The 227346-nt window shown below is 57.4% G+C and carries 216 protein-coding genes, 2 tRNA genes, 1 rRNA gene and 1 pseudogene (1 of these 220 only partly in view); 136 read left to right on the forward strand and 84 right to left on the reverse strand.

Translation table 11 applies throughout. The features are described 5' to 3' along the window. Nucleotides 1–4 precede the first annotated feature (4 nt). Together rrf and D4100_RS15985 are read left to right on the forward strand one after the other, a co-directional pair. A 5S ribosomal RNA gene (gene rrf / locus D4100_RS15980) occupies nt 5–120 on the forward strand. Between the two features lie 95 nt (nt 121–215). Further along, nucleotides 216–292, forward strand: a tRNA-Asp gene (locus D4100_RS15985). Nucleotides 293–483: 191 nt separating this feature from the next. On the opposite strand, the gene D4100_RS15990 is transcribed toward D4100_RS15985, so the two are convergent. Beyond that, nucleotides 484–873, reverse strand: coding sequence for a hypothetical protein (locus D4100_RS15990; protein ID WP_119804761.1), 390 nt, complete (start codon nt 871–873; stop codon nt 484–486). 285 nt (nt 874–1158) lie between these two features. Here D4100_RS15990 and D4100_RS15995 point away from each other — a divergent pair, with 285 nt between their 5' ends. The 17 genes from D4100_RS15995 (at nt 1159) to dkgB (ending at nt 15621) form a co-directional block, all read left to right on the forward strand. After that, a complete protein-coding gene (locus tag D4100_RS15995) occupies nt 1159–1875 on the forward strand; it encodes a beta-ketoacyl synthase chain length factor (RefSeq protein WP_043913292.1) in 717 nt (238 codons plus the stop codon). Then, nucleotides 1875–2693, forward strand: a complete 819-nt coding sequence (locus D4100_RS16000) for a lysophospholipid acyltransferase family protein (RefSeq protein ID WP_119804865.1) — start codon at nt 1875–1877, stop codon at nt 2691–2693. The genes D4100_RS15995 and D4100_RS16000 overlap by 1 nt, the downstream gene beginning before the upstream one ends. Before the next feature lie 4 nt (nt 2694–2697). After that, complete coding sequence (locus tag D4100_RS16005) at nt 2698–2958, forward strand: phosphopantetheine-binding protein (RefSeq protein ID WP_006322432.1); 261 nt, start codon at nt 2698–2700, stop codon at nt 2956–2958. Between the two features lie 9 nt (nt 2959–2967). Next, a complete protein-coding gene (locus tag D4100_RS16010) occupies nt 2968–3219 on the forward strand; it encodes an acyl carrier protein (RefSeq protein WP_006322431.1) in 252 nt (83 codons plus the stop codon). 15 nt (nt 3220–3234) lie between these two features. Then, a complete protein-coding gene (locus D4100_RS16015) occupies nt 3235–3819 on the forward strand; it encodes a COG4648 family protein (RefSeq protein ID WP_119804762.1) in 585 nt (194 codons plus the stop codon). After that, complete coding sequence (locus D4100_RS16020) at nt 3786–5159, forward strand: AMP-binding protein (protein WP_043913288.1); 1374 nt, start codon at nt 3786–3788, stop codon at nt 5157–5159. Before D4100_RS16015 ends, D4100_RS16020 begins: the two co-directional genes overlap by 34 nt. After that, nucleotides 5156–5500 (forward strand): ApeI family dehydratase, encoded by a 345-nt coding sequence (locus tag D4100_RS16025; RefSeq protein ID WP_006322428.1) that lies wholly within the window; start codon nt 5156–5158, stop codon nt 5498–5500. The genes D4100_RS16020 and D4100_RS16025 overlap by 4 nt, the downstream gene beginning before the upstream one ends. Then, nucleotides 5491–7188, forward strand: a complete 1698-nt coding sequence (locus D4100_RS16030; protein WP_119804763.1) for a glycosyltransferase family 2 protein — start codon at nt 5491–5493, stop codon at nt 7186–7188. Before D4100_RS16025 ends, D4100_RS16030 begins: the two co-directional genes overlap by 10 nt. Then, the gene (locus tag D4100_RS16035; protein ID WP_006322426.1) at nt 7185–7613 is read left to right on the forward strand and encodes an acyl-CoA thioesterase; all 429 of its coding nucleotides are present in this window, start codon (nt 7185–7187) and stop codon (nt 7611–7613) included. Before D4100_RS16030 ends, D4100_RS16035 begins: the two co-directional genes overlap by 4 nt. Then, on the forward strand, nt 7610–8215 hold the full coding sequence (locus D4100_RS16040) for a LolA family protein (RefSeq protein WP_006322425.1): 606 nt from the start codon (nt 7610–7612) through the stop codon (nt 8213–8215). The genes D4100_RS16035 and D4100_RS16040 overlap by 4 nt, the downstream gene beginning before the upstream one ends. Beyond that, nucleotides 8190–10511 (forward strand): MMPL family transporter, encoded by a 2322-nt coding sequence (locus tag D4100_RS16045; RefSeq protein ID WP_119804764.1) that lies wholly within the window; start codon nt 8190–8192, stop codon nt 10509–10511. Before D4100_RS16040 ends, D4100_RS16045 begins: the two co-directional genes overlap by 26 nt. Next, a complete protein-coding gene (locus D4100_RS16050) occupies nt 10511–11083 on the forward strand; it encodes a DUF3261 domain-containing protein (RefSeq protein WP_119804765.1) in 573 nt (190 codons plus the stop codon). The genes D4100_RS16045 and D4100_RS16050 overlap by 1 nt, the downstream gene beginning before the upstream one ends. Continuing rightward, nucleotides 11083–12252, forward strand: a complete 1170-nt coding sequence (locus D4100_RS16055) for a beta-ketoacyl-[acyl-carrier-protein] synthase family protein (protein ID WP_119804766.1) — start codon at nt 11083–11085, stop codon at nt 12250–12252. The genes D4100_RS16050 and D4100_RS16055 overlap by 1 nt, the downstream gene beginning before the upstream one ends. Then, entirely contained in the window at nt 12249–12722 is a 474-nt protein-coding gene (locus D4100_RS16060) for a hotdog family protein (protein WP_119804767.1), read from the forward strand. The genes D4100_RS16055 and D4100_RS16060 overlap by 4 nt, the downstream gene beginning before the upstream one ends. Continuing rightward, nucleotides 12719–13450 (forward strand): 3-ketoacyl-ACP reductase FabG2, encoded by a 732-nt coding sequence (locus D4100_RS16065; RefSeq protein WP_119804768.1) that lies wholly within the window; start codon nt 12719–12721, stop codon nt 13448–13450. Before D4100_RS16060 ends, D4100_RS16065 begins: the two co-directional genes overlap by 4 nt. Further along, complete coding sequence (locus tag D4100_RS16070; protein ID WP_006322419.1) at nt 13447–14676, forward strand: beta-ketoacyl-ACP synthase; 1230 nt, start codon at nt 13447–13449, stop codon at nt 14674–14676. The genes D4100_RS16065 and D4100_RS16070 overlap by 4 nt, the downstream gene beginning before the upstream one ends. A 141-nt stretch (nt 14677–14817) precedes the next feature. Beyond that, entirely contained in the window at nt 14818–15621 is an 804-nt protein-coding gene (gene dkgB / locus D4100_RS16075) for a 2,5-didehydrogluconate reductase DkgB (RefSeq protein ID WP_119804769.1), read from the forward strand. Between the two features lie 43 nt (nt 15622–15664). Here dkgB and yafC read toward each other — a convergent pair whose 3' ends face one another. After that, the gene (yafC, locus tag D4100_RS16080) at nt 15665–16552 is read right to left on the reverse strand and encodes a DNA-binding transcriptional regulator YafC (protein WP_006322417.1); all 888 of its coding nucleotides are present in this window, start codon (nt 16550–16552) and stop codon (nt 15665–15667) included. Between the two features lie 107 nt (nt 16553–16659). On the opposite strand from yafC, the gene D4100_RS16085 reads away from it, so the two are divergent. Together D4100_RS16085 and D4100_RS16090 are read left to right on the forward strand one after the other, a co-directional pair. Beyond that, nucleotides 16660–17835, forward strand: coding sequence for an MFS transporter (locus tag D4100_RS16085; protein WP_119804770.1), 1176 nt, complete (start codon nt 16660–16662; stop codon nt 17833–17835). Nucleotides 17836–18084: 249 nt separating this feature from the next. Beyond that, entirely contained in the window at nt 18085–18879 is a 795-nt protein-coding gene (locus D4100_RS16090; RefSeq protein WP_006322415.1) for an endonuclease/exonuclease/phosphatase family protein, read from the forward strand. A 63-nt stretch (nt 18880–18942) separates the two neighbouring features. On the opposite strand, the gene mltD is transcribed toward D4100_RS16090, so the two are convergent. Next, on the reverse strand, nt 18943–20328 hold the full coding sequence (mltD, locus tag D4100_RS16095; protein WP_193395149.1) for a murein transglycosylase D: 1386 nt from the start codon (nt 20326–20328) through the stop codon (nt 18943–18945). A 71-nt stretch (nt 20329–20399) separates the two neighbouring features. After that, entirely contained in the window at nt 20400–21155 is a 756-nt protein-coding gene (gene gloB / locus D4100_RS16100) for a hydroxyacylglutathione hydrolase (RefSeq protein ID WP_006322413.1), read from the reverse strand. A 45-nt stretch (nt 21156–21200) separates the two neighbouring features. On the opposite strand from gloB, the gene D4100_RS16105 reads away from it, so the two are divergent. Further along, nucleotides 21201–21920, forward strand: a complete 720-nt coding sequence (locus tag D4100_RS16105) for a class I SAM-dependent methyltransferase (protein ID WP_119804771.1) — start codon at nt 21201–21203, stop codon at nt 21918–21920. Here the strand turns inward: D4100_RS16105 and rnhA are convergent. Continuing rightward, nucleotides 21917–22384, reverse strand: a complete 468-nt coding sequence (gene rnhA / locus D4100_RS16110; protein WP_006322411.1) for a ribonuclease HI — start codon at nt 22382–22384, stop codon at nt 21917–21919. The genes D4100_RS16105 and rnhA overlap by 4 nt on opposite strands. 72 nt (nt 22385–22456) lie before the next feature. On the opposite strand from rnhA, the gene dnaQ reads away from it, so the two are divergent. Beyond that, on the forward strand, nt 22457–23197 hold the full coding sequence (gene dnaQ, locus D4100_RS16115) for a DNA polymerase III subunit epsilon (protein WP_006322410.1): 741 nt from the start codon (nt 22457–22459) through the stop codon (nt 23195–23197). Nucleotides 23198–23343: 146 nt separating this feature from the next. Next, nucleotides 23344–23420, forward strand: a tRNA-Asp gene (locus D4100_RS16120). A gap of 46 nt (nt 23421–23466) precedes the next feature. On the opposite strand, the gene D4100_RS16125 is transcribed toward D4100_RS16120, so the two are convergent. After that, nucleotides 23467–24927, reverse strand: a complete 1461-nt coding sequence (locus D4100_RS16125; RefSeq protein ID WP_006322409.1) for an NCS1 family nucleobase:cation symporter-1 — start codon at nt 24925–24927, stop codon at nt 23467–23469. 166 nt (nt 24928–25093) lie between these two features. Here D4100_RS16125 and D4100_RS16130 point away from each other — a divergent pair, with 166 nt between their 5' ends. From D4100_RS16130 to puuE, 3 genes are read left to right on the forward strand one after another with little or no spacing between them, the layout of a single operon-like run. After that, nucleotides 25094–25843, forward strand: a complete 750-nt coding sequence (locus tag D4100_RS16130) for a GntR family transcriptional regulator (protein ID WP_119804772.1) — start codon at nt 25094–25096, stop codon at nt 25841–25843. After that, nucleotides 25840–26583 (forward strand): allantoin racemase, encoded by a 744-nt coding sequence (hpxA, locus tag D4100_RS16135; protein WP_006322407.1) that lies wholly within the window; start codon nt 25840–25842, stop codon nt 26581–26583. The genes D4100_RS16130 and hpxA overlap by 4 nt, the downstream gene beginning before the upstream one ends. Before the next feature lie 19 nt (nt 26584–26602). Continuing rightward, on the forward strand, nt 26603–27541 hold the full coding sequence (gene puuE / locus D4100_RS16140; RefSeq protein ID WP_073440923.1) for an allantoinase PuuE: 939 nt from the start codon (nt 26603–26605) through the stop codon (nt 27539–27541). 56 nt (nt 27542–27597) lie between these two features. On the opposite strand, the gene D4100_RS16145 is transcribed toward puuE, so the two are convergent. Genes D4100_RS16145 through D4100_RS16165 form a run of 5 tightly spaced genes read right to left on the reverse strand, consistent with a single transcriptional unit; the run spans nt 27598 to nt 35592 of the window. Continuing rightward, nucleotides 27598–29793 (reverse strand): TonB-dependent siderophore receptor, encoded by a 2196-nt coding sequence (locus D4100_RS16145; RefSeq protein WP_119804773.1) that lies wholly within the window; start codon nt 29791–29793, stop codon nt 27598–27600. 36 nt (nt 29794–29829) lie between these two features. Then, nucleotides 29830–31158: a lysine N(6)-hydroxylase/L-ornithine N(5)-oxygenase family protein gene (locus D4100_RS16150; RefSeq protein ID WP_119804774.1), complete on the reverse strand. Its 1329-nt coding sequence runs from the start codon at nt 31156–31158 to the stop codon at nt 29830–29832. Continuing rightward, nucleotides 31155–32903 (reverse strand): IucA/IucC family protein, encoded by a 1749-nt coding sequence (gene iucC, locus D4100_RS16155; protein ID WP_119804775.1) that lies wholly within the window; start codon nt 32901–32903, stop codon nt 31155–31157. The genes D4100_RS16150 and iucC overlap by 4 nt, the downstream gene beginning before the upstream one ends. Beyond that, nucleotides 32900–33850 carry a GNAT family N-acetyltransferase gene (locus D4100_RS16160; protein ID WP_119804776.1) on the reverse strand — a complete coding sequence of 317 codons (951 nt, stop codon included), beginning with the start codon at nt 33848–33850 and terminating at the stop codon, nt 32900–32902. Before D4100_RS16160 ends, iucC begins: the two co-directional genes overlap by 4 nt. Beyond that, nucleotides 33847–35592 (reverse strand): IucA/IucC family protein, encoded by a 1746-nt coding sequence (locus D4100_RS16165; protein ID WP_006322400.1) that lies wholly within the window; start codon nt 35590–35592, stop codon nt 33847–33849. The genes D4100_RS16160 and D4100_RS16165 overlap by 4 nt, the downstream gene beginning before the upstream one ends. A gap of 137 nt (nt 35593–35729) precedes the next feature. Here D4100_RS16165 and D4100_RS16170 point away from each other — a divergent pair, with 137 nt between their 5' ends. Both D4100_RS16170 and D4100_RS16175 read left to right on the forward strand, forming a co-directional pair. Beyond that, on the forward strand, nt 35730–36953 hold the full coding sequence (locus D4100_RS16170) for an MFS transporter (RefSeq protein ID WP_006322399.1): 1224 nt from the start codon (nt 35730–35732) through the stop codon (nt 36951–36953). Between the two features lie 5 nt (nt 36954–36958). Further along, nucleotides 36959–37843 carry a siderophore-interacting protein gene (locus tag D4100_RS16175; protein WP_006322398.1) on the forward strand — a complete coding sequence of 295 codons (885 nt, stop codon included), beginning with the start codon at nt 36959–36961 and terminating at the stop codon, nt 37841–37843. A 267-nt stretch (nt 37844–38110) separates the two neighbouring features. Here D4100_RS16175 and D4100_RS16185 read toward each other — a convergent pair whose 3' ends face one another. From D4100_RS16185 to D4100_RS16205, 5 genes are all read right to left on the reverse strand, one after another. Next, nucleotides 38111–38389 (reverse strand): CopG family ribbon-helix-helix protein, encoded by a 279-nt coding sequence (locus D4100_RS16185; protein ID WP_119804777.1) that lies wholly within the window; start codon nt 38387–38389, stop codon nt 38111–38113. 85 nt (nt 38390–38474) lie between these two features. Continuing rightward, nucleotides 38475–38861: an oxalurate catabolism protein HpxZ gene (hpxZ, locus tag D4100_RS16190; RefSeq protein ID WP_006322396.1), complete on the reverse strand. Its 387-nt coding sequence runs from the start codon at nt 38859–38861 to the stop codon at nt 38475–38477. Nucleotides 38862–38864: 3 nt separating this feature from the next. Next, on the reverse strand, nt 38865–40265 hold the full coding sequence (locus D4100_RS16195) for an AtzE family amidohydrolase (RefSeq protein WP_006322395.1): 1401 nt from the start codon (nt 40263–40265) through the stop codon (nt 38865–38867). Then, nucleotides 40262–40453: an oxalurate catabolism protein HpxX gene (gene hpxX, locus D4100_RS16200; RefSeq protein ID WP_006322394.1), complete on the reverse strand. Its 192-nt coding sequence runs from the start codon at nt 40451–40453 to the stop codon at nt 40262–40264. The genes D4100_RS16195 and hpxX overlap by 4 nt, the downstream gene beginning before the upstream one ends. A 25-nt stretch (nt 40454–40478) precedes the next feature. Then, nucleotides 40479–42065, reverse strand: coding sequence for a gamma-glutamyltransferase family protein (locus tag D4100_RS16205; RefSeq protein WP_119804866.1), 1587 nt, complete (start codon nt 42063–42065; stop codon nt 40479–40481). A gap of 144 nt (nt 42066–42209) precedes the next feature. Between D4100_RS16205 and D4100_RS16210 the strand changes: the two genes are divergently transcribed. The 10 genes from D4100_RS16210 to D4100_RS16255 all read left to right on the forward strand — a co-directional run bounded on the left by D4100_RS16210 (nt 42210) and on the right by D4100_RS16255 (nt 50917). Beyond that, complete coding sequence (locus D4100_RS16210) at nt 42210–43049, forward strand: MurR/RpiR family transcriptional regulator (protein ID WP_119804778.1); 840 nt, start codon at nt 42210–42212, stop codon at nt 43047–43049. 219 nt (nt 43050–43268) lie between these two features. Further along, nucleotides 43269–44060: a transporter substrate-binding domain-containing protein gene (locus D4100_RS16215; RefSeq protein ID WP_119804779.1), complete on the forward strand. Its 792-nt coding sequence runs from the start codon at nt 43269–43271 to the stop codon at nt 44058–44060. A gap of 12 nt (nt 44061–44072) precedes the next feature. Next, complete coding sequence (locus D4100_RS16220; protein WP_004949021.1) at nt 44073–44738, forward strand: amino acid ABC transporter permease; 666 nt, start codon at nt 44073–44075, stop codon at nt 44736–44738. Then, nucleotides 44738–45394 (forward strand): amino acid ABC transporter permease, encoded by a 657-nt coding sequence (locus tag D4100_RS16225; protein WP_006322390.1) that lies wholly within the window; start codon nt 44738–44740, stop codon nt 45392–45394. Before D4100_RS16220 ends, D4100_RS16225 begins: the two co-directional genes overlap by 1 nt. Continuing rightward, a complete protein-coding gene (locus D4100_RS16230) occupies nt 45375–46118 on the forward strand; it encodes an amino acid ABC transporter ATP-binding protein (RefSeq protein ID WP_004949026.1) in 744 nt (247 codons plus the stop codon). Before D4100_RS16225 ends, D4100_RS16230 begins: the two co-directional genes overlap by 20 nt. A 46-nt stretch (nt 46119–46164) precedes the next feature. After that, a complete protein-coding gene (locus D4100_RS16235; RefSeq protein WP_006322389.1) occupies nt 46165–47406 on the forward strand; it encodes a pyridoxal-phosphate-dependent aminotransferase family protein in 1242 nt (413 codons plus the stop codon). Further along, nucleotides 47406–48662 (forward strand): allantoate amidohydrolase, encoded by a 1257-nt coding sequence (hpxK, locus tag D4100_RS16240; RefSeq protein WP_006322388.1) that lies wholly within the window; start codon nt 47406–47408, stop codon nt 48660–48662. Before D4100_RS16235 ends, hpxK begins: the two co-directional genes overlap by 1 nt. After that, a complete protein-coding gene (gene uraD, locus D4100_RS16245) occupies nt 48662–49162 on the forward strand; it encodes a 2-oxo-4-hydroxy-4-carboxy-5-ureidoimidazoline decarboxylase (protein ID WP_119804780.1) in 501 nt (166 codons plus the stop codon). Before hpxK ends, uraD begins: the two co-directional genes overlap by 1 nt. Continuing rightward, the gene (gene uraH / locus D4100_RS16250; RefSeq protein ID WP_063202616.1) at nt 49155–49490 is read left to right on the forward strand and encodes a hydroxyisourate hydrolase; all 336 of its coding nucleotides are present in this window, start codon (nt 49155–49157) and stop codon (nt 49488–49490) included. Before uraD ends, uraH begins: the two co-directional genes overlap by 8 nt. Nucleotides 49491–49564: 74 nt before the next feature. Then, complete coding sequence (locus D4100_RS16255; protein WP_006322385.1) at nt 49565–50917, forward strand: nucleobase:cation symporter-2 family protein; 1353 nt, start codon at nt 49565–49567, stop codon at nt 50915–50917. Between the two features lie 34 nt (nt 50918–50951). On the opposite strand, the gene D4100_RS16260 is transcribed toward D4100_RS16255, so the two are convergent. Continuing rightward, nucleotides 50952–51725 carry an amidohydrolase gene (locus tag D4100_RS16260; RefSeq protein WP_006322384.1) on the reverse strand — a complete coding sequence of 258 codons (774 nt, stop codon included), beginning with the start codon at nt 51723–51725 and terminating at the stop codon, nt 50952–50954. Further along, nucleotides 51713–52873 (reverse strand): pyridoxal phosphate-dependent aminotransferase, encoded by a 1161-nt coding sequence (locus D4100_RS16265; protein ID WP_006322383.1) that lies wholly within the window; start codon nt 52871–52873, stop codon nt 51713–51715. The genes D4100_RS16260 and D4100_RS16265 overlap by 13 nt, the downstream gene beginning before the upstream one ends. 162 nt (nt 52874–53035) lie before the next feature. Here D4100_RS16265 and D4100_RS16270 point away from each other — a divergent pair, with 162 nt between their 5' ends. Genes D4100_RS16270 through D4100_RS16280 form a run of 3 tightly spaced genes read left to right on the forward strand, consistent with a single transcriptional unit; the run spans nt 53036 to nt 54875 of the window. Continuing rightward, the gene (locus D4100_RS16270) at nt 53036–53650 is read left to right on the forward strand and encodes a methylthioribulose 1-phosphate dehydratase (RefSeq protein ID WP_006322382.1); all 615 of its coding nucleotides are present in this window, start codon (nt 53036–53038) and stop codon (nt 53648–53650) included. Next, on the forward strand, nt 53647–54336 hold the full coding sequence (gene mtnC, locus D4100_RS16275) for an acireductone synthase (RefSeq protein WP_119804781.1): 690 nt from the start codon (nt 53647–53649) through the stop codon (nt 54334–54336). Before D4100_RS16270 ends, mtnC begins: the two co-directional genes overlap by 4 nt. Continuing rightward, on the forward strand, nt 54333–54875 hold the full coding sequence (locus tag D4100_RS16280) for a 1,2-dihydroxy-3-keto-5-methylthiopentene dioxygenase (RefSeq protein ID WP_006322380.1): 543 nt from the start codon (nt 54333–54335) through the stop codon (nt 54873–54875). The genes mtnC and D4100_RS16280 overlap by 4 nt, the downstream gene beginning before the upstream one ends. A 35-nt stretch (nt 54876–54910) precedes the next feature. Here the strand turns inward: D4100_RS16280 and mtnA are convergent, their stop codons facing one another. Beyond that, complete coding sequence (gene mtnA, locus D4100_RS16285; RefSeq protein ID WP_119804782.1) at nt 54911–55939, reverse strand: S-methyl-5-thioribose-1-phosphate isomerase; 1029 nt, start codon at nt 55937–55939, stop codon at nt 54911–54913. 144 nt (nt 55940–56083) lie between these two features. On the opposite strand from mtnA, the gene mtnK reads away from it, so the two are divergent. Further along, nucleotides 56084–57283, forward strand: a complete 1200-nt coding sequence (mtnK, locus tag D4100_RS16290) for an S-methyl-5-thioribose kinase (protein WP_119804783.1) — start codon at nt 56084–56086, stop codon at nt 57281–57283. 92 nt (nt 57284–57375) lie between these two features. On the opposite strand, the gene D4100_RS16295 is transcribed toward mtnK, so the two are convergent. From D4100_RS16295 to fadE, 4 genes are all read right to left on the reverse strand, one after another. Continuing rightward, the gene (locus D4100_RS16295; RefSeq protein WP_119804784.1) at nt 57376–57528 is read right to left on the reverse strand and encodes a Hok/Gef family protein; all 153 of its coding nucleotides are present in this window, start codon (nt 57526–57528) and stop codon (nt 57376–57378) included. Nucleotides 57529–57853: 325 nt separating this feature from the next. Beyond that, nucleotides 57854–58006, reverse strand: a complete 153-nt coding sequence (locus tag D4100_RS16300; RefSeq protein WP_065505917.1) for a Hok/Gef family protein — start codon at nt 58004–58006, stop codon at nt 57854–57856. A 325-nt stretch (nt 58007–58331) separates the two neighbouring features. Beyond that, nucleotides 58332–58484 carry a Hok/Gef family protein gene (locus D4100_RS16305; RefSeq protein WP_065505917.1) on the reverse strand — a complete coding sequence of 51 codons (153 nt, stop codon included), beginning with the start codon at nt 58482–58484 and terminating at the stop codon, nt 58332–58334. A 289-nt stretch (nt 58485–58773) separates the two neighbouring features. After that, nucleotides 58774–61230 carry an acyl-CoA dehydrogenase FadE gene (gene fadE / locus D4100_RS16310; protein WP_119804785.1) on the reverse strand — a complete coding sequence of 819 codons (2457 nt, stop codon included), beginning with the start codon at nt 61228–61230 and terminating at the stop codon, nt 58774–58776. Nucleotides 61231–61475: 245 nt separating this feature from the next. On the opposite strand from fadE, the gene lpcA reads away from it, so the two are divergent. Then, nucleotides 61476–62057 carry a D-sedoheptulose 7-phosphate isomerase gene (gene lpcA, locus D4100_RS16315; protein ID WP_004949058.1) on the forward strand — a complete coding sequence of 194 codons (582 nt, stop codon included), beginning with the start codon at nt 61476–61478 and terminating at the stop codon, nt 62055–62057. A 97-nt stretch (nt 62058–62154) separates the two neighbouring features. After that, on the forward strand, nt 62155–62958 hold the full coding sequence (locus tag D4100_RS16320) for a class II glutamine amidotransferase (protein WP_006321324.1): 804 nt from the start codon (nt 62155–62157) through the stop codon (nt 62956–62958). Here the strand turns inward: D4100_RS16320 and dpaA are convergent. Further along, nucleotides 62893–63660: a peptidoglycan meso-diaminopimelic acid protein amidase gene (gene dpaA, locus D4100_RS16325; RefSeq protein ID WP_006321323.1), complete on the reverse strand. Its 768-nt coding sequence runs from the start codon at nt 63658–63660 to the stop codon at nt 62893–62895. The two genes, D4100_RS16320 and dpaA, sit on opposite strands and share 66 nt — an antisense overlap. Before the next feature lie 596 nt (nt 63661–64256). Here dpaA and D4100_RS16330 point away from each other — a divergent pair. The 8 genes from D4100_RS16330 to nqrM are packed head-to-tail and all read left to right on the forward strand — an operon-like array spanning nt 64257 to nt 71366. Further along, on the forward strand, nt 64257–65606 hold the full coding sequence (locus D4100_RS16330) for a Na(+)-translocating NADH-quinone reductase subunit A (protein ID WP_006321322.1): 1350 nt from the start codon (nt 64257–64259) through the stop codon (nt 65604–65606). Nucleotides 65607–65609: 3 nt separating this feature from the next. Then, a complete protein-coding gene (locus tag D4100_RS16335; RefSeq protein ID WP_006321321.1) occupies nt 65610–66851 on the forward strand; it encodes an NADH:ubiquinone reductase (Na(+)-transporting) subunit B in 1242 nt (413 codons plus the stop codon). After that, nucleotides 66841–67635, forward strand: coding sequence for a Na(+)-translocating NADH-quinone reductase subunit C (locus tag D4100_RS16340; RefSeq protein ID WP_006321320.1), 795 nt, complete (start codon nt 66841–66843; stop codon nt 67633–67635). Before D4100_RS16335 ends, D4100_RS16340 begins: the two co-directional genes overlap by 11 nt. Continuing rightward, entirely contained in the window at nt 67628–68257 is a 630-nt protein-coding gene (locus D4100_RS16345) for an NADH:ubiquinone reductase (Na(+)-transporting) subunit D (RefSeq protein ID WP_004949071.1), read from the forward strand. Before D4100_RS16340 ends, D4100_RS16345 begins: the two co-directional genes overlap by 8 nt. Before the next feature lie 6 nt (nt 68258–68263). After that, a complete protein-coding gene (gene nqrE, locus D4100_RS16350; protein WP_004949072.1) occupies nt 68264–68860 on the forward strand; it encodes an NADH:ubiquinone reductase (Na(+)-transporting) subunit E in 597 nt (198 codons plus the stop codon). A 15-nt stretch (nt 68861–68875) separates the two neighbouring features. Beyond that, entirely contained in the window at nt 68876–70099 is a 1224-nt protein-coding gene (gene nqrF, locus D4100_RS16355) for an NADH:ubiquinone reductase (Na(+)-transporting) subunit F (RefSeq protein WP_006321304.1), read from the forward strand. After that, a complete protein-coding gene (locus tag D4100_RS16360; RefSeq protein WP_043912979.1) occupies nt 70100–71131 on the forward strand; it encodes an FAD:protein FMN transferase in 1032 nt (343 codons plus the stop codon). 7 nt (nt 71132–71138) lie between these two features. Then, complete coding sequence (gene nqrM / locus D4100_RS16365; RefSeq protein ID WP_006321302.1) at nt 71139–71366, forward strand: (Na+)-NQR maturation NqrM; 228 nt, start codon at nt 71139–71141, stop codon at nt 71364–71366. A gap of 37 nt (nt 71367–71403) precedes the next feature. On the opposite strand, the gene D4100_RS16370 is transcribed toward nqrM, so the two are convergent. Beyond that, the gene (locus tag D4100_RS16370; protein WP_006321301.1) at nt 71404–72300 is read right to left on the reverse strand and encodes a glycerophosphodiester phosphodiesterase family protein; all 897 of its coding nucleotides are present in this window, start codon (nt 72298–72300) and stop codon (nt 71404–71406) included. Between the two features lie 238 nt (nt 72301–72538). Here D4100_RS16370 and dinB point away from each other — a divergent pair, with 238 nt between their 5' ends. Beyond that, on the forward strand, nt 72539–73600 hold the full coding sequence (gene dinB / locus D4100_RS16375) for a DNA polymerase IV (protein WP_006321300.1): 1062 nt from the start codon (nt 72539–72541) through the stop codon (nt 73598–73600). A gap of 44 nt (nt 73601–73644) precedes the next feature. Here dinB and pepD read toward each other — a convergent pair whose 3' ends face one another. Beyond that, nucleotides 73645–75105, reverse strand: a complete 1461-nt coding sequence (gene pepD, locus D4100_RS16380; protein ID WP_119804786.1) for a beta-Ala-His dipeptidase — start codon at nt 75103–75105, stop codon at nt 73645–73647. A gap of 324 nt (nt 75106–75429) precedes the next feature. Here pepD and gpt point away from each other — a divergent pair, with 324 nt between their 5' ends. The 7 genes from gpt (at nt 75430) to D4100_RS25915 (ending at nt 81296) form a co-directional block, all read left to right on the forward strand. Next, a complete protein-coding gene (gene gpt, locus D4100_RS16385; protein ID WP_006321294.1) occupies nt 75430–75888 on the forward strand; it encodes a xanthine phosphoribosyltransferase in 459 nt (152 codons plus the stop codon). Nucleotides 75889–76029: 141 nt separating this feature from the next. Next, on the forward strand, nt 76030–77277 hold the full coding sequence (gene frsA / locus D4100_RS16390) for an esterase FrsA (protein WP_006321293.1): 1248 nt from the start codon (nt 76030–76032) through the stop codon (nt 77275–77277). A gap of 60 nt (nt 77278–77337) precedes the next feature. Next, the gene (gene crl, locus D4100_RS16395; protein WP_006321292.1) at nt 77338–77739 is read left to right on the forward strand and encodes a sigma factor-binding protein Crl; all 402 of its coding nucleotides are present in this window, start codon (nt 77338–77340) and stop codon (nt 77737–77739) included. Between the two features lie 114 nt (nt 77740–77853). Next, nucleotides 77854–78957, forward strand: a complete 1104-nt coding sequence (gene proB / locus D4100_RS16400; protein WP_006321291.1) for a glutamate 5-kinase — start codon at nt 77854–77856, stop codon at nt 78955–78957. Nucleotides 78958–78966: 9 nt separating this feature from the next. Beyond that, nucleotides 78967–80220 (forward strand): glutamate-5-semialdehyde dehydrogenase, encoded by a 1254-nt coding sequence (proA, locus tag D4100_RS16405; protein ID WP_006321290.1) that lies wholly within the window; start codon nt 78967–78969, stop codon nt 80218–80220. A gap of 475 nt (nt 80221–80695) precedes the next feature. Continuing rightward, nucleotides 80696–80914, forward strand: coding sequence for a DUF6500 family protein (locus D4100_RS16410; protein ID WP_004946854.1), 219 nt, complete (start codon nt 80696–80698; stop codon nt 80912–80914). A 178-nt stretch (nt 80915–81092) separates the two neighbouring features. Then, the gene (locus D4100_RS25915) at nt 81093–81296 is read left to right on the forward strand and encodes a DUF6434 domain-containing protein (protein WP_071919944.1); all 204 of its coding nucleotides are present in this window, start codon (nt 81093–81095) and stop codon (nt 81294–81296) included. A gap of 188 nt (nt 81297–81484) precedes the next feature. Here D4100_RS25915 and D4100_RS16420 read toward each other — a convergent pair whose 3' ends face one another. Continuing rightward, the gene (locus D4100_RS16420) at nt 81485–81730 is read right to left on the reverse strand and encodes a helix-turn-helix domain-containing protein (protein WP_119804787.1); all 246 of its coding nucleotides are present in this window, start codon (nt 81728–81730) and stop codon (nt 81485–81487) included. A gap of 81 nt (nt 81731–81811) precedes the next feature. On the opposite strand from D4100_RS16420, the gene D4100_RS26070 reads away from it, so the two are divergent. Continuing rightward, entirely contained in the window at nt 81812–81892 is an 81-nt protein-coding gene (locus tag D4100_RS26070; RefSeq protein WP_071919945.1) for a helix-turn-helix domain-containing protein, read from the forward strand. 118 nt (nt 81893–82010) lie between these two features. Here D4100_RS26070 and D4100_RS16430 read toward each other — a convergent pair whose 3' ends face one another. From D4100_RS16430 to D4100_RS16440, 3 genes are all read right to left on the reverse strand, one after another. Next, nucleotides 82011–82550, reverse strand: a complete 540-nt coding sequence (locus D4100_RS16430; protein WP_119804788.1) for a hypothetical protein — start codon at nt 82548–82550, stop codon at nt 82011–82013. A 374-nt stretch (nt 82551–82924) separates the two neighbouring features. Next, the gene (gene cybB, locus D4100_RS16435) at nt 82925–83449 is read right to left on the reverse strand and encodes a cytochrome b561 (protein ID WP_081304059.1); all 525 of its coding nucleotides are present in this window, start codon (nt 83447–83449) and stop codon (nt 82925–82927) included. A gap of 115 nt (nt 83450–83564) precedes the next feature. Continuing rightward, entirely contained in the window at nt 83565–85163 is a 1599-nt protein-coding gene (locus D4100_RS16440; RefSeq protein ID WP_006321285.1) for an ABC transporter substrate-binding protein, read from the reverse strand. A gap of 340 nt (nt 85164–85503) precedes the next feature. On the opposite strand from D4100_RS16440, the gene D4100_RS16445 reads away from it, so the two are divergent. Further along, nucleotides 85504–86850, forward strand: a complete 1347-nt coding sequence (locus D4100_RS16445) for a condensation domain-containing protein (RefSeq protein ID WP_006321284.1) — start codon at nt 85504–85506, stop codon at nt 86848–86850. A gap of 42 nt (nt 86851–86892) precedes the next feature. Here the strand turns inward: D4100_RS16445 and D4100_RS16450 are convergent, their stop codons facing one another. Both D4100_RS16450 and D4100_RS16455 read right to left on the reverse strand, forming a co-directional pair. After that, nucleotides 86893–89985 (reverse strand): amino acid adenylation domain-containing protein, encoded by a 3093-nt coding sequence (locus D4100_RS16450; RefSeq protein ID WP_119804789.1) that lies wholly within the window; start codon nt 89983–89985, stop codon nt 86893–86895. Nucleotides 89986–90057: 72 nt separating this feature from the next. Next, nucleotides 90058–91650, reverse strand: coding sequence for a condensation domain-containing protein (locus tag D4100_RS16455; RefSeq protein ID WP_119804790.1), 1593 nt, complete (start codon nt 91648–91650; stop codon nt 90058–90060). A gap of 499 nt (nt 91651–92149) precedes the next feature. On the opposite strand from D4100_RS16455, the gene D4100_RS16460 reads away from it, so the two are divergent. The 3 genes from D4100_RS16460 to D4100_RS16470 all read left to right on the forward strand — a co-directional run bounded on the left by D4100_RS16460 (nt 92150) and on the right by D4100_RS16470 (nt 98553). Further along, on the forward strand, nt 92150–94273 hold the full coding sequence (locus tag D4100_RS16460) for a TonB-dependent receptor (protein ID WP_119804791.1): 2124 nt from the start codon (nt 92150–92152) through the stop codon (nt 94271–94273). Between the two features lie 101 nt (nt 94274–94374). After that, nucleotides 94375–97275, forward strand: a complete 2901-nt coding sequence (locus D4100_RS16465; protein ID WP_119804792.1) for a condensation domain-containing protein — start codon at nt 94375–94377, stop codon at nt 97273–97275. 45 nt (nt 97276–97320) lie between these two features. After that, nucleotides 97321–98553: a YncE family protein gene (locus D4100_RS16470; RefSeq protein ID WP_006321267.1), complete on the forward strand. Its 1233-nt coding sequence runs from the start codon at nt 97321–97323 to the stop codon at nt 98551–98553. 36 nt (nt 98554–98589) lie between these two features. Here D4100_RS16470 and D4100_RS16475 read toward each other — a convergent pair whose 3' ends face one another. Then, nucleotides 98590–98838, reverse strand: coding sequence for a hypothetical protein (locus D4100_RS16475; protein WP_119804793.1), 249 nt, complete (start codon nt 98836–98838; stop codon nt 98590–98592). A gap of 329 nt (nt 98839–99167) precedes the next feature. Further along, entirely contained in the window at nt 99168–99416 is a 249-nt protein-coding gene (locus tag D4100_RS16480; protein ID WP_006321263.1) for a hypothetical protein, read from the reverse strand. Nucleotides 99417–99636: 220 nt separating this feature from the next. On the opposite strand from D4100_RS16480, the gene D4100_RS16485 reads away from it, so the two are divergent. Continuing rightward, nucleotides 99637–100275, forward strand: coding sequence for a protein disulfide oxidoreductase DsbA (locus tag D4100_RS16485; protein WP_006321261.1), 639 nt, complete (start codon nt 99637–99639; stop codon nt 100273–100275). 194 nt (nt 100276–100469) lie between these two features. Further along, on the forward strand, nt 100470–101384 hold the full coding sequence (feaR, locus tag D4100_RS16490) for a transcriptional regulator FeaR (protein ID WP_119804794.1): 915 nt from the start codon (nt 100470–100472) through the stop codon (nt 101382–101384). A gap of 35 nt (nt 101385–101419) precedes the next feature. Here feaR and D4100_RS16495 read toward each other — a convergent pair whose 3' ends face one another. From D4100_RS16495 to D4100_RS16510, 4 genes are all read right to left on the reverse strand, one after another. Next, nucleotides 101420–102919 (reverse strand): aldehyde dehydrogenase family protein, encoded by a 1500-nt coding sequence (locus tag D4100_RS16495; protein ID WP_119804795.1) that lies wholly within the window; start codon nt 102917–102919, stop codon nt 101420–101422. 158 nt (nt 102920–103077) lie between these two features. Beyond that, a complete protein-coding gene (gene leuE / locus D4100_RS16500; protein ID WP_006321256.1) occupies nt 103078–103716 on the reverse strand; it encodes a leucine efflux protein LeuE in 639 nt (212 codons plus the stop codon). A 171-nt stretch (nt 103717–103887) separates the two neighbouring features. Continuing rightward, on the reverse strand, nt 103888–104748 hold the full coding sequence (tehB, locus tag D4100_RS16505; RefSeq protein ID WP_006321255.1) for an SAM-dependent methyltransferase TehB: 861 nt from the start codon (nt 104746–104748) through the stop codon (nt 103888–103890). 123 nt (nt 104749–104871) lie between these two features. Next, entirely contained in the window at nt 104872–105342 is a 471-nt protein-coding gene (locus D4100_RS16510) for a GNAT family N-acetyltransferase (protein WP_006321254.1), read from the reverse strand. Nucleotides 105343–105474: 132 nt separating this feature from the next. On the opposite strand from D4100_RS16510, the gene D4100_RS16515 reads away from it, so the two are divergent. Continuing rightward, nucleotides 105475–106590, forward strand: coding sequence for a DUF1615 domain-containing protein (locus tag D4100_RS16515; RefSeq protein ID WP_119804796.1), 1116 nt, complete (start codon nt 105475–105477; stop codon nt 106588–106590). Here D4100_RS16515 and D4100_RS16520 read toward each other — a convergent pair. Both D4100_RS16520 and D4100_RS16525 read right to left on the reverse strand, forming a co-directional pair. Next, on the reverse strand, nt 106587–107195 hold the full coding sequence (locus tag D4100_RS16520) for a glutathione S-transferase (RefSeq protein ID WP_006321252.1): 609 nt from the start codon (nt 107193–107195) through the stop codon (nt 106587–106589). The genes D4100_RS16515 and D4100_RS16520 overlap by 4 nt on opposite strands. Nucleotides 107196–107224: 29 nt before the next feature. Further along, the gene (locus tag D4100_RS16525; protein WP_043912977.1) at nt 107225–108070 is read right to left on the reverse strand and encodes an alpha/beta fold hydrolase; all 846 of its coding nucleotides are present in this window, start codon (nt 108068–108070) and stop codon (nt 107225–107227) included. Between the two features lie 66 nt (nt 108071–108136). Between D4100_RS16525 and D4100_RS16530 the strand changes: the two genes are divergently transcribed. Beyond that, nucleotides 108137–109045, forward strand: coding sequence for a LysR family transcriptional regulator (locus tag D4100_RS16530; protein WP_043912976.1), 909 nt, complete (start codon nt 108137–108139; stop codon nt 109043–109045). 12 nt (nt 109046–109057) lie between these two features. Here the strand turns inward: D4100_RS16530 and D4100_RS16535 are convergent, their stop codons facing one another. Next, nucleotides 109058–110734, reverse strand: coding sequence for an alpha-keto acid decarboxylase family protein (locus D4100_RS16535; protein ID WP_006321249.1), 1677 nt, complete (start codon nt 110732–110734; stop codon nt 109058–109060). Between the two features lie 891 nt (nt 110735–111625). Here D4100_RS16535 and pagP point away from each other — a divergent pair. The 3 genes from pagP to D4100_RS16550 all read left to right on the forward strand — a co-directional run bounded on the left by pagP (nt 111626) and on the right by D4100_RS16550 (nt 113264). Beyond that, nucleotides 111626–112219 (forward strand): lipid IV(A) palmitoyltransferase PagP, encoded by a 594-nt coding sequence (gene pagP / locus D4100_RS16540; RefSeq protein ID WP_119804797.1) that lies wholly within the window; start codon nt 111626–111628, stop codon nt 112217–112219. Between the two features lie 182 nt (nt 112220–112401). Next, on the forward strand, nt 112402–112887 hold the full coding sequence (locus D4100_RS16545) for a YjjA family protein (protein WP_006321247.1): 486 nt from the start codon (nt 112402–112404) through the stop codon (nt 112885–112887). Between the two features lie 113 nt (nt 112888–113000). Beyond that, entirely contained in the window at nt 113001–113264 is a 264-nt protein-coding gene (locus D4100_RS16550) for a putative hemolysin (RefSeq protein ID WP_119804798.1), read from the forward strand. A 34-nt stretch (nt 113265–113298) separates the two neighbouring features. On the opposite strand, the gene D4100_RS16555 is transcribed toward D4100_RS16550, so the two are convergent. Continuing rightward, nucleotides 113299–113916 (reverse strand): hypothetical protein, encoded by a 618-nt coding sequence (locus D4100_RS16555; RefSeq protein ID WP_006321245.1) that lies wholly within the window; start codon nt 113914–113916, stop codon nt 113299–113301. A gap of 174 nt (nt 113917–114090) precedes the next feature. On the opposite strand from D4100_RS16555, the gene D4100_RS16560 reads away from it, so the two are divergent. Together D4100_RS16560 and D4100_RS16565 are read left to right on the forward strand one after the other, a co-directional pair. Further along, entirely contained in the window at nt 114091–114873 is a 783-nt protein-coding gene (locus D4100_RS16560; protein WP_119804799.1) for a DeoR/GlpR family DNA-binding transcription regulator, read from the forward strand. 1 nt (nt 114874) lies between these two features. Then, nucleotides 114875–115258 (forward strand): VOC family protein, encoded by a 384-nt coding sequence (locus D4100_RS16565; RefSeq protein ID WP_119804800.1) that lies wholly within the window; start codon nt 114875–114877, stop codon nt 115256–115258. Here D4100_RS16565 and D4100_RS16570 read toward each other — a convergent pair whose 3' ends face one another. Continuing rightward, on the reverse strand, nt 115259–116167 hold the full coding sequence (locus tag D4100_RS16570; protein WP_119804801.1) for a LysR family transcriptional regulator: 909 nt from the start codon (nt 116165–116167) through the stop codon (nt 115259–115261). Between the two features lie 126 nt (nt 116168–116293). Between D4100_RS16570 and D4100_RS16575 the strand changes: the two genes are divergently transcribed. The 5 genes from D4100_RS16575 (at nt 116294) to D4100_RS16595 (ending at nt 119311) form a co-directional block, all read left to right on the forward strand. Next, nucleotides 116294–117175, forward strand: a complete 882-nt coding sequence (locus D4100_RS16575) for a pirin family protein (protein ID WP_006321240.1) — start codon at nt 116294–116296, stop codon at nt 117173–117175. 124 nt (nt 117176–117299) lie between these two features. Further along, nucleotides 117300–117926, forward strand: coding sequence for an isochorismate family cysteine hydrolase YcaC (gene ycaC, locus D4100_RS16580; protein WP_119804802.1), 627 nt, complete (start codon nt 117300–117302; stop codon nt 117924–117926). A 175-nt stretch (nt 117927–118101) separates the two neighbouring features. Further along, nucleotides 118102–118434 carry a hypothetical protein gene (locus tag D4100_RS16585; protein WP_119804803.1) on the forward strand — a complete coding sequence of 111 codons (333 nt, stop codon included), beginning with the start codon at nt 118102–118104 and terminating at the stop codon, nt 118432–118434. A gap of 70 nt (nt 118435–118504) precedes the next feature. After that, on the forward strand, nt 118505–118969 hold the full coding sequence (locus D4100_RS16590) for a thiol-disulfide oxidoreductase DCC family protein (protein WP_043912974.1): 465 nt from the start codon (nt 118505–118507) through the stop codon (nt 118967–118969). A gap of 87 nt (nt 118970–119056) precedes the next feature. Next, nucleotides 119057–119311 (forward strand): hypothetical protein, encoded by a 255-nt coding sequence (locus D4100_RS16595; protein ID WP_006321235.1) that lies wholly within the window; start codon nt 119057–119059, stop codon nt 119309–119311. On the opposite strand, the gene D4100_RS16600 is transcribed toward D4100_RS16595, so the two are convergent. The 3 genes from D4100_RS16600 to D4100_RS16610 form a co-directional block, all read right to left on the reverse strand. Further along, the gene (locus D4100_RS16600; RefSeq protein ID WP_119804804.1) at nt 119308–119859 is read right to left on the reverse strand and encodes a GNAT family N-acetyltransferase; all 552 of its coding nucleotides are present in this window, start codon (nt 119857–119859) and stop codon (nt 119308–119310) included. The two genes, D4100_RS16595 and D4100_RS16600, sit on opposite strands and share 4 nt — an antisense overlap. Before the next feature lie 98 nt (nt 119860–119957). Continuing rightward, entirely contained in the window at nt 119958–120704 is a 747-nt protein-coding gene (locus D4100_RS16605) for a DUF2076 domain-containing protein (protein WP_006321233.1), read from the reverse strand. A 125-nt stretch (nt 120705–120829) separates the two neighbouring features. Beyond that, nucleotides 120830–121615, reverse strand: coding sequence for a helix-turn-helix transcriptional regulator (locus tag D4100_RS16610; RefSeq protein WP_119804805.1), 786 nt, complete (start codon nt 121613–121615; stop codon nt 120830–120832). A 180-nt stretch (nt 121616–121795) separates the two neighbouring features. Here D4100_RS16610 and D4100_RS16615 point away from each other — a divergent pair, with 180 nt between their 5' ends. Next, entirely contained in the window at nt 121796–122566 is a 771-nt protein-coding gene (locus D4100_RS16615) for a class I SAM-dependent methyltransferase (RefSeq protein ID WP_119804806.1), read from the forward strand. A gap of 89 nt (nt 122567–122655) precedes the next feature. Here the strand turns inward: D4100_RS16615 and aqpZ are convergent, their stop codons facing one another. Then, complete coding sequence (gene aqpZ, locus D4100_RS16620; protein ID WP_004949160.1) at nt 122656–123351, reverse strand: aquaporin Z; 696 nt, start codon at nt 123349–123351, stop codon at nt 122656–122658. 446 nt (nt 123352–123797) lie between these two features. On the opposite strand from aqpZ, the gene D4100_RS16625 reads away from it, so the two are divergent. Next, a complete protein-coding gene (locus D4100_RS16625) occupies nt 123798–125159 on the forward strand; it encodes an esterase-like activity of phytase family protein (protein WP_006321230.1) in 1362 nt (453 codons plus the stop codon). 40 nt (nt 125160–125199) lie between these two features. Here D4100_RS16625 and D4100_RS16630 read toward each other — a convergent pair whose 3' ends face one another. Beyond that, nucleotides 125200–126381, reverse strand: coding sequence for a low temperature requirement protein A (locus D4100_RS16630; RefSeq protein WP_119804807.1), 1182 nt, complete (start codon nt 126379–126381; stop codon nt 125200–125202). Between the two features lie 310 nt (nt 126382–126691). Here D4100_RS16630 and D4100_RS16635 point away from each other — a divergent pair, with 310 nt between their 5' ends. Further along, the gene (locus D4100_RS16635) at nt 126692–126976 is read left to right on the forward strand and encodes a YdgH/BhsA/McbA-like domain containing protein (protein ID WP_006321217.1); all 285 of its coding nucleotides are present in this window, start codon (nt 126692–126694) and stop codon (nt 126974–126976) included. A 247-nt stretch (nt 126977–127223) separates the two neighbouring features. Next, nucleotides 127224–127781 (forward strand): class I SAM-dependent methyltransferase, encoded by a 558-nt coding sequence (locus tag D4100_RS16640; protein WP_006321216.1) that lies wholly within the window; start codon nt 127224–127226, stop codon nt 127779–127781. Here the strand turns inward: D4100_RS16640 and D4100_RS16645 are convergent, their stop codons facing one another. Further along, the gene (locus D4100_RS16645; protein ID WP_119804808.1) at nt 127782–128243 is read right to left on the reverse strand and encodes a GNAT family N-acetyltransferase; all 462 of its coding nucleotides are present in this window, start codon (nt 128241–128243) and stop codon (nt 127782–127784) included. 212 nt (nt 128244–128455) lie between these two features. Here D4100_RS16645 and D4100_RS16650 point away from each other — a divergent pair, with 212 nt between their 5' ends. The 5 genes from D4100_RS16650 (at nt 128456) to D4100_RS16670 (ending at nt 132720) form a co-directional block, all read left to right on the forward strand. Continuing rightward, entirely contained in the window at nt 128456–129571 is a 1116-nt protein-coding gene (locus D4100_RS16650) for an ABC transporter substrate-binding protein (protein WP_119804809.1), read from the forward strand. 96 nt (nt 129572–129667) lie between these two features. Then, nucleotides 129668–130186, forward strand: coding sequence for a GNAT family N-acetyltransferase (locus D4100_RS16655; RefSeq protein ID WP_119804810.1), 519 nt, complete (start codon nt 129668–129670; stop codon nt 130184–130186). 117 nt (nt 130187–130303) lie between these two features. Beyond that, nucleotides 130304–130828: a shikimate kinase AroL gene (gene aroL / locus D4100_RS16660; protein WP_006321212.1), complete on the forward strand. Its 525-nt coding sequence runs from the start codon at nt 130304–130306 to the stop codon at nt 130826–130828. A 176-nt stretch (nt 130829–131004) separates the two neighbouring features. Beyond that, nucleotides 131005–132051 carry an aldo/keto reductase gene (locus tag D4100_RS16665; protein WP_006321211.1) on the forward strand — a complete coding sequence of 349 codons (1047 nt, stop codon included), beginning with the start codon at nt 131005–131007 and terminating at the stop codon, nt 132049–132051. Between the two features lie 81 nt (nt 132052–132132). Further along, nucleotides 132133–132720, forward strand: coding sequence for a TetR/AcrR family transcriptional regulator (locus D4100_RS16670; RefSeq protein ID WP_006321210.1), 588 nt, complete (start codon nt 132133–132135; stop codon nt 132718–132720). Here D4100_RS16670 and D4100_RS16675 read toward each other — a convergent pair. Beyond that, nucleotides 132644–133438, reverse strand: coding sequence for a helix-turn-helix domain-containing protein (locus D4100_RS16675; protein ID WP_119804811.1), 795 nt, complete (start codon nt 133436–133438; stop codon nt 132644–132646). The two genes, D4100_RS16670 and D4100_RS16675, sit on opposite strands and share 77 nt — an antisense overlap. A 98-nt stretch (nt 133439–133536) precedes the next feature. Here D4100_RS16675 and D4100_RS16680 point away from each other — a divergent pair, with 98 nt between their 5' ends. The 3 genes from D4100_RS16680 to ppnP all read left to right on the forward strand — a co-directional run bounded on the left by D4100_RS16680 (nt 133537) and on the right by ppnP (nt 134826). Next, nucleotides 133537–133941: a nuclear transport factor 2 family protein gene (locus D4100_RS16680; protein WP_006321208.1), complete on the forward strand. Its 405-nt coding sequence runs from the start codon at nt 133537–133539 to the stop codon at nt 133939–133941. Nucleotides 133942–133988: 47 nt separating this feature from the next. Beyond that, on the forward strand, nt 133989–134189 hold the full coding sequence (locus tag D4100_RS16685) for a YaiA family protein (RefSeq protein ID WP_043912972.1): 201 nt from the start codon (nt 133989–133991) through the stop codon (nt 134187–134189). A gap of 349 nt (nt 134190–134538) precedes the next feature. Beyond that, complete coding sequence (gene ppnP / locus D4100_RS16690; protein ID WP_004949189.1) at nt 134539–134826, forward strand: pyrimidine/purine nucleoside phosphorylase; 288 nt, start codon at nt 134539–134541, stop codon at nt 134824–134826. A 270-nt stretch (nt 134827–135096) separates the two neighbouring features. Here ppnP and rdgC read toward each other — a convergent pair whose 3' ends face one another. Beyond that, nucleotides 135097–136008 (reverse strand): recombination-associated protein RdgC, encoded by a 912-nt coding sequence (gene rdgC, locus D4100_RS16695; protein ID WP_006321205.1) that lies wholly within the window; start codon nt 136006–136008, stop codon nt 135097–135099. Nucleotides 136009–136096: 88 nt separating this feature from the next. After that, nucleotides 136097–138709, reverse strand: coding sequence for an ATP-binding protein (locus D4100_RS16700; protein WP_119804812.1), 2613 nt, complete (start codon nt 138707–138709; stop codon nt 136097–136099). 141 nt (nt 138710–138850) lie between these two features. Between D4100_RS16700 and D4100_RS16705 the strand changes: the two genes are divergently transcribed. The 6 genes from D4100_RS16705 (at nt 138851) to D4100_RS16730 (ending at nt 145008) form a co-directional block, all read left to right on the forward strand. Next, nucleotides 138851–140371 (forward strand): sugar ABC transporter ATP-binding protein, encoded by a 1521-nt coding sequence (locus tag D4100_RS16705; protein WP_006321203.1) that lies wholly within the window; start codon nt 138851–138853, stop codon nt 140369–140371. Between the two features lie 28 nt (nt 140372–140399). Next, nucleotides 140400–141389, forward strand: coding sequence for an ABC transporter permease subunit (locus tag D4100_RS16710; protein ID WP_006321202.1), 990 nt, complete (start codon nt 140400–140402; stop codon nt 141387–141389). A 43-nt stretch (nt 141390–141432) separates the two neighbouring features. Further along, nucleotides 141433–142374: an ABC transporter substrate-binding protein gene (locus tag D4100_RS16715; protein ID WP_006321201.1), complete on the forward strand. Its 942-nt coding sequence runs from the start codon at nt 141433–141435 to the stop codon at nt 142372–142374. A 61-nt stretch (nt 142375–142435) separates the two neighbouring features. Further along, a complete protein-coding gene (locus tag D4100_RS16720) occupies nt 142436–143122 on the forward strand; it encodes a D-lyxose/D-mannose isomerase (protein WP_119804813.1) in 687 nt (228 codons plus the stop codon). 12 nt (nt 143123–143134) lie between these two features. Next, complete coding sequence (locus D4100_RS16725; RefSeq protein ID WP_119804814.1) at nt 143135–143995, forward strand: ketose 1,6-bisphosphate aldolase; 861 nt, start codon at nt 143135–143137, stop codon at nt 143993–143995. Then, nucleotides 143995–145008: a carbohydrate kinase family protein gene (locus D4100_RS16730; RefSeq protein ID WP_119804815.1), complete on the forward strand. Its 1014-nt coding sequence runs from the start codon at nt 143995–143997 to the stop codon at nt 145006–145008. The genes D4100_RS16725 and D4100_RS16730 overlap by 1 nt, the downstream gene beginning before the upstream one ends. Here the strand turns inward: D4100_RS16730 and D4100_RS16735 are convergent. Then, nucleotides 144983–145723 (reverse strand): response regulator, encoded by a 741-nt coding sequence (locus D4100_RS16735; protein WP_006321197.1) that lies wholly within the window; start codon nt 145721–145723, stop codon nt 144983–144985. The genes D4100_RS16730 and D4100_RS16735 overlap by 26 nt on opposite strands. 192 nt (nt 145724–145915) lie before the next feature. Between D4100_RS16735 and mak the strand changes: the two genes are divergently transcribed. Next, complete coding sequence (gene mak / locus D4100_RS16740; RefSeq protein ID WP_119804816.1) at nt 145916–146824, forward strand: fructokinase; 909 nt, start codon at nt 145916–145918, stop codon at nt 146822–146824. 775 nt (nt 146825–147599) lie between these two features. Further along, a complete protein-coding gene (locus D4100_RS16745) occupies nt 147600–152471 on the forward strand; it encodes an RHS repeat-associated core domain-containing protein (RefSeq protein WP_119804817.1) in 4872 nt (1623 codons plus the stop codon). A gap of 300 nt (nt 152472–152771) precedes the next feature. Here the strand turns inward: D4100_RS16745 and licT are convergent, their stop codons facing one another. The 4 genes from licT to sbcD all read right to left on the reverse strand — a co-directional run bounded on the left by licT (nt 152772) and on the right by sbcD (nt 159959). Further along, nucleotides 152772–153614 (reverse strand): BglG family transcription antiterminator LicT, encoded by an 843-nt coding sequence (licT, locus tag D4100_RS16755; RefSeq protein WP_119804819.1) that lies wholly within the window; start codon nt 153612–153614, stop codon nt 152772–152774. A gap of 274 nt (nt 153615–153888) precedes the next feature. Continuing rightward, nucleotides 153889–155256, reverse strand: a complete 1368-nt coding sequence (gene eat, locus D4100_RS16760; protein WP_006319724.1) for an ethanolamine permease — start codon at nt 155254–155256, stop codon at nt 153889–153891. A 219-nt stretch (nt 155257–155475) separates the two neighbouring features. Further along, nucleotides 155476–158730, reverse strand: coding sequence for an exonuclease subunit SbcC (gene sbcC, locus D4100_RS16765; RefSeq protein ID WP_119804820.1), 3255 nt, complete (start codon nt 158728–158730; stop codon nt 155476–155478). Then, nucleotides 158727–159959 (reverse strand): exonuclease subunit SbcD, encoded by a 1233-nt coding sequence (gene sbcD / locus D4100_RS16770; protein ID WP_119804821.1) that lies wholly within the window; start codon nt 159957–159959, stop codon nt 158727–158729. Before sbcD ends, sbcC begins: the two co-directional genes overlap by 4 nt. A gap of 201 nt (nt 159960–160160) precedes the next feature. Between sbcD and phoB the strand changes: the two genes are divergently transcribed. The 6 genes from phoB (at nt 160161) to proY (ending at nt 167832) form a co-directional block, all read left to right on the forward strand. Then, entirely contained in the window at nt 160161–160850 is a 690-nt protein-coding gene (gene phoB / locus D4100_RS16775; RefSeq protein WP_004949222.1) for a phosphate response regulator transcription factor PhoB, read from the forward strand. Between the two features lie 24 nt (nt 160851–160874). Further along, nucleotides 160875–162191, forward strand: coding sequence for a phosphate regulon sensor histidine kinase PhoR (gene phoR / locus D4100_RS16780; RefSeq protein ID WP_006319728.1), 1317 nt, complete (start codon nt 160875–160877; stop codon nt 162189–162191). Nucleotides 162192–162207: 16 nt separating this feature from the next. Further along, on the forward strand, nt 162208–163146 hold the full coding sequence (locus tag D4100_RS16785) for a PstS family phosphate ABC transporter substrate-binding protein (protein ID WP_006319729.1): 939 nt from the start codon (nt 162208–162210) through the stop codon (nt 163144–163146). A gap of 212 nt (nt 163147–163358) precedes the next feature. Then, nucleotides 163359–164465, forward strand: coding sequence for a cobalamin-independent methionine synthase II family protein (locus D4100_RS16790; RefSeq protein ID WP_006319730.1), 1107 nt, complete (start codon nt 163359–163361; stop codon nt 164463–164465). A gap of 570 nt (nt 164466–165035) precedes the next feature. After that, nucleotides 165036–166355 (forward strand): branched-chain amino acid transport system II carrier protein, encoded by a 1320-nt coding sequence (gene brnQ / locus D4100_RS16795; RefSeq protein ID WP_006319731.1) that lies wholly within the window; start codon nt 165036–165038, stop codon nt 166353–166355. Nucleotides 166356–166425: 70 nt separating this feature from the next. Next, nucleotides 166426–167832, forward strand: coding sequence for a proline-specific permease ProY (gene proY / locus D4100_RS16800; protein ID WP_119804822.1), 1407 nt, complete (start codon nt 166426–166428; stop codon nt 167830–167832). Between the two features lie 54 nt (nt 167833–167886). Here the strand turns inward: proY and D4100_RS16805 are convergent, their stop codons facing one another. The 4 genes and pseudogenes from D4100_RS16805 to D4100_RS16820 all read right to left on the reverse strand — a co-directional run bounded on the left by D4100_RS16805 (nt 167887) and on the right by D4100_RS16820 (nt 170197). Continuing rightward, complete coding sequence (locus D4100_RS16805) at nt 167887–168174, reverse strand: HigA family addiction module antitoxin (protein ID WP_006319733.1); 288 nt, start codon at nt 168172–168174, stop codon at nt 167887–167889. Continuing rightward, a pseudogene (locus D4100_RS16810) lies at nt 168174–168451 on the reverse strand (type II toxin-antitoxin system RelE/ParE family toxin). Before D4100_RS16810 ends, D4100_RS16805 begins: the two are co-directional and overlap by 1 nt. 84 nt (nt 168452–168535) lie before the next feature. Further along, the gene (locus tag D4100_RS16815; protein WP_006319734.1) at nt 168536–168799 is read right to left on the reverse strand and encodes a hypothetical protein; all 264 of its coding nucleotides are present in this window, start codon (nt 168797–168799) and stop codon (nt 168536–168538) included. Nucleotides 168800–168934: 135 nt separating this feature from the next. Further along, nucleotides 168935–170197 carry a mechanosensitive ion channel family protein gene (locus D4100_RS16820; RefSeq protein ID WP_199685698.1) on the reverse strand — a complete coding sequence of 421 codons (1263 nt, stop codon included), beginning with the start codon at nt 170195–170197 and terminating at the stop codon, nt 168935–168937. Nucleotides 170198–170445: 248 nt separating this feature from the next. Here D4100_RS16820 and malZ point away from each other — a divergent pair, with 248 nt between their 5' ends. Then, nucleotides 170446–172269 (forward strand): maltodextrin glucosidase, encoded by a 1824-nt coding sequence (gene malZ / locus D4100_RS16825; RefSeq protein WP_006319738.1) that lies wholly within the window; start codon nt 170446–170448, stop codon nt 172267–172269. 65 nt (nt 172270–172334) lie between these two features. Here malZ and ggt read toward each other — a convergent pair whose 3' ends face one another. The 3 genes from ggt to D4100_RS16840 form a co-directional block, all read right to left on the reverse strand. After that, nucleotides 172335–174098 (reverse strand): gamma-glutamyltransferase, encoded by a 1764-nt coding sequence (gene ggt / locus D4100_RS16830; RefSeq protein WP_119804823.1) that lies wholly within the window; start codon nt 174096–174098, stop codon nt 172335–172337. Nucleotides 174099–174327: 229 nt separating this feature from the next. Beyond that, on the reverse strand, nt 174328–174930 hold the full coding sequence (locus D4100_RS16835; protein WP_004949238.1) for a peroxiredoxin C: 603 nt from the start codon (nt 174928–174930) through the stop codon (nt 174328–174330). Between the two features lie 228 nt (nt 174931–175158). Next, entirely contained in the window at nt 175159–175740 is a 582-nt protein-coding gene (locus tag D4100_RS16840; RefSeq protein ID WP_006319747.1) for an ACP phosphodiesterase, read from the reverse strand. 120 nt (nt 175741–175860) lie between these two features. On the opposite strand from D4100_RS16840, the gene queA reads away from it, so the two are divergent. The 5 genes from queA to secF all read left to right on the forward strand — a co-directional run bounded on the left by queA (nt 175861) and on the right by secF (nt 181346). Next, nucleotides 175861–176931 (forward strand): tRNA preQ1(34) S-adenosylmethionine ribosyltransferase-isomerase QueA, encoded by a 1071-nt coding sequence (queA, locus tag D4100_RS16845; protein WP_004949242.1) that lies wholly within the window; start codon nt 175861–175863, stop codon nt 176929–176931. Nucleotides 176932–177003: 72 nt separating this feature from the next. Beyond that, a complete protein-coding gene (gene tgt, locus D4100_RS16850; protein ID WP_006319751.1) occupies nt 177004–178128 on the forward strand; it encodes a tRNA guanosine(34) transglycosylase Tgt in 1125 nt (374 codons plus the stop codon). A gap of 33 nt (nt 178129–178161) precedes the next feature. Then, a complete protein-coding gene (gene yajC / locus D4100_RS16855; protein WP_004949246.1) occupies nt 178162–178494 on the forward strand; it encodes a preprotein translocase subunit YajC in 333 nt (110 codons plus the stop codon). Between the two features lie 25 nt (nt 178495–178519). Beyond that, entirely contained in the window at nt 178520–180367 is a 1848-nt protein-coding gene (gene secD / locus D4100_RS16860; protein WP_006319753.1) for a protein translocase subunit SecD, read from the forward strand. A 10-nt stretch (nt 180368–180377) separates the two neighbouring features. Next, on the forward strand, nt 180378–181346 hold the full coding sequence (gene secF / locus D4100_RS16865; RefSeq protein WP_006319755.1) for a protein translocase subunit SecF: 969 nt from the start codon (nt 180378–180380) through the stop codon (nt 181344–181346). 78 nt (nt 181347–181424) lie between these two features. Here the strand turns inward: secF and D4100_RS16870 are convergent, their stop codons facing one another. Beyond that, nucleotides 181425–181985, reverse strand: a complete 561-nt coding sequence (locus tag D4100_RS16870) for a SadB/YajI family lipoprotein (protein WP_119804824.1) — start codon at nt 181983–181985, stop codon at nt 181425–181427. 185 nt (nt 181986–182170) lie between these two features. Here D4100_RS16870 and nrdR point away from each other — a divergent pair, with 185 nt between their 5' ends. The 6 genes from nrdR (at nt 182171) to pgpA (ending at nt 186296) form a co-directional block, all read left to right on the forward strand. Further along, a complete protein-coding gene (gene nrdR / locus D4100_RS16875) occupies nt 182171–182620 on the forward strand; it encodes a transcriptional regulator NrdR (protein WP_004949256.1) in 450 nt (149 codons plus the stop codon). Between the two features lie 8 nt (nt 182621–182628). Next, nucleotides 182629–183738, forward strand: a complete 1110-nt coding sequence (ribD, locus tag D4100_RS16880) for a bifunctional diaminohydroxyphosphoribosylaminopyrimidine deaminase/5-amino-6-(5-phosphoribosylamino)uracil reductase RibD (protein WP_006319757.1) — start codon at nt 182629–182631, stop codon at nt 183736–183738. A 118-nt stretch (nt 183739–183856) separates the two neighbouring features. Continuing rightward, entirely contained in the window at nt 183857–184327 is a 471-nt protein-coding gene (ribH, locus tag D4100_RS16885) for a 6,7-dimethyl-8-ribityllumazine synthase (protein WP_004949262.1), read from the forward strand. A 20-nt stretch (nt 184328–184347) separates the two neighbouring features. Next, on the forward strand, nt 184348–184764 hold the full coding sequence (gene nusB, locus D4100_RS16890; protein WP_006319758.1) for a transcription antitermination factor NusB: 417 nt from the start codon (nt 184348–184350) through the stop codon (nt 184762–184764). Between the two features lie 52 nt (nt 184765–184816). Then, nucleotides 184817–185800 (forward strand): thiamine-phosphate kinase, encoded by a 984-nt coding sequence (gene thiL / locus D4100_RS16895; protein WP_006319759.1) that lies wholly within the window; start codon nt 184817–184819, stop codon nt 185798–185800. Beyond that, nucleotides 185742–186296: a phosphatidylglycerophosphatase A gene (pgpA, locus tag D4100_RS16900; RefSeq protein ID WP_193395141.1), complete on the forward strand. Its 555-nt coding sequence runs from the start codon at nt 185742–185744 to the stop codon at nt 186294–186296. The genes thiL and pgpA overlap by 59 nt, the downstream gene beginning before the upstream one ends. 46 nt (nt 186297–186342) lie before the next feature. On the opposite strand, the gene D4100_RS16905 is transcribed toward pgpA, so the two are convergent. From D4100_RS16905 to xseB, 4 genes are all read right to left on the reverse strand, one after another. After that, complete coding sequence (locus D4100_RS16905) at nt 186343–187317, reverse strand: aldo/keto reductase (protein ID WP_006319761.1); 975 nt, start codon at nt 187315–187317, stop codon at nt 186343–186345. A gap of 108 nt (nt 187318–187425) precedes the next feature. Then, on the reverse strand, nt 187426–189291 hold the full coding sequence (dxs, locus tag D4100_RS16910; RefSeq protein ID WP_006319762.1) for a 1-deoxy-D-xylulose-5-phosphate synthase: 1866 nt from the start codon (nt 189289–189291) through the stop codon (nt 187426–187428). Between the two features lie 34 nt (nt 189292–189325). Next, nucleotides 189326–190246: a (2E,6E)-farnesyl diphosphate synthase gene (gene ispA, locus D4100_RS16915; RefSeq protein WP_119804825.1), complete on the reverse strand. Its 921-nt coding sequence runs from the start codon at nt 190244–190246 to the stop codon at nt 189326–189328. A gap of 5 nt (nt 190247–190251) precedes the next feature. Beyond that, nucleotides 190252–190515 carry an exodeoxyribonuclease VII small subunit gene (xseB, locus tag D4100_RS16920; protein WP_004949276.1) on the reverse strand — a complete coding sequence of 88 codons (264 nt, stop codon included), beginning with the start codon at nt 190513–190515 and terminating at the stop codon, nt 190252–190254. A gap of 232 nt (nt 190516–190747) precedes the next feature. Between xseB and thiI the strand changes: the two genes are divergently transcribed. Beyond that, nucleotides 190748–192196, forward strand: coding sequence for a tRNA uracil 4-sulfurtransferase ThiI (thiI, locus tag D4100_RS16925; RefSeq protein ID WP_004949278.1), 1449 nt, complete (start codon nt 190748–190750; stop codon nt 192194–192196). A 76-nt stretch (nt 192197–192272) separates the two neighbouring features. On the opposite strand, the gene yajL is transcribed toward thiI, so the two are convergent. Continuing rightward, on the reverse strand, nt 192273–192863 hold the full coding sequence (gene yajL / locus D4100_RS16930; protein ID WP_006319768.1) for a protein deglycase YajL: 591 nt from the start codon (nt 192861–192863) through the stop codon (nt 192273–192275). Then, nucleotides 192826–193737, reverse strand: coding sequence for a 2-dehydropantoate 2-reductase (panE, locus tag D4100_RS16935; protein ID WP_006319769.1), 912 nt, complete (start codon nt 193735–193737; stop codon nt 192826–192828). The genes yajL and panE overlap by 38 nt, the downstream gene beginning before the upstream one ends. Before the next feature lie 182 nt (nt 193738–193919). On the opposite strand from panE, the gene D4100_RS16940 reads away from it, so the two are divergent. Next, the gene (locus D4100_RS16940; protein WP_006319770.1) at nt 193920–194411 is read left to right on the forward strand and encodes a YajQ family cyclic di-GMP-binding protein; all 492 of its coding nucleotides are present in this window, start codon (nt 193920–193922) and stop codon (nt 194409–194411) included. 47 nt (nt 194412–194458) lie between these two features. Here the strand turns inward: D4100_RS16940 and D4100_RS16945 are convergent, their stop codons facing one another. The 8 genes from D4100_RS16945 to D4100_RS16980 all read right to left on the reverse strand — a co-directional run bounded on the left by D4100_RS16945 (nt 194459) and on the right by D4100_RS16980 (nt 203367). Continuing rightward, a complete protein-coding gene (locus D4100_RS16945) occupies nt 194459–195823 on the reverse strand; it encodes an MFS transporter (protein WP_006319771.1) in 1365 nt (454 codons plus the stop codon). 198 nt (nt 195824–196021) lie between these two features. Continuing rightward, nucleotides 196022–196912 (reverse strand): heme o synthase, encoded by an 891-nt coding sequence (cyoE, locus tag D4100_RS16950; protein ID WP_006319780.1) that lies wholly within the window; start codon nt 196910–196912, stop codon nt 196022–196024. A 17-nt stretch (nt 196913–196929) separates the two neighbouring features. Then, nucleotides 196930–197268: a cytochrome o ubiquinol oxidase subunit IV gene (locus D4100_RS16955; RefSeq protein ID WP_004949284.1), complete on the reverse strand. Its 339-nt coding sequence runs from the start codon at nt 197266–197268 to the stop codon at nt 196930–196932. Then, nucleotides 197265–197882, reverse strand: a complete 618-nt coding sequence (locus tag D4100_RS16960; RefSeq protein ID WP_119804826.1) for a cytochrome o ubiquinol oxidase subunit III — start codon at nt 197880–197882, stop codon at nt 197265–197267. The genes D4100_RS16955 and D4100_RS16960 overlap by 4 nt, the downstream gene beginning before the upstream one ends. Beyond that, the gene (cyoB, locus tag D4100_RS16965) at nt 197872–199863 is read right to left on the reverse strand and encodes a cytochrome o ubiquinol oxidase subunit I (protein ID WP_006319782.1); all 1992 of its coding nucleotides are present in this window, start codon (nt 199861–199863) and stop codon (nt 197872–197874) included. Before cyoB ends, D4100_RS16960 begins: the two co-directional genes overlap by 11 nt. Nucleotides 199864–199867: 4 nt before the next feature. Then, nucleotides 199868–200815, reverse strand: a complete 948-nt coding sequence (cyoA, locus tag D4100_RS16970) for a cytochrome o ubiquinol oxidase subunit II (protein WP_006319783.1) — start codon at nt 200813–200815, stop codon at nt 199868–199870. 441 nt (nt 200816–201256) lie between these two features. Continuing rightward, nucleotides 201257–202735, reverse strand: coding sequence for a muropeptide MFS transporter AmpG (gene ampG, locus D4100_RS16975; protein WP_006319784.1), 1479 nt, complete (start codon nt 202733–202735; stop codon nt 201257–201259). 53 nt (nt 202736–202788) lie between these two features. Further along, nucleotides 202789–203367 carry a lipoprotein gene (locus D4100_RS16980; RefSeq protein ID WP_006319785.1) on the reverse strand — a complete coding sequence of 193 codons (579 nt, stop codon included), beginning with the start codon at nt 203365–203367 and terminating at the stop codon, nt 202789–202791. Nucleotides 203368–203732: 365 nt separating this feature from the next. Here D4100_RS16980 and bolA point away from each other — a divergent pair, with 365 nt between their 5' ends. The 9 genes from bolA to D4100_RS17030 all read left to right on the forward strand — a co-directional run bounded on the left by bolA (nt 203733) and on the right by D4100_RS17030 (nt 214412). Beyond that, nucleotides 203733–204047, forward strand: a complete 315-nt coding sequence (gene bolA / locus D4100_RS16985) for a transcriptional regulator BolA (protein WP_004949296.1) — start codon at nt 203733–203735, stop codon at nt 204045–204047. A gap of 366 nt (nt 204048–204413) precedes the next feature. Then, nucleotides 204414–205718, forward strand: coding sequence for a trigger factor (tig, locus tag D4100_RS16995; RefSeq protein ID WP_006319786.1), 1305 nt, complete (start codon nt 204414–204416; stop codon nt 205716–205718). A 439-nt stretch (nt 205719–206157) separates the two neighbouring features. Then, complete coding sequence (clpP, locus tag D4100_RS17000) at nt 206158–206781, forward strand: ATP-dependent Clp endopeptidase proteolytic subunit ClpP (protein WP_006319787.1); 624 nt, start codon at nt 206158–206160, stop codon at nt 206779–206781. Between the two features lie 162 nt (nt 206782–206943). After that, nucleotides 206944–208215 carry an ATP-dependent protease ATP-binding subunit ClpX gene (gene clpX / locus D4100_RS17005; RefSeq protein WP_006319788.1) on the forward strand — a complete coding sequence of 424 codons (1272 nt, stop codon included), beginning with the start codon at nt 206944–206946 and terminating at the stop codon, nt 208213–208215. A 193-nt stretch (nt 208216–208408) separates the two neighbouring features. After that, nucleotides 208409–210763 carry an endopeptidase La gene (gene lon, locus D4100_RS17010; protein ID WP_006319789.1) on the forward strand — a complete coding sequence of 785 codons (2355 nt, stop codon included), beginning with the start codon at nt 208409–208411 and terminating at the stop codon, nt 210761–210763. A 216-nt stretch (nt 210764–210979) separates the two neighbouring features. Further along, complete coding sequence (gene hupB / locus D4100_RS17015; protein ID WP_006319790.1) at nt 210980–211252, forward strand: nucleoid-associated protein HU-beta; 273 nt, start codon at nt 210980–210982, stop codon at nt 211250–211252. A gap of 182 nt (nt 211253–211434) precedes the next feature. Beyond that, nucleotides 211435–213318 carry a peptidylprolyl isomerase gene (gene ppiD, locus D4100_RS17020; RefSeq protein ID WP_006319791.1) on the forward strand — a complete coding sequence of 628 codons (1884 nt, stop codon included), beginning with the start codon at nt 211435–211437 and terminating at the stop codon, nt 213316–213318. Nucleotides 213319–213456: 138 nt separating this feature from the next. Continuing rightward, a complete protein-coding gene (locus D4100_RS17025) occupies nt 213457–213840 on the forward strand; it encodes a ComEA family DNA-binding protein (protein WP_006319792.1) in 384 nt (127 codons plus the stop codon). Nucleotides 213841–213998: 158 nt separating this feature from the next. Continuing rightward, a complete protein-coding gene (locus D4100_RS17030) occupies nt 213999–214412 on the forward strand; it encodes an acyl-CoA thioesterase (RefSeq protein ID WP_006319793.1) in 414 nt (137 codons plus the stop codon). 159 nt (nt 214413–214571) lie between these two features. Here D4100_RS17030 and queC read toward each other — a convergent pair whose 3' ends face one another. Together queC and D4100_RS17040 are read right to left on the reverse strand one after the other, a co-directional pair. Then, a complete protein-coding gene (gene queC, locus D4100_RS17035) occupies nt 214572–215270 on the reverse strand; it encodes a 7-cyano-7-deazaguanine synthase QueC (protein ID WP_006319794.1) in 699 nt (232 codons plus the stop codon). A gap of 122 nt (nt 215271–215392) precedes the next feature. After that, nucleotides 215393–217117: an SgrR family transcriptional regulator gene (locus tag D4100_RS17040; RefSeq protein WP_119804868.1), complete on the reverse strand. Its 1725-nt coding sequence runs from the start codon at nt 217115–217117 to the stop codon at nt 215393–215395. 103 nt (nt 217118–217220) lie between these two features. On the opposite strand from D4100_RS17040, the gene cof reads away from it, so the two are divergent. Beyond that, nucleotides 217221–218045 carry an HMP-PP phosphatase gene (gene cof / locus D4100_RS17045; protein ID WP_119804827.1) on the forward strand — a complete coding sequence of 275 codons (825 nt, stop codon included), beginning with the start codon at nt 217221–217223 and terminating at the stop codon, nt 218043–218045. Nucleotides 218046–218226: 181 nt separating this feature from the next. On the opposite strand, the gene D4100_RS17050 is transcribed toward cof, so the two are convergent. Next, nucleotides 218227–219267: a PLP-dependent cysteine synthase family protein gene (locus D4100_RS17050; protein WP_119804828.1), complete on the reverse strand. Its 1041-nt coding sequence runs from the start codon at nt 219265–219267 to the stop codon at nt 218227–218229. 122 nt (nt 219268–219389) lie between these two features. Here D4100_RS17050 and D4100_RS17055 point away from each other — a divergent pair, with 122 nt between their 5' ends. From D4100_RS17055 to amtB, 5 genes are all read left to right on the forward strand, one after another. Beyond that, nucleotides 219390–219851: an Lrp/AsnC family transcriptional regulator gene (locus tag D4100_RS17055; RefSeq protein WP_004949329.1), complete on the forward strand. Its 462-nt coding sequence runs from the start codon at nt 219390–219392 to the stop codon at nt 219849–219851. A gap of 94 nt (nt 219852–219945) precedes the next feature. Continuing rightward, complete coding sequence (locus tag D4100_RS17060; RefSeq protein ID WP_119804829.1) at nt 219946–221721, forward strand: SmdA family multidrug ABC transporter permease/ATP-binding protein; 1776 nt, start codon at nt 219946–219948, stop codon at nt 221719–221721. After that, nucleotides 221714–223492 carry a SmdB family multidrug efflux ABC transporter permease/ATP-binding protein gene (locus D4100_RS17065; RefSeq protein ID WP_006322217.1) on the forward strand — a complete coding sequence of 593 codons (1779 nt, stop codon included), beginning with the start codon at nt 221714–221716 and terminating at the stop codon, nt 223490–223492. The genes D4100_RS17060 and D4100_RS17065 overlap by 8 nt, the downstream gene beginning before the upstream one ends. A 300-nt stretch (nt 223493–223792) precedes the next feature. Beyond that, complete coding sequence (gene glnK, locus D4100_RS17070; RefSeq protein WP_004949337.1) at nt 223793–224131, forward strand: P-II family nitrogen regulator; 339 nt, start codon at nt 223793–223795, stop codon at nt 224129–224131. A gap of 36 nt (nt 224132–224167) precedes the next feature. Next, nucleotides 224168–225454 (forward strand): ammonium transporter AmtB, encoded by a 1287-nt coding sequence (gene amtB / locus D4100_RS17075; protein WP_006322220.1) that lies wholly within the window; start codon nt 224168–224170, stop codon nt 225452–225454. 87 nt (nt 225455–225541) lie between these two features. Here amtB and tesB read toward each other — a convergent pair whose 3' ends face one another. Then, nucleotides 225542–226405: an acyl-CoA thioesterase II gene (tesB, locus tag D4100_RS17080; protein ID WP_119804830.1), complete on the reverse strand. Its 864-nt coding sequence runs from the start codon at nt 226403–226405 to the stop codon at nt 225542–225544. 230 nt (nt 226406–226635) lie between these two features. Between tesB and D4100_RS17085 the strand changes: the two genes are divergently transcribed. After that, entirely contained in the window at nt 226636–227127 is a 492-nt protein-coding gene (locus tag D4100_RS17085; RefSeq protein WP_119804831.1) for a YbaY family lipoprotein, read from the forward strand. A 65-nt stretch (nt 227128–227192) separates the two neighbouring features. On the opposite strand, the gene D4100_RS17090 is transcribed toward D4100_RS17085, so the two are convergent. Continuing rightward, nucleotides 227193–227346 carry the end of an MGMT family protein gene (locus D4100_RS17090; protein ID WP_119804832.1) on the reverse strand. It continues 161 nt past the right edge of the window, so only the last 154 of its 315 coding nucleotides appear in the window; the start codon falls outside the window, past its right edge — the gene reads right to left on this strand; the stop codon is at nt 227193–227195.

The following is a 227346-nucleotide window of genomic DNA, read 5'->3' on the forward strand; positions in this document are numbered from 1 at the left end:
TTTGCCTGGCGGCAATAGCGCGGTGGTCCCACCTGACCCCATGCCGAACTCAGAAGTGAAACGCCGTAGCGCCGATGGTAGTGTGGGGTCTCCCCATGCGAGAGTAGGACACTGCCAGGCATCAAATAAACGTTATCAGTATGACACCTGGTAATGAGCAGGATCGCCAAGCGCGGTTTTGCCTGCATCGAAAGATGCAACGTAAAAGAATCGGTGGAGCGGTAGTTCAGTTGGTTAGAATACCTGCCTGTCACGCAGGGGGTCGCGGGTTCGAGCCCCGTCCGTTCCGCCACTTATTGATAAGCCCTGAGTTTCTGACTCAGGGCTTTTTCATATTGAAAATTTACTATGGATGAGCATGTCGCCGTGTGATTTCTGCGGTGGAAGGCGACCATTCATAAATAATTGTCTGAATTTAATACCAATATAAAGAATAATATACCCGACATCATTATTTTTGCCGGGTAATGTACTTGCCGAGTATTATTTAATATTCTGACGCGCCAGTTCTAACTGAATATCCTTATTCAAATTAGCCACCCAGCGATTATAGTTTGAGTGAATATTACCCTCTTTGGCATCCATATTACTGCTGCCAATATACTTAATCTGGTAATTATTTGCATTGTAAGTGATGCGAATGTCGGCACTGTGGCCGCGCAGCAATATTTTTCCATCGATCATGCCTTCACTGGTCGGGTTCATGATCCAGCCACGGTTAAGCCCGGCGTAGAGAATAGCCTGACGTACCTGAACTTCGTTGTGATTGCCGGCAATGCTTTGGTTGATGTTTTGCACCGGAGCGGTACCTGCACAGCCGCTAGCCAGAGCTGCGACGAATACGCCAGTTAAAATGAGTTTTAAGGGGTTCATACTCTTTTCCCTGAGTGATAGTAAATAAGAAATGTATTAGCCATACGTATGGTGTTATGTACGGCCTCCCTTCATTAAGATACCCCCAAGCACCTTTTTCGACAAATATTGATGCTTTTCATCGTGATAATTTTCACGCGGCTCAAGTCTCTCTATGTTATGTTTATAAATAAACCTAATGATTTAATCGAATATTCCGAGCAAAAATAGGAATTTTGCGCATGCATTCTGTGGTCAAATATAATAAATTTACGCACGGAATTTTTCTGACCTGTAATAGCACTAATGGCGGGCGGCATGAATATACTCAGTTGGTGGGCAATGGCTCCCGATCGTGGAACGCGTGAAGCATGGCGCCAGTGGGCTACAGATAAGCATCCTGCCGCTGAATGTCAGGGGGCGTTGCCAGGCTGTTCTCATATCCCCATGATGTCGCTACGCCGGATGAGTATTGGAACGCGGTTGGCCGTAGAGAGCGGGCTAATCTTGTTAAACGACCATCAGGCGGATATGGCTATCTTTACCAGCCGTCACGGTGAGCTGGAGCGTACGCAAAAAATTCTGCGGCATCTGCATCAGGAACAGCCATTGTCACCCACGGATTTCGCGATGTCGGTGCACAACACCGCAGCGGGGTGGTTGACCATTACGGCGAATAATACTTTGCCAGCCACCTCACTGGCGGCCGGTGAAGACAGCTTTCAACAGGGAATGATTGAAGCCCAGGCAGTGTTGGCTACCGGCAGTGCCGAGCGGGTGCTATTAGTTGATTTCGACGGTATTGTGCCGGAGGTTTACCAACCCTTTGTCCCGGCTAATCCTTTTCCCTATGCGGTCGCGCTGCTGCTCGAAGGCGCTGGTTCATTGAATTGCCGTGCGGTAGCGCCTGTTGCGGATCTTTGTAAGGAACCGCAGAGCCTGTCGTTTTTGCGTGGATGGCTTGGCTCAGATACGGAGTTCGCGGTGCCGGGCCCGCAGCATGGCTGGATGTGGGGGCGCTGATGGCTACGGTTGTTCCTGCTGAACAAACCCTCAAACCATCCTCATGGCTGAACCGTTGTTGGCGGGTTATCGCCACCGGTTTATGTTTTTCGCTTTTTGGCCTCGGCGGGCTGTTGCTGTCCGGCATCTGGTTTAACCTGATGCGTCTGGCGGTGCGCGATCCTGCGCGTCGCAGTCGCCTGACGCAGAGTTCGATCCGAATCAGCTTTCGCTTTTTTCTGGCGACTACCCGGTTTTTTGGCGTACTGGATTATCGTTTCGACGGTGCCGAGCGTCTCAAAGAGGATCGCGGTTGTCTGGTGATCGCCAATCATCCCAGCCTGCTGGATTATGTGTTGCTGGCTTCGCGTATGCCACGCTGCGACTGCATCGTTAAAGAGGCCTTGTTGAATAATGTGTTTGTCAGCGGCGTGATAAAGGCGGCGGGCTACCTGGCCAATGCGGAGTCGGATCGTTTGCTGGAACAATGCCGGCAGCGCCTGGCTAGCGGCGGTACTATTCTTATTTTTCCTGAGGGGACTCGCACTACGCCAGGCAAGGCGCTCGCATTGCAGAGAGGGGCGGCCAATATTGCGCTGCGCAGCCAGTGTGATATTCGGGTGGTGCAAATTCACTGTCGTCCGCCCATGCTGACGAAGCAGGGGAAATGGTATAACATTCCGCCGATAAAACCTCAGTTCCATATTACCGTTCAGGATAAGATCGAAACCCGCACCTTTATTCGTGTGGATGACGTTTCTCCCGCCCTTGCGGCAAGAAGATTAACCCAGCATTTAACTGACGCTTTACAGTCAGATTCTATAAATAATGAGAAATAGTGGAATGAATTTATTGAGCACCGAAATCAAGCAATTGATCATTGATACGCTCAATCTTGAAGGTATGACGCCGGAGGAGATTGACGCCGAAGCACCGCTGTTTGGTGATGGGCTGGGCCTGGACTCTATCGATGCGTTGGAATTGGGTCTGGCATTAAAGAACCGTTATGGCGTGGTGCTGTCAGCTGAAAGCGAAGACATGCGCCAACATTTTTATTCCGTGGAAACGCTGGCGAAGTTTGTTTCTGCACTGCGTAGCAAATAAGAGGTTTTCATGGATAAACAAGATATTTACCTGCAAATTCAGGCGCTGCTGGTCAAGCTGTTTGAACTGGATGCTGATGATATCAAACCGGAATCCCGCCTTTACGAAGAGCTGGAACTGGATAGCATTGATGCGGTAGATCTGGTGGTGCATCTGCAGAAAACGACCGGCAAGAAGATTAAGCCGGAAATGTTCAAGTCGGTGCGCACCGTGCAGGACGTGGTTGACGCTATCGATGAACTGCTGAAATCAGACAGTTAACGCTGTGGCGATAAGGTGAAGACAGCTTCCTGGCTGAACCCTGTTTTACGGTTGCTTCAGGTCGCGACATGGCTGGTTCTGCTGCTATACCCGCTGGCGGTTTGGGTTGGCCTGACTCGCTGGGGAACCACAATCCTGGCGCCGTTGTTGGCGGCGGTATTTACCTTACGCCTGCTGATGTTGCGCGGAAAACTGCGTCAACAGATGTGGCTGGGCAAGGCGTTAGCCGGGGTCGGTATCCTGCTGGCACTCACCAGTTGGGGGTTGAAGCAGACTCACTGGCTGCTGTATTACCCGGTGCTGGTCAACATTTTACTGCTTTTGCTGTTTGTCTACTCCCTGTTTGCTCCACCCACGGTGGTGGAGCGGCTGGCACGAATTACCGAACCGCAATTGGATGCCGCCGGCGTGGCTTATACCCAACGGGTGACTCAGGTCTGGTGCGGGTTCTTTATTGTTAATGGCGCAATAGCGCTGGCAACCTGTCTGTCAGGCGATATAGCGCTCTGGACACTGTATAACGGCGGCATCAGTTATCTGCTGATGGGGGCATTAATGGGTATTGAATGGATAGTCAGGAAAAGGATCCGGCGCACCTGAGTTTGCCGATGAGCCAGTGGCTCAGCGCGGAGCGGGACGATTCCCTGCTTATTGCCTGGCGTGGCCCGCAGGCACTGCGTCTTGGCCAATTCCGTCGCGATGTCGCCGCTCTGGCCGCAAGATTGGCCGTCAGGGAAGAACGACGTTGGGCGTTGTGTTTTGATGATAGTTATCGTTTTGCCGTTGCCTGGCTGGCATCGCTTTATGCCGCCAGATTGCCGGTGATCTTCGGTCACCAGCGTGAAGCTATCCTCAAAGAGCAGCGGGCGGATTACGACGCTTTGCTGACCGATTTTCCCCTCGATCCCGGTACGCCGGTTCTGAGCGTGGCAGAGGGATCTGTTGTGGATATCCCTCTACCCATCTGGCCGCAGGATCCCCGATTTATTCTTTATACCTCAGGTTCGACCGGCCAGCCGCAGGCGGTAATCAAATCTGTCGCCTGCATGGATCGCGAGAGCGAGCTGTTGGCAGCCGAGTGGGGCGAAGTCTTTCAGGGTTGCAGCGTGGCGGCATCGGTATCTCATCAGCATATGTATGGCCTGAGCTTTCGCCTGTTCCTGCCGCTGGCGCTCGGCCTGCCTTTTGATGCGCAACTGACGGAATATCATGAGCAACTGATTGCCAGACATCAGGGACGGCGTCTGATTTTTGTCAGCAGCCCGGCGTGGCTTAAACGTTTGGATAACCGGTTGGCGCTTTCAGCCTGTGCCCAGGTGTTTTCCGCCGGTGGCCCGTTAACCTTTGCCGAAGCGCAGCTTGCCCGGCAAATGCTGAAGACGTTGCCGCTGGAGATTTACGGCACCACCGAAACCGGCATGCTGGCATGGCGCAGGCAAACCGAGGAGGCTGCGTTGTGGCAACTGTTTGCTTCCATTGGGCTAAGGGTTAATTCGGATAATAGTGTCAACGTAGCCTCACCGCTGATACCTGATAGTGGTGAAGCGGCGCTGAGCGATATCATTCAACTCGCGCCGAATGGCCGGCTGTTTCAGTTGAATGGCCGTGCCGACCGGATTATCAAGGTAGAAGAGAAACGTCTGTCGCTGACGGAAATTGAGCGGCGCCTGAAAGCCTTGCCGGAGATCGCCGATGCCGCGGTGTTGCCACTCCAGCAAAGAGGGCGAACCTTGCTGGCTGCGGCGATAGTGCTTTCCCCGCACGGTGAAATTCGCCGGCAAAGCATGTCCGAAGGGGCTTTCACCCGGGAACTCCGCCAGGCTCTGCGTAGCTGGCTGGAGCCGGTGGCGTTGCCGCGCAGTTGGCGCATTATTGATGTCATCCCGCTTAACCCGCAGGGCAAGCGCGCCTATGCCGAACTACAGGAGCTGTTTTTATGATGCAACCTGAGGTACTGCAACAGCAGGTGAGCGATGCGACCCACGCCAGCCTGCTATTGCGTCTGCCCGCCGAACTGTTTTGGTTTCGCGGCCATTTTCCTGAGCAGCCGATCCTGCCCGGTGTGGCCCAAGTAAACTGGGCGATGCAGTATGCGCATCAGCTATTGGGTATCGAGGCGGCGTTCAAAGGCATCGAAGTCGTCAAGTTTCAGCAACCCTTGTTACCGGGGCAGACTTTGTCGCTGCTGCTTGAATGGCAACCGGCGCGCCACAAACTTTTGTTCAGTTATCGCCTCGGTGAGGCTACCGCCAGCAGCGGTAAGATTTCGTTATGCCAGTGATCGCACCGTTCTCCCCCTGCATTGTTATCCCCTGTTTCAATCATGGGCAGATGATGGCCGATGTGCTGGCCTCGCTGGCCGGTTATGGTCTGCCGTGCCTGGTGGTGGATGATGGCAGCGCTGCCGGCACCGCCGATGAATTGCAACGGTTGGCGGCCGGGTTGCCCTGGGTTCAATTGCTGCGGCTGGAGCAAAATCAGGGCAAAGGCGCAGCGGTGATCGCCGGGCTGCAATTGGCGCACAACCAGGGATACAGTCACGCTCTGCAGGTGGATGCCGACGGCCAGCATCAACTGAGCGATATTCCGGACATGATTGCCGAAGCGCGCGCTCACCCCGATTGTTTGATTTCCGGTCAACCGGTCTACGACAGCTCGGTACCGAAGGCGCGGCTGTATGGCCGCTATGTCACTCACGTATGGGTGTGGATAGAAACCCTGTCGCTGTCGCTGAAAGACAGCATGTGCGGTTTTCGCGTCTACCCGGTGGAGCCGACGCTGACACTGGCGGCAAGTCATCCGCTCGGCAAGCGCATGGATTTCGATACCGAGGTGATGGTCAGGCTGTACTGGCAAGGCGTGCCAAGCCGCTTTCTGCCGACGCGCGTCACCTATCCAGCCGACGGCGTCTCCCATTTTGATGCGCTGCGCGACAACCTGCGTATTTCCTGGATGCACACCCGTTTGTTTTTCGGCATGTTGCCGCGTATTCCACGTCTGCTGTGCCGCAAGCCGGCTAATTCATTGCACTGGTCGGCAACCGAAGAACGCCATGGCCTGTGGGGCATCCGGCTCATGCTGCAGGTTTACCGGCTATTTGGCCGCCGGGCATTTCAACTGCTGCTATACCCGGTGATTGGCTATTTCTGGCTGACCGGCCGTGCTCAGCGCAAGGCATCACGCGACTATCTGCAACGCTTGCAAGAGTTTGCACAGGGCAGGCAACAAGCTTTGCCCGCACCGCTAAACAGTTTTCGTCACTTTATGCGCTTCGGCGATGCGATGCTCGATAAGCTGTCAAGCTGGCGTGGGGAACTGCATGACATTCGTTTGGTGGATCGCGCCGGCTGCGAACGGCAGATCGCTTCCGGCAAAGGCACGCTGATCCTGGCTTCACACCTGGGGGATATTGAGTCGTGTCGTGCGCTGGGTGAGCTGGATTCGAACGTTAAGGTCAATGCCCTGGTGTTTACCGAACATGCCGAGCGCTTCAACCAGGTGATGAAAGAGGTGAACCCGCGTGCCAATCTGAATCTGATTCAGGTCACTTCGTTGGGGCCGGAAACGGCCATGCGTCTGCAAGACAAGCTCAACGCCGGTGAATGGGTGGCGATTGTCGGCGATCGCACCTCAGCCGGAAAGCATCAGCGTGGCGAGCAGCCGCGCGTGGTCTGGAGCCATTTCCTCGGCAAGCTGGCACCTTTTCCGCAGGGGCCGTTCGTCCTGGCCGCCGCGCTGCGCTGCCCGGTATTTCTGATGTTCGGCCTCAAGCAACAGGGGCGGCTGAACGTTTATTTCGAACCCTTTTCCGATCCGCTGCTATTACCCCGCGCTCAGCGCCGGCAGGCATTGCAGCAGGCGGTAGATAGCTATGCCGCGCGGCTCGAGCACTATTGCCTGTTGGCACCGCTCGACTGGTTCAATTTTTTCGATTTCTGGCAGTTGGCGGCACAGGAGCCTGAGACATGAAGCTAACAGAAGATCCGCGTTTTTCCACCCGGATTGAGATGACTATCCCGTTCCATGATACCGACGCCATGGGCGTGGTGTGGCACGGCAACTACTTTCGCTATTTTGAGATCGCGCGCGAAGCCTTGCTGAAGCAGTTCAATTACGGTTATCGCCAGATGCAGGCTTCGGGTTATGTTTGGCCGATCGTGGATACGCGGGTGAAATACATTGCGCCGGTGCTGTTTGAGCAACGGATCATCGTCTGCGCTGAACTGGAAGAGTATGAGAATCGCCTGCGCATTGGTTACCGCATCCTCGATGCGCAAAGCGGCAAAACCACCACCCGTGGGCACAGTATCCAGGTGGCGGTGGATGCCGAAAGCAAAGAGATGTGCTTTGTGTCGCCGCAAATACTGTTGGATAACATCGGGAGTGAGCAATGAAAGGCTGGTTATTGATGGTCGTCACCTTGTTCAGCCTGAGCGCCCAAGCGGTCACGCTGGCGGAGTTGCAGCAGCGCTTCAGCCAACAACCGGTCTTGCGTGCCGAGTTCGAGCAACAGCGCAGTATCAGCGGCATGGATAAACCGCTGAAATCGAGCGGTGAATTGCTGATTTCTCAGCAAAAAGGGCTGTGGTGGGCGCAGCAAAAACCTTTCCCGCTGACCTTGCTGCTGGATGATAAACGCATGGTGCAAACTTTGGCCGGCCAGCCCCCGCAGGTGGTGACGGCGGATAATAACCCGCAGATGTTCCAGTTTAACCACCTGCTGACCGCGTTGTTCCACGCCGATAGTCAGGCGCTGGAGCAAAACTTTGCCTTGCAGTTCAGCGATCTCGGGCACAACAAATGGCGGCTGGTACTGACGCCAAAAACCACGCCGCTCGACCGTTTGTTCAAACGCATTACGCTCAACGGAGAGCAATTCCTGGAAACCATTGATATCGACGATATGCAAAGCGATGCCACGCACATTCGCTTCTTTAATCAACGTACGGCGCCGCAGGCATTGACCCTTGATGAGCAACAGCGCTTTGCGTCCTGAGCAGCATCGGCGGCTGGCCTTTGGTTGGTTGGCGATTTGCCTGATATTGCTCGCGGCGCTGTGCTGGTTGCTGCCCCGCAGCCAGATCAACAGCAGTGTGCTGGCGTTATTGCCGAAGCAGCAACTGGTGGGCGTGCCGGATGAATTGGCCGACGGCTTCAGCCGCCGGCTCGATCGCCAATTGATGTGGCTGGTGAGCCCGCCGCCAGGTGCGGACAGCGCCGCAGTGAGCTGGTGGTGGCAGCAATTGCGGCAGATGCCGGAATTGCAGCAGGTTGGCGGCCCGATGGACGCGCAACGCCAGCAGCAGTGGGGGCTGTTTTTTTATCGGCACCGCAACGTGTTGCTGGACGATGCTACCCGACAACGGCTGATACAGGGGCCGGATGCGCAGAGCCAGTGGATCCTCGGCCAGCTTTACTCGGCCTTCGCCGGCGTCAGCGGCAAGGAACTGGCCAGCGATCCGCTGATGCTGGTGCGCGGCTCACAGCTGGCGCAGCAGCAGAACGGCGGTTCGCTGAACCTTGCCAACGGTTGGCTGGTGGCGCGAGATACGCAGGGCCGCAGTTGGTATTTGTTGCACGCCGAGTTGAGTGCGTCGTCTTATGACATCGGTAGTGCACGAAACACGGTAGATAAACTGACGGCGTTGCAACAGCAACTGCAACAACGTTGGCCGGGCGCCGAGGTATTGAACCGCGGCACGCTCTATTACAGCAACTACGCCAGCCAGCAGGCCGAACGGGATATTTCGACTATTGGTCTGGCCTCGGTGGCGGGAGTCTTCCTGTTGGTGCTGTTGATGTTCCGCTCACCGTTGCCGCTGTTGCTGTGTGCGCTGTCGGTGGGGATCGGCGCCCTGGCGGGCACTGTCGCCACGCTTCTGGCGTTTGGGGAAATTCATTTGATGACGCTGGTGCTGAGCATCAGCATCGTCGGCATTTCGGCGGATTACGCGCTCTATTTTTTGACCGAACGCATGGTGCATGGGCAACAATCGACGCCGCTGGCCAGTTTGCAAAAACTGCTGCCGGCATTGTCGATGGCGCTGCTGACCACGGTTGTCGCCTATCTGGCGCTGTTGATTGCGCCGTTCCCGGGTTTACAGCAATTGGCGGTATTTGCCGCCGCCGGGCTGAGCGCCGCCTGCATTACCGTGATCTGCTGGTATCCGCAGTTGTCGCGTCGTCTGCCGGTGCGTCCGGCACCGGGGCTGGCGCTAATTCTGCGTTGGCTGCACGCCTGGCGCCATCGGCCTCTGCTGCGCTATGGGCTGCCCGGTTCGGCGTTGCTGGTGATTATTGCCGGTTTCAGCCAACTGAAAGTGGATGACGACATCGGCCAACTGCAGGCGTTGCCGGCGGAGTTGCAGCAGCAGGAACAGCGTATCGCCGCTTTGACCGGCCAGCATAACGATCAGAAATGGTTGGTGGTGTACGGAGCCAATGGCGAACAACTGCTGCAACGGCTGGAGTTGTTGCAACCCAGGCTGGCGCAGGCCAAACGGCAAGGCGTGCTGAAGGACTATCGCCTGCTGCCGCTGCCTTCGCATCAGCGCCAGCAGGAAAACGTCGCCCTGTTGCAGCGGGTGGCCCCTCAGGTGGTGACGCAATTACAGCAGGCGGAGCTGACGCTGAATGCGCCGGACTTGACCGCTGAATGGGTGACGCCGCAACAGTGGCTGGGCAGCGTGGTCAGCGAGGGCTGGCGGCTACTGTGGCTGACGTTGCCTGATGGTCGCAGTGCGGCGCTGGTACCGGTCAACGGCGTACAAAACAGCGCGGCGATGCAGGCGTTGGCTGGGCAGGTGCCGGGTACCGGTTGGATCGACCGGAAAACCGAATTCAGCGAACTGTTTGGCCAGTACCGGTTGTATCTGTCGTATCTGCTGGCGCTGTCGGTGGCGGCGATCGCGCTGATCTATCTGTGGCGTTTTGGTCTGTTGCACGGTTTGCGCTGTATGGTGCCGACGCTGCTGTCGCTGGGTTGTGGCATTGCCGTGCTGGCGTTGAGCGGGCATACGCTGAATCTGTTTTCGCTGTTGGCGCTGATACTGGTATTGGGGATCGGCATTAACTATACGCTGTTCTTCACCAATCCCCGGGGCACGCCGACCACCTCGATGTTCGCCATCTTTATGGCGGTCTTCACCACCCAGTTGACCTTTGGCATGTTGGTGCTGAGCCATACTCAGGCCATCAGCAGTTTTGGCATTGTATTAAGCAGCGGTATCGCCGTGGCATTTCTGTTGGCGCCGCTGACGTTAGCAACGAAAAGAAAAAGAGGAAAAGCCTGATGCGCGGCTTACGAATGATGCTGTTAATGCTGGCAACCCTGCTGGCCGGCTGTGCCGGTTCGCAGGATCCCACCTTGCCGCAGGCGTGGCTGAAACCCGGGACGCGGGTGGCATTGCCGTCTCCCGTGTTGGAGCAACCGATCAGCCAACAGCAGTTGTTGACCGCCGAAGTGAAGGGACAGCGGCATTCGATGCTGGTGCTGCTGAATGCCGACGGCCGCCGCCTGCAACTGGTGGGTATGTCGCCGCTGGGCATCCGCTTGTTCAACCTGACCTACGATCGTCAGGGGATCCACACCGAGCAGTTGATCAAAGTGGGTGAACTGCCGCCCGCCAGCCAGGTGCTGGCCGATATCATGCTGAGCTATTGGCCGGCGGCCGACTGGCGGCCCTTGCTGCCGGCAGGGTGGCGGTTGGAGGATCGGCCGGAGGTACGCCGTCTGTATGACGATCGCGGCGCGACGATCAGTGAAATCCGTTATCAGCAAGCCAATGGCCAACGTAATCCGCTGTCGATAACCCAATCCGCTTTCCATTACCGCATCACCATTCAGAATCTGGGGAGCGAATAATGATCTATTTCTCTGCCGTAGGTATGGTGAACGCGCTGGGTAACAGTCTGCCGCAGATCGCGGAAAATCTGGCTCGCGGCGTGTCGCCTGGCATGCAGAGGCAGACGCAGTGGCTGCTCGGAGATGCGCCATCCTGGTTCGGTAACGTACAGGGCGAACTGCCCGCAGTTCCTGAGCCACTCAAACGCCATAACTCTCGCAACAACCGCTTGCTGTTGGCCGCATTGGCGCAAATCGAGGTGCCGGTGCGCGAGGCCATCGCCCGCTACGGCGCCGAACGCGTTGCGGTGATCATGGGCACCAGCACTTCCGGCATTCGCGAAGGTGAGCTGGCATTGCGACAGCATCAGGCAGGACAGTGGCCGCAGGGCTATGATTATCAGCAGCAGGAGTTGGGCGATCCAGGCCAGTTCCTCCGCGCTTTTCTTGCTACCCGTGGCCCGGCCTATACTCTGTCGACCGCCTGCTCCTCCAGTGCGCGCGCCATCATCAGCGGTAAACGCCTGATTGACGCCGGGCTGGTGGACGCGGCGATTGTGGGCGGTGCCGATAGCCTGTGCCAAATGCCGATCAACGGCTTCAACAGCCTGGAATCGCTGTCCGCGGAGCGTTGCACGCCATTTGCCGCCGGGCGTAACGGCATCAATATTGGCGAGGCCGCTGCGCTGATGCTGTTGACGCGTGAGCCGGCAGCTGTAGCGTTACTGGGCGTCGGGGAGTCTTCCGATGCCTGGCATATGTCGGCACCGCATCCTGCAGGTGAAGGCGCCGAGCGGGCTATGACCATGGCGCTGCGACAGGCCGGTTTGAGCACCGAACAGATCGGTTATATTAATCTGCACGGCACCGCGACGCGGCTTAACGATCTGGTAGAAGCTCAGGTGGTGAATCGCCTGTTTGGCGCACAGACGCCGTGCAGCTCCACCAAGCACCTCACCGGCCACACGCTGGGTGCCGCCGGTGCGGTAGAAGCGGCGCTGAGCTGGTTGTTATTGACTCAGCCATTGCCATTGCCGCAGCAGGATTTCAGCGTTGTGCCCTGCGATGGCGAGCTGGCGCCGCTCGGCCTGGTTTGCCGACAGCAGCCGTTACGCCAGCGCGCTATCCTGTCCAATTCGTTTGCGTTCGGCGGCAATAATGCCTGCCTGTTGCTGGGGGATGCTCCATGAGTCGTTATCACACTGCGGAATACTATTTGCCCCATGCATCACCGATGGTGCTGCTGGAATGGGTACTTGAGGTGGGCGAGGAGCACGCGCAATGTGCGGTGACGGTCAGACCTGACGGCGTATTGGCCCCCTTTCTTGACGTACAGGGCGCATTGCCGGGCTGGTACGGCATTGAGCTGATGGCGCAGGCTATCGGCGTCTGGAGCGGCTGGCATGGCAGGCAGGCAGCCCAACAGCCGCGGCTTGGCATGCTGCTCGGTGGGCGTGCCATTCACTGCGAACTGCCGGTATTTCCTGCCGGCAGCGAACTGCGGGTTAGCGTGCAACAACTGCTGAAAGACGAAAAACTGGCCAGTTTCGAATGTGAAATCAGTATCGATAATGTGCGGGTCGCACAGGGCAGGCTGAACACTTATCAGCCTGATAAACAAGAAATAATCCAATTGACTACCTTAAGGGGAAACGCATGATGCGTTCCGTTTTAGTCACCGGCGCCAGTAAAGGGATCGGTCAGGCCATTGCCTGCCGCCTGGCTGCGGATGGCTTTTTGATCGTCGTTCACTACCACCGCGATAAAACCGGGGCAGAGTACACGCTGCAACAAATTGTCGCCGCCGGCGGGCAAGGGCGTTTGATTCAGTTTGATATCGGCAACCGCATCCAGTGCCGCGAGCAGCTTGAGCAAGATATTGAGGGGCACGGCGCCTATTACGGCGTGGTGAATAATGCGGGTATTACCCGTGATGGCGCTTTCCCTGCACTGAGTGAAGAGGACTGGGACGGAGTGATCCACACCAACCTCGACAGCTTCTACAATGTGCTTCATCCCTGCGTCATGCCGATGATTGGCCTGCGCAAAGGCGGGCGAATCATTGCACTCTCGTCGGTTTCCGGCGTAATGGGGAACCGTGGGCAGGTCAACTACAGCGCGGCCAAGGCCGGCGTAATCGGTGCCTGCAAGGCACTGGCGATCGAGCTGGCGAAACGCAAAATAACCGTTAACTGCATTGCCCCGGGCCTGATTGACACCGGCATGATTGACATGGAGCCGGCGGCGCTGATTGAAGCGATGCGCGCGATCCCGCTCAAACGCATGGGCTCGGCGGAAGAGGTGGCCGGGCTGGCCAGCTATTTGATGTCGGATATTGCCGGCTATGTAACGCGGCAGGTCATTTCCATTAACGGAGGAATGGTATGACACAACGAGTGGTTGTGACCGGCATGGCGGGTGTTACCGCCTTCGGCAATAACTGGGCGGACGTGTCCGGCCGGCTGAAGCAGGGGAAGAATGCGGTGCGCTATATGGCGCAATGGGAAGAATATCAGGGGTTGAACACTCACCTTGGTGCGCCGATCGATGATTTCGTGCTGCCGGAGCATTATACGCGCAAGCGCATCCGTTCGATGGGGCGCGTTTCATTGCTGGCTACCCGTGCGACCGAACTGGCGCTTGAGCAGGCCGGGTTGCTGGGTGAGGCGGTGTTGACCAACGGCGAAACCGGCATCGCCTACGGCTCATCTACCGGCAGCACCAAACCGGTCAGCGAGTTCGCCACCATGCTGACGGAAAAACACACCAACAATATCACCGGCACCACCTATGTGCAGATGATGCCGCACACCGCAGCGGTGAATGCCGGCCTGTTTTTCGGCCTGCGGGGGAGGGTGATCCCGACCTCCAGCGCCTGTACCTCAGGCAGCCAGGCGATTGGCTACGCTTTCGAGAGCATCCGCCACGGTTATCAGACGGTGATGGTGGCGGGCGGGGCCGAGGAGCTGTGTCCTTCGGAGGCGGCGGTGTTTGATACGCTGTTTGCGACCAGCCAGCAAAACGATCGCCCGGATCTGTCGCCACGCCCGTTTGATCGTCAGCGCGACGGCCTGGTGATTGGCGAAGGGGCGGGAACCTTGATCCTTGAGTCGCTGGAGCATGCGCAGGCGCGTGGCGCCACTATTTACGGCGAGATTATCAGTTTTGCGACCAACTGCGATGCGGCGCACATTACCCAGCCGCAGCAGGAAACCATGCAGATTTGCATGCGGCAGGCGCTGAAGGCTTCCGGGCTGGCGGCCGGCGATATCGGCTACATCAGCGCGCACGGTACGGCGACCGATCGTGGCGATATTGCGGAAAGCCAGGCAACGGCGGCGATTTTTGGCAACCGCACGCCAATTTCCTCGCTGAAAAGCTATTTTGGCCATACGTTGGGTGCCTGCGGCGCGCTGGAAGCCTGGATGACGCTGGAAATGATGCGTGAAGGCCGCTTTGCGCCGACCATCAACCTCAGTGAACCGGACAGTGCCTGCGGCGATCTGGATTACATCATGGGCGAATATCGGCAAATTGACACCGAGTTTGTGCAATCGAACAACTTCGCGTTCGGTGGTATCAACACCTCGTTGATCCTGCGCCGCTGGGCGTAATTCCTTCAAACCGGGGCGCTCGCTCCGGTTATTATTGCCGTTTAATCAAAAGTCTTATGCATAATAGGGCGTTTTTGATCAACAAAACAGTTGCCATAATCCTCCCATATCGTATCAACATCTTAATGAGAGAATAAAGTTATGAGCATCCCTGCATTTGGTTTAGGCACTTTCCGTCTTCAGGATCAGGTCGTGATCGACTCGGTCAGCACTGCGCTGGAATTGGGTTATCGCGTGATTGATACTGCGCAGATCTACGAAAACGAAGCGGCGGTGGGCCAGGCAATTGCCGCCAGCGGCATACCGCGTGACGAGTTGTTCATCACCACCAAGATTTGGATCGCCAATCTGGCGAAGGGCAAGTTGATCCCGAGCCTGCAAGAGAGCCTGAGCAAACTGCAAACGGGTTACGTTGATTTGACGCTGATCCACTGGCCATCACCCAATGGAGAAGTCCCCGTTGCCGAGTTTATGGCTGAGTTGCTGGAAGCCAAAAAACTGGGGCTGACGCGCCAAATAGGGGTGTCCAACTTCACCCTGGACCTGATGCAGCAGGCGATCGATGCCGTGGGTGCAGAGCAGATCGCGACTAACCAAATTGAGCTGTCCCCGTATCTGCAGAACCGTCAGGTGGTTGAGTTTGCCCAGCAGCACGGCATTGCCGTCACCTCCTACATGACGCTGGCCTATGGCAAAGCGCTGCAGGATGAAACCATCAAGGCTATCGCGACGCGGCGCAACGCGACCCCGGCGCAGGTTATTCTGGCCTGGGCGCTGCAACTGGGTTACGCGGTGATCCCTTCTTCCACCAAGCGTGAAAACCTGGCGAGCAACCTGCTGGCACAGCAGTTGACGTTGACTGCAGAAGAGATGGCGGAGATCGCCACGCTGGAAAGCAATGGCCGTTTGGTCAGCCCGGAAGGCCTGGCACCGAACTGGGATTAATGTTCCGGAACATTTGCATCAGGGCGCCCAAGGGGCGCCTTTTTTATTGCGCCAGACGTTCGCTGACAAAGTCGATAAAGCTGCGCAGGCGGTTGCTGACCGCACTGTCGCTGTAATACACCGCATTGATCGGCATAGCTACCGGCAGAGTCTCTTTCACCAAAATCGGCACCAGATTGCCGCGTTCGATATCCGCATCGATCATAAAATCCGACAGGCAGGCAATGCCGTTACCGTGCAGGCACAGGTGACGCTGGGTTTCACCGCTGTTGGTGGTCAGCCCTGGCGTGATTTCCAGTTGACGACCGTCGGCACAGGCCAGCGGCCAGCGGTTCAGGCTGGGCAGATCGTTAAAACCGATACAGCAATGCTGTTCCAACGCCTCTACCGTCTGCGGCGTGCCGTACTGCGCCAGATAGGCGGGGGAGGCCAGCACGCGCCGATAGCTGGTCATCAGTTTACGAGCCTTCAGGCTGGAGTCGCTCAGTTCACCCACGCGGATGGCGATATCCACCTTACGTTCAATCAGATTGATAAAGTTCTCTGACGACACCAGGGAAAGCGACATCTCCGGGTAACGAGCCCTGAACTCTGCCACCAGCGGCGTCAATACGTGCAGCACCACCGGCGTAGCGGCGTCGATGCGCAGCAGCCCCTGCGGGCGCTGGCGGCTCTCCATCAGCGCATTTTCTGCCGCCGCCATATCGCTCAGTACCTTCTGCACCTGGCGGAAATAGTTTTCCCCTTCCTGCGTCAGGCTGATTTGCCGCGTAGTGCGATTTAGCAGCGTTACACCCAGCTTGGATTCCAGCTTCTTGACCGTGCGGCTGACCACCGAGTTGGCCTGTTCCAGCCGCTCGGCCGCCCGGCTGAAACTGCCGCTTTCCACCACGGTGACAAAAGTGATCAACTCATCAGAATTGGCCTTCATTGTTGCTCCATTGGCAAAATTAATTTGAAACTTTGAGCATTTTTATCATTTAAGCATGAGCAGATAATAGCCGTCATCAACCTGAACGCTATTTGGAGTAAATAAACATGCCTCTCGCATTACTTGCATTGACCATCAGTGCCTTTGCTATCGGCACCACGGAGTTTGTGATAGTCGGCTTGATCCCGACTATCGCAGAGCAACTTGGCGTGACAGTGCCCTCTGCCGGGCTGCTGGTAACCATTTATGCTATCGGCGTGGCGATTGGCGCTCCGGTGCTGACGGCCTTAACCGGTCGCGTACCGCGCAAGCTATTGCTGATCGGCCTCATGGTGCTGTTCACTCTCGGCAACCTGCTGGCCTGGCAGGCACCAGGCTATGAGTCGCTGGTGGTTGCCCGCCTGCTGACCGGCCTGGCGCACGGTGTATTCTTCTCAATCGGCTCTACTATCGCGACCGGCCTGGTGGCGAAAGATAAGGCTGCCTCGGCGATCGCCATCATGTTCGGCGGCCTGACCGTAGCGCTGGTGACCGGGGTGCCGTTGGGGACCTTTATCGGTCAGCACTTCGGCTGGCGTGAAACCTTCCTGGCGGTATCACTGATTGGCGCTATTGCTACCGTGGCCAGCATCATTCTGGTACCCAACAATATCAAGAATCAGGCCAGCGCCAGTATCGGCGAGCAGTTTAAAGTGCTGACTCATCCGCGCTTGTTGCTTATCTACGCCATCACTGCCCTCGGTTACGGCGGCGTATTCACCACCTTTACCTTCCTGGCACCCATGATGCAGGAACTGGCGGGTTTCTCCGCACCGGCGGTAAGCTGGATCCTGCTGGCCTATGGCATTGCTGTGGCGATTGGTAACATCTGGGGGGGCAAACTGGCGGATCGTCATGGCGCCGTGCGCGCGCTGAGTTTTATCTTTGCCGTGTTGGCCGCTTTGTTGCTGGTATTCCAGTTCACTGCCGGCCACAGCATTGCCGCGCTGATAACGGTGATCGTCATGGGGGTGTTTGCCTTTGGTAACGTTCCTGGCTTGCAGGTGTATGTGGTGCAAAAAGCCGAGCAGTACACGCCGAACGCAGTGGATGTCGCTTCCGGCCTAAATATTGCGGCATTTAACGTGGGCATTGCGTTGGGATCGGTGATTGGCGGCCAGACCGTCGCTACCCTGGGATTGACGCAAACCCCGTGGATTGGCGCGCTGATCGTGCTGGTGGCACTGTTGCTGGTTGGCCTCAGCGGGCGTCTGGATAAGAAGTACCGGCAGCAGCCAGTCTGATACCCAGGCACTCCCGTTATTCAGGCCCGCATTTCATTTTGCGGGCCTTTTCGCATTTCTCACTCATCGCCGCTAACCTTTACATACATATACTGTCAGAACATTGAACTCCTTGGTTCACGCCCCTATAACTGAAAAGGAGATACCCCGTAAAAGCCATGCCAGCAGGTGAGGGCAGGCGTATAATCGATTCATTGTTGGCGGGAATGTCACCGTCAGTTTCATCCTCATGGGAAATAGGCGAATAGCGTGCCGAAACGAACTTATGCAATGAGGTATGTTGCAGGCCAGCCAGTTGAGCGAATTTTCCCTGGCGCCATTAATCAGCCGCTGCCGCCCGGGGCCGCATTGCCCACGGCGGGCGCGTTGCGGGTCATGGTGTGGAATATCTTTAAACAGCAACGGGCAGACTGGCTCTCGGTGCTGAAAAACTATGGCAAGGATGCACAGCTGGTGCTGCTGCAAGAAGCGCAAACCACGCCTGAACTGGTGAGCTTTGCCACGGCCAACTACCTGGCGGCCGATCAGGTGCCGGCATTTGCGCTGCCTCAACATCCATCAGGCGTGATGACGCTGGCGGCGGCACACCCGGTTTACTGCTGCCCGTTGCGTGAGCGTGAACCGCTGCTGCGGTTAGCCAAGTCGGCGTTGATCACCGTCTACCCGCTGTTTAACGGCCAACTGCTGATGGTAGTAAACATCCATGCGGTGAATTTTAGCCTGGGCGTGGACATATACAGTAAGCAATTGGGGCCAATCGGTGAGCAGATCGCCTCTCACCATGGGCCGGTGATCATGGCCGGGGATTTTAATGCCTGGAGCCGCAAACGAATCAATGCGCTGTATCAGTTCGCCAGCGATATGGCGCTGCGTGAGGTGAATTTCACCGACGATCACCGCCGTAAAGCCTTTGGTCGTCCATTGGACTTTGTGTTCTATCGCAATATGGGGGTTGCGGAGGCCTCCGTACTGGTGACCAGCGCTTCGGATCATAATCCTCTGCTGGTGGAGTTTCATCCCGAGGCAGACAAGCCGCATTGGTAATGTTCGCTCAGCTTTCAGACAATAAAAAAGCACCCCGAAGGGTGCTTTTTTTGTGCCGGAAATTTAGGTATCCGGCGACATTTTGTTGCTTACAAACAAGGTCAGTTTCAAACCGGGTTGCAGGCTGCTGCCTTTGCCTAGCGTTGAATTCCAACGCATCACGTCGGTAATATCGACGCGATGACGACGTGCAATACTGGCAAGCGAATCACCTTTACGAACCTGATAGGTGATACTGCTGTTACTGTCAGTGTTGCTGGCCACTTGCAGGGTTTGCCCAACTTTTAAAGCGCTCTTGGCACGTAAGTTGTTCCAACTCTGCAAATCGCTGGTTTTAATATTCAACCGCTTGGCAATGCCCGATACCGTATCGCCGGAGCGCACTTTATACGAGCCACCACCAGACAAGCCGCTGTTCTTCGCCAACTGTGAAGTTGGCTGAGTCACCGCGATCTGGCCATCGGCCAGCGAGTCTTTCAGCTGATCGGCATTGCCTTTAGGAACCATGATGTAATGGGGCCCGTTGGGTGCCGTAACGCCTTTTTTGTAGCCTGGGTTATAAGCTTTCATCTTGGTAAGTGAAAGCCCAGCCATCTCAGCCGCCTGAGTTAACTGTATTTGCTGTCCGACATCAATACGAGCCAGTGCACGGGTGTTATCAGTCTTTGGCAGATTGATACCGTACTGCTTGCTGTTTTTGATGATCTCGCTCAGCGCCAACATTTTCGGGACATAAATTGACGTTTCACGCGGAAGCGACAATGCCCAGAAATTGGTTGGCTTACCCTGGCGTTTATTTGCCTTAACCGCTTGCATGACCCGGCCTTCACCACTGTTATAAGCGGCAACGGTCAATAACCAGTCACCGTTAAACATGCGGTTCAAATACTGCATCATATCAAGCGCAGCAGTCGTCGAGGCCACGACATCGCGTCGCCCGTCATACCACTGGTTGTTTTTCAAACCATAATTACGACCCGTTTGCGGCACGATTTGCCATAGCCCTGCGGCGTTGGCACTTGACGTGGCGTGTGGGTCAAAAGCGCTCTCCACTATGGGTAGCAGTACCAGTTCCATCGGCATATTGCGTTTCTTAATCTGCCCGACTATCCAGTACATGTACGGCTCTGCCCGTAATGTTACATCGTGGAGATAGCTCTTACTTTTTAGGTACTTTCTTTTTTGATCACGGATCCGGGAATTTTCCGGAACCTCCATCTTCAGCTCGTCGCTAATGAAGTTCCACAGGTTCTGTTGCGCGGCACCACTATTGTTATCTAGCCACCGCGCCGAGCTCGCTCGACCATTCGCTGTGTACTCTCCTGCTTCACCTTCTTGACCTGCCGAAGACAAACTCTGTGCATGCTGTTCTGGAGCCGGTGCATCCTGCCTGGATGACTGGCACCCCACTAGCAAGACTGAGGCGAGAAATATCGCTTTAGCCTTCATGTGTGTGTCAATATAGTTGCTTAAAAGACGAGCAATCATACTTTGCTTCGTCAAATAACACAACTAAAAGCTCAGAAGTTATCTTTCCGCAGGCGTAATTCGGAAAAAACCGAATGAAGGTGGTCCGGTGGCGTGTGGAAGCCTAATTTCTTTTGTAAATCAGTGTCATGGCATCGTAAAAATAGGTTAATTTTACGCTCTGTTTGTAGCTTTGCAGGGATGCTGGGGTAGCCTTTTGCCCTTAACGCTTCGACTTGTTGTTGATATGTTTCAATCTCTCGATCTTCCGGCAAAATAGCCCGCGCAAACTTAAGATTTGAAAGAGTATATTCATGCGCGCAGCAAATTAAGGTGTTATCGGGAAGTTGCGCGAGTTGTTGAAAAGCGTTGTACATTTGTTCGGCCGTCCCTTCAAACAGCCTGCCGCAGCCGGCAGAGAAAATCGTGTCTCCACAGAACAGATAAGGTGCGCTATAGAATGCCACATGGCCCAGCGTATGTCCGGGAACCGCGATAACGGCGTATTGGCGGCCGTTGATTTCGATCGTTTCACCGTCATGAACGATGTGATTTGTTCCTTTGTCGGCCGTTTCCTGCGGGCCATAGACCTTCAAGCCCGGATAGCGCGCCGCAATTTGCGCTACGCCGCCGACGTGATCGTGATGATGGTGGGTCAGCAGAATGGCATCAGGGGTCAGATTCAGGCGCTCCAACGCGTCAAGCGCTGGCTGCGCTTCGCCGGGATCGACCAGGACGCAATGCCCTTGTTGGTTATCCAATAACCAAATGTAATTGTCCTGGAAGGCGGGAATGCTGATAAGATTCATGTTGGACCCTCATGTTGGCAACGGCTTGAAAGAAGATAATAAATCATGAAACCAGCCCATACTTTAGAAAAGCTCGCCGGCCCACAGTCTTGGGCAGAGATGCCGTGGGGGGAATACTATCGTGAGGCGCTCGAGCGCCAGTTGCAACCCTGGTGGTCGAAGCTGTTCGGTTTTCACCTGCTGAAACTCGGTAACCTCAGCGCCGGTCTGGCGACCGACAAGTGCGCCATTTCGCATCAGGTGAATGTGAGCCTGAAAGGGGAAAACCTGCAGGTGCTTGCGGATGCCTACCAATTGCCTTTCGCCGCCAAATCGGTGGATGCCTGCCTGCTGGCGCATACGCTGTCTTATGCCGACGATCCGCACCGTATGCTGCGCGAAGTCGATCGCGTGTTGATCGATGACGGCTGGCTGGTGATCAGCAGCTTCAACCCGTTCAGCCTGTTGGGATTGGGCAAGCTGGTACCCGGATTACGCCATCGTCAGCCCTATGTCAGCCGCATGTTTACCCAAATGCGCCTGTTGGACTGGCTCAGCCTGTTGAATTATGAAGTGCTGCATCAGGCGCGTTTTCATGTACTGCCGTGGCAGCGCAAGGGCGGGTCGTTTTTAAGTACGCATTTGCCGGCGCTGGGGTGCATGAGCGTGATTGTCGCACGTAAACGCACCTTGCCGCTGACCCCAACGCCGATGAAGGTCGGGGCCAGAAAACCGGCTCTCAGCCGCGCCGTCGGCGCGACCAAGAGTTACCGCAAACTGCCTTAATTTTCCGGTTTGTAACCCACGTCATCCTGCGTGGGGTTGCCTGCCGCATCGCGTGCCAGCACGTCGCAGCGTTCGTTCTCCGGGTGGCCGGCGTGGCCTTTGACCCATTCCCACTTGATGGTGTGGGTCTGAATAGCCAGGTCCAAACGCTGCCAAAGATCGACATTTTTGACCGGTTTTTTATCGGCGGTTTTCCAGCCACGCTTTTTCCAGTTATGGATCCAACTGGTAATGCCCTGACGCACATATTGGCTGTCGGTACTCAGCGTCACTTCACAGGGGGTGGTCAGGGCTTCGAGTGCGACAATCGCCGCCATCAGCTCCATGCGATTGTTGGTGGTCAGGCGGTAGCCCGCACTGAAGGTTTTCTCAACCTGTTTATAGCGCAGTATTGCGCCGTAGCCACCGGGGCCCGGGTTGCCAAGGCAGGAGCCGTCGGTGAAAATTTCTACCTGTTTGAGCATCTCTGGTAGACTCTTCCTATCAGTTTTATAAAAGCCAAGTCTGACATAAACGAGCGCTGTGAGCACTGCAATATGATCTCTACAACCACCAGACAGATTGTCCTCGATACCGAAACCACCGGTATGAACAAACTCGGGGTGCATTACGAAGGCCACCGCATCATTGAAATTGGTGCAGTGGAAGTGATTAACCGCCGCCTGACCGGTCGCCACTACCACGTTTACGTCAAACCAGACCGGCTGGTAGATCCGGAGGCCTACGGGGTTCACGGTATCAGCGATGAGTTCCTGGCGGATAAACCCACGTTTGACCAAATTGCCGATGAGTTCATCGAATTCATCCGCGGCGGTGAATTAGTCATTCATAATGCGTCGTTCGACATCGGCTTTATGGATCACGAATTCCGCATGTTGCAAAAGGGGCTCCCGAAGACCGACACCTTCTGCACCATCACCGACAGCCTGTTAATGGCGCGCCGCCTGTTCCCGGGCAAGCGCAACAACCTTGACGCCCTGTGCGGCCGTTATGAGATAGACAACAGCAAGCGTACGCTGCACGGCGCATTGCTCGATGCCGAGATCCTGGCTGAAGTTTATCTGGCAATGACCGGTGGCCAGACGTCGATGGCGTTTCAGATGGAAGGCGACACGCAACATAACGACTCGACGCAGGATATACAGCGTATCGTCCGCCCGGCGACGGCAATGAAAGTGGTCTATGCCAGCGATGCAGAAGTGGTGGCCCATGAGGCACGGCTGGATTTGGTGGCGAAAAAAGGCGGCAGTTGCCTGTGGCGTGCGGAAGCGGAATAACGGCGTTCCCGGCATGAAAACGCGCCTTTCAGGCGCCTTAGCTGAAAAACTGCGCAAACGGTTAATTTCGTAAGAAAAAGGCATTGACGCAACAGAAACTCAACCGTAATATGCGCCTCGTTCCTCTCGCAAGAGTTGAACGGCGCGGAGCGGTAGTTCAGTTGGTTAGAATACCTGCCTGTCACGCAGGGGGTCGCGGGTTCGAGCCCCGTCCGTTCCGCCAACATTAAGAAGCCCTGAGTTAGCGATAACTCAGGGCTTCGTTGTTTTTAATCTTTGCTCAATTGCGTCTTGGCAAAGGTTACCGACTGATTGGCTGCCCATTCGCGGCGGGCAATGATCCGATAGCATCCCCCACCCAGTGCGGCGCCGATAAACCAGCTAAAGTTAGCCACCTCATGCAGGCTGGGCGTAAAGCTGATCGCCAGCCCGATAATCACCGACGGAACCAGCGCCCAGATGGCGTTCGGGTTAAAACCGTTCTTATACCAGTAACGCCCCTCTGGCGTAGCGTTGTACAAATCGTCGACGTGCAGCTTGCCGCGTTTGATGATGTAAAAATCCACCAGCAAAATACCGAACAACGGGCCGATAAAGGCCGCCAGCACGTCCAGCGTGTAGTGGATCAGCTCGGGTGACTGGAACAGATTCCAGGGCGTCAGCAGGAAAGAACCTACGGCGGCGATCATCCCGCCGGTGCGGAAGCTGATTTTCTGCGGCGAACAGTTGGAGAAATCAAACGCCGGCGACACAAAGTTGGCCACGATATTGATGCCGATGGTGGCGACAATCATGGTCAGCAGGCCAAGAGCCACGGCGATATCGCTGTCGAGCCGGGTGACGGTTTCGATCGGATCGGTGATCAACTGACCGAACAGCGGCAGGGTGCCGGAAACGATCACCACGGTGACCAGGGAGAACAGCAGATAGTTGAACGGCAGGCCCCAGCGATTGCCGCGCTGCACCTCGGCAAAGCTTTTGCCGTAGCGGGTAAAGTCACCGAAATTCAGCAGCGGGCCGGAGAAGTAAGACACTACCAGCGCAGTGGCGGTCAGCATCAGCCAGCCCTGCTCACCGGCGCTCAGGTTTTTGCTCGCCAGCGTGAGGGAAAGGTTGGAGAAACCGACGCGGTATACAATCCAACCGGCTAAAGCGAACATCACCACATACACCGCCGGCCCGGCGATATCGATAAAGCGCTTAATCGCCGCCATGCCGTGCCAGAACACCATTGCCTGCAATAGCCACATGGTGATGTAGCAAACCCAGCCAAGCTGCGACAGCCCGAGGAAATGCGGTTGGGTCATCGGCTCCAGCGACGGGAAGAATTTCAGCAACGTCAGCATCAGCGCATTGGAAGCCAGATAGGTTTGTATACCGTACCAGGCGAAGGCGATCATCCCGCGGATCACCGCCGGAATATTGGCGCCGAACACGCCAAACGCCTGGCGGCTCAGCACGGCGTAAGGCACGCCGCCGAGCTGGCTGGGTTTGGCGACCAGGTTGGCGCAAAACTGCACGATGCAGATCCCCACCAGCAGGCAAATCAGTACCTGCCAGCTTGACAGACCGAGAGCGAAGAAGCTGGCGGCTACCACATAGCCGCCCATGCTGTGCACATCCGACATCCAGAAGGAAAATATGTTGTACCAGCTCCAGTTTTGATCGCGCGTTGGCGCCAGATCGTCGTTACACAGCTTTGGGCTGTAATTTTCATTAGGGTTTGGCATAAATCGTGCTCCTCTCAAGAACGTTACCCGGATGTGGTTATCTGTTTTTTGGCAAAGATTGCTGAGAAGGCTTTTGCAGGATTCAGGCCATATTGTTCTTTTTTGTATACAAAATATCTGCATCTTGTATACGATTTGATTCTCTAACGGTACAGGGAGCAGCAAAATGGTCGGCACGACGATCGGCGCCAACGCCGCGTGGCTCGGGCAACAAGCCACTTATTTCACTGAAGATAAAGACGATCATATTTACAACGAGCTGGTGAAGGCGATTGTCGAACACCGGCTGCTGCCCGGCAGCAAATTGCCGGAAGAGGCGTTGGCGGAGACCTTTGGCGTCAGCCGCACCGGGATCCGTCGGGTGCTGCAGCGCCTTGCCGCAGTGCAGCTGGTTACGCATTTGCCCAAGCGTGGTGCACTGGTGACAACGCCGGGGCAGGATGAGGCGGCGAACGTTTTCCAGACGCGCAAAATGCTGGAGTGCGCCAATTTGCCGCGGGTGGTTGCCGCTTGTCGCGAAGAACATCTGCTGGCGATGGAAGGCATCGTGGCGCAGGAACAGCAGGCGCACCGCGATCAGGACGGCGCTGCGGCCATTCGTCTGTCTGCCGCGTTTCACGTTCAATTACAGGCGATAGCCGGCAATCACGTACTGACCGAAATGGTTTCTCAGCTCACGCTGCGCTCATCACTGGTGATTGCCGTTTACGGCGCACCCTGGCAGCAGGGCTGCCGTTGTCATGATCACAGCGATCTGCTGGCGCTGTTGCTCCGCAAGGACTGCACGGCGCTGGTAGAGCACATGGCCCGCCATTTTGACGATATTGTGGCGAACCTGAGATTTAATGACGGTGCGGATGAAACGCCTGATTTCGCCCGTATTTTTGCCAAGACCGGTTTGCAGGAGCCTTTATGACCGCCGATTGCATCATCCAGGTTATCAACCCGAACACCAGCCGGGCAATGACGGCGACCATTGCCGATGCAGCCCGCGCCGTGGCCGCGCCGGGTACCGAGATCCTGGCGGTTTGTCCGCAAGAGGGGGCGCCGTCGATAGAAGGCCATTTCGACGAAGCGATTGCTGCGATCGGGGTGCTGCAACAGGTCAAACTCGGCCGCGAAGCCGGCGTCAGCGGCCATATCATTGCCTGTTTTGGCGATCCGGGCCTGCTGGCGGCGCGCGAACTGGCAAGCCGGCCGGTGGTTGGCATCGCCGAGGCGGCCATGCATATGGCGACGCTGGTGGCGACGCGCTTTTCTATCGTCACCACACTGCCGCGCACATTGACCATTGCGCGCCACTTACTGCATCAATATGGGTTTGAGCGCCACTGTGCCGCGCTGCACGCTATCGATCTGCCGGTGCTGGCTCTGGAAGATGGCAGCGGCCTGGCCCAGCAAAAAGTACGCGAACAGTGCATTGAAGCAATACGGCACGACGGCAGCGGGGCGATCGTGCTCGGCTGTGGCGGTATGGCCGATTTGGCTCGCGAACTGACGCAGGAACTGGGGATCCCGGTGATCGACGGCGTCAGCGCTGCGGTGAAAATGATCGAGTCGCTGCATGCGCTGGGCCTGAGCACCAGCAAGCACGGCGATCTGGATTTCCCGCTGGTCAAACCCTTGTCCGGCATGTTTGGCAGTTTTAACGGGTAATAGGTAGAGGGAAACGGCGATGAAAGAGTATGACTTCAATCAAGAGTATCCCCGCGATTTGATGGGGTATGGCGGCCGGCCGCCGCATGCCCGCTGGCCGGGGCAGGCGCGTATCGCCGTACAGTTTGTACTCAACTACGAAGAGGGCGCGGAAAACAACGTGCTGCATGGCGACGCTGGTTCCGAACAGTTCCTGTCCGATATCATTGGCGCGGCCAGCTACCCCGAACGACATATGTCGATGGAGTCGCTGTACGAGTACGGGTCACGAGCCGGGTTCTGGCGTATCCATAATGAATTCCAACGCCGCGGTCTGCCGTTGACGGTGTTTGGCGTGGCGATGGCGCTGGCGCGCAATCCGCTGGTGGTCGAGGCGATCAAAAACGCCAATTATGATGTGGTCAGCCACGGCTGGCGCTGGATCCACTATCAGAATATGGATGAAGCGACCGAACGGCAGCATATGCAGCGGGCGATCTCGGTACTGAGCGATCTGTTCGGCAAGGCGCCGCTCGGCTGGTATACCGGCCGCGACAGCCCGAATACCCGCAGGCTGGTGGTGGAACAAGGCGGTTTGCTGTACGACAGCGACTATTATGGCGACGACCTGCCGTTCTGGACCGAAGTGCAGTGCGCCAATGGCGAAAAAAAACCGCATCTGATCGTGCCCTACACGCTTGAGGCCAATGATATGCGCTTTGCTTCGCCGCAGGGCTTTAATACCGGCGAGCAATTCTATACCTACCTGAAAGACAGCTTTGACGTACTGTATGCCGAAGGGGAAACGTCGCCGAAGATGCTGTCGATAGGCATGCACTGCCGGTTACTGGGGCGTCCGGGCAAGTTCCGCGCGTTGCAGCGGTTCCTGGATTATGTCGAGCAGCACGATCGGGTCTGGGTATGCCGGCGGCAGGATATCGCCGAGCATTGGGTGGCGCAGCACCCTTTCAAAAAATAACCCGTGTCGGCACGGGTCGATTGACGTTGGGCGCCGTAGAGGCGCCCTGAGCAGGATCAGAACAGCACTGAGTAGTTCAGACCAAAGGTACGGCCACGGCCTTTATAGCTGTACAGCTCTGGTGAGCCGTAGGTTGGGCTGTAAAGGATCGGTGCGCGCTGGCCCCAGACGGTGGTGTAATTCTTGTCCAGCAGGTTTTCCACGCTGAAGCTGACTTTCCCCACCGGCAACGCGTAGCTGCCGAGGAAATCGAGGGTGTTGTACCCGTTGATTTTATTGCCGTCGGCATCCGATACGTCGAACGTTTGCTGCGACTGCATACGAAGATTCCAGTCGCCCGGAGCCCAATTGACGTAGGCGGTGGCTTTCGACGGACTGGCGGTGTCGACCGTCAGCTTTTCCCACTTGCCGTCGGTTTTGGTTTCCGATTTGATCAGGTTAAAGGTGGTGCCGGTGCTCCATTCGCTGTTATCGAAGAAGTAATCCACCGCACCTTCCACCCCGTAAATCCGGCGTTTATCCGAATCCAGGTTGATGGTCATGTCGGTTTTGTTGATCGAGATGGTTTTATCCGACAGCGAGTAGTAGGCAGCGACCTGGGTACGCAAGTTATCGCCGGTATAACGCCAGCCCAACTCGTAGGAGTTAACCTTGATGCCTTCCAGCTTGGAGTCATTAACGTTGACGCTCTTCTGCAACTGATAATGCCCGTCGACCAGCTTATAGGTGCCCGAACCGTAATACTTCGCCAGATCCGGGATCTCAAAGCCTTGCGAGAAGTTGAACCACGCCTGCTGACGTTCGGTCAGGTGGGCCAGTAAACCGGCGTTGAACAAAACGTTGTTGTAGTCGGTTTTGCCGCCCGGCACCGCATCGGCGGAGTTCGCCAGACCGTTGGCGATCCCTTGTTGCTGCGCATAGCCGACAAAGTCGTCCACCTTGTTCTCGGTGTATTGATAACGTACACCGCCACTGAGGGTAAACATCGGGTCGATGTCGTAGCTGGCCTGCAGGAACGGCGCCAGGTTGGTGGTGGTATAGCCAGGATAGCGGCCGACGTTATAGGCATTTTCCAGCGTCATACCGCCGGACTGCTGCGCCTTGGCCAGATTGAAGAACTGCTGGTTGGCGTTGAAGCTTTCATGCTCGGCGTCGACGCCGTAAGTCAGCGTCAGGGCGTCAATCGGTTTGCTGTTCAGCGTCAGTTTGCCGCCGTAAAAATCGGTTTTTTGCTGTGAAGCGCCGATGCTGGTGACCTTGCCGCCGGCCAGCGTCGGGAACGGGTAGAAGGTCAGCGACTCGTCGCGATAATAGACCTGCGCCACCAAATCCTGACCCCAGAAATCGGTGTTGGAATACTGCAGGTTAATCAGGTGGCGTTCGGTGCCCGGTATGCGATCCGAATTCAGGTTGCTGCCGTTGGAGGCCTGGCCTGCACCGGTCACGGCCGAGAAATCTTTCCCCAGATACAGACCGTGCTTGCCGTCTGACTCACTGTTGAAATACTGCGTCGTCACTTGCAACTGTTGGTGATCGTCAATGTTAATGGTGCCGGTACCCATCACGTCGATGCGATCGGAATATTGCAGTCCGGTCTGGGTGTTATCAATCAACACCTCATTGCCTTTGCCGTCGTACCAACCGCCGTAACGCTGATAGGAGAGCGACAGGCGGCCCGAAGCGTTGTCGTTGCCGCCGCTGACCGCTGCCGACACATTCTCGTCGTGATCATTATGGCCGCCGAAACCGGTTTTCCCGCCCAGCTGCAGCTCAACCTGCTTCTCTTTTTGCCCTTTCTTGGTGACGATATTGATCAGGCCGCCGGTGCTGCCGCCGCCATACAGCGAGGTGGCGCCGGAAATCACCTCAATGTGTTCGATGTTGAACGGATCGATGGAATCCAACTGGCGGCTGTCGCTGCGCGAAGAATTCAAACGCACGCCGTCGATCATCACCATCATCGAACGGCCGCGCATGTTCATGCCGTAGTTGGTACGGCCCTGGCTGCTGACATCCATACCTGGGATCAGTTGCGCCAGAATATCTTTGATTTCCTTGCCGCCCTGGACCTGTTGCTCAATTTCCTGGCTTTCAATCACCCAGGTGGTTTGCGCCATCTCTGTCACGCTGCGGTGCGAGCGGCTGGCGGATACCACCATTTGATCTTCGCTTTTTTGTTCTTCTGCCCAGGCAGCCGGCGCAAGCATCGCCAGCATGCAAGGGTTCAATACCCAAAGGTGTCTGCGTTTCATCGTTATTTTTTCCAGTGTTCCCATGTTGGTGTGTAGTTAAAACTCGGTGTAATTAAGCATGACGTGTTCAGCGTGGGCCGGGGTGGCCGGTTGCTGGCTGCGCCATTGGATCACAGCCGGGGTGGACGTTAAATCGAACTGGTCGCGTCCTAAAGCCCGGTTGAGAATACGTGCCGACCGCCAGGCCATCAGGCTGAGCTGGGGTTCGGCGATGCCGTGGCTGTGCATGCCGGCGTTGACGGCAAACAGGCAGTTTTCCTGCGGGCCTTGCCACTCGAGGGTGAAATCGGGGGCAACGCGGTATTGCTCATCTGCCGTGGTCAGCAGGCGGTCCGCCAGCGGAGCGAGGAATGCCGGGCGATCCTGCTGATAACCGGTGGCGAAGATCACCACATCGGTATCGAACGTTTCTTTGCCCTGATCGAGGTGGTGATGGGTCACCAACCGATAGCCGTTACCCTGAGTGTGGATCGCTGCCAGCGAACGGCTTGGCAGCAGGTGCGCCCAGGGTTTTTCACGCAGCACTTCAAACTGGTGATACATCGCGCGGTAGATGGCCAGCAGCGAATCGCTGGTGATGCCGTCGGAGGTCATTTTCTGCTCGGTCAGCATCCGTTGCTTGGCGCTGTCATTCAGGCCATAGAAGCTGTCGACGTAGTCCGGCGTGAAGTACTCGTTGGCGAACGCGGCTTCATCCAGCGCATTGTAGTTATTGCGGCGCGAGATCCAGTTCAACTGCGTCGGTTGGCCCCACTCGGCACGGAAGATGTTCAGGAACAGATCTGCACCGCTCTGGCCGCCGCCGACGATAGTGACGCGTTTGCCGGTCAAATCCGGGTTGCGCAAGGTCATCTCGCTGGCGTGGAAGCAGCGGTCGTTTTGCTCGGTAACGCAGTCCGGCAGTTTGATGCGCTTGCCGATGCCCAGGCAGACATGGCGTGCCCGGTAGGTGGCGCGCTGGGTGGTGACGACAAACTGGCGCTGCCGATCGTCAAAATCCACGCTCTGAATATCCTGGCTGAACTCGAGCGAACTTAACCCGTTGGCGGCCCAGTCGAGGTAATCGGCGAACTCTTCGCGCGACACCGTACGCAGCTCGGTGGTCAGGAAACGATAGAATTTCTTCCTTTTAACCAGGTAGTTAAGAAAGCTGTACGGATTGGTGGGCGACACCGCGCTGACCAAATCCTTCAGGAAGCTGGTCTGCATATGGCAATCCGGCACCATCATGCCGGGGTGCCAGGAAAAGTGCGGTTTACGCTCCAGGAATTTGCCGTTAAAGCCGGCGACTTCACTGCCGAGCGCGGCGATGCTGAGGTTGAAGGGACCGATGCCGATGCCGATGAAATCCAGAGGCTGATTCATTGGGCAAACTCCTTGGTGACCAAATAAAGAGGGTTATCCAGATCTTGCAGATAGTTTGGCAACATGCGGCTGCCGCCATCCTGCTCCGAATAGGTGAGTTTCACCGGGTTGAGCACCACGCGAATAATTTGTGGTTTGAATAAGTCAAAGAGAGCGAAGCGTTCTGCCATGTCCGGGTGCTGCGCCATGTAGCGCTCCAGCACCTGCGCCAGCAGTTGATAGAAACGGGATTCACTGATCCCGCAGGCCTGCATCAGCGGCGAGATAAAACGCAGCACGGTGACGAAATGCCCGGTTTGCAAGTCATGGATCAGATAATCGGCGGACAGGCGCACGGTAACGTCCTTCACCACCTTCGGCAGCGAGGCCGCTTCCGGGAAGTCCTGATCCACCAGGCGCATATCGCCCTGGAAATCTTTCAGCAGCACCCGTTGCGGTACATGATCCTTCATCACCAGCGTGATGTTTTGGCCGTGGGCGATCAGGGCTACGCCGTAACGGCACATCAGGTGGTACATCGGCAGTACCACCACACTGAACATCTGTTGCAGCCAGGCTTCGGCGCTCAGGCCGGACCGGGCGATGTAGGCGCCGATCAGCGGCTGGCCGTGGTTATCGGTTTCCATCAGCGTCGCCATCAGAATGGCCTGCTCGCCGTCCCGCAGATAGCACGATGGGTTTTCGCGCCAAATCACCCCCAGCATTTCCTGATAGCGATAGGGCGCTTTGGCCAGAGCCGCGTAGGTTTGGTGTGTCATATAGCCTGCGGCCGGCTCGCCGAGGATCTCGGCGCCGCTGGCGCGCAGCGTACTGTCTTCGGCAAACACCTGTTGCAGCCAGCGGGAGGCGGCCGGCCCGGCGCTGATGTATTTACCCGGAATACCGCGGTAACACGAGGTGTTGTAAATGGTCAGCGGCAGCTTGATGTCGAACGCAGAACGGCGGCTGACGTTGGTCAGGGTGCGCAATGATTGCTGTGCCAGATAGCTGTCGCCAAACTCACCCAGCTCGACCAGCTCCCCTTCGGCCAGTTGCGGCAGGAAGTGCAACGCGATTTTTTGCTGCCATTGCCACGGGTGCAACGGTACCGGGATCCAGCCATCGTTCAGCTCCAGTTCACGCCAGCGGCGGTCAAAGCGCTGGCGTTCATCGCCTGTCATGGCGCTGTCGAGCAGGTTTTCCAGCGGGTAGTTATCGTCGGCACACCAGACAAAGCTGCCTCGTTTGGCCGCGACCCAGTGCAGCTGGAATTGGCCCTGATATTCGGGCGCATACTGCTGCAACGCGCTCAGACCCCAGCCGCGACGGCCTTTGTTGAAGATAAACTTGGGGTGACCGGCCAGCAGGCATTGCAGCGCGTCGGCGTCGAGTGCGATCAGATCCTGCGCGCTCATGCCGTGGCGGGCAGACAGCAATTGCATATCACCACGCAGCGTGGCGTACAGATCTTCCAGATGTTCGGCGATCTGCGCGTCGTCCATTTTCAGTACCTGCGCCAGCTGGCGCAGCGTTTGGTCGGCCGCCAACGGCTGGAGATCGCAGGCCAGGCTGGCGGCGTCGATGTGTAACCAGCCCCAGATGCCGCGCTCGGCGCTGAAGGTATAACTGGCGTCGCCCAGTGCGATGCGCCATTGGCCGTCATATTGTTCGGCGTGCAGCGCGCGTTCGTACTCCAGCTCGGCCAGGATCTTGGCGATCATCTGGCGGTTAACCCGTTGCCAGTTGGCGTAATCAGTGGCGATCATAAGCAAATCCCCCGGAAGAATTCATCGCGCTGATTCATGATCAGACGCGAACGCTTATGCGGAAAGTCGAACTCTTTCACGGTGTGGTAACCGGCAGCCGGCAGGTGGCGGAACAGGCGCTGGTTGTCGGCGCGCGGCTCGGCGACCACCCGCATGGTGCGTGGCTCATCCAGATACAGGTAATGAGTCAGGCCGCGCAACCAACTGCGGATATAGTGCGCGCCACGACGATCTTCTTCGCCGACCAGCATGTGCAGCCCGCGATCGAACGGCTGCCAGCGGTAGTGGCGGCCAATGCGGTCTTCCGGCGCCCAATAGACTTCGAAATAACCGAACGGGCGATCGTCGAAACACCCCAGCAATGGATAGCAGTAGCTGGAATCCAGCTGGCGTTGCAGGTATGCCGCCTGTGTCTCGAGCGGGCCGCTCATTTCCCAGAATGCATAGACACGCGGCGAATTCATCCAACGGGTGAATTGCCCGGCATCGCGTTCTACTTCCGGCAGGCGGAAACTCAGGGTCTGTTTAAGCTGCGGATCATAACGGCGATAGACCTCGCCATTGGGCCGCATCGGGCGTTGCGGGTGCCACAGGCTGCGTTCGGCGTCATACTGCATCTGGGGGGAGGGACGGTTGCGTTCAGCGCCCAACCACAGCGGCAACTGATAAAACGTCTCGCGTGCCAGATAGTCGCCGCTTGCCAGTGCGAACAGCGCCTGCGCCTGCGGCTCTTCGCGCCATTGCGCATAGGGCAGCGCGATACCGCTCAACTGCGGTGCGGCTATCAGCAACTGGTCCAGCGCCTGCACCAGCCAGCCTTGCGGCAGCGAACCGGGATAGTGCAACACCGCACTGCCGTCCAGGCCCAGACCGAGTTGCAGCTCCTTTTCCAGCCGTTCACAGCGGAAACCACTGCCGGCATGCATCAGTTTGGCTTGCGGCATCATTGGGCGGCTCCCTGGCGCAGCGGATTGACGAAATCAAAGTAGATCACCGCCGGATCGACGATGGTGTTTTCGTTGTGGTCGTGCAGGTAACAGAAGAAGTTGCCTTTGCAGTTCCAGTGGCTGCTGTCGAGCACGTAGTCCAGGCACAGGGTATTTTTGGCCGTGGCGCGCAGGCCGCTCAGCGCGTCGCGCACCCGAGCCATCAGGCTTTCTTCCGTATCGAAACCGGCGGCAGCCAGCGCGGCGGTCACCGCCAGGCTGGAGTTCACCAGCAGGTAGTAAGGGAAATAGCGCAGCAACTGCTGTTCGCTGAAGCGGTTTTCCGCGTCGGCTTCGCCAATCTCTTCCAGCCACGGCGCGGCATCGCGGGTAAAGCCGCTGCCCTGGCAGTCGCGGTATAGCATGCCGATCGGCAGATCCTGCTGCATCTCCACCAGAATGTTTTGCTGGTGGGCCAACAGCACCAGCCCGTAATCGGCTTCCGTGCTGAACAGCGGCAGCAACACCTGTTGGCAGTAAGCGTCCAGCCAGGCATGGGCGGCCTGTTTCAGCGGCAGATTCAGGCGGGCGGCCAAGCGGCGCACTGCGGCAGCCAGCAGGCTGTCACCGCCATCCGGCGCCGCCTGCGTGAGCGTTACCAGCACGTTGGTTTGGCTATGCGGTTGGTCGAACAACAGGTTATCGCGCAGTGCCATCAGGCTTTCTTCCTGGACAGCGCCGTCCACCGAACGCAGGCCGGCCCAGCCGTCTTCCTGCATCACGCGGAAGGTCGGATAGCGCGCTTGCAGCTCTTGCCAGCGTGGCGTTTGCGCCAGCCGGGCCAGACGGATACCGCGTTTTACTTCTTTAACCGACAGGGTGCGTACCGAGTTGGTCAGGCGGACGCTGAGGGAGAATTTGATCATGTCGCGGTTACCGGCGCTGTACAGCGAGCGCGAGGAACTGGTCGGCAGCCAGCGCTCGCCGGCTTCACCCAGGTCGCTCAGCAATCCCTGCGCCGCCAGATCCTGGCACCATGCCTGCGTCAGCAGGTGATCGGCCTGCCACGGATGCATCGGCAGCAGCCAGACGTCATCGGTAAAATGCGCCAACAGCTGCGGAGCGCTTTCGGCGGCAAAGCGCTGCAGGCGTTGTTGCAGCGTCAGGTTCAGGCTGTCGCCGCACAGGTAGCGCTTATCGACGGCAAACCAGCGCAGCGGGAAGCTGGCGGCAAAGTCCGGCAGATAGCGACGCGCCTGCTGCTCGTTGAAGGGTTCATGGGATTTCGGCGCCGGGTGGAAGGCGTGGCCGACCAGCAGAGCCTGCTCCGCCTGGGCAAAGTTTAGCGGCTTGTCGCGCAGTGAAGGCCAGTCCAGGCGGATATCCATGGCCTGGCGGGTATTATCATGACTTTCCAGTACCCGCTGGCGGAAACGCGCCACGACCTCGTCGGACAGCTCACCTTTTATCGTCGGTTTTTCCAGCAGCAGGGTGACCAGTTGCTCCACGCTCAGCGCTACGCCCGCGCCATCGTCTTGCTGATGCAGACGGGCAGGGAAAAGATACTGATGATGTTGCGTGGGCGAGGTATGGCGTAAGGCAATACGAATAGCCCGGGTAGATGAAAGCGGAATGTTGAGCTGCGGATACTGTTGGTGGCCGGCGGCCGGAACGATTTGCCAGTCCCGGGTTTCACGCATCAATGCGTTGAGAAAACATTGGGCAGCCACGTCGGTCGCCGCGGTTTCAAACTGGAGAGTCATGATCCGATTTTCGCTAAGAATCAATTGAGAATGATTCTTATATCAATAATATTTATTGTTATCAATCGTCCTATGATACAATTTTTCAATGATTTTTTCATAACCATATAATTTCATTAACGGTAACCTTACTTTTGATGAGTATTTCACCTTCCGCTAAATCACCCACAACTGGGAATACGTCTCCTTCAAACTGGCCATTGGCGCTGTGCGCCGGTCTGTTGGGCATCGGGCAAAATGGCCTGCTGGTGGCGTTACCGGTGTTGGTCAGCATGACCCACTTGTCACTTTCCGTCTGGGCCGGGCTATTGACGCTCGGCTCAATGCTGTTTCTGGTCGGCTCCCCCTGGTGGGGGCGACAGTCTGAAATTCGCGGCTGCAAGTTTGTCGTGACGATGGCACTTGCCGGTTATTTGTTCAGTTTCGCTTTACTGGCATTGGCCGTTTGGGGGCTGGCGGCCGGCTGGCTTTCACCGATGGTGGGGCTGGGCGGCCTGATCGTGGCGCGTGTTATCTATGGGCTGACGGTGTCCGGCATGGTGCCCGCCAGCCAAACCTGGGCATTGCAGCGTGCCGGCTACGAACAACGCATGTCGGCGCTGGCGACCATCAGCTCCGGGCTGAGCTGCGGGCGCTTGCTGGGCCCGCTGTGCGCCGCGCTGGCGTTGTCCTTTCATCCGATGGCGCCGCTGTGGCTGATGGCCATCGCGCCTTTGATCGCTTTGCTGGTGGTGTGCCGCCAGCAGAACGATCCGCCGTTACCGCCGGTGGCGCAGCAACAAAATCGCCTGCGTCTCACTATGGTGCCTTATCTGCTTTGCGCGCTGTTGCTGGCGGCATCGGTCAGCCTGATGCAGCTCGGTCTGGCACCGCATCTGACCCGTTTGTTCAACCACTCTGCCACTACCGTCAGCCACCATGTGGCCGTATTGCTCAGCGTGGCGGCGGCCTGCACGCTGCTGGCGCAGTTCCTGGTGGTGCGTCCGCAGCGATTCAGCGCACCGCAATTGCTGTTGATTGCGGCGGTATTGATGGTGGCGGGATTAGGCTTGATGTGCACCCAACCGCTGGCGCTGTTCTATCTCGGCTGCGCGCTGGCTTCCTTCGGCGCGGCGATGGCGACGCCAGGCTATCAGCTGATGCTGAACGATAAATTATCCACCGGCAAAGGTGCCGGCGCTATCGCCACCAGCCATACGCTGGGCTACGGTCTGAGCGCGTTGATGGTGCCGGTGGTGGCAAGGTTTTATGGCGAGTCACAGCTGATTGCAGCGGCTCTGATGATGGCCGTCCTGCTGGGCGGTTTCAGCGGCTGGCTATGGTGCCGGCAGCGTATCCAGCTACATTCTGCGGGAGAGTAACAGATATGTCCGGCGCATCGAGTTACCGAATTTTTGATATCACACTGAAAATAAAAGAAAACGTATCACCTTCCTTGCTGCGTTGCGTTTTCGAAGGCCCGGACGTCCACCGCATGAAGCTGGAGGCACCGGATCAACGCATCAAACTGCTGTTCCCGGCCGATGCCGGCCAGATCACACGGCTGGAAAACAGCGATGACTGGTATCGTCGCTATATGGCGATACCGAAAGAGCAGCGCCCGATTATGCGTACCTACACGCTGCGGGCACTGCGCACCGAACGCAACCAGATGGACGTCGAGTTTGTGCTGCATGGCGTGAACGGCCCGGCCTCCGCCTGGGCGACCCATGCCAAACCTGGGGATGTCCTTCAGGCGGTGGCCCCCAATGCGGATTTTGACGGCGACAGCGGCGGCTACGAATGGGCGCCGCCGGTGCATCTGCGGCAGGCGCTGTTGATTGCCGATGAAACGGCGGTGCCGGCGGCGATGGGTATTCTGGAACAACTGGCGCAACAGGCCAACCCACCGCAGGTGCAGGCGTTTTTTGAGGTGCCGCTGGCGAGCGATTGCCTGAATATGGATCGCTTCCCGTTCGCCGAGGTGTATTGGCTGCCGCGTGACGTCGGGCATCAGCAGATGCACGGCACGCTGCTGGTGGAATCCGTGCGTCAGCGGGTGACCATTCCTGAATCGGCGCGCGCGCAAGCGCAGTCATTGACGGAAAACAGCCTGGGCGGCGAACTGCTTTGGGAGCGCGCAGAGGGCGCGAAGGGTTTCTATGCCTGGGTGGCGGCGGAGTCTTCTGCGGTGAAGGCGCTGCGTCGTTACCTGATCGGCGAACGCGATCTGGACCGCTCCACCGTTAACTTTATGGCTTACTGGTGTTGAGTCACGGCATCAATATCCAGTTTCACTTTGGTGGCGAATAGCCAAAATAACGGCGGTTACACCGTTAAACCGATACAGGACAAGATAACCGCTATTGCCGAAATCGACAGGCCACTCCCTGAATTCAGGTGCCATATCTTTAGCGGGGCGCTATTATTTTGATGTTGTTACGAATAGTGGCGACAGCGCGCTTTGCCGAATTGAGATCCTTCTCAGCCAGAAATCGATAAAGCCGCTGTACATCCAGCAGCGCCGCTGGCGTCCATATCAGTTGTGGCACCCGGGTATCTCCGTATCGTCACCTTTTTCCAGATCGGAGAGCCAGCCGTCGGCCTCGTCCTGAGTCAAATGTTTACCATTGGCCCGATAGGTTTCCCATGCCTGCAATGCATCGTTGCGAACAGCCTCGCGTTTTTCTTCACGCTCGACATATTCACGGATAGCTTCACGCATAATCCAGTGTGCGCTGCGCTGGTGGGTAGCGGCAATGTGTTGCACCCGTTGTTTAAGCTCATCATCAATTTTTATCGACGTAGCAGTAGCCATAAGTAGCCTTAGTTAGTTAAAGGTAATACCTTTAGCTACAATACGGCTCATGGCGTCAGACTGTCCAATTCTTACGCACGGTGACTTATTCCGCCATCAAACTCACATGCGCGGCCACGATGCGCCAGCCGCAGGCCAGCTTGGCCCAGGTTTGCATCTGGCGGCCGACGCGTTCGCTACCAGGGCGGCGAAACTCAGTGCTGGCAACCGCCATATCATCACCGTAGGTGGTAATGACGGTGTTCTCCAGGAGGCGATCCAACCCTTGCGACGGCCGTTGCCGGCGGAAATCGCGGATCTGATCGATGCCGTACAGGTTTTCCGTCGCGCCGTAGCGAACGGTACGCCCGTCGTGCCAGAACAGCTCATCCAACACATCAATGTCATTGCCGATCAGCGCCTGTTCATAGCGATAAAACGCGGCGTTCACCTCAGCCAGCACCGCCGGCCGGTCGATATATTCACTTTTCATCCATTAACCCTGCTTTGTCGGTAAGGAACAGTTCGCCACGCCACGTTGCTCGAGCGCATAGGCGGCACGCAGCGCCAAATCTTCACGCCACGGCGGGGCGATAAGTTGCAGGCCGATAGGCAACCCCGAAGCGGTTTTCAGCGGTACCGTCACCACCGGCAGGCCGAGGAACGAAATCGGCTGCGTCAACATGCCCATGCTGGCGCGGATCGGCAGATCGGCACCGTTGATGCGCATCGTTTCCTGGCCAAGACGGGTAGCGCTGCACGGCGTTGCCGGGGCGATCAGAATATCCCAGTGTTCAAACAGCGGCAGCACTTGCTGTTGGAAATGGGCGCGGAAGCGCTGCGCCTGCACATACCAGGCTGCGGGCAGCATGGCACCAGCCAAGAGTCGCTCACGCGACAGCGGCTCAAAGCGTTCCGGCTGGCTGCGCAACTGCGGCAGATAGTGGTTGCCCCCCTCGGCGGCGCTGATGATAAACGCCGCCGAACGCGCCAGTTCAGCCTGCGGCAGCTCAACTTCGGCACAGGCCTCCAGCGCCATCGCGACCTGTTGCACGGCGGCTTTGGCCTCGTCATTGCACCACTGCTGGAAATAGCCTGCGAGCACCGCACAACGCAGCCCCTGCTGGCCGCGTGGCAGCAGCGATTCGGTTTGCGTGATCGGTTTTTCCGCCTGAAAGCGGTCTTCGATATCGGTGCCCTGCATCACGTCGTATACCGCCGCCAGATCGCGCACCCGGCGGGCGAAAGGCCCCACATGATCCAGGCTGGCGACAAAGGGTTGGCTGCCGCTGCGCGACAGGCGGCCGAAGGTCGGTTTCAGCCCGTAAATGCCGCACAGCGATGAAGGTACGCGGATTGAGCCGTTGGTGTCGCTGCCGAGCGAGAAGGTCACCAGCCCGGCGGCGACCGCGGCCGCCGAGCCGCCGGAAGATCCGCCGGCAATGCGCGTGGTGTCGTGCGGGTTACGGGTTGCGCCGTAGTGGCTATTTTCGGTGGTAAAGCCGTAGGCGTAGGCATCCATGTTCAGCATGCCGGAGAGCAGCGCGCCTTGTGCCGCCAGTTTGCCCACCGCCCAGGCATCTTGTTTGGCGGGCGCGCGGTCGCTGAACAGGCTGGCGCCGGCCAGGGTGGTTTCGCCGGTGACGTCGAACAGGTTTTTCACCGCGTAGGGGATGGCCGCCAGGCTTGGTAAGGTTTGCCCCTTGGCGCGGATGCGATCGAGGTGATCGGCTTCACTCAGCATCCGCTCGCGGGTGATGTGGGTATAGGCGTTCAGTGAAGGGTTGAGCCTGTCGATATTCTCCAGCGTTTGCTGGGCTATTTCGCGTGCGGAAATCGCCCCTTGTTTAAGGGCGGCACGGATCTCGGCGATCGATAATGCGCTTAACGGATTCATGCGCGATACACCCCGGCAATCTCCAGGCGTTGATCGAGCGGGAAGGCCATCAGCGGTTCCGCCATCGCGGCGATGCGGTTGAACTGAGTCAGCAGTTCCTGGCGGCGCGCGTCATCCATTTCCAGGGCCAATATCGCCTCCATCTGGCTGATATAGGCCGCCCAGTCGGTAGCAGGCAGATTGTTCATAGATATTCCCCGTTTAACATGGTGACTAAAAACCGGCGGCGCTGCCGTTGCTGCGCGGGTCAAAAGCGCCTTCGAGCATGCCGTTGGTATGACGAACGATGGCGCCGGCATGGCCGACCGCTTCGCTGAAATCGGGCAGCAACTCCACCTCATGGCCGCGCCGGCGCAGATATTCCACGGTTTCGGCGCTGAAACGTCCTTCCAGCTTCAGAGAATCCGAACTTTCGCCCCAGGTGCGGCCGAGCAGCCAGCGCGGTGCGCTGATGGCCTGTTGCAGCGGCAACCCTTGCACCACATGGCGGACAAATACCGCGGCCTGGGTTTGCGGCTGGCCGTCACCGCCCATTGATCCATAGACCAGGGTACGCCCGTCATACAGGCGTGCGGCGGCCGGGTTAAGGGTGTGGAACGGCTGTTTACCCGGTGCCAGGGCCAGCAGATGGGCGGCATCCAGGCTGAATGACGCGCCGCGGTTTTGCCACAGCACGCCGCTGTGCGGCAGAACGACGCCGCTGCCGAATTCGTGATAAATGCTCTGAATAAAAGATACCGCCAGACCGCTGCTGTCCATCACCCCCATCCAAACGGTGTCGCCCGGGCCTTTACCTTTCCCCCAGGCGGCGGCCTGGTGGGGATCGATGCGTTTGGCCAACACATCCAAATGTTCGGCCTCCAGCAGCGCCTGCGGATCCTGCGTCATATGGCGGGGATCGGTGATGAATTGATCGCGCAGGCCGAAAGCCAGCTTGGTGGCCTCCACAATGCCGTGCACCACGGCGCCTTCGCTTTGGCCGGCGAGCGGCAGTCGATCGGTCAGCCCGAGGATGGCCAACGACACCAGCCCCTGTGTGGGCGGCGTCAGGTTGAAAACTTCGCCTTTCTGATGCTCCAGCCGCAGCGGCGTGCGGCGGCGTGGCCGGTAATCCGCCAGATCCTGCGCGGTGAGCGGCATGCCCAGCCGGGCCATATCCGTTGCCATGCTGTGCGCCAGCGGGCCGCGATAGAAGCTGTCTAACCCGTCTTCGGCCAACGCGATCAGGGTATCCGCCAGTTGCGGCTGGCAGAAACGTTGGCCGGCGTGAGGGATTTCCCCGTGCGGCAGGTAAGTGCGGGCAAAATGTTCCAGCTCCGCCAGCTCATGATACTTGCTGCGGGTGGCGGCTTCCTGCGAGGCGGTGACCGGAATGCCGTCCGCTGCATAGCGAATGGCATCGGCCAACAGGCGTGGAAGTGGCAACTGTTCTCCGCCCAATTCGGCAGAGTAATCCAGTGCGGCCTGCCAGCCGCCGACGGTGCCGGCCACGGTCAGCGCCGCTTTCGGCCCACGGTGTGGAATGTGACTTTCACCGGCGTAGAAATCCAGCGTGGCCAGGGAGCCGGCCGCACCGCTGGCGTCTATCGCGACCGGATCGCCCTGTGGTGGAACAATCAGCCAGAAACCGTCGCCGCCCAGGCCGTTCATGTGCGGGTAAACCACCGCGATAGTGGCAGCCGCAGCGACCATCGCCTCGATGGCGTTGCCGCCTTCGCGCAGGACCGCCAGCGCGCTTTCGCTGGCGAGGTGATGCGGTGTGACCGCCATACCCAATGGCGCGGTGTTGCTGTTAATCATTTCTTGGCCCTTTTTTGAGGTCAGCATCTGACTGAATACAAGCAAGAGGCGTTCCATATTTTCCTCTGGGACAATAATTGCTTGCCAGCGGGTGGATCGGCCGTGCTATGTTCCGCTGAAACGAACGTTACAGCCGGAGTGGCGATGAAGCAGATTGATGAACGCCTGCGCAGTGAATACCCGCAGTTGACACCGCAGGAGCAGCGGGTGGCCGATTTTATCTTCGATCACTTTGATGATCTGATCAGCTACAACAGCGCCGAATTGGCACGCCTGAGCGGCGTTTCCAAGGCCACCGTCAGCCGTCTGTTCAAGCGGCTGGGCTACCAAAGCTATCGCACCATGCGCGACGAACTGCGTACCCTGCGCCAGAGTGGCATGCCGTTGACCGATAACCGCGATGCAGTGCAGGGCAACACCCTGCTGGCGCGCCACTACAAGCAGGAAATGGCCAATCTCACGCACTGGGTGAGCCATATCGATGCAAATCAGTTCAACGCGGTGATCGCCGCGCTGGTCCAGGCGCGGCGGGTGGTGCTGATGGGGTTTCGCAACAGTTATCCGGTGGCGATGCACCTGCGCCAGCAACTGATGCAGGTGCGCGAAAATGTGTTGCTGGTGCCGCAGCCTGGGCAGACGCTGGCCGAAGAACTGGTCGATCTGAGTACGCAGGATGTGGCGGTAGTGGTGGCGTTTCGCCGTCGACCGCGCCAGTTGCGGGCATTGTTGACGCAATTGCAGGTTCAGCAGGTGCCGACGCTGTTGGTGTGCGAACCGCAAGCGCAGGCGCTGATCCCGCTGGCGAACTGGCATCTGGCGGCGCCGCTCGACAGCGTTTCCGCCTTTGACAGTTACTCCGCCGCCATGAGCCTGGCTAACCTGCTCAGTAACGCTTTGCTGCATGAGACGCTGGCGCAAGGGCGGCAGCGCATTCATCAGATCGCCGACCTGTATAACGATTTGGACGAGCTGGAACAGCGCTGATCTCAGCGCTATTTTGGTGCTTTTGCACTTTAACGGTGCGCTACTTTCCCCACTTTATGCCGTTCCTCCGCCGCTTAAACGGCAGGGGAAATCCCCTCCTGATGCCTTAACCTACGGGCAATAAAGCAGAACGCTCTCCGCGCAGCTGATTGGCACATTAGTTGCAAAGTGATAATCAAAGAATCTTTTGTTTCATCACTTCACCATCGGGGATAATCTATGAACTTCAAGAAAATCGGGATAGCGACGTTGGGTGCGGTTTTGCTGATGGCGCAGGCCGCCTCGGCGATGGCGGATCAATTACAGGAAATCCAGCAGCGTGGCGTGCTGAGGGTGGCGGTGCCACAGGACTTCCCGCCGTTTGGCTCCGTGGGCACCGATCTGCAGCCGCAGGGTTATGACATCGACATGGCGCATTATCTGGCCGACAAGATGAAACTTAAGTTGCAGTTGGTGCCGGTCACCAGCGCCAACCGCGTGCCTTATCTGCAAACCAACAAGGTCGATTTGGTGATTTCCAGCCTGGGCAAAAATCCGGAACGCGAGAAGACCATTGCTTTTAGCCGCGCCTATGCGCCGTTCTTCCTCGGGGTCTTTGGGCCGCAAGAGGCTGCATTGGGCGATGCCGCGCAGCTGGACGGCAAAACCGTCGGCGTGACGCGCGGTGCGGTCGAAGACATGGTGCTGAGCGATACCGCGCCGAAGGGCGCGCAGATCAAGCGCTATGAGGACAACAACACCACGCTGTCGGCCTATCTGTCTGGCCAGGTACAGTACATCGCCACCGGCAACCTGGTGGTGAGCGCGATCGCGCGGCAGAACCCGACCAAAGCGCCGGTCGCCAAGTTTATGCTGAAAGACTCGCCGTGCTTCGTTGGCCTGCGTCTGGGGGAACCGGCATTGAAAGCGAAAGTGGATGAGCTGATTGAACAGGCACTGAAGGACAACACCCTGAACGGCCTGTCGGAAAAATGGCTGAAAGCGCCGCTGCCTGCCAACCTTGGTGCATAACGGGAGCGCTTGATGACCTATCAGCTGAATTTTCCCGCTCTGTGGCCCTATATGCCCGAATTGCTGGCCGGTCTGCTGACCACCATCGAGTTGACGGCGTTGGCCACCCTGATGGGCGTCGCGTTGGGGATTTGCGGCGCGGCGATCCGCAGCGGCAAGGCTAACCTGCTTAGCCATATTTGGGGCATTTACGTCGAGGTAGTGCGCAATACGCCGTTTGTGGTGCAGCTGTTCTTCATCGTGTTCGGCCTGCCGAGCCTGGGCTGGAAACTGACCGCCGGGCAGGCGGCGCTGTTGGCGATGGTGATTAACCTGGGCGCCTACAGCACCGAAATCATTCGTGCCGGCATTCAGGTGACGCCGAAAGGCCAGTGGGAAGCCGGACGAGTGCTGGGTTTCAGCCGCAGTCAGACGTTTCTGCGCATTGTGTTGCCGCCGTCGTTGCAGCGGATTTATCCGGCGCTGGTCAGCCAGTGCATTATCGTCATGCTGGGGTCATCGGTGGTGTCGCAGGTGTCTTTCGAAGAGTTGACCTTCGCCGCCAACCTGATCCAGTCGCGCACTTTCCTCAGTTTTGAGGTGTATCTGGTGACAACGCTGTTTTATCTGCTGTTATCGGTATTGATGCGCCAGCTGTTGCTGGCCGCCGGACGGCGCTTTTTGGGGAGCCAGGGCTGATGCTGACTTTTACCGACTGGGACATTGTGCGCAACCTGCTGCTGGCGGCGCGCTGGACGTTGCTGCTGTCGCTGACGGCGTTCTTCGGCGGCACTCTGGTGACGTTGCCGCTGTTATTGCTGCGCCTGAGCAAACGCAAATGGGCGATGCGTTTTGTCCGTTTCTATTCCGAGCTGTTTCAGGGCACGCCGCTGCTGATGCAGCTGTTCCTGGCGTTCTTCGGCCTGGCGCTGTTCGGCATCGACGTCAGCCCCTGGGCTGCTGCCGCGCTGGCGCTGACACTGTTCACCAGCGCTTTTCTGGTGGATATCTGGTCCGGCAGTATCGCCGCCCTGCCGAAAGGGCAGTGGGAAGCGTCGCGTTGCCTGGGGCTGAGTTTTGGCCAGACCCTGATGCGGGTGATTGTGCCGCAGGCGGTGCGTATCGCCATCGCGCCCACCGTCGGGTTTTCGGTGCAGGTGATCAAGGGCACCGCGCTGGCGTCGATCATCGGTTTTATCGAGCTGACCAAGGCCGGCACCATGCTGAACAACGTCACTTATCAGCCGTTTAAAGTGTTTGGCCTGGTCGCGCTGGGCTATTTCCTGATGTGTTACCCGCTGTCGCGTTACAGCCATTATCTGGAGAAGAAATTCCATGCCGCTCATCACAATTAATCAGGTTCAGAAATATTACGGCCAGAACCATGTGCTGAAGGGCGTGGATCTGGATATTGACATGGGCCAGGTGATATCGATTATCGGCCGCAGCGGTTCCGGCAAGAGCACGCTGTTGCGCTGTATCAACGGGCTGGAAGGGTATCAGGAAGGCAGCATCAAATTGGGCGGGATGACCATTACCGACCGCGATTCGCAGGCTCGTGAAATCAGCCGCTCCATCGGCATGGTATTTCAGAACTTTAATTTGTTCCCGCACATGACCGCGCTGGAGAACGTGATGCTGGCGCCGCGTCGGGTGCTGAAAAAAAGCCCCGCCGAATGCCGCGAACTGGCGGAAGAGATGCTGAATAAGGTTGGGCTGGGCGAGCGAATGCACTATTCACCGGCTAACCTTTCCGGCGGGCAGCAGCAGCGCGTGGCGATTGCCCGGGCGCTGGCGATGAACCCGAAGGTGCTGCTGTGCGACGAAATTACCTCGGCGCTGGATCCTGAGCTGGTGGGCGAAGTGCTGAAAGTGCTGGAGCAACTGGCCAAAGAGGGCATGACGCTGATTCTGGTGACCCATGAAATGAATTTCGCCCGCGAGGTCGGTGACCGGGTGGTGTTTATGCACCAGGGCAAGGTTTGGGAGCAGGGCGACAGTCGCACGCTGTTCGCTAATCCGCAAACGCAGGAATTAAAACAGTTTATCGCTTCGGTCCGTGGGCTGACAGAGGCTTGACCGGGACGAAGGAAATAATAACTTATTAAGTTGGTAAGGAATGAGCATGTTAGATATCACCCAGTTCGATCAGATTAATCCGCCGGCTCGCCTGTTGATGGGACCGGGGCCGATCAACGCCGATCCGCGCGTGCTGCGCGCCATGTCGAGCCAACTGATCGGCCAGTACGATCCGGCGATGACCGGCTACATGAATCAGGTGATGGAGCTGTACCGCGCGTTGTTCCGCACCGAAAATCGCTGGACCATGCTGGTGGACGGCACCTCGCGTTCCGGTATTGAAGCCATGCTGATCTCCTCGATTCGCCCCGGCGACAAGGTGTTGGTGCCGGTGTTTGGCCGTTTCGGCCATCTGCTGTGCGAAATAGCCCGCCGCTGCCGTGCCGAGGTGCACACCATCGAGGTACCCTGGGGCGAGGTTTTCAGCGCCGATCAGATTGAAGACGCGATCAAGAAGGTGCGCCCGCGCCTGCTGTTGACGGTGCAGGGCGATACGTCCACCACCATGTTGCAGCCGCTGGACGAATTGGGCGACATCTGCCGCCGCCACGGCGTGCTGTTCTACACCGACGCCACCGCCTCCTTCGCCGGCAACCCGCTGGAAACCGACGCCTGGGGGCTGGACGCGGTATCCGCCGGCCTGCAGAAATGCCTGGGCGGCCCGTCCGGCAGTTCGCCCGTCACCCTCAGCCCGCAGTTTGAAGAGATCGTCCGCCGCCGTAAATGCGTGGAGCAGGGCATTCGCACGGTTGACCATGCCGACGGCGACGACGAGATGATCTACTCCAACTATTTCGATCTCGGCATGATCATGGATTACTGGGGCCCGGAGCGGCTGAACCACCATACCGAAGCCACCAGCATGTTGTTCGCCGCGCGCGAGTGCGCCAGGGTGATCCTGGAAGAAGGGCTGGAAAATACCATCGCTCGCCACAAACTGAACGGCGCGGCGATGCTGGCCGGCATTCAGGGCATGGGGCTGGAGGTGTTCGGCGATCTCGATAACCGCATGAACAACGTGCTGGGCGTGGTGATCCCGCAACAGGTTCACGGCGAGCAGGTGCGTCAGATGATGCTGAATGATTTCGCCATCGAGATCGGGACCTCTTTCGGCCCGCTGCAGGGCAAAATCTGGCGTATCGGCACCATGGGTTATAACGCGCGTAAAGACTGTGTGTTGCAGACACTGACCGCGCTGGAGGCGGTACTGAATCGGCTGGGCTTCGCCAGCCAACAGGGCGAAGCCTTGCAGGCGGCCTGGAATACCTACGAAACCGGGGCCTGCTGATGACGGCGCTGTTAACCGCCCAGGAGGCGGAACGGGCCGCTGCAAGAGTGATGGCGCGCTGCGATGCGCTGGCGGCGATCAGCGCCACGCCGGGCCAGCTGACGCGCGTCTATCTGTCGCCGGAACATCGGCGCGCCAACCAACTGGTGGGTGACTGGATGCGTACCCTTGGCATGACGGTGCATCAGGACAGCGTCGGCAATATCTGCGGCCGTTACGAAGGCCAAACGCCAGGTGCACCGGCGCTGCTGCTCGGTTCGCATCTGGATACGGTGCGCAATGCCGGCCGCTACGACGGCATGCTTGGCGTACTGACCGCACTGGAAGTGGTGGCGCATCTGCATCGGCAGCAGCGGCGTTTGCCGGTGGCGGTGGAGGTGATTGGCTTCGCCGATGAAGAAGGCACCCGCTTTGGCGTTGCCTTGTTGGGCAGCCGGGGCATTACCGGGCAGTGGCCTGCTGAGTGGTTGGAACGGACCGATGCCGAGGGGATCAGCATGGCGCAGGCGCTGCGCGAGTTTGGGCTGGATCCGGCTGCGGTGGGTGAGGCTAAGCGTGCGCAACCTGATATCTGTGGCTATCTGGAGCTGCATATTGAGCAGGGGCCTTGCCTGGAAGCGGCCGATTTGGCACTGGGGGTGGTGACGGCAATCAACGGCGCTCGTCGGCTCAACTGTACCTTTACCGGCGAGGCGGGCCATGCGGGCACCGTGCCGATGGGGCAACGCAAAGACGCGCTGGCGGCGGCGGCAGAATGGATGGTGGCGGTCGAGACGATCACCTCGGCCTGCGATCCGCATCTGGTAGCCACCGTTGGCCGAATCGAAAGCCTGCCGGGAGCGGTCAACGTCATCCCCGGCGAGGTAAAACTGTCGCTTGACGTGCGCGGCCCGGAGGATGGCCCGCTGGCGGCGCTGCTGATGCAACTGCTGGCACAGGCTGAGGCGATCTGCGCGCGCCGGGGGCTGAGTTTTGCCAGCGAAGAGTTTTACCGCATAAATGCAACGGCCTGTGATGCAAATTTGCAACGGCGTTGGCAGGACGGCGTGATGCAGGTGCAAGGCCGCAGCATGGCGCTGCCGAGCGGTGCCGGGCACGATGCGATAGCTGTGGCGGCCTGCTGGCCGGTGGGTATGTTGTTTGTGCGCTGCGATCGCGGTATCAGCCATCATCCGGCTGAAGCCGTCACCCAGGCCGATGTGGCGCTGGCGATTCAGGCCTACTGCCAGACGGTTGTCAGTTGGGAGGAAGCCTGATGGACTTGCAAGCGTTTAACCGGTTGTCGCCGCTGGAGGCTGAGCGGTTGCTGCGTCCCTGCGTGGATATTCCGTCCTGGATCGCGGCGGTGATCGCTGCCCGGCCGTTCGCCGGTATTGATGCCGCACTGATGTTTGCCCGGCAGGCGTCACAGCGCTGGCAGGCGGAGGACGTCAATCGGGCGCTGGCGCAGCACCCACGCATCGGCGAACGCGCCGGCGGGCCTGGCCGCGAGGCACAATTTTCCCGGCGAGAGCAGGCGGCGGTCAATACGGAGGACGCTGCGCTGGCCGAGGCGTTGTTGGCAGGTAATCGGCGTTATGAAGCGCAATTTGGTCAGGTGTTTTTGATCCGCGCCGCCGGCCGCGATGGCCAGGTCATATTGCGTGAGCTGGAGCGTCGGTTGAGCAACAGTGCGGAGCAGGAACAGCGGGAAACCGCCGAACAGCTGCGTGAAATCGTGATGCTGCGTTTTAAGGAGTTATTGAGCGATGAGTAATATCAGCACCCATATTCTGGACACCTCACTCGGCAAACCTGCGGCGGACGTGCGGGTGTGGCTGGAACGAGAGCACGACGGACACTGGCGGATGCAGGCCGAAAGCCATACCGATGCCGACGGCCGCGCGCGCAACCTGACGCCGGATGGCCTGACCGCCGGACATTACCGCCTGTATGCCGATCTCGGCGGCTATTTTGCCGCCGGCCGGCGCGAAACGCTATACGCCACCGCGATTATCGATTTTGTCGTCGGCGATGCGGCACAGCATTACCATTTACCGCTGTTAATCAGCCCCTATTCGTACTCGACCTACCGCGGCAGTTGATCTGATCCACTGACGTATCCTCGGGCGCGGAGTACCGCGCTCCCGGATTCAATCACCCAGTAAACGGGGGAAATATGGCTCTGTCTCAGGATAAGGGTGCGGCTTCGTGCTGCCCGGAAGATGAAAAACTGCCGCTGGGAAAAACCTTTGCCTTCGGCCTGCAGCATATTTTGACCATGTACGGTGGAATTATCGCGCCACCCTTGATCATCGGCTCGGCTGCGGGTTTAGGCGCGCCGCAGATTGGTATGCTGGTGACGGCGGCGTTGTTTGTCAGCGGGCTGGCGACGTTGCTGCAAACCCTCGGCTTGCCCGGTCTGGGTTCGCGTCTGCCACTGGTGCAGGGCGTTTCCTTCGCCGGGGTGGCGACCATGGTGACCATCGTGACCGGGGACGGCGGGCTGCCTGCGGTATTTGGTGCGGTGATCGCCGCCTCGTTGGTGGGTCTGTTGATCGCGCCGTTTTTCTCGCAAATTATCCGCTTCTTCCCACCGGTGGTGACCGGCACCGTGGTGACGGTGATCGGCCTGTCGTTGATGCCGGTGGCGGTGCGCTGGGCGATGGGCGGCAACGCCAGGGCGGCGGATTGGGGGGCCACCGGGAATATTGGCCTGGCAGCTTTCACGCTGGCGGTCATTTTGTTGCTCAATAAGATCGGTTCCCCGACGTTGAAGCGGTTGTCGGTGCTGCTGGCGATGGCCGCAGGCTGCGTAGCGGCGGTGCTGGCGGGGAAAGTGAGCTTTGCCGCAGTGGGCAACGGGCCGTGGTTGGCCTTCCCCGAACCTTTCGCCTACGGCTGGCCAACTTTCGAGCTCAGCGCGATCCTGTCCATGTTGTTGATCGTGCTGGTGCTGTTGACGGAAACCACTGCCGGGCTGATGGCGGTGGGGGAAATTGTGGGTTCGCCGGTCAACTCGCGTCGTATCGCCAAGGGTCTGCGCGCCGATATGCTCTCCAGTGCGCTGTCGCCGGTATTTAACTCATTCCCGCAAAGCTCGTTTGCCCAGAATATCGGCCTGGTGGCGATCACCGGCGTAAAAAGCCGTTTTGTGGTCAGTGCCGGGGGCGCCATTCTGGTGCTGCTGGGTGTGTTGCCGGTTCTCGGGCGGTTGGTGGCCTGCATTCCGCCGCCGGTATTGGGCGGCGCCGGCGTGGTGCTGTTCGGTTCGGTGGCTGCCAGCGGCATTCGCACTCTGGCGAAGGTGGAGTATAAGGACAACATGAATCTGGTGGTGGTGGCGACGGCGATTGCCTTCGGCATGATCCCGATTGTGATGCCGACTTTTTACGATCAGTTCCCGAATTGGGTGCGCACCTTGCTGCATTCAGGTATCAGCGCGTCGTGTCTGGTGGCGTTGCTGCTGAATCTGTTGTTCAACCGGATCGAGGCGGCGGAGAAAAATAGGGCGGGGGAGGAGCTTTCCTGAGGAATGCGGGCGCAGCGGGCTGCGCCCGGTAGGATCAATCGTGCCGCAGGAAGCTGTCGGCATCGCGCCAGGCCGGGAAAGCGCTGCGGTAGATTTGCAGGTTTTCCAGCGACAGTTCGGCGTCCAGCCGTGCGGCGGCGCCCGGTTCCGCCTGCGCCAGCGTTTCGCCTTGCGGGCTGAAGATCAGGCTGTCGCCGCTGTAGTTCAGCCCGTTGCCGTCTTCGCCGACGCGATTGCAGCCGGCCACGTAGACCTGATTCTCAATGGCGCGTGCGGCCAGCAGCGTTTGCCAGTGTTTGCTGCGCGCCGCCGGCCAATTGGCGACGTACAGCGCCAGATCGTAATCCTGCTGATAGCGGGACCACACCGGGAAGCGCAGGTCGTAACAGATTTGCGGCAGAATGCGCCAGCCGCGCCATTCGAAAATCTCGCGCTTTTTACCGGCGCGGTAATGCAGGTGCTCGCCGGCCATGCGGAACAGGTGGCGCTTATCGTAAGCATGTACCCGGCCGTTCGGTTCGACCAACAGGAAACGGTTGACTGCGCCCTCGGCGGTTTTCAGTGCCACGCTGCCACCGACCAGGGCGTTGCTTTTGCTTGCCCAGCCGTGCAGCCAGGCGATCACCTGCTGCTCCGGCAGTGCGCTTTCCCCGGCGTCCATGGCGAAGCCGGTGGTGAACATTTCCGGCAGCACGATCAGATCACGGCCGGTCAGCGGTGCCAGCAGCTCATCGAAATGGCGCAGGTTGGTTTCGCCGTCGCGCCAGACCAGCGGTTGTTGCAACAGGGTAATTTTTAAAGTCGACATAACCGCTCCGCAGCCGCATCCAGCGTGGCGTCCTGTTTAGCGAAGCACAGCCGGATCAATTTATGAGGGAAAGGATCGGCACAGAAGACCGACAGCGGAATTGCCGCCACGCCCACGTGCTCGGTTAACCAATGACAGAAAGCGACGTCATCCAAATCGGAGACCGCGCTGTAATCTGCCAGCAAGAAGTATGTACCTTCACAGGGTAAAATTTCCAGTCGGCTGTTTGACAGCGCCTGCACAAAGCGATCGCGCTTGGCGCGGTAAAACGCCGACAACTGTTGCCAATGCTCCGGCTCGCTGCGCAGCATATCCGCCAGCGCCAGCTGTGCCGGGGTGTTGACCGAGAAAGTCAGGTATTGATGCACTTTACGTACTTCGGCGCTCAGTGCGGCGGGGGCCACGCAGTAACCCACTTTCCAGCCGGTCATGTGGAAGGTTTTGCCGAAAGAGGACACCGCGATGGCACGTTGCCGCAGTTGCGGATGGGCCAGCACGCTGGCATGGCCGCCCTGGGCAAAGCAAATATGTTCATACACTTCGTCGCTCAGCACATAGATTTCATGATCGCTAATCGCGCGCCACAGCTGTTGCATATCTTCCGCCTGCCAGGCGGTGGCGGATGGGTTGTGCGGCGTATTGAGGATCACCAGCCGGGTGCGAGGCGAAAGCAATTCGGCAAACTGCTGCCAGTCCACGCCGAACGTCGGCGGCTGTAGCGCAATGCGCTTCAATATGCCGCCGGACAGGGTTACCGCCGGCGCATAGCTGTCGTAGCTGGGATCGAAGCAGACAACTTCATCGCCGGGGCGCACCAACGCGCTGATGGCAGCGAACAGCGCTTCTGTGGCGCCTGCCGTCACCGTGACTTCGCTGGCAGCGTCCGGCAGCCAGCCGTACAGCCCGGCGGTTTTCTCGGCGATGGCTTCGCGCAACGGTGCAACACCGGTCATGGGGGCATATTGGTTGGCACCCTGGTTGACGTGCCAGGCCAGGCGCTCCTTCAGATAATCCGGGCCATCGAAATCGGGGAAGCCCTGCGACAGGTTGATCGCCTGATACTGCGCCGCCAGCGCACTCATCTGCGTGAAAATGGTGGTGCCCAGAGCGGGCAATTTACTGTCGGGAATCAATGCTGATGTGCTCATAGCGGGCTAATACTCCTGGCGCTTAGGTTGCCGTCAATATAACACGATGTTAGTATTTGGCAATCAAGACGCTTAGATGGCTAAATGAAGAAAAGATCTAACTATATAAGTAAATCATTCTAAGCTCCCTATGCTGATAACCTTAGAAACCGGGAAACGATAATGACGGAAAATCCGCAACTTACAGCGCTATTGGCTGCCTGCCACTGGATTGGCGAAAAGGGCTGGTGCCCGGCGACCGGCGGCAATATGTCGCTGCGTCTCGACGATCTACGTTGCCTGGTCACCGAGTCCGGCAAGGATAAGGGTAGCCTGACCGAAGCGGACTTCCTGCTGGTGGAAACCGCGACCAATCATGTGCCGAGCGGTCGCACACCTTCGGCGGAAACCGGCCTGCATACCCTGATTTACCGGCTGTACCCGCAGATAGGTGCGGTGCTGCATACCCATTCGGTGAATGCGACCGTGCTGTCGCGCGTTGAACGCAGCGACGGGCTGGTGTTGCAGGGCTATGAAATGCAAAAATCGCTCGGTGGCCAGAGCAGCCATCTGGACAGCGTGATTATTCCCATTTTCGATAACGACCAGGATATTCCGCGGCTTGCGGCGCGCGTGGCGGCTTATGCCGAAGTGACGCCACTGCAGTACGGTTTTTTGGTCCGCGGACACGGCCTGTATTGCTGGGGCCGCCAGGTAGCGGAAGCCCGCCGCCACCTTGAAGGGCTGGAATTCCTGTTCCAGTGCGAACTGCAACGCCGTTTACTGGAGGCTAAATGATCCGCGCCATCGTCACCGATATTGAAGGCACCACCAGCGATATCCGCTTCGTGCACCAGGTGCTTTTTCCCTATGCGCGTGAGCGGCTGGCGGAGTTTCTCCGTCAGCACGCCGCCGATGCCGAAGTGGCCGCACCGCTGGCCGCGCTACGGCAGGAAATTGACCAGCCGCAGGCGGACATTGAGCAGTTGATTGCCGCGCTGTACCGTTTTATGGATGAAGATCGCAAATCCACCACGCTGAAGGCGCTGCAGGGCATCATTTGGCGCAGCGGCTACCAGAACGGTGATTTTCGCGGACATCTGTACCCGGAAGTGGCCGGGCAACTGGCAGCCTGGCAGCAGCAAGGGCTTAAACTGTACGTATACTCTTCCGGCTCGGTGGAGGCGCAAAAGCTGCTGTTCGGCTACAGCGATGCGGGGGATTTGCAGCCGCTGTTCAGCGGCTATTTCGATACTCATGTCGGTGCCAAGCGTGAAACCGCTTCGTACCGAAATATCGCCGCTGAAATTGGCATTGCGCCCGACGAGCTGTTGTTCCTTTCCGACATTCATCAAGAGCTGGATGCCGCACGAGCCGCAGGTTGGCGTACTTGCCAGTTGATCCGCGACGACGCCGATGCGCAGAGCCGGCACCCGCAGGTTAACCGTTTTGATCAGATCGATTTAGGGGAGTTTGCCTCATGAGTGGATTGACCATTTTCAGCGATAAAGAGCCGCAGCAACCCTTATGGCAGAGCCAGGATGCTGAGGCTATTCAACAGCAACTGACGCAAATTGGCGTGCGCTTCGAGCGCTGGCAGGCGGATCGCGAACTGGGTGAAAACCCGGAGCCGGCGGCGGTGATTGCCGCCTATCAGCACGAGATTGATCGGCTGGTGGCGGAGAAGGGTTATCAGAGCTGGGACGTGATCAGCATGCGTCCGGATAATGCGCAGCGCGAAGCCTTGCGCAGCAAATTTCTTTCCGAACATACGCACGGCGAAGATGAGGTGCGCTTCTTTGTGGCCGGTGCGGGGCTGTTCTGCCTGCATCTGGATGGCAAGATCTTCCAGATCCTGTGCGAGAAGAACGATCTGATTTCGGTACCGGCCAATACCCGTCACTGGTTCGATATGGGGTCGGCGCCAAACTTTACCGCGATCCGCGTCTTCGATAATCCGGAAGGTTGGGTTGCGCATTTCACCGGCGACACGATCGCCGATGCCTATCCGCGCCTGGATTAAGATTTAACGGGGCGGCTTTCTCGCCCCATTATTGATTACCCCAGCGCCCGCAGGAAAATCCCGTCATTGACCTGTTGCGGTGTAATCACTCCGCTGTCGAATACCCAACCGCTAATCAGCTCCGCAGGCGTCACGTCAAACGCCGGGTTATAAACCGGGGCATCGGCAGGCGCCCACTGGCATGATCCGAAACTGCCGGAAACGCCGGTCACCTCGGTTGCGGCCCGTTGTTCAATCGGGATGGCCGCGCCGTTCGGGCAGTGCGGATCGTGGGTGGTGTGCGGGGCGGCCACGTAGAACGGAATACGGTGATAGTGCGCCAATACCGCCAGGCTGTAGGTACCAATCTTGTTGGCGACGTCGCCGTTGGCGGCGATGCGGTCTGCGCCAACCCACACGGCATCTACCTGGCCCTGCGCCATCAGGCTGGCGGCCATCGAATCGCAAATCAGCCGGTAGGGAATGCCGAGCTCACCCAGTTCCCAGGCGGTTAGGCGACCGCCCTGCAGCAACGGACGGGTTTCATCGACCCACACCTGTTGTACTTTCCCTTGTTGATGGGCGCGCAACAGTACGCCGATAGCCGTGCCGATACCGGCGGTCGCCAGGCCACCGGTATTGCAATGGGTCAACAGGCGGCTGCCGGGCTGCACCAGCTCCGCACCATGATCGGCGATCCGATCGCACAACTTGCGGTCTTCTTTTACCAGTCGCAACGCTTCCTCAACCATCGCAGGTACCCACTGCGGTTGTGCCAGAGCCTGCTTCATGCGGTCCAGATTATTCATCAGATTAACCGCCGTCGGGCGTGAGGCGCGTAAGGTGACCAATGCTTGCTCCAGTTCTTCACGCGGCAGACCGCGTTCCGCCAGCAGCGCCAGCAACAGGCTGGCGGACAGGCCGATCAGCGGCGCGCCCCGAACCCGCAAGGTGAGGATGTGATCGACCAACTCCTCCACGCTGTCGCACTGGCGCCACTGTTTTTCCTGCGGCAAAGCCTGCTGGTCGAGGATCCAAAGTCGGTTGTCACTCAGGGTCAAACTGGTGGTGTTAAGCGATTGCATCGGCAGTTAAATCCTTGTTGCGTTGTTATTGCATCTGAAAAGGTATTCTGCCAACATGCCATACGGATGTATAGACGTCCAAATGCTTTTACGTCTAAAAAAATAACATCGCTGCGTCAGTGAGAAAAATCAGAGGGGTTGGGAATGTCGCTTTATCGTACCTTTACTGCTGCCGATGCCGTTGAATATGCCCGTCAATACGGGCAATTGGCCGATCCGCAGGCGCTGGTTAGCGCTGACGAGATTGGTGACGGCAACCTGAACCTGGTGTTCAAAATCCGCGATCGCGATGGCGTAAGCCGGGTGATCGTCAAACAGGCGTTGCCGTACGTACGCTGTGTGGGCGAATCCTGGCCGCTGACCCTGGATCGGGCGCGGATTGAAGCGGAAACCCTGTTGATCCACGGCGGGTTTTGCCCACGGCATACGGTGAAGGTGCTGCATCACGATCCTGAATTGGCGGTGATGGTGCAGGAGGATCTTTCCGATCATCACATCTGGCGCAACGAGCTGATCAAAGGCCACTATTACCCGTTGGCCGCTGGGCAACTGGCGGAATATCTGGCGCAAACCCTGTTTCATACCTCCGATTTTTACCAGACGGCGCAAGAAAAAAAGGCCGAGGTCAGCCGCTTCACCAACCCTGAGCTGTGCCAGATCACCGAAGATCTGTTCTTTACCGACCCCTATATCGATCACGAACGCAACCAGTTCGACGAGGCGTTGCTACCGCAGGTGCGAGCGTTGCGTGACGATGCCGCGTTGAGGCTGGCGGTGGCCGGGCTGAAGCACCGTTTCCTCAGCAAGGCGGAAGCGCTGCTGCATGGCGATATTCACAGCGGCTCGATTTTTGTTGCGGAAGGCAAGCTGAAGGCGATAGATGCCGAGTTTGGTTTCTATGGCCCGATAGGTTTTGACGTCGGCAGCGCGTTGGGTAACCTGTTGCTGAATTACTGCGGTTTGCCGGGACTGTTGGGGCCGCGCGATGCCGCCGCCGGGCGGGAGCAGCGCTTGCAGGATGTGCGCGAACTCTGGCTGATTTTTGCCGATCGCTTCCTGGCGCTGTGCCACCAACAGACTCGCGAGATAGCGCTGGCGGTGCCGGGCTATGCCGAACAGTTCCTGCAGCAGGTGTGGACCGATGCCATAGGTTACTGCGGCAGCGAGTTGATCCGCCGCACTATCGGCCTGGCACACGTCGCCGATCTGGACAGCATCAGCGATGCCGAAATGCGCACCGAATGCCAGCGCAGCGCCCTGAGTTTGGGCCGAGCGCTGATCGTCAACGCGGCGCAGATTGAGCATATCGACGCCCTGCTGGCGCGTATCCGCCAGAACGGCTAGGCGTTGTCTGGGCACCGCTACCAGGAAGAGGGGGCTCATGGATCCTCTGTCTAACAACCAACGGGCGGGGCGAACCCCGCCGTTGGGTTGCCTTACCCTTCTGATTCGTAAGCCAAAATGGCCGCAACCTCCGTGTCTCCCAGTTTGATGCGCAGTTCACATAGCGAACCGCGAGTGATCCAGATGAACGCAATCAGCGTCATGCAGATAATCATCAGCCTCAGAACGACCCGTTCCTGCTGCATTTCTGACCTCCTTATCCTTGCCTTCCGGCGGGTAAGAGGCTAACCTGATGTTGCTTAGACATTCAGAGTGGCCTCGGGTTGATAATATCGACTCGGGGCCTTTCTCTTTCTATCCGTTGCTTATGCCCCGGAAAGAAAGATCCAGAGCACCCGCTACGCAGTCTATCCGATTATTCCCGAGGTTAAATTAGCCGTTCTGGCAAGGTTGCGAGCCGCCGCGCATTTTGCATATTTTGATAGAATGCGGGCTGGAGGAGGAAGAGGGTGCTCATGGATCCTCTGTCTAACAACCAACGGGCGGGGCGAACCCCGCCGTTGGGTTGCCTTACCCTTCGGATTCGTAAGCCAAAATGGCCGCAACCTCCGTGTCTCCCAGTTTGATGTGCAGTTCACATAGCGAACCGCGAGTGATCCACATGAGCGCAATCAGCGTCATGCAGATAATCATCAGCCTCAGAACGACCCGTTCCTGCTGCATTTCTGACCTCCTTATCCTTGCCTTCCGGCGGGTAAGAGGCTAACCTGATGTTGTTTGGACATTCAGAGTGGCCTCGGGTTGATAATATCGACTCGGGGCCTTTCTCTTTCTATCCGTTGCTTATGCCCCGGAAAGAAAGATCCAGAGCACCCGCTACGCAGTCTATCCGATTATTCCCGAGGTTAAATTAGCCGTTCTGGCAAGGTTGCGAGCCGCCGCGCATTTTGCATATTTTGATAGAATGCGGGCTGGAGGAGGAAGAGGGTGCTCATGGATCCTCTGTCTAACAACCAACGGGCGGGGCGAACCCCGCCGTTGGGTTGCCTTACCCTTCGGATTCGTAAGCCAAAATGGCCGCAACCTCCGTGTCTCCCAGTTTGATGTGCAGTTCACATAGCGAACCGCGAGTGATCCACATGAGCGCAATCAGCGTCATGCAGATAATCATCAGCCTCAGAACGACCCGTTCCTGCTGCATTTCTGACCTCCTTATCCTTGCCTTCCGGCGGGTAAGAGGCTAACCTGATGTTGTTTGGACATTCAGAGTGGCCTCGGGTTGATAATATCGACTCGGGGCCTTTCTCTTTCTATCCGTTGCTTATGCCCCGGAAAGAAAGATCCAGAGCACCCGCTACGCAGTCTATCCGATTATTCCCGAGGTTAAATTAGCCGTTCTGGCAAGGCTGCGAGCCGCTGCGCATTTTGCTGCGGTACAAAAAGAAAAAGGGGCGATAATCATCGCCCCTGGGTAAGTGGGAGTAACGTCGTTACGCCGCTTCGGTATGCTGTTGGCGCTTAGACGGCGCTACCGGCTTTTCCGGCTTGTTGGCCGCCAGCGCATCCGGCTCGAAGTCATCTACGTTGATGGAACGCAGACGGCTCTCTTCGGCTTTCACCAGGATCTTCGCTTCATCGGCGCTGATCTTGCCCTCTTCCAGCGCACGCTGCGCTAGGCGATCCAACCGGGTAAACGGCAGGTTCTTGCCGCTTTCCTTGCACAGGCGCAGGTGAATCGGCTCGGCGGCAATGACGTCAGCCAGCGCGGCTTCCAGCAGGCCAACCGGGTTATGTTCGCTTGGCGTCAGGTACTGGCCACGTCCCAAACGGCTGCGGGTTGCGGACGGTTGCTGGATGATCTTGGCCAACTGGTGGTCCAGGCGATCAGAAGGTGCGGTATGCACGCGGCCGAACGGGAAGATCACGAAGCGCATCATGCCGGCGATAAAAGGGTTCGGGAAGTTGCGCAGCAGATCGTCCAACGCTTGTTCTGCCTGATGCAGACTGTCCTGCACACCCCAATGCACCAGCGGCAAATCTTCTTTCTGACGGCCTTCATCTTCAAAACGTTTCAGCGTCGCGGAAGCCAGGTACATCTGGCTGAGGATATCCCCCAGACGGGCGGAGATACGCTCGCGGCGTTTCAGGCTGCCGCCCAGCACGCCCATGGAGACGTCCGACAGCAGTGCCAGGTTCGCGCTCAGGCGGTTCAACTGTTGGTAGTAACGGCGTGTCGCATCTTTGGTTGGCGTGTTGCTGGTGCGGCCGTTGGTCAGGCCCAGCCAGAAGCTGCGTACCTTGCTGCTGCCCACGTGGCCCAGATGGCCGAACAGTGATTTGTCGAAGGCGTTCAGGTCATTGCTCTGCGCCGCCGCCATTTCATCCAGTACGTAGGGATGGCAGCGAATGGCGCCCTGGCCGAAGATCATCATGGTGCGGGTCAGGATATTGGCGCCTTCTACCGTGATGGCGATCGGTGCGCCCTGGTAGGCTCGGGCCAGGAAGTTGGATTTGCCCAGCATGATACCTTTACCGCCGGCGATATCCATTGCATCAATGATTGCCTGCTGACCTCTGTGGGTACAGTGGTATTTCACGATAGCTGACAGCACCGCCGGTTTCTCGCCCAGCATCAGGCCGCTGGTGATCAGCGTTGCCGCCGCATCCATCACATAGGTGTTACCGGCGATACGCGCCAACGGCTCTTCGATACCTTCCATCTTGCCGATAGAGATCTTGAACTGACGGCGGATATGGGCGTAAGCGCCAATGGCCAGCGCCATAGACTTCACGCTGCCGGTGGAGTTGGAAGGCAGCGTGATGCCGCGGCCTACCGACAGGCACTCAACCAGCATGCGCCAGCCCTGGCCGGCCATTTTTGGCCCGCCGATGATGTAATCGATAGGGACGAACACGTCGCTGCCGCGGGTTGGGCCGTTCTGGAACGGCACGTTCAGCGGGAAGTGGCGGTTGCCGATTTCAACGCCAGGGGTGCTGGTCGGGATCAGCGCACAGGTGATGCCCGGTGATTCGTTATCGCTCAGCAGGCGGTTCGGGTCATGCAGTTTGAACGCCAGGCCCAGCACGGTTGCGACCGGTGCCAGCGTGATATAGCGTTTGTTCCAGGTCAGGCGCATGCCCAATACCTGTTCGCCTTGCCACTCGCCCATGCAGACGGTGCCGACATCCGGAATAGCGCCGGCGTCTGAACCCGCTTCGGGGCTGGTCAGGGCGAAACAAGGGATCTCCTCGCCGCGCGCCAGGCCCGGCAGGTAGTGGTTTTTCTGTTCGTCAGTACCGTAGTGCTGCAGCAGTTCACCCGGGCCGAGGGAGTTCGGCACACCAACGGTGATCGCCAGAATACCGGAAACGCCGGACAGTTTTTGCAGCACGCGCGCCTGGGCATAAGGCGAGAATTCCAGGCCGCCGTATTCTTTCTTGATGATCATCGCAAAGAAGCGGTGTTCTTTCAGATAGGCCCACAGTTCCGGCGGCAAGTCGGCCAGTTCATGGGTAATCTGGAAATCGTTCGCCATGCGGCAGGCTTCTTCCACCGGACCGTCGATAAACGCTTGTTCTTCGGCGGTCAGCTGTGGTTTCGGGTAGTTATGCAGCTTGTTCCAGTCCGGTTGGCCGCGGAACAGATCGCCTTCCCACCAGGTGGTGCCGGCTTCGATAGCTTCTTTTTCGGTGGTGGACATCGGCGGCATGACTTTGCGGAACGCGCGCAGCGCCGGAGCGGACAGCATCGAACGGCGCAGGGACGTCAGGTTCAGCGGCAGCAGGACAATCGCCAGCGGCAGCAGCATCCAGAAGGTCCACAGGCCGATAATGCCCATGGCGGCGGTATATGCCAGCAGAATAAGGCTACTGAGGGTGAGGTTCACTCGGTGATAAAACACCACACCAATGAGTGCGAGTAAAACAACAATACTAAGAACCATCATAAGAAGCTCCGAAGTAGTAAGAGGTCTGACCTGTTGTATGTATGTAATAGGTTTTAGTACAACCCCATATTTTTATCAATGCATTTACAGTTTAATTACAACTTAAGTCACAAACTGAGCGCATCAATAGTCAAAAACCTCACCCGCACCTCAACCGGCGCGCTGTTTGATTCACAATGCTTCTCGGTTTTTCCCCGATCCGGTACACTGCGGAGCGGAAGATTGACGATAACAAGAGGTTCCTCATGTACCACGACCTTATTCGCAGTGAACTGAACGAAGCGGCCGATACCCTGGCGAAATTTATCAATGACGATGCCAATATCGACGCCATTCAACGCGCGGCAGTGCTGTTGGCCGATTCCTTTAAAGCAGGCGGGAAAGTGATTTCCTGTGGCAACGGCGGCTCACATTGTGACGCCATGCACTTTGCCGAAGAACTGACCGGTCGCTATCGCGAAAACCGCCCGGGCTATCCGGCGATTGCCATTTCCGATGTCAGCCACCTGTCTTGCGTCAGCAACGATTTCGGTTACGAATACGTGTTCTCACGTTACGTGGAAGCGGTAGGCCGCGAAGGCGACGTGTTGCTGGGCATTTCCACTTCGGGCAATTCGGGCAACATCATTAAAGCTATCGAAGCGGCGCGCGCCAAAGGGATGAAAGTGATCACCCTGACCGGCAAAGACGGCGGTAAAATGGCCGGCTCCGCAGATGTGGAAATCCGCGTACCGCATTTCGGGTACGCCGACCGTATTCAAGAGATCCATATCAAAGCGATTCACATCTTGATTCAGTTGATTGAAAAAGAGATGGTTAAGGCTTAATGGCTTCAGGGGGCATGCCGCCCCCCAGACATTTTGTAAGGGCGCCGCATGCTGCGCCCACATAGAACAGTGCCAGTGTGGTAAGGAGTGGCAAGCGATGTGTGAACTGCTCGGGATGAGCGCAAACGTACCGACCGATATCTGCTTTAGCTTTACCGGGCTGGTTCAGCGCGGTGGCCGTACCGGGCCACATAAAGATGGTTGGGGCATTACCTTCTATGAAGGTAACGGCTGCCGTACGTTTAAGGATCCCCAACCGAGTTTCGATTCGCCGATTGCCCGTCTGGTGCAGGAATACCCGATCAAATCCTGCGCGGTGGTATCGCACATCCGCCAGGCCAATCGCGGCGAAGTGGCGCTGGAAAATACCCACCCGTTTACCCGCGAGCTATGGGGCCGTAACTGGACCTACGCGCATAATGGTCAGTTGAAAGGCTATCGTCAGTTGGAAACCGGCACCTTCCGCCCGGTGGGCCAGACTGACAGCGAATATGCTTTCTGCTGGCTACTGCATCAACTTTCCCTGAAATACCCGCGCACCCCGAGCCGTTGGCCGCCGGTATTCCGCTATATCGCACTGCTGGCGGATCAACTGCGCAAGAAAGGGGTATTCAATATGTTGCTGTCGGACGGGCGTTTTGTCATGGCCTACTGCTCCACCAACTTATATTGGATCACCCGCCGCGCGCCGTTTGGCAAAGCCACGTTGCTCGATCAGGATGTGGAGATTGATTTTCAGCAGCAGACCACACCCAACGATGTGGTCACGGTGATTGCTACCCAGCCGCTGACGGCGAATGAAACCTGGCACAAGATTGCGCCAGGCGAGTTCGCATTATTTCACTTCGGTGAGCGGCTTGGTTTGAGCGAAGGGGTTGGTGCTGACAGCGGGAGCCGTTGACGCGTATTGCGTCATCTGGCTGGTGCTCATGACCGGCTGACCCAGTACGTACTGGCCATTGGCGACGCTGACCATCGGCGGCTGATGATTCTTGACGAAGTAGTCATAGCCTGGTTTCAACTGGTTCCAGAAGGCGATATCGCTGGAGGAGCGGTGACGTTTCAGGTTTTGATCGGTCATGCGGAACGGATAGATGCTGATATCGATCCGGCTCTGGCCATAAGCGAATGCGGCTTCCACGTAGCGGTAAATCTCATCCATATAGGTGTTGGTCATTGCGTAACAACCAATCGATTTACATTCACCGTGGATCATCAGATAAGCGCCGGAATAACCCTGCGATTTGTCGTAATCGTTCGGGAAACCGATATTTATTGCACGATAATATTTGCTGTCGGGTTTCAGATGGCGTGAGTCGACGCTATAAAAACCTTCCGGGCTTTTAAAGTCACCTTCACGGCGTTTCGGGCCGAGTCCGCCGGAAAAATTACAGATGCGGAAGGAGTTCACCAGACGGAATTCGTTGCCCATTTTGGCATACAATTCCAGCGTGCGTTCTTCTTTGAAGATCTGAATATAGACCGGTGAACCTACTAATTGCTGTTTAACTACCGGTGCCTCGGGAACCTGCTCGCTGGCGCTGCAGGCCGTGATCATCGGCATAGAAAAAAGCATCGCAAACAACAGCGCGATTTTGCTCATTATTATTCCTGCTTATATTTATCTGCTGGCTCAATGAACTCGGCCAACATGCCACTGATTATTGTTTTACTGCTTTAAAACACCGCCAGATTACCAGTGTGTTTTTTTTTAGCAATATGCGATGTGTATAAAAAAACCACAAACTTCGATAAAAGTGAATCGACAGGCAGATTTTAACGATCGGTGGTGTAAAACAGCAGACATTTAATTGCATTTGCTTGACTCAGGTCACTGCTCAACGCAGAACAAAGTGGTGAAAAATGTTAATATTCCGGCTCCGGTTAACCTGTTGTTGCCGATGCAGAAGCGGGCCTTGATCTTATATCCATGGCGATAACATGGGCTTTGTGGCAACAAAGTATTAACAGCGTTTTTTTGTGGTGCAAGACGGTTTGTCGTGCAAAACCAGGCAGACGGGAGTCAATCAAGGGAATGTGCGTAACCCCATTTTGTCAGCGCGAAAGAATTCATGTTGAGCGTGATGCCGTTGCGCTTAACCCGGAGGCTGCTGATGCAGTCTCATCATCCAGGCATCGTCAGCACCAGCCTCTGGGGCCGGTAAGACGTGTAAACCTAGTCAACATCGTATAAATCCTATGATTAAAATCAGAAAAGGGTTAGATCTGCCCATTGCCGGAGCTCCGGTTCAGGCGATTCAGGACGGCCCACCAGTTCAGCATGTTGCCCTGCTTGGGGAAGAATACGTCGGCATGCGCCCTTCCATGTTAGTGCAGGAAGGCGATGCCGTTAAGAAAGGCCAGGCGCTGTTCGAAGATAAAAAGAACCCCGGGGTTTTCTTCACGGCTCCCGCCAGCGGCCGCATCGCGGCAATCAACCGTGGCGAGCGCCGGGTGTTGCAGTCCGTGGTTATTGCGATAGAAAACGGCGGAGATGAGCAACTTGAGTTCGCTCATTATCCGGTAGCCGAATTGTCGGAACTGCCGCGAGAGCAGGTTGAAGGTGAGCTGATCGCCAGCGGCCTGTGGACCGCGCTGCGCACCCGCCCCTTCAGTAAAACGCCGCGTCCCGGCACCACCCCGCGCGCCATCTTCGTGACCGCCATGGACAGCCAGCCGTTGGCCGCCGATCCGCAGGTGATCATTGCCGGGCAACGGGAAGCCTTTAACGCCGGGCTGGCGGTGTTGGCGCGCCTGACCGACGGCAAGCTGCACGTTTGCCACGCCGCAGGTGCGAATCTGGGCAAACAGCCTGGTGCGCAGATAACCTACAACGAATTCGCCGGCCCGCATCCCGCCGGGCTGGTGGGCACCCATATTCACTTCCTCGAACCGGTCAGTTTGAAAAAAACCGTCTGGCATATCGGCTATCAGGACGTCATCGCCATCGGCACGCTGTTCACCACCGGTCATCTCGACACCCGTCGGGTGGTGGCGCTGGCCGGGCCGCAGGTAGAACAGCCGGCGCTGCTGCGTACCCGGTTGGGCGCCAGCATTGAGCAACTGACCGCCGGCCGCCTTAAAAGCGGTGAGAACCGGGTGATTTCCGGTTCGGTGCTGAGCGGCACTCATGTCGCCGGCCCGAATGCGTATCTCGGCCGTTTTCACTCGCAGGTTTGCGTGCTGCAGGAAGGGCGTGATAAACAGCTGTTCGGCTGGATCGCACCTTCACCGGACAAATTCTCCATTACCCGCACCACGCTGGGCCACTTCCTGAAAAATAAGCTGTTCGCCTTCTCGACCACCACCCATGGCGGCGAGCGTGCAATGGTCCCGATCGGCAACTACGAACGGGTGATGCCGCTGGACATTCTGCCGACTCTGCTACTGCGCGATCTGCTGGCGGGCGATACCGACAGCGCGCAGGCGCTGGGTTGCCTGGAGCTGGATGAGGAAGATCTGGCGCTGTGCACTTTCGTTTGTCCGGGCAAGTATGAATATGCGCCGGTGCTGCGCGACGTGCTGACCAAGATTGAGCAGGAAGGATAACCGATGGGCCTGAAGAACTTTTTTGACAAGATCGAGCATCACTTCACGCCGGGCGGCAAGCTGGAAAAGTGGTACCCGCTGTTCGAAGCGACCACCACGGTGTTTTACACCCCCGGTCTGGTGACGCGCGGCGCTTCGCACGTGCGCGACGCCATCGATCTGAAACGCATGATGATCCTGGTATGGCTGGCGGTGTTCCCGGCGATGTTCTGGGGCATGTACAACGTCGGCCAGCAGGCCATTCCGGCGCTGCACCATCTGTACAGCGGCGATCAACTGCAGCAGGTGCTGGCGGGCGACTGGCATTACCGGCTGGCGCAGTGGCTGGGGGCGTCGCTGGCGGCGGATGCCGGCTGGGCCAGCAAGATGGTGCTTGGCGCCTGCTACTTTATGCCGATCTACGCCGTGGTGTTTCTCGTCGGCGGTTTCTGGGAAGTGCTGTTCGCGGTCATCCGCAAGCATGAGATTAACGAAGGTTTCTTCGTCACCTCGATTTTGTTTGCGCTGATTGTGCCGCCAACGCTACCGCTGTGGCAGGCGGCGCTCGGCATCAGCTTCGGCGTGGTGGTGGCGAAAGAGATTTTCGGCGGCACCGGGCGCAATTTCCTCAACCCGGCGCTGGCGGGGCGCGCTTTCTTGTTCTTCGCCTATCCGGCGCAGATCTCCGGTGACCTGGTGTGGACCGCCGCCGACGGTTTCTCCGGTGCGACGCCCTTGGCGCAGTGGAGCGTGGGTGGAGCGCACAGCCTGAGCAACCTGGCCACTGGCCAGTCAATCAGTTGGATGGACGCTTTCCTCGGCAACATCCCCGGCTCGGTCGGTGAGGTTTCCACGCTGATGATCCTGATCGGCGGTGCGATTATCCTGTTTGGCCGCGTGGCCTCCTGGCGTATTGTCGCCGGCGTGATGCTCGGCATGATGGCCACCGCCTTCCTGTTCAACAGCATCGGCTCTGCCACCAATCCGCTGTTCGCCATGCCGTGGTATTGGCATCTGGTGTTGGGCGGCTTTGCCTTCGGCATGATCTTTATGGCCACCGACCCGGTTTCCGCCGCCTTTACCAACAAGGGAAAGTGGTGGTACGGCATCCTGATTGGCGTGATGTGCGTGTTGATCCGGGTGGTCAACCCGGCCTACCCGGAAGGCATGATGCTGGCGATCCTGTTCGCCAATCTGTTCGCACCGCTGTTCGATTATCTGGTGGTGCAGGCCAACATCAAGCGGAGAAAAGCCCGTGGCGAATGAAGCTAAAAACGACACTATCGGCAAAACGCTGCTGGTGGTACTGCTGCTGTGTCTGGTGTGTTCGGTGGTGGTGGCGGGTTCCGCCGTCGGCCTCAAGTCCAAACAGCAGGAGCAAAAGCTGCTCGACAAGCAGCGCAATATCCTCGACGTAGCCGGCCTGTTGCAGCCGAAGATGGAAGGTGAGCAGGTCAAGGCGTTGTTCACCCAGCGCATCGAACCGCGCTTGCTGGATTTGAACAGCGGTGAGTTCGTGGCGGGCAATGCGGCGGCGTTCGATCTGGCCGCTGCGCTGCGTGACGATGCCAAAAGCGTCGCCTTGCCGGCAGGTGAAGATCCGGCTGGCATCAAACGCCGCAGCAACCGGGCGGAAATCTATCTGGTTCGCGATAACGGCGGGGCGGTGAACCAAATCGTGCTGCCGGTCTACGGCACCGGCCTATGGTCGATGATGTACGCTTTTGTGGCGCTGGACAGCGACGGCAATACGGTGAAAGGCATCACTTATTACGATCAGGGGGAAACCCCGGGCCTGGGCGGTGAAGTTGAGAATGCCGGTTGGCGTCAGCAGTGGATCGGCAAAAAGCTGTTTGATAACGACGGCAAGCCGGCGATCCGCGTGGTGAAAGGCGGGGCGCGTCAAGGGGATGAGCACGGGGTGGACGGTTTGTCCGGCGCCACGCTGACCTCCAACGGCGTGCAGCACACTTTTGATTTCTGGTTGGGCGAGCAAGGTTTTGGCCCATTCCTGCAAAAAGTCCGTGAAGGAGCGCTGAAAAATGGCTGATTCCAAAGAGATTAAGCGGGTCCTGCTCGGGCCGCTGTTTGATAACAACCCTATAGCCTTGCAGGTGCTCGGGGTGTGTTCCGCGTTGGCGGTGACCACCAAGCTGGAAACGGCGGTGGTGATGACCATCGCGGTGACCCTGGTCACGGCGTTCTCCAGCTTCTTTATTTCCCTGATCCGTCACCATATTCCGAACAGCGTGCGCATCATCGTGCAGATGGCGATTATCGCCTCGCTGGTGATTGTGGTCGATCAGCTGCTGCGCGCTTATGCGTTCGAGATTTCCAAGCAGCTGTCGGTGTTTGTCGGCCTGATCATCACCAACTGTATCGTGATGGGGCGTGCCGAAGCCTACGCCATGAAGTCGCCGCCTATTGAAAGCTTTATGGACGGTATCGGCAACGGGCTGGGTTATGGGGTGATCCTGGTGCTGGTCGGTTTCCTGCGCGAGCTGATTGGCTCGGGCAAGCTGTTTGGCATTCCGGTGCTGGATACGGTGCAGAACGGCGGCTGGTATCAGCCGAACGGCCTGTTCCTGCTGGCGCCGAGCGCGTTCTTTATCATCGGCCTGCTGATTTGGGTGCTGCGCACCCTGAAGCCCGCACAGATCGAAAAGGAGTAACGGCCGATGGAACATTATATCAGCCTGTTTGTGCGCGCGGTGTTCGTTGAGAACATGGCGTTGGCGTTCTTCCTGGGGATGTGCACCTTCCTGGCGGTGTCGAAGAAGGTGTCGACCGCCTTCGGTCTGGGCATCGCCGTGACCATAGTGCTCGGCATCTCGGTGCCGGCGAACAATCTGGTCTACAACCTGGTGCTGCGCGATGGCGCGTTGATGGAAGGCGTCGATCTGAGCTTCCTCAACTTCATTACCTTTATCGGCGTGATCGCGGCGCTGGTGCAGATTTTGGAGATGATCCTCGATCGCTTTTTCCCGTCGTTGTACAACGCACTCGGCATTTTCCTGCCCTTGATCACCGTGAACTGCGCCATTTTCGGCGGCGTGTCCTTTATGGTGCAACGCGACTACAACTTTGCAGAATCGGTGGTGTACGGCTTCGGTTCCGGCACCGGCTGGATGCTGGCGATTGTCGCGATGGCGGGGATCCGCGAAAAACTCAAGTATGCCAACGTCCCCGCAGGGCTGCGCGGTCTGGGCATTACCTTTATCACCACCGGGCTGATGGCGTTGGGCTTTATGTCCTTCTCCGGTGTTCAGTTGTAAAGGCGGGAAGAATCTATGGAAATTATTTTAGGCGTCGCGATGTTTACCGGCATCGTTATGGTGCTGGTACTGCTGATCCTGTTCGCTAAATCAAAGCTGGTGAACACCGGTGACATTGCGGTGGAAGTTAACGGCGATCAGGGCAAGAGTTTTAATGCGCCGGCGGGCGACAAGCTGTTGAACATGCTCTCCAGCCAGGGGATCTTCGTGTCCTCGGCCTGCGGCGGTGGCGGCTCCTGCGGCCAGTGCCGGGTGGTGATTAAAGAGGGCGGCGGCGATATCCTGCCGACCGAACTTTCGCACATCAACAAGCGCGAAGCGAAAGAAGGCTGCCGTCTGGCTTGTCAGGTGAACGTGAAGCAGAACCTGAAAATCGAGCTGCCGGAAGAAATTTTCGGCGTGAAGAAGTGGGAGTGCGAGGTTATCTCCAATGATAACAAAGCCACCTTTATCAAAGAGCTGAAGCTGAAAATTCCCGATGGCGAAGACGTACCGTTCCGCGCCGGCGGGTTTATCCAGATCGAAGCGCCGGCCCATGACATCAGCTATGCCGATTTTGACGTGCCGGAGGAGTACCGCGGCGACTGGGACAAGTTCAACCTGTTCCGCTACCGCTCGGCGGTGAACGACACCACGGTACGCGCTTACTCAATGGCGAACTACCCGGATGAAAAGGGCATCATCATGCTCAACGTGCGTATCGCCACACCGCCGCCGCGTGCGCCGGACGTGCCGCCGGGCATTATGTCCTCTTATATCTGGTCGCTGAAGGCCGGCGACAAGGTGACTATCTCCGGGCCGTTCGGCGAGTTCTTCGCCAAAGATACCGACGCCGAAATGATCTTTATCGGCGGTGGTGCCGGCATGGCGCCGATGCGCTCGCATATCTTCGACCAGCTTAATCGCTTGAACTCGAAGCGCAAAATCACCTTCTGGTACGGCGCGCGTTCGCTGCGTGAAATGTTCTATGAGGATGATTTCAATCGGTTGCAGGCGGAGAATGAAAACTTCACCTGGCACGTGGCGCTTTCCGATCCCCAGCCTGAGGATAACTGGACCGGCTACACCGGCTTTATCCATAATGTTCTGCTGGAGAACTATCTGAAGCACCACCCGGCGCCGGAAGACTGCGAGTTTTATATGTGTGGCCCGCCGATGATGAACGCTGCGGTGATCAAGATGCTGAAAGATCTGGGTGTCGAAGATGAAAATATCATGCTGGATGATTTTGGTGGCTAAATGCGCGTAGGGGCAATGAAGGGCTGGATGACGGCGGTGGCACTGGGTGCCACGTTGTTATTGACCGGTTGCGGGCCGGAGCAGGTGAATCTCGATGGCAAAACCATGGGGACGTCTTATTCGATCCGTTATGTCACCGGTGACGACACGCCGTCGGCGGCCAGAATACAGGCGGAGATCGACAAACGCCTGGAGTTGGTGAACGATCAAATGTCCACCTACCGGCCGGGCTCGGAGCTGAGCCGCTTCAACGCCAGCCGCGAGGTGGGCAAACCCTTCCCGGTATCGGCAGCGACGACCGAAGTGGTGCTGGAGGCGCTGCGCATCAACCGCGTGACCGACGGCGCGCTGGACGTGACTGTCGGGCCGCTGGTCAATCTGTGGGGCTTTGGCCCGGAAGGGCGACCGGACAAGGTGCCGAGCGCTGCCGCACTGGAACAACGCCGCGCCTGGACCGGCATCGACAAACTGTCGGTACAGGGCAACGCGCTGGTGAAACACATTCCGGAACTGTATGTCGATCTCTCGTCCATTGCCAAAGGCTATGGCGTGGATGTGATTGCTCAGTACCTGCAATCGCAGCAGGTGAAAAACTACATGGTGGATATCGGCGGTGAGGTGCGCACCCGCGGCCACAACGGCGAGAAAAAACCGTGGCGTATCGCCATTGAACGGCCGACGGCCGGCGTGGAGCAAAAAGCGCAGTTGGTGATCCAACCGGGGGAGATGTCCATCGCCACCTCTGGGGATTACCGCAACTACTTTGAGCAAGACGGCGTGCGCTACTCGCACACCATAGATCCGATCACCGGCCGGCCGATCCATCATCATCTGGTTTCGGTCACCGTACTGAGCCCGACCTGCATGGCCGCCGACGGCCTGTCGACCGGGCTGAACGTGTTGGGGCCGGAGCGCGGTATGGCGTTGGCCAACCTGATGGGGATCCCGGTATTCATGATTGTGAAAACCGCCAACGGATTTGAAGAGCGCTACTCTGAGGCGTTCAAACCCTATCTGAAAAAGATCTTATGAGGCCGCTATGTTGACGGTATTTATCGCCACCTTCGTGCTGTTTCTGCTGGTTATCGGCGGCATGTCGCTGGGCTATGTGTTCAAACGCAAGAGCCTGCAAGGCAGTTGCGGCGGCATCACTTCGTTGGGGATGGAAAAGGTCTGTGACTGCCCGGAGCCTTGTGATGCGCGCAAGAAGCGTGAAGCCAAAGAGGCGCTGCGGCGACAACAGTTGGAAAAACACCGGATCATCTGAATACGAGGGGCGCACGTGGCGCCCCTTTCTCTATCGGTTATTTGGCCTTGCGGAAGTCTTTCGCTTCGGCCGGCGAGTTGACCATCACCCCGTCTGCCCCCAGCGCCAGTGCCTGCTGGTACTCCGCCGCTGAATTGACGCCGAACAAAATGATATGCGCCGGGCCTTGCGAACGGAAACAGTCGATCGACTCTTTATCCCAGATCAGAAACGCTTTCGAGCGCCCTTCGCCCAGAGTGTATTTCTCCACCACTTCCACTTCACGTTTCAGCTCCAGCCCGTACCAGCGCGGTTGCTGATTATCCGCTTTTAATTCGCACTGGTGCGCCATGGTGATATTGGCCAGCAAGGTACGGGTTTCGTCGCGGCTTTCAAAGCGTTTGATCTGCGGCGGCAGCGCTTGCAGGTATTTGGCATCGGTAGAATACACGCGGGTGCGGTTCAGGCTGCCGGCCTTCTCCAGCGTCACCAGCAGCGCTTTGCCAAATTGCACCGGATCGGCGTCCGGCGATTTGATATCCAGATAGAAGGTTACCTTGGGGAAAGCGTCCAGGATCTCATCCAGGCGCGGGATCCCGATGCCTTTGCCGCGAAACGGATGAGTTTCACCCTTTGCGAATGACCAGCCGGCATCCACTTTGGCCAGTTGATCGGCGGTATAGGCGGAGACCGGCCCCTGCTCGTTGGTCAAGGCTTTGAGATCGGAAGGGCGGTACAACAGGATCGCGCCGTCTTTAGATTGTTGTAACGTGATCCAAATGGCGTCGGCGCCATTTTTCAGTGCGGTTTCAATGGCGATGCGGGTGTTTTCCGGCGCGTCAGCGGTGCCGCCGCGGTGGGCGATAATGGCTGGAGCATGGCCGACAGTGGCACTTGCCGCCAGCGAAACCAGCGACAGCGTGGAAGCCAACAGCAAATGGGAAAACCTGATCATGCGGGATACCTTTTATGCTATACCCACCGTCTTTCAAGCCGCAGCCTTGTGAGCTGCTACATGAAATCCATAGGGTATAAGGATGAGAGAGCCTGAGTCAGCGGAAATCATACTATTGAAAAATTAAGTTTTTTTAACAACGCGCAAATATCTGGTGCAAACGCCGCTTTCTCCATGCCACCGAGTCTTGAGCTTTCGATTATTGGCTGTATACTTATACAGTATTATTGGAGGCGCGATGCGTAAAATCATTCATGTCGATATGGACTGCTTCTTCGCGGCGGTAGAAATGCGCGACGATCCCAGCCTGCGCGATATTCCGTTGGCGATCGGCGGCAGTGCCGACCGGCGCGGGGTGATCAGCACCGCCAACTACCCCGCACGCCGCTATGGCGTGCACAGCGCCATGTCGACTGCGATGGCGTTTAAACTGTGCCCGCACCTCAGGTTGTTGCCAGGCCGCATGGCGGCGTACAAGGAAGCCTCGCTGCACATTCGCGAAATCTTTGCCCGCTACACCCCGCTGATTGAACCGCTGTCGTTGGACGAAGCCTATCTGGATGTGACCGACTGCACCCAGTGCAACGGCTCGGCGACGCTGATCGCCCAGGAAATCCGCCAGGCGATTGCCGAAGAGCTTAACCTCACGGCCTCTGCGGGCGTCGCGCCGATCAAGTTCCTCGCCAAAATTGCCTCAGAGCTGAACAAACCGAACGGACAATACGTCATCACGCCGGCGCAGGTGCCGGATTTTTTGCGGCAATTGCCCCTGAGTAAAATCCCCGGCGTGGGCAAAGTGACCGCCAAACGGTTGGAAGAAGTGGGGTTGATCACCTGCGCCGACGTGCAGCAGTACGATCTGGCGCTGCTGCTCAAGCGCTTCGGCAAATTTGGCCGGGTACTGTGGGAGCGCTGCCAGGGAATAGATCTGCGCGAAGTTTCGTCGGAAAGGCTGCGTAAATCTGTGGGGGTGGAACGCACGCTGGCGGAAGACATTCATGATTGGGAAGACTGCGAGGCGCTGATCGTCGACAAGCTCTATCCCGAGCTGGAAATGCGGCTGCGCAAGGTGAAACCGGATCTGCATATCGCGCGCCAGGGCGTGAAGCTGAAGTTTCAGGATTTTCAGCAGACCACTCAGGAACACGTTTGGCCGGTGCTGAATAAAGAAGATTTGCTCAACGTGGCGCGGCAGGCGTGGCGTGAACGGCGAGAAGGCCGTGGCGTGCGGTTGGTCGGCTTGCACGTAACGCTGCTGGATCCGCAGCTTGAGCGGCAACTGCTGCTGCCGTGGGAGTAAAAAAGGCTGGGGAGAGGCCAGCCTTTTAACGTTAAACGCGGCGATTACGCGCGCTCAGGAATCGCTTTCAACAGCGCAGTCAGCAGTTTCCAGTACAGGCCGACGCTTTCGATATGCACTTGCTCATCCGGCGAGTGTGGCCCGGTGATGGTTGGCCCAATCGACACCATATCCATGTTCGGATACGGTTTTTTGAACAGGCCGCATTCCAGACCGGCGTGGATCACCATGATGTTCGGCGTCTTGTTGAACAGATCCTGATAGATCTCGCGCACCAGATGCATGACCGGTGAGTCCGCGTCCGGTTGCCAGCCTGGGTAGCCGCCCTTCGGCGCCACTTTGGCGTTGGCCAGTTGGCCCAGCGCGGTCAGCATCTCGACCACGTAATCTTTGCCGCTGTCGATCAGAGAACGGATCAGGCAGATGATTTCCGCTTGGTTCTCGCTGGTGGTGACTACGCCAACGTTCAGTGAGGTTTCCACCACGCCTTTTACCGCGTCGCTCATGCGGATCACGCCGTTTGGCGTAGCGTTCAGCAGGGCCAGGAAACGCTGTTGGCTATCGGCGGTCAACGCCTGAGAGGTGCCGGTCACCGGCTCCAGCAGCACGGTGATGTTCTTCTCTTTGGCGGACAGCTCGTTTTGCAGCGTCGCCAGGAAGGCCTGGCTCAGCGCTTTCAGCGCGTCGGCTTTTGCCGCAGGCACGGCAACCACCGCAGAGGCTTCACGCGGGATAGCGTTGCGCAGGGTGCCGCCGTTCAGATCCAGCACGCGCAGGTTCAGCTCTGCGGCATGAGCGAACAGGAAGCGCGTCAGCAGCTTGTTGGCATTGCCCAGGCCCACGTGGATCTCGGCGCCGGAGTGGCCGCCTTTCAGGCCCTTGAGGGTCAGCTTCAGCGTCTGATAGCCGGCCGGTACCGCTTCGCGCTGCAACGGCAGGGTAGTGATGAAATCAATACCGCCGGCGCAACCCATGTAGATCTCGCCTTCTTCTTCGGAGTCGGTGTTGATCAGGATATCCGCCTGCAGCCAGTTAGGCTGTAGACCGAATGCGCCGTCCATACCGGCTTCTTCGGTCATGGTCAGCAGCACTTCCAGCGGGCCGTGTTCGACGCTGTCGTCAGCCAGCACCGCCAACGCAGAAGCCATGCCGATGCCGTTGTCGGCGCCCAGCGTGGTGCCGCGCGCCTTGATCCACTCGCCGTCGATATACGGCTGAATCGGATCCTTCGCGAAGTCGTGCACGGTGTCGTTATTTTTTTGCGGCACCATGTCCAGGTGCGCCTGCAGGGCAACCGGCTTACGGTTTTCCATACCTTTGGTGGCCGGCTTGCGCAGCAGGATATTGCCCACCTGATCGCGTTCGGCGTGCAGGTTTTTCTCTTTAGCCCACTCGAGGATGTGCTGTGCCAGCGCTTCTTCATGATAAGAAGGATGCGGAATAGAGCAGATTTTGGCAAAAATATCCCACAGCGGCTGTGGCGAAAGTTGAGACAATTCAGACACTATAAGTCTCCTGTGACAGCATTCTCTGCATGACGTGAATGCCGCTCGGTTAGGGTTGGTTGGCATCGGTGCGGTTTTGGCACGATCTCCAGAGAATATCACTTTATTCAGGGGCGCGCGCGTACCCTATTGCACTGTTTAAGAGGGGGAACACACATATTTGACGTGCGGTTTCTTATTTATGCAGCATCAATCACCAGACGAAATACTTATAATTTCCACAGTACAACTGGTATTCGGCTCAACCAATCTCTATAATCTCGCGCAACCTTTTTTCCCCTGATCACGAGTAAGCCACACCATTGCTGGCTGGGACACCATTCTATGAGCGAAAAATACGTTGTTACCTGGGACATGCTGCAAGTGCAAGCGCGCAAACTGGCTCATCGCCTGCTGCCTGCTGACCAATGGACGGGCATTATTGCCGTAAGCCGCGGCGGCCTGGTGCCGGCAGCCATACTGGCGCGCGAATTGGGCATCCGCCACGTGGATACCGTCTGCATTTCCAGCTATGACCATGACAACCAACGCGAAATGAAGGTACTCAAGCGCGCCGAAGGCGACGGTGAAGGCTTTATCGTGGTTGACGATCTGGTGGATACCGGCGGTACTGCGAAAGCCATCCGCGATATGTACCCGAAAGCGCATTTCGTCACCATCTTCGCCAAGCCGGCAGGTCGCCCGCTGGTGGACGACTATGTGGTCGATATCCCGCAGGACACCTGGATCGAGCAGCCGTGGGACATGGCAGTGACCTTCGTGCCACCGATCGGCGGCCGCTAATCCCAGCTCGTTCCAGTAAAACGCCCGGTTATGCCGGGCGTTTTCGTTATTTTGGTTTATCGCCCCAGAGTTAGGTACACTACCTCCAGTTAAGTAGGCTGTTTGCGGCCTACGGCCAGATTTACGGAGGCTGTTGTTACCATGGCACAAGCCAACCTTTCTGAAATCCTGTTCAAACCCTCATTTAAACATCCCGAGACCTCGACGCTGGTGCTGCGTGCGCGCAATAAGGCCGGCGCCGATCTGCACTCCACTCTGGAAGGCAACACCGTCAGCAACTGGTACCGCATGCTTAACCCGCTGCTGTGGGCCTGGCGCGGCGTTGATCCGATCGAAATCAACGAAGTGCTGGCGCGCATCGCGGTCGCCGATGTGGAACATACCAACGACAAACTGCTCGATACCGTGATCGGTTACCGCAACGGCAACTGGATCTACGAGTGGGTGCATCAGGGGATGCTCTGGCAGCAACGGGCATTGGAACAGCAAGATCCGCTGATCGGCGGCCAATACTGGCTCAACGCCGTCAACTTTTACAGCATCGCCGGCTACCCGCACCTGAAAGGCGACGAACTGGCCGAGCAGGCCGAGACGTTGGCCACCCGCGCCTACGAAGAGGCCGCGCTGCTGCTGCCTTATCAGCTCAAGGTGCTGGAGTTCCGCATTGAGGGGGGAAGCAGCATTAACGGCTTCCTGCACCTGCCGGAGAAGGGTGAGGCGCCGTTCCCGACGGTGCTGATGTGCGGCAGCCTGGATACCCTGCAGACCGATTATCACCGCCTGTTCCGCGAGTATCTGGCACCGCACGGCATCGCCATGCTGACCATCGATATGCCTTCCATCGGTTCTTCTTATAAGTGGAAGTTGACGCAGGATTCCAGCTTCCTGCATCAGCAAGTGCTGGCCCAACTCTCTTCGGTGCCGTGGATCGACCATCAGCGCGTTACCGCATTTGGCTTCCGCTTCGGTGCCAATGTGGCGGTACGCCTGGCTTACCTGGCGCCGCAGAGGTTGCGTGGCGTAGCCTGCCTGGGGCCGGTGGTCCACAGCCTGTTATGCGACGCCGGCCGCCAGCGGCACGTACCGGACATGTATATGGACGTGCTCGCCAGCAGGATGGGGATGGCCAACGCCTCGGACAATGTGTTGAGGGTGGAGCTGAACAGCTATTCGCTGAAAACCCAGGGTTTGCTGGGCCGCCGCTGCCCGACGCCGATGCTGGCGGGCTACTGGGACCAGGATCCGCTCAGCCCGAAAGAGGAGGCGCAACTGATCGCTTCGTCCTCGATGGACGGCAAGTTGATTGCTATTCCACGTGCGCCGGTGTATAGCAGTTTCCACAAGGCCTTGCTGCAAATGGCCCACTGGATGAAAGATAAAATGCGTTAATTTGTTGCTAAATTTTAACAATTTGTTAAAAAGAGTGGTCTACATTGAGGAGGTTAAAGAATGACGTTACCTAGTGGTCACCCTAAAAGCCGACTAATGAAACGTTTCGCCAGCTTGGGGCCGTACCTGCGTGAAGGGCAGTGCGAGAACGACCGTTTTTTCTTTGATTGTTTAGCCGTTTGCGTCAATGTCAAACCCGCCCCAGAGAAGCGTGAGTTTTGGGGATGGTGGATCGAGCTGCACGCTGAAGAAGCGCGTTTCACTTATGCCTATCAGTTCGGTCTGTTTGATAAGGACGGGAACTGGAAGCCGGAAAAGATTAAAGATACTGAAGTAAAAACCAAGCTGGAAACCACCCTGCGTGATTTCCATCGCCGCTTGGGCGAGTTGCTGGTGACGATGGAACTGGCGCTTGAACCGGCCGATGATTTCAAAGAAAAACCGATTAAACTCTCCGCCTGACCCCGTTTGACCACAGTATTGTGCTGATTTCGCGTTGTGCCTGTTGGCATAACGCGTCTCTCCTGTTACAAAGTCCTTTGCATTATCCTTCTCATCTCACACGGCAGAAACACTATGAACGGCAGCCAGACATTGGTTGTGAAATTGGGCACCAGCGTGTTGACCGGCGGATCGCTGCGTCTTAATCGTGCCCATATTGTCGAACTGGTACGCCAGTGCGCACAACAGCATGCAGCGGGTCACCGCATCGTTATCGTCACCTCCGGCGCGATTGCCGCCGGGCGCGAACATTTGGGTTACCCCGAACTCCCCGCCACCATCGCCTCCAAGCAGCTGCTTGCGGCGGTCGGCCAGAGCCGGTTGATCCAACTGTGGGAACAGCTGTTCTCCATTTACGGCATTCACGTCGGGCAGATGCTGCTGACGCGCGCCGATTTGGAAGACCGCGAACGCTTCCTCAACGCGCGTGACACCATGACTGCGCTGCTGGACAACCGTATCGTGCCGGTAATCAATGAGAATGACGCGGTCGCGACCGCAGAAATCAAGGTGGGCGACAACGACAACCTGTCGGCGCTGGCGGCGATCCTGGCCGGGGCCGACAAGCTGCTGTTGCTGACCGATCAACAGGGGCTGTATACCGCCGACCCGCGCAACAACCCGCAGGCGGAGCTGATCCGTGAAGTGCATGGCATTGACGACGCGCTGCGCGCCATCGCCGGCGACAGCGTTTCCGGGCTGGGCACCGGCGGCATGGGCACCAAATTGCAGGCGGCCGACGTGGCCTGCCGCGCCGGTATCGACGTGATCATCGCCGCAGGCAGCAAGCCGGGCGTGGTGGGCGACGTGATTGAAGGCAAACCGGTGGGCACCCGTTTCCACGCGCTGGAAACCCCGCTGGAAAACCGCAAACGCTGGATCTTCGGCGCACCGCCGGCCGGTGAAATCACCGTGGACGACGGCGCTGTCGACGCCATTATGGCGCGCGGCAGCTCGTTGTTGCCGAAGGGCATTCGCGAAGTGAAGGGCGATTTCTCCCGCGGCGAAGTGATCCGCATCCGCAACCTGGTGGGGCGCGACTTGGCGCACGGCGTCAGCCGTTATAACAGCGACGCGATGCGCATGATTGCCGGCCACCACTCGCAGGAAATCAGCGAAATTCTCGGTTACGAATACGGCCCGGTGGCAGTGCACCGCGACGACATGATTGTAAGCTAAGGAGTGAGCATGCTAGAGCAAATGGGGAAGGCCGCCAAACAGGCCTCCTGGCAACTGGCGGTGCTGAGCACGGCGAAGAAAAACCAGGTGTTGTCGGTGATGGCCGACATGCTGGAAGCCAACAGTGAAGTGATTTTGCAGGCCAACGAACAGGACATGGCGCAGGCGCGCGCTACCGGGATGACCGAAGCGTTGCTCGATCGCCTGTTGTTGACCCCGGCGCGGCTGGCGGCCATCGCCAACGATGTGCGCCAGGTGTGCCGCCTGAACGATCCGGTCGGCCACGTCTTGGACGGCAGTCTGCTGGACAGCGGGCTGAAGCTGGAACGCCGCCGCGTGCCGCTCGGTGTGATCGGCGTGATTTATGAAGCGCGGCCGAACGTCACCATCGACGTCGCCAGCCTGTGCCTGAAAACCGGCAACGCGGTGATCCTGCGCGGCGGTAAAGAAACCCACAACACCAACCTGGCGACGGTGAAGGTGATCCAGCAGGCGCTGGAACAGTGCGGCCTGCCGGCAGCGGCGGTGCAGGCGATTGACAGCCCCGATCGCGCGCTGGTGAATGAGCTGCTGCGTCTGGATCGCTACGTAGACATGCTGATCCCACGCGGCGGTGCCGGTTTGCACAAGCTGTGCCGCGAGCAGTCGACCATTCCGGTGATTACCGGCGGCATCGGCGTTTGCCATACCTACGTTGACGACAGCGTTGATTTCGACAAGGCGCTGACGGTCATCGAGAGTGCCAAAATCCAGCGTCCAAGCGCCTGTAACTCGCTCGAAACGCTGCTGGTGAACCGCAACATCGCCGAACAGTTCCTGCCGGCGCTGAGTGCCAAGATGGCGGCTGCGGGCGTGACGCTGCATGCGGCGCAGAACGCCATGCCGCTGCTGCAAAACGGCCCGGCGACGGTGGTGGACGTGGCGGAAGGGGATTACGACGATGAATGGCTGTCGTTGGATTTGAACGTGCTGGTGGTGGACGATATCGATCAAGCCATCGACCATATCCGCACTCACGGCACCAACCACTCCGATGCGATCCTCACCCGTTCGCTGAGCAGCGCCGAGCACTTCGTGCGCGCCGTGGATTCCTCGGCGGTGTACGTTAACGCCAGCACCCGCTTCACCGACGGCGGCCAATTCGGCCTGGGCGCAGAAGTGGCGGTCAGCACCCAAAAGCTGCACGCACGCGGCCCGATGGGGCTGGACGCACTGACCACCTACAAGTGGATCGGCTACGGCGACGATTTGGTTCGTAGTTAAGTCAGGTTTTACGTTTTAAATTTAAGGGCGCAGTTCATTGAACTGCGCCCTTTTTGCATACGGGTTCAGGCCTGAGCTGGCATCGTTGCTGGTCTAAGCGAAATCCAATCGGACAGTTGGTTTTGTGCTGTGAGTTCAACGGGTCGATGCAACGCTATCCTTAATCAAGGGGGGACGTTGGTACTTTGAACTCACACGGACGATGAGTCGAAGAGATATTATGATTCTTACGAGGTATTCGGTCAGTTGCTCGAACTTATGGTATCAGGCTGGATAGAGAAAAAATAATGAGTGTCAGTCCCCCGGCTATTGCCAGTTACCACAGTAATACAGGTGCGTTTTTGGGTATTCAGCCGGGTAAAAATATGGGTTTTGAGCCCGTAGCTCGCAGAAAAGCCCTGAGAGGCGTTCGGGTGTTGCACGTACAGATGTTATGGTTAATAGGCTTAAGTCCAGCGAACAAAAAGGAGCGAACATGCGGGTAGGAATGAAGGAAAAGATCATCAGGACGTGTGAGGCAAAAATTGTGACCAAGGGCAGTAACGTAGGGCTGTCTTTTTATGCTTTTTTTGCCAATAAAAATGATGACCCGGAACTGCTGATGGAGGTTGCGCATTGGTGGATTATGGAGATGAAACTGGATCACTTTGAAAAGGCAGAAAAGATAAAATCTCTCGTTTTAGCCATGAAGTAAACCATTACGGTAGCTAATGATACCTTACAGTTCGTAGCGTCTTAATTATGATATGACAGCCTTTACTCTGGACAGGTATGTCTGCTCCTCGCTCTTAACAGGCGATGAATTCGACATTTAGACAATTTCGGGCATGAAACGAATGCTAAAAAATGAACCATTACAGTGGGATTGTAAATTGAAAATAGATTGGCATAGCTCATTGCTTACACGCGCTACGAATGTTGATAAAAACTACAAAAACACTCAAAACGTCCGTCGTTTCATGATTAAGGAGTGTGGGGACGACTTTCGATTTAATCGAGAATTTATGGCCTGGATACGTAATGATGTTCCAAAAACTTTAGGTGATGTAGTCGATGAGTGGAAACGCAGACAGTAATTGCAGGTCTGCATTTCGCTCATAACCGCCAAAGCCCTGCGGATGACTCAGCCTGACTATAGGACAGGAGCCTCTACCGAGCGGGGTCAGTACACCAACGGCTCGGAAGTACCTAATTGGCTCGTGGCGCTCGATACGCAATCTATTGACACATTGGTAATGCGAAGGTCGTAGGTTCGATTTCGTTATTACAAGGAATGAACCCGCCCACCAATCATTCCCAGCACTGCTCCTGCATCCACCTCAAGCAGCCGTGCCATTACAGCAAACTCAACCACATCCAGCTTGCGCTCGCCGTTTTCAACCTTGGCGATAAACGACTGCGGGCGGCCCAGCGCCTCGGCCAGTTTGGCCTGAGTTATACCTTTTTCTATACGAGCATCCCGAAGTATTTTTATAACTAATTGATAATCGGTTGAATAAACTGAAGTCATGGCGTTTTCCGCGAGTGATATCCAAAAATAGAATATCTGCCATTATCCCAAAATGGGGTAGTAGGCGCATCAGATAACAAGCTGATAGCTGAGGCTTTGAATCTGCCTCCTGCGGAGATATGGCCTTCAAGATACTCTGAACCTGTATATAAGGATGAGTAGGGCGGTCATTCTGCATCAAAACTCGACGCAGTTTAATGATGATGAAAGCAGATACAAATATGGGGGTAGGGCAGTTAACTATCCGCAGCCCCCATGATTATCAAATGCTCATTTTAAGTTATTGCTTAACCACAAGATGGCTGCGCTGCTCTTCGCTCATTGCCTGCCCGGAACTGGAAATCACGCAGTTATATTTCTCATCTTTATTAATGATCATAAAGGTACTAACCGGGTTTTTATAGCCTTTGTCGATAGTGAAATAAACATAATCCTGCGGCAAAGAACTCGGTTTGAAGGCGCCAAACGCATAAACACCCGCCATGCCTAACGGGGATAAATCAATCGTGAGTTCGAGCGGTTGCAGGGTATTCGGGGAAGGCAACATGGATTTTGCAGACATCATTAACGAAGCGGTGTCGATGGTGTATTCGCTGCTCACTTTCATCCCGACATACCTGGATTCAGGTGCCGAAAGTTGTTTTATACAGGCGGCATCGTGCTGGGGCGCGGGGCTGCCATTTTCTTGTACGGCGTGCACATGTTCCAGCGTCACTTGCGCTTTGCCGGTCACAGGTTTTACGCTGTCTTCCGCTTGCGCCATACCGGAAAAAACAAGGGCCGCAACCGTGGGTAGAATAACGCCAGTCATTATTTTCATTACTTTTCTCCAGACTTTTATGAGTGGGAAAATGATATTAATTTTCCCGTGCGTGTAGTCGATGAAATTTAATTAATAAAGTCATGGGCAGCACTAAATCGCCTTGTATTAACACATGGCATGATATCGTTGCCCAGAAAAATAACTGGCGTTTTTAAGAGTGGGACATAAATTTTAAATAAACTGACTTATGATTATCGTTATTAACTTTCGGGCATATGAACTGTATGGATAACCTTAGTCAATATCCGGGATAGATACAACTCGATGGGTGAAATTTTTATTTTATCGAAGTCATAGTGAAATTAATAAGCCAATGGATTATTTCCATTGGCTTATATATACAGGCTTATTATTATCTTGTTGCCCCTGGGTTAACGCTTTTTAAACAGCGGCAGCATTCTCACCAAGGTATTGTCCTTAAAGGCATAATGATGAATCAGCGCTGCTGCGGCGTGCAGGCCAATCAGCCAATAGCCGAAGGCGGCCAGCGTCTTGTGCCAGCCGATAATCGTCCGCGCCTGTGGCCGGTCGGCAATCTCGGCAAACGGCATCGGCAGGCCAAACAAAAACCACTCCTTGCCGCCCAGATAGCGGGAATAGACGCCCAGAACCGGCAGCGTCAGCAGCAGCAGGTAAATCAGAGTATGCACCAGATGCGCCGCGCCGGTTTGCCATTTTGGCGGCATCGGGCTGATGGCGGGGGAGGCGTGACGCCAGCGCAGGATCAGGCGGGCGATCATCAAAACGAAAACCGTCACCCCGCAGCTGAAGTGGGTGACCACCAGCAGATACCACAGCGGCGTGCCCGGTTCGGCAAAGCCCCTTAGCTCAATCGTGGTGCAGGTGATGACCAACAGGATAGCGACCAGCCAGTGCAGACGGATCTGCATCGGCATAAATGTTTTCTGCACTGGATTTGCCTTGTTTACGTGAGATCCGATAGGCGTTGAGAGTAACGAAATGTTACAGGAGAGGAAAGCGCCGGGTTTGAATTTATCCCGGCGCTTTGGCTTAGTTCACTTTCGCCTTGGCGAAGTCACTGCCGTTTACGTCAACCACATAACCGCTGACGTTGCTGCGGGTGGCGTAGAACACTTTGCCGTTAGCCAGCGGCAACCAAGGGGCCTGTTCGGCAAAAATCACCTGCGCTTGCTGATAAAGCTTGTCGCGTTCTGCCGGGGCGCTCACCTGAATTGCCTTCTGGATCAACTGATCGTAACCCTTGTCGCACCAGCGGGCTATGTTGGCGCCGGTTGGCACGCCGGCGCAGCCGAGCAGCGTGGCGAAGTTGTCCGGGTCGCCGTTATCCGACATCCAGCCATACAGCGCGCTCTGCTGTTCCCCTTTGCGCAGCCCGGCCAGGTACTGGCCCCATTCCCAGGTGACGATTTTGGCCTTCACGCCCACTTTCGCCCAGTCGCTCTGGATCATCTCGGCAATGCGCCGCGAATTAGGGTTGTATGGCCGCGCCACCGGCATTGACCAGATGTCGGTTTCAAACCCTTTTTCCAGCCCGGCCTGTTTCAGCAGCTCACGGGCCTTTTGCGGATCGTAGGTATATTCCGGCAGTTTGTCGTTGTAGCCCAGCATCGCCGGCGGCAGCACCGAATAAGCCGGCGTACCGCTGTCTTTGAACACCGCCGCGACAATCGCTTTCTTGTCCACCGCATAGCTCAGCGCCTGGCGAACCAGCACATTATCAAAAGGTTTCTTCTGGGTGTTGAACGCCAGATAACCGACGTTCAGGCCATTGATATTGTGCAGTTGCAGGTTTTTGTCGCTCTTGATGGCGTCAAACTGCTCCGGCAGCGGGGCGGGAATGATCTGACACTCATTGGTTTTCAGCTTGGCCACCCGGGTCTGCGCATCCGGCGTGATGGAGAAGATCAGGTGTTTGCTGGCCACCTCGCCTTGCCAATAGTGCGGGTTGGCCACGTAGCGGATCAGCGAGTCTTGCTTGTACTGTTGCAGCGCGAACGGGCCGGTGCCGATAGGCCAGTTATCCACATACTCCGGCGTGCCTTTCTTCAACATGGCGTCGGCGTATTCTGCGGAAAGAATCGAGGCGAAATCCATCGTCCAGTCGGCCAAAAACGCGGCGTTGGGCTGGCTCAGCGTAAAGCGCACGTGGTCGTTATCCACCGCTTCGACTTTGGTAATCAGCTTGTCCAGCCCGGTGTCGGTAAAGTACTCGTAATTACCGCCGGACACCTTGTGGTACGGGTGATTAGCGTCTTTTTGGCGCATAACGGTGAACACCACGTCCTCGGCGTTGAAGTCGCGTGTCGGCGTGAAGTATTTGTTGCTGTTGAATTTCACGCCCTTGCGCAGCGTAAAGGTGTAGGTTTTGCCATCCGGGCTGATAGTCCACTCGGTGGCCAGCGAGGGGGCAGGGGTTTTATCGCTTTCGCGCAGCGTCAGCAGGCGATTATACAATACCTGCGAGGTGGCGATAAAAGTCGGCCCGGAGCTGGCGAGCTGCGGATTGAAAGACTCCGGCGAGGCGACCGTGCAATAGACCAGCGTATCGGAAGCCGCCAGCGCGCTGCCCGCCGCCAACAGGCTGGTTCCCGCCAATAGCAGGCCTGCAGTTGTTTGTTTTAAAAGCATAAAAGTGATAGCTCCCTCAGGTTGATGGGGGACACTGCCGCCGCTGTGGCATTCAGGCAGCCCCCGGTTTAACTATAATGAGGCTTTGCGGATCTGGGAACGGGTGGTGGCGGATTCCTTTTCGGTTATTACGCTGACCGCCCAGATTCTCACCGCTGCCGGCGAACATTTTTTACCTCGATAGTCCCCTTATCCGACACGCATTAACCTGTTGTCCTATATTTATGAAAATGATAATAAGTGTTATTATCATTTTCATTTGTAACCATATTGAAACACTTTCAGCGCGTTGCGGCTGCCGTCTTTCTGGTATCCACGTCGCATATCAAAGGTAGGTAACATGTCGGAAACCCTTTTGGCTACGGAATGGCTGCCGCTGTCGCCGGCACAGTTAGACTTCTGGGAGGAGTTTACCTTGCACCCCGGGCAGCCCTTTTCTACCGTCGCTCACGTCACCGAATTGCGCGGAGCGGTGGATGAGGCGGCGTTGTGTCGGGCGATAACCCTCACTGTCGCGGAAACACAGGCGTTTGCGCTGCGGTTTGATACCCCTAGAGGCGATCGGTGGCCGATGCAGCGCTACGATCCCGAACGGGTCCCGCGCCTGAAGCGTATTGATTTGCAGGAACATCCCGACCCTTATCATGCCGCGATGCGCTTGATGCAGGCCGATGCAGCCCAGCCGATGGATCTGCACAGCCAACCGATGGCGGCCGTGTGGCTGCTCGCTCTGGGGCCGACGCGCTATATCTGGTACCTGCGTGCTCACCATATCATTATCGATGGTTACGGCATGGCGCTGGTCGAGCATCGCTGCGCTACGCTGTATGCGCATTTTCTCGGCAAGGGCACGGCGGGACAAGCATTGGGCGCGTTCAGCACCTTCCAGCAACATGAGTTGGCCTACGGGGTTTCCGAACGCTGCGACAGGGATCGCCGGTTCTGGCAGCGTTATTTACCGCCGTCGCAGGTGCTGCCGACGGTGCGTAAAGGCGGCCGGGAATATGGCGTGAAATGCCTCAGCACCAGCACCCCGCTGCCGGAAGACATTTCACGGCGGCTGCGTCTGTTGTCCGAACGCAGCGGTATCGGCTGGCCCGATCTGCTGCTGGCCCTGTCCGCTGCCTGGCTGTTTTTTACGTTGCCGCCTTTACCGCATGATAAGGGAAATACGCGTACTCTGTGGATGCCGGCGATGAATCGCCGCAGCAGCAAAGCGACCAATACGCCGGCTTTGGCGGTCAATACGCTGCCGTTTTTGGTTTCACTGCGTGCGGAAGAGACGCTGGGGCATTTCCTGTCCGGCATGACGCAGACGCTGCGTGAACTGCGCAGCCACGCCGGTTATCGCCTGCGGCAGATGGCTACCGATCGCGGCGTGACGCCCGCCTCTCGTTTGTTTATTTCCCCGTTTATCAACGTTCAGCCGTTTGATTCGGCCGGTTTCAGCGGCTGCACCAGTACGCGCCGGGTGCTGGCAGGCGGTGCCGGCGACGGGATTAACCTGATCTTCCGTGGCGGCACTGACGCCGGTGGTCTGCATTTGGATATCGATGTCTTTGTGCAGCAGTTCCCTGCAGCAGGCGCGGCCGGCTACGGTAGCGCCTTGCAGGGCTTTTTGCAGCGTGCGTTACGGGAAGAGGCGTTGGAGAGGGCGATCGGCGAGTTGGTGGCGGTGCACGCCTGAAGAAAACGGGCAGAGTATGACCCTGCCCATAGGGAATGGTGCTTAGCGCGCCAGCAGCGCTGCGACCTCCCGCGCATTTTTGCAGGGGATCAGCATCGTTGGCGGCAGTTGGGTGCCAAAGGCGTCATTAAGCTGTGCGGCCACCTGGCGGATGTGCGGCAGTTTCAGCCCCATGGCGATAAAGGCGGTTTCCTCCCCCCACTCAGGACGCGGCGCTGTGCCGATGGCCTGCAGATAGATGGCCAGAATTTTACCGCTCTGTACCGGCGGTGCGCTCGGTAAAGGTGCCGCACAGGCGTTCAACCCGGGAGCTGCCCGCCCGGCACCGAGCGCGGTGCGGATAGCGTGACGGTCGGTTTTTCCGTTGCCGGAGAGCGGCAGCGTTTCGGCGTGGATAAAGCGCGTCGGGATATGAGTACAAGGCAGATAGCCGGTCGAGAAGGCGCGAATATCCGCCAGCGACAGCGGCTCGCCGTCGTGGGTGAGGTACATCGCGCCCAGCGTCGATTCGGCATTTTCCCCGCTCGGATAATCCACTACCACGATGTCCAGAATCGCCTCATGCCCGCGCAGCACGTCTTCAATCTCCGGCAGCGAAACGCGCACGCCGCGGATTTTCACATAGCCGTTCACCCGGCTGGCGAACAGGATGTTGCCGTCCGGGCGATAGTAGCCTTGATCGCCGGTGCGGAAGGCACGCAGCGGTTGCCCGTCGGGGCTATCCAGTTGGACGAAGTCATGCTGCTTCACTTCGCCGTCTTCCAGATAGCCTAACGCCAGATTCACCCCCGCCGTATGAATGCGGCCCACCACGCCGGCCGGGCAGTGCGTGCCGTCGTCATGGCAAATAAAGTATTGGTTGCCCGGCAATGGCTGGCCGTAGGGCACGGTGCCGGTGTCCTGCGCTGCAATCGGGTGCCAGATGCTCCAGATGGTGGTTTCTGTCGGGCCGCCGAGTGAGAACAGGCAGATGTCCGGATGCAAGCTTCGCAACGTCTGCACCGTCGCCGGTTTGATGTAATCGCCGCCCTGAGCCACCAGCCGCAGCGAGCGCAGGCTGTCGGCCGTTTTGCAGGTGAGCAGCATTTCCAGGATCGCAGGTACGGAACACCACAGGCTGACGCGGTGGCGCTCCACCAACTGGTTCCAACTGATGGCGTCTTTTTCCTGGTGCGGCGCGGGCAGAACCAGCGTCGCGCCGGCGCTGAGCGAGCCGAACAGGTCAAACATCGACATATCGTGGTGCGGCGGCGTCACGGAGATAAACACATCATCGGCGGTGACCGCCCAGCGTTGCAGAGTCTGCCCAAGCACATTGGCGGTGGCGCGGTTGTTGAGTACCACGCATTTGGGTTTGCCGGTGGTGCCGGAGGTATACAGGTAATAGCCGGCCTCGGTGCTTGCGCTGCGCTCCGTCAACGTCTGGTTACCCGGCAGCTCAGGCCTGCCTGCGGCCGGGTCGAGCAACTCTGTCGGCGTCGCTCCGTGCGGGGTATTCAGCTCGCCCTGATGCACCACCAGATCCGGTCGGCAGTTAGTCAGCAGATAGGCGGTGCGTTCCGGCGGCGAGTTGATGTCGATCGGCACCCAGATAACCCCCAACAGCGCGCAGGCCAGGGAGATAGTCACATGTTCCGGGCTACGCGCCAGATACAGCGCCAGCACGCTGCCGCGCCCCAGATTGCGCCGTTGCAGGTTGGCCATCACGGCCCCGACCTGGCGACCCAACTCAGGATAAGACAGGGTCTGCTCATCGCAGATCAGCGCCGGGCGCGGCTGTGGATCGTTAAACAGCCGTTCGGCCAGTTGCGCCAGATAGGGATAAGCGGTGAATGCCGTTTCGCCGTGGTTATGGCGATAGTGCCGGTAATCGATAAAGCGCGCCGGGGCGATCTCCAGATCGCTGTCCTGGCACATTTGCACCACCCGGCGTTGCAGGGCGTCCAGCATCGCCTGCACCTGTTCGCCGTCCAGCGTCTGTTCGGCGTAATCGACGCACAGTTGCAGATTTTTGTCGGCGTCCTGCGTCAAACGGATGTCGATCGCGACCTGCGGCGTTTGGGTCAGGCCGTCGTGGTAGCGTACCGGTGCGCCGGCCGGCAGCGTCTCCCAGCTCAGGCAGTTGGTGAGAATGACCGGCAGCGCCGGGGCGCCCTGGCTGCGGTTCAGCAACTGCCGCGCCAGATCAACGCCGGAAAAGGCCAGGTGGTCGAGAGCGCCCAGTATGTCGTCCTGCAGTGCCTGCGCACGGCTGACAAAAGTGCCGCCCGCGCGCGAATAACGCACGGCCACAAAGGTAGAGGCGTTGCCGAGCGAACCCCCTGCCGCAGGAAACGCCACCGGCACGCCCACACACAGCTCGCCGTCGGTGGTCCACTGCGCCAGCGTATCGAGGATCACCGCCGAAAGGGCGCTGTTGCGCAGCAGCGAATGGGCAGATCCCAGGCGTGAGAAGGTTTTTAGCGCTTCGCGCGGCAGGGTCAGGCTGGCGCGCCGGTAGCGAGAGCTTTTGATGTTGGCCAGCGGGGCGCACCACGGCAATGCCGACGGAGTGGTGATGTCTTGAAGTTTGGTCTGCCAATAGGCGGCGTCGGCCTGGCGCTGTTCTGCCGATGCGGTAGCCGGCGGGGTAGCCGGTTCGATTGACGGCAACGAAGCGTCATCGAACAGCCGGGCAATCAGGGTAGCAATACCCTGGCCATCGAGGATCAGCGCATCGAAGCTGGTGAAAATCAGGGTGTCGTAGCGCCCGGTGGCGTCCTGCATCTCCGGCAACTGAATGGCGGCAATGCGCCACAGCGGCTGCGCGGGATCGTGGCGTTGGTGCGAATACTGCTCGCGCAGGGCGGCCAGCCGTTGCTGCGCCGCCTCCTGGCCCAGCGAGCGCAGATCGTGCCGGTCCAGGTTCAGCGTGGTTTCCGGCCGTACGCGCTGGGTGAAACGCTGGGGATCGAGGCAGGTACGCAGTGCGGGATAGTGTTGCACCAGTTCGGCCAGCCGGGTTTCCAGCCGCGCCAGATCCAGCCGTTGGCCGCGGTATTCGCGGAAATCGTGCATCGCCACGCCGCCGAGCGGCCACTGTTCGCTGCGGCCGAGGAGGTAAGCCTGTTGCAGCGCGGTTAATGGAGTCTCCATGGTATTTCCCTATTGTCGCTAACCGATGAAAAAGAATGCAGGGCGCGTGAGGCCAGGCGCCCGAAACCGATATCAGGCCTGAGGCGCCAGCCCCTTCAGCAGCATCTGCGCGCCTTTGGCGGCGTTGGGGTCACGCTCGCAGATCAGCGCGGCTAGCATGGCCGGAGTGGGGTGGGCCGCCAGATCTTGCGGGGTCAAGGTTACCGGCAGGTATTTATTGAGCACCCCGAGCAGGGCCAGCAACGCGGCCTCCGGCGCTGGCAGGGCGGTGATGTCGTCATCGTCGCGCAACCGGACGCCCGGCGCTACGCGCGCCAACAAACGATGCAACAGCTGGCGTACCGGGGCCTGGGTTTCCGGTAAGCACTGTGACAGCAACTGCGCCAATGGCCGCCTGAAACTGTCGGGATGGCGCGCCGCCTGCTGCAACAGGGCGCTGTAGGTGGCAAACAGGCGCTGCGGCAGCCGGTCCGGGAAGGCATCCAGTCGCAGATCCCAGTTGATCAAAATACCGCCGTTGGCGTGCGCCACCTGGGCGTCCAGCGCGACTTGCGGGCCCTGGGAAATCACCCAGTCCAGCGGGCCGAAGGTACGGGTGACCTGGTCGGAAAACAGCGCCTTACCACGGATGCCGAAACCGGCGGTGAATACCACCGGCGAAGGTTGCATGCTGCCGTGCAAGCGCGACAGATCACGCATCACGCTCACGCCCGGGTAGTCGGCATGGGCGAGCAATTCCGCCAGATGATCCATCAGGCGGCGGCAGAAGGCGGGCAAGTTTTCCGCCGGATTGAGCTCTACACCGAGCAGCACCAAATTGGAGAAGTCGCCAATGATGCCCTCTATGCCTTCCGCATCCTGGTGGAATAGCGGCACGTTGAGCCGGAAGCGTCGCAGGTTCCAGCCGTGGCCGACGGTAATGGCAAACAGTGCCAGAAACAGGGAGGAAAGCGTGACGCGGTGCGCTTTGGCGGCATCGGCCAGCGCCTGAGCCTCTGCGGCGCTCAGTTGGAGCGCCAGCCGATCGCTCTGACAGCGTTCCGGTGCGCGCAGCAGGTGGGGGGCGGGCGGCAGTTGCGCCAGGCGTTCGCGCCACCAGGCCTGAGCGCGGGTGCGCCGCTGATGCAGCTCCGTGTCGGCATGGCGCCGATCCAGATAGTCAAAATAGGGCACGCCGTCGTTGTCCGGGGCGGCCGGGCAGTGGTGATAAAACTGCGCCAGATCCTCCATTAATACGCGAAATCCCATGGCATCGCCGGCGATCATGTCCAAATCCACATGCAGCCGGCTGTGGCCTTCCGGCAGCAGGCTGAGGCTGATATCGCAAGGAATGCCCTGTTCCAGCGGCAATTTCTGGCTGCTTTTTTGCCTGCGTTTGGCGTCCAGCGCATTGGCTGCCTCGGGAGCGTCAGTGTGGCGGAAGTCGTCGATATGCAGGCAATGGCGCGGACCGCAGGCATCAATGGTCTGTTGACCGTCTACCGTGATACGCAGGCGTAACATCGGGTGGTGCAAATAAAGGGCAGTCACGGCCTGTCTCAGTCGTTCGACGTCCAGGTCGCAGCCGTTAAATTCCGCATACAGGTGGGCGGAGACGCCCCCCAGCGGCGCTTCGGATTGCCGGCCCACCCAGTAGGCGGCCTGCATCGTGGTCAACGCTTTCATTGGGTTTCCATCAGTATTTGAGACGGGAAGAATATATTTCAATGTTAATGGGAATGAAAATTATTACTATTTTTATTTGTTATTGTAAAACGAAAGCGCCACGCGAATAGCGCCGCAATTCATCCAGAATGGAAAAGAGTGTTTTTTTATCATTATGTTTTTATTTATTTTAAATGAAATTATTACCATTGTTAGCAATAAATGCAGCCCAATTTATCGAGTCTTCCCTATCGCCATTTCTGTGTGTTTACCTTTACTTGTTGATAATGATTTGCATTAAGATATGTAAAACATTATCATTATTAACATTTCTTTACGTTTCCAGACAAAAATACTGCATCCGCCCGCAGTGCGTCTGGGGGGAAGCCGTCTGCTGCAGGGATAGGCAATAGCAAGGCCAGGAAGGCCGCAATGCCATTGTTAGTGTGAGTACCAACGTCGTTACCTATGTGAAAACAATCAAATTTTTGTGCATCTGGGATGAAAGGAGAATACATCTATGAGCAAGCATTCAGCGGCTCAAAGGCATAAAATCGTAGGAAACAGGGAAAAAGCAGGCTTACAGGCCATCGGGGTGTTTTCCTCGCTCTTTTTAGGGCTTTGCTCTCTGTCTGTGGGGAGCGTCAATGCAGCAGAGCCGGACGATAAGGTGCAGGAAACCACCGACGGCAAACGTAAAGATAATTGGCAGGACTCTGAAAGCCTGCTGGTCACCGGCGAAAAAATTAAACGCACTATTTTCGATACCGGATCCAGTGTGCAAGTGTTCGACAGCGAACGCATTTCATCCATGCCGAATGCGTTGCAGGTCACCGATTTACTGCGCATGACCCCCAACGTGGTCGATTTGGGGATTGGCAACAATTTGCCGACCGTGCGCGGCATCGACGGTTCCGGCCCGAACGTCGGCGCCAACGCTTTCCTCAGCGGCACCCGCCCGCGTCTCAATCTGTCAATGGACGGCCGCTCTCTGACCTATAACGAGCAGGCATTTGGTCCGCAGTCGCTGTGGGATCTGGATCGCGTTGAAGTGTTCCTCGGCCCGCAGAGCTATATTCAGGGGCGCAACGCCATCGCCGGCGCCATCGTAATGACCAGCAAGGATCCGACTTTCGACTGGGAAAGCGCCTTCAAGGGCGGAGCCGGCAACCAGCATTCTTCACAGCTGTCCGCCATGGCCTCCGGCCCGCTGGTGGAGGACCAACTGGCGTTCCGCGTCAGCGTCGATCGTCAGCGTCGCCGCAGCGATGTCGACCTGCCCGCCTATGAGCCGGTAGGCGATCCTCGCGAGGTTGAAGCCACCACCGCTCGCGCCAAACTGTTGTTTAACCCGGCGGGTATGCGCGAGTTGACCACCAAGCTGACCTTTAACCATTTTGGCAGCACTTCACCGCAAAACGAGAGCCTTAACCCGCTGGTTCACCCGACTAACCCGCGCCACGATCCGCGCCGTGCGGTGTTTAAAAGCAATACCAACAGCAGTGTCTGGGATCTGGCCTGGGAGCAATCCGACAGTCTGACGCTGGAAAACCGCGTTATTTACACCGACTTCAATATTAACCGTCCTACTGCCTACAACATTCAGTATGCGGAAATCGACGGTAAAGAGGTGCATGTGGAGCCGGTGGCGCGCTTTGGCGGGCCTGACAGTCGTCTGCACGGGCTGGCGGGGTTACGGTATTTCCACGCCAAGCAAGATGAGTTCGTTAACATTTTCGGCGGTTCCAGTTTCAAGGATAAAACCGACACCCACTCGGCCTTTGCCGAGCTGACCTACGCCATCACGCGGCAGGTGGATATCACTGCCGCCAGCCGAGTGGAACGTGAACATCGTCGGCGCAACGGTGGCAGCAATGCCGTGCGTATCGATTTCGACGAAACCTACGATGTGTTCCTGCCGAAGCTGGATCTGGCCTGGAAACCGACGGATACCCAGACCTACGGTGCCAAAGTGGCGCGCGGTTATAACGCCGGTGGCGCCGGCATCACTATCGGCACGCCGGTGGTCAGCTATACCTACGGCTCCGAATATGTCTGGAACTATGAGCTGTATTCCCGCCACCACCTGAAAGATGCCAACGTCATTCTGACCAGCAACATTTTCTACAACGACTACAAGGACATGCAGCTGCCTTACTCTTTGGGTGAGAACTCCAGCGTGATCCGCAATGCCGACAAGGTGGAAACCTACGGTGCGGAAATGGGGGCGACCTGGCAGCCGCGTTGGGACTTCGAGCTGTTCGGTAACGTCGGCCTGCTGAAGACCAAGATCAAGCAGTTCTCGGGCAGCGGCGTAGATGGGCACGAACTGGCGCGGGCGCCGGCGTATACCGCCAACATGGGCGCCAGGTACCAGCTGATGGCCGGTCTGGAACTGAGCGGCAACGTGGCGTTCTCGGACTCCTACTACTCGCAGTACGACAACGACTCCCGCGGGCGCATCGGTTCTTACTGGTCGGCGAATACCCAACTGGCGTACACCTTCGCCTATGGCCGCGCCACCCTGTATGCGCAGAACCTGTTTGACTCGGAGCGTCGCGTGATGGTCAGCGGCAACGACGTTTATACCGCGACCCAGCAGCGTCCGCGCATGATCGGTGCCGCACTGGAACTGACATTCTGATGCCGTAACCCCCTGTCTGTACCTGGGGCGTGCAAACGCCCCTGCTTATGACCAAGCGTTCCCCGACGTTCAGGCGCGATCGGGCACAAGGAGATAGAGCAGTGAGCGGTTATTTTGACAATATTCTGAGCGACGACGAGGCCCAGCGTCTGGATCTGGCGTTCAAGACGCTGGGCGACCGGGCGGCGGATGCCGCGCAGCCTTTGAGTGAGGCGGAAGAGCTGGCGTGGTTCACCCACCAGCAGCGGGGAGACGGCGGCTGCCAACAGGCGATGGCGTGGCGGTTGGGCGGTGAGCCGGATATCGGCAGGCTGGCCAGCGCGCTGGAGGCCCTTACGCGGCAGATGCCGGAGCTGGACGTCCGCTATGATTTCGATGATGAGCTAGGTTTACGCAAGCTGCGCGGCAATGCGCCGCTGAACCCGGTGAGCATTCAGCCGGTGACGAGCGAAGAACAGGCGGTCAGCCGCTTGTTGCAGGCGCAGGCCACGCCGCTTGAGCTGGCGCGGGAAGCGCCGCTGCGTTTTTGGTTGTTCACGGGTGCAAACGCCGTGCTGGGCGTGGTTGCGCACGATATTTTGGCTGAAACGCTGTCATGCCGGCACCTATTGACCCGGCTGTCGGCGCTGTATAACCGGCAGGAGCCGGTGCCGATATATGCCGATCTGCCGCCGGTGGGATTAAATGCGCGATTGCCGGAAAGTACCGGTCTGGTTCTGCCGTGGCCGCGCCATGCGATGCTGCGAGATTATCGTCCGGCCGCGCAGCAGGAGGGCATTCTGGCGCAGGCCGGTGTACGCATCGCGGCCCGCGTGGCGCGCAGGATATTACCCGCCGCCGAAAACCCGGCGCAGTTGCTGGCGGCGGTCGCCGTTCGCTTTGCCGGCTTTATCTCCGCCCAGGCCGGTGGGCAGCCGCTGCAACTGTGCGTGCCGCAGGGGGATGCGCAAGAGGCTATCGGCCTGGAGAGCCTGGCGGGCACCACCCGCTTGAAACGCCTGACCTTGCAACACCCTGACCCTGAGCCATTGAACAGGCTGTTGGCGCAACAAACGGCGGAAGAGCCGAACCCAGTCCTGGCCCAACTGCTGGTGACCTGGCTGGCGGATCCGTCGGTGGCTTTGCAGCTCGATGGCGTGAGCGCCGTGCGCCTGTTGTTGCCGCCGCTGCATACCCCCTTTGAACTGGTGCTGGCCCTCAGCCTGCCGGATCCCGACTCTGTGCTGCTGGAGCTGGTCGCAGACCCCAGGTTATCTCCGCATGCAGCGCCTTTCCTGCTGGAACAGTTTGTCGCTTCCCTTACCGGGCAGAGGATAACGGCGGCGCCGCTTCCCGCCAGTGAACGGCCTATGGCGCCGGACGACGAAGAAGATGGAGAGATCGCGCAGCTGATTTTGGCGGAGTTCCGCGACGCGCTGGCCGCGCCGGAGATGACCCTCGATGACGATTTCTTCGATCGCGGCGGGCACTCGCTGGTGGCGACCCGCGTTATCGGTCGGCTGCTTAGCCTGCACCGCATCGAGCTTAACATTAACGATCTGTTCAGCCACGCCACTGCCCGCGGGCTGTCGGTTTACGCGAAACGGCAGGCGGCTGCGGCCCCGGTGGCGGAGCGGGTCACGCAGGATCAGGGCGAAGCGGTACAGGCGCCGCTGTCACTGGCGCAGCACTCTTTGTGGAAGGTTTACGAAGCGTTTGGCCACGACGAAATCTTCAATCTGCCGTTCGCCATCAGCTTCCTCGATCCTGTGGATGAAGGGGCGTTGCGTCAGGCGTTTATTGACGTGATGGTGCGCCACAGCGTATTGCGCTCGCTGTTTATCGAGCAGCAAGGCGAGGTGCGTCAGCAGGTGGTGCCGGCCGTTGAGCTGCCGGACTATGCCTGGTTCCGTTTCTCCCATGAAACCCCGCCCGGCGACGCGAGCGAAATGCTGGCCAAAGCCGGCGAACACCGCTTTAACCTGGCCGCCGAGCTGCCGCTGCGCGCCACCTTCCTGCGCGACGCGGCAACGGGCCGGCAGTTGCTCTCGCTGCTGTTCCACCATGTGGTGCTGGACGAGTGGTCGCTGAACCTGATGATGGAAGAACTCGGCATTGCCTACCGCCATCGCGTGGCGGGGCAGCCGCCGACGTGGAAAACCGAGGTGCCGCAGTTTTATGCCTTCGCCCGGCAGCAACAGGCGAGCGGCGTCAGGCAAAAACACCTGGATTACTGGCTCGATAACCTGCGCGATGCAGCGGTCGGCCAACCTTTGTTCCAGCAGGAGCCTTCACACCATCCTGCGGTACCGGCAGAGGCCGACGTCAACGGTGGGTGGCTGGAGTTCGACGTCGATCCGACGGTGGCGGATGGGCTGTACGCGCAGGCCAGAAAGAACAACGCTTCACTGTTCAACGTGGTCTACGCCGGTATTACCACCGCCCTGCGCCTGCTTGGCGGCCCGGCGGATCTGCTGGTGGGCACCTCTACTTCCGGCCGTAACGACGCCGAATTCTTCGACACCGTCGGCTACTTCACCACCGTGGTAGTGCACCGGGTGCGTTTCGCTGACTCACTGACGCTGGCGGGGCTGATCGACCAGGTCAAAAACACCATTAACGGCTCGATGCCCTACACCGATATCCCGATCGACCTGGTGGAGGAGGGGCTGTTTGGCGCGCATGCCGATCGCAAGAATCACATGTTCGAAGTGTTCATTCAGATCCACAGCCGCATCAAGCTGAACGGGGAATTCACCCTGCAAGACGGCAGTACGGTGGCTTACCGCCAGGTGGAGCCGGAAAAAACCGAATCGCTGCTGGGCCTGCAGTTTGAGGTGATGGAGGAAAACCTCGATGGTGTGAAATCCCTGCGCGTGATGATGACCTACCGCACCGATCACTACACCGCTCAACAGGCGGAACTGATCGCCGGCACCATTCAGCGCGTGTTCTCACATTTTGCGCAGCACGCCGGCGGGGACATCCCGCTGTCGGCTTTGTCGCCGGCGCCGCAGGAATGACGTTGTTCACCCTAACGGGTTTTATTATTTCAAGGAGATAAACGGATGTCTGGAACAATAGGAACACCCCGCGCCTTACTGTCGCTGTTGATTGCAACCTCGTTGGTGGTGGCCGGTGCGGCTCAGGCCCGCGATGCCGGGATCAAACCAGAGGATATCCAGCGTCAACCGCTGTCGTCTGCGCTGGTGGAGATAGCCTACAGCCCGAGCCAGCAGTCGCTGTTTGTCAGCGCGCCGGACTGGAAGGAAGAGGCGCGTTCCCGCGTATTGCGCCTGGATCCGGCAACGCTGGCGGTGCAAGCGGAGATCCCGCTGCAGGTTAAGGGGTTTGGCGTGGCGCTGGATGACGCCGGTAAACGGCTGTACCTGACGCAGGGTTTCAACGGCTCGGTCGGCGTGGTGGATACTCAGACCAACCGTGCGCTGAGCAGCATCCCGGTGACCGAAAAGACGATGCTTGAGCAGACCTACAAACAGGCGGGCATCAGCGGCAAACGGCTCGAATTCCTGCTCAAGGAGCTTAAGCGCTTCAAGATTACCGAGGATTACCAGTACCGCATCCGCGAGGTGAAATATGACGCGCAGACTGGCCGCCTGTTCCTGCCGGGGCTGGGGTTTGGCGTGGATAGCGTGCTGTTTGTGGTCGACACCCGCAATAACAAGCTGGAAAAAATCATTCCCGGCTTTGGCTATAACGCGGTGGGCATCACGCTCGATGAGAAAGGACGACGGGTATTTGTCTCCAACATGCAGGGGCAGTTGATCACCCTGAATGCCGATACGCTGGCGATCACCTCGACGAAAGAGATCCAGGCGGATCAATTGCTGAATCTGGTGTATGACGGCAAGAATAATCGTTTGTTAGGGGTGGATCAGGGGATCGATCGCGACGACTACCGCAACACTCATCTGGAGCACGAATACGCCAAGCGCAGCAGCGGGCACCGGGTATTTGCTCTGGATGCGGACAGCGGCAAGGTGCTGGCCAGCGAACTGACGGATGAAGTGCCGATCGGCCTGCTGTTGGACGACGGCAATCAACGCCTGTACGTTGCCAACCGTAATGGGATCCGCGTCGATCAGGGGGCGGGCACCTTGACGGTGTTTGATTCTAACACCCTCAAGCGCCTGCAAACCCTGGCGCTGCCGCCGCATCCTAACAGCCTGGCGCTGGATACGCGCAACAATGCGCTGTTCGTGACGGTGAAAAATGATGGCGCAAGCACCAAAGCCGGCAAACCGGAAAGCGTAGTGCGCATTCAACTGCACAAAAACTAACCTTCCCATGCTGCGTCAGCCACCGCTGACGCAGATTTAATAACCGGAATGCTTGTTAGGCTCGGGGCGAACCTCTGGCGCGCGTTTTTCCGGCGCTGGGTTGTGCGTCTTCTTGATCGGTTTTTTATTGTGATGCGTCTTTGGCGGTATTTTATTGCCATGCGGTTTTTTATTATTTTGATGAATAACCGGTTTTTCATTAGATTCATTTACCGGCGGCGCCGCGAAGACCTGCATGCTATTTAACGCCATCATGGCGGTGATGATAAGCATCAGTTTTTTCATTATTACATCCTGAGTTTTGATAAATATATTTTTATTAAGCCCCATATTAAAGGGGCTGTTATTTAACGTGGTGCGTTAAAATGATAACCAGGACCGCCATGGCCACCGCGCCCGCCGCCGCCACCAGGAGGTGGGAATAAACAACCGGACAGCATTGCGCTAATAGTCACCGCGCTGATGAAAATAAAAATACGACGCATAATATAACCTTTATAACTAAATCGAGGTGGCTAGTATTATCTTCCGACGTGGGGGTTAGCAATATGGAAAGAGTAGGCAAACCGAAAAGATTCCGTAAGTAAGATTATTCTAATCGAAGAGGCCGGGAGTTAATATCCCGCCTTAAGCATTTCAGCCCGCAATAAGTCGACTATCGCCGGTTCAATGTCAGGAAATTGCCGCGTAATATCCTCAATCGCCTCTGAGATGGTAGGGGAGGCAAAGGTACCTGAAAACGGGATCAACGGCAGATTGGCGTCGCTGTCCGGGAATTCGCCGCTGATGGTGCCGGTGATCACTCCCGCTTTCTTCTCTGCAGTGAAGTCATACTCACCAATGTTTTTATTAATCAGTGTCATATTTACCTCGGTACTGCATCTCCTGGCGCAATTGTGAATTCATTGATGCCTTCTTCAAGCATAGCGCCTGAGGCAGAGAATGCCACTCACAACCCAGGCTGCTCTTTGATGTGGCTCAAATCCACATAAACAGAAGGTAATAAAAACTGGTCTTGAACCGATAATTTTATTATAAACACCGCCGTTAGGGACAATAGTCGAATCTGAAACGGGAGTGTTTATGATGGCTAAAATGAATCGGTTAATCGCCGCTGTACTACTGATGTTATTGCTTCCTGCCGCTACTGCGGCGGATTATCGCGAAGGTGAACAATATACCCGCCTGGATAAGCCGGTGGCCTCCGCACCGGCGGTGGTGGAATTCTTCTCCTTCTACTGCGGCCCTTGCTATCAGTTTGCCGATACCTATCACGTCGGCAGCACCGTCAGCCAGGCGCTGCCTGCCGGCACTAAACTGACTAAATATCACGTTGGCCTGATGGGCAAACTGGGCAACGAACTGACCGAGGCCTGGTCGGTGGCGATGGTGCTGGGGATTGAGGATAAAATTGAAGGGCCGTTGTTTGACGAGCTGCAAAAGAAGCGCGCCATCAACAGCGTTGAGGATATCCAGCGGGTGTTCAGCGCTGCCGGCGTGGATGCGGCCGCTTATGAAAATGCGCGCCACAGCCTGCTGGTGAAAGGCCTGATCGCCAAGCAGAACGAAGCGGTGAAGGCGCTGGATGTGCGTGCGACGCCGTCGTTTTATGTTTCCGGCAAATACAAGATCGATAACGCCGGTATGGCGAGTACCAGCGTCGACGGCTACGCGCAGGAGTACGCGGCCGTGGTCCGGCATTTGCTGGATACGCAACCATAGCGGCGCGCCGGTAACTTTACTTTGACCGACCCGGCGATGGCCGGGTTTTTCATTTATGCATGGCGAAATGTGCAATCTGTGATCCCTGCGCCAGATCGCCGTCCCGGCGTTGATCGTGTGTTATCGGATTGTTATGTTTGTTTTCTGTTCAGCAACGCTCGCGGTTTCATCGCGGGCGTTTGAAGGGGAAAACCATGGCAATTTCCGCACAGGTCAGAGACGCCGGATTTGAGGAGTGGTTGGGGAAAATCAATTCCGCCTGCGGCCGCTTTTGCGCCAAGACGCTGGGGCCGGGGTTTAGCGGCGCGATACAGGAGTTCCGCACGCACGCGCTGCGCCTGAGCGTGGTGGATGCCGCCCAAACCCGGTTGTATCGCACGCCACTGGAGATTGCCCGCAGCGACGGTTCGCATTTTTTTACCGTCTTTCAACTGCGCGGTAGCGCATTGATGGAGCAAGGCGACCGGCAGGCTGTGTTGTCCGCCGGCGACGTCACGTTAATAGACGCTTCTCGGCCCAGCAGCTTTACCTTTCAACAGGATTCCCGCCAAATTTCCTTACTGATGCCGCGCAGCTATATCGAACAACCTCTGGGCGTGACCGGTTTGCCGTGCGCGCGAAGGATCGGGGCGGAAAACAGCCTGGTGCGGCTCAGCCGGCAGCTGGTATTGGGCTGCATGCAAGACCCGCAGACGAGCGCTGCAGAGAGCGAAGCGATCCTGAACGCGGTGGCTACGTTGCTGCGGCCGGCACTTGTCGACCCTGACGTGGCATCCGAAGCGCAGCCGCAGCTCTTCGCCCGCTCGCTGGCATTGATTGATACGCATATTCAGTCGGAGCGGTTGCGACCAGAGTGGATTGCCGGGGAGCTTGGCGTTTCGGTACGCAGCCTGTACCGGATGTTCGCCCGCCAGGGGCTGGTAGTAGCCCAGTACATCAAGAACCGCCGTCTGGATCTGTGCGCGCAGGCCTTGCGCAGCGCGCCGGGGCGGCAAAAACTGGCCACGGTCGGCTATGACTGGGGTTTTACCGATCACAGCCACTTTTCTACTGCCTTCAAAGCCCGCTTTGGCGTTTCGCCGAGCGAGTACCGTAAACAGTATCAGTAGCGCCGCGGGCGGCGCCCTGATGATTTAGCCGATTATCAATAGCGAATGCACACCGATTTGGTTTCGGTATAGGCGTCCAGCCAGTCGGGGCCGAAGTCGCGACCGCTGCCGGACTGTTTGAAACCGCCGAACGGCATGTTGGCGTCGATCAACGTATGCGTATTGACCCACACCGTACCGGCCTGAATGCGCGGCGTCAAAGCCATCGCCTGTTGCAGACTGGTGGTCCACAGGCTGGCGGTCAGGCCGTAGTCGGTGTCGTTGGCTTTGCCCAGCGCCTCTTCGGCGTCCGCGACCCGGATCAGGTTGACCACCGGGCCAAACACTTCTTCACGCGTCAGGTTCAGCTTGTCGTCCGGGTTAATCACCAGCGTCGGCGGGATGTAGAATCCTTGCGCATCCGGCCCGGCTGCACCACTGATCAACTCTGCGTGCTTGGCTCTGGCATCATCCAGATAGGCCGCCACTTTATTGCGGTGATCGCGTGAGACCAGCGGGTTTATCTGTGCCGTGGCGTCCATGCCCGGCCCGACCGACAGCGACTTCACCGCCTGCTCGAACCCGGCCACCAGCCTGTCGTAAATCGGCGCTTCGATGTAAATCCGCGAGCTGGCGGCGCACACCTGGCCCTGGTTGAGGAAACTGCCCATCATCAGGCCTTCGATCACCTGTTGCGGATCCGCATCTTTCAGCACGATGGCCGGGTTTTTACCGCCCAGCTCCAGCGTGACGCGGGTCAGGCGATCCGCCGCGTTGCGTGCGATGCTTTTGCCGACCGGGGTGGAACCGGTAAAGCTCACTTTGGCGATCAGCGGGTGTTCGGTCAGCGCTTTGCCGCAACCGGTGCCACGGCCGGTCACCACGTTGAATACGCCCGGCGGAACGCCGGCCTCGGTGGCCAACTCGGCCATGCGCAGCAGCGTCAGCGGGGTGGTTTCAGACGGCTTGATCACGATCGAACAGCCCGCCGCCAGCGCCGGCATCACCTTCCACATGCCGATCATCAGCGGGAAGTTCCACGGCACTATGCCGGCCACCACGCCAATCGGCTCTTTACGGGTATAGACCTGATATTTTGCGCCCGGCGGCATCGGGATCGACACATCCAGGGTCTGGCCGACAATCTTGGTGGTCAGCCCGGCGGTATAGCGCATCCAGTTCAGCGTGCAGCCCACTTCAAAGGCGCGGGCGATATTGATTGATTTGCCCTGTTCCAGGGTTTCCAGCTGGGCCAATTCTTCGGCGTGTTGTTCAACCAGATCGGCATAGCGCAGCAAAATACGCTCGCGTTCGGCCGGCAAGCGCTGTGCCCAGACCCCGGTTGTGAAGGCTTTATGGGCCGATTGCACCGCACGGGCTACGTCCTGCGCGTTGGCATCGGCGGTGGAGGAGATTGGCTGCCCATCGGCGGGGTTATACACCGCCAACCGGCTATCGGCGCTGGATTCGCACCATTGGCCGTCGATATACAGCCCGTGTTGACGATCGAGAAAACGCGAAACGCTGTCCATCACTGCTTGAGTATTGCCAGGCATACGCCCTCCTGTCAGACAAAAAAGGTCGTTATCGTTAACCTTTAAAGCCTACAACAGGCGGCCGGGATCGCCTTTTGTCTGCCTGACATTCGGTTTGTGCTGCGTGACAGTCTGCGAGGAGGGAACGGCTGAGACGCTCAGCCGTTGCTAAACGGAGATTACGAACTGAGCGTCGCCAGGCGGGTGGCGAAGCCGAGGAACAGCAGACCAATCAGGCCGTTGCCCAGTTTTGCCAGCCCTTTCTTATGGTTAAAGAAGTGCGCCAGCATCGCGCCGGAGAAGATCAGCGTAGTCATGTAGATAAAACTGACCGACTCGAGGATCACGGCCAGGATAGTGAACGACAGGCCGGTGTGGGCATAGTTGAAGTCGATAAACTGCACGAAGAACGACACGTAAAACAAAATCGCCTTCGGGTTGGTCAGGCTCAGCGTCAGCGATTTGCGCAGGATGCTGTGGCCGCCTTCAACTTGCTGTTGCTGTGCCGCGTTTTTCTGGATAAAGGTGGCGTAGAGGATTTTTGCGCCCAGGAACAGCAGGTAAATCGCACCGAGAAAACGCACCAGGGTAAACAGGAACGGTGTGGTACGGATCAACGAAGCCACGCCGATATAGGCGCAGAAGATCAGGATCGCATCGCCGATAAACACCCCCAGCGCGGCGGTATAGCCGGCGCGTACGCCGCGTGAAACCCCGGTTTTCAGTACGTACAGCGTATTCGGGCCCGGCAGGATGATGATGAAAATCACCCCCGCCAGATAGGTCCAAAGATTCAGGACGCCAAAACTTTCTAACACAATAACCTCTCCATGCGCGGAACTGACAGGCAAAAAAACTGGCTACGCCCGTAGCCGGCCGCGATCCTAACGCTGTGAAGCTGGGTTGGCAACGTAATAAACTTCATGTTGTTTGCCGAAAATGGCGTCAGTCAAAACCCGCTGCGGCTAACGCCAATGTTTTGTTCCGGGTTAAGGCTTACGCGCCAACAGCGTGGCGAAACGCAGGGAAATGCGGTTGCCGGCGGCGTCGGTTTTGTGCAGTTGGCCGACATCCTCGTTGTATTTGAGGATTTCCCAGCCCCGGTAATGGTCTTTCAGCTCACCCGGCTTAAAGGTGAACGGAAAGGGCAGGCTGCAAGGGTAATCCGGGGTATCCATCGCCGCGACGATCAGGTTATGGCCGCCGCTGCGGGTGCCATTTTGCATTTCTTGCACCAGAGAGGGGATCCGCTCCCGGTTCAGGAACATGAACACCACGGTGGAAAGAATAAAGTCGTATTCGCCGCTGAAAGAGTGGGTGTTGAGGTCCAGCGTGCCGGCGCGGATGTGCGACAGGGCTTCGCTGTCGATGATGCCGTTGAGCTTCTCAATCGATGGCAAGTGTTTGTCCCATGCGGTGACGTCAAAGCCTTTCAGGTTGAGATAAAGTGAATTGCGCCCGCCGCCGCAACCCAGATCCAGCGTCTTGCCGGGGGCGATGTGCCGCGCGGCTTCGATCACTTCGGAGTGGGTGCGCGTCAGCTCATATTTTTTAGCGTAGTAATCTTCCGGCGAACAATAGAACGCCAGTTGGCAGATCATGTCGTCAGAGAATGAAACGATGCGGTGCCATTGCTGCGGTTCGATAAACGGCGGTTGGCTCTCGGGGCTGAACTGCCAGGTTTCGGTGGTTTCGCCCTCTTGCGTCATCAGCGCGAAGGTCAGGGTGCCGCTCAGCAGGGTAAGCCTGGCCCAGGTACCGGCCTGGGTGTTGTGTTGTTGCTGGAAGGTGGCCGGCAGCGTGGCGCTGTTCCATTGCGGCAGCGTTTTATAACAAAGCAGATCGTTCATGCGTCTCTCCTGAGGCTTGGCGTTGCCGGCGCGTGGCGGGCGAACAAAATGATTTCATATGTTGCATATAAAATACATGTTTATTGGCGCTTTGAACATGCCTGCGAGGAGGAAAGGCGCGGTTTACAGCCTGCGATGCATACGGGTGTTTACCGCGTTGAAGCCCAGCCGGGCATACAGCCGTGCCGCAGTCGGGTTGTCGTTGAAGACCGCCAGCTCGGCATATTCCGCGCCGTCGGCCCGGCCGGCGTCCAGCACCGCGTTCAGGATCTGTTCGCCGTAACCCTTGCCGCGCCAGGCGGTTTCCACTTCAAAATCATAAATAAACAGCTGCTTGCCATAAGTCCGTTGTTTGATGGCGTACCAAACGAGGGCGATATTTTCTGCCGAGCCCGCCAGCCGGGCACAAACCAGCCGATGGCCCGAGGTTGCCGCCCCATTGGGCAGCGAGTCGTTGAAGGTGGCAGTAGCTTCAACCAGCGCCTGCTCCCGGTTCAACAGCAGCACGCGTGCCAGATCCTTAGCGTATTCCTCAATGCCGTGGGTGCGATAGCGCTCAAATTCTTGCGGGTTCATGTCCCTGAGTTCAATCATTGGATTATCCCTTGATGTTTATTTCGCCGTCAGAGCTTAGCCCAGGCGGTCTGATTAGCCTATTTTTAACTGGATCGCGTTCCCCGGCTGGGCTAACTTCAGTGCAGATTATGCCAAACGATCAGGGAAAAGATGACAATTCGCCGTTTTATCGCCCCAACAACCTTAGGCCCGCTGAGCCTGGCCGCGCTGCTGGTATTGGCCGGCTGTACCAGTAAAACCATCAAGGCGCCGGAGCATCGTCTCGCCGACGTCAAGGCGCAGCTGGTGCGGCTGATGCCGGCCAAGGCTGCCGATCGCCAGGGCTGGGCCACCGACATCACCGCCGCCTTTGCCGCACAGGGCATAGAACCGAACACCGAAAACCTGTGTTCGGTGCTGGCGGTGACCGAGCAAGAGTCGACCTTCCAGGCCAATCCGCCGGTCGCGGGGTTGCCCAACATCGCCTGGAAAGAGATCGATCGCCGTGCCGATCAGTTGCATATCCCGAACTTTCTGGTGCATACCGCGCTGCTGATCAAATCGCCGAACGGCAAAAGTTACAGCGAGCGGCTGGATAAAGTGCGCACCGAGAAGGATCTGAGCGACATCTTTGATGACATGATCGATACGGTCCCGATGGGGCAAAAACTGTTCGGTAGCCTGAACCCGGTGCATACCGCCGGGCCGATGCAGGTGAGCATCGCCTTTGCCGAGGCGCACGCCAAAGGTTATCCATACCCGATCGACGGCTCGATCCGCCGTGAAGTGTTCAGTCGCCGTGGCGGTATGTACTTTGGCATCGCGCACCTGTTGGGTTACCCGGCCGACTACAGCCAGCCGATCTACCGTTTTGCCGATTTCAATGCCGGCTGGTACGCCAGCCGCAATGCGGCGTTCCAGAGTGCGGTCAGCCGGGCGAGCGGCATTCCGCTGGCGCTGGACGGTGATTTGATTAACTACGGCACCGATAAGCCCGGCTCCACCGAGTTGGCGGTACGCACGCTCGGAAAACGATTGGATATGAGCGATTCGGCGATTCGCGGGGCACTGGAGAAAGGGGATCTGCTCGAGTTTGCCGACACCCGTCTTTATGAGCGGGTCTATGCGCTGGCGGAAAAAACGGTCGGCAAGAAGTTACCGCGTGAAATGCTGCCGGGCATCCAGCTGGAAAGCCCGAAAATCACCCGTAAGCTCACCACCGCCTGGTTTGCCAAGCGGGTGGATGAGCGGCGCCAGCGTTGTCTGGCGCGCGCATCGGCAGGTTAAACCTGAGGGGTGCTGATAAACGCGGGGTGTTGCTCGGCTTGCGCGGTAAACGCCGCCAGTACCGGGTGCGCCTGCGCGGTGATCCGTTCGGGCAGCATCAGTTGAGTAAAGCTCCAGGCCACCGCCACGCTGACCTCCGCGCTGCCCATTGGCTGCGGTACCGCGGCGGTTTTCGCCAGAAATTTCTCCAGTTCGGCGTAAGCCGCCAGCAATTGGCCCTGAACGCGATCCAACCACGGCTGATGCTGTTTCTCCTGCGGGCGTTGTTGCCGTTCATAAACGATTTGCACCGTTTTTTCGCAGGCGGCCAGCGCCAGCCCGGTCAGCTGTAAAGCGCGTAACCGTGCAGGCCCGTGCGCCGGCAGCAGAGCCTGGCCTGCGGGGGCCAACCCGGCGGCGTACTCCAGAATTAGCGAGGAATCCATCAGGATTTGCTCGTCGGCCAACACCAGCGTCGGGGCTTTCACCACCGGGTTGAGGGTTTTGAACCGTTCAAAATCGCTAAATACCGACACTGCGCGGTGTTCAAATTCGACGCCCAATAATTTCAGGCAAATAGCCACCCGGCGCACATAGGGTGAATCCAGCATGCCAATCAGTTGCATCAGGTTTTCTCCTGGGCATATTGCCCGGTTTAAAGTGAGTGTATAAATGCCACCAGCCGCTGTGCCACCGCCTCCGGCGCGTCTTCCATGAGAAAATGCCCCGCTTGGGGGATCACCTGCAGCCTGGCATCGGGAATGTCGGCCTGCAAACGGTAGGCGTAACTGACCGGTTGCCATTCATCGTTTTCGCCCCACAGGATCTGCACCGGCAGGCGCAGTTCAGGCAGGCGCTGCGCGAAATCCTCAGTATAGCGGGCATGGTAATGAGCTATTTGCTGCTGGTAGAACGCCGGTTGGCCGACCACGCCGACGATTGGCGCCAGATAGCGCCGCAATAATTCACCTTCCATCAGCGATTTGTTGAACACCGCCATTTTTAACTGTCGCTCCTGGGTTTGCGCATGTTGCCGCTCGTCCATTACGGCGTACTGACGATAGTTATCGCGAATACCGCGCCAGGTGGGAGAAGGCCAGGAATCGTAGCTGCAAATATCCGCGATGGTCAGCGAGCGAAAGCGCTCCGCATGGCTAAACGCCGCACGTAATGACAGCGCGCCGCCAATATCGTGACCAAAGACGTGGGCGGTATCCAACTGCCAATGATCCAGCAGGCCAATCAGCAACTCCGCCTGTGCGGCAATCGACGTGTCTGCTGACAGCGGGCGTTCTGACGCGCCAAAGCCCAGTAAATCGTAGAGGTGGACCTGAAAGCCCGCTGCCGTCAGCCTGGGCAGCAGGTTACGCCAGATTATCGAGTGGGCGGGCGTACCGTGCACCAGCACCAGCGGATCGCCTGAACCGTGCACGCCGGCGGCAATGCGATGACCATCGACGATGATGTGCCGATCGAGCAGGGTAGGGAAGTTGTTCATGATGCTCTCTCCATTGGGGTGGCTGTACCCAACCTACCCATTCTCTTTTCATGACGCCAATGACAAGTTATGGTGAATAAATCCCACTTTTGTCATGGTGTGCAGATGAATCCGCGTTTATCCATCGATGCATTACGGGCGCTGCAAAGCGTCATTGATACCGGCAGCATGACGCGCGCCGCGCAGCAGCTCAATCTCAGCCAGTCGGCGGTGAGCTGGAAAATCAAACGGCTGGAGGAACAGCTGGGCCGTATTCTGATCGATCGTCAGGGCGGTGTGTTGACCGCCACCGCCGACGGCGAGGCGTTGCTGCTGCACGGGCGGTGCATTCTGCAGGCTCACGATCGGGCGCTGGCCCACTTCTCGCCCTCGTCGTTGCAGGGCGTGGTACGTTTTGGCGCCACGGAACAGATGCCGCTGGCCCAACTCGCCGCCTTGCTGACGGCATTTACCCATCAGCATCCGCAGGTTGACGTGCAGTTGGTGATTGAACAAAGCCAGGTATTGCGCAGCGCGTTGGCGAAGGGGGATCTTGATCTGGTGCTGCATCAGCAGTTCCGCGATGCCCTGAGCGCCGAGGATGTGGCGCTGGAAAGCGAACGCATTCACTGGTGTGTCCCGCCAGGGTGGCATTATCAGCCGGGCGAGAGGGTGAAGCTGGTGAGCTACGGGCCGGACTGTTTTTACCGCGGCCTGGCGGAGGAACGTCTGAGCGCGGCGGGCATCGATTACCGGGTCTGCGTAGAGTGCCCCTCGATAGCCGGCATGCTGGTGGCCATTTCTGCGGGAATGGGGATTGGCCTGCTCAATCAGCAGTGTCTCGATCGCCGGGTACAGGTCGATGCCGGGTTTGAACGCCGCATGCCGCTGCCGGAAGTGGTGAATGCGCTGCGCCTGGGCGCCAAGCGGCACAATCCGCTGCTGCAAAGGCTACAGCAGCGGGTTGTGCAGGCACTGGGGAAAACTGCCGCTTCCTGAGAAACTGCGCAGTTATGCGCGGCGCGGGTTGGTCAGGCCGAAGTTGAAGTTATTGCAGCGGTTGCAGAACTCTTTCATCACCGGTGGGGTATCCATCATTGGCACCCTGACTTCGATAAAGGCCAGCCGATCCTGGCGTGAAGCCTGTTCCAGCGCCAGCTCCAGCTGTTGAGTGGTTTCGACCGCCACGCTGAACGGTGTGGCCTGGGGGTTGAGCACCGCCGGCAGTTTGGCGTAATCCCAGGGGCCAATGTCGTTGTAAGATGAATTTTCCCCGAGAATGTAGCGCTCTATGGTGTAACCGTCGTTATTAATCAGGAAGATGATGGGTTTTTGCTCATGGCGCAGCAGGGTGGATAGCTCCTGGGCGGTGAGCTGGAAGGAGCCATCGCCAATAAACAGCAGGTGCCGACGATGTGGCGCGGCCATCATGGTGCCGAGCAGCGCCGGCAGGGTATAACCAATCGATCCCCAGACTGGCTGATTAACCACTTTCACGCCTTCCGGCATGCGCATGCCGCCAATCGCCGCTCCTGAGGTGCCGTTCTCCACCACCAGCACGTCATCCGCCCGAATAAAGCGCTGCATCCGTTGCCAGAAATAGGCCTGATCGAGAGCCGCTTCGCCCGGCGTCGCCAGCCTGTGTTTTTGTTCGGGGAGCGGCGCCAGCGGCGGGGCAGTTATGCCTTTATCCAGCGTCAGCAGCGCTTGCAGCAGGTCTGCCGCCGCCACCGCCGGGTAGGAGGTATTGCCCAGCTTTAGCGAGAAAGGCTGAATATCAATCTGCGTACCGGCAGGGATGTGATGCGAGAAATAACCGGTGGTGGAATCGACCAGGCGCACGCCGAAGGTCAGCACGCAGTCGGCGTGCGCCATGTGATCGTACAATTCGGGGCGCGACAGGTCGCCGCTGTAGCCGCCCATCCAGCCTGCGGTGGTTTCCGGGATAATGCATTTTGCCGTCGGCATATTGGTGAGTGGGATCGCAAATTTATGTGCGACGTCGACAACTAATTGCTGTAGCTGAAAACGATCCACCATTTGGTCGATCAGAATGATCGGTTTTTGCGCCTGTTTGATACGCGCCAGCAGTGCCATCGCCGCTAACTGGACATTATAAGGATCGCTCTGCGGTAATTGCGGTGAGGTGGCGGCTTGTGATATTTCAATTTCGACATCGCAAATATCGGAGGGCAATTGCAAATAAACCGGTTTCTTTTCTATCCAGGCACGGGAAATAACGCGCGGAATTTCCACTGCCGCATTTTCCGGTGTAATTAACGCTTGGGCAACGGTGAACTGTTTAAAACAGTTCATGACGTTATCAAAGTTACCGTCCGCCAGCGTGTGGTGCAGTAGCTCATGGTTTTTCATTGCATGCAGCGGCGGGGTACCGGACAGGCAGATCACCGGTGCAGATTCGGCATAGGCACCGGCAATGCCGGACAACGCGGCCAGATCGCCCACGCCGTAGGTGGTGATCAACGCCCCGGCACCTTTTAGGCGTGCATAGCCGTCGGCGGCATAGGAGGCGTTCAGTTCGTTACAATTACCGATAAACTCAAGTTCGCCCTCCTGTTCAATCAATTCCAGCAGCGCCAGGTTATAATCACCGGGCACGCCATAGATACGATCGATGCTCAGGGTACGGAGCTGTTGCAGGATAAAGGCTCCAATAGTGATTTTCATGTGTTTCTCCGGATTTTATCTCTTTTCTTTTATCAGGCAGAAATCAGCAAAATACATTGCCGGTGGTGTTTTGTGGCGGTTAATGAAATAACCCGATCTGGCGAAAACGGGTTTTTCTCGCTGGTTTTAACCATTATTTAAACTCCCCGCTTGTTCAAGCTGAGGCGGTGGTATGGGAAACGGCGGGATTGTATTCGAGGGTTTACGTTGCCATTAACCAATATTAAAAATAAGGTTATTGGGTGGTGGCATTTTTCATTGAATATGATTGAGCGGGAAAATCTGATTGGGTGCGCAGATAATGGGATGCTCTGCAGTTGTTCGGTACTTTTGCCGGCAGGGTTAATCCCCATTTTTTATTACCGTTTCTTTTTTGCTTTTCCCGCATGACCTCCCATCATAAATAACTCTTTTTAAGTATCTCCGCTGGGTTGTCTCATTAAATTGCAGGTGGCCCGCTGCTGGCCATGAACGGTTATTTGCAATGCCGCATGGCCGTAACATTTTATTTACATAAATGCAGCATTCTGACGGGCCTCGATTTTATCGGGGCGGCCTGCAAAGTGGGCTTTCAGCCGCAGTTGCAAATGGGGGGGCCATCACATTTCCCCCTCAGGCGGGAGTAACGATTTCGCTACACTTTGCGTGAAAACGAAGATCGTCTCCTGCCGTGGAGTCTTCCATTATTGCGGAGTTTTCCGACAGACGGAGTATTTGGCGGGCAGTAGGCTGAGCGCCCGGAATAGGACCTGTGGGGGGATACGCCTTGCCGATGGCTAAACTTAACCAAGTGACAACAGGACAGGGAAAATATGTTGGATAAATAAGATACAGCTTGATCTTGCCAATGTGATCGGTAAGAATCCCCGGCCTTAATTTTACAGGAGCTTTATGATGTTTTTTAAACGGACAATTTTGGCTTGCACGGTGGCATTGATGTTTCCTGCACTACCTTCTTACGCAGAGGTTGGTGCAGGAAATAGCAATTCCGTACAGGCTGAAAAACCGGGGTTGTGGCAGCGTTTCACCGATAACGTGTCGGAAACCTGGAATAACTCGCCGAATAAAGACATCTATCTGCCGGCCATCACCTGGCATAACCGCTGGACTTACGATGACGAGCACATCGACAAGTACAATGAGCGCCCCTGGGGCGGCGGTTATGGCATCTCGCGCTACGATAGCGACGGAGACTGGCATGGCCTCTATCTGATGGTGTTCAAAGATTCATTCAATAAATGGGAACCCATCGGCGGTTACGCTTACGAGAAAATCTGGCGGCCGCTGGATGACAAGGATTTCCGCCTGGGGCTGGGGTTTACCGCCAGCATTACCGCGCGGGACAACTGGAACTACATTCCTATCCCGGCGCCGTTGCCGCTGGCGTCGATCGGGTATAAACAGCTGACCTTCCAGGCGACCTATATTCCCGGCACTTACAACAACGGCAACGTGTTCTTCGCCTGGCTGCGCTGGCAGTTCTGATCCCCGGCGGGCCGTTTGGCCCGCAGCCCGCTATTCGCTCCGCCAAAAATGACCTGAATTCTGAAAAATGGCCGCCGCGACAGATAAACGGAACTTGTCGGCAGCCGTGGCGTCGGAAGAGGTGACCCGGCGCATTGCGCTTAGCGCGCCGCTATCGCGAAATACACAGGAGCTTTACCCTCATGAACACCAAACATCGTTTACTGTTGGCGCTGACCTTGACCACGGCTATGACCTGCGGGGCAGCACAGGCTGCCGGACTGATGGATTCCATCAGCAGCGCCGCCGGTGAACTCAGCAAGTCAGGGGGCAACACCGGCGGCACCTCGCTGTCTTCGCTGACCGGCCTGCTGAATGGCGGCGATAAGGCGCTGAGCTCCGGCAGCATGACCAACGCCGCCGGCATCCTGCAATATTGCGTGAAAAATAATGTACTGTCGGCCAATGGCACCGAAGCGGTGAAAGACAAATTGCTGAGCAAGTTGGGTATCAGCAGCACGGAAAACGCCAAGAGCCAGGATTACCAGCAAGGGCTGGGCGGTCTGTTGAAAACCGGCGAAGGCAAGAGCCTGGATCTGAACAACCTGGGCGTTTCGCAAATCACCGACAAAGTGAAGCAAAAAGCCTGCGATCTGGTGCTCAAACAGGGCGCGTCCTTTATTTCCTGATAGCCTGAACGGCGGTGGCTACGGCCATCCGCCGTTTTTATTTCCCCGATGAATTTCAAGCCGCAGCGTTGTTGGCTACGACTTGAAATTCATCGGGGTTTATAAGAGCAAAAATGAAAGAAATTCTGATGATCTCCCTGCTGGCAGGGGTGACGCTGTTACAGGGTTGCGCGATGAAATCTCCTGAAGCGCCGCCGCCACCGCAGGTGAAACCTATTGGGATGGCAAACCCGGCAGACGTTTATTGCACCGGACTCGGCGGCAAGCTGAACGCCAGGCAAAACGCCGACGGCCAGTATGCCACCTGCACCTTGCCGAACGGCCAGGAAATCGAGAGTTGGGAACTGTTCCGCCGTGATCACCCTGTTAAGAAGTAAGCTTTACGGCGTCGGGCATTTATCTGGCGCCGTATCAGAACTCGCGATCGCTGATGGATTGGAACTCGATGCCGCTGTTCGCGTGCATCTCCAGCGGCATCCGCCAATCGCTGTCTTTGCCCAGGGCGAAAGCTCTGGAGCGGAAGTTGCAGCCGCTCTTGATGTTCTTGATTTTCATAACGTGTTCCACAGCCGAATCGATTTTGACATCGAAGTTGCCGGCGGCGGGAATGAACACCTCCGCCAGCTGTTGCGGTGCTGTGGGCGTTTCCAGCCTGACCAATACCGCAAAATCGTTGCCTTGATTGTCCAGCGTCAGACGATGCAAGCCGGTACCGGTCAGGCGTTCCGGTTGATGCAGATAGCCGGCCGATGACGGCCAGGTTTGCCCTGCATTGTCGTGCAGCGGCCCGCCGCACTGTTCACGTGCTTCGCGCAGCGGCATTTCGCGTTGGATAGTCCGGTTGTAATCGGTGGGGGTGGTCGTCACAAATTCATCATCGCTTTGATGTGCGCGCAGATAGCGTTTGGCGCTGAACACTCCAGCGGCAATCAGCATAAAGAAGATAAAAATCGTCAGGCGATTCCTGAAGATGGGGCCAAACAGCCTGCCCGGTAATTGAAATAACCACTTCGCGATTTTCGATAGCATCTTTTTCCCTTAGCACCCAAGCCGTTACGTTCTGCGGTAACGATGCTTGCCTCAGTATAGCCAACATCTCACCGACGAAAATCCCTCCCCGGCATTTTTTCTTCCCTTCGCGTGTTGTACGATTTTGTTCGTTTGTGTACATTTGTGATCAATTGTTCATCTTCGAGCCGTAAAATGTCGAAACTGTTACCCAACGAACGCCATGACGCGATCCTCGCCACCCTGCAGCGCGAAGGGCGGGTATTGGCGGTTGAAATGGCGGAGCGCCTGAATACTACCGAAGCGACCATTCGGCGCGATCTGCGTCAGTTGGCGGCGCAAAACCTGTGCAAGCGCATTTACGGCGGCGCGTTGGCGCCCACGCCGGCATCCGGGCCGGTGAGTGAACGGCTGCAGTTAAGCGGTGATGAGAAGCAAGCGTTGGCGCTGGCCGCGCGGGATCTGGTGAAACCAGGGCAGATCATTTTTCTTGATGCCGGCAGCACCCATCTGTATCTGGCTGACCTGCTGCCACGTGACCAGCGGTTGACCCTCGTCACTAACGCGCTGTCCATCGCCGGTAAAATGCTGGAACGGCCGGGGATCCGCACGATTTTAATCGGCGGTGAGCTGGATGCCGACGTGGGGGGGTGCGTGGACGCCAAAGCCGCTCAGGAAATTGACGGTTTTCATTTTGACATGGCTTTTATTGGCATCTGCGCCTACGACCCGGCCAGCGGCTTTTCGGCGCTGAATTACCAGGATGCCCAGTTCAAACAGCGTCTGTTGACGCGCTCCGGCAGCGTAGCGGTGCTTTGTACCCGCGACAAGCTCAATACCTACGCCCCTTATACCTTCCTGCCCGCCGGGCGAGTCGATTATCTGGTTACCGCAAGCGGCGAGCATCCGCAGCTCGAACAGCAGGTGATCCGCGGCGGTGGCAAGGTGCTCTACAGTGATTTCCCTAACGGAGACTGAGATGAAAATAGCCCATGTTGCATTGTGGACCCGCGATATTGATGCTCAGGTGGCGTTCTGGCAGCGTTATTTCAACGGCGTTGCCGGGGAAGAATACGTTAGCCGCAACCGCCCGGGCTTTGTTTCCCGCTTTGTCAGCCTGGCTTGCGGCCCGCAGCTGGAAATTATGCGCCTGCCGGATCTGCTGCCGGCGGAACAGACCAATGAGCGCGTAGGCTGGGCACATATCGCGCTTTCCGTCGGCGACGAGGGTCAGGTCGATTTGCTGGCGCAGCGGGCCCGGCAGGAAGGGATCCTGCAGGCGCCGCCGCGCTGGACCGGCGATGGTTTTTATGAGGCGATCATCCGCGATCCGGACGGCAATGCCATCGAAATTACCGCCTGATCACTCTTCTTCGAGGATCGCGAACTGCTGGGCCAAATAGTCGAGCAGCAGCCGCACTGCCGGCAGCAGCCCACGGCGTGACGGGTAGACCGCATGCACTACGCCGCCCTGCGGTTGCCAGTTGGGTAGCAAGGGTACCAGCTCACCGCGCAGCATGTTGTCGCGCATCATCATCGACGGCAACTGCACAATGCCGACGCCGGCAATAGCTGCGGTACGCAGCATCAGCATATCGTCGGTAACCAGCCGCGGCCGGTGTTCCCATTCCACTTTCTCACCGTCCGGCCCGGTCAGTTGCCACTGGTGCTGTGCCCGCGCCGGCCCGAGATCGAGCGTCGGGTATTTATCCAATTCTTCAGGCCGTTGCACCGGGCCAAGGGTCCGCATCAGCGCGGGGCTGGCGGCGATGTACCAGATGCGTTGGGCCAGGATCTTCAGCACCAGATCACTGTCTTCCAGCGGAGGTGGCCGCACGCGGATCGCCAGATCCAGGCCTTCGCCCACGACGTCCACCCGGCGATTGGTGGCTTCCAGATGGACCGTCACTTTGGGGTAATCGGCCATAAAGGCTGCCACCATACTGCCGACGCGGGTATGCAGGATCGCCACCGGGCAAGACATGCGCACCGTGCCGCAGGGTTCCGCGCGGGTTTGCTCAATGGCCTGCTGCGCGGCGTCGGCTTCCACCAACATCGCCTTACAGTGAACGTAGTAATTCTGGCCGACTTCGGTGATGGAGAAACGCCGCGTTGAACGTTGAATCAGGCGCACGCCCAGACGCTCTTCCAGCAGCGCCACGCGGCGACTGAGCTTGGACTTCGGGATGCCCAACGCCCGGCCGGCAGGCGCAAATCCCTGGTGATCGACCACGCTGGCGAAATAAAACAGATCGTTCAAATCGGTGAACATCGCCCGTCCTTATCGTTCTATTTATGGAACGCTGAGTGTACATCTTGCCTACTACTGCGGCAAATGACGATCAATTAGACTTCTGGCATCAACCTAAGGTCGAGAGACCTGGAACAGGAGCTCAAGATGAAAAAGATCCTCGGTATTTACAACAGCCCTGAAGCCCATTGGGTCGGCAACGGTTTCCTGGTGAATTCGCTGTTCTCCTATAACGACCTGGGGGCGGAAATGAGCCCGTTCCTGCTGCTGGATCATGCTGCACCAACCAAATTCCGCTCTGCCTCCGGCACCCGTGGCGTTGGCCAGCACCCGCATCGCGGGTTTGAAACTGTGACCATCGTGTATCAGGGCGAAGTGGAGCACCGCGATTCCACCGGCAGCGGCGGGGTGATTGGCCCCGGTGATGTGCAATGGATGACCGCCGCCTCGGGTATTTTGCACGAAGAGTTCCATTCACGGGATTTCTCGCGCAACGGCGGCACCATGGAAATGGTACAGCTGTGGGTCAACCTGCCGGCCAAAGACAAAATGGCCGAACCGGGTTACCAGACGCTGCTGAATGCGGATATTCCGGTGGTTCCGCTGGCGGACGGCGCAGGGCAGGTTCGGGTGATTGCCGGTAATTTTGGCGGCCACGCCGGCCCGGCTCGCACCTTCAGCCCGCTCAATGTGTGGGACATGAAGCTGAACGCCGGCCATACCACTACATTGACGGTGGAAGAAGGCCATACGCTGGCGTTGGTGATGCTGCACGGCGCCATTCATGTTAACGGCGAGGAAGTGGTGCGCGAAACCCAAATGGTCAGGTTTGACCGTGCGGGCGATTCGATCACTATCGAAGCCAATAATGATGTCGCCTTGCTGGTGCTGAGCGGTGAACCGATCGATGAGCCTATCGTCGGCTACGGCCCGTTCGTGATGAACAGCGACGCGGAAATCCAGCAGGCTTTCAGCGATTTCAACGGCGGCAAGTTCGGCACCATGGCAACAAAGTACGGGACGAGCTAAGCCATCCCTCCTGGCCCGGAACAAGTTCTCCGGGTCAGGCACTACACTTAAACTTCTGTGTTCCCTGGCTTTGCGGTCGGGGACGCATATACCCGCAACAATCAAAACCCAACAGGAGTAAACCATGACTGCAAATTACAAACGCCTCGACAAGGATCAGGCCGCCGTATTGCTGGTGGATCATCAGGCAGGGCTGCTTTCACTGGTACGTGATATCGATCCCGATCGTTTTAAAAACAACGTACTGGCACTGGGGGATTTAGCGAAGTATTTCAACCTGCCAACCATCCTGACCACCAGTTTCGAAGATGGCCCGAACGGCCCGCTGGTGCCGGAACTGAAGGCCCAATTTCCTGATGCGCCTTTTATTCCACGCCCGGGGCAGATTAACGCCTGGGATAACGACGACTTCGTGAAAGCGGTGAAAGCCACCGGCCGCAAACAGCTGATTATCGCCGGCGTGGTCACCGAGGTGTGCGTGGCGTTCCCGGCGCTGTCCGCTCTCAGCGAAGGTTTTGAGGTGTTTGTGGTCACCGACGCTTCCGGCACCTTCAACGAGCTGACGCGTCAGTCGGCCTGGAGCCGCATGGAAGCCGAAGGTGCGCAGCTGATGACCTGGTTCGGCGTGGCCTGCGAGCTGCACCGCGACTGGCGTAACGATGTGGAAGGCTTGGGCGCGCTGTTCTCCAACCATATCCCGGACTACCGTAACCTGATGACCAGCTACAGCACGCTGACTCGCGGTAAATAAGACTACGAGCGGGATGCAAATACCGATGTGTCTTTACAAGATCCTTAAGCTTTGATCACGTTGGCGCCAGGATGTAAGCAAAGATCATTGGTGTGAAAAGGTCGTGAAAAGCGGCTTTCTCATCTGCCGGGGGCGGGGTAGGTTAAACCCAATCCCGGCAAATGAGGTCAATATCATGAAAAATGCATGCAAAGTACTGGCGCTGCCTTTCCTGGCAGCTGCGACGCTGTTTAGCGTCAGCGCGCTTTCCGCTCCGGCTCCGACAGATAAAAATGCGCCGCCGGCAGGGCAAGACTTCCGTCTGCCGCCTTTCCCGGGCGGACATATGCCGAAGCCAGGCTTCTGTCACGGTGGGGAGTTGTTCTGCGCCACCTCTGCCAGCGATAACCCGACCGAAACCATCAATAAGCTGACCTCGGTGATCCCGGCCGGCAGCGCCAGACATTATGAGGTACGAATCTCGGTCGTGGCATTGCCGGATACACCGCCAGCACCGTCGGCCCCTTAAGCGCTGCATCAGTCTGCTGGTTCTGGGGGGGAATGCGCGTTAGTCTGGGGTGATCACTTCAGGAGGCAGGATGAATTCGCCAAAGCTCCCCCCTAATCTCTCTTCTTATCTACGGCCTGGCGATCGGGTGCTGTTATTCGATGGCGAATGCAACCTTTGCCACGGGTTGGTGAGATTTCTGATCCGCGCCGATCGACAAACCAAAATCCTGTTGGCGACGGTGCAATCGGCGGAAGGGCAGGCGATCCTGAGCTGGCTGGGGTTGCCTACTGATCGTGTCGACTCCATCGTTTATTTTGAGCAGGGGTGCCATTGGCTGCGCTCGGCGGCGTTTTTTCAGGCGTTGCGCCAGCTTGGTTGGCCATTTCGCCTGTTGGCGTTGGCGCGTTTTCTGCCGCAACGGCTGGCCGACGGGGTTTACAATGCGGTGGCGAGCAATCGCTACCGGCTATTTGGCCGCAATGACGGCACCGTCTTGCCCGGCGCCGATCTGCCGGGGCGCTATCTGCATTCCGGTTCCCGCCGCTCCCGCTGAGCTTTACGCTTCTTTACTCTTTAATCGATTGAAATATCAGCAGTCTGGCCCCATATAATTGAGCATTAAACCCAAAAAGGAGCGCATATGGGAATCAGTGAAGAAGAGCATCTCCGCCGTTTAACCCGCGAAAAGAACGCCGTGGGGAATTCGGCGAAATGGGTGGCGATCGTTTCTGCCGTTTACTTTACCCTGATGGTGTTTTATGGCCATCCGGTTGGCGTGCTGGCCATGTCTGGGGTGATCTTTATGGTTTCCACCGGCATCTGGTTAAAGAAGCGCAAGAAAGTGAAATCCTATCGCCGGGTACTGGCGGAAATCAACGACGATCCTTCCGTTTAACCGCCCTGATAGTCGCTGCGCATCAGGGTATAAATCAGGCTTGGCTCGGCGTCAGGCACATCGTTTAACGTATCTACCAAACGCAACCCCGCTTTTTCCAACACGTGACGTGAGGCCTGATGGTTTGCACGCACGGTGGCGGAAATCTCATCCAGCCCCAGGTGTTCGAAACCATATTCGAGCGCAGCCAATGCCATTTCCGTGGCCAATCCCATCCCCCATACCTGCGTATCAAAGCGGTAACCCAGATTCACCGTGCGCTGTGCGCCGAGCGGATGCCACGACAGCCCACCGAAGCCGATAATCCACTCCGGCCGTTCACGCAGCGCGATCGCCCAGGAGCCATAGCCGTGCTGCCGCCATTTCTCGATCCGTTCGGTCAGGATCTGCCGCGCCTGTTCTTCGCTGGCAACGGGGCCGGCGGGGTTGAAGCGTTGGGTTTCCGGATCGCCGAAAATGGCGTAAAACCTGGCCAGATCGTCGGCCACTGGCGGGCGCATCAACAGGCGGGCGCTGACATAGGGATCGGTAGGGGTCATCTTGGGCATGGTTTCTCGTAACCTGCTGTGATTGGGCAGGTTTAACTGTAGACCAACTGCGCGGGGGAGGAAACATAAACCCCTCTCCGGGCGGAGAGGGGGCAGGATCAGATAAACGAATCGTCGTCGCTGTAGTCGTCATCCGAAAAATCGGCGCTGTCGTCGGTTTGATAACCCGCGTTCTGGAAGCCGTTGTCCTGATTCAGGAAGCGATTATCGCCGTTGTTAAAAGTGTCGAGGTTGTTGGACGCGTCAAAATCTTTCATTGCGCTGTCATCTACAGGCTGTGCCGGGGTTTCGTCGATAATGTTCACAATCTCTTGCGGCTGCGAATGGCGGAACATGCCGGTCAGCATGTCGGCCAATACCACGCCGCCGGCCACGCCAGCCGCAGTTTGCAATGCGCCGCCGAGGAACCCGCCGGCCCGAGAAGGTGCAGCCGCCTGCTGTGGCGCTTGTTGTGGCTGCTGCGGGGCATAACCCGCCTGCGGCTGATTGTTCCAGGCCGCATTATTTTGCTGTTGCGCCTGGTACTGGTCGCGCGGGCTTGGCGTATTGCGATTGCCGCCGCCGAACAACCCGGCCAGGAAACCGCCACTGCTCTGTTGGCTGGCGGTATTTTGCTGCTGCTGGGCAATCTGGTTCTCCAGATCTTTTACCCGCTGGTCCAGTTGCTTCAGCGCCGCTTCCTGAATGATCATCGCCTGCGCCATGTAATAAGGTGCAGAAGGTTGTTCACGGATATGCTGGTTGATGAGCTGCTCTGCCTGGAGATCCCTCTGGCCCGTCTTGGTCTCGGCTTCTTTCAAGCGGCCAAACAAACCATCGATAAGGCGTTGTTCTTCAGATTGCATAGGGTTACCTCAGGAGATAAATAACAAAGCTGGATGATGATTATCATCGGTAGCTATCACCCTAGCGCGTTTGTGTGAACCAATAAATAAATGGTGAGTAAACCTGTTTATGAATTTGTTACCAGTTACGGCAAAGGGATCAGCATGACCAGCTTCAGTGTGTTGTTTTCCGCCGGATGAAACGTCAGTTGCCGATAGCGCAGCGCCCCCTGCAGAGGATGAGTAAACGCCCGTTCGCCGCCTTCGCGTGCCATCACGTCATGCTGCTTCCACCAGTGATTAAAGGCTTCGCTGTTGTGCGTCATGTTGCGCACGAAGGCGCGCATCGCTTCGGTATTTTGGTGGTGGCTGGTTTCTGCGCGAAACTCGGCCACTACGCGCCGTGCACGATCGTCCCAATCGCTGACCAGGTTCTTCGCCAGCGGGTGGAAAAACATGAAGTGCAGCAGATTGGGCGTCTTGGCCTGGCCCAGCCAGCCGCTGAACAGGGTTTCCGCTTGCGGGTTCCAGGCAACGATGTTCCAGGTGAGATCCAGCAGGTAGCAGGGCGCAGCCACCTGGTAAACGCTTTGCAAAACGGCGCTGTTGGCGAGGTCCTGATGCTGTTCCTGCTCGGGATCGGCCACCCGCGCCAGGGTAAACAGGTAGTGACGTTCGGCATGCCCCAGGCGTAACGCTTTGGCGATGCGCGCCAGCGTATGTGGAGAGATGGACACCTCGCGCCCCTGCTCTATCCAGGTATACCAGGTGGCGCTGATACCGCTGATTTGTGCCAGTTCCTCACGACGCAGGCCGCTGGTGCGGCGGCGCGGGGCGCTGGGCAGCCCCAGCATGTCTGGCGTGATGCGCTCGCGGTGCGCCCGCAGAAAGGCACCGAGGGCTTTGGGGCCTGATAAGGCTTCGGATTGCATAGGGGGTACCTGTTCATACTAGGATAACTGCTTATATTGTACCCGTATATCAGCCTGATTATAGTGGGTTGTATCCCGTAATTGTTTATGACCGCCAGCGGCGCTCAGGTGCAATGACGAGAGACACCTAATAGAAAGCCACCCGGCACGGGCGCAAGCCCGACAATAACAGGAGCAAATATGAGCATCAGCAACAGCCATAAAAATGCGGTCGATCGTCAGTTCGGTGAGCAGGCCAGCGCCTACCTGACCAGCGCGGTGCATGCGCAGGGTAAAGATTTACAGCGTCTGGCAACATTGTTGGAGCCCCACGCCGGTGCCAGGCTGCTCGATCTGGGGTGCGGGGCCGGGCACGCCAGCTTTACGGCGGCGGCGAAAGTGGCTCAGGTGGTGGCTTATGATTTGTCCGCGCAGATGCTGGAGGTAGTGAGCCAGGCGGCCGTGGATAAAGGGCTGAACAATATTCAGGTACAGCAGGGCGTGGCGGAATCGCTGCCGTTTGACGATGCCGGCTTTGACCTGGTGATCAGCCGTTATTCGGCACACCACTGGCATGACGTGGGCCAGGCGCTGCGCGAAGTTAAACGCGTGCTGAAACCGGGCGGCGTAGCGATCTTTATGGATGTGGTGTCACCGGGGCACCCGCTGTTGGATATTTATCTGCAAACCGTTGAGGTGCTGCGCGACACTTCGCATGTGCGCAATTATGCGCCGGGTGAATGGCTGAGTCTGCTGACTGAGGCTGGGCTGGTGGTGCGGGAAGTGACTTCGGATCGGTTGTATCTTGAGTTCGGCAGTTGGGTGGCGCGCATGCGTACGCCGGAGCATTTCGTTACCGCCATTCGCGCTTTGCAGCAGGGGGTTTCTGAAGACGTGCTTCAGCACTTCGCCATTCAACCTGACGGGTCCTTCACCAGCGACATTATGATGTTTGAAGTAGTCAGAGGATAAATAACGCCAGGGCAGCCAATATCCCCTTCGTTTTTCAGACTTCAATCTGAAATTCATTGGATATAATGGCTGCCCTGACAGGGTATCAATTACTTCTTGTCTTCCAGCAGGCAGCGATAAATCAGGCCGCCGACGACACCGCCGATTAACGGCACCAGCCAGAATACCCAAAGCTGTTGCAATGCCCAGGTGCCCTGGAATATTGCCACACCGGTACTGCGCGCCGGGTTAACGGAAGTATTGGTTACCGGAATGCTGATTAAGTGAATCAGCGTTAATGCCAGACCGATAGCCAAAGGGGCAAACCCTGCCGGCGCACGTTTATCTGTCACGCCGTGAATAACAATCAGGAAGAATGCGGTCAGGACCAATTCGATAACAATGGCGGATTGCAGAGAATAGCCGCCCGGCGAATGTTCGCCGTAGCCGTTGGAGGCAAAGCCGCCGCCGGTTGGATCAAAGCCCGCTTTACCGCTGGCAACCAAATACAGCACGGCCGCTGCAGCGATGCCGCCGATCACCTGAGCGATCACATAAGGGATCACGTCTTTGGCCGGGAAACGGCCGCCGGCAAATAATCCCACGGTAACGGCCGGGTTAAAGTGCCCGCCAGAAATATGGCCAACGGCATACGCCATTGTGACTACGGTAAGACCAAAAGCGAGTGCCACACCGGCAAAACCAATACCCAGTTGTGGAAATGCTGCTGCTAATACTGCACTGCCACAACCACCAAACACCAACCAAAATGTGCCAAAAAATTCAGCAAATAGTCGCTTTGACATAAACTCCATCCTACGGAAAATACTAACGATCGTTAGCACTAAAAACTATAGAACACCTTTCTCGATTAATGCAGGTTTCTATCAGGATTTTCTTAATGCACCTTAAATAACGGCGGGTATTAAATCCCCGTGAATTAGTTTTGTCTATGCGACTTTAGCTATATTTATCCGTTTTTGCGCGCGTTTGCTTATTTTTTATCTTTCTTATGAGAATTTACCCTAAGCTTAAGTGTCAGGTCTGCTTTTAGCGGAAATCGACCCTTGCAGAATTTAATTTTCCACCTGATTTTTCCATTCAATTCGCCGGGGTTAATTGTTGATTCCTATTTGCCATGTTGAATTAGCACCAGGATTCATGACATTAGCGGGGCTGTCATCAGAATGTCACACCAGGTTAATACCTTAGCAAGCTGCGAACTTCACTCCCTTGACTCTGAGCCATAACCATGAAAATAAAACCGGTTTCGTTGTTAATCACCTCGTTGTTTCCTCTGATCTCTTATGCCGCCGACGTTGAGGTGGAGCGCTATGTCGTCGGCTTTCCCGGCGGTGAGCACGTAAGCTATCAGGGCGCTTTCGCCAAGCAGTTTCCGCAGGGATTACCGGTGGGTATCGGCTCCGGCCTGGTGTTCAATGGGCGTGAGGGCAATGAACTGTTGCTGACTACCGTTACCGATCGCGGCCCTAACGCCGATGCACCTGCGGTCGGTGAACAGGAAGCCAAAATCTTTGCCAACCCGAAGTTCGTTCCCTTGCTGATGGATATTCGCGTCGGCGGCGGGAAAGCCGTGGCCGGCAATCAGCGCCCATTGCATGATGAACAGGGGCCTGTCAGCGGGCTGCCGCTGCCGGGCGGGCTGATTGGGTCCACCAACGAAGTGGCGCTGAGCGATACGCTCAAAACCTTGCCGAGCGATCGGCGCGGGCTGGATACCGAAGGCATCACGGCCGACGGTAACGGTGGCTATTGGTTATGCGACGAATATGGCCCGTTCCTGATCCATATCGACAATAAAGGCAAGATCCTCGCCAAATACGGCCCTGCACCGCAGAAAGGGGAGCAGGCGGTGGCCGGTGGCTTGCCGAATATTATCAAGTGGCGCCAGCCGAACCGGGGTTTCGAGGGCATCACCCGCCTGCCGGATGGCCGCATTTTGGCGGCGGTGCAGAGCACGCTGGACGTCGACGGCAAGAGCAAGAACAAAGCGCAATTTACTCGCCTGGTCAGTTTTGATCCGGCCAGCGGCAAAACGGCGATGTATGGCTACCCGATTGATATCGACAGCTATAACAAGGCCAAGGATGCCAAAGTCGGCGACATCGTGGCGGTGGACAACCAGCATATCTTGTTGATTGAACAGGGCAGCGATAAAGACAAGCAGATGATGAACAAAATCTACCTGGTCGATCTCAGCCAGGCGACCGATCTGACGGCCTTCGACGGCAAGGACAAAGCGCTGGAGTTTGATGATGCGAAGGATCTCGCCAAGCGCGGCGTGAAGCTGGCGCAAAAGCGCGAAGTGGCGGATCTGCGCAAGTTGGGTTGGCAGCAGGAAAAAGTGGAAGGGCTGACGCTGATCGACGATCGCACGCTGGCGGTGATTAACGATAACGATTTTGGTCTGCAGGCCAAATTGGTGAACGCTGAGCCCAAGGGCAAGAAAATCGGCGATTACCAGTTGGATAAGCAGGGAGGTTTGTCCCTTGACGGTAAAGCCGTGTCGACGAGCATCGAACTGCGGCCGCTGGATAAGCCGGAATCACTGAGCGAACTGTGGGTGCTGAAACTGCCGCAACCGCTGAAGTAACCGCCGTGACAGGGGGAATGGCTCCCCCTGTCCGCGTTTGTTATACGGACGCGCCGTTTTGTTGCTGTGGCGTTCTGCCCCGCGAGATGCTCTCCCACACCGCGACCACCACCATAATCAGCGTGGTCAGGCCGTTCACCATCAGCAAATCGGTCAGGTAAGCTATCGGCGTCAACACGGCCAGCGCGATCAGGCCCAGCAGATGCGACAGCGGGAAGCGGCGATACACCAGCCGTTTGTACAAGGCGTTGGCGAGCAGGTAAATGGCCGGACCGAGGAGCAACACCGCTGCCGTCACATTGCTGATATGGCCGTCGGGATGGGCAATCACCAGTTCGTTGGCGACGGCGCAGACGATAATGGCCCCGACCAGCACCACGTGTACATAGTGGAAGTTGGCACCCAACCGGCCGGGATTTTCCGCCTGGCTGATGGCGTGGCTGCCGGCTTTGCTGCTGGTATCGAAATAGACCCACCACATTGCCAGGCTACCGATAAAGGCCACCAGCGAGGCGATCAGCACCGGCGCTGTCCAGGTTTCCATTTCGCTGAGGGAAGAACCGGTAATCAGAATGGTTTCCCCCAGCGCCACGATCACGAACAGCTGGCAGCGCTCCGCCAGATGATGACCTTCTATGGTCCATTCACTGCTGCTGTCGGAGCGGCCCAGCAGCGGCAGGCGGAAACCGAACATCGGTGAAACGTATTCGCACAGCACCGCCAGCGCCCACAGCAGCAGACGGCCATTGCCTTCCGCCAGTCCGCCCAGGATCCAAAATACCGCCGAAATGCACATCCAGCCCAAAATACGGCGGAAGTTTTGCTTCAGCGGGTGATCGGCCTCGAGCAGGTTCAGGACCACCCAGGAGCGGCCCACCTGAATCGCCACGTAGAACAGTGCGAACATCAGCCCGCGTTCGCCAAACGCCTGCGGCAGCGCGGATGCGGCGAACAACCCCAGCAGCATGATGGCGAACAGCAGGATGCGAATGGGGCGGGTATCCGGATTAAACCAGTTGGTCACCCAGGCGGTGTATTGCCACGCCAGCCAAACGGCAAACCACAGCAACAAGGTTTCCAGCGCACCGGTCAGCGTCAGGTGGTGCAGCAGATAGTGGGAAAGTTGAGTAACGGCAAAAACGTAGATCAGATCGAATAACAGTTCCGAGAACGAAACCGAAGCGCCTCGACCATCACGCACACGCAGTAAGGTTTGCGACATAGAGAGTCCTTCTAAAGTGATAACCTTCAGAAAACAGCGTAGTTCAGGGGGACGCTGAGGGAAGAAAATTCTTAAAAATTAAGGTTTTTATATTAGGGTGAACAACGGGCTTTTAATTTCAGCCGGGTAGCAGTAACCTTTTCTCAGCAAGCGCAGAGTTATTCTTTCAGGACATCGGTGTACGCAATTCCTCCTTATTTACCTCACAATGATTGATGTTCTTTACATTGAATTACGTCGCTTTGCACAGCCTGGCGGATAATTAACTCCACTGATAGAGAAAATAAACAAAAAACATCTGGAGTTAATCATGAAACTATTACCTGGTATCGCAGCAGTCCTGATCGCAGCCGCTTCATTTTCCTCTTTCGCCGCGCCACTGTCAGCGGTAAAACAGATTGACAGCGAGCAGGCAAGCAACCTGCAGAGCATCGGTGTGGTGTCGGTTTCCGGCATCAGCGGTTCACCGGGCGACGCGGTTCATGCACTGAAAGAAAAAGCCGCGGCGGATGGCGCAAGCCATTACCGTATTATCGCCCTGGACAACCCGGGAGATTCCAGCAACTGGCGTGGTAATGCAGAAATTTATCGTTAAAAAGTGGGTTGAAAATAAATATTTGGCCGCCGCCGGGTGGCCGATAAAATAAACGGTTGCGGAAGATAATCTGACCGGTAATGCTATCGTTTGATTACCCTAAGATTATTGTTGCAACCGTTTCGCGTTTTTGGCGCCTGCTGGTCGCATTTTATTACAACTGTTTCGATGGCTTTCGGATTCATGTTAATGAATACTTAAGAAATTGAGGGCAGATTGGTGGCTACTCAACCTAACGGAGGCCCCAATGTTAAATGCGACACGGCTGCAACTGAAGAACCACTTCTCTTATCTCCAGCAGTTTATGGCTTCACCGCGTACCATTGGCACCCTGGCGCCTTCTTCCCCCTGGCTGTGCCAGGCGATGTTGAATCAGATCGAATGGACTGGCGCCTTGTCGATTGCCGAGCTGGGCGCCGCGGATGGGGTGCTCACCAAACGCATTCTTGGGCGCATGCGTGCCGATGCCTCGCTCGAGGCGTTTGAGATCCAGCCTCATTTTGTGCATCAGTTGCGCAAGATTGACGATCGCCGTCTGCAGGTTATGGACCGTTCCGCAGAACAGATGGCCCGCGACTATGATGTGGTGTTCTCCTGCCTGCCGCTGCTGTCGATCCCGGTTAAAATCAGCGTCCGTATTCTGCAGCAAGCCCGGCAGCGCTTGCGGGCACGTGGCGGCACTCTGGTGTTGTTCCAGTACAGCCACCTGTCGGAAAAACTGCTGTCGCGCTATTTTCACTGGAAGCGGGTGCGAGTGGTGCGTAACTTCCCGCCGGCATTGGTGTACATCTGCACGCCGCGTTAGCTACAGTTTTTTCTCCATTACCACCACTTCGCCATCATATTGCCGGCGGCGTTCGATAGTTTGCCAACCCCAGCCTGCATACAGTACCTCTGATTTGTCGGTGATCAGGTGCAAGACGGGATGGTTGCGTTGGCGGGCCAATTGCACGATAGCCTCTTCCAGACGCTGCGCAATGCCCTGACGCCGGTGGTCAGGATGAACAAAAACCCCCGCCAGCCAGGGGGACAGATCCCGTCGTTGATGATCGTCGCTTGGCCACAGGCTGGCCATGCCCAGCGGGCATTCGCCATCGAGTATTAACAGGGTGACATAGTCTTCGCTCGGTTGGGTGCACAGGGCAAAACGCTGGCGTGTGCGCTCCAGCGAGCCGCCGCGCTGTGACCCCCACTGGCCAAAGGCCCATGCGGCGCAAACATCGCTGTACTGCGGGCATTCCGTCAGCGAAACAATACGTTGGCTCATCTGTGCTCCTCTGGTTTTCCCCATTTCGTCATTTTTATCGATTTAGCGGCCGATTTTTACTGTAGAAAACCACATTTACGGCGGTTTTGCATTTATCGGCGCCGAAACACGGTGATTCGGTGGATTTGTCCTGCCCTGCGCGCGTTATCAATTGAAACTGTTAATGAGAGTAATTATCATGCACCCATCTTTTAGCTGCCCCCGGCCCACTCATGCGCAATCCTTTCGTTTTACTGCTGCTTTCCCTGTTGCTCGGCGTTTTTAGCGCCCAGGCGAAAATGGTCACCGACATTACCGGCCGACAGGTCGACGTGCCGGATAACCCGCAGCGCATCGTGTTGGGCGAAAGCCGCATGCTTTATACCCTGGCGTTGCTGGAGCCGGGCAACCCTGCCCAGCGCGTCGTCGGCTGGCCGGAAGACATGGCGCGTTATGATGCGCAAAGTTGGCAGCTCTACGCGCAAAAATTCCCGCAGATCAAGGCGATCCCTTCCATCAGCAAGGGCAATTTCCGCCAGGTTAACGTCGAAAACCTGATCCAACTGAAGCCGGATCTGGTGATCCTCCCGCGTTACGCGCGCGAAGAGGGCGACAGTGATTTTCTGCTAACGGCACTGAACAAGGCCGGTATTGCGGTAATCTACGTCGATTTGCGGGTTGATCTGCTGAACAATACCGTGCCGAGCGTGCGTCTGCTGGGCGAAGTACTCAACCGCCAGCAACGCGCGGCGCAGTTCATCAGTTTCTATCAGCAGCATATGGCGGTGATCCGGCAGCGGTTGGCCGGCTACCAGGGGCCCAAACCCAAGGTGATGCTGCATCTGCACCTCGGGCGGCGCGAGACCTGCTGCACCACTGCGGCGCATGGCAATCTTGGCGATCTGCTGGCCTTTGCCGGCGGCGACAATATCGCCAACGCCAGCATCAAGGGCGTGTACGGCGAGCTGAATCCGGAAACCATCCTGACTGCCAATCCCGACATCTACATCGCCACCGGCATGGCCGGGCCACAGGGCAAGCGTTTTTCCGATCTGCGCCTTGGGCCGCTGGTTACCCAGCAGGAGGCTGATGAAAGCTTCCGCATGATCATGCAAAAACAGCCGATGCTCACCAACCTGAAAGCGATAAAGAATCACCAGGCCTGGAGTATTTGGCACAACTTCTATCTCAGCCCGTATCACGTCGTGGCGGTCGAAATGTTCGCCAAAGCCTTCTATCCGGATCTGTTTGCAGACATCAATCCGCAGCAGACCTTTAAGCAGCTATACCAGCAATTTTTGCCGTTACCTTTCTCAGGCACCTACTGGAGCCGGTTGAATAACGAATAACGCCAAACGTGGTTACCGGTGCGCACGGCCTCTGGCGGCCTGCGCATCGATACCTACGTTGGGTTATATCGCCGCCCGGCCGTTAAGGAGAACCCGATGAGTCTGCCTGTTCGTTTAGCGCAACCGCAGGATATCACCCAACTGATCGCCATTGAGCGCTCGGCGGCGCAGCTGTTTCTGCAGCAACCGGCGTGGCGTTTTCTTGCCGATGGCCCGGTCATGAGCCGGCAACAGCATGCTGATTTTATTCAGCATCAGCGGGAATGGTTGGCTGAAAGCGCGTCGGGTGAGGCGGCCGGGTTTATCGCCATATTGCCGCAGCAGCAGGATTGGCACATCGCCGAACTGTCGGTGGCCGCCAACTGGCAACGGCGGGGTATTGGCCGGCGTTTGATCGCCGAGGTTGCCGCACAGGCCAAATTGCAGGGCGCGGAGCGCCTGACGCTGACGACCTTTATCGACGTGCCCTGGAATGCGCCTTACTACCAGCGGTTAGGATTCCGGCAAATCACCGCCGAACGGCTCAGCTTGCCGCTGCGGCAACGGCTTGCCGAAGAGGCGGCGCAGGGATTTGTTGCCGGTAGCCGCTGTGCAATGGAATTTACACTATCGTAAATATTGAAATACAGACTGATGGCGGTATGATGCAAGCAACCACGCCATCGCACGATCTGCGCGCCGGTTTTCAGGCGTACAAATGCACTCAAGTCACCGTATAAGGGACAACCCGTAATGACACAAACCATTTTCATGGTAGGCGCTCGCGGAGCCGGTAAAACCACGGTGGGCAGCGCGTTGGCGCAGGCACTGGGCTATCAATTCACCGATACCGATCTGTTTATGCAGCAGACCGCGCAAATGAGCGTGGCGGAAATGGTCGCACATGAAGGCTGGCTGGGTTTTCGCCACCGTGAAAGCATTGCCTTGCAAACGGTGACTCAACCGTCAACTGTAGTTGCCACCGGCGGCGGCGTGATCCTGGCGGAAGAGAATCGTCGCTTCATGCGCCAGCACGGCACCGTGATTTATCTGCGTTCGCCTGCGGGCGTGTTGGCGCAGCGGTTGGAAGAGTATCCGCAGGACGCGCAGCGCCCAACGCTCACCGGCCGTCCTATTGCCGAAGAAATGCTGGAAGTGCTGGCGGCGCGTGAAGCGCTGTATCAGGAGGCAGCGCACTTCGTCATGGATGGCACCGGCAGCCCACAGCAGGTGGTCGAACAAATCCTCTCGGCGCTGCAGCGCGAAACGGTAAAATAATCCACCGCAGTTTCTCCTTTGGGCACAGTCGGTTGTGCCCAATATTCTATTTTCTCCTCTGGTTTTTCCGCTTTGATGACGAATCACGCTTGCTTTTATAAATGATGAATGACATATATAAATGAATGTCATCCATCATTTATAATGTTCAACTCAAACTGATTACGAGGCTCTGCATGAAATACACCACCTTTGGTCGCAACACCGGCCTGCGCGTTGCCGAACTGGCTCTGGGCACCGGCACCTTTGGCACCGGCTGGGGTTACGGCTCGGAAAAAGAAGAGGCCAGGCAGGTATTCGATCGTTACGTCGACGCCGGCGGCAATTTCATTGACACGGCTGATGCCTATCAGTTTGGTCAGTCGGAGCAACTGGTGGGGGAATTTATCGCCGCCGATCGCGATCGCTTCGTCGTCGCCACCAAATACACGCTGGGTGCAGCGCCGCAAGCAAGCATTGCGGATACCGGCAACAGCCGTAAAAACATGATTTCGTCGGTGGAGGCCAGCCTGAAACGCCTGAAAACCGATCGTATCGATCTGCTGTGGGCGCATTTCTCCGACAACCTGACCCCGCTGGAGGAGGTTGTGCGCGCCTTTGACGATCTGACTCGCGCCGGCAAGATTCAGTATGCCGGGCTGTCCAACTTCCCGGCCTGGCGCATCGCCCGGGCGGATACCCTGGCCGAGCTGCGCGGCTGGGCGCGCATCGCCGGCATTCAGGTGGAATACAGCCTGGTGGAACGCACCGCCGAGCGCGAACTGCTGCCGATGGCCGAAGCGCTGGGGATGGCCGCGACGCTGTGGTCACCGCTGGGCGGCGGCCTGTTGACCGGCAAATATCGCCACAGCAACGCCGGGCGGCTGACCGAACTGGGGCGCCTGGTGCATAGCGAGAAAGATACCGCGTTGCTGGATGAAGTGCTGGCAATAGCGCAGGAACACGGTGCCCAAGCGTCCCATGTTTCTATTGCCTGGCTGCGAAACCGGGCCGCGCACTCCAGCACCAGCCTGATCCCCATTTTGGGGCCGCGCACCTTAGCGCAACTGGACGATACGTTGGCGGCGCTCGACCTGACGCTGAGCGAAGAGCAAGTGGCGCGTTTGGATCGGGTAAGCGCTATCGATCCCGGCACGCCTCACCGGCAGATTGCCGATACGCTGGCACGGGCACAGGGCGGTGACAGCGGCAGTTTTTCCGCGCTGCGCATTCCGCGCGCCTGAATCTTTTGATGAAGGGCATCATCATTGAGCGCGGCCAGCGGATGGCCTAAGATGATGCCCGATTGATAAGGAGAAAACACCATGGCGCGGGTATCAAAGCAACAAATGGAACGCAATCGCGAGGCGATTGAACGGGTGTCTTCACAACTGTTTCGTGAACGTGGCCTGAACGGCGTCAGCGTCAATGACCTGATGGCGGCGGTGGGGCTGACCCACGGTGGTTTCTATGGTCATTTTGCCTCCAAGGATGAGTTGGCGGCGGTAGCCAGCCGCAGAGCGGCGGAGGAGTCGGGCCAACGTTGGGAGGCGCTGAGTAGCCAGCCCGGCAAACACACTTTGCAAACTCTGGTCGATAACTATCTGGACGTGAAACACCGGGACTGTCCCGCCGAAGGCTGCATGGTCACCGCGTTAGCCGGCGACGTGGCGCGGGAGGGGGCCGATAAACCCGTACACCAGGCCTACCTGAGCGGCGCAAAATCGATGCTGGCGCGGCTGGAATCGCTGTCGCCATCGGAAGATGAACAGCAGCGGCATCAGCAGGCTCTGGTGCAGATGGCGATGCTGGTGGGGGCGGTGACGTTGGCGCGGGCTACTCGCGGCGATGAGCTGTCGGAGCAGTTTCTCGACGCGGCGCGTCAGGCGCTGTTGCCAAAGGGCGCTGAGTAAAATATCTCCCCGGCGTGGTGCCGAAACGCTCGCGGAAGGCGGCGATATAGGCACTGACATTGTCGTAACCGCAGTCACCGGCAATCTGGCCGACGGGTTCCCCCCGCGACAGCGGTTCCAGCGAGCGGAGCACTCTGGCTTGCTGGCGCCAGCGTGAAAAAGTCATGCCGGTTTCGCCGATAAAACGGCGGCTCAGGGTGCGGACGCTCAGCCCGGCCCAGTCGGCCCATTCACGCTGAGTGCGATCCCCGGCAGGCTCGTTCAGCAGCGCGCGGGCGATTTTCAGCAGCCGCATATCTTGCGGCAGCGGCAGTTGCAGCGGGGGGCTTTCCTGAGCGTGCATTTCATCCAGCAATACCTGCAACATCCGCTGTTGCGATGCGCTCAACGGCTGCCCGGCAAACTGCGCGATACGCTCGACCAGCGCCTGAATCAGCGTTGTGGCGGCGCTCAGCCGGGGAGATTCCGGCAGCGCCGCACCGCGTTGTTCCCCCAGATACAGGATCCAGCCCGCCACGTTACCGCAGGCCAACGCCTGGTGTGCGCAGTGTGGCGGCAACCAGCCGACACTGCCTGCGGTCATTGCCCATTGCCTCCCTGCGGTTTCCAGCGCCATCATGCCGTGGGTTAACAGATAGATCTGCCCTTCGGCATGGTGGTGCCAGGGCGTGAGGTGTTTTTTCTCATGCAAAAGCCGTTCGCTGCGCAAGATCATCATGTTGGCCGATTACCGGTATAAAAAGTCCAGGTACGGTTATTATGCCAGTGCTTGCTTCCGCTAGGATCCCCGCGTCATTCCATTTTTGGAGATCCGCCATGAAAGAAAATTCCTCAATAGCCGTGGTGCTCGACGCCTTGCAGCGGGTGGTTGCCTGCTCGCAACACCAGCCGGGGCTGATAGCTGAACTGTTCAGCGAAGATTACCGCCAGCAGGTGGACGGCAAGGCACTCGATTATGCGCAATTTATGCAGCATATGGCCCTGTTGAAGCAACTCACCCGCAGCATGGCGCTGGACATTATCGCCGTCGCCGGACAGGGGGAGGCGGTGCTGACGCACCACCAGGTACGGGTGGAAAAGCGCGACGGTGGTCGCAGCCTGGTCAAAGTGCTGGCGCATTTCACCGTACGTGACGGCAAGATCTGTGCCTGTGATGAGTTGACGCAACTGCTGGAAGGTGAACATGGCGATCGCGATCTGGGATCGCGCGTGTCGGCGTAAACATGGCTGCTATACTTAACCCTGTGTGATTCACACGGGAGAACAGCATGCGCGAAAATAACCGACCAGGCTACCCGAGAACCGCTCGGATAGTCGAAGTTGACCGGGGCGACCCCAGCTTGCATATGCATCGCTTTGAAGTGCGCACCGACGACATTGAGCCGAATACGCTGCTCAGTGAGCATTCGACCGAGCAGGAAGCGCTCGACGCCAAGCATCGCTACGAGGATCCGGCGCTGGAAGATTAGCCCGCACCTCACGGAAGCCGGCACCACGCCGGTTTCTTTTTCTTCGTTTTGCTTACGGCAATCGAGGGCGCATTGGCCTTGCCGAACGCGTAAATAAAACCGGGGTACAGGTAGCGGCCGTTGAGTTAATTATCTGATTCAAATGCTAATAAAATATTATGGCGGCCTCCGTCAGGCGGTGGTTCGGCGTCGTTTTGGTTGCGGATTCAGAACGGCTGGCTGACGACCGATCGCCGGGTAGAATTTTACTCTGCGCCACGATCGCATTTCGCGTGAAAAACCAGTGACAGATCAAGCGCAATCCCCCAATATGGATTTCTCATAAAGTTGATTATGCGGGTGCCAGTCTATGCTGAAAGTGAACGAGTATTTTGCCGGAAAAGTGAAGTCTATCGGTTTCGATAGTAGCAGCATCGGCCTTGCCAGCGTCGGTGTGATGGAAGAGGGTGAGTACACCTTCAGCACCGCCCAGCCGGAAGAGATGACCGTGATTACCGGCGCGTTGAAAGTGTTGCTGCCGGGCTCGCCGGATTGGCAGGTGTTTATGCCGGGTGAGAAGTTCTTCGTACCGGCTCACAGTGAGTTCAACCTGCAGGTTGCTGATGCAACCGCCTATCTGTGCCGTTATTTAAGCTAGTAGTCCATACCCTTCTTACTTGAAGCTGCAGCGTTGTTGGCTGCGTGCATATATTCGGCCCATCCGTGGGCCTCACCCCTTTGGGGCCGCTGCAAGCAGCGTTCAAATCTGTTCCCGACAGATTTGTCACCCCAGTCACTTACTTGAGTAAGCTCCTGGGGACTCCCGCACTTGCCGCCTAGCTGCAACTCCAATTAATTTGGGTATGCTGTTTGTTTTGTAAAAGCGGCGTATCTAGAGCAAGGCGCAGTGATTTGCGCCTTTGTGTGTTTAACGTTGGGCTTCGCCGCCCAGGGCTTCGATGGTGTTCTTGATTAACGCCGCCAGTTCGCTGGTCATCAGGATAAAATCGGCGTCAAAACGTTGGGCGAAGTCGTCACGATCGATATCGTCATTCTGCTCGCGCAGCGCGTCGGCAAACTTCAGGCGCTTGAGCGAACCGTCGTCTGCCAACACCAGTTGGATGCGTTCCTGCCAGTCCACCGCCAGTTTGGTTACCAGTTTGCCGGCTTCGATATGCACCGCAATTTCGTCGCTGATCAGGTTCTGTTTCTTGCAGCGGATCACGCCACCGTCTTCCAGAATCGCCTTCAGTTCCGCTTCATCCTGAATGATAAAACCGGCCGGCAGCTCGCCGGAGCGTACCCACTCGGTCAGCGTCAGCTCGATCGGGCTTTCCATGGTCAGCGGCACCACCGGCAGCGAACCCAGGCTTTTACGCAGCAGCGCCAGGGTATCTTCCGCGCGTTTGGCGCTGGCGGCGTCAACCATGATCAGGTCATTGACGGTGTCGATCCACATAAAGGTCTGATTGAAACGGCTGAAGGCGCGCGGCAGCAGGCTGTGCAGCACCTCATCTTTCAGCGCGTCTTTCTCGGTTTTTTTCAGTTTGCGGTGCTGTTCGCCTTCCAGCCGCTCAATCTTGGCCTGCAACTCTTGCTTGATGACCGGCGAAGGCAGGATCTTTTCTTCCTTGCGTGCGCAGATGACGATCTGGCCGTTAACCGCGTGCGTCAAGGCGTCGCTGTGGGAACCCATTGGGGAGACCCAGCCGGTTTTCGCCATGTCCTGGCTGCCGCAAGGAGTGAAAGCAAAAGCGCTGAGCTGTTTTTCCATTTCATCCGCGTTTAGCGCAACTTCGCGGCTCAAACGGTAAACCATCAAATTCTTAAACCACAGCATAATGTTGTCCCTGGCTGGGCGTGCAGTCGGCACGCTTGTTCATCAAAAGCAGGGCGGCATGATAACGAATCAGAGGCGAAAAATCGCCTCATTCCCTCTGAATTGCGTCGCCGGCCGCGTTTCTTCTGCGCGCCCGTTGCAGCGCCAGCGCCAGTTGCCGCTGGCTGAAAGGCTTGCGCAGCAGCTCAACCTCGGTCAGATCTCCCTGAGAGTGGCGGCGCATATCCTGGCCGCTGATCAGCAAGGCGCAGAGGTGCGGATTGATCTCCCGCGCCTGCTCAATCACCTGGGCGCCGCTCAGTTCCCCCGGCAGCATCAGGTCACTTATCAGCAGCGCGATGTCCGGCGTCTGGCGCAGCAGCGCCAGCGCTTCCTGGCTGTCTGCGCTGTCCAGCGTCAGGTAGCCGAGCTGGTGCAGGTGTTCGCACAGCGTGTGGCGCACGTCGTTTTCATCTTCCAGTACCAGCACCAGATTATCGGTACCGTCACTGTCGTCGAGCGGCTGCAGCGGCGCTTCCGTTACCGCCTGCATGGGGGCCCGGGGCAACTGCAAGCGCACCAGCGTGCCCTTGCCCGGTGCGGTTTCAATCTGCACCCGCCCGCCGGACTGGCGGACAAATCCGTAAACCATCGACAGGCCAAGCCCGCTGCCGCTACCGACCGCCTTGGTGGTGAAGAAGGGTTCGAACACCTGCGCCTTGACCTCTTCCGACATCCCGCAACCGGCGTCTATCACTTCCAGCGCCACCATGTCCTGTTTTTTGCCGCTGCTGCGTACCACTCGCTGGTTATAAATACGGATCTTCACCACCCCGCTGCGGCCCTCCATCGCATCCCGCGCATTCACCACCAGGTTGATCAACGCATTTTCCAACTGATTGGCATCGATCCACGCGGGCCAGCCGGGTTGTTGCGCCTCAATGGTCAGCGACAGCGTGGTGGGCAGCGAATGGCGCAGCAGTTCCTGCAGGTTTTCCACCAGCGTGCGCAGCGCGATGGCTTGAGGGTGCAGCGCCTGTTTGCGTGAGAACGCCAGCAGCCGTTGGGTGAGTTGTGCGCCGCGTTCGGCGGCTTTCAGCGCGCGGGCGATGCGTTGTGCGGTTTGCGCGTCCTGCGTTTGCCCGGTAGTCAGTTCCAGGCTGCCGATAATCACCGCCAGCAGGTTGTTAAAATCGTGTGCCAGGCCGCCGGTAAGTTGACCGACCGCCTTCATTTTCTGGCTGTGCAGCAGCGCCTCTTCCAGCGCTTTGCGCTCGGTGCGTTCCAGCACCACATTTACCACCCCGCGGTTGGGCACCGGGCTGAAACGCAGCTCGACGGTGCGGCCGTCATCCAGACGCAGTTCCTGCGGCTGCGGCAGTTCGCTGGACAGATTGGCCAGCACCGCCTCCCAGCGTTGGCCTTGTGGCGGCGTGACGTGCTGCAGCAATTCGCGGTAGTGTTGGCCGCGGTGCAACTGGTGTTCGTTCAGCCCCAGCAGCAGCGGGTATTGGGGGTTCCACACCACCAGTTGCCCATCGTTATCAAACAGGGCAAAACCGTCGCGCATCGCCAGGAAAGTGGTTTCCAGCTGGGTGCTTTTTTCTTTCAACAGGCGAGAAGTTTGTTCCAGCGAGGCGGTATTGCGGGCAAACACGTTGAAAGCCCGCGCCAGTTCGCCCAGTTCATCGCTGCGTTGCAGCGCCGGCACGCTGACGTCACGCTCACCACGCGCCAGTCGCGTCATGGCATTGGCGATCGCCGTCAGGTTCGAACCGAGGTTGCGGTAGATATACAGCCCGGCGAAACCGGTAATCACCAACGCCAGCAGCGCGAACAGGCCGATAAATACGCTGATGGAGCTGAGCTCACGGTGCGTCTGGTGGGTGCGCAGCTCCGACTCGTTCGCCACCTTTTGCACGTACAGGTTGATGTCGTCGTTGAGCATCGCGACTAACGCTTTGATATGGTAGGTATAATAGGCCAGTGCCAGGTCGCTTTGCTCCAGTTCCAGCGTTTCGGGCAACAGACGTTGTTCGCTGGTGCGAAACTGTCGCATTTTCTCATCCACCAGCGCATTCGAGCTGTGCTGCGGCCAGTAGGCCATTACGCTGTCGAGTTGCTGGGCGGCAGCCTTGGGGGTCGGGGTCTGAATGGCGATCGCCAGCAGGCGGTCAATCTGGCCGAGCAGCGGCTGTGCAGGCTGGTCCAGATTGTCGCGTTGGCTCAGGCTGGTGATATGCCGCAGCGTGCTCTGCGTCTGGTACAGCCCGCTGAGCAGGATGTTGCGTTGCAGGTGCCGCGCGTGACCGAGTTCCAGCATGCGGGTGACGCTGGTTTCCAGTGCGTTGCTGCGGCTGATGATGCGCTTGACCAGCGCCGGCTCGCTGTGGGCCAGCGGGGCGTCCGCCAGCCGGTTGAGAGACGCCTGCAGCGCCAACTGGGTCTGTTTCAACCGGGCGGATTCGCTCTGGTACTCCAGCGCGCCAACCACCTGCGAAAGCCGGATGGCGGCGGTGGCGACGTTCGACGTATCCCGGCTCAGCGCCATGCTGCCGTTCATCTCTTTCAGCGTTTGCGCCTGCACTTGTTCCTGCAACTTGCCCGCATGCTTAAAGCCGACGATCGCCACGCCGCTGACCATCAGCGTCACCGCCACCACCAGCAGGTTGAACATCAGCAGGCGCCCACGCGCACCGGCAAGGAAAGGCAGTCTGCGCATCGTATCTCCCGTAACTGACTGTTCGCAGTATAAATCCCCGTTCCATTAACAATATGACAAACATGAACGGGCGCTGACATTTTGCATTTATTTATGCGTGGTTAACTGCATGTAATTCGAACCGCAGCCTGAGGTATGACGATGAGCGTGACCCCGATTTTGGAAATGCACAACATCGCCAAGAGTTTTGGTCAGTTTTATGCGCTGAAGGGCGTCGACCTGACGGTATATCGCGGTGAGATCCACGCGCTGATGGGTGAAAACGGCGCGGGTAAAAGCACGTTAATGAAAATATTGGCCGGCGCTTATATCGCCAGCAGCGGGGAAATTTTTATCGATGGGCAGCCGTTCGCCATTAAAGGGCCGAAAGACGCCCTGGCGGCAGGTATCACGCTGATTTACCAGGAAATGAATCTGGCACCGAATCTGACGGTGGCGGAGAACATTTTTCTGGGCAGCGAGATCCAGCGCGGTGGCCTGGTGAAACGCCGGCAGATGTTGCTGGAAGCGCAGAAGGTGATCGACAGGCTGGGCGCGCAGTTCAGCGCCGGCGATCGGGTCATGAAATTAACCATCGCCGAGCAGCAGCAGGTGGAAATCGCCCGCGCGTTGCATCGCAACAGCCGCATTCTGGTGATGGACGAACCTACGGCGGCGCTCTCTTCGCGTGAAACGCATCGGCTGTTCGAGCTGATCAAGCGCCTGCGCGATGAGGGCATGGCGATCATTTATATCAGCCACCGCATGGCGGAAGTGTACGAACTGTCGGATCGCGTCAGCGTGCTGCGTGACGGCCAGTACGTCGGTAGCCTGACGCGAGAAAAATTGTCCGCCAGTGAGCTGGTGCGCATGATGGTGGGCCGTCCGCTGAGCGATCTGTTCAATAAGGAGCAGGGGATTGCGGTGGGCCAACCGCGCCTGACGTTGCACGGGCTGACCGACGGCAAGAAAGTCAAACCGGTCAGCCTGCAGGTGTGCGCCGGCGAGATTGTCGGCCTTTCCGGGCTGGTGGGCGCCGGGCGCTCTGAACTGGCGCAGCTGATTTTCGGCGTGCGCAAGGCGAGCGGCGGCACGGTGGAGATCGACGGCAAAACGGCCAATATCCATTCGCCGCGCGACGCCATCGCTTTGGGTATCGGTTTTCTCACCGAAAACCGCAAGGAGCAGGGGCTGTTTCTCGATCTGGCGGCCCATGAAAATATCGTTATGGCAACGCTGGAGCGCGATGGCCGCTACGGCCTGTTGAATCGCCGCAAGGCGCAGAGCATTTCCAGAGACGCTATTGGCCTGTTGAATATCCGCGTGCCGCATGCTCAGGTGCGCGCCGGTGGCCTGTCCGGGGGCAACCAGCAAAAGCTGCTGATTTCACGCTGGGTGGCGATCGGCCCGCGCATTCTGATCCTCGATGAACCCACGCGCGGCGTTGACGTCGGCGCCAAGAGCGAAATTTACCGCATCATGAGCCAGATGGCGCAGCAGGGGGTGGCGATCCTGATGATCTCCAGCGAACTGCCTGAGGTAGTCGGGATGAGCGATCGGGTTTACGTCATGCACGAAGGCAGTATCGCCGGTGAACTGAGCGGCAGCGACATTACTCAGGAAAACATCATGACGCTGGCTACCGGCGTCGAAACCGCCGTGGAAATCGCCGGCCATGAATAATTCAATCCGTACGCTCAAGGAGCCTGCCATGACTTCGAATCCGCTGCCGCCTGGCGCAAAAAATCCCACGCTGAAACGGGCGTTTATGGGCGATATGATGCAAACCGTCGGCATTCTGCCGATCCTGATCCTGATCGTCGCGGTTTTCGGCTTTGTCGCGCCGAATTTCTTTACCGATGCCAATCTGCTGAATATCGCCCGTCAGGCGTCGATTAACATCGTACTGGCGGCGGGCATGACTTTTATCATTCTTACCGGCGGCATCGATCTCTCGGTCGGTTCGATGCTGGGTACCACGGCGGTGGTGGCGATGGCGGTTTCCCTGATGCCGGGTATGGCCGGGCTGTCGATCCCGCTGGCTCTGCTGGCCGGGCTGGGTATGGGGCTGTTCAATGGATTTCTGGTGGCCTACGCCGGTTTGCCGCCGTTTATCGTTACGCTGGGTACCTATACCGCACTGCGCGGCGCGGCTTATCTGCTGGCGGACGGTACCACCATCATCAACTCGAATATCAGTTTTGAATGGATCGGCAATTCTTATCTGGGGCCGATTCCCTGGCTGGTGATTATCGCCTTTGCGGTGATCGCGCTGTGCTGGTTCATCCTGCGCCGCACTACGCTCGGGGTTCATATTTACGCGGTGGGCGGCAATATACAGGCCGCACGTCTGACCGGCATCAAGGTGGGCGCGGTGCTGCTGTTCGTCTACGGCATGAGCGGCCTGCTGTCCGGGCTGGGCGGGGTGATGAGCGCTTCTCGGCTCTACAGCGCCAACGGCAACCTGGGCATGGGCTATGAACTGGATGCCATCGCCGCGGTGATCCTCGGCGGGACCAGCTTTGTCGGCGGTATCGGCACCATTACCGGCACGCTGGTGGGGGCGCTGATTATCGCGACCCTGAACAACGGCATGACGCTGATGGGGGTTTCTTATTTCTGGCAATTGGTGATCAAAGGGGCGGTGATCATCATAGCTGTGCTGATTGATAAATACCGTACCCGAAACTATCAACACTAATCGCAGTGCTTCATAACATCTGGATAATAATGAGGAAAACACTATGCGTTTCAAGCCATTGATTACCGCTTTGTTGGTTACCGCCGCGCTCGGCAGCGCCTCTGTGGTCCAGGCGAAAGAATTGAAATCGATCGGGGTGACGGTAGGCGATTTGGCCAACCCGTTCTTTGTGCAGATCACCAAGGGCGCGGAGTTGAAAGCGCGTGAGCTGGCCGGTGACAAGGTGAATGTGACGCTGGTGTCGAGCGGTTACGATCTTGGCCAGCAGGTGGCGCAGATCGACAACTTCATCGCCGCCAAGGTCGATATGATCATCCTCAACGCCGCCGATTCCAAAGGCATCGGCCCGGCGGTCAAACGCGCCAAGGACGCCGGCATCGTGGTGGTGGCGGTAGACGTGGCGGCCGAAGGTGCCGACGCCACCATCACTTCGGATAACACCCAGGCGGGTGCGATGGCCTGTAAATACATCAGCGATCGCCTGAAAGAGAAAGGCAACGTGGTGATCATCAACGGGCCACCGGTTTCTGCGGTGCAAAACCGGGTGGAAGGCTGCATGACCGAGCTGAAGAAACACCCGGATATCAAGCTGCTGTCCTATAACCAGAATGCCAAGGGCAGCCGCGAAGGCGGTCTGGAGATCATGACCTCATTACTGGCGGCCAATCCGAAGATCGACGGCGTATTCGCGATTAACGATCCGACGGCGATCGGTGCCGATCTGGCGGCCAAGCAGGCGCAGCGCAGCGAGTTCTTTATCGTCGGCGTAGACGGTTCGCCGGACGGTGAAGAGGCGCTCAAGCGCAACAACTCGCTGTTTGTGGCGACGCCGGCGCAGGATCCGCAGGTGATGGCGGCCAAGGCGGTCGAGATCGGTTACGACATTCTGCAGGGCAAACCCGCGCCAACCGGCCCGGTGCTGATCCCGGTAACCATGATCGATAAAAACAATATCGGCGGTTACAAAGGCTGGACGGTGAAATAACCTTCTGTCGACGGGGCCGGCTCGGTCTGGCCCCTTATTCATCACCACGCTCGGAGGTGCCATGAACCGTTCCGCCGTGAACCGGATCCTGCAGCAAACCCAGCACTTTTTTGCCCGCTTCGACGTCCACCTGCCACCGTTCGCCCATTTTAGCCCGTCGGCCTGGCGGCAGCGCGATCGTCAGTCGTGGCAGGAGGTCTTCGATCTGAAACTCGGTTGGGATGTCACCGCGTTCGGCGGCGATGACTTTGCGCACACTGGCCTGACGTTGTTCACGCTGCGCAACGGTTCGCCCGGCGGCCAGCCCTACGCCAAATGTTATGCGGAGAAGATCATGCACTGCCGCGAAGCGCAGGTGACGCCAATGCATTTCCACTGGCGCAAACGCGAAGACATCATCAACCGCGGCGGCGGCAATTTGATCGTCGAGCTGCACAACGCCGATACCGATGAACGGCTGGCAGACGGGGCGGTGACCGTTACTCTGGACGGTTGCCAGCAGACCCATGCCGCCGGCTCGCGTCTGCGGCTGGCGCCGGGAGAAAGCATCTGCCTGACGCCGGGCATTTATCACAGCTTTTGGGGAGAAGAGGGCTTTGGTGACGTGTTGGTGGGCGAAGTCTCGACGGTCAACGATGACGACAACGACAACCGCTTTCTGACGCCGCTCAGCCGCTTTGGCCACATCACGGAAGACCAGCCGCCGCAGTGGTTGCTGTGCAACGAATATTCGCGCTTTATCGATTAAAGGAGAACAGTTATGGCACTGATTTCACTGGCGCAGGGGTTGGCGCACGCTCGTCGGCACGGCTATGCGCTTGGCGCGTTCAACGTGCTCGACAGCCACTTCCTGCGAGCGTTGTTTGCGGCAGCGGAGGCGGCGCGATCGCCGTTTATTATCAATATTGCCGAAGTGCACTTTAAGTACGTCTCGCTGGAGTCGCTGGTGGCGGCGATTAAAAGCGAAGCGGCGCAGCATGCTATTCCGGTGGTGCTGAATCTGGATCACGGTTTGCATTTCGAGGCGGTGGTGCAGGCGCTGCGCCTGGGGTTCAGTTCGGTGATGTTCGATGGCTCCGGCCTGAGTTATGAAGAGAACGTACACCAGACGCAGGAAGTGGTGCGCATGTGCCACGCGGCCGGCGTTTCGGTCGAGGCTGAGCTGGGTGCGGTCGGCGGCGACGAAGGCGGTGCGCTGTACGGCGAGGCCGACAGCAATAAATTCACCGATCCGCAGCGGGCGCGCGAGTTTGTCGGGTTGACCGGCATCGATGCGCTGGCGGTGGCGATTGGCAATGCGCACGGTAAATACAAGGGCGAGCCGAAGCTCGATTTCGACCGGCTGGCGGCGATCCAGCAGCAGGCCGGCATTCCGTTGGTATTGCACGGCGGTTCCGGTATCAGCGATGCCGACTTCAAGCGGGCGATTGGCCTGGGTATTCACAAGATCAATTTCTACACCGGTATGTCTCAGGCGGCGCTGGGCGCGATTGAGCAGCGGATGACGCAGCGCCACGCAATTTACGATGAGTTCGCCGAGGTGCTGTTGGCGGTGGAACAGTCGATTAGCGAAGTGGTGCAGCAACAGATGCATATTTTCGGCAGCGCCGGGCGGTTGTAATGACCCGGCGTGGCATTGTCTCGGCCGGCAATATGCTGGTGGATCACGTACATCACATCGCTCACTGGCCGCAGCCGGGTTGGTTGGTGGAGATTGAACATAGCCAGCGCGGTACCGGCGGCGCGCCGCTCAACGTACTGCTGACGCTGGCGCGGATGGAAACCGGGCTGCCGCTGGCGGCGATCGGGCTGATCGGTTGCGATGCGGACGGCGACTACATCATGCAGATGCTGGCGCAGCACCGGGTCGACGGCCGCTGGGTGCAGCGCAGCGAAGGGGCGATGACCTCCATGTCGCAGGTGATGACCGAACCGGGTGGGCAGCGAACCTTCTTCCATGCGCCGGGCGCCAACCGGCTGCTGGATCTGGACGCCTTCGACGGGTTGCACAGCGAACACAAAATTTTCCATCTCGGTTACCTGCTGCTGCTAGACAGCCTGGATCGCCCGGATGAAGCATACGGCACCCGCAGCGCTCGGCTGCTGGCGCAGATGCAGCAGCGTGGTTACCGGACGTCGCTGGATCTGGTATCGCGGCAAGGCGATCCGCGCTACCGGCCGCTGGTCTTGCCGGCGCTGCGCTGGCTGGATTACCTGGTGATCAACGAGCTGGAGGCCGGAGAGTTTACCGGGTTGGCGCTGCGATCTGCCAACGGCGCTTTACAGCAGCATTTGATGGCGCAGGCCGCGCAGCAACTGTTGCAGGCTGGTGTGCGGCGACGGGTGGTGATCCACTGCCCAGAAGGGGCGTACGGGTTGGAAAACGGCGGTGACGCGCTCTGGCAGCCCTCATGGAGCCTGAGCGAAGGCGAGATTGTCGGCAGCGTCGGCGCCGGGGATGCGTTTTGCGCCGGGGTGTTGTACGCCAGCCATGAAGACTGGCCTTTGGTGGAGACCTTGCAACTGGCGCACGCCTGCGCACGTTTCAATCTGCTGTGCGCCAATGCTATCGACGGCGCGCGGCCGTTATCGGAACTGCAGGCGTATATCAGGCGGCAGCCACCGGCTGGCTGACGTCGGCGGCGAATACATAGCCCAGCCCGCGAATGGTGCGGATCAGTTCGGGTTGATGCGGATTGATCTCGATCTTGCGCCGTAACCGCATGATCAGCACGTCGATGGTGCGATCGAACACTTCCAACGTTTCGCTGTGGGTCAACTCCAGCAGGCGATCGCGGGTCAGCACTTTGCGTGCGTGCTGTACCAGCGCCAGCAGCAGGCCATATTCGCCCTGGGTCAGATCGACAGCTTGCCGTTGTGGGTTGTGCAAGGTGCAGCGGGCGGCGTCCAGGCACCAGCCGTTGAATTGCCAGCCTTCGGGCTTGCTCTGGCCGGCGGCAACCGGCTCCAGCGCCAGTGCGCCGGTACGCCGCAGCACCGCTTTGGCGCGTGCCACTACCACGCGCGGGTTAAAGGGTTTGGCGATGTAATCGTCGGCGCCCATTTCCAGGCCGACCACCACGTCAGACTCGGAGCCGAGGCCGGTCAGCATCACCACCGGCAAATCCGGGCGCAGGCGGTGGATCTGTTGCAGCACCAGCAGGCCGTTGGTATCCGGCAGGATCAGATCGAGCAGCACCAGCGCAATGTCCGGCTGCTGGTTGAGTAAGGCCAGCGCTTCGCTGCCCCGGTGGCAGGCATGAACGGTAAATACGTGCTCATTGAGCACGTCGCAGAGCACGTCACAGATAGCGGGGTCGTCATCGACGATCAGTACGGCAGGTTTCATCGCTGCTCTCCGGATTTATTATGTGGAACCCTTTAAAAACAGTGTACCTGATGGCTAATTAATAAGCGGTAGCCGGTAGGGGGTCTGATGCGGAAATTGCCGTCGCCGTCACATTCGGCGGCAAGGGGATGATCCTGCATACCGGTTACAGTAGTCTGTAGCAATGTTGTTGTGCATTGAGGAGAAAAAATCGTGCGCATTGGTATCGATCTGGGTGGCACCAAAATTGAAGTGATCGCGCTGGCCAACGATGGGCATGAGCTGTTCCGCCATCGTATCGCGACGCCGCGTCATGACTACCAGCAAACGCTGGATGCAATCACCGGCCTGGTGAAGCTGGCGGAAGAAAATACCGGGCAGCAGGGTTCTGTCGGCGTCGGCATTCCCGGCACGCTGTCGCCCTATACCGGGCTGGTGAAAAACGCCAATTCGGTCTGGCTCAACGGCCAACCCATGGATAAAGATCTGTCGGCGATGTTGGCGCGTGAAGTGCGTATCGCCAACGACGCCAACTGTTTGGCGGTGTCGGAAGCCACCGATGGCGCGGCGGCCGGTCAGAAAACCGTGTTTGCGGTGATTATCGGCACCGGCTGCGGTGCCGGCGTGGCGATTAACGGGCAGGCGCACTCCGGCGGCAACGGCATTGCCGGCGAATGGGGGCATAATCCCTTGCCCTGGATGGACGACGACGAGCTGCGTTTTCGCACCGAGGTGCCTTGTTACTGCGGCAAGCAAGGCTGCATCGAGACCTTTATCTCCGGCACCGGTTTTGCAACCGACTATGCGCGTTTGAGCGGCAACCCGCTGAAAGGCCATGAGATCATGACGCTGGCGGCGCAAGGCGATGCCCTGGCGGAGCGGGCCATCGGCCGCTATGAACTGCGGCTGGCGAAATCGCTGGCGCATGTGATCAATATACTCGATCCGGACGTGGTGGTGCTGGGCGGCGGCATGAGCAATGTGGACCGCTTGTATCAGCACGTGCCGCAGCTGGTGAAATCCTGGGTATTCGGCGGCGAATGCGAAACGCCAATACGTAAAGCGATCCACGGCGATTCCAGCGGCGTGCGCGGCGCAGCCTGGCTGTGGCCGCAGAGGTAACAGTTGCAAAAAAGGCAAATCTGTTCGTAATGCCGATCGGTTAAGGATCACCTGAACGATCCTGCCACGGTGTGAAATCCGTAATCTCTCTGAGATTACGGATTTTTTATGTTAGGGAGTCAGGCGCTTGATGCCGTTCTTAAATTTACATCTGAAGAGTTTGCGTACTTTCAACATAAACGTGAAAGACATATTGGCAATTACATGTGCGGCCCGAAAACAATAATTATCGTTTAATTAAAAAGAAGATAAAAAATTATTGAAGTCAAAGCCTGGATACCCTTTTAAATTAATATTCCCTGCGGAGTATATTCTTGGATTAAACATCCTAACCCTAAAAGTAATGTTTTTTTTGTTGATTGGCAATGCCGCAATACGAGAGGTAATTACCCCATGAAAAAATTAATTCTAATGACTATGAGTACACAGCCACGCTGTTCAATTTATCCTTGTGATTAAATTTTATCGGGTACGCAATAATTTTTGTAAAGCAGACTTTGGCCTAACGGTTTATGATTAAATTAATATAATGCGATGTTAATGAAAATGTATTTTTAATGATTTTTCCTTATTGCAAAGGAGGCAATAATGCCCTGGTCATTAAGTAAGCGCAGAGGTTTGGTTTCGGTTGATTTTCGCCCTGTTCTGGTAAATACAATCAGATTGGCATTATCAATCAGTAGTATTAATTTTGTCATTATCGAAGGTCTTCGGAGCATCGAACGACAGAGGAAATTAATTATTACCGGAGCCAGTCGTACTTACGAGGTAAATCATGTCTGATAATTTCAATACCCAAGCCGGTAATTTCTCAACCGGGTTGAACTCCACCGTAGATCCGCGTACCGGTTTATATGCTATTAACCTCGGCTTGCTTTCTCTGGCCGCAAACAATCAGTTGGGGCCCTCGGTTGATCTGGCTCTCACTTATAATCCGCTTGGCTCGGACGACATCGGGTTCGGCACCGGCTTCTCCCTGGGGCTCACCAGTTACAATGTTTCCACCGGCACGCTAAAACTCTCCTCCGGAGAGCAGTATCGTGTCTCTGAGACCGGCGGTCAGCCGGTGATCTTCCAGAGAAAACTCAATACCTTTATCTTCCGCAAAACCGCAGAAGCCTATGAAGTCATTTGGAAAAACGGCGTGACCGAGGTGCTGCACGGCCCCGGCTCTGCCGGAGCACTGAAATACCCCGTCCGCATTGTGTCACCGGCCGGCCGCTATGTCAGCCTGGCATGGGATCATACCGGTAAAACGCCGCGTCTCACCCGCCTGAACGATGAGTTCCGCACGCTGTTAACGGTTGACTATTACGGCAATATCTCAACGGTCATTCACACTTTTCCCGCCAGCGATGAGGGCGGACGCCTGTCCTTGCTGTTTGCCAATAATAACCTGACCAGCCTGACTCATTACGCGGCTGACAACACGGAGCTGAAATGGACACTCAGCTACCAACCCGTGGACAGCTTTTATCTCTTAAGTGGTCTGACTTACCCGACAGGTTTGGAGGAGCAGGTGCGGTATCAGGGACAGGTCATGCGTTTCCCTGAAAAATCCGGCTTGCCGGCCCTGCCTGCCGTTGTCAGTCTCCGGCGAGATCCCGGGGCCGCTCAGCCGGCCCAGGAAACTACCTGGACCTGGTCTGATGCCAACTACCTTGGCTTTGGCGGTATCGCAGACTGGAGCCCGGACAATGACTTCACCTATGGCATTGCCGGCATTTACAGCTATTTCTCAACGGAAACCCTGACGGCGGCCGAAACCACCCTTATCACCACCCGGACGTACAATAAATTCCATCTTCTGGGCGAAGAAAAAACGCATCGTGACGGCACCGTCACGACCCAAACCGTCCGTTATTATGCCGATGAGTTGAAGCCGTTTGATCAGCAGCCTCTCCAGTTTTTGTTGCCGCGAGAAACGACAGAAACACTGACGGACACGCTGGGGGAAACACGCGCCCGGACCACGCAGACCCGTTTTGATGAGCAGGGGAACCTGTTGCAGCAGACCGAGGCGGACGGCACGGTCACCACGCTGAGCTGGTATCCACCGGAGGGCAGCGAGGGTTGCCCGGCAGAGCCTAATGGGTTTACCCGTTTTCTGAAGCAAAAAACCGTCAGTTACCCGAACGACGCGTACCCGGATGTGGTGGACAGCACCGAAACCTACACCTACACCACCCTCGGTAATACGACCTGCGCCGTTCAGGATACGCAGTCCCTGTTCAGTGGATCAGTGCTATTGCAGCACAAGACCACAACCTATCACACTGTGCCGGGCAGCCCTGAGTTTGGCCGCATCAGCGCCATTGACGAAACGCTGTACCCGGAAAACGGGGGGGACAGTTTTACTTCCCGTCAGGTGTTCAGCACCACGGTCAGCGGGACACGTTTGCAGCAGCGAGCGACCTTCAGCGGCCATGACGGGCTGACTGCCATCACCCACAGAACCTCTTCCGCCCTGTCCGGCGCTCTGTTTGAGGAAACGGATGCGCTGGGCGTGACCACGGCGTATACCTACGACGATCTGGGCCGTCTGCTGCATCGCACACAGGCCGCCGGAACGCTGTATGAGCACGCAACTCACTGGTCTTATCGGATGGACGGCACACCGGTTACCACGGAGACCGGGCCGACCGGCATGCAGCAGGAGACCCATTTTGACGGCACAGGGCGGGTAGTCAGACGCCGGGTACGGGATGTTGACACCACTCAGGCGCTGTATGACGTGTATGCCGCCCGCTACAACACAACGGGGGATGTGGCATCAGAGACATCTCAGGATTGGCAGATTGGCGATGAGGGGGAACCCACCTTCAGCAGCCTGACCGGCAATAGGCGCTATGGCGCTTGGGGAGAGGCGCGGACTATCACGACCACAGATGGCCTGACGTCTGTCCGGTCGCTGGATCCGGTGGGGCTGACGCAGACGCAACAGATGCAGGGCCTGGGTCGCGAGCAGGATGGCGCCCGTGCCGTCAACAGCGGCATGACCAAACGCCACTTTGATCCGGTCAGCCTGCAACTGACCCACAGTGAACAGCGGGACGCCGCCGGTGAGGTGCAGGGAACAACCCGCTACGCTCGTGACGGGCGGGGCCTGCTGCGCCGGATAGAGGATGAACGAGGGCATATTACGACCTTCACCTATGACACCTTTGGGCGGGAGCGGAGCCGTACCCTGCCGGATGGCAGCACGGTGACCCGCCGTTACGCGCCGCATCTGGCGGAGGCACTGGTGAGCGCGATCAGCGTCACCGGTCCGGATGTGGACGGCAACATGCAGAGCTGGCAACTGGGGACGCAGGCGTTTGACTCGCTGGGCCGGTTGACGGAATCCGCCAGCGGCGGCCGCATTACGTCCTATGCGTATGATGGCGCTTCGCCGGCACCAGCGACCGTCACCCTGCCGTCCGGCAGTGTTCTGCAATACACCTATATTCCCGAACTGGGCAATGCTGTCAGTAGCCTGATGGCCGACGGGGTGATGCAGAACTTCCGCTATGACGGCACCACCGGCGCCCTGTTGCAGGCAGATGAGGGCAACACAGGGAAGAGCAATGTCTGGACACCGGCAGGTCATCTGAAGACGGAGATCTTCAATGAGGGTGACAACCGCCGCCAGGCCCTGCACCGCAGCACCTTGTCCGGCGCACCGGCGGCGTATACCGACATTACCGGTAAAACGACCACCTATGAACGGGATGAATTCGGACGGCTTATCATGCTTTCCGATGAAGCGCTGACCGTCAGTCTGACCTACGATGCCCTGGGGCGGCCCCACACACGAACGGTGACGGATATCACGACTGCCGCCACCCTGGTGATGACCCTGGAGTACGACGACTTTGGCCGGGAAGTCACCCGAACCCTTGATGGTGGCCAGGGTACCATGCTGACTCTGGAGCAGAGCTGGCTGGCAAACAGCCTGTTGGACAGACGTATTACACAGCAAAACAATGCGCTGCTGAAGGATGAGCAGTACGAGTACGACAGCCGTAACCGCCTGGTCAGCTACCGCGTCAGTGGCAGTGCGCCATCGGCGGACGCATATGGCCACCTGTTGGCCGGCCAGCAGTACAGCTATGATGCACTGAACAACCTGAGCCGTGTGACCAGCCAACTGACCGACGGCAGCCATGACACGGCGATGTTCTACTATGACAATGCGGATGATCCGACCCAACTGAGCCGGGTAACCCACACGCACGGCAGTTATCCGCAGGTTATTTCGCTGGAATATGATGCAGAAGGCCGCATGATCCGCGATGAAGCCGGCAGAACGTTAAGCTATGACGTACTGGGGCGGCTGACCAGCGTCAGTGGGACGGATGTTCCCGGCGGACATTATGGCTATGATGCGCTGAACCGGCTGGTCAGCCAGAAGGTGAATGACGGGGATATCCATGCGCTGTATTACCGGGGCGATGAACTGGTCAATGAGATCCTGGTCACGCAGCAGCGTGAAATCCGGCTGATTAAAGGCGGACACACCTGTTTGGGGGTCAGCGAGGGTCAGCGCCTGACGCTGACGGCGGGCGACGGCAATGACAGTCTGCTGTGGTCCTGGGAGAGTGGGCAGACCGAAGGTAGCCTGCACGGTTGGTCACCGTACGGTAGCGGTAAGGCGGCAGCGCTGCTGCCGGGGTTCAACGGTGAACGGTGCGATCCGGTAAGCGGCGCGTATCACCTGGGTAACGGATACCGGGCGTACAACCCGGTACTGATGCGCTTTAACTGCCCGGACAGCCTGAGCCCGTTCGGCGCGGGGGGGATAAACCCGTACGCATACTGCGGGGGGGACCCAATCAACTTCACCGACCCGTCCGGGCACATGAGCTGGCAGGGGATCCTGGGAATAGGTCTGGGTATTCTGGGGCTGGTCGGTGCCGTGTTCACTGCGGGAGCATCCATTGCGGCGGCGGGCGGTATAGCGGCGGCGCTGGAGTCTGCGTCGGCGGTGTCGCTGGCGGTTGGCGCGCTGGGTGTGGTGGCGGACATGACGGCGATAGCCAGCGGTATTGTGGCGAATGTGGATCCGCAAGCCTCGGCGGTGCTGGGGTGGGTGTCGATGGCGTCTGGGTTAGTGGGGCTTGGCGTGGGTGGCTTGCAGGCAGTCAGAAAAGCGACTCAAGCAACACGCCAAAGACTGGGCAACATTCGAAGTACGGGGTTATCAGGGCGAGGAGCGGTACGCGCTGCCAGACAAAGGGGATATTCTCAACATCCTGATATTCCGGGGATCGCAGTTGCCGTTCGTGACCGTAAATCTCGTCGTTACAGCATGATGTACTCGAGGAAAAGACTGGATGATGATAATATACGGTATGAAGCGCATGAGATAATAGAATTTCCTTCTGACTCAGAAGCCCAAAATGCCATATTCAGACGTCTTAATCGACGTTATCCCTACCAATCACCACAATCAAGTCCTGTGCCAGTTAGAGCGCAACGACAATCTGTTGAACCACCAGTATTTCAACCTGAAGAATTCAGTGGAAGATTGATGCCTCCACCGGCCTATGATAAGGGGACGGTGGCTTTTTATTACCCTCCCCACTATAGTCGCATCAAGAATGATCAGGTTATATTTAATTGGGACGACTGGGACGACGGACTAGATGAGATGACTCGATTGTAGTGATTTTTTTTGCTTAAGTGGCTGAAATTTAAAGTAATTAGCAATGGGCCTGTAGGGGGCGTTTTGTTTCTGTTTTTCAGACGTGAAGCGTTAATGGTTTTTTTAATGTTTTATATTATGCGTTAATTTAATTGTGCTTCTTTAGGCTTGCATTGGTAGCTATTAAATTAATTGGAGTCATCTACTGGATGATGACTCCAATTAGTAGAACATGTATTTGCGATGAAGGCACCGATGACTTTTTCATGCAGCTCAATCGAACCTGTATGGCATTCGGGGGTTCGACCCCCGGCGCCGATCCTATCTCCCCTCGCTTTCGCTGCGCACCCGCTCGATATGAATGGTCAAAAACATCATCTCTTCGCTGGTTAGCTGGTGTTGGTAATGTTTTTCGATGTGCTGATTGATTTTGCCGGCGCAGGCGAACGACTCGCGGTATTTCTCTTTCACTACCTGGTAGAGCGAATCATCGTCGCTGTCGACGTAGTTTTTCCCCAGCAGGCGCTGGGCGAAGAATTTCAGGTGAGTGACAAAGCGGTGGTAACTCAGCGCTTCTTCGTTGTAATCAAAGCGGAAATGGTATTTGACGATGTTAAGGATCTCCTGCATCACGCGGGTGATGTGCAGGGTGTTGTGCATCTCGTCGTTCAACTGGGCGTTGACCAGATGCAGGGCGATGAAACCGGCTTCGTCCTCCGGCAGGGCGCTGCCCAGCCGCTGGGCGATAAGATCCAGCGCGTCCAGCCCGACGGCAAACTCGGCCGGATAGAGCTTTTTGATTTCCCACAGCAGCACGTTTTTGATGTCCAGCCCCTGGGTGTGGCGTTGCAGCGCAAAGTGGATATGGTCGGTCAGCGTGATATAGACGATGTTGTGCAACTGGCCCGGCAGGCGCTGGCGGGCAAGGGTGATGATTTTGTCGGCGGTGGTCACGCAGGCCAGTGGGATCTCCGCCAGCAGCTCTTTGTAGCGTTCGCCCATCTCACCGCCGTTCGGCGTGAAGATCTTCTCGATCAAATTTTCATCCAGCAGATCGCCGGCCTTCTTTTTAAAACCGATGCCGCGACCCATCATCACCGTTTCTTCCTGACGGTCGTCCAAGGTAATCACCGCGTTATTATTAAGTATTTTTGCGATTTTCATGGTTATTCCCGGATGCTTCAGCGTGCTGAAAACGAAAAAACCTGACGCACGGGAGCGATCCCCTGCGTCAGGTTTTGCCTGTATGCGAATATTTTTCTCCCCCTGAACCGGCCGGGGGCTGCATGCAGTGCCTGCATGAGTCTGAGTCATCGGGCAAGGCTGCAGCTTGAAATTCTTAGGTATACAGTAACAATCCTGTTATCAGCAGCATCATAACCCTTGTCAGCGGCGTCTCAACTCCTTTCGCCGGGGAGTGCCGCCGCGGTCACACTTCTCAGTCGCTACCGGACAGCATCAGGTCCTGCGGTGCGTTGCGGCGCTGGGTTTTGGTCAGCAGGAAATAGAGATAACCGCAGGCCATCAGGGCGATAAACACCCCACCGATCACCGGGTTAAACCACAGCATGGCAATCAGGCACACCAACGCCAGCACCAGCGCGATGGCCGGCACCAGCGGATAGCCGGGCGCCATGAAGCTGCGCTCCAGCTCCGGCGCAATGCGGCGCAGCTTGAACAGGCTGAGCATGCTCATCAGGTACATCACGATGGCGCCGAAGACGGCCATGGTGATCATGGCGGCGGTAAGGCTCATGCCCTGCAGGTTGATCCAGCTGTCGCTGAAGATCGCGGCGATGCCGATCACGCCGCCAGCCAGGATCGCCCGGTGCGGCGTCTGGAAGCGCGACAGTTTCGCCAGCGAGGTCGGCAGGTAACCGGCGCGTGCCAGCGCGAAGAACTGGCGCGAATAGCCGAGAATAATGCCGTGGAAGCTGGCCACCAATCCAAACAGGCCAATCCACACCAGCATGTGCATCCAGCCGGAGTTTTCGCCGACCACCATTTTCATCGCCTGCGGCAACGGATCGTTGATGTTCGACAGTTTGCTCCAGTCGCCTGCGCCGCCGGCCAATAACATCACACCCAGCGCCAATACCACCAGCGTCAGAATGCCGGAAATGTAGGCGCGAGGAATGGTGCGTTTCGGATCCCTGGCTTCTTCCGCCGCCATTGCCGCGCCCTCGATGGCCAGGAAAAACCAGATGGCGAACGGAATGGCGGCGAAGATACCGGACAGCGCCGCGCTGCCGAAATGATCGCTGCCCGCCCAGCCGTTGAGCACGAAGTTGCTGAAGCTAAAGCCGGGCGCCACCACGCCCATAAACACCAGCAGCTCAAAGACCGCCAGCACGGTGACGCAAAGTTCGAACAGCGCCGCCAGCTTCACACCGAGGATATTCAGCGTCATAAAGATGGCGTAGGCGCCCACCGCCGCCCACTTGGGGTTGAGCGCCGGGTATTGCACGTTGAGGTAAGCGCCGATCGCCATGGCAATCGCCGGGGGGGCGAACACGAATTCCACCAGCGTCGCCAGCCCGGCGATCAGGCCGCCGGTTTCGCCAAAGGCGCGGCGGCTATAGGCGAAAGGCCCGCCTGCGTGAGGGATTGCGGTGGTCAGCTCGGTAAAGCTGAAGATAAAACAGCCGTACATGGTCGCCACCATCAGGGTGGTGATCAGGAAACCGAGCGTCCCCGCCACACCCCAGCCATAGCTCCAGCCAAAATATTCCCCGGAAATCACCAGCCCGACGGCAATGCCCCAAAGATGCAGGGTACCCAGGGTAGGTTTAAGTTGCATTGTCATGTCGCTCTCCCGATCGAAAAAACCGTCTGCGCTGATAAAAGGTATCCAGCCGCAACGTTGCAGGTTTTATGCCATGACGATGCCTGTCCGCCGGCGTGGGTGAGCCGCTAACGGCTGCTTATCAAACCGAGAGGTTCACCGCCTGACCGCGCACCAAAAGTGAGCAGCAAGGCGGCGAGAATGCGCTTTTCTGGTGATTTATTGACCGTAAAGGGCGGCCTAACTTTCCAGCCGAAACTGCGGCTCCAGCCGGCTGATACCCAGTCCGTTGACCTTTTTCACCTTAATCTGCACCGGAATGCGTTCTTTCATCGCTTCGACATGGCTGATCACGCCGATGGTTTTACCGGAAGCATTCAGGCTGTCGAGCGCGTCCAGCGCGGTATCCAGGGTTTCCGCATCCAGCGTGCCGAAGCCTTCGTCGAGGAACAGCGAGTCGATGCTGGTTTTATGGCTGACCAGATCAGACAGCGCCAGCGCCAATGCCAGGCTGACCAGGAAACTTTCGCCGCCGGACAGGGTGCGGGTATCACGCAGCGCGTCCGCCTGCCAGGTATCCACCACCTGCAGTTCCAGCGCGTCGCTGGTTTTGCGTTGCAACAGGTAACGCCCATGCAGCCGCCCAAGCTGGTTATTGGCCAGATACACCAGATGATCCAGCGTCAGCCCCTGGGCAAACTTACGGAATTTATCGCCCTCTTTGGAGCCGATCAGTTGATTGAGGTAGCTCCAGTCGTCGTACTGCTGCTGGCTTTGGCCGATTTGTTCAAACAGCGATTGCTGATTGAGACGGCGCGCGGCGTCGCTTTCCAATTGGTTGCGCACTTCACCCTGGCGCAGTTGCACGGTTTTCAACTGCTGCGCAAGCGCCTCCAGGCTCTGGCTCAGGGCTTGCGCGTCGGCCTGGATTTCATCCAGCCCCTCCGGGCGCTGCTGTCGCTGCCGCTCCAGCGTCTGGGCTGCCTGTGCCAGCAGGGCGCTGGCCTCCACCTGCCGCTGGTGCAGCTGTTCTTTATGCTGCTGCAATTGCCGGCGCTGTGCGTCGTCCAACAGCGCGGCGCTGAAAGTGGCTTCGTCGCTGAATTCGCTGGCGGCCAGTGCTTCCAGCCAGGTTTGTTCCGCCTGTTGCAACCTCTCGCTCTGCCGTTGTTGCTGCTGTTGCAAGCCGGCAAGCTGGCCGGCCAGGCGATCGCGCTGCTCCTGAGCTTTCTGCCATTGTTCCGCCGCCTGAAGGCTGGCCTGCTCGCAGACGGCCTGTTGGGCACGCAACTGTTCACGCACCTGCGGAATCTGTTGTTCGCCAAACAGCGCCAGCCGCTGCGTGCGGTGTTCGCCCAGGGTTTGCTCGCCCTCTTGCCACTGTTGCTGCAGGCGTTGCTGTTGCAACTGTGCATCGGCGTGGTTTTTTTCCAGCAGGGTGAAGCGTTCGTCCAGCAACGCTTGTTGCTGTTGCGCCTGTTGTTGCTGTGCCTGCAGTTCAGCCAGGGCATCTTTCGCCTGCTGCACCGCCTGTGCCGCCTGTTCGTGCTGCGTCAGCCATTGCTGGCCCTGGCGTTCTTCGCTGTCGCAGGCGTTCAGCCACTGGCCCAGGCGCTCGGCATCTTCCAGTTCGAAATCAAACGCCAGCGGTGCGCTGAGGGTTTGCCACTGTTGGCGCTGGGCGGCAAGTTGTTGTTCGTCCTGCGTTATCTGCTGCTGTTGGCGCTGTTGTTGTTCCTTCAGGCTTTCGCAACGGGTGCGCAGTTCGGTGCCCAAGGTGTACAGCGCCTCGGTTTTGACGCGCATTTCCGCCAGGCGCAATGCCGTCTCGGAGGGTTTTACCGCCTGATATTGCTCAATGGCCGGATGGCTGGCGGAGCCGCACAGCGGGCAGGGCTCGCCGCTTTGCAGCAGCGCGCGCTCGGCTTCCAGGCTGACGATGCGTTTTTCCAACTCAAGGGCTTTTTCCACGTCCAACTGATGCGCTTTTTGCTGCTTGTAGTGCCGCCGCGTTTCTTCCAGCTGTTGCTCATGTTCGCCAAGTTGTGCCTGACGGGCGCTAAACTCTTTACGCTGTTGCTCGAGCCGTTCGTTGGTCTGGCGGAACAGCGAGGAGAGGGTGAACAACTGCTGGCGCACCGGGCGCAGCTCGGCCAACGCGGTCTGACGCTGACGCAGCGCCGCCAGCGGCGACTGCGCTTCCAGCGCATTTTGCTGTTGTTGCTGCGTCATCAGCGCTGCGCTAAGGCCGTTAAGCTTCTCCTGATGCTGCCCGGCTTGCGCGGTCAGTTGGCTGCGTTGAACCTTGAGTTGCTCCAGATCCGCTTTCTGCTGATGGCACTGTCGGGCGGCGCTGTCGCACGCCTGCTGCAATTCCGCCTGCGTTTTTTGCCACTGCGCAATCTGGTGGTCGAGCGGGACGATTTGCTCGTCGATCAGCCGCTGCTGGGTCTGCTGGCGTTCGGCCTGCGCCTGTTGCTCGGCGCGCGCTTTTTCCATTGCCTGCTGCAATGGCGCCATCTGCGCAAGCTGATGTTCCTGTTGCTGCGCCAGTTGGGCGATCTGCTGTTGCAGCGCTTGTTGGTCGCTGCGGCAGCGGTGACGATCGCTATGCAGCGGTCGCAGTTTCTCCGCCGGTTCGCTGCGCGCCAACTGCTGCAACTGCGGTTCGGCCGCAGCCTGTTCTTGTTGCACGACGCTCAACTGGCGTTGGTATTCCTGCTGCTGGTGCTGCGTTTGCTGCCACTGTTGCAGCCAGTTCAGCGCCTGTTGCTGTTGCCGGGCCTGCCCGCTGAGGGCGGCTTCCTGCGCGCTCAGCTCAGCTAACTGGCTCTCCAACTGCTGACGCTGTTCGTCATTCAGCAGCTCAATGCCGCTGGCGCGTTGATGCAAGGCGTCCAGATCGGCTTTGGCCTGTTTGTGCTGCTCGAAAACCCGTTCGGAAAGCTGGCCGTAGATCTCGGTGCCGGTCAGCTCTTCCAGCAGTTCGGCCCGGTCATTGGCATCGGCATTGAGGAAGGCGGCGAACTGCCCCTGGGACAGCATCATCGATTTGGTGAAGCGGCCGAAATCCAGCCCGGTGATCGCGGCGGTCAGATCCAGCTTGTCGCGGACTTTATCCGCCAGGATTTTACCGTCTTCACGCAGTGCCAGTTCCACCTTTGGCGCTTGCAGGTTGCCGTCCGGCGCGTTTTTGGCACGGCGTTGGCTCCAGAAGGCGCGGTAACCGACGCCCTTGACCTCAAATTCGACTTCCGCCAGCGATTCGGCGGTGTGGCGCGTCATCAGTTCGTTCTGGCTCGGCGTCACGTTGAGGCGCGGCGTTTGGTGGTAGAGCGCCAGACAAATGGCATCCAGCAGCGTGGTTTTGCCCGCGCCGGTCGGCCCGGTGATGGCGAACAGCCCATTGCTGGCAAAAGGCTCTGCGGTGAAATCGATCTTCCACTCGCCCTGCAATGAATTGAGGTTCTTCAGCCGCAGGCTCAGAATTTTCATTGGGTCGGCTCCTCGTCGTTGTGCCGCACGGCCTCGACCACCTGATGGAACATTTGGCGCATCCGCTGTTGGCGGGGCTCTGTGATTTCCGTCTCCTGCGCCAACCGCCGCTCGAAGACCTCATCGACGCTCAGTTCGTTGAGCGTTTCCTTGTCTTGCCGTTCAAGGGCCTGGCGGCGCTGCTCTTTACTGCGGCGCAGCAATACCACCTCCACCGGCAGTTGATCCGCCAGCAGCTGGATACGGCGTTGAATGTCGCTGAGGTAATCCTGCGTCGCCACTTCGATATCCAGCCACACCGGCAGTTCTCCCTGATAATCGGCGAACTGCCGCAATTGTTGTTCGATCTGCGTCAAATCGCCCTTGATCAGTTGCATCGGTTGGAAGCTGGGGATCTCCAGTGCCGTGACCTGTTGCAGGGCGCCTTCGGCGAAATCCACCATAAACACGCTTTTGGCTTTGCCCAACTCATCAAAACTGAGCGGGATAGGTGAACCGCTGTAGCGGATATGCTCGGATTTGGCGACGTTTTGCGCCCGGTGAATATGCCCCAACGCAATGTAATCGGCCGGCGGAAACGCCTGCGCCGGAAAGGCGTCCAGCGTGCCGATATAAATATCGCGCACCGAATCGGAGGTGGTAACCCCCACAGTGGTCAGGTGGCCGGTGGCGACAATCGGCAAGGCCAGCCCCAGTTCATCGCGGCGTGCGCAGGCTGCCTGGTAAAGCTGCTGATAGTGTTGCGCGATCGCCTCTTGCAACGCCTGCTGCTTTTGCCCGCCCGATTCGCCGGCGCGGCTGGTTGTCAGATCGCGCGGGCGCAGGAACGGGATGGCGCACAGCACCGCACCCGGTTGGCCGTCGCGCCGGTTAAGCACCAGGATTTGCTGCCCGATGTCGTTTTGGGCGTTGGCGATCACTGTTGTATTCAGGCAAGAAAGCAATTCACGCGATTCATTCAGGGTTGCCACGGAGTCGTGATTACCGCCCAGCACCACCAACTGGCAGCCGGTGCGCTGCAATTCGACCACAAAGCGGTTATACAGCTCGCGGGCGTAGCTCGGCGGCGAGCCGGTGTCGAACAGATCCCCGGCGACGATCAGCGCATCCACCCGTTGCTGGTCTATTTGCTCGATCAGCCAGCGTAAAAAAGCCTGGTGCTCGGCGGCGCGGCTTTTGGTGAAAAAGTACTGGCCAAGATGCCAGTCAGAGGTGTGGATCAGGCGCATGACACTCCCGGGGCGATAGAGTAATGGCAGGGATTATAAAGGGAATATGATGTTTCTGCGTGACTAGAAATAATCGCTATGCTTACTGCCTACAACAGGCAGGTTTTTTCATGGCTATTTATTTCATAAATCTGTCACAAAACTGACGCATAATGGCGCCCGCAATCAACTGTGATCGCTAACACATTGGCAGGATTGACGATGGCAAGACGCATACTGGTGGTGGAAGACGAAGCGCCGATCCGTGAGATGGTGTGCTTTGTGTTGGAACAGAATGGTTACCAACCGTTGGAAGCCGAGGATTATGACAGCGCCGTGACGCGCCTGTCTGAGCCGTTCCCTGATTTGGTGTTGCTCGACTGGATGTTACCCGGCGGTTCCGGTATCCAGTTTATCAAACACATGAAGCGCGAAGCGCTGACCCGCGATATTCCGGTGATGATGCTGACCGCACGCGGTGAAGAAGAAGACCGGGTGCGCGGCCTGGAAGTGGGAGCGGACGATTACATTACCAAGCCGTTCTCGCCGAAGGAGCTGGTGGCGCGCATCAAGGCGGTAATGCGCCGCATTTCACCGATGGCGGTGGAAGAAGTGATTGAAATGCAGGGGCTGAGCCTGGACCCTTCCTCGCACCGCGTAATGGCTAATGAGCAGGCGCTGGATATGGGGCCGACCGAGTTCAAACTGCTGCATTTCTTTATGACCCATCCGGAACGTGTTTATAGCCGTGAACAGTTGCTTAATCACGTCTGGGGCACTAACGTTTATGTGGAAGACCGCACCGTTGACGTGCATATCCGCCGGCTCCGTAAGGCGTTAGAGACCACTGGTCATGACAAAATGGTTCAAACCGTTCGGGGCACCGGCTACCGATTCTCAACGCGTTACTGATCGCGTCGCGCTGGAGAATATGCTGTGCTAGAACGCCTTTCCTGGAAGAGGCTGGCCCTGGAGCTGGCTCTTTTCTGTTTACCTGCCTTGTTGCTGGGGCTGATTTTCGGCTATCTGCCCTGGCTGCTGCTGGCCGCCGTGCTGGCGGCACTGGTCTGGAATTTCTATAACCAACTCAAACTTTCCCACTGGCTGTGGGTCGATCGCAGCATGACGCCGCCACCCGGGCGCTGGAGCTGGGAGCCGCTGTTTTACGGCCTGTACCAGATGCAGCAGCGCAACCGTCGTCGTCGCCGTGAACTGGCGTTGTTGATCAAACGCTTTCGCAGCGGCGCGGAATCGCTGCCCGATGCGGTGGTGATGACCACCGTTGAAGGCAATATCTTCTGGTGCAACGGGCTGGCTCAACATCTGCTGGGATTCCGCTGGCCGGAAGACAACGGTCAACACATCCTTAACCTGCTGCGTTACCCGGAGTTCAGCCACTATCTGCAACAGCAGGAGTTCACCCGGCCGCTGACGCTGCAACTCAACAACGAGCACTACGTCGAGTTCCGCGTGATGCCCTATTCGGAAGGGCAACTGTTGATGGTGGCGCGCGACGTCACCCAAATGCGCCAGCTGGAAGGCGCTCGCCGCAACTTCTTCGCCAACGTCAGCCATGAGTTGCGTACCCCGCTGACGGTATTGCAGGGCTACCTGGAGATGATGAGCGACGAGGAGCTGGACGGTTCGCTACGCGGCAAGGCGCTGGGCACCATGCAGGAGCAGACCCGGCGCATGGACGGGCTGGTCAAACAGCTGCTGACGCTGTCGCGCATTGAGGCGGCACCTAACGTCGAGATGAACGAGCGGGTCGATATTCCGCTGATGTTACGGGTGTTGCAGCGTGAGGCGCAGTCGCTGAGCGGCGGCAACCATGAGATTACCTTCCGGGTGAACGAGCAGCTCAAGGTGTTCGGCAACGATGACCAACTGCGCAGCGCGGTGTCGAATCTGGTGTATAACGCCGTCAATCACACGCCGAAGGGCACCAATATTGAGGTGAGCTGGCAACAGACGCCAAACGGCGCGCAGTTCCAGGTCAGCGACAACGGGCCGGGCATCGCCGCCGAACATATTCCTCGCCTGACCGAGCGTTTCTACCGCGTCGATAAAGCCCGTTCACGCCAGACCGGCGGCAGTGGGCTTGGGCTGGCGATCGTCAAGCATGCGCTCAGCCACCACGATGCGCGGCTGGAGATCCTCAGCGAACAGGGGAGCGGCACCCGTTTCATTTTTACCTTGCCTAACCGGTTGATTGTTCCCGCAGCTTTATCAGAGAATGCGGTGAAAAATTAACGCGCGAGAGGCTGGCATGATCCGAATTACCCGATGGCTGTTGCTGTGCCTGGCGCTGCTGGCGAGCCGCGGCGCGTTGGCGCAGCCGGACGGGATGTTGTCCGGCAACCTGTCGAGCGTCGGCTCCGATACGCTGGCGAACCTGATGGCGCTGTGGGCGCAGGACTTCAGTCAGCACTACCCTAACGTCAATCTGCAGATCCAGGCCGCCGGCTCTTCAACCGCACCTACCGCGTTGGCGGCGGGCGCGGCGCAGCTTGGGCCCATGAGCAGGCCGATGAAGGCGGCGGAAGTGTCGGCGTTCGAACACCGTTATGGCTATGCGCCGCTGGCCGTGCCGGTCGCGGTAGATGCGCTGGTGGTGCTGGTGCATCAGGACAATCCGTTGCGTGGCCTGAACCTGCAGCAGCTCGATCGCATTTTCTCCTCCACCCGGCGCTGCGGCGAAAGCCGGCCGCTGATGCGTTGGGGGGAACTGGGGTTGACCGGCAGTTGGCAACAGCGCGATCTGCAGCGTTTCGGGCGAAACTCCGCCTCCGGCACCTACGGCTACTTCAAACTGCGCGCGCTGTGCGGCGGCGACTTTATGCCGCGGGTCAATGAGCTGCCCGGTTCGGCTTCGGTGGTGCAGGCGGTGGCCGGCTCGCTGAACAGCATTGGCTATGCCAGCATCGGCTTTCGCGCCAGCGGCGTACGGTTGTTGGCGCTGGCGGAGTCGGGTGAAAACTACATCACCCCCAATGACGCCAACGTGCGCAACGGCAGCTATCCACTGTCGCGCTATCTGTACATTTACATCAACAAGGCCCCCAACCAACCGCTGGAGCCGCTGACTGCGGCATTTCTCGATCGCGTGCTGTCCGATACCGGACAAAATCTGGTCAATCATGACGGTTACTTGCCGCTGCCACCCGACACGCTGCATAAAACCCGCCTGGCGCTGGGCCTGAAATAGCCTTCCATCGGACGTTGCGCGGCGTCCAACATGAATTTCTCTCAATACCAATGAAAATTCTTCCATTGCCGCCCGGCAATCGGCGTGACAGGATGCTTCTCAATAAGGATTTAGACGTCTGGATGTCCATTGTAACCCGGCGTAATAGTTCACACTGTCAATCATTGAAGCAAAGAGGCCCGATCCTTTGCCTGTCACCGGGAGTTAATAATATGTGCGATTGCAACCATGCCTTTCACGCTGACGTTGTCGGTAGCCTGTTGCGACCTGCGGCACTGAAAACCGCTCGCCAGCAATTCCAGCAAGGCGAAATCGATGCCGCCCGGTTGCGGGCGGTTGAGGACGAGCAGATTCGCCTGGCGGTGGCAAAACAGAAAGACCTCGGTTTGGCGGTGGTGACGGACGGCGAATTTCGCCGTGCGTGGTGGCACTTCGACTTCCTGGAAGGGCTGGACGGCGTGGAAGGTTATGATGCGGAGCAGGGGATCCAGTTCAACGGCGTGCAAACCCGGGCGCGCAGCATCAAGGTGGTCGGCAAATTGGGTTTTAACCCCCAGCACCCGATGCTGGCGGATTTTCGCTTCCTGAAGGCGACGGCCGGCGATGCAGTGCCGAAAATGACCATTCCCAGCCCGAGCGTGCTGCACTTCCGCGGCGGGCGCAAGGCGATCGACAGCCAGGTGTACCCGGATCTGAACGCCTATTTTGACGATTTGGCGCAGACCTACCGTGATGCGATCAAGGCGTTTTATGATGCCGGCTGCCGCTATCTGCAACTGGATGACACCGTCTGGGCTTATCTGTGCTCGGACGATCAACGGCGGCAGATCCGCGAGCGCGGTGAGGATCCGGATCGTCTGGCGAAGATCTATGCCGACGTGTTGAACGCGGCGATCGCCGGCAAGCCGAACGATCTGACTATCGGCTTGCACGTGTGTCGCGGTAATTTCCGCTCTACCTGGATCTCCGAAGGCGGCTACGAGCCAGTGGCGGAAATCCTGTTCGGCCAGGTGAATATCGACGCTTTCTTCCTGGAGTACGATAACGAGCGCTCCGGTGGTTTCGAGCCGCTGCGCTTTATCAAACCCGGTAAACAGCAGGTGGTGCTGGGCCTGATCACCACCAAAAACGGCGAGCTGGAGGAGCCGGAACAGGTGAAACAGCGCCTGGAGGAGGCTGCGCAGTTTGTCGATCGCCGCCAACTTTGCCTCAGCACCCAGTGCGGGTTTGCCTCGACCGAAGAGGGCAATAGTCTGAGCGAACAGCAGCAGTGGAATAAACTGCAAAGCGTGGTGAATATTGCCCGAGAGGTTTGGTAAGCCCCGGGAACCCGTTCAGGCCACGCGGAAATCGACCTTTTATTGGCGTTTTCGCGCGGTCTTAAGCCGGATGTTTCACGGTTTGTGAATGCGTCGTTCATAAATGATACAAATCATGTAGTGCATATTTATTGATAGCCACTATGATCGACTGGTGACAAAAGATTATCTGGTCGATAGCTCTGGTTTTTATCGCACGACTTGCCTTTCAACGCTATAAACGTTTAACTTAGCCCCCGTTGTCGGACTAAACCTCCATTTTTACCCGTCATGCTTGAAGCTGCCTCCGTGTTGGCTGCGCTCACTTACCCGCATCGCTTACCTCAGTAAGCCCATCGGATAAGCTCCTTTGCCGCCTGATGCAACTCCAATTATCTTGGGTATATAACTTATAAAACTCTGCCCATCATCATGAGCGGTCTATTTCGGATAAGGACAAAGCGCCGGACGTTATGCGTTTTCTGCTCTTATTGACCTCGCGATGAAAGGACAAGCCGGCAACCGGGTGGGGGCGTCACGTCACCACGATATCGGGTATTTTTTTCATTTGAACAGGCAACACGACATCTTATGAGTCATCGTTTAACGTCAAAAGATATTATGGCACTGGGTTTTATGACCTTTGCCTTATTTGTCGGCGCAGGGAACATCATTTTCCCGCCGATGGTCGGTTTACAGTCCGGTGAGCACGTCTGGACCGCAGCAATCGGCTTCCTGATTACCGCAGTCGGTTTGCCGGTGATAACCGTGATCGCTCTGGCGCGCGTCGGCGGCGGTATAGACGCCCTTAGCTCACCGATTGGCCGCAGCGCAGGTTTGCTGCTGGCGACGGTCTGCTATCTGGCGGTTGGCCCACTGTTCGCCACCCCGCGTACCGCGACCGTATCCTTTGAAGTGGGCATTGCCCCCCTGACCGGCGACGGCGCCATGCCGCTGTTTATCTACAGCCTGGTGTATTTCGCGCTGGTCATCGGCATTTCTCTCTATCCGGGCCGCCTGCTCGATACCGTGGGCCACGTGTTGGCTCCGCTGAAAATCGTTGCGCTCGGCGCACTCGGCATCGCCGCGCTGGTTTGGCCGGCGGGCACGCCCATCCCGGCAACCGACATTTATCAGCACGTTCCTTTCTCTTCCGGCTTCGTTAACGGCTATTTGACCATGGATACGCTGGGCGCGCTGGTGTTCGGCATCGTCATCGTTAACGCTGCGCGTTCCCGCGGCGTGAAAGATGCCGGCCTGCTGACGCGTTACACCATTTTGGCCGGCCTGATCGCCGGCGTGGGTCTGACGCTGGTTTATCTGAGCCTGTTCAAGCTGGGTTCCGGCAGCGGCGTGCTGGTGCCGGATGCGACCAACGGTGCGGTGATCCTGCACGCCTATGTGCAAAACACCTTCGGTGGATTGGGCAGCTTCTTCCTGGCGGCGCTGATCTTCATCGCCTGTATGGTGACTGCGGTAGGCCTGACCTGTGCCTGCGCCGAGTTCTTTGCTCAGTACCTGCCGTTCTCTTACAAGACGCTGGTGTTTATTCTGGGCCTGTTCTCGATGGTGGTTTCCAACCTGGGCCTGAGCCATCTGATCCAGATCTCTATCCCGGTACTGACCGCGATTTACCCGCCGTGTATCGTGCTGGTGGTATTGAGCTTCACCCTGCGTTGGTGGAACAGCGCGACGCGCATCGTGGCGCCGGTGATGCTGGTCAGCCTGTTGTTTGGTATCCTTGACGCGGTGAAGGCGTCCACCTTCCAGCATCTGTTGCCGGAGTGGACCAATCACTTGCCATTGGCTGCGCAGGGGCTGGCATGGTTGTCGCCTTCTCTGCTGATGCTGGTGTTGGTCGCGATTTATGACCGGGTTTGTACGCGTTCTGAAGTGACCGCGCACCAATAATCCCCCGGCTTGGTCTAGGGCCACGGACTTGTCCGTGGCTTTTTTACGTTTAAAAACACGGGTTATTTTCATGCAACAACAGTCACCCTCCGCCCCCGCGGCCAATAAGCTGAAGCGCGGTCTCAGCACGCGTCATATCCGCTTTATGGCTCTCGGCTCGGCCATCGGCACCGGCCTGTTCTACGGTTCGGCGGATGCCATTAAAATGGCCGGCCCGAGCGTTTTACTGGCGTATCTGATTGGCGGTATCGTCGCCTTTATCATCATGCGCGCCCTGGGCGAGATGTCGGTCAACAACCCGCAGGCCAGCTCGTTTTCCCGCTATGCGCAGGACTATCTTGGCCCGATGGCCGGGTATATCACCGGTTGGACCTACTGTTTTGAAATCCTGATCGTCGCCATCGCCGACGTGACCGCGTTCGGTATTTATATGGGCGTCTGGTTCCCCGAGGTGCCGCACTGGATTTGGGTGCTGAGCGTGGTGCTGGTGATCGGGGCCATCAACCTGATGAGCGTGAAGGTGTTCGGTGAGCTGGAGTTCTGGTTCTCGTTCTTCAAGGTCGCCACTATCATCATCATGATCGCCGCCGGTATCGGCATCATCATTTGGGGGATTGGCAACGGCGGGCAACCGACCGGCATTCATAACCTGTGGTCCAACGGCGGCTTCTTCAGCAACGGCTTTATCGGCATGATCCTGTCGCTGCAACTGGTGATGTTTGCCTACGGCGGCATCGAGATCATCGGTATCACCGCCGGTGAAGCCAAGGACCCGAAAACGTCGATTCCCAAGGCCATCAACTCGGTACCGTGGCGTATCCTGGTGTTCTACGTCGGTACGCTGTTCGTCATCATGTCGATTTATCCGTGGAATCAGGTGGGCACCAACGGCAGCCCCTTTGTGCTGACCTTCCAGCACATGGGCATTACCGTAGCCGCCGGCATCCTCAACTTTGTGGTGATCACCGCGTCGCTGTCGGCGATTAACAGCGATGTGTTCGGCGTGGGCCGCATGCTGCACGGGATGGCCGAGCAGGGCCATGCGCCGAAAATGTTCGGCAAGGTGTCGAAACGCGGCATTCCGTGGGTCACGGTGTTGGTGATGATGCTGGCGCTGTTGCTGGCGGTGTATCTCAACTACATCATGCCGGAAAACGTGTTCCTGGTGATTGCCTCGTTGGCTACCTTTGCCACCGTGTGGGTGTGGATCATGATCCTGTGCTCGCAAATTGCCTTCCGCCGCAGCCTGAGCAAAGATCAGGTGAAAAAACTGGCGTTCCCGCTGCGCGGCGGCGTGTTCACCTCCGTGGTCGCGATTATCTTCCTGGCGTTCATCATTGGCCTGATTGGCTACTTCCCAACCACCCGCGTATCGCTTTACGCCGGTCTGGTGTGGGTGGCGGTGTTGCTGGCGGGTTATTACTTCAAGGTCAACCGCCAGAAGAAGCGGGCGGTGCTGGCGCAGCAGCAGGATTGAAAATGAAAACACCGGCCGGCGCCGGTGTTTTTTTAAGCTCATTGTTCTGGTCTGTCAGGCAAAATCCAGTTTGCGCAGTTTCGATAGGTCAATGGATTGTCTGGCGTGCCAGAGATCGTAGGCATCCTGCATTCCCATCCAGACATGTTCGGAACTGCCGATAACAATCGATAAACGTATAGCCATTTCCGGTGAGATATCGGACTTGCCGGTAATCAGACGTTGAACCGTTGATGGCGCTACATCAAGCGCTCTGGCCAGGCCGCGCGCGCTAAGCTGCAATGTCTCCATCGTTTCCTTGAGCAGTTCTCCGGGATGTGGCGGGTTATGCATGTGGCTCATCAGTGATAATCCTCATAATTGACGATATAGATATCCCCCTCGGACAATTCAAACGTAATTCGCCAGTTGCCAGTGACGGTGATTGACCACAGTCCTGTTCGATCGCCCGTCAGCGAATGAAGAAAGAACCCGGGGAGATCTACATCATTGATTTCCTTAGCCAGATCCAACACGCTCAGACGGAGGCTGATTTTTTCGCCTGTTTGGCATCGATGCCAGCCGTTGAACCAGTTTCAAAGAATTTCTTGAGTCCTTTATGCCTGAAGCTTTTTATCATCCTGATGGCTCCATGGGTGTTGCGTTACACGAATCATAGTCAGGTGTTGCGCACAGCGCAACGGTTTATGTTGACCCTTGCAGACTATCGTCTATCCTCGGGTTCATCGTCACCCGAGCCGCGTGCTTCAACGCGCAAACTACTGTCGCACAGCCGTTCTTCCTTGCCCTCGCCGGCGCAGCGCGCCAGCACTTCACGGATATCCTGCATGCTGCTGCTGAGGGCGCTTAGCGAGGGTTGCAGCGTGCGGCTCATGCGGCTTTCATCCTGCGAGGCGCTATGCAGGCAACCGATAAACATCAGGGTGGCCAGCAGGGTAAACAACCGGTGTTTTAACGATTTCAGCAAAGGTGTCTCTTCTTCTGTGCGGCCGGAGGAAAGGCACATTAATGCCGTTTTAATCGCAGAAGAAAAGCGCCTGGAGACATCTGCTGGCAATCGGCAGAGAAGTATTACCAGCAGACATGATTACGTCAGCCTGCGTCAGGAAACGTCCGTCGCCGCTCGCATTTGGCTCAGCATGCTACGCATGTCGTTGCCGGTGGGCGTTTGATGCACGCGCAGATCGAACTCGTTAATCACCGCCAGAATATGGTCAAAGATATCGGCCTGAATGCTCTCGTATTCCGCCCATATCGTGGTGTTGGTGAAGGCGTAAATTTCCAGCGGCAACCCCTCCGGCGTCGGTGCCATTTGGCGCACCATCAGCGTCATGCTCTGATGAATATGGGGATGAGCGCGCAGGTAAGCCACCAGGTAGGCGCGCAGCGTGCCGAGGTTGGTCAGGCGGCGGCCGTTGAGCGGCGAGCTGAGATCCACGGCACTCTGCTGATTATACTGGCTCAGTTCTTGCGTTTTATCGTTCAGATAACGCTGCAACAGCGGATTGCGATTCAGGCGCTGTTGCTCTTCCGGGGACAGAAAATGCACGCTGGTGGTGTCGATATTGATGCTGCGCTTGATGCGCCGCCCGCCGGATTCCGACATTGAACGCCAATTCTTGAAGGAATCGGAGATCAGCGCATAGGTGGGAATGGTGGTGACGGTGTTGTCCCAGTTGCGTACTTTTACCGTGGTCAGGCCGATGTCGGTGACCGCGCCGTCTGCGCCGTATTTCGGCATCTCCAGCCAGTCGCCGATTTTCAGCATATCGTTGGCGGAAAGCTGTATGCCGGCCACCAGCCCGAGAATGGGGTCCTTGAACACCAGCATCAGCACCGCGGTCATCGCACCCAGGCCGCTGAGCAGCAGCAACGGCGATTTGCCCATCAGCAATGAAACGATCATGATGCCGATTAAAATGGCCGCTACCAGTTTCAGCCCCTGGAAAATACCGCGCAACGGCAGTTGATTCGACAGCGGGCTTTGGCGCAGCACCGCCAGCAGCGTATCCAGCAGCGAAAACAGCGACAGCAGGGCAAAGGCCATGATCCAGACCTGGGCGGCGGTGACGATGAATGCCTGCGTCTCGCCGCCGTGCAACCACAGCACTGCCTGCAGATTGATGATGACCCCTTGCAGCAACAGCGCCATGCGCTGAAACAGCTTGTACTGGGTGAGCGCCTGTTGCCATACACGCTGCGACTGCTGGCCACGGCGCTGGATTGCCGCCAGTACCACGCGGTGCAGCACCAGATGGATAACCACCGAAATCAGGACGATTAGCCCCAGCACCATCAGCAGAGACATTACCCCGCTGAATTCCAGCCCGAATTTCTCCAGCCACAGTGTTATCTGTTGTTGCATTATCGCTCCTTTAAAAAATGCGCAAAAAATATCCAATACACTCAAAAGACGTTAGCCTAATGGCTGCGGGCCATAATGTGCGGCTGTTTACCCTTTTTTACATAGGGTTGCCGCCGGCTGCCTATCTCCACCCCCCGGCTCCTCCCCGAGTTTAGCGGCCAAAGAGGAGGGGGACTTGCACTCAACGTGGCATTGTTCGTGGCATTGAATAACGTCGTCGATTTCGTTTTGTACAGCAGGAGAACAGTATGCTTAACGCCTGGCATCAACCGGTCCCGCCCTTTGTGGTGAAGAAGGGACAACGCCTGGATATCACGCTGTGGTTACAGGGTGATGATTTGCCTGAAAGGGTGTTTTTACGCGCCGAGCCGGATAACGAAGAATGGCTGCTGATCATGAAAGCGCAGGGCGTTGAGGGCCGGTGGCGCTATCAGGCCAGCCTGACGCTGAACGAAGGAGAGGCCACGCGGCGCTACTGCTTCAAGCTGGTGTGGGCCGATCGTCAGCAATGGTTCGGGCCGCAGGGCTGGGCACTGAACCCGCCGGGCCAACTGGCGCAGTTTGCGCTCGACGAACCTGACCGCAGCCCGGCCTGGGTGGCGGATCAGATATTTTATCAAATTTTCCCCGATCGTTTCGCCGGCAGCGGCGGCGAGCACGGCATTCAGAACGGCAGCTATCGCCATCACGCGGCCGGTTGCGACGTGGTGCGTCGCGACTGGCAGCATCCGCTGGAAGACCGGCATGCCGCTTCCACTTTCTATGGCGGCGATTTGGATGGCATCAGTCAAAAGCTGCCTTATCTGCAGAAACTGGGCGTCACGGCGCTGTACCTGAACCCGATTTTCACCGCACCGAGCGTGCATAAATACGATACCGAAGACTATTACCAGGTTGATCCCTATTTCGGTGGCAACGCCGCCTTGCAGCGTTTGCGAGTGAGTACTCACAAGGTGGGGATGAAACTGGTGCTGGACGGGGTGTTTAACCATACCGGCGATTCCCATCCCTGGTTTGATCGTCATCAGCAGGGCGACAACGGCGCCTGTCACCACCCTGATTCACCGTACCGCGGTTGGTTCAATTTCTACCCTGACGGCCGGGCACTGGACTGGAAAGGCAACGCCAGCCTGCCGAAACTCAATTTTGCCGAACCTCAGGTGGCCGAGGCGATTTATGGTGGCGACGGTAGCGTGGTGCGCCATTGGTTGCGCCCACCGTACAGCATCGACGGTTGGCGGCTGGACGTGGTGCATATGCTGGGGGAAAACGGTGGTGCCACCGGTAACCTGCGGCATCTGGCCGGCATTTATCAGGCGGTCAAACAGGAAAACCCGCAGGCCTACGTGCTGGGCGAACACTTTGGCGATGCGCGCCGCTGGCTGCATGCCGGCGTGGAAGACGCGGCGATGAACTATATGGGCTTTGCCCTGCCGGTGCGGGGATTTCTGGCCGGGCTGGACGTGGCGCATCATCCGGTGCAGATCGACGCTGCGGACTGTGCGCAGTGGATGGACGGCTACCGTGCCGGGTTGCCGCATGGCAGTCAACTGATTCAGTTTAACCAGCTCGACAGCCATGATACTGCGCGTTTCCTGACGCTGTTGCGGGGCAATCAGGCGCGCATGCAGATGGCGGCGGTGTGGCTGATGAGCTGGATTGGCGTTCCCTGCTTATATTATGGCGACGAGATTGGCTTGGATGGCGCCAACGACCCATTCTGTCGCAAGCCGTTCCCGTGGGATGAGAATCAGTGGGATCAGAGCCTGCTGGCGCTGTGCCAACGGATGGCGGCGCTGCGCAAACAGAGCCTGGCGCTGCGTCGCGGTGGTTGCCAGGTGCTGCATGCCGTCGGTGAAACTCTGGCGTTCGTGCGCCTTTATCAACGGGAACAGGTATTGGTGGCGTTACAGCGTGGCGGCGGCGGTGAAGTGGCATTGCCGTACAGCCCGCTGCTGGCTGCAGGCCAATGGCAGCGGCTGGAAGGACACGGTGAGCTGAGAGAAGCGCACAACGGCATGACGCTGCAACTGGGCGAAGAGTCGGTCACCTTGTGGCGACGGGTGGGCTAAGGCAGCGAAGGGGCCGATAAGCCGGCCCCTGACTAAGTTAGTGTGCGTTCACACTTTCTATAAGATCAATAGCCTACCGCAGAACCCGCCGGGCGGCGTACGTCATTGGCGCCGTACAGATAACCTTCGCGTACCCTGCCGGAAACCGCCGAGTCGTTGCCTGAGTTGGCCGGGCTGACGCCTGCGGCACCCGGCAGACCCACCAGAATCAGCTCGGCGGCGCCCCACGGCGTTTGCTCAACCATCTTGTAACCCATGCCGCTGAGGAGTTTCAGCGTATCGGCGGAAACGCCGCGTTGTTCGTAATAAACCTCATCCGGAAGCCACTGATGGTGGATACGCGGTGCATCCACCGCTTCCTGCGGCGCCATACCATGGTCGATCACATTCAGTGCGGTTTGCAGGGTGATGGTGATGATGCGCGATCCGCCCGGCGAGCCGAGCACCATAAAGATTTTGTTGTCTTTGGTCACCAGCGTCGGGCTCATCGACGATAGTGGGCGCTTACCGGGGGCAATGCTGTTGGCGGTGCCCTGCACCAGTCCGTACAGGTTTTTCTCGCCGACTTTAACGGTGAAATCGTCCATTTCATCGTTGAGGAAGAAACCTGTGCCCGGTGCTATCACGACCGCGCCAAAGCGGCCGTTGACGGTATAGGTGGTGGAGACGGCGTTGCCGTCATGATCGACAATCGAATAATGGGTGGTTTCCGGTTTCTCGTGGGGCTCCATGCCCGGCTGCACGTTTTCTGACGGCGTGGCCTTGTCTGCAACAATTTTTTTGCGGATCTCTTCGGCGTAGCTCTTGCTGACCAAGCGATCGATCGGGTTCTTGATGAACTCCGGGTCGCCGAGGTAGGTATTACGGTCCATATAGGCGTGGCGCATCGCTTCGGTCAGGGTGTGAATGGCCGCCGCCGAGTTGAAGCCCATACTTTTCAAATCATAACCTTCGACCACGTTGAGGATTTCGCACAGCGTTACGCCGCCGGAGCTGGGTGGCGGTGCAGAAACGAATTTATAACCACGGTAGCTGCAGGTAATGGGGGGCGTTTCGGTGACTTTATAGTTGGCGAAATCGGCGGCCGTCAGGATGCCGCCGCCTTGCTTGGCTGCTGCCTCCACGGCCAGCGGGACTTTGCCCTTATAGAAGGCGTCCGGGCCGTCTTTGGCGATGGCTTCCAGGGTGTTGGCCAGATCGCTTTGCACCAGACGGTCACCCGGTTGCAGTGCGGTGCCGTCCGGGCGCAGGAAGATTTTGGCGGATTCCGGGTCCTGTTTGAAACGGGCGACGGTGGTATCGAGGATATCGGTATCGGCACGGGTCAGCACAAAACCTTCGCGCGCCAGTTTGATCGCCGGCCCCATCACCTGCTCACGGCTCAGCTTGCCGTATTTCTGGCGCGCGGTTTCCATGCCCAGCACGGTGCCCGGCACGCCCGCCGCCAGATAGCCATACAGGCTGGCGCCTTTTTTCACGTTGCCTTCGGCGTCCAGATACATATTGGCGCTGGCCGCCGCCGGAGCGGTTTCACGGAAGTTGATAAAGGTGTCGGTGCCGTCGGCCAGGTGTACCGTCATAAAACCGCCGCCGCCGATGTTGCCGCAGCAGGGGTTAACCACCGCCTGAGCATAGCCGACCGCCACTGCGGCATCGATGGCGTTACCGCCGAGCTTGAGGATATCGACGCCTACCTGCGAGGCGAGATGTTGCGATGTCACTACCATGCCATTTTTGGCTTCGACCGCCGGGTTGGAGGCGGCGTACAGGCTGCTGCTGACCAACAGCGCCGCCATGGTCAGCGGCTTGCTCCATTTCTGTAAAAACATAGTTATTCCTACCCTGTCAGTGTTCTTATTGTGATTGGCTTGCCGTTTTGCCCTGCAAAGAGCGAGCCAGCGTTATTTATAGTAGCTACAGGTGAGGTAATACGCGGTGTTCAGGGCGGGAAATGTGAGCGGAAACAGGGAAATAAAGCCCGAATTACGGGCAGGTTGCCCTAAAAAAGAGCAAAAAAAACCGGCCGCGAGGGCCGGTTGATTCACTTGCAGGCTGAAATTACAGCTTGGAAGCGTTCTCGGACAGGTATTTAGCTACGCCGTCTGGAGATGCGCCCATACCTGCTTTGCCTTTTTCCCACTGAGCCGGGCACACTTCGCCGTGCTCTTCGTGGAATTGCAGCGCGTCAACGGTGCGGATCATTTCGTCGATGTTACGGCCGATTGGCAGGTCGTTAACAACCTGGGCGCGAACCACACCGTCTTTGTCGATCAGGAAAGAACCGCGCAGTGCAACGCCGGCTTCTGGGTGCTCGATACCGTAAGCTTTCTGAATTTCACGCTTGATGTCAGCAACCATAGCGTATTTCACTTCACCGATGCCGCCATTTTCGACAGGGGTTTTACGCCATGCGTTGTGAACGAATTCTGAGTCGAATGAAACGCCAACCACTTCAACGCCACGCTTCTGGAACTCTTCATAGCGGTGATCGAAAGCGATCAGCTCAGAAGGACATACGAAGGTGAAGTCCATCGGCCAGAAGAACAGCACGGCTGGTTTGCCGTTCAGGTGCTTCTTGAAGTTGAAGTTTTCAACGATTTCGCCGCTGCCCAGTACGGCAGCTGCAGTGAAGTCAGGGGCTTGACGAGTTACCAGGACCATAATTACTCCTGTAATAGGTGTTAAGGGGTTGATGTAAAAGCAAGGGCCAGTATAGGGACCAAGACTTGGCGAATAAAGGGTAAAAGACCAATCGATGAGATAGCTTTTACCTATCAAATTCGTTAATTAAATTTAGCTGGCTTTAAAATAACCTTTTCCCGCAAAAGGGCAAGGCTTAAAACCCGTTTTCTTGTAAAGCGTCGCATTTTCAATGGGTTCAGTTTGCGCTTAAAGCTTTTTATCTTTTGCCTGCTGCATCATCTGCGGATAAAAGTGCCAGAATTGTGTTTCAAGCTGATGATAGTGGCGCTCCACGTCGGCGAAAGAGCCGGCCAGAGCCGCCAGGCGCGGACGACGGCTGGCCATGCCGGCCAGCACGGTGCCGATAAACGGCAGTTCTGCGTAGCGTTCCAGCCAACGTTCCTGCCATAAATACCCGTTCAGGTTCTGAAAGCGCGGTGGCGTCAGCGGCAAATGCGGAACGATCTGGCTGCGGGCCTCTTGGGTAAAGCTGTGCAGGCTGAGGGACGGCTCCAACTGTTGCCAGTGGCGCGCCAGGAAATGATCCCACACCACGTCGAGCGTGATAGGTGCCACGCGGCGGTGTTCGTCGCTGAAGAAGTCACGACAGGCCTTCACCTGCGGCAGGCTGTCGGTCAGTACGTCGACGCGGCGGTGCATCATTATGCCGGCCACTACCTCGGGATTGTACTCGCCTGCGGGGTTGCCGCGCACGAAGTCGGCCAACAGGTTGCCCAGCAGCGAGCTTTCTGCCAACTGAGCCAAATGGAGATGTGCAAGGAAGTTCATCCGGGCATTGTATCCGAAGTCGCGCAAATCCTCCTTATTTCTTGCTGCTGACCGCCCGCGGCTTTAGACTAGGCCGCTTGTTTTTTACCAACCAGTCTTATATTGAAGAAGTGAATACCGATGCGCGTCGCCGATTTTTCCTTTGAACTTCCCGAGTCCCTGATTGCCCATTATCCTCAGCCTGAGCGCAGCGGTTGCCGTTTGCTGCAGCTGGACGGGCCGAGCGGGGCGCTGACGCACGGTGTTTTCACCGATCTGCTGGACAATCTGGAAGCCGGCGATCTGCTGGTATTCAACAATACCCGGGTGATCCCGGCGCGTATGTTTGGCCGCAAGGTCAGTGGCGGCAAGATTGAAGTGCTGGTCGAGCGCGTGCTGGACGACCATCGGGTGTTGGCGCATGTGCGTGCTTCAAAAGCGCCCAAGCCGGGCGCTGAACTGCTGTTGGGCGATGACGAAAGTGTTGCCGCTACCATGGTGGCACGCCACGATACGCTGTTCGAATTGCGCTTCAACGATGAACGCGATGTGTTCACTATCCTCAATGCCGTTGGCCATATGCCGCTGCCGCCGTATATCGATCGGCCGGATGAAGACGCCGACCGTGAGCTTTATCAGACGGTTTACAGCGAGAAACCGGGCGCCGTTGCGGCGCCGACCGCCGGGCTGCACTTCGATGAGCCGCTGCTGGCTGCGTTGCGCGCGAAGGGCATTGAGATGGCTTTTGTCACCCTGCATGTGGGTGCGGGCACTTTCCAGCCGGTGCGGGTGGAAACCATCGAAGAGCACGTGATGCACGCGGAATACGCCGAGGTTCCGCAGGAAGTGGTTGACGCGGTGTTGGCCTGCAAAGCACGCGGCAAGCGCGTAGTGGCGGTGGGAACCACCTCCGTGCGTTCGCTGGAAAGCGCCGCCAACGCCAGCAAGGACGCGCTGATTGCGCCGTTCTTCGGCGATACCAGCATCTTTATTTTCCCGGGTTACCACTATCAGGTGATCGACGCGCTGGTGACCAATTTCCACCTGCCGGAGTCGACGCTGATCATGTTGGTATCCGCCTTCGCCGGTTATAAAAACACCATGCATGCTTATCAGCAGGCGGTGGCCGAGCAGTACCGTTTCTTCAGCTATGGCGATGCGATGTTCATCAGCCGTAACCCGCAGGCGGAGCACGAATCCGTCGGCGCCTGATTCCCCGGGTCGCGCATTTGGCGTGGCCCTGTTTTAACGACGCCAGACTGTTTCTCTGGCGCTGGAGGTTTTGTGAAGTACGAATTACAAGCAACCGATGGCCGCGCCCGCCGCGGCCGCCTTATTTTTGAGCGCGGCGTGGTGGAAACCCCGGCCTTTATGCCTGTCGGTACCTACGGTACGGTAAAGGGCATGACGCCGGAAGAAGTGAAAGAGACCGGCGCGCAGATCCTGCTGGGCAACACTTTCCACCTGTGGCTGCGCCCAGGGCAGGAGATCATGAAACTGCATGGCGATCTGCACGATTTCATGCAGTGGCACGGCCCGATCCTGACCGACTCCGGCGGTTTCCAGGTGTTCAGCCTGGGGGCGATGCGCAAAATTAAAGAGGAAGGCGTTTATTTCCGTAATCCGATTAACGGCGATAAAGTGTTCCTCAGCCCGGAAAAATCGATGGAAATCCAGAATGATCTGGGTTCCGACATCGTAATGATCTTCGATGAATGTACGCCGTATCCGGCCGACTGGGACTACGCCAAAAGTTCGATGGAAATGTCGCTGCGCTGGGCGCAGCGCAGCCGTCAACGTTTTGACGAACTGAATAATAAAAATGCCTTATTCGGTATTATTCAGGGCGGTGTTTACGAAGATTTACGAGATGTTTCAGTAAAAGGGCTGGTGGATATCGGCTTTGATGGTTACGCTGTTGGCGGCTTGGCGGTAGGCGAGCCAAAAGAGGATATGCATCGCATTCTCGAACATGTTTGCCCGCAAATTCCGGAAGATAAGCCACGTTACCTGATGGGCGTAGGCAAGCCGGAAGATCTGGTTGAAGGCGTGCGTCGCGGCATCGATATGTTCGACTGCGTGATGCCAACGCGTAATGCCCGCAACGGCCACTTGTTCGTGACTGACGGTGTGGTAAAAATCCGTAATGCCAAGCACAAGGATGATACTTCTCCGCTGGATAAAGACTGTGATTGCTACACGTGTCGCAATTACAGCCGTGCCTACTTGCATCATCTCGATCGTTGCAACGAAATACTGGGTGCCCGATTGAATACCATTCATAACCTGCGCCACTACCAACGCCTGATGGCGGGTTTACGCCAGGCTATTGAACAGGGTAAATTAGAGCTGTTTGTTACGGATTTCTACGGTCGGATCGGCAAACCGATTCCACCTTTAAACGCTTGAATTAATAATTGATAACTTAATGAGGGAATTTCAATGAGCTTTTTCATTTCTGACGCCGTCGCATCCGCAGGGGCCCCGGCTCAGGGAAGCCCGTACTCTCTGATCATTATGCTGGTCGTGTTTGGTCTGATTTTCTATTTCATGATCCTGCGCCCGCAGCAAAAACGCGCTAAAGAGCACAAGAAGCTGATGGACTCGATTGGCAAGGGTGATGAAGTGCTGACCACCGGTGGCCTGATTGGCCGTGTGACCAAAGTGGCTGACACCGGCATCATCGCCATTGCGCTGAACGACACCACGGAAGTGATGATCAAGCGTGACTTCGTGGCGGCCGTTCTGCCGAAAGGTACCATGAAGGCCCTGTAATTTTGTTTTCCCGAAGGGAATTGCCGTGCTAAACCGTTATCCTTTGTGGAAGTATCTGATGCTGATCGTAGTGATCATCGTCGGTCTGCTTTATGCGCTTCCCAACCTCTATGGTGAGGATCCGGCTGTACAAATCACTGGCGCGCGCGGTGTCGCCGCCAGTGAAACTACGCTGGACCAAGTCCGTACCGTATTAGAAAAAGACAATATCGCGAGCAAGTCGATTGCGCTGGAAAATGGCGCCATCCTGGCTCGCTTTAAGGATCCTGACGTTCAGTTGCGTGCCCGTGAAGCCTTGATGGCGGAACTGGGCGACAAATTCGTCGTTGCGCTGAACCTGGCCCCGGCCACGCCGGCCTGGTTGGCCATGCTGGGCGCCGAACCGATGAAACTGGGCCTGGACCTGCGTGGTGGCGTGCACTTCCTGATGGAAGTGGACATGGACACTGCGCTGGGCAAGCTGCAGGAACAAACCATGGATACCCTGCGCAGCGAACTGCGTGAAAAGGGCATTCCTTATGCGTCTATCCGCAAGCTGGACAACAACGGCGTGGAAGTTCGCTTCCGTGACGATGCCGCCCGCGATCAGGCCATCAGCTACATTACCCCGCGTCAGCGCGATCTGGTGCTTTCAGCCAATGGCACCAACACCCTGAAAGCCAGCCTGACGGATGCTCGTCTGAGCGAAGCGCGCGAATATGCGGTGCAGCAGAACATCACTATCCTGCGTAACCGCGTTAACCAGCTCGGCGTTGCCGAACCGCTGGTGCAGCGTCAGGGCTCTGATCGTATCGTGGTTGAATTGCCGGGTATTCAGGACACCGCACGCGCCAAAGAGATCCTGGGCGCTACCGCTACGCTGGAATTCCGCCTGGTCAACACCAACGCGGATGCGACAGCCGCGGCCAACGGCCGTGTACCGGGTGATTCCGAGGTGAAAAACACTCGCGAAGGCCAGCCGGTAGTGCTGTACAAGCGTGTGATCCTGACCGGTGACCACATCACCGACTCCACCTCCAGCACCGACGAATACAACCAGCCGCAGGTTAATATCTCGCTCGACAGCGCCGGTGGCACGTCAATGTCCAACTTCACCAAGGACAACATCGGCAAGCCGATGGCGACCCTGTTTGTGGAGTATAAGGACAGCGGCAAGAAAGACGCCAACGGCCGTGCGGTTCTGGTGAAACAGGAAGAAGTGATCAACGTGGCGAACATTCAGTCACGTTTGGGCAACAGCTTCCGTATCACCGGTATCGGCAACCCGAACGAAGCACGCCAGCTCTCGCTGCTGCTGCGCGCCGGTGCGCTGATCGCGCCTATCCAGATCGTGGAAGAGCGCACTATCGGCCCAACCCTGGGGCAACAGAACATTACCCAAGGTCTGGAAGCCTGTCTGTGGGGCCTGGTGGCTTCTATCGTGTTCATGGTGGTCTGGTACCGTAAGTTCGGCATGATCGCCACGACGGCGCTGGTTGCCAACCTGGTACTGATTGTCGGCGTGATGTCCCTGCTGCCGGGGGCGACGCTGACCATGCCGGGCATTGCCGGTATCGTGCTGACGCTGGCGGTGGCGGTCGACGCCAACGTACTGATAAACGAACGTATCAAGGAAGAGCTGAAGAACGGGCGTTCCGTTCAACAGGCGATCCATGAAGGCTATAAAGGCGCGTTCTCCAGTATCGTTGACGCCAACATCACGACCCTGATCACCGCGATCATTCTGTACGCAGTGGGCACCGGTTCGATCAAGGGCTTTGCGATTACCACCGCAATCGGTGTGGCGACGTCCATGTTCACCGCGATTGTCGGTACCCGTGCCATCGTCAACCTGCTTTACGGCGGCAAACGCATTAACAAGCTGTCTATCTGAGGAGTGCGTTGTGGCACAGGATTATACTGTTGAACAACTCAACTACGGCCGTAAAGTCTATGACTTTATGCGCTGGGATTACGTGGCCTTCGGCATCTCATTGCTGCTGTTGGTCGCGTCAATCGCCACCATGTCGGTACGCGGGTTTAACTGGGGTCTGGATTTTACCGGCGGTACGGTAATCGAAATCAGCCTGGAAAAGCCGGCTAATCTCGATCTGATGCGCGATACGCTGGAAAAGGCCGGGTTCCAGGACCCGATTATTCAGAACTTCGGCAGCAGCCGTGACGTGATGGTGCGTATGCCACCGGCGACCGGCACTGCAGGCCAGGAACTGGGTAATAAAGTGATCGGCGTAATCAACGACACTGTGGATAAAAACGCCACCGTGAAGCGTATCGAGTTCGTCGGCCCGAGTGTGGGCAGCGAACTGGCGCAAACCGGTGGCATGGCGCTGCTGGTGGCGTTGATCTGTATCCTGATCTACGTCGGTTTCCGCTTCGAATGGCGCCTGGCGCTGGGGGCGGTTATTGCGCTGGCGCATGACGTGGTCATCACTATGGGCGTGCTGTCGTTATTCAATATCGAGATTGACCTGACCATTGTCGCATCATTGATGTCGGTTATCGGTTACTCGCTGAACGACAGCATCGTGGTTTCCGACCGTATTCGTGAGAACTTCCGCAAGATCCGCCGCGGAACGCCTTACGAAATCATGAACGTGTCGTTGACCCAAACGCTGAGCCGCACATTGATGACCTCCGGTACTACCTTGATGGTGGTGCTGATGCTGTACATCTTCGGTGGCGCCATGCTGCATGGCTTCTCGTTGGCGATGCTGATCGGCGTGTCTATCGGTACCGTATCCTCGATCTACGTAGCGTCCGCGCTGGCGTTGAAACTGGGTATGAAACGCGAGCACATGCTGCAACAGAAAGTGGAAAAAGAGGGCGCAGACCAGCCTTCGATTCTGCCTTAATACGCTGCGTTTTCAGTGAAGTAAAAAAGGAGTGCCGTTTGGCGCTCCTTTTTTTTGCCTGCGGCGAGGGAGCGCGGATCAGTGCTGCCGAACCACCGCCGGTTGGGCGGTCGGAACGATGCTGTGCAGCCGCACAAAGCCCAGTTGCTCCGGCGTCAGGCCGCTAAAGCGCAGCTCAAAGTTCTGCTCAGGCTTCGGCAGCAGCGAGTCTGCACTGGCGACCGGTTGTGACAGCGAGTCGGCGGTTAGCGGTTTGCCGGTGGCGGCATCCAGTTGCCCCCATTCCACCACCGCTTTAAATGCCGGCAGCGATGCCTGTGAGACGGTACGAACGTGCAGCAATGCCTGGGTGCCATTGGCTTCGGTTTTTACGTGGCTGAGCGACACGCTCAGTTCGCCGATGCTGCTTTGCAGGCGCGCGGCGTTATTGGCCGTCGGTAGCAGGTAGACGCCGCTGGTGGAGTTTTGATTCAGCTGGTTCTGCTGTTCCAGCGCGGTGGCCTGGTTGGTCAGGGTGCTTAATTTCTGATTCAGTTCAACCACCTGATGGCGGAGCTTCGGCACCTCGTGAGTTTGCGCGCAGCCCGCCAGCAGAACAAGCGCGCTGAGCAGGAAAACTTTCGGATAAGGGATTGTCATGGCGGCGATTTCCTATTCAATATCTCCTGTTATCAGCTTAGCCCGCCCGGCGAGGAAAGTCATGCGCACCGCTGTTTTAGCGTCGTTCGGTATCGCCGCTCGCAACAAATGGTCGGCGGCCTTTGTTGTGACCGCACTTCGGGTTAAACTGCTCTTAACTATGAAAACGTTTATCAGGACGTGTTATGCATTGCCCTTTCTGCGCCGCCGTTGATACCAAAGTCATTGATTCCCGCCTGGTGGGTGATGGTTCGCAGGTGCGCCGTCGCCGTCAGTGTTTGGTTTGTAATGAACGTTTCACCACCTTTGAAGTGGCTGAGCTGGTGATGCCACGGGTAATAAAAAGCGACGAAGTGCGTGAGCCGTTCAACGAAGACAAACTGCGCCGCGGCATGTTGAAAGCGTTGGAAAAACGCCCGGTCAGCTCCGACGACGTGGAAAATGCGATTAACCACATCAAATCCCAGCTGCGCGCCACCGGCGAACGCGAAGTGCCGACCAAGCTGGTCGGCAACCTGGTGATGGACGCGCTGAAGAAGCTGGATAAAGTGGCCTATATTCGTTTTGCCTCGGTTTACCGCAGCTTTGAAGATATTCGCGAGTTCGGCGAAGAAATCGCCCGGCTGCAGGACTAAGGAGTTACATGCATAACGACGAATTTTATATGGCGCGCGCCTTTGAGTTGGCGCGTCTGGGGCGTTTCACTACCGCACCCAACCCGAACGTCGGCTGCGTTATCGTGCGTGACGGCGAAATCGTCGGCGAGGGTTATCACCTGCGAGCCGGCGAGCCTCATGCGGAAGTGCATGCGTTGCGCATGGCGGGCGAGCGGGCGCGTGGCGCCACCGCTTATGTCACGCTGGAGCCCTGCAGCCATCACGGGCGCACGCCCCCCTGCGCAGATGCGCTGGTCGCCGCCGGCGTTGTCCGCGTGGTTGCTGCGATGCAGGATCCCAACCCGGAGGTTGCCGGTCGTGGCCTGTACAAGCTGCAACAGGCGGGTATAGACGTACGTCACGGCCTGATGCTGAGCGATGCCGAAGCGGTGAATCCGGGGTTCCTCAAACGCATGCGCACCGGTTTTCCTTATGTGCAACTGAAGCTGGGTGCCTCGCTCGATGGCCGTACGGCAATGGCCTCCGGCGAGAGCCAGTGGATCACCTCACCGCAAGCGCGGCAGGACGTTCAACGTCTGCGAGCGCAAAGCGCCGCCATCCTGAGCACCAGCGCCACAGTATTGGCCGACGATCCGTCACTGACGGTGCGTTGGGATGAACTGGATGCCGCCACTCAGAGCCTCTATCCGCGTGAAAATCTGCGCCAGCCGTTGCGCATCATCCTCGACAGCCGGAACCGCGTGACGCCGCAGCACCGGGTGGTGCGTGCGCCAGGGGCGACCTGGCTGGCTCGGTTGCAACCGGACGAGCAGAGTTGGCCGCAGGATGTTGAACAACTGACATTTCCGGCGCACGGCGGCGGGGTCGATCTGGTCGTGATGATGATGCAACTGGCGAAACGCCAGGTGAATTCCATCTGGGTAGAAGCCGGCGCTGCGCTTTCCGGCGCGTTGTTGCAGGCAGGGCTGGTTGATGAGCTCATTTTGTACATCGCGCCAAAACTGATGGGTGATAATGGGCGCGGCTTGTGCCAGTTGCCGGGCCTTGAACGCCTGGCCGATGCGCCGGAATTCGTCTTCAGCGAAGTGCGGCAAATCGGCCCCGACCTGCGCTTGCGGCTGAAGCCGAAATACTGAACATAACGTCCGCTTGCCGGTCCGATTGGCGTTTTGCAAAACCGCCGCGCAGGCAGACAAAGAATGTGATAGAATCCGCCCCCCTGCGGGGTATTGAACCCATTTTTAAGGAAAGCCCATGAAAGTTATCGAAGGTGTTGTTGCTACTCCAAATGCCCGTGTGGCGATCGCAATTGCACGTTTTAACAATTTCATCAACGACAGCCTGCTGCAAGGTGCCATCGACGCACTGAAGCGCATTGGTCAGGTTGCTGACGACAACATCACAGTTGTCTGGGTCCCGGGCGCTTACGAGCTGCCACTGACTGCTCGCGTGCTGGCCAACACCGGCAAATACGATGCGATTATCGCGTTGGGCACCGTTATCCGTGGGGGCACCGCGCACTTCGAATATGTAGCGGGCGAAGCCAGCTCCGGCATCGGCAATGTTTCGCTGAACGCTGAAATCCCGGTTGCCTTTGGCGTGCTGACCACCGAGAGCATTGAACAGGCTATCGAGCGTGCCGGTACCAAAGCGGGCAACAAGGGTGCTGAAGCTGCTCTGACCGCACTTGAAATGATTAATGTTATCAAAGCTATTAAAGCCTGAATTTAGTTAAGGGGAATTCCGTGAAACCTGCTGCTCGTCGCCGCGCTCGTGAGTGCGCTGTTCAAGCGCTTTACTCTTGGCAGTTGTCTAAAAATGACATTGCCGATGTTGAACACCAGTTCCTGACGGAGCAAGATGTCAAAGATGTGGACATCGCCTATTTTCGGGAGCTGCTGTCCGGCGTGGCGGTGAATGCGGGTCTGCTGGATGGCCTGATGGCACCTTTCCTGTCGCGTCAGCTCGAAGAGCTGGGCCAGGTAGAAAGAGCCGTCCTGCGTATTGCGCTGTTTGAGCTGAAAATGCGTGAGGATGTGCCTTACAAAGTGGCTATCAACGAAGCGATCGAACTGGCGAAAACCTTCGGCGCCGAAGACAGCCACAAGTTTGTGAATGGCGTGCTGGATAAAGCAGCACCGAGCATCCGCAAGAAAAAATAAAAAATTAAGGCCGGTATCTCCGGCCTTAATTTCTTCTATTGGAATATCAACCATGGCATGCGGCGAATTTGACCTCATTGCCCGCTATTTTGACCGGTTTAAGAGTCTGCGCCGGGACGTACAGTTGGGCATTGGAGATGACTGCGCACTCCTGACAGTGGCAGAAAAACAGCTTTTGGCCGTCAGTACCGACACCCTGGTTTCGGGCGTTCACTTCCTGCCGGATATCGATCCGGCCGATCTCGGCTACAAAGCACTGGCGGTCAACTTGAGCGATCTGGCGGCAATGGGCGCCGATCCGGCCTGGCTTTCACTGGCGTTAACCTTGCCTGATGTGAATGAGCCCTGGCTGAAGGCGTTCAGCGACAGCCTGTTCGAACAGCTCAATTATTACGGTATGCAATTGATTGGCGGCGACACCACGCGCGGCCCGTTGAGCATGACGTTAACCATTCATGGCCTGATCCCGGCCGGCCGGGCGTTGACCCGCAGCGGTGCGCGCATCGGCGATTGGATTTACGTTACCGGTACGTTGGGCGACAGCGCCGCCGGCCTGGCGATTTTGCAAGATCGCCTGCAGGTAGCGGATGCCGACGCACGCGATTACCTGATTGGCCGCCATCTGCGGCCGCAGCCGCGGGTGCTGCAGGGGCAGGCGCTGCGTGATTTAGCCAGCTCGGCGATTGATATTTCCGACGGGTTGATCTCCGATCTGAAGCACGTGCTGAAAGCCTCCGAGTGCGGGGCGCGCATCGATCTGGATGAGCTGCCGCTTTCGCAGGTATTGAGCAGCCACGCGGACATTGAACAGGCGCTGCGCTGGGCGCTGACCGGCGGTGAAGATTACGAACTGTGCTTTACGGTGCCGGAAATCAACCGCGGCGCGCTGGAAGTGGCGCTGAGCCACCTGGGCGCGGATTACACCTGTATTGGCCAGATTGGTCCGCTTTCCGAAGGCATTAAATTCTACCGCAACGATGAAGCGGTGGAGCTTCCGTGGAAGGGCTTCGATCATTTCAGCACGGAGCAGGCGTAACATGGATGAAGCTAAACGCCGTCTGCGGATGAGCAATCCGTGGCACTTGCTGGCTACCGGTTTCGGCAGCGGCCTGTCACCGGTGGTGCCGGGCACCATGGGGTCACTGGCGGCGATTCCGTTCTGGCTGTTGCTGATCCAACTGCCGTGGCAACTCTATTCGCTGCTGGTGATGTTCAGCATCTGTATCGGCGTCTATTTGTGCCACCAGACAGCCAAAGACATGCGGGTACACGATCACGGCAGCATCGTCTGGGACGAGTTTGTCGGCATGTGGATCACGCTGATGGCGCTGCCGGTCAACGACTGGCAGTGGGTGGCCGCAGGCTTTGTGATTTTCCGTGTTCTCGACATGTGGAAACCCTGGCCGATCCGCTGGTTCGATCGTAACGTGCATGGCGGTATGGGCATCATGGTCGACGATATCGTCGCCGGGGTGCTTTCGGCCGGCATCATCTATCTGATTGGTCACCACTGGCCGCTTGGGCTGTTTTGATTGCAGGGGCGCAGTTCAACACTGCTGCGCCCTTGAACCCTCCACGTTATTCAAACCCTGTCACCTGATGCGGCACATAGGCCGTTTCCAGCTCGGCAATTTCTCCCGGCGTTAATGCCAGATCGACGGCGGCCACGGCATCTTCCAGATGTTCATGGCGCGACGCGCCGATAATGGGAGCACTGACTACCGGTTTGCTCAACAGCCAGGCCAGCGCAATCTGTGCACGTGGTACACCGCGTTCTTGTGCAAGGGTGGCGACGCGTTCGGCGATAATGCCATCGATACCTTCGGTTTCGTCATACAGATTTTTGCCGACCTGATCGGACACCAGCCGTGCGGTGGTTTCCCCCCAGGGGCGAGTCAGACGGCCGCGTGCCAGCGGGCTCCACGGTAGCACCGCGATGCCTTCGGCGGCGCACAGCGGATGCATTTCGCGCTCTTCCTCACGCTGAATCAGGTTGTACTGGTCCTGCATGCTGACAAACCGCGGCCAGCCATGCAGATCTGCGGTGTACAGCGCTTTGGCGAACTGCCAGGCATACATCGACGACGCGCCTATATAGCGCGCTTTACCGGCCCTGACCACGTCATGCAGCGCTTCCAGCGTTTCTTCAATGGGCGTTTCATAATCCCAACGGTGGATTTGCAGCAGATCGACATAGTCGGTGCCCAATCGTTTCAGGCTGTCGTCGATAGACTGCATGATTTTGGCGCGCGACAACCCGCATTCCAGATTACTCAGGGGGAAATAGACTTTGGTGGCGATCACCACGTCATCACGGCGCGCGTAATCTCGCAGCGCCCGGCCGACGATCTCCTCGCTGCTGCCGTCTGAGTAGCTGTTGGCGGTGTCAAAGAAATTGATGCCGGCGTCCAGTGCCTGTTTCAACAGTGGGCGGCTGCTTTCTTCCGGCAGCGTCCAGGCGTGGTTGCCGCGGTTGGGTTCACCGTAGGTCATACAACCCAGGCAGATGCGCGAGACGTTCAGATCGGTGTTACCCAGTTTCAGATACTTCATGCTTGCCTCCAGGTGTCAGCACAGATCTATAACTGTAGTGGATTATCGGGATGGCCGAGACGAAAACGCCCCCGCAAAGCGGAGGCGTCGGTCAATCAGGCGCGGGGATTATTGCGCCAGCCAGGCTTCGATTTGTCGCCGTATGCCGGCGGCGTCCAGGCCCAGATCGATGCGGACCTCTTCCTGGCTGCCTTGCGACACAAAGCTGTCCGGCAGGCCGATATTCAGTACCGGCACTGCCCGGCGTTTGGCCATCAGCAGTTCGTTAACGCCGCTGCCGGCGCCGCCCATAATGGCATTCTCTTCCAGCGTGACCAGCACCTCGTGGCCGGCAGCCAGCTCCAGCACCAGCTGTTCGTCCAGCGGTTTCACGAAACGCATATCCACCAGCGTGGCATTGAGGGCTTCAGCCACCTGAGCCGCTTCCGGCAGCAGGGTACCGAAGTTCAGAATCGCGATCTTTTCACCTTTCCGGCGCACTACACCCTTGCCGATCGGCAACGCGCCGAGCGGTTCCAGCGGCGCACCGGTGCCGTTACCACGCGGATAGCGGACGGCGCTCGGGCCTTCGTTATAGTGATAGCCGGTGTACAGCATCTGGCGGCACTCGTTTTCGTCGCTTGGCGTCATGATCACCATGGTCGGGATACAGCGCATGAACGACAGATCGAACGCCCCCTGGTGAGTCTGGCCGTCGGCACCGACTATGCCGCCGCGATCGATGGCAAACATCACCGGCAGTTTTTGGATCGCCACGTCGTGGATCAGCTGATCGTAAGCACGCTGCAGGAAGGTGGAGTAAATCGCCACCACCGGCTTGTAGCCGCCAATCGCCAGACCGGCGGCAAAGGTGACCGCATGCTGTTCGGCAATGGCAACGTCAAAATATTGCTGCGGATAGTCGCGGGAGAACTGCACCATGCCGGAGCCTTCGCGCATCGCCGGGGTAATGGCCATCAGCGAGCTGTCTTTGGCGGCGGTTTCACACAGCCAGTCGCCGAAGATTTTCGAATAGGTCGGCAGACCGCCGGCGCTCTTCGGCAGCGTGCCGCTGGCGGGATCGAACTTCGGCACCGCGTGGAAGCTGATCGGATCTTTTTCCGCCGGCGCGTAACCACGGCCTTTTTTGGTCATGATGTGCAGCAGCTGCGGGCCTTTCAGATCACGCATGTTTTTCAGCGTGGCGACCAGGCCCTGGACATCGTGGCCATCAACCGGGCCGATGTAGTTAAAGCCCAGCTCTTCGAACAGCGTGCCCGGGACCACCATGCCTTTCAGGTGTTCTTCGGTGCGCTTGACCAGCTCTTTGATAGGCGGCAGGCCGGACAGCACTTTTTTGCTGCCTTCGCGCAGGGTGGAATAGAGTTTGCCGGAAAGCAGCTGCGCCAGATGATTGTTCAGGGCGCCGACGTTTTCGGAGATCGACATTTCGTTATCGTTCAATACCACCAGCATATCCGGGTTGATGTCCCCAGCGTGGTTCATGGCTTCAAACGCCATGCCGGCGGTGATCGCGCCATCGCCAATCACGCAGACCGTGCGGCGATTTTTTCCTTCACGCTCCGCCGCGACCGCCATGCCGAGGCCGGCGCTGATCGAGGTAGACGAGTGGCCAACCGACAGCACGTCATATTCACTCTCGGCGCGCCAGGGAAACGGGTGAAGACCATTTTTTTGACGAATGGTGGAAATCTTGTCGCGACGGCCGGTCAGAATTTTATGCGGATAGGCCTGATGACCAACGTCCCATACCAGATGATCGAAGGGTGTGTTGTAAACATAGTGCAATGCCACCGTCAGTTCGACGGTACCCAGCCCGGACGCAAAGTGGCCGCTGGAGCGGCTGACGCTGTCCAGCAGGTATTGCCGCAGTTCGTCACACAGCTTCGGCAGGCTCTCTTTTGGCAGCGAGCGGAGTTCATCGGGATCTTCCACTAGCGCCAAGGTCGGGTATTTGGCTATATCAAGACTCATTCGATACTCATATCAGAGGAGTTAACGTCATACGTTAATTGTCGCGTTCAATAATGAAGCTGGCTAACGCTCGCAATGGCGCTGTGTTATAAGATTGCGCTGCCAAAGTGTCTAATGCAGCTAAAGCTTCCTGATAGAGATCCCACGCTTTTGCTTTCGCGCTGTCAAGCCCGAGCAAAGCTGGATAGGTGCTCTTTCCGTGTTGCTGGTCCGCCCCCTGGCGTTTACCGATTTTCTCGGTTTCGCCGACGACGTCCAAAATGTCATCCTGCACCTGAAACGCCAGGCCGATCGCTGCGGCGTAACGGTCAAGCTGAGGCAGCGCTGCACGGCCAGGTTCACCGGCGGCCAGAGCCCCAAGGCGAACCGCCGCGCGGATTAACGCGCCGGTTTTGTGGCGGTGGATTTGCTCCAGCGCAGGCAGATCGATTTGCTGCCCTTCAGCTTCGAGATCCAACGACTGGCCGCCACACATGCCGGCAACGCCGCTGGCGGTCGCCAGTTCGGACACCATCGCCAGCCGATCGCGCAGCGCCACATCGGGCATGTCGGCATCGGCCAGAATGGAAAATGCCAGCGTCTGCAGCGCATCACCCGCCAGGATCGCACTGGCTTCACCAAATTTGATATGGCAGGTCGGCTGGCCGCGGCGCAGGTCGTCATCGTCCATTGCCGGTAGATCGTCATGGATCAACGAATAGGCATGAATGCATTCTACCGCAGCGGCCGGCACATCCAAATTATTCAGTGAAACGCCAAACATCTGCCCGGTGGTATACACCAGGAACGGGCGCAGGCGTTTACCGCCCAGCAGCGCGCCATGGCGCATTGCGGCCACCATGTTGCCGTCGTTGAACGGCAGCGGTGCGATAAAATCCAGCAGCGTGCGGTCGGCCCGTTGGCGAAAAACCTGTAACTGCTCAGAAAAAGAGGCCTGTTGGGCGATCTCAGACATGACGATTACTCTGCATCCGGGGTGAAAGGCGCCAGCGCGGCGTCATCGGCGCTGTCGTTAAGTAAAATTTGCACGCGCTGCTCGGCCTGTTGCAGTTTCTGTTGGCCCTGACGCGCCAGCTGTACGCCGCGTTCGAATTCATTCAGCGCATCTTCCAACGGTAGCTCACCCGATTCCAGACGCGTCACGATGTTTTCCAGTTCGCTGAGGGAACTTTCAAAGCTGATGCTTTGCTCTGTACTGTCTGATTGTGCAGGTTTTTTCGGCATAATTTTCTTTTTACATCATCATGTGAACAGTGGCGCCAGAGCCTATCCTAGCGGATCTCGATTAGCAAATCATGGCGCGCATGTGTGGTTTTGTGCACCGAGTCCCACCAGATAGTGATATACTCCGCGCCGCAAATGCGATTGATAAAACATTCGGCAGTGCCGTTGGTTTTATCAATCGCATATACATTGTAAATCCTTTTCCCTCGTAATTCTGACAATAAAGACCGCCATGAAGTTTATCATTAAATTGTTCCCGGAAATCACCATCAAGAGTCAATCTGTGCGTTTGCGCTTCATCAAGATTCTCTCGACCAATATCCGCAACGTCCTGAAGCAGTATGATGAAACGCTGGCGGTTGTCCGTCATTGGGATCATATCGAAGTTCGCGCCAAAGATGAAAACCAGCGGCCGGTGATAGCCGATGCGCTGACGCGCATTCCCGGCATCCACCATATTCTGGAAGTGGAAGACCGCGGCTACACCGATATCCACCACATTTTCGAGCAGACGCTTGAAGCTTACCGCGAGCAACTTGAGGGGAAAACCTTCTGCGTGCGCGTCAAACGCCGCGGCAAGCAGGACTTCAACTCGCAGGACGTGGAACGTTACGTTGGCGGCGGTTTGAACCAGCACATCGAAAGTGCGCGCGTCAAGCTGTCGCACCCGCAGGTGACGGTCAATCTGGAAATCGAAGACGACAAGCTGATGCTGGTAAAAGCGCGCCGCGAAGGCATCGGCGGCTACCCGGTTGGCACCCAGGAAGACGTGTTGTCGCTGATTTCCGGCGGTTTCGACTCCGGCGTTTCCAGCTATATGCTGATGCGTCGCGGTTGCCGCGTACATTACTGTTTCTTCAATCTGGGTGGTGCGGCGCATGAAATTGGCGTCAAGCAGGTGGCATATTATCTGTGGAACCGCTTTGCCAGCTCGCACAAGGTGCGCTTTGTCGCCATCGATTTCGAACCCGTGGTCGGCGAGATCCTGGAAAAGGTCGACGATGGCCAGATGGGCGTGGTGCTCAAACGCATGATGGTGCGCGCCGCCTCGCAAGTTGCAGAACGTTATGGCGTACAGGCGTTGGTGACCGGCGAGGCGCTGGGCCAGGTGTCCAGCCAGACGCTGACTAACCTGCGTTTGATCGACAATGCGTCCGATACTCTGATCCTGCGTCCGCTGATTTCGCACGACAAAGAGCACATCATCAAAGTGGCGCGCGAGATTGGCACCGAAGACTTTGCCAAGACCATGCCGGAATACTGCGGTGTTATCTCGAAAAGCCCGACGGTAAAAGCGATCAAGGCAAAAATTGAAGAAGAGGAAAGTCACTTCGATTTTTCCATTCTCGATCGCGTGGTGAGTGAAGCGAAGAATGTCGATATCCGTACCATCGCCGAACAGGCGCAGGAACAGGTTGCCGAAGTAGAAACCGTGGCGGCCTTTGGCGCTGACGAAGTGATCCTGGATATCCGTTCCAACGACGAGCAGGAAGAGAAGCCGCTGAAACTGGAGCAGGTTGAGGTGAAACCGCTGCCGTTCTACAAACTCAGCACGCAGTTTGGCTCCCTGGATCAGAGCAAAACCTACCTGCTGTACTGCGATCGTGGCGTGATGAGCCGTCTGCAGGCGCTGTACCTGCTGGAGCAGGGGTTTACCAACGTCAAAGTCTATCGCCCTTAAATCCCCTTTCTGCATGGGGATCCCAATAGATTTCGAGCTGTAGCCAACAAGGCTACAGTTCGAAAGATAAAGGGATTTAGTCGCGGAAGTCGTACATCCCCGGTATCAGCACCAACTGCGCCGCGATTTCCGCCGCTTTCGCTTTACCCAGCAACAAATCAATCAGCTTCAGCGCAAACTCCATCGACGTTCCCGGCCCCTGGCTGGTGAGCAGGTTGACGCGTGCGTCGTATACTACGCGCCGCTCCATCCATTTATCTGCCGGGATCTGATCTTTCAAGCCGGGGAAACCGGTCATATTGCCGATGGGGAACAGATCGTGGTGTTGCAATACCAGGGCCGGCGCCGCACAGATGGCGGCGACGATGTTGCCCTGCAGATGCATCTGACGCACTTTCTCTACCAATAGCGGGCTGTCGCGGAAACACTCGGCACCCTTCAGGCCACCGGGCAGCACGATGGCATCGAAGGGATCGTCCACAATCGATACCAGCGGCGCATCCGCCAGCAGCCTTACGCCGCGTGAACAGACGATAGTCAGGTCGCCGTCACCGGCCACGCTGGCGGTAGTGACATTGACACCCGCTCGCACCAGAAGATCGATGGTGGTGACGGCTTCGGTTTCTTCGCTACCAGGTGCCAGGCAGACCAGCGCCGATACGCTCATATTCATTTTCCTTTCGCTTAATCAATTCAAACAACCGCGCGTTTTCCGGCAGAATCATGCCGTGGCTGCGCGCGCGGCGCAGCAGGTAGCCGGTAATGTAGTCGATCTCGGTATGCCGCTGGGTGCGGACATCCTGCAGCATCGAAGAGATGTTATCCGCCGTGCTTTGAATCACCTCCATCACGTACTGCCACAGCCCTTCGCATGAGGTGTGGTAGCCTTCCATTTCCATCACGCTGGAGACTTCGCGGCACAGGATTTCGATTTGCTCCGGGTAGCGTTGGAGCTCGCCATTACGGCAGTTATACAGCGCCGTCAGTGGGTTAATCACGCAATTGACGGCCAGCTTGCGCCAGTTCGCTGAAGCAATGTTGTCGTGCCAGGCCACATCGGGCAGCGCCTGATGCAACACTTCCGCCAGATGGCTAAGGTGTATCGCCGCCGCCGATGTCGGGCCGATATGCGTGGTGCCGCCGGCAACATGGATAATAGTGCTGCCTTCGCGTCGTGCCGCGTGGGTTGTGGTGCCCTGCAGGATCGGTTGATGGTTCGGCGGCAGCTCATCCTGGGTACCCATGCCGTTATGCAGCAGCAAAATGGCGCAACGCGGGTTCAACCTGGGCAGCAGCGCGCTGACGGCGCCGGAAACCTGCCAGGCTTTCAGCGTGACCAGCAACAGTTCGCTTTGGGCCAGATGTTCGGGATCGTTGGTGGGCAAATTACGGTTGAACGAGACGCCCTCAGGCTCAATCACGTTCACTGCGCAGAAGGGTTGCGGCACCCGCAGCCATCCCTGTACGTCGTGGCCCTGCTGATAAAGCCTGGAAAGCCACAGTTGTCCGAGCGCGCCGCAACCAAGAACAGTTATTTTCATCCAGTCTCCTTGGGGTAACGGGAATACCGCTCACTTACTGTCGTATAATTATAGACTTTTCTGCTACCCGGCGAGTTATCTGCCGGCAGGTTCAGCAGATTTTGTCTGGAGCGCTAAAGCGGTTATCATGCTCGGCATCGAAATCGCCTATCGCATTAGGCTCTAATTCAGGAGGAAGAAGTATGCCATCTTTCGACATTGTTTCCGAAATTGATATGCAGGAAGTGCGTAACGCCGTTGAGAACGCCACGCGCGATCTCGGCACCCGTTGGGATTTTCGCAACGTACCGGCCAGTTTTGAGCTGAACGAAAAAGATGAAAGCATCAAAGTCGCCAGCGAATCAGATTTCCAGGTGCAGCAACTGCTCGATATTCTGCGTGAGAAACTGAGCAAGCGCAGTATCGATGGCGGCGCGCTGGAGATCCCGGAAGAAATGACCCACAGTGGCAAAACCTACAGCGTGGAAGCCAAGCTGAAGCAGGGTATTGAAACCACCCAGGCGAAGAAAATCGTCAAGCTGATCAAAGACAGCAAGCTGAAGGTGCAGGCACAAATTCAGGGCGATGAAGTCCGCGTTACCGGCAAGTCACGCGACGATTTGCAAGGGGTGATGGCGCTGGTGCGCGGCGCCGATCTGGGGCAACCGTTCCAGTTCAAGAACTTCCGCGATTAACTTTTCCGCGACGATATTACCGAGGGCCAGCAAGCTGGCCCTTTCTATTACAGCGAATTTACCAGCGCTTCCAACTGGCCGCGATTGGTCTGTTTGGTATCGACCTTCACGTAGGCACTGCGCTCTTCGGGCACTACAATCGCTTCCGCCACGCCAGGCTGGGCCTTCAGACGACTTTCCAGCGCAGAATCCTTCACCGCCAGTTCCGACAACGTAATGCGCAGGCTGCTGACGTACGGGGGTTCTTGCATGGTGCTGCTGACCAGGAACCACACTGCTGCGATAACCGCTCCGGCGATAAACACTAACCCGGCGCCTTGCAGGCCGTACAACAAGCCACCCAAACTGCCGCCAATCGCCACGCCGATAAACTGGCTGGTGGAGTAAACCCCCATGGCGGTACCTTTGTAGCCGGCCGGGGATTCTTTACTGATCAACGAAGGCAGAATCGCTTCCATCACGTTAAAGGCCATGAAGAACAGCTGCACGCCGGCAATGATGCCCCACAGGTGGGCGCCGGATAGCCACAACAGCACTTCGGCGCAGAACAGAACCGCCACACAGCCCATAAACACCTGCTTCATGCGGCGTTTCATTTCGGCATAAATGATAAAAGGCACCACGGCGGCGAAAGAGACCAGCATGGTGACCAAATAGACGATCCAATGCTGGCTCGGCGCCAGGCCGGCTTTTTCCATCGCCAACGGCAGCGCCACGAAGCTGGACATCAGCAGGATATGCAGACACATGATGCCGAAATTCAGCTTCAGCAGACGGGAGTTGCTCAGTACCTTGCTGAAGCTGCCGCGCACGATGCTCGATTCACGGTTCAGAACGTGGCTGTCGGCGGAAGGCACGACTGCAAGAGTAATCACGATACCGGCCAGGGCCAGCACGGCAATCATCCAAAATAGCGCATGCAGGCCGAAAGCGTGGGTGACGATCGGGCCGACGACCATGGCAATGGCAAAGGTGATGCCGAAGCTGACGCCGATAAACGCCATCGCTTTGGTGCGGTTCTGCTCGCGGGTCAGGTCCGACAGCAATGCCATCACCGCCGCAGCGATAGCCCCGGAGCCCTGCAATGCCCGGCCGAGGATAACGCCCCAAATGGAATCGGTGACAGCGGCGATAACGCTGCCCAGCGCAAAGATCAATAGCCCGCCGACGATCAGCGGCTTGCGGCCGATGCGGTCGGAAATCAGGCCGAAGGGGATCTGAAACACCGCCTGTGCCAGGCCGTAAATGCCGATGGCGATACCGATCAGCGTTTCGCTGGCGCCGTTTAGCGCCATACCGTAGGTGGTCAGAACCGGCAGCACCATAAACATGCCAAGCATGCGCAGTGAAAATACCGTCCCTAATCCCCAGGTCGCCCGTCGTTCCTGCGGGGTCATTGCATTGTCGTTCATTAAAACCTCATTAAAAGCCATTCCAGCAGGTTATCGGCGATAACGCCTGGTGGGATAGCTTCTGAAAAGCTGCGTCATTTTAGTGTGAAGGGCAGGGGGGGTAAATCGAATGTTGTTTAACAGATATTACAGTTAGGCGGCTTTTCGGCGAGACAAATAAAATGGGCCGCTTAGCGGCCCATTTACAGACGATTTGGCTTACCAGACGTAGGTCATCAGCGTTTCTGGCGATGCCGAGGCGCTGAAGTCGATGGACATCATCACGCTCAGCGAAGTGATGGCAACAATGGAGAACACGAACAGCTTGCGCGCCCAGATGCTGTCATTTTCGGTTTTGTAACCACGCAACGCCATACCCAGCCACCATACGCTTACCGCCGCAGCGACGATCAGGTATTTGTAGCCGGCATAGCCGCCCAGGGTCAGCATCAGCGTAGCAATCATAAACGCCAGAATGTAGACCGTGATGTGGTTCTTCGCCACGGAAATGCCTTTGACCACCGGCAGAACCGGAATGTTGGCCGCCTGGTAATCTTTAAAACGGAAGATGGCAATCGCATAGGAATGCGGCATCTGCCACAGGCTAAAGATAGCCAGCAGGATCAACGCACCGGCATCAAACTCGTTGGTCACCGCGCAGTAACCGATAACCGGTGGCGCAGCGCCCGACAGGCTGCCGATCAGCGTGCCGTATACCGAGTGGCGTTTCATGTACAGGCTATAAACGCCGACATAAACCACGAAGCCCATCACCGCCAGCCACATGGCCAGCGGGTTGGCGCCGATATACAGCAACACAAAGCCCGCAATACCCAGAACGGTAGCATAAACCAGGGTCACACTCGGCGCGATCAGGCCTTTCACCAGCACCCGGTTCTTCGTTCTCTCCATTTTCTTGTCGATGTCGCGGTCAATGTAGTTGTTAAACACACAGCCCGAAGCGACAACCAACGAGACACCCAGCAGGGTGGCGAGAAACAGGGGATAGTCGATGCTTCCTTTGGAAGCGAGCAGGAATCCCCCTACGACAGAAATTAAATTGCCGAAAATAATTCCTGGTTTAGTTACTTGCAGGTATTGCTTAATCATCACGTGCAGCTCGACTCTTAACTGACCATCATATTGATGTTGAGGTTGTACATAATCCAGAGTGAACCCACAACAACGATACCGATGATCATAGCGGTGAACAGCAATGCCACCAGGTTCCAGCGCTCTTCCGATGAGGTATTCATGTGCAGGAAGTAAATCAGGTGAACAATTACCTGAATTACCGCCATGCCGACTACAACCGCCAGGATGGTTGAGTGAGAGGCTGTGCCGCTCATCACCATCGCAAATGGAATCACCGTCAGGATGATCGACAGGATAAAGCCGATCAGATATGACTTAACGCTACCGTGGCTTGCGCCGCCGTGAGAAGTTTCATGGGATGAATGGCTCATGACATAACCCCCAACAGGTAGACAACGGTAAATACGCAGATCCAGACCACGTCCAGGAAGTGCCAGAACAGGCTCAGGCACATCAGACGGGTTTTGTTGGTTGAAGTCAGGCCGCGCTTGCTCACCTGAATCATCATGATGATGATCCAAACCAGACCGGTAGACACGTGCAGACCGTGAGTAGCAACCAGTGCGAAGAAGCCAGACAGGAACGCGCTGCGATCCGGACCGAAACCTTCGGCGATCAAATGATGGAATTCATAGATTTCCATCGCTACGAAGCCCAGACCGAACAGGAAGGTCAGGAACAGCCAGGTATTAACGCTGCCAACCTTGCCCTTGTTCATGCCGATCATCGCCATACCGTAGGTGATGGAGCTGAACAACAGCAGGAAGGTTTCAACCAGGACAAACTTCAGATCGAAGATGTGTTTGCCGGAGGGACCGCCAGCGGTCCCGTTCACCAGTACTGCATAAGTCGCGAACAAGCTCGCAAACAAAATACAGTCGCTCATCAGGTAGATCCAGAATCCGAAGACTTTGGTCTCTCCTGCGTCATGGTGCCCATGCTCTGCATGGGCTGCGTTATGGTTAGTCAGAGTATCAGTTGACATGTTTCACGCCTGCTTTGCTGATTTGTTCATAGTGTTGGTTCTCAATGCGCTCGATTTCATCAACCTGCACATAGTAATCAACATCTTCATCGAAGCTCTTGGCAATCCAGGTCACGATCATACCTACGAAGGCAGCGATCGCCATCCACCAGATGTCCCAGATCATCGCGAAACCAAATACCAGGCTGAAGCCAGCAATAATCACACCGGCGCCGGTATTTTTCGGCATATGAATCGGCTCGTACTTAGCCGGTTTCTTATAAGCTTCGCCTTTTTCTTTCATGTCCCAGAATTCATCACGGTCATGAATCTGTGGCACTACGGCAAAGTTATAGAACGGCGGTGGAGACGAAGTAGACCACTCCAGCGTACGAGCGCCCCATGGGTCACCGGTCAGATCGCGGTTCTGCTCGCGGTCACGCACGCTGACGAAGATCTGGATCAGTTGGCACAAAATACCGCAGGCAATCAGAGCTGCACCGCTAGCCGCTACCAGCAGCAGTGGGTGGAACTCAGGGTTGATGTTCTGGCTGATACGACGAGTCATACCCATAAAGCCCAGAGCATACAGCGGCATAAAGGCAACGAAGAAACCGATGATCCAGAACCAGAACGCACGGATGCCCCATTTCTCGTTCAGCGTGAAGCCGAAGGATTTAGGGAACCAGTAAGTCAGGCCGGCGAAGCAACCGAACACCACACCACCGATGATAACGTTATGGAAGTGAGCGATCAGGAACAGGCTGTTGTGCAGCACGAAGTTCGCGCCCGGAACGGCCAGCAGTACGCCGGTCATCCCACCCACAGAGAAGGTGATGATGAAGCCGATGGTCCACAGCATTGCCGAGTTGAGCTGAATGCGGCCCTGGTACATGGTGAACAGCCAGTTGAAGATTTTCACCCCGGTAGGGATGGAAATGATCATGGTGGCGATACCGAAGAAGGCGTTAACGTTCGCGCCGGACCCCATGGTAAAGAAGTGGTGCAGCCATACGACGAACGACAGAACGGTAATCGCGATGGTTGCCCATACCAGAGAGGTATAGCCGAACAGGCGTTTTCTGGAGAAGGTCGCGGTAACTTCGGAGAACACACCGAACACCGGCAGAACCAGAATATACACCTCTGGGTGACCCCAGGCCCAAATCAGGTTGATGTACATCATCATGTTGCCGCCCATATCATTGGTAAAGAAATGGGTGCCCAGATAGCGATCCAGGGTCAGCAACGCGATGGTGACGGTCAGAATTGGGAAAGAAACGATGATCAGGACGTTAGTACACAGCGCCGCCCAGGTGAACACCGGCATCTTCATCAGAGGCATGCCAGGGGCACGCATCTTCATGATGGTGGCGAAGAAGTTCACACCGGTCAACAGGGTACCCAGACCGGAAATCTGCAGACTCCAGATCCAGTAATCGACCCCTACGCCAGGACTGTATTCCTTGCCCGACAGCGGCGGATAAGCCAGCCAACCGGTCTGCGCGAACTCACCAACCCCCAGAGAGATGTTGATCAGCACTACGCCCACCACGAAGAACCAGAAGCTCAGGGAGTTCAGGAACGGGAAGGCAACGTCACGCGCGCCGATTTGCAACGGAACCACGACGTTCATCAGACCTACCACGAAAGGCATCGCCATGAAGAAGATCATGATTACGCCGTGAGCGGTAAAGATTTGGTCGTAGTGGTGCGGTGGCAGGAATCCGGCCTCGCCGGCGGACGCAAGCGCCTGCTGGCTACGCATCATGATGGCATCGGCGAAACCACGCAGCAGCATAACCATTGCCACGATGATGTACATGATACCAATTTTTTTATGATCGACCGAAGTCAGCCAATCGCTCCACAGCCATTTCCATTTGCCGAAATAAGTTATCAGAGCCAGCAGAGCCAGGCCCCCAATAACAATCGCAGCAACGGTGATCATGATGATCGGTTCGTGGTACGGAACCGCATCAAGTGTTAATTTTCCCAACATCAGATTATTCCTCGGCTCCGGCGTGAGCATGCTCACTCATGTCCATACCCTGGCTCATGTCCATGCCTTCATGCGCAGTTGCGCCTTTGTGCATGTTCATGTCGCCCATGAATTTGCCAATAGTTTCTTTGAACAAATTCGGTTTGACACTGGAGAAGTACTCGACCGGGTTGTTTTCACTCGGCTCTGCCAGTTTGTTAAAGTCGCTGGTGGCGTTAAGGTTATTAGACGATTCTTTCACCTTGGCAACCCACTGATCGAAGTCGCCTTCGGTTGGGGTGACAATAGCGGTGAATTTCATGCCGGAGAACCCGCGACCGCTGAAGCTACTGGAAATACCGTCGTATTTGCCCGCTTCATTGCCGATCAGGTGCAGTTTGGTCTGCATCCCGGCCATCGCATAAATCTGCCCACCTAACTGAGGAATAAAGAACGAGTTCATTACCGAGTTAGAGGTGATCTTGAATTCGACTGGAACATCTTTCGGGAAAGCCAGCTCATTAACCGTCGCGATACCTTGTTCCGGGTAGATAAACAGCCATTTCCAGTCGAGCGACACCACTTCGATCGTCATCGGCTTCTTGTCGGTGACAATCGGCTTGAACGGATCAAGTTCGTGGGTAGTCTTCCAGGTAATGGTGCCAAGGATGGCGATGATGATGATAGGAATGGTCCAGACGACCGCTTCGATCTTGTTGGAATGTGACCAGTTCGGACTGTATTTGGCGTCTTTGTTGGAAGCACGGTACTTCCAGGCAAAGGCGAACGCCATAAAGATAACCGGTATCACCACGATCAACATCAGCGCGATTGCAGTGATAATCAGTGTCCGTTGCTCAACACCAATTGCTCCTTTGGGGTTCATCAATACCATATTGCAACCACTGAGCATTACAGTGGACGCAATTAATGACAACATCCCAATACTTTTATTGTATTTCTTAAGTCTCATCTAACGACCTCAATTACAAAGGCTCTATTGTCGTTTCATGTGTGCGGGCATTTTACGGGAAGGTTGCAGTACTGTAAACATGCTTAAGGGAGTGTCAGCGCCTTGTTGACACTTTCTGTTAAGGGGGTCACAGATGTAACCTTGCGTGACAATTTACCAATGGCAACAACGCGTTGGCGAGCTGAATCGTGCCGGGCAGGCTCTATGTTAAGGAAAACTAACGGTATGCTGATTTTGGCCGATTAACCTGCCGTATTTTAAATACGAAGGAAAGGTTTATATAATGTAAAATAATTGTGTATTTAAAGTGACGGTAATTTTATTTCCGCGTGTCTTGCTCGGATAAAAAAATAATTTTAACGGCAATTATGTTTTTTTAGAAAAATAAACGCATCACGTTGATGCTTTTTTGCCGACCGGTGCTATGACCGGCCGGCGATATCAGGCCAGACGGGTGCGGCGCAGCGCGAGATAGTCAAGCAGGCTGCCCATCGCGATACCCACCAGGCTCAGTGCGGCGCCTGCCTGCAGCAAGAGATTGGCCAGGTTCGGCAAGGCACTCCAGCCGAGCGCGTTGGTAATCAGCAAAATCAGCCAGACCGCCAACAGTGAGCAGCCGAGGGTCAGCAGACGCAGCGCCCAGCGGTAAAGTTGGCGGAACTCGGTACGCGGCATGAAATTGTCTGTGCGCTGAGTATATTCCAGCGTTTGACGACACACGCGCAACAGCAGCAGGCCTGGCAGGGCGGCTGCTATCGAGAATAAATAGAACAGCGGCCAGCCGTGGGCTTCAACGAACCAACCGGCAATCGGGCCAACGTAGACGCGGCCGACGGCGGACAGCGCCGACAGCAGGGCGAACTGGGTGGCGGAAAACGACTTGTTGCACAACGTCATCAGCAACGCGACGAAAGCCGCGGTGCCCATACCGCCGCACAGATTTTCCAGAAAAATGGCGCTGCCCATGGTCATGATACTCTTGTCGGTGATCGCCAGGATCCAGTAACCGAGATTGGACACCGCCTGGAGGATGCCGAACAGCATCAGGGCGCGGAACAGGCTAAGGCGCTGCATCAGCACGCCGCCAAACAGGGCACCGACGATGGTGGCGAACAGGCCGAGAGTCTTGTTGACCAGCCCGACTTCTCCGGCGTCGAAGCCCACGCCGCGGATCAGGAACGTGGTGCTCAGGCTGCCGGCAAAGGCGTCGCCCATCTTGTACATGACTATCAGCAGCAAAATCAGCCAGGCATTGTTACGCGCAAAGAAATCACGCAGCGGAGCGACTACCGCCTGTTCCATCGAGCGCGGTGCCGGAATGCCGTCGTCCGGCTCCGGCGCCAGCAGGGTGGCGACGATACCAATCAGCATCAGCCCTGCCATCAGCCAATAGGTTGATTGCCAACCGAAGTAACGATCCGCCAGCCACAGCGCCAAGCCGCCGGAGACCAGCATCGCCAGGCGGTAGCCGAGAACGGAGATCGCCGCCCCGGTACCGCGTTCTTCGGCGCTCAGCAGGTCGGTTTTATACGCATCAAAAACAATATCCTGCGAGGCAGAACAGAATGCTACCAGCACCGCCAGCGCCGCCAGCCACCACAGATGCTCTGCCGGCTGCATAAAGCCCATGGCCACAATCGACACGACCAGCAGCAACTGACTGATCAATAACCAGCCACGACGTCGCCCCAGGAATGGCGGGGTGTAGCGGTCCATAAAGGGAGACCACAGGAATTTGAACACATAGGCCTGACCGACCAGTGAGAAAATACCGATGGTTTTCAGATCGATGTTTTCGACGGTCATCCAGGCTTGCAGCGTGCCGGAGGTCAGCGCCAGCGGCAAGCCCGAGGCAAAGCCCAGCAGCAGGAGAATGGCGGAGTTACGCTGGGTGAAAATATTCAGATACTGTTTCGACATGAGTTCCCTGTCTGTGCCGCCCGATTGCTCTGGCGGCACAAAGTATTCGCGGATTAACGCGCGTTCTGCTTGATAAAGTCGTTGACGCTGGTGTCTTGCGCCATATCGGCAATAACGTCGCCCAATACGGTGTTAACCGCGTTGGTGATTTTCTCGTTGGTCGCAGTGAATGCGCCTTGCACGTTATAGGTGGAGCGGTAGTTTTTCACCTGCTTGTTGCCGTTCTTCGCCTGAGCGGTGATCGAAATATCGGCCTTGGTGGTGATGTTATAGCGCAGGTTGCCTTCGGAGACGTCCGCATACAGGTTGTTCACCACGATTTGCAGATCAACCGCGCCATCGGCGCCGATCATGTAACCGCGCGCGCCCATTTGTTTCTCCAGCACTTCTTGCAGCAGGAAGCGCAGGTCGCGTGATGGCGTAAGCGTAACCAGCTGGCCGTCGCGATTTACTTTCGCCAACGCCTGATCCTGGCGCTGATCTGCACCGTTAATGCTGATAGTTACGCCCTGCAGGGTCGGATCCTGCTGCGGCAGTACGATCTTTGGCGTTACGTTCAGGGTGTTGCTGCTGGTAGCACAGCCGGCCAGCATCAGAGCGGCCAACAGTGGAAGGCAAAGTTTTTTTAACATAGTTACTGTCTCATTCTCGATGGATTTTAAGCCGACTCAAACTGCTGATGATAGAGAGGCCGATTTGAGTAAACTTTCTGTAATAATCAGAGCGGGATAGCCAACAACGAATTGTCGACATCATAGCATCGCCGCCGGCCGGGGGAAGCGCAGAACGCACCGGAGTGACAAATTTTTACCTGCCGTTGATAAAAACATGCTTTTTTGGCCGTCTCAATCAGATAAAGCTCAAGCGATAGCGGATGTCGGCCATTTTTTGCGCGTGACGAAGAGAAATTTACGTGATGAATAGTCTAAAAGGGGCGAAACCGGCTAATATTGAAATAGATGGGCACGGTCCTCTGCCGGTGTAGTAAGGAGATCCTATGATTCGCGAGCAAATAGAAGCAAAGTTGAGGGCGGCATTTGAGCCCGCGTATCTGGAAGTCGTTGATGAAAGCTATCGTCATAACGTTCCGGCGGGTTCAGAAAGCCATTTCAAGGTGGTGTTGGTCAGCGATCGCTTTGTCGGAGAACGTTTCCTGACGCGTCATCGCTCGATCTACGGCGTGTTGTCGGATGAGTTGGCCGATGGCGTACACGCTCTGGCGTTACATACTTATACCCTGAAAGAGTGGGAAGGGCTGCAGGATACCGTGCCTGCTTCTCCACCCTGTCGCGGGGCCGGCACGTTGGCCTGACGGCTAAATTTGCGGTATCAGTGGAACTTTAACCACGATTTAGGGTATTACTACTGACGAATTTTGGAACGGCCTGCGGGCCGTTTCTGTTTTTGACGACGACATAGCCGATGCGCAATGCAGCTAAGGCCAGGTCGGCTTCGGCGGTCTTTTGGCGATCAAATCGGCAAAAGTGTGAGTTTTAGCGCGCCGCTGCCGCCTTGCTTTCCTCGACTCGCTCCGCTTGCGCCGCTATAATGTCGCGTCTTATTTTTCCGGAATGGTTTCGGGACGCTTCAGTCATCAGGGAATTCGGTTCTGTAATGTAGCCGTCCTGGTTCTTGGAACGGAGTTGACCGAGCACTGTGATTTTTTTGAGGTAACAAGATGCAAGTTTCTGTAGAAACCACTCAAGGCCTTGGGCGCCGTCTCTCTATTACTGTACCCGCTGATACTATTAATCAGGCTGTTAAAAAAGAGCTGATCAACGCAGCAAAAAGCGTGCGTATCGATGGCTTCCGTAAAGGCAAAGTGCCGATGAACATCGTTGAGCAGCGTTATGGCGCCTCCGTTCGTCAGGACGTGCTGGGCGACGCGATGCAGCGCAGCTTTGTTGACGCGATCATCAAAGAAAAGATTAACCCGGCTGGCGCACCAAACTACGTGCCGGGCGAGTATAAAGAAGGTGAAGACTTCACTTTCGCGGTTGAATTCGAAGTGTATCCGGAAGTTGAGCTGAAAGGCCTGGATGCCATCGAAGTTGAGAAGCCAGTGGTTGAAGTTAACGACGCTGACGTTGACACCATGCTGGACACTCTGCGTAAGCAGCAGGCGACCTGGAAAGACAGCGATCGTGCAGCGCAGGCTGAAGACCGCGTGACCCTTGACTTCACTGGTTCTATCGACGGTGAAGTGTTCGAAGGCGGCAAAGCCTCTGACTTCGTACTGGCCATGGGCCAGGGCCGCATGATCCCAGGCTTCGAAGAAGGTCTGGTTGGTCATAAAGCCGGTGAAGAATTCGTCATCGACGTGAACTTCCCGGACGATTACCACGCTGAAAACCTGAAGGGCAAAGCGGCTAAATTCGCTATCGTTCTGAAGAAAGTGGAAGAGCGTGAGCTGCCAGAGCTGACTGAAGAATTCATCAAGCGTTTCGGCGTGGCTGATGGTTCTATCGAAGGTCTGCGTGCCGAAGTGCGTAAAAACATGGAGCGCGAGCTGAAAGGCGCAGTGCGTAACCGTATCAAGACCCAGGCAATCGACGGCCTGGTCAGCGCTAACGACATCGACGTTCCTGCTGCGCTGATCGACGGCGAAGTTGACGTTCTGCGCCGTCAGGCTGCACAACGTTTCGGCGGCAACGAGAAGCAAGCGCTGGAACTGCCACGTGAACTGTTCGAAGAGCAGGCAAAACGTCGCGTTGTTGTTGGCCTGCTGCTGGGCGAAGTGATCAGCACTCACGATCTGAAAGCTGACGAAGATCGCGTTAAGACTCTGATCGAAGAAATGGCCTCCGCTTACGAAGATCCAAGTGAAGTTGTTGAGTTCTACAGCAAAAACAAAGAGCTGATGAACAATATGCGCAACGTTGCTCTGGAAGAACAAGCGGTTGAAGCCCTGCTGGCGAAAGCGAAAGTGACTGAGAAAGCCACTACCTTCAGCGAGCTGATGAACCAGACTCAACAGGCGTAATGTCTGTACGCAGAGGCGCAACCCGTTGCGCCTTCGGGGCCGGCATGCCGGCCCTTGCGTAATAAAAAGCCCGTAACCTTCGGTTGCGGGCTTTTCTTTTTGCCACGTTGCTGATTAATCTCAGGTTAAGCGTGCCAATATGCACTATATTTACCCTGTTGCGCTTGGGGCAGTCTGGCATGATGGTCATCACTGTTGCTTTGGCGCACCAGCCAGGCCGGTAAAAATACTGTGCCGGGCTTGAAATTCCGTCAGTGGCCCCAATCTGTAAAATGTATATATATGTGCTGTTTGCCAGAGTGCGCGGGATGATTATAACCGTCGGGTACGTGTGGCGCGGTCGAATGCTTGAGCATAGTCATCATGACCGTTCTCAAGTAGAATCGGTGTAATAGGGTGTAACCCTGGCCGCCAAGGCAATTTCTATTAGGAGACGGTAATGTCATACAGTGGCGAACGAGATCAATTTGCACCTAACATGGCCCTGGTGCCTATGGTGGTAGAGCAGACTTCACGCGGGGAGCGTTCTTACGACATCTACTCCCGCCTGCTGAAAGAGCGCATTATTTTCCTGACCGGCCAGGTAGAAGACCACATGGCCAATCTGATCGTGGCGCAGATGCTGTTCCTGGAAGCGGAAAGCCCGGAAAAAGACATTTTCCTCTACATCAACTCTCCGGGTGGCGTGATCACCGCAGGCATGTCAATCTATGACACCATGAAGTTCATCAAGCCGGACGTCAGCACCATTTGTATGGGCCAGGCGTGCTCGATGGGCTCTTTCCTGCTGACCGCCGGTGCCAAGGGCAAACGTTTCTGCCTGCCAAACTCGCGCGTGATGATTCACCAGCCGCTGGGCGGTTATCAGGGCCAGGCGACGGACATCGAAATCCATGCGCGTGAAATCCTGAAGGTGAAGGCGCGCATGAACGAGTTGATGGCGGAACATACCGGCCAGACGCTGGAGCAGATCGAACGCGATACCGAGCGCGATCGCTTTATGACCGCGGAAGAAGCAGTAGAATACGGTCTGGTTGACGGCATTCTGACGCACCGCAGCTAGAACCACGCGGCTGGCGAGGTATATGTGCGAGCCGATAGACTATAGTAATCAGAGTGGGCGCGGCTCGCTCTGGTGAGCATTATCGGCGTTCCCGGTATGAGTTTTGGGCGCACTGCCGCCGTGATTTTCCTGCGGGACAAAGACTAAAGAAGAGGTTTACTGATGACAGATAAGCGCAAAGACGGTTCAGGAAAGCTGCTGTATTGCTCTTTCTGCGGCAAAAGCCAGCATGAAGTGCGTAAGCTGATTGCCGGTCCGTCAGTGTATATCTGCGATGAATGTGTTGACCTGTGTAACGACATTATTCGCGAAGAGATTAAAGAAGTTTCCCCGCATCGTGAGCGTAGCGCGCTGCCGACGCCGCATGAGATCCGTCACCACCTGGATGACTATGTCATCGGTCAGGAGCAGGCGAAGAAAGTGCTGGCGGTAGCGGTATACAACCACTACAAACGCCTGCGCAATGGCGACAGCAGCAACGGCATCGAGTTGGGGAAAAGCAACATTCTGCTGATTGGCCCGACCGGTAGCGGTAAAACCTTGCTGGCGGAAACGTTGGCGCGTTTCCTGGATGTGCCTTTCACCATGGCCGATGCCACCACGCTGACCGAAGCCGGTTATGTGGGTGAGGACGTGGAGAATATTATCCAGAAGCTGTTGCAGAAGTGTGACTACGACGTGCAAAAAGCGCAGCGCGGCATCGTCTACATCGATGAAATCGATAAGATTTCCCGTAAGTCAGACAACCCGTCGATTACTCGTGACGTGTCGGGCGAGGGCGTGCAGCAGGCGCTGTTGAAACTGATCGAAGGCACCATTGCCGCCGTTCCGCCGCAGGGTGGCCGTAAGCATCCGCAGCAGGAATTCTTGCAGGTCGATACCTCGAAAATCCTGTTTATCTGTGGCGGCGCCTTTGCCGGTCTGGATAAAGTGATCGGTCAGCGCGTCAATACCGGTTCCGGTATCGGCTTCGGTGCGACCGTGAAGGGCGAGTCCGAGAAAGCGACCGAAGGTGAGCTGCTGCTGCAGGCCGAACCGGAAGATCTGATCAAGTTTGGCCTGATCCCTGAGTTCATCGGTCGTCTGCCTGTGGTCGCGACGCTGAGCGAACTGAGCGAAGATGCATTGATTCAGATCCTGAAAGAGCCGAAAAATGCCCTGACCAAGCAGTATCAGGCATTGTTCAATCTGGAAGGCGTGGAGCTGGAGTTCCGTGATGAAGCGCTGAACGCTATCGCCAAGAAGGCCATGGCGCGTAAAACCGGCGCACGCGGCCTGCGTTCTATCGTTGAAGGCGCGTTGCTGGACACCATGTATGATCTGCCGTCAATGGACAGCGTAGATAAAGTGGTGATCGACGAATCGGTCATCGCCGGTCAGTCCAAGCCTCTGTTGATTTACGGCAAACCGGAAGCGCAAGCTTCAGGCGAATAATTAGCCAATCAAACCAGAAAGTTAATATCAAAATGGGGGATTTTATCCCCCATTTCTTTTTCCTGCGTTCTGGCCGTTGAATGTCAGAGATTCATCCCCATATACTCATTAACCAGATTTTATGAAACGTTTGATGCTTGCGTCTCATGAGATTCCCCTCAACCTGGCGGAAACTAAACTAAGAGAGAGCTCTATGAACCCTGAGCGTTCCGAACGCATTGAAATCCCCGTCTTGCCTTTGCGCGACGTGGTGGTTTATCCGCACATGGTGATCCCGTTATTTGTTGGCCGGGAAAAATCAATTCGGTGCCTCGAAGCAGCAATGGATCATGATAAAAAGATCATGCTGGTGGCACAGAAAGAGGCCTCAACGGATGAACCTGGCATTAACGATTTGTTCTCTGTCGGCACAGTCGCGTCTATCTTGCAGATGTTGAAACTGCCAGACGGCACGGTAAAAGTGCTGGTGGAAGGCCTGCAGCGGGCACGTATTACTACGCTTTCCGATAGCGGAGAGCATTTTGCCGCCCAGGCAGAATACCTTGAGTCACCGGCGATCGACGAGCGTGAACAAGAAGTCCTGGTGCGCACGGCAATCAATCAGTTTGAAGGCTACATCAAACTGAACAAGAAAATTCCACCGGAGGTGCTGACGTCATTGAACAGCATCGACGATGCTGCACGCCTGGCGGATACCATCGCTGCGCACATGCCGCTGAAACTCAGCGACAAGCAGTCGGTACTCGAGATGTTCGACATCACCGAGCGTCTGGAATACCTGATGGCGATGATGGAATCGGAAATCGACCTGCTGCAGGTCGAGAAGCGTATCCGTAACCGCGTCAAGAAACAGATGGAAAAAAGCCAGCGCGAGTACTATCTGAATGAGCAAATGAAAGCGATTCAGAAAGAACTGGGCGAGATGGATGACGCGCCGGACGAGCATGAAGCGCTGAAACGCAAGATCGAAGCGGCGAAAATGCCGAAAGACGCGCGTGAAAAAACCGAAGCGGAACTGCAAAAGCTGAAAATGATGTCACCGATGTCTGCGGAAGCGACGGTGGTGCGCGGTTACATCGACTGGATGCTACAGGTGCCGTGGAATGCGCGCAGCAAGGTGAAAAAAGACTTGGTCAAGGCGCAGGAAGTGCTCGATATCGATCACTACGGCCTGGAGCGCGTCAAAGATCGCATCCTTGAGTATCTCGCAGTACAGAGCCGCGTGAGCAAAATCAAAGGGCCTATCCTGTGTCTGGTAGGGCCTCCTGGCGTGGGTAAAACCTCGCTTGGGCAGTCGATCGCCAAAGCGACCGGTCGCCAGTATGTGCGTATGGCGCTGGGCGGCGTGCGTGATGAAGCGGAAATTCGCGGTCACCGTCGTACCTATATCGGTTCGATGCCGGGCAAGCTGATCCAGAAAATGGCCAAGGTCGGGGTGAAAAACCCGCTGTTCCTGCTGGACGAGATCGACAAGATGTCTTCCGACATGCGCGGCGATCCGGCCTCTGCACTGCTTGAAGTGCTGGATCCGGAACAGAACGTGGCGTTTAACGATCATTACCTGGAAGTGGATTACGATCTGTCCGACGTGATGTTCGTCGCCACCTCCAACTCGATGAACATTCCTGCGCCGTTGCTGGACCGTATGGAAGTGATTCGTTTGTCCGGTTATACCGAGGACGAGAAGCTCAACATCGCCAAGCAGCACCTGTTGCCGAAGCAACTTGAGCGTAACGCCCTGAAGAAAGGTGAGCTGACGGTCGACGACAGCGCCATCACCGGCATTATCCGCTACTACACCCGTGAAGCCGGGGTGCGTAGCCTGGAGCGTGAAATCTCCAAGCTGTGCCGTAAAGCGGTGAAAGCGCTGCTGATGGACAAGAAGATCAAGCATATCGAGATCAACGGCGACAACCTGAAAGACTACTTGGGCGTGCAGCGCGTTGACTACGGTCGTGCGGACACCGAAAACCGCGTGGGCCAGGTTACCGGTCTGGCGTGGACGGAAGTGGGCGGTGACCTGCTGACCATCGAAACCGCCTGCGTGCCGGGCAAAGGCAAGCTGACCTACACCGGTTCTCTGGGCGAAGTGATGCAGGAATCGATTCAGGCGGCGCTGACTGTGGTGCGCGCGCGCGCAGACAAACTGGGCATCAACGCTGATTTTTACGAGAAGCGTGACATCCACGTGCACGTGCCGGAAGGTGCGACGCCGAAAGATGGCCCAAGCGCCGGTATTGCAATGTGCACGGCGTTGGTTTCCTGCCTGACGGGCAACCCGGTTCGCGCCGATGTGGCGATGACCGGTGAGATCACGCTGCGCGGTCAGGTGCTACCTATTGGTGGTCTGAAAGAAAAACTGTTGGCGGCGCATCGCGGCGGCATCAAAACCGTGCTGATCCCGTATGAGAACAAGCGCGATCTGGAAGAGATCCCGGATAATGTCATCGCCGATCTGGAGATTCATCCGGTGCAGCGAATTGATGAAGTTTTGAACCTTGCGTTGCAAAACCCGGCCTTCGGCGCACTGCCGGTAGCGGCAAAATAGTGACGAATAGCAAAATCCATTGATAAAACTTATGCTGGCAAGTCATTTCGGACTTGCCAGTCTTTTTTTGTACCGCTAAGTTAGAAAGCTGTCGGCCCGCGTTTTGCCACGCTTTCGGTGGCTTGCCAAGGCTCGATGGGATTGATATAACAGCTGCGCTGTCGCCACCGTAGGGATTTTTCGGTGCGACGATTGAATTCTAGAGGGGATGATAGAGTGAATAAGTCACAACTGATCGACAAAATTGCCGCAGGTGCTGATATTTCCAAAGCGGCAGCTGGACGTGCTTTAGATGCAGTAATTGCTTCTGTTACCGAGTCCTTGAAGGAAGGGGATGACGTGGCCCTGGTTGGTTTCGGTTCTTTTACAGTGCGTGAGCGTTCGGCCCGTACTGGCCGTAACCCGCAAACAGGTAAAGAGATCAAAATCGCGGCAGCCAAAGTTCCGGCCTTCCGTGCAGGGAAAGCGCTGAAAGACGCAGTAAATTGATTGTTTGCGTCTAACCGATTAGCGTTACAGGGTTTTGTAATAAACAATCACCTGACGCAACGGTGCTGGTAAGGTAAGATATAAGGCGCATCAGAATGATGCGCTTTTTTTATTTTTGTCGCAGGGAACGCGCCTGCACAAGGGTGTTTTTAATCCACATCACAGCGGAGTGTTGTCACACTATGATGGACAATTTACGCGCGGCAGCTAATCACGTCGTGCTCAAAATCATCCTGGGCCTGATCATTTTGTCATTTCTTTTGACTGGGGTGGTCAGCTATCAGGGGAGTGCCGGTGATTATGCAGCGAAGGTCAATGGCCAGGTGATCGAGCGCGCTCAGCTGGAGCAGGCTTTCCAAAGCGAACGCAGCCGCATGCAGCAACAGTTGGGTGACCAGTTCTCCGCACTGGCGGGCAACGAAGGCTATATGCAGCAGATGCGCCATCAGGCACTGTCACAGTTGATCGACAACATGCTGCTGGACCAATACGCCAAAAAATTAGGCCTGAGCGTCAGCGACGATCAGGTGAAAGAAGCCATCCGCAAGGCACCTTATTTCCAGACTAACGGCCAGTTCGATAACGCCAAGTATCTCGATTTGATTAGCCGCATGGGATACACCGCCGACAACTTCGCGCAGTCAATGCGCCAACAGTTGGTTAACCAGCAGGTGATCCAGGCCTTCGGCCAATCAGGCTTCGTGTTGCCTTCCGAATCCCAGGGCATGGCTGCTTTGGTGCTGCAGGAGCGCAATGTCCGTCTGGCGACCCTGGATCTGAAAGCGCTGCAGGCTAAACAGACCGTGACCGACGACGAACTGAAAGACTATTACAGCCAAAACAAGAACAGCTTTATTGCGCCGGAACAGGTCAAAGTGAGCTACATCCCGATGGACGCCGCCTCGATGCAAGACAAGGTGACGGTGGCAGATGCGGATATCAGCGCCTACTACGACCAGCACAAAAGCAGCTACGGCCAGCCTGAACGCAAAAATTACAGCGTGATCCAGCTGAAAACCGAGGCGGAAGCCAATGCGGTGTTGGATGAGTTGAAAAAAGGTGGTGATTTCGCCACCCTGGCGAAAGAAAAATCCACTGACATCATCTCACGCCGTACCGGCGGTGAGCTGGGTTGGCTGGAGCCGGAAACTACCGCAGATGAGCTAAAGCAGGCTAACCTGACCGAGAAAGGCCAGCTTTCCGGCGTAGTGAAATCCTCCGTAGGTTATCTGGTAGTGCGTCTGAACGACATCGCACCGGAGAAAGTGAAGCCGTTGAGCGAAGTGCGCGACGCCATCGCCAAGCAGGTTAAGCAAGAGAAAGCGGTAGACGCTTATTACGCGCTGCAGCAGAAGGTGAGCGAAGCCGCTACCAGCGATAACGAGTCTCTGGCGTCAGCTGAAGAGGCCGCCGGCGTGAAAGCGGCACAAACCGAATGGTTCACCCGCGACAACGTTCCGGCAGCGCTGAACTTTAAACCTGTCATCCAGTCGATTTTCGACGGTTCACTGATTGGCGAGGGTGGGTCACCGGGCAGCAACTCCGACGTGATCACCGTTGATGGCGATCGCGCCTTCGTGATCCGCGTCTCTGGCCACAAGCCGGAAGGTATTGAGCCGTTCGACCAGGTCAAAGATCGCGTCGCCGAGCTGGTTAAGCGCAACAAGGCTGAACAGGAAGCGAAACTGCAGGGCGAGAAGCTGCTGGTTGAGCTGAAACAAGGCAAGGGCGATGAAGCGATGAAAGCGGCCGGCCTGAGCTTTGGCGGCGTGCAGAAGATGGCGCGTGCGCCGGAAGACAGCCAGCTGGTGCAGAGCGTGTTTGCGCTGCCGCATCCGCAGGAAGGCAAACCGGTTTACGGCATGTCGCAAGATCGCCAGGACAACGTGGTGTTGATTGCGCTTGATGCCGTTAACCCAGGCACCTTGCCGGCGGAAGAAATGAAAACCTTCGTCGGCAAGATGGAAGAAGGGGCGACCGGTGTGTCCTTCGACTCTCTGCTGGCCAGCCTGCGTAAAGAAGCCAAGATCAAGATGGGCGCCGCTGAGCAGCAACAGCCTCAGTAAGCCCCGCATTTTTGTGCAACGCAATGTAATAACCAAAGGCCGCTTTCGCGGCCTTTTCCATATCTGAAATCCGCCAATTGTCGATCGTCACCGGCTGCGGCAAGGTAGCCATGCTGTTAAACACAAGGAGGATACAGCATGCAACTTACAGAAATAAAAGCGGTTAATGGTTATGGTTTCAGCGTCAAAGCGCTGTTGACGGCTGCCCTGATTTGCCTGACGGGGCCGTCTATGGCCGCCGTGGAAAAAGCGGGGGCTGCGCCGCCGGTATTATCTGCGCCGGCGGTTAACACAGGGCAAGGCAGTGAGGTTGCCGTCGATGATGAAGCGTCAGTCAGCATCAATCAGGCCGACGCCGAGCAACTGGCCAGTGTGTTGAAGGGGGTAGGGTTGAAGAAAGCGGAGAGCATTGTGCGCTATCGCGAGCAGAATGGTCCGTTTACACAGATAGAACAACTTCAGGAAGTGCCGGGCATTGGGTCTGCGCTGTTTGAAAGGAATCGCGCACGACTCAAAATGTGATGCTGTTCACGGCTGCGTGGCAAAGTGCCATGGCAGCCTTCTCCCTCTGCTACATTTTACAGGTCTTACCAGTTTGGCGCATTGACCAAACGGGTGCGGGGGCAGAATATCGTCCCCGCTTTATTCTGTAATCACCAGGCTGGAGCGGCCGTTCACCTATGCATCATACCTTTATCAAAGTCCGTGGTTATCATCTTGATGTTTATCAACATGTTAATAATGCCCGCTATCTGGAGTTTCTGGAGGAGGCGCGCTGGGATTGGCTGGAGAATCATGAAGGCTTCCGTTGGATGACGAAAAACAACATCGCCTTTATCGTGGTGAACATCAATATCAACTACCGCACTCCGGCGGTGCTGGGGGACAAGCTGCGCATCGACAGCCAGATGGTGCAGCTTAACGGCAAAAGCGGTGTGCTAAGCCAGAAGGTGACGCAGGATGCAACGGGTACGCAGGTTGCGGATGCGCTACTGACCTTTGTCTGTGTCGATCTGAAAACCCAACGGGCGTTGCCGATTGAGGGGCAGCTGCGCGAACACCTGCAGGTGCTCACGCCGCCAGAAAATCAGTAAAGCGACGAGCGGCAATCGTTGCCGCCGTTATACCTGCCATATTTCAAGCGGCATCTTTGTTGGCTGCCGCGCTTACCCGAACCACTTACTCGAGTAAGTTCATCGGGATGCGTTTGTTTGCCGCCGCGATGCCACTCGAATTATTTAGGGGATGTACACTCAGGCCAGGCCGGTTTTCTGTTTCAGGCTTGCCATCACTTCGGCTTTGTTGATTTGATATTGCTGCAGGCCGTTGGCGCGCAGATGGCAGGCAGCGCATTCGCCGCAGCCATCGCCCTGGATACCGTTGTAGCAGGTCAGGGTATCCTGGCGCACTAGCTCCAACTGCCGATAGTAATCCGCCAGCGCCCAGGTCTCTGCCTTGTTCAGCCACATCAGCGGCGTTTCGAAGCGAATATCGCGGGCGATGCCGAGTACCACGGCGTGATTCAGCGCTTTGACAAATTCGTCGCGGCAATCCGGGTAACCGGAAAAGTCGGTTTCACAAACGCCGGTGATCACCGCTTCGGCTTCCACCTGGTAGGCATAGATAGCGGCCAGCGTCAGGAACAGGATATTGCGGCCCGGTACAAAAGTGCTTGGCAGCCCGCCTTCCTGCTCGCTGTCATAAACAGGTACCGGAATGTTGTCACGGGTCAGGCTGCTGATAGCCAGCTCGTTGAGCAAGCCCACGTCCAGTACCTTATGCGCTTTGGCGCCAAGCGCCACCGACAGCGCCTGAGCGACTTCGATTTCGGCGCGGTGACGCTGACCGTAATCGAACGTGATGCAATGCACTTCATCGTACTGCTGCAATGCCTGAATCAAGCAGGTCGTGGAGTCTTGTCCACCGCTGAAAACGACAACCGCGCGTTTCATAAAATCACCTTGTTTTATGGCTGAAGCCAGACCCGATACATGCCCGGGCGGCCGAATAAAAAATGTGTGCGGCAACTAGGGTAGCAGAAATGGCTGCATGTCGTAGCCGCCGCTTCTATTTATCACTGAGGAGGTTGTGGTTGATTCTCCACCGGCGGCGGTAGCCAGGCCTGGCAGAAATCAAACCAGCCGTAGGCGGTCAGGGTGACGCCATGAATGCGCGGTGGTGCGCTGATTTGATATTGGTAGTGAAACAGCGGGGTGATGATCGCCGCGGCCATCAACTGCTGATAGTAAGTTTTCAATTGCTCAAAACGCGGTTGCTGCGCGGGAAGTTGCTGGATCCGTTGTAACCTTTGTTGCTGATCTCGCCAGCGTGAGTCAGGCAAAATGCCACGCCACAGCGTATCTTGCCGCAACCAGCTTTCCAGCGTGGCCTCTGGCGACTCGCCAATCAGGTTATCCGCCAGCAGGAGATCGGCTTGCTCGATTTGCTCTGCGCTTTGCCAGCGTTTTCCCGCGTAGTAACGCACTTCCAGTTCACAGCCATGGTGCGCCAGCAACTGCTGCAGCGCCACTGTGACTGTCTCCAGTTCTACCGGCGGCCGGTACAGCAGGGTCAGCCTGGCGGGCAGGGCAATATCCTCGTTGGCCTGATGCAGCGGGATCGCCCAGCCAGGCAGCATCTCGTGGCTGGGAGTGATGACGCTGTTGGGTACCGGCAGATTGGCCAGCAGGCCAGATTGCTGGATTAGCATCAGCAGTTTTTGCCCCTGCGCTTCACTGAGCACGCCATGCCTCAGATTAACCGCCAGATAGCACCAGCCCAGGCTCATGCTGCGTTGTACCGGCCGGGCCAGCGCCAGCTCTTCCTGCGGGCCGATGGTAATACGCACCGGGTGTTGGCAACTGGTGTAAGCACTGCCGGCATGCAGCTCCGGGGTGATCCAATACTCAATACTTTCCAGATAAGGATGCTGCAAATGGTAAAAAGAATGCTGTTCCAGGCGCACCAGATGAGGCTCATTTAACGTCAGTTTAAAAGGGCCGGCGCCAATGCCTGGCGAGTCTGGGTGGGTCAGCAGACAAGGCAACTCTGCCAGCCGGTGTGCCAGCCAGTAGTCCGGGCGCTGCAGATCAAACTGGATGCACAGCGCATGCGGCAGGCTGATGGCGGCAACGCTGGCCAGGCTTGGCTGGCTGCGGGGATGCTGGAGCAATTTCCCCAGCGTTTGCAGCAGTTGCTGCCCGGTCAGCGGTTCGCCGTTATGCCAACGCAACTGGCTGCGCAGGAAAAACTGCCAGCGCAGGCCGTCCTCGCTGATTTGCCAGTGATGAGCCAGATCCGGTTGAGGCTCAGGGTTGCCGGTCATAAAGCGGGTCAATCCGGCGTGCAGAGTGGCGACCAGATGCTGCTCGGCGCGGCCGGTGAGGGTCAGCGGATCCAGGGCTTCCAGCGTGCGGTAGTAGGGGATACGCAGCGTCGGGCTGCCCGCCTGCCATTGGCCGCCGAGGTGCGGGCTGAGCAACTCTTGCAGATGCTGTGGGTCCAACTGCGCCATTTCCAGCGCCCCCCGATGATCGCCATTATGCAACAGCCGTTGCAGATGAGCGGCACGCAGTTCATCCGGGGTTTTCAGGCAGTGCAGGCGGGCACGTTTGCCGCGTCCGGCCTGCGAATGCCAGCTCAGCCAGCCCTGATCCTGCAACTGCTGCACCAGCGTGCGGGCATGGCGTTCACTGCAATAGAACAGCGCCGCCAGTTCGCCGATGGTGATCGCCACCGGTGCACCGCCGAGTTGCTGGTACAGACGTTGATATTGGCTGAGGCGATGGGTCAGGCGCATGATAGAAATCCGGAACAGTTTTGCGGAATTGTTCACTATTACTTCCGCAAATACCATCCCATACTGCAGTGATTGTAATCGCGTTCACATTCACGAGGTCTTTATGTATCGTCTGGCGGCTTTTGATATGGATGGCACTTTGCTGACGCCGGATCACCGGGTCGGACCGGAAACCCTGCAGGTACTGAAGCAACTGGTTGAACGAGACATGATCGTGACCTTCGCCACCGGACGACACTACCTTGATGCGCAGCCGATCATGGCGCAACTCGGCCTGCAGGGCTATCTGATTACCGGCAACGGCACCCGGGTTTATGACAATCAGGGGCGGCAATTGCACGCTACCGATTTGCCTGCCGATATTGCCGAAGAGGTGCTGCATACCCACTGGCGCACCGAGGCCAGCATGCACGTTTTTCGTGATGAAGGCTGGATGACGGAATTTGCGGTGTCGGACGAGATGCTGCGGGCGCATCACCTGAGCGGTTTCCGTTTCCAACTGGCGGAACTGCGCAGGTTACCGGCATTCGGCAACAGCAAAGTGTGTTTTATCGCACCGCATGAGGCGTTACTGGAGCTGCAACTGCAACTTCAGACGCATCTGGGCGGAGCGGCAGATCTCTGTTTTTCCGCCTTTGAGTGCCTGGAAGTGCTGCCGCCAGGCTGCAACAAGGGCACGGCGTTAGATACGCTGAGCCGGCACCTGGGTATAACGATGGCGGACTGCATGGCGTTTGGCGATGCGATGAACGACAAGGAGATGCTGGCGACGGTGGGGCACGGCGTGGTGATGGGCAATGCCTTGCCGCAGTTGAAGTCGCTGTTGCCCCAGCTACCGGTGATCGGCCACTGCGAACAGCAGGCGGTGGCTCACTATTTGCAACATTGGCTGCGTTCACCTTACCTCACCTATTCCCCCGAATTATGAGGTTTTACTTTTACAGCCGGCCGGGTATGACTTACCCGGCTTTTTTTATCCCCTGCATCTTTCAAGCCGCAGCGTTGTTGGCTGTATGCGTTCAACCCAGTCACTTACTTGAGTAAGCTCCTGGGTATTCTCGCTCTTGCCGCCTGGCTGCAACTCGAAATCCATTGGGGATTGTTGCTGATTATAAATCTTCCAGTTGCGCCAGCCAGGGCGTCAGGTCACCGATATTGTTGCTTACCCACTCGGGGTTGTAATAGGTATCCAGATAGCGTTCGCCACTGTCGCACAGCAGGGTGACGATCGACCCCTGCTCGCCATTTTCACGCATTTGTTTCGCCAATTGCAGCGCGCCCCACACGTTGGTGCCGGTGGATGCGCCTACTTTGCGGCCCAACACTTTTTCCAACCAGTGGATGGTGGCTACGCTGGCGGCATCCGGTACGCGCAGCATAGCGTCGACCACCGACGGAATAAACGAAGGCTCGGCGCGTGGGCGGCCAATGCCTTCGATCCTGCTGCCGCAACTGCCGATAATGGTGCGGTCACGCTGGTGGAAACAATCGTAAAACACCGAGTTTTCCGGATCGACCACCGTCAGGCGCGTGTCGTGCCCTTGATAGCGAATATAGCGTCCCAGGGTTGCAGAGGTGCCGCCGGTACCGGCACTCATCACAATATGTTTGGGGATCGGGAAGGGCTCGCGCGCCATCTGGCGGAAGATACTGTCGGCGATGTTGTTGTTCCCGCGCCAGTCGGTTGCACGCTCTGCGTAGGTGAACTGATCCATATAGTGGCCGTTTAGCTCTTTCGCCAACTGTTCGGAGACGGCGTAAATTTGCGCGGCATGGTCGACAAAGTGGCAGCGGCCGCCGTAGAAGGCGATTTGCTCAACCTTGCGGCGTGCGGTGCAGGACGGCATCACGGCGATAAACGGCAGACCGATCAACCGCGCGAAGTAGGCTTCGGATACCGCCGTACTGCCGGAAGAGGCTTCGATAATCGGGGTGTTTTCGGTGATCCAGCCGTTGCACAAACCGTACAGGAACAGCGAACGGGCCAACCGGTGTTTCAGGCTGCCGGTCGGGTGAGTGCTTTCATCTTTCAGGTACAGGCAGATACCGGGAAATTCAGGCAGGTTCAGGCGGATCAGGTGCGTGTCGGCGGAGCGTTGGAAATCCGCTTCTATTTCACCGATCGCATATTTTACCCAAGAATTTGTCATCGTCTGGCCTCAGAATAGGGGGCTTGTTTACCGCGTAGCATAGCCTGTCGCCGGGAAAAAAGGATTGCCATTTTCCCTGTTTAATCGCCTAATAGGAGAAAATTTTTCTCCTGGTTGGCGATATGTTAGATAAAACAGACCGTAAATTACTGTGCATGCTGCAACAGGACTGCACGCAGTCGCTGCAGGCGCTGGCCGACGCGGTCAATCTGACGTCGACACCCTGCTGGAAAAGGCTGAAGCGGCTGGAAGATGAAGGCTACATCCGTGGGCGTGTCGCGCTGCTGGATAACGAAAAACTGGGCCTGGGGCTAACGGCGTTTGTGCTGATCAAAACCCAGCAGCACAGCAGCGAGTGGTATCAGAAGTTCGTGCAACTGACCCAACAGATGCCAGAGGTGCTGGCGTTCTATCGCATGGCGGGAGAGTACGATTACCTGATGCAGGTGGAAGTGGCGGACATGAAGAGTTACGACAGCTTTTACAAGCGCCTGGTGAACGGCGTGCCGGGGCTGATCGACGTCACCTCCAGCTTCGCGATGGAAAAAATCAAATACACCACTGCGCTGCCGGTTCCCGAGTGAAATGTTCACCAAACTGGCAAAGTAACGGTGGTATTCTACTCTGCTGAGTCAGAGCGAGAGTAAAATCGACTACATTATTCTGGAATAAAACTGCGTGAGATTATTTGCTCAAATCGGCTGGTATTTCCGCCGCGAGTGGCGCCGCTACCTGGGGGCGGTGGTGCTGCTGATCGTCATCGCCATACTGCAACTGTTGCCGCCCAAGCTGGTGGGCATCATTGTCGACGGCGTCACCGAAAAACAGATGTCCGCCGGCGTGTTGATGGCCTGGCTGGGGCTGATGCTCGGCACTGCCGCGATTGTCTACCTGCTGCGCTACGTGTGGCGGGTGCTGCTGTTTGGTGCCTCTTATCAACTTGCCGTCGAACTGCGCGAGAACTTCTATCGCCAGCTCAGCCGGCAGAACCCGGCCTTTTATCTGCGTCACCGCACCGGTGATCTGATGGCACGCGCCACCAATGATGTGGATCGGGTGGTTTTCGCCGCCGGTGAAGGGGTGCTGACGCTGGTGGATTCACTGGTGATGGGGTTGGCGGTGCTGGTGGTGATGAGCACCCAAATCAGCTGGCAACTGACCCTGCTGTCGCTGATCCCGATGCCGATCATGGCGATCGTGATTAAGTACTACGGCGATCAGTTGCATCAGCGCTTTAAATCGGCGCAGGCGGCGTTCTCCAGCCTGAACGATCAGGCTCAGGAAAGCATGACCAGCATCCGCATGATCAAGGCATTCGGCCTGGAAGATCATCAGTCCAACCAGTTTGCGGAAGTCGCCGCCCAAACCGGTGCCAAAAACATGCATGTGGCGCGGATAGACGCCCGTTTTGATCCGACGATTTATATCGCCATCGGCGCTTCCAATCTGCTGGCGATCGGCGGCGGCAGCTGGATGGTGGTAAACGGTTCGCTGACGCTCGGCCAATTGACCAGCTTCGTGATGTACCTCGGCCTGATGATTTGGCCGATGCTGGCGCTGGCCTGGATGTTCAACATCGTGGAACGCGGCAGTGCAGCCTATGGTCGTATTCGCAGCCTGCTGGAGGAAGCGCCGGCGGTGACGGACGGTGAGAACATGTTGCCGGCCGGGCGCGGTAGCCTGGAGGTCGACATCCAGGCATTCCATTATCCGGGAAATTCACACGCGGCACTGCACAACGTGGCGCTGAAACTGGATCCGGGGCAGATGCTCGGCCTGTGTGGGCCAACCGGTGCCGGGAAGTCGACGCTGCTGTCGTTGATCCAGCGTCAGTTTGATATTGATGATGGCCAGATTAGTTATCAGGGGATGCCTCTGACCCAGGTGAAGCTTGACGATTGGCGCTCCAGGCTGTCCGTGGTCAGCCAGACGCCGTTCCTGTTCTCGGATAGCGTTGCCAACAATATCGCGCTGGGCAAGCCGGGAGCGACGCAGGAGCAGATTGAGCGCGCGGCTCGCCTGGCCAGCGTGCACGAAGATATCTTGCGGCTGCCGCAGGGCTATGAAACCGAAGTGGGCGAGCGCGGCGTAATGCTCTCCGGCGGACAGAAGCAACGTATTTCCATTGCGCGCGCCCTGTTGCTGGATGCGGAAATCCTGATCCTCGACGACGCGCTCTCTGCAGTGGATGGCCGCACTGAACACCAGATCCTGCACAATTTACGCAGTTGGGGGCAGAACCGGACGGTGATTATCAGCGCGCACCGGCTTTCGGCATTGACTGAAGCCAGCGAGATCCTGGTGATACAACACGGCAGCGTAGCGCAACGCGGCCAGCATACCGCACTGGCGGATCAGCCCGGCTGGTATCGCGATATGTATCGCTATCAGCAACTGGAGGCGGCGCTGGATGAAGCACCGCAAGCCGGCGAGGAGATAGTAGCCAATGAATAAAATGCAAAAGCTGTGGCCGACGTTGAAACGGCTGCTGGCTTATGGTTCGCCTTACCGCAAACCGCTGGGGCTGGCGGTGTTGATGCTGTGGGTAGCCGCGGCGGCGGAAGTCGCCGGGCCGATACTGGTCAGTTACTTTATCGATAATTATGTCGCCAGGGGCCAATTGCCGTTAATGATCGTCTGCGGGCTGGCGGCGGCCTACATTTTGCTGGAGCTGTTGGCGGCGGCGCTGCACTATTTTCAGGCGTTGTTGTTCAATCAGGCGGCGGTGGGGGTGGTTCAGCGTCTGCGCACTGACGTGATGGACGCTGCACTGCGCCAGCCGCTAAGCGCCTTCGATACGCAACCGGTCGGGCAGTTAATCTCCCGGGTGACCAATGACACCGAAGTGATTAAAGATCTGTACGTGATGGTGGTTTCCACCGTGCTGAAAAGCGCCGCGTTGATTGGCGCCATGCTGGTGGCGATGTTTAGCCTCGACTGGCGCATGGCGCTGGTGGCGATCTGCATCTTCCCGGCGGTCATTGTGGTGATGGGCATTTATCAGTACTACAGCACGCCGGTCGTACGCCGAATGCGCGGCTATCTGGCGGATATCAACGACGGTTTTAACGAAGTGATCAACGGCATGGGCGTGATCCAGCAGTTCCGTCAGCAGATCCGCTTTGGCGAGCGCATGAGCGCTGCCAGCCGTTCACACTATTCCGCACGTATGCAGACGCTGCGCCTGGACGGTTTTCTGCTGCGGCCGCTGCTCAGTCTGTTTTCGGCGCTGGTGCTGTGCGGCCTGCTGATGCTGTTCGGTTTCAGCGGCGAAGGGTCGATAGGCGTCGGCGTGCTGTATGCCTTTATTAATTACCTGGGGCGTCTGAATGAACCCTTGATTGAACTGACGTCGCAGCAGTCGATTCTGCAACAGGCGGTGGTGGCCGGTGAGCGTATTTTCGAGCTGATGGACCGCAGCCAGCAGAGCTACGGTGCAGACGATCGCCCATTGGAAAGCGGGCGTATCGAGATCGACAACCTGAGCTTCGCCTACCGTGAAGATAAAAAGGTGCTGCAACATATTTCGCTGTCGGTGCCTTCGCGCGGTTTCGTGGCACTGGTCGGCCATACCGGCAGCGGCAAGAGCACGCTGGCTAACCTGCTGATGGGCTATTACCCGGTCAACGAAGGCGAAGTGCGTCTTGATGGGCGCCCCTTGTCCAGTCTGTCACACCGTACGCTGCGCCAGGGCGTGGCGATGGTGCAGCAGGATCCGGTGGTGATCGCCGAGTCGGTGCTGGCCAACGTCACTTTGGGGCGTAACATCAGCGAAGAGGCGGTCTGGCAGGCGCTGGAAACGGTGCAGTTGGCTGAGCTGGTACGTGCCTTCCCGCAGGGCATCCACACCCGCCTGGGCGAGCAGGGCAACAACCTGTCGGTGGGCCAGAAACAGCTGCTGGCAATGGCCAGGGTATTGGTGCAGGCGCCGCAGATCCTGATCCTCGACGAGGCGACCGCCAACATTGATTCCGGAACCGAGCAGGCGATCCAGCGCGCTTTGCGTTTGATCCGTGAGCACACCACGTTGGTGGTGATCGCTCACCGCTTGTCGACCATTGTCGATGCCGACTCGATTCTGGTGTTGCACCGCGGTCAGGCAGTGGAACAGGGCAATCATCAGCAACTGTTGGCGCAGCAGGGGCGTTACTACCAGATGTATCAACTGCAACTGGTAGGCGAGGAACTGGCCGCCGCCACCCGCGAAGAAACGCAAACCGCATAATCCCAGGGGCCGGTCATCAAAACCGGCCCTTTCTTTATTCCTGCCACGCACCACAAACAGGCATCCATCCTTTTCAAATCCCTTTCCCTGCACTTTCTCGACGCGTAACGCACCAAAATAGTGCGCAATATTTAATCAGCGCTATGCGTGAGAGCAGGTTACCGGGTTAGCGCTACACATCGCATCGCCGCCCCGCCGGTTAATTTGCTGAATTCGCGTACAAAACCATTTGTGGCATAGCCTTTGCTTTATAAGACTCGTACCAAGGGGGAGTTTGGGCTTAATTCGTGGAGGGGCAATATGAAGCTGGTTACCGTGGTGATTAAACCATTCAAGCTGGAGGACGTGCGTGAAGCCCTATCCTCTGTAGGTATTCAGGGGCTGACCGTGACCGAAGTGAAAGGGTTTGGTCGCCAGAAGGGACATGCTGAGCTCTATCGCGGAGCGGAATACAGCGTCAACTTCTTACCTAAAGTCAAAATTGACATTGCTATCGCCGACGATCAGTTAGACGAAGTGGTTGATGTCATTAGTAAAGCGGCCTACACCGGCAAAATCGGTGACGGCAAAATTTTCGTTGCCGAATTGCAACGTGTCATTCGCATTCGCACCGGCGAAACAGACGAAGCAGCACTGTAATCACAGGCTCAGTAAAGTAATGGGGATGGATTGATAATGAAAAAACTTTTATCCATGTTGGGCCTGAGTACGGTAACCATGGTTCCTTCTTTGGCCCTGGCCGCTCCGGCGGTCGCAGACAAGGCTGACAACGCGTTCATGATGATTTGCACCGCTTTGGTGCTGTTCATGACCTTGCCGGGCGTAGCTCTGTTTTACGGTGGTTTGTTGCGTTCCAAAAACGTGCTCTCCATGTTGACTCAGGTCACTGTCACCTTCGCAATGGTATGCGTGCTGTGGGTACTTTATGGCTACAGCCTGGCTTTCAGCGAGGGCAATGCGTTCTTCGGCGGGTTCCAGACGGCGATGCTGAAAGGCATTGGCATTGATAGCGTCACCGGCACCTTTAATCAGATGATCCACGTGGCGTTCCAGTGCTCCTTCGCGTGCATCACCGTGGCGCTGGTAGTAGGCGGTTTTGCCGAGCGTATCCGCTTCTCTGCCGTCGTGATCTTTGCGGCTATCTGGTTCACCATTTCCTATCTGCCGATTGCACATATGGTATGGGGCGGCGGTTTCCTGGCTGCTGACGGCGCGCTGGACTTTGCCGGCGGTACCGTGGTGCACATCAACGCGGCAAGCGCCGGGCTGATTGGTGCTTACCTGTTGGGCAAACGAGCCGGTTTCGGCAAAGAAGCGTTCAAACCGCATAACCTGCCAATGGTGTTTACCGGCGCGGCTATCCTGTATGTCGGCTGGTTTGGCTTCAACGCCGGTTCTGCCAGCGCGGCTAACGGCATTGCGGCACTGGCATTCCTGAACACCGTGATTGCTACTGCCGGCGCGATCCTCTCCTGGACCTTTGCCGAGTGGATTGTGCGCGGTAAGCCTTCGCTGCTGGGCGCTTGCTCCGGGTGTATCGCCGGGTTGGTCGCCATCACGCCGGCGGCGGGCACCGTGGGTGTCGGCGGGGCGTTGATTATCGGCCTGATTGGCGGTATTGCCGGCCTGTGGGGTGTGGTCACGCTGAAGAAATGGCTGAAAGTGGACGATACCTGTGACGTGTTCGGCGTCCATGGCGTGTGCGGTATTGTCGGCTGTCTGTTGACCGGCGTGTTCACCTCTTCCTCACTGGGCGGTACCGGTTACGCAGAAGGCGTCACCATGGGCCATCAAGTGTGGGTCCAGTTGCTGAGCGTGGTGATCACCCTGGTCTGGTCCGGTGTGGCGGCCTTTATCGCCTTTAAAGTGGCGGGTGCCATCGTCGGTCTGCGCGTACCGGAAGAGCAGGAACGCGAAGGTCTGGACGTCAACAGCCATGGCGAGAGTGCCTATAACCAATAAGCCTTGAAGAAGGGCAGTGCGCTAAATAACTCGAAAAATAATGATGATGCGAAAAGGGCGATGGCGACATCGCCCTTTTTTTTTGCTTTAGGCTTCGCGTTGGCGAATTACGCCTTCTTGCACCGTAGTGGCGACCAGCACGCCGTCTCGGGTGTAGAACTGGCCGCGCACAAAGCCGCGTGCCCCAGAGGCGGAGGAGCTTTCCACTGCGTACAGCAACCAGTCATCCATGCGGAACGGCCGGTGGAACCACATCGAATGATCGATGGTCGCCACCTGCATGCCCGGCTCAAGGAAGCCGACGCCGTGCGGTTGCAGTGCCGTCGGCAGGAAGTTGAAATCTGACGCATAGCCCAACAGATATTGATGGATACGCTGATCGTCCGGCATGGTGCCGTTGGCGCGGAACCACACGTAGCGATGCGGTTCTTCCACCGTGCCTTTCAGCGGGTTATGGAATTTGACCGGGCGCATTTCGATCGGCTTCTGGCCGATAAACTTTTCACGAACCTTATCCGGCAACATATGCGCCAGTTTCTGGGCAATGTCGGATTCGGACATCAACCCCTCTGGCGGCGGCACGTCCGGCATGGTGTTTTGGTGTTCAAACCCCGCTTCCGGGGTTTGGAAAGAGGCGGTCATGTAGAAGATCGGTTTACCGTGCTGAATGGCGCTGACGCGACGGGCACTGAAGCTATTGCCATCTCGCAGGATTTCTACGTCATAAATAATCGGCTTGCTGCTGTCGCCAGGCCGCAAGAAGTAGCTGTGGAACGAGTGCACACTGCGTTCTGCCGGCACCGTTTGTTTGGCGGCATACAGCGCCTGGCCGACCACCTGACCGCCGAATACCTGACGCAGACCCAGATCTTCACTTTGCCCGCGGAATAACCCTTCTTCGATTTTCTCCAGATCCAGCAGATCGAGGAGGTTTTGCAGTGCCTGGCTCATAAAGTTACTACCCTTTTAATAATCATTTTGCGCAGTGTGCGGAATATCACGGCAAGACGTCAATATGTTGCGTTAAAGCACAGGGAAAATTGCCTGAATATTGAGCGTTATTAGAAGCCTAAGTGATTAATAGGCAGTGCTAAATGGATTTTTCAGTATTTTGTGCTAAGTTTAATGAGTGGGGTGGTGAAAGCCACCAAGGTATTGATAATAAAAAAGGAGACCGATCCATGAAACTCTGGCAAATCGTAGGTGGAGCAGCAGCATTGACGATCACCCTGGCGGGTTGTGCTCAAAAGAGCGCCAATGTGCCTGTGCCGGCAGCGGAAAACCCAGCGATTGCGCAAACGCAGATTCAGGGCCCGGCGGTAACTGGTTCGGTTAACATTCGCCAGCGTATTGCGCTGCCACCGGATGCCGTACTGACGGTTACGCTCTCTGATGCCTCATTGGCGGATGCGCCGTCGAAAGTGATTGCCCAGCGCGCGGTGCGCACTGAAGGCAAGCAGGCGCCGTTTAATTTTGTACTGCCTTACAACCCGGCAGATATTCAGCCCAACGCGCGTATCATTCTGAGCGCGGCCATTACGGTAAACGGTCGGATGACCTTTATTACCGACACTATCCAGGAAGTAGTGAACCGCAACGGCACCCGAGCCGACCTGCAGTTGGTTCCGGTGCAGGGCATTGCGGTTCAGGCGACGCCAACGGCCATGCCGTAAACCGGCAATCCTGAAGCAGTAAGAGATCAACAGCCTTTGCGCTCCGGCCAAAGGCTGTTTTGTTGCTACCAGCGCCAGCCGTAAATCAGCAGATCGACCGTACTGTGCGCGCCAAAGATGATCCCCTCACCCAGCAGTGCCTGGCGCTGACGTTGAAAGTCCTCCCCCTGCTGCGAAATCTGGCCATGGCGGTTAATCACCCGGTGCCAGGGCAGGCTG

This window comes from Serratia inhibens, assembly GCF_003591175.1.
Taxonomy (GTDB): Bacteria; Pseudomonadota; Gammaproteobacteria; order Enterobacterales; family Enterobacteriaceae; genus Serratia; species Serratia inhibens.

Excerpts from the sequence above, each read along its gene's own strand:
- D4100_RS16455 (WP_119804790.1), bottom strand. The coding sequence starts at position 91,650 with ATGAAAGCGTTGACCACGATGCAGGCCGCCTACTGGGTGGGCCGGCAA.
- D4100_RS16020 (WP_043913288.1), top strand. The coding sequence starts at position 3,786 with ATGGATAGTCAGGAAAAGGATCCGGCGCACCTGAGTTTGCCGATGAGC.
- D4100_RS16960 (WP_119804826.1), bottom strand. The coding sequence starts at position 197,882 with ATGTCAACTGATACTCTGACTAACCATAACGCAGCCCATGCAGAGCAT.
- thiL (WP_006319759.1), top strand. The coding sequence starts at position 184,817 with ATGGCATGCGGCGAATTTGACCTCATTGCCCGCTATTTTGACCGGTTT.
- D4100_RS16640 (WP_006321216.1), top strand. The coding sequence starts at position 127,224 with ATGTTAAATGCGACACGGCTGCAACTGAAGAACCACTTCTCTTATCTC.
- sbcC (WP_119804820.1), bottom strand. The coding sequence starts at position 158,730 with ATGAAAATTCTGAGCCTGCGGCTGAAGAACCTCAATTCATTGCAGGGC.
- D4100_RS16005 (WP_006322432.1), top strand. The coding sequence starts at position 2,698 with ATGAATTTATTGAGCACCGAAATCAAGCAATTGATCATTGATACGCTC.
- D4100_RS16745 (WP_119804817.1), top strand. The coding sequence starts at position 147,600 with ATGTCTGATAATTTCAATACCCAAGCCGGTAATTTCTCAACCGGGTTG.
- D4100_RS16805 (WP_006319733.1), bottom strand. The coding sequence starts at position 168,174 with ATGAGCCACATGCATAACCCGCCACATCCCGGAGAACTGCTCAAGGAA.
- yajC (WP_004949246.1), top strand. The coding sequence starts at position 178,162 with ATGAGCTTTTTCATTTCTGACGCCGTCGCATCCGCAGGGGCCCCGGCT.
- iucC (WP_119804775.1), bottom strand. The coding sequence starts at position 32,903 with ATGATCGCCACTGATTACGCCAACTGGCAACGGGTTAACCGCCAGATG.
- fadE (WP_119804785.1), bottom strand. The coding sequence starts at position 61,230 with ATGATGGTTCTTAGTATTGTTGTTTTACTCGCACTCATTGGTGTGGTG.
- D4100_RS16535 (WP_006321249.1), bottom strand. The coding sequence starts at position 110,734 with ATGAAAATCACTATTGGAGCCTTTATCCTGCAACAGCTCCGTACCCTG.
- D4100_RS16130 (WP_119804772.1), top strand. The coding sequence starts at position 25,094 with ATGGTCGGCACGACGATCGGCGCCAACGCCGCGTGGCTCGGGCAACAA.
- D4100_RS17065 (WP_006322217.1), top strand. The coding sequence starts at position 221,714 with ATGAATAAAATGCAAAAGCTGTGGCCGACGTTGAAACGGCTGCTGGCT.
- lpcA (WP_004949058.1), top strand. The coding sequence starts at position 61,476 with ATGTACCACGACCTTATTCGCAGTGAACTGAACGAAGCGGCCGATACC.
- D4100_RS16870 (WP_119804824.1), bottom strand. The coding sequence starts at position 181,985 with ATGACAATCCCTTATCCGAAAGTTTTCCTGCTCAGCGCGCTTGTTCTG.
- D4100_RS16635 (WP_006321217.1), top strand. The coding sequence starts at position 126,692 with ATGAAACTATTACCTGGTATCGCAGCAGTCCTGATCGCAGCCGCTTCA.
- proB (WP_006321291.1), top strand. The coding sequence starts at position 77,854 with ATGAACGGCAGCCAGACATTGGTTGTGAAATTGGGCACCAGCGTGTTG.
- D4100_RS16230 (WP_004949026.1), top strand. The coding sequence starts at position 45,375 with ATGCCGCTCATCACAATTAATCAGGTTCAGAAATATTACGGCCAGAAC.
- pagP (WP_119804797.1), top strand. The coding sequence starts at position 111,626 with ATGATGTTTTTTAAACGGACAATTTTGGCTTGCACGGTGGCATTGATG.
- D4100_RS16565 (WP_119804800.1), top strand. The coding sequence starts at position 114,875 with ATGAAAATAGCCCATGTTGCATTGTGGACCCGCGATATTGATGCTCAG.
- proA (WP_006321290.1), top strand. The coding sequence starts at position 78,967 with ATGCTAGAGCAAATGGGGAAGGCCGCCAAACAGGCCTCCTGGCAACTG.
- D4100_RS16735 (WP_006321197.1), bottom strand. The coding sequence starts at position 145,723 with ATGAAACCTGCCGTACTGATCGTCGATGACGACCCCGCTATCTGTGAC.
- D4100_RS16820 (WP_199685698.1), bottom strand. The coding sequence starts at position 170,197 with ATGCAACAACAGATAACACTGTGGCTGGAGAAATTCGGGCTGGAATTC.
- D4100_RS16655 (WP_119804810.1), top strand. The coding sequence starts at position 129,668 with ATGAGTCTGCCTGTTCGTTTAGCGCAACCGCAGGATATCACCCAACTG.
- licT (WP_119804819.1), bottom strand. The coding sequence starts at position 153,614 with ATGAAAATCGCAAAAATACTTAATAATAACGCGGTGATTACCTTGGAC.
- cof (WP_119804827.1), top strand. The coding sequence starts at position 217,221 with ATGTATCGTCTGGCGGCTTTTGATATGGATGGCACTTTGCTGACGCCG.
- D4100_RS16025 (WP_006322428.1), top strand. The coding sequence starts at position 5,156 with ATGATGCAACCTGAGGTACTGCAACAGCAGGTGAGCGATGCGACCCAC.
- D4100_RS17040 (WP_119804868.1), bottom strand. The coding sequence starts at position 217,117 with ATGCGCCTGACCCATCGCCTCAGCCAATATCAACGTCTGTACCAGCAA.
- gloB (WP_006322413.1), bottom strand. The coding sequence starts at position 21,155 with ATGAATCTTATCAGCATTCCCGCCTTCCAGGACAATTACATTTGGTTA.
- D4100_RS16335 (WP_006321321.1), top strand. The coding sequence starts at position 65,610 with ATGGGCCTGAAGAACTTTTTTGACAAGATCGAGCATCACTTCACGCCG.
- D4100_RS16330 (WP_006321322.1), top strand. The coding sequence starts at position 64,257 with ATGATTAAAATCAGAAAAGGGTTAGATCTGCCCATTGCCGGAGCTCCG.
- D4100_RS16710 (WP_006321202.1), top strand. The coding sequence starts at position 140,400 with ATGACTTCGAATCCGCTGCCGCCTGGCGCAAAAAATCCCACGCTGAAA.
- brnQ (WP_006319731.1), top strand. The coding sequence starts at position 165,036 with ATGAGTCATCGTTTAACGTCAAAAGATATTATGGCACTGGGTTTTATG.
- clpP (WP_006319787.1), top strand. The coding sequence starts at position 206,158 with ATGTCATACAGTGGCGAACGAGATCAATTTGCACCTAACATGGCCCTG.
- xseB (WP_004949276.1), bottom strand. The coding sequence starts at position 190,515 with ATGCCGAAAAAACCTGCACAATCAGACAGTACAGAGCAAAGCATCAGC.
- hpxA (WP_006322407.1), top strand. The coding sequence starts at position 25,840 with ATGACCGCCGATTGCATCATCCAGGTTATCAACCCGAACACCAGCCGG.
- D4100_RS16220 (WP_004949021.1), top strand. The coding sequence starts at position 44,073 with ATGACCTATCAGCTGAATTTTCCCGCTCTGTGGCCCTATATGCCCGAA.
- frsA (WP_006321293.1), top strand. The coding sequence starts at position 76,030 with ATGGCACAAGCCAACCTTTCTGAAATCCTGTTCAAACCCTCATTTAAA.
- D4100_RS16055 (WP_119804766.1), top strand. The coding sequence starts at position 11,083 with ATGATCTATTTCTCTGCCGTAGGTATGGTGAACGCGCTGGGTAACAGT.
- D4100_RS16685 (WP_043912972.1), top strand. The coding sequence starts at position 133,989 with ATGCGCGAAAATAACCGACCAGGCTACCCGAGAACCGCTCGGATAGTC.
- queA (WP_004949242.1), top strand. The coding sequence starts at position 175,861 with ATGCGCGTCGCCGATTTTTCCTTTGAACTTCCCGAGTCCCTGATTGCC.
- D4100_RS16165 (WP_006322400.1), bottom strand. The coding sequence starts at position 35,592 with ATGACTCTCCAGTTTGAAACCGCGGCGACCGACGTGGCTGCCCAATGT.
- malZ (WP_006319738.1), top strand. The coding sequence starts at position 170,446 with ATGCTTAACGCCTGGCATCAACCGGTCCCGCCCTTTGTGGTGAAGAAG.
- D4100_RS16520 (WP_006321252.1), bottom strand. The coding sequence starts at position 107,195 with ATGCAACTGATTGGCATGCTGGATTCACCCTATGTGCGCCGGGTGGCT.
- dxs (WP_006319762.1), bottom strand. The coding sequence starts at position 189,291 with ATGAGTCTTGATATAGCCAAATACCCGACCTTGGCGCTAGTGGAAGAT.
- queC (WP_006319794.1), bottom strand. The coding sequence starts at position 215,270 with ATGAAACGCGCGGTTGTCGTTTTCAGCGGTGGACAAGACTCCACGACC.
- nqrM (WP_006321302.1), top strand. The coding sequence starts at position 71,139 with ATGTTGACGGTATTTATCGCCACCTTCGTGCTGTTTCTGCTGGTTATC.
- ggt (WP_119804823.1), bottom strand. The coding sequence starts at position 174,098 with ATGTTTTTACAGAAATGGAGCAAGCCGCTGACCATGGCGGCGCTGTTG.
- D4100_RS16150 (WP_119804774.1), bottom strand. The coding sequence starts at position 31,158 with ATGAATCAGCCTCTGGATTTCATCGGCATCGGCATCGGTCCCTTCAAC.
- D4100_RS16560 (WP_119804799.1), top strand. The coding sequence starts at position 114,091 with ATGTCGAAACTGTTACCCAACGAACGCCATGACGCGATCCTCGCCACC.
- D4100_RS16170 (WP_006322399.1), top strand. The coding sequence starts at position 35,730 with ATGAGTATTTCACCTTCCGCTAAATCACCCACAACTGGGAATACGTCT.
- tig (WP_006319786.1), top strand. The coding sequence starts at position 204,414 with ATGCAAGTTTCTGTAGAAACCACTCAAGGCCTTGGGCGCCGTCTCTCT.
- mtnK (WP_119804783.1), top strand. The coding sequence starts at position 56,084 with ATGTCGCTTTATCGTACCTTTACTGCTGCCGATGCCGTTGAATATGCC.
- D4100_RS16045 (WP_119804764.1), top strand. The coding sequence starts at position 8,190 with ATGAGCAACAGCGCTTTGCGTCCTGAGCAGCATCGGCGGCTGGCCTTT.
- dinB (WP_006321300.1), top strand. The coding sequence starts at position 72,539 with ATGCGTAAAATCATTCATGTCGATATGGACTGCTTCTTCGCGGCGGTA.
- D4100_RS16010 (WP_006322431.1), top strand. The coding sequence starts at position 2,968 with ATGGATAAACAAGATATTTACCTGCAAATTCAGGCGCTGCTGGTCAAG.
- D4100_RS16470 (WP_006321267.1), top strand. The coding sequence starts at position 97,321 with ATGTCTGGAACAATAGGAACACCCCGCGCCTTACTGTCGCTGTTGATT.
- D4100_RS16555 (WP_006321245.1), bottom strand. The coding sequence starts at position 113,916 with ATGCTATCGAAAATCGCGAAGTGGTTATTTCAATTACCGGGCAGGCTG.
- D4100_RS16615 (WP_119804806.1), top strand. The coding sequence starts at position 121,796 with ATGAGCATCAGCAACAGCCATAAAAATGCGGTCGATCGTCAGTTCGGT.
- D4100_RS16550 (WP_119804798.1), top strand. The coding sequence starts at position 113,001 with ATGAAAGAAATTCTGATGATCTCCCTGCTGGCAGGGGTGACGCTGTTA.
- D4100_RS17085 (WP_119804831.1), top strand. The coding sequence starts at position 226,636 with ATGAAACTCTGGCAAATCGTAGGTGGAGCAGCAGCATTGACGATCACC.
- D4100_RS16105 (WP_119804771.1), top strand. The coding sequence starts at position 21,201 with ATGAAACCAGCCCATACTTTAGAAAAGCTCGCCGGCCCACAGTCTTGG.
- D4100_RS16575 (WP_006321240.1), top strand. The coding sequence starts at position 116,294 with ATGAAAAAGATCCTCGGTATTTACAACAGCCCTGAAGCCCATTGGGTC.
- mtnA (WP_119804782.1), bottom strand. The coding sequence starts at position 55,939 with ATGCAATCGCTTAACACCACCAGTTTGACCCTGAGTGACAACCGACTT.
- D4100_RS17050 (WP_119804828.1), bottom strand. The coding sequence starts at position 219,267 with ATGACAAATTCTTGGGTAAAATATGCGATCGGTGAAATAGAAGCGGAT.
- hpxK (WP_006322388.1), top strand. The coding sequence starts at position 47,406 with ATGACGGCGCTGTTAACCGCCCAGGAGGCGGAACGGGCCGCTGCAAGA.
- aroL (WP_006321212.1), top strand. The coding sequence starts at position 130,304 with ATGACACAAACCATTTTCATGGTAGGCGCTCGCGGAGCCGGTAAAACC.
- bolA (WP_004949296.1), top strand. The coding sequence starts at position 203,733 with ATGATTCGCGAGCAAATAGAAGCAAAGTTGAGGGCGGCATTTGAGCCC.
- D4100_RS16265 (WP_006322383.1), bottom strand. The coding sequence starts at position 52,873 with ATGAGCACATCAGCATTGATTCCCGACAGTAAATTGCCCGCTCTGGGC.
- D4100_RS16515 (WP_119804796.1), top strand. The coding sequence starts at position 105,475 with ATGACAATTCGCCGTTTTATCGCCCCAACAACCTTAGGCCCGCTGAGC.
- D4100_RS16070 (WP_006322419.1), top strand. The coding sequence starts at position 13,447 with ATGACACAACGAGTGGTTGTGACCGGCATGGCGGGTGTTACCGCCTTC.
- ispA (WP_119804825.1), bottom strand. The coding sequence starts at position 190,246 with ATGTCTGAGATCGCCCAACAGGCCTCTTTTTCTGAGCAGTTACAGGTT.
- D4100_RS16085 (WP_119804770.1), top strand. The coding sequence starts at position 16,660 with ATGCCTCTCGCATTACTTGCATTGACCATCAGTGCCTTTGCTATCGGC.
- D4100_RS16705 (WP_006321203.1), top strand. The coding sequence starts at position 138,851 with ATGAGCGTGACCCCGATTTTGGAAATGCACAACATCGCCAAGAGTTTT.
- D4100_RS16835 (WP_004949238.1), bottom strand. The coding sequence starts at position 174,930 with ATGGTCCTGGTAACTCGTCAAGCCCCTGACTTCACTGCAGCTGCCGTA.
- sbcD (WP_119804821.1), bottom strand. The coding sequence starts at position 159,959 with ATGCGCCTGATCCACACCTCTGACTGGCATCTTGGCCAGTACTTTTTC.
- D4100_RS16430 (WP_119804788.1), bottom strand. The coding sequence starts at position 82,550 with ATGAAAATAATGACTGGCGTTATTCTACCCACGGTTGCGGCCCTTGTT.
- D4100_RS16790 (WP_006319730.1), top strand. The coding sequence starts at position 163,359 with ATGTGCGATTGCAACCATGCCTTTCACGCTGACGTTGTCGGTAGCCTG.
- D4100_RS16680 (WP_006321208.1), top strand. The coding sequence starts at position 133,537 with ATGAAAGAAAATTCCTCAATAGCCGTGGTGCTCGACGCCTTGCAGCGG.
- cyoB (WP_006319782.1), bottom strand. The coding sequence starts at position 199,863 with ATGTTGGGAAAATTAACACTTGATGCGGTTCCGTACCACGAACCGATC.
- crl (WP_006321292.1), top strand. The coding sequence starts at position 77,338 with ATGACGTTACCTAGTGGTCACCCTAAAAGCCGACTAATGAAACGTTTC.
- feaR (WP_119804794.1), top strand. The coding sequence starts at position 100,470 with ATGGCAATTTCCGCACAGGTCAGAGACGCCGGATTTGAGGAGTGGTTG.
- D4100_RS16320 (WP_006321324.1), top strand. The coding sequence starts at position 62,155 with ATGTGTGAACTGCTCGGGATGAGCGCAAACGTACCGACCGATATCTGC.
- puuE (WP_073440923.1), top strand. The coding sequence starts at position 26,603 with ATGAAAGAGTATGACTTCAATCAAGAGTATCCCCGCGATTTGATGGGG.
- D4100_RS16125 (WP_006322409.1), bottom strand. The coding sequence starts at position 24,927 with ATGCCAAACCCTAATGAAAATTACAGCCCAAAGCTGTGTAACGACGAT.
- D4100_RS16300 (WP_065505917.1), bottom strand. The coding sequence starts at position 58,006 with ATGCAGCAGGAACGGGTCGTTCTGAGGCTGATGATTATCTGCATGACG.
- D4100_RS16210 (WP_119804778.1), top strand. The coding sequence starts at position 42,210 with ATGAAGCAGATTGATGAACGCCTGCGCAGTGAATACCCGCAGTTGACA.
- pgpA (WP_193395141.1), top strand. The coding sequence starts at position 185,742 with ATGAAGCGGTGGAGCTTCCGTGGAAGGGCTTCGATCATTTCAGCACGG.
- D4100_RS16235 (WP_006322389.1), top strand. The coding sequence starts at position 46,165 with ATGTTAGATATCACCCAGTTCGATCAGATTAATCCGCCGGCTCGCCTG.
- proY (WP_119804822.1), top strand. The coding sequence starts at position 166,426 with ATGCAACAACAGTCACCCTCCGCCCCCGCGGCCAATAAGCTGAAGCGC.
- D4100_RS16485 (WP_006321261.1), top strand. The coding sequence starts at position 99,637 with ATGATGGCTAAAATGAATCGGTTAATCGCCGCTGTACTACTGATGTTA.
- dkgB (WP_119804769.1), top strand. The coding sequence starts at position 14,818 with ATGAGCATCCCTGCATTTGGTTTAGGCACTTTCCGTCTTCAGGATCAG.
- D4100_RS16345 (WP_004949071.1), top strand. The coding sequence starts at position 67,628 with ATGGCTGATTCCAAAGAGATTAAGCGGGTCCTGCTCGGGCCGCTGTTT.
- rnhA (WP_006322411.1), bottom strand. The coding sequence starts at position 22,384 with ATGCTCAAACAGGTAGAAATTTTCACCGACGGCTCCTGCCTTGGCAAC.
- nqrF (WP_006321304.1), top strand. The coding sequence starts at position 68,876 with ATGGAAATTATTTTAGGCGTCGCGATGTTTACCGGCATCGTTATGGTG.
- D4100_RS16545 (WP_006321247.1), top strand. The coding sequence starts at position 112,402 with ATGAACACCAAACATCGTTTACTGTTGGCGCTGACCTTGACCACGGCT.
- D4100_RS16605 (WP_006321233.1), bottom strand. The coding sequence starts at position 120,704 with ATGCAATCTGAAGAACAACGCCTTATCGATGGTTTGTTTGGCCGCTTG.
- ppiD (WP_006319791.1), top strand. The coding sequence starts at position 211,435 with ATGATGGACAATTTACGCGCGGCAGCTAATCACGTCGTGCTCAAAATC.
- D4100_RS16215 (WP_119804779.1), top strand. The coding sequence starts at position 43,269 with ATGAACTTCAAGAAAATCGGGATAGCGACGTTGGGTGCGGTTTTGCTG.
- clpX (WP_006319788.1), top strand. The coding sequence starts at position 206,944 with ATGACAGATAAGCGCAAAGACGGTTCAGGAAAGCTGCTGTATTGCTCT.
- D4100_RS16955 (WP_004949284.1), bottom strand. The coding sequence starts at position 197,268 with ATGAGCCATTCATCCCATGAAACTTCTCACGGCGGCGCAAGCCACGGT.
- D4100_RS16185 (WP_119804777.1), bottom strand. The coding sequence starts at position 38,389 with ATGGCTACTGCTACGTCGATAAAAATTGATGATGAGCTTAAACAACGG.
- D4100_RS16940 (WP_006319770.1), top strand. The coding sequence starts at position 193,920 with ATGCCATCTTTCGACATTGTTTCCGAAATTGATATGCAGGAAGTGCGT.
- D4100_RS16585 (WP_119804803.1), top strand. The coding sequence starts at position 118,102 with ATGAAAAATGCATGCAAAGTACTGGCGCTGCCTTTCCTGGCAGCTGCG.
- cyoA (WP_006319783.1), bottom strand. The coding sequence starts at position 200,815 with ATGAGACTTAAGAAATACAATAAAAGTATTGGGATGTTGTCATTAATT.
- nrdR (WP_004949256.1), top strand. The coding sequence starts at position 182,171 with ATGCATTGCCCTTTCTGCGCCGCCGTTGATACCAAAGTCATTGATTCC.
- dnaQ (WP_006322410.1), top strand. The coding sequence starts at position 22,457 with ATGATCTCTACAACCACCAGACAGATTGTCCTCGATACCGAAACCACC.
- amtB (WP_006322220.1), top strand. The coding sequence starts at position 224,168 with ATGAAAAAACTTTTATCCATGTTGGGCCTGAGTACGGTAACCATGGTT.
- D4100_RS16785 (WP_006319729.1), top strand. The coding sequence starts at position 162,208 with ATGATCCGAATTACCCGATGGCTGTTGCTGTGCCTGGCGCTGCTGGCG.
- D4100_RS16670 (WP_006321210.1), top strand. The coding sequence starts at position 132,133 with ATGGCGCGGGTATCAAAGCAACAAATGGAACGCAATCGCGAGGCGATT.
- D4100_RS16610 (WP_119804805.1), bottom strand. The coding sequence starts at position 121,615 with ATGCAATCCGAAGCCTTATCAGGCCCCAAAGCCCTCGGTGCCTTTCTG.
- gpt (WP_006321294.1), top strand. The coding sequence starts at position 75,430 with ATGAGCGAAAAATACGTTGTTACCTGGGACATGCTGCAAGTGCAAGCG.
- dpaA (WP_006321323.1), bottom strand. The coding sequence starts at position 63,660 with ATGAGCAAAATCGCGCTGTTGTTTGCGATGCTTTTTTCTATGCCGATG.
- hpxZ (WP_006322396.1), bottom strand. The coding sequence starts at position 38,861 with ATGAAAAGTGAATATATCGACCGGCCGGCGGTGCTGGCTGAGGTGAAC.
- D4100_RS16625 (WP_006321230.1), top strand. The coding sequence starts at position 123,798 with ATGAAAATAAAACCGGTTTCGTTGTTAATCACCTCGTTGTTTCCTCTG.
- D4100_RS16600 (WP_119804804.1), bottom strand. The coding sequence starts at position 119,859 with ATGCCCAAGATGACCCCTACCGATCCCTATGTCAGCGCCCGCCTGTTG.
- rdgC (WP_006321205.1), bottom strand. The coding sequence starts at position 136,008 with ATGCTGTGGTTTAAGAATTTGATGGTTTACCGTTTGAGCCGCGAAGTT.
- uraH (WP_063202616.1), top strand. The coding sequence starts at position 49,155 with ATGAGTAATATCAGCACCCATATTCTGGACACCTCACTCGGCAAACCT.
- ribH (WP_004949262.1), top strand. The coding sequence starts at position 183,857 with ATGAAAGTTATCGAAGGTGTTGTTGCTACTCCAAATGCCCGTGTGGCG.
- D4100_RS16035 (WP_006322426.1), top strand. The coding sequence starts at position 7,185 with ATGAAGCTAACAGAAGATCCGCGTTTTTCCACCCGGATTGAGATGACT.
- cybB (WP_081304059.1), bottom strand. The coding sequence starts at position 83,449 with ATGCCGATGCAGATCCGTCTGCACTGGCTGGTCGCTATCCTGTTGGTC.
- D4100_RS16590 (WP_043912974.1), top strand. The coding sequence starts at position 118,505 with ATGAATTCGCCAAAGCTCCCCCCTAATCTCTCTTCTTATCTACGGCCT.
- D4100_RS16495 (WP_119804795.1), bottom strand. The coding sequence starts at position 102,919 with ATGCCTGGCAATACTCAAGCAGTGATGGACAGCGTTTCGCGTTTTCTC.
- D4100_RS16270 (WP_006322382.1), top strand. The coding sequence starts at position 53,036 with ATGACGGAAAATCCGCAACTTACAGCGCTATTGGCTGCCTGCCACTGG.
- lon (WP_006319789.1), top strand. The coding sequence starts at position 208,409 with ATGAACCCTGAGCGTTCCGAACGCATTGAAATCCCCGTCTTGCCTTTG.
- D4100_RS16510 (WP_006321254.1), bottom strand. The coding sequence starts at position 105,342 with ATGATTGAACTCAGGGACATGAACCCGCAAGAATTTGAGCGCTATCGC.
- D4100_RS16700 (WP_119804812.1), bottom strand. The coding sequence starts at position 138,709 with ATGCGCAGACTGCCTTTCCTTGCCGGTGCGCGTGGGCGCCTGCTGATG.
- D4100_RS16645 (WP_119804808.1), bottom strand. The coding sequence starts at position 128,243 with ATGAGCCAACGTATTGTTTCGCTGACGGAATGCCCGCAGTACAGCGAT.
- thiI (WP_004949278.1), top strand. The coding sequence starts at position 190,748 with ATGAAGTTTATCATTAAATTGTTCCCGGAAATCACCATCAAGAGTCAA.
- ampG (WP_006319784.1), bottom strand. The coding sequence starts at position 202,735 with ATGTCGAAACAGTATCTGAATATTTTCACCCAGCGTAACTCCGCCATT.
- D4100_RS16720 (WP_119804813.1), top strand. The coding sequence starts at position 142,436 with ATGAACCGTTCCGCCGTGAACCGGATCCTGCAGCAAACCCAGCACTTT.
- D4100_RS16410 (WP_004946854.1), top strand. The coding sequence starts at position 80,696 with ATGCGGGTAGGAATGAAGGAAAAGATCATCAGGACGTGTGAGGCAAAA.
- D4100_RS16665 (WP_006321211.1), top strand. The coding sequence starts at position 131,005 with ATGAAATACACCACCTTTGGTCGCAACACCGGCCTGCGCGTTGCCGAA.
- D4100_RS16160 (WP_119804776.1), bottom strand. The coding sequence starts at position 33,850 with ATGATGCCGCAAGCCAAACTGATGCATGCCGGCAGTGGTTTCCGCTGT.
- D4100_RS16450 (WP_119804789.1), bottom strand. The coding sequence starts at position 89,985 with ATGGAGACTCCATTAACCGCGCTGCAACAGGCTTACCTCCTCGGCCGC.
- D4100_RS17055 (WP_004949329.1), top strand. The coding sequence starts at position 219,390 with ATGTTAGATAAAACAGACCGTAAATTACTGTGCATGCTGCAACAGGAC.
- D4100_RS16480 (WP_006321263.1), bottom strand. The coding sequence starts at position 99,416 with ATGACACTGATTAATAAAAACATTGGTGAGTATGACTTCACTGCAGAG.
- nqrE (WP_004949072.1), top strand. The coding sequence starts at position 68,264 with ATGGAACATTATATCAGCCTGTTTGTGCGCGCGGTGTTCGTTGAGAAC.
- ycaC (WP_119804802.1), top strand. The coding sequence starts at position 117,300 with ATGACTGCAAATTACAAACGCCTCGACAAGGATCAGGCCGCCGTATTG.
- yafC (WP_006322417.1), bottom strand. The coding sequence starts at position 16,552 with ATGAAGGCCAATTCTGATGAGTTGATCACTTTTGTCACCGTGGTGGAA.
- D4100_RS17025 (WP_006319792.1), top strand. The coding sequence starts at position 213,457 with ATGCAACTTACAGAAATAAAAGCGGTTAATGGTTATGGTTTCAGCGTC.
- D4100_RS16905 (WP_006319761.1), bottom strand. The coding sequence starts at position 187,317 with ATGAAGTATCTGAAACTGGGTAACACCGATCTGAACGTCTCGCGCATC.
- mltD (WP_193395149.1), bottom strand. The coding sequence starts at position 20,328 with ATGAAGGCTAAAGCGATATTTCTCGCCTCAGTCTTGCTAGTGGGGTGC.
- D4100_RS16840 (WP_006319747.1), bottom strand. The coding sequence starts at position 175,740 with ATGAACTTCCTTGCACATCTCCATTTGGCTCAGTTGGCAGAAAGCTCG.
- tehB (WP_006321255.1), bottom strand. The coding sequence starts at position 104,748 with ATGAACGATCTGCTTTGTTATAAAACGCTGCCGCAATGGAACAGCGCC.
- aqpZ (WP_004949160.1), bottom strand. The coding sequence starts at position 123,351 with ATGTCAAAGCGACTATTTGCTGAATTTTTTGGCACATTTTGGTTGGTG.
- D4100_RS17030 (WP_006319793.1), top strand. The coding sequence starts at position 213,999 with ATGCATCATACCTTTATCAAAGTCCGTGGTTATCATCTTGATGTTTAT.
- yajL (WP_006319768.1), bottom strand. The coding sequence starts at position 192,863 with ATGAGCGTATCGGCGCTGGTCTGCCTGGCACCTGGTAGCGAAGAAACC.
- D4100_RS16475 (WP_119804793.1), bottom strand. The coding sequence starts at position 98,838 with ATGAAAAAACTGATGCTTATCATCACCGCCATGATGGCGTTAAATAGC.
- D4100_RS16305 (WP_065505917.1), bottom strand. The coding sequence starts at position 58,484 with ATGCAGCAGGAACGGGTCGTTCTGAGGCTGATGATTATCTGCATGACG.
- D4100_RS16000 (WP_119804865.1), top strand. The coding sequence starts at position 1,875 with ATGGCTACGGTTGTTCCTGCTGAACAAACCCTCAAACCATCCTCATGG.
- D4100_RS16715 (WP_006321201.1), top strand. The coding sequence starts at position 141,433 with ATGCGTTTCAAGCCATTGATTACCGCTTTGTTGGTTACCGCCGCGCTC.
- D4100_RS16175 (WP_006322398.1), top strand. The coding sequence starts at position 36,959 with ATGTCCGGCGCATCGAGTTACCGAATTTTTGATATCACACTGAAAATA.
- D4100_RS16060 (WP_119804767.1), top strand. The coding sequence starts at position 12,249 with ATGAGTCGTTATCACACTGCGGAATACTATTTGCCCCATGCATCACCG.
- eat (WP_006319724.1), bottom strand. The coding sequence starts at position 155,256 with ATGACAATGCAACTTAAACCTACCCTGGGTACCCTGCATCTTTGGGGC.
- D4100_RS16980 (WP_006319785.1), bottom strand. The coding sequence starts at position 203,367 with ATGTTAAAAAAACTTTGCCTTCCACTGTTGGCCGCTCTGATGCTGGCC.
- D4100_RS16260 (WP_006322384.1), bottom strand. The coding sequence starts at position 51,725 with ATGTCGACTTTAAAAATTACCCTGTTGCAACAACCGCTGGTCTGGCGC.
- mtnC (WP_119804781.1), top strand. The coding sequence starts at position 53,647 with ATGATCCGCGCCATCGTCACCGATATTGAAGGCACCACCAGCGATATC.
- D4100_RS16040 (WP_006322425.1), top strand. The coding sequence starts at position 7,610 with ATGAAAGGCTGGTTATTGATGGTCGTCACCTTGTTCAGCCTGAGCGCC.
- cyoE (WP_006319780.1), bottom strand. The coding sequence starts at position 196,912 with ATGATTAAGCAATACCTGCAAGTAACTAAACCAGGAATTATTTTCGGC.
- D4100_RS16725 (WP_119804814.1), top strand. The coding sequence starts at position 143,135 with ATGGCACTGATTTCACTGGCGCAGGGGTTGGCGCACGCTCGTCGGCAC.
- hpxX (WP_006322394.1), bottom strand. The coding sequence starts at position 40,453 with ATGAACAATCTGCCTGCTACCGACTGGGCGGCCTATATCAGCCAGATG.
- D4100_RS16570 (WP_119804801.1), bottom strand. The coding sequence starts at position 116,167 with ATGTTCACCGATTTGAACGATCTGTTTTATTTCGCCAGCGTGGTCGAT.
- ppnP (WP_004949189.1), top strand. The coding sequence starts at position 134,539 with ATGCTGAAAGTGAACGAGTATTTTGCCGGAAAAGTGAAGTCTATCGGT.
- D4100_RS16650 (WP_119804809.1), top strand. The coding sequence starts at position 128,456 with ATGCGCAATCCTTTCGTTTTACTGCTGCTTTCCCTGTTGCTCGGCGTT.
- D4100_RS15990 (WP_119804761.1), bottom strand. The coding sequence starts at position 873 with ATGAACCCCTTAAAACTCATTTTAACTGGCGTATTCGTCGCAGCTCTG.
- D4100_RS16050 (WP_119804765.1), top strand. The coding sequence starts at position 10,511 with ATGCGCGGCTTACGAATGATGCTGTTAATGCTGGCAACCCTGCTGGCC.
- glnK (WP_004949337.1), top strand. The coding sequence starts at position 223,793 with ATGAAGCTGGTTACCGTGGTGATTAAACCATTCAAGCTGGAGGACGTG.
- D4100_RS16445 (WP_006321284.1), top strand. The coding sequence starts at position 85,504 with ATGTCGGAAACCCTTTTGGCTACGGAATGGCTGCCGCTGTCGCCGGCA.
- D4100_RS16420 (WP_119804787.1), bottom strand. The coding sequence starts at position 81,730 with ATGACTTCAGTTTATTCAACCGATTATCAATTAGTTATAAAAATACTT.
- D4100_RS16595 (WP_006321235.1), top strand. The coding sequence starts at position 119,057 with ATGGGAATCAGTGAAGAAGAGCATCTCCGCCGTTTAACCCGCGAAAAG.
- ribD (WP_006319757.1), top strand. The coding sequence starts at position 182,629 with ATGCATAACGACGAATTTTATATGGCGCGCGCCTTTGAGTTGGCGCGT.
- D4100_RS16630 (WP_119804807.1), bottom strand. The coding sequence starts at position 126,381 with ATGTCGCAAACCTTACTGCGTGTGCGTGATGGTCGAGGCGCTTCGGTT.
- D4100_RS16295 (WP_119804784.1), bottom strand. The coding sequence starts at position 57,528 with ATGCAGCAGGAACGGGTCGTTCTGAGGCTGATGATTATCTGCATGACG.
- tesB (WP_119804830.1), bottom strand. The coding sequence starts at position 226,405 with ATGAGCCAGGCACTGCAAAACCTCCTCGATCTGCTGGATCTGGAGAAA.
- D4100_RS16730 (WP_119804815.1), top strand. The coding sequence starts at position 143,995 with ATGACCCGGCGTGGCATTGTCTCGGCCGGCAATATGCTGGTGGATCAC.
- D4100_RS15995 (WP_043913292.1), top strand. The coding sequence starts at position 1,159 with ATGGCGGGCGGCATGAATATACTCAGTTGGTGGGCAATGGCTCCCGAT.
- D4100_RS16145 (WP_119804773.1), bottom strand. The coding sequence starts at position 29,793 with ATGAAACGCAGACACCTTTGGGTATTGAACCCTTGCATGCTGGCGATG.
- D4100_RS16280 (WP_006322380.1), top strand. The coding sequence starts at position 54,333 with ATGAGTGGATTGACCATTTTCAGCGATAAAGAGCCGCAGCAACCCTTA.
- D4100_RS16030 (WP_119804763.1), top strand. The coding sequence starts at position 5,491 with ATGCCAGTGATCGCACCGTTCTCCCCCTGCATTGTTATCCCCTGTTTC.
- D4100_RS16195 (WP_006322395.1), bottom strand. The coding sequence starts at position 40,265 with ATGAATCCGTTAAGCGCATTATCGATCGCCGAGATCCGTGCCGCCCTT.
- D4100_RS16360 (WP_043912979.1), top strand. The coding sequence starts at position 70,100 with ATGCGCGTAGGGGCAATGAAGGGCTGGATGACGGCGGTGGCACTGGGT.
- panE (WP_006319769.1), bottom strand. The coding sequence starts at position 193,737 with ATGAAAATAACTGTTCTTGGTTGCGGCGCGCTCGGACAACTGTGGCTT.
- D4100_RS16205 (WP_119804866.1), bottom strand. The coding sequence starts at position 42,065 with ATGATTAACAGCAACACCGCGCCATTGGGTATGGCGGTCACACCGCAT.
- D4100_RS16255 (WP_006322385.1), top strand. The coding sequence starts at position 49,565 with ATGGCTCTGTCTCAGGATAAGGGTGCGGCTTCGTGCTGCCCGGAAGAT.
- D4100_RS16370 (WP_006321301.1), bottom strand. The coding sequence starts at position 72,300 with ATGATCAGGTTTTCCCATTTGCTGTTGGCTTCCACGCTGTCGCTGGTT.
- D4100_RS16675 (WP_119804811.1), bottom strand. The coding sequence starts at position 133,438 with ATGATGATCTTGCGCAGCGAACGGCTTTTGCATGAGAAAAAACACCTC.
- D4100_RS16530 (WP_043912976.1), top strand. The coding sequence starts at position 108,137 with ATGGTGAATAAATCCCACTTTTGTCATGGTGTGCAGATGAATCCGCGT.
- uraD (WP_119804780.1), top strand. The coding sequence starts at position 48,662 with ATGGACTTGCAAGCGTTTAACCGGTTGTCGCCGCTGGAGGCTGAGCGG.
- D4100_RS16225 (WP_006322390.1), top strand. The coding sequence starts at position 44,738 with ATGCTGACTTTTACCGACTGGGACATTGTGCGCAACCTGCTGCTGGCG.
- phoB (WP_004949222.1), top strand. The coding sequence starts at position 160,161 with ATGGCAAGACGCATACTGGTGGTGGAAGACGAAGCGCCGATCCGTGAG.
- D4100_RS16065 (WP_119804768.1), top strand. The coding sequence starts at position 12,719 with ATGATGCGTTCCGTTTTAGTCACCGGCGCCAGTAAAGGGATCGGTCAG.
- D4100_RS16460 (WP_119804791.1), top strand. The coding sequence starts at position 92,150 with ATGAGCAAGCATTCAGCGGCTCAAAGGCATAAAATCGTAGGAAACAGG.
- D4100_RS16440 (WP_006321285.1), bottom strand. The coding sequence starts at position 85,163 with ATGCTTTTAAAACAAACAACTGCAGGCCTGCTATTGGCGGGAACCAGC.
- D4100_RS16945 (WP_006319771.1), bottom strand. The coding sequence starts at position 195,823 with ATGAACGACAATGCAATGACCCCGCAGGAACGACGGGCGACCTGGGGA.